Source organism: Stutzerimonas stutzeri, assembly GCF_024448695.1.
Classification (GTDB): domain Bacteria; phylum Pseudomonadota; class Gammaproteobacteria; order Pseudomonadales; family Pseudomonadaceae; genus Stutzerimonas; species Stutzerimonas stutzeri_T.
In genome coordinates, this window is record NZ_JAMOHY010000001.1 from 169,713 (window position 1) to 397,965 (window position 228,253).

Genomic DNA, 228,253 nt, shown 5'->3' on the forward strand with positions numbered 1-228,253 from the left:
GACCGAAGCTGCCCTTGTGCGCGATCGGCGAACGCGGCGCGAGCCTTGGCAGATTCGCCTTGCATAGGCGCACCGTGTCGGACACGAGCTGATCGACGATAGCCGCATCGGCCTGCAGGTCATCGAACACCAGCACGCCGGCATAGGCCTGACCTTCGCCAGTGAACAGCCCTAGTTTGAGGCCGATGAAGCTGACCGTCAGCTCGGCACGCACCGCGCAACCAAGCACACTGCCGGTATCGGCACATAATCCCGACGGTATATCCACCGCCATGATCGGCAGTCCGCTGGTGTTCAGCGCTGCAATAGCACCGGCGTAAGGCTCGCGCACCTCGCCACTGAGCCCCGTGCCCAGCAGCGCATCGACCAGTACGCCCTGCAACGGGGCAGCCGCGGACCATGCTTCGATTGCCACACCGGCGCTGTGCGCCTCGGCGAAAGCACTGGCGGCGTCACCTTGCAAACGCTTGGGATCACTCACTGCAAGCACCTTCACCGACCATCCCGCACGCTGCGCCAAGGCTGCGATCAGATAGCCGTCGCCAGCGTTATTACCGCACCCAGCCAGCACCGTAACGCTGCCAGCCTCCGGCCAGCGACGACGCAACGCACGCCAGGCAGCATGGGCGGCACGCTGCATCAGTTCGAAGCCAGGAGTACCGGCGGCGATCAGGCGGGCATCGATCTCGCGCACCTGAGCGGCGGTGAATAGGGCGGTGGGCAAAGTATCGGTCATGGACACAGGATCACCAGAATGGAATATCTGGCAGAATTATACGCACCCGCCCGTCAAGCCGCCCTACTCTCCGATGCCCAGCCCAGCCCTCGATCCAGCCGCCCTCGCCCAGTCCATCAAGGAGTGGGGCCGTGAGCTCGGCTTTCAGCAGGTCGGCATTACCGATGTGAACCTCGGCGAGCATGAAGCGCACCTGGAGGCCTGGCTGGCAGCCGGCTATCAGGGCGAGATGGATTACATGGCCGCCCATGGAAGCAAGCGCTCGCGCCCCGACGAGCTGGTTCCCGGCACGCTTCGGGTGATTTCACTGCGCATGGACTACCTGCCCGGCGACACGCGCATGACCCAACAGCTGGCCGCACCGGAAAAGGCCTACGTGTCGCGTTATGCGCTGGGCCGCGATTACCACAAGCTGATCCGCAAACGCATTCAGCAACTGGCCGAGCGTATTCAGCAGGTGGTTGGCCCATTCGGCTTTCGTGCTTTCGTCGACAGCGCGCCAGTGCTGGAGAAAGCTGCCGGGCAGCAGGCCGGGCTCGGCTGGATCGGCAAAAACACCCTGCTGCTCAACCGCAAGGCCGGCAGCTGGTTCTTTCTCGGCGAACTGTTCATTGATATCGCGCTACCCATCGACGAACCGACAACGCGTGACCACTGCGGCAGCTGCCACGCCTGCCTGGACGTCTGCCCCACCGAGGCATTCGTCGGTGAGCGCGTACTGGATGCGAGACGCTGTATTTCCTACCTGACCATCGAGCTAAAAGGACCGATTCCGGTTGAGCTGCGCAGCAAGGTCGGCAACCGCGTGTTCGGCTGCGACGACTGCCAGATCGTCTGCCCCTGGAATCGCTTCGCCAGGCCAACCGAGCAAGCCGACTTCCAGCCGCGCCACAACCTGGACAACGCCGAACTGGCGGCACTGTTCCGTTGGACCGAAGAGGAATTTCTCAGCCGCACCGAAGGCTCGCCGCTGCGCCGCACCGGTTACCAGAACTGGCTGCGCAACCTCGCGGTTGGCCTGGGCAATGCGCCATCCAGCATCCCGGTACTCGAAGCGCTTCGGGCACGCCGGCAAGACCCTTCGGAGCTGGTGCGGGAGCACGTGGAATGGGCGCTATCGCAACATGCGCAGCGGGGGCTGCAGGCTGACCCCGACTAATAAGCCGAAGCTGCAGTTCTACCTACGCACGCTCCGTCGCGCACAACGCATGCAGTTGCGCGCCGTCCAGCGTTTCCTGGGCGAGCAGTTCGCGGGCACAGCGCTCCAGCAGATCACGGCGTGCCTGCAACAGCTCCAGGCTGCGCTGAAAGGCCGACTGCACCAATTGCTGCACTTCCTCGTCGATCGCCGTCGCGGTGCTTTCCGCGTAGTCGTGCTGCGGCTTCAGCCCGAGAACAGCCTCATTGCCAAGGAAAGAATTCGGACCACGCTCCAGCACCATATGGCCGAGGCGCTCGGACATGCCGTAGCGGGTGATCATGGCCCGGGCAATGTCGGTGACCTTGGCCAGATCATCAGACGCACCGGTGGAAAGATGGGTGAACACCAGCCACTCCGCCGCACGCCCGCCAAGCAGCACTGCCATCTTGTTCTCCAGCTCTTCCCGGGTCATTAGGAAGCGGTCTTCCGTGGGCCGCTGGATGGTGTAGCCCAGCGCGCCCATGCCTCGCGGAATGATCGAAACCTTGTGCACCTGATCCATCCCCGGCAGCGCCATGGCTACCAGCGCGTGGCCCATCTCGTGGTAGGCGACGATCTCGCGCTCGCGCGGGTTGAGCAGGCGGTTGCGCTTCTCCAGCCCGGCGACAATGCGCTCGATGGCAGAGGTGAAGTCTTCCATCGCCACCGCATCGGCATTACGCCGGGTCGCCAGCAGCGTCGCCTCGTTGACCAGATTGGCGAGGTCCGCGCCGGTGAAGCCAGGGGTCAACGCGGCGATGGCCTGCGGATCAACATTGGCGTCCAGGCGTGATTTCTTCAGGTGCACATTGAGGATCTGCACGCGCCCGACCTTGTCCGGGCGATCGACCAGCACCTGACGGTCGAAGCGGCCGGCACGCAACAGGGCCGGATCAAGGATTTCCGGCCGGTTGGTGGCCGCCAGCAGCACCAGCCCACTGGACGTATCGAAACCATCCATTTCCACCAGCAGCTGGTTGAGCGTCTGCTCCTTCTCGTCATGGCCGCCGGACAATGGCCCGGCACCACGAGCACGGCCCAGCGCATCCAGTTCGTCAATGAAAATGATTGCCGGCGCCTGCGCCCGTGCCTGCTCGAACAGATCACGCACCCGTGCGGCACCAACGCCGACGAACATCTCGACGAACTCTGAACCGGAGATGGAGAAGAACGGTACCTTGGCCTCGCCGGCCACGGCGCGCGCCAGCAACGTCTTGCCGGTGCCGGGCGGACCGACCAGCAGCACGCCCCTGGGCATACGCCCGCCGAGGCGACCGTAAGTCTGCGGGTCGCGGAGGAAGTCGATGATTTCCTTGAGCTCTTCCTTGGCCTCGTCGACCCCGGCAACATCGGCGAAGCTCACCTTAATGTCGGTTTCGACGTAGACCCGCGCCTTGCTCTTGCCGATCTGCATCATGCCGCCGCCACCCAGGCCACTGCCTATGCGCTTGAGGAGGAACAGCCAGATGGCGAAGAACAGCATCGCCGGAACGATCCACGACAGCAGATCACGCACCAGGGTGCTTTCTACCTTGCCGGTGTAGCGCACCGGATACTGCTGCAGATGCTCGGCCAGTTGCGGCTCGACGCGGTTGCTAATGAAACGTCGCTGACCGCTGGCCAAAGGTTCCTTGAGTAGCCCCTCGATGCGCCGCTCGGTGATCGCCAGCTCTTCGACACGGCCCTCCTTGAGGTGCTGCTCGAACTCGCTGTAGGGAATGGTCGCCACCTCCTGCTGGATCGACAGCAGATACTGCAGGCCAAAGAACACCAGAACAGCGATCATCCAGTAATTCATGTGGAACTGAGTTCGGTCTTTCACACCTGTTCTCCTGTGCCGCAGTCCGGGGAATTATGCGCGCTATGGGAGAGGCCTGTCTGAACCCAGATCAGTAATGCTGCACGCCGCTCAAAGACCGCCGCGCACGCCGAGCCCTACACCCAGCTCCGCCGCCACGGCAAAGGGCAGCAGCAGCGTGTCCAGCACGACACTGGCCGGCAGATCCAGCGCGGCATGCTTCGGCGGCATGGCACCGAAGCGCTCCATGGGGCAACAGCCACCGTTGAGGCTGTACCAGTCCAGGCGCGTACCGGAATAGATAATCGGCGCGCCAGGCTTGGCGGCATCCAGCGTGCGCACCGTGGCGCAGCCGCCGAGCTGGCTCAGCGTCACCAGGAGTAGCAGCGCTCGGCCGATCATCTCAATCGTCACTGACGATATGGTGCTCACCCCAGCGTGGCAGCATGTCCTGCGGGATGTTGAGCAGATTGAGAATGCGCGCGACGACGAAGTCGACCAGGTCATCGATGGTCTGCGGCTGGTGATAGAAGCCCGGCGAGGCCGGCAGGATGGTCACCCCGAGGTTGGAGAGCTTGAGCATGTTCTCCAGGTGAATGCTCGAATAAGGGGCCTCACGCGGTACCAGGATCAACTGGCGACGTTCCTTGAGCGCGACGTCGGCGGCACGCTCGATCAGGTTGTTGCAGGCGCCGGTGGCGATGGCCGACAACGTGCCGGTGGAACAGGGCACCACGACCATGGCCGTCGGCGCGCCAGAGCCGGAAGCCGGCGGCGCCATCCAGTCTTCCTTGGCGAAGACGCGAATCTGCCCGACCGCGGCGCCGGTGTATTCGGAGAGAAACGCCTGCATGGCCTGGGGCTTGGCCGGCAGCACCACATCGGTCTCGGTGGCCATGACCAGCTGCGCAGCCTTGGAGATCAGGAAATGAACCTCGCGATCTTCCTGGATCAGGCAATCGAGCAGGCGCAGGCCGTACTGCGCGCCGGATGCGCCGGTCATGGCCAAGGTGATGCGTTCCGGTCCGTTCATACATTTGTTCCCTTGTAGTCGCTTGGTCGTGTTCGGGCGGGCTGAAGCGGAACGCCGCCCGGCCCACCCTACTTGCTGATGCGATCCGCGTGGAAATGCCTTCGGCGATTTCCACCCTACCCACGGTCATCGTAGGGTGGAAAACCGCAAAGCATTTTCCACCTTGAGCAATCAGCTCAACGCTTCAGCCAGCTTGCCGTGCAGCCCGCCGAAGCCACCATTGCTCATCACCACCACCTGGGTGCCGGGCGTGGCATCGGCCTTGACCTTGGCAATGATCGCCTCGAGCGAATCGCATACGGTGGTATCGACCGGCGAGCCGGCAACGGTGGCAGCCAGATCCCAGCCGAGATTGGCCGGCGCATACCAGATAGCCTGATCCGCCAGCACCACGGACTCGGCCAGGCCCTCGCGGTGCGCACCGAGCTTCATTGAATTGGAGCGCGGCTCGACCACGGCAATGATCGGCGTGTCGCCAACCTGCTTGCGCAGCCCGTCGAGGGTGGTGGCGATAGCCGTGGGGTGATGGGCGAAGTCGTCATAGATGGTCACGCCATTGACCTCCGCGACCTTCTCCATGCGTCGCTTGACGCTACGGAACTCGCTGAGCGCCTCGGCGCCCTGCTTCGGCAGCACACCCACGTGACGGGCCGCTGCCAGGGTCGCCAGCGCGTTGCTGACGTTGTGCTGGCCGGTCAGTGTCCACTCCACCACGCCCTGCACGACGCCCTCGAAAATCACCTCGAAGCGTGAACCGTCGGCGCTGAGCAGCTTCGCCTGCCACTGACCGCCGTCACCGGTGGTCTGCACCGGTGTCCAGCAACCCATGCCGATCACGCGCTTGAGCGCCGTCTCCGACTCGGGATGGATGACCAGCCCTTCGCTCGGCACGGTACGCACAAGATGGTGAAACTGCCGCTCGATCGCTGCCAGATCGGGGAAGATATCCGCGTGGTCGAACTCCAGATTGTTCAGGATCGCCGTGCGCGGGCGGTAATGGACGAACTTGCTGCGCTTGTCGAAGAAGGCGCTGTCGTACTCGTCCGCCTCCACGACGAAAAATGGCGTGTCGCCCAGGCGAGCGGAAATACCGAAATTCTGCGGCACCCCACCGATGAGAAATCCCGGGCTCATCCCGGCATGTTCCAGCACCCAGGCCAGCATGCTGCTGGTAGTGGTCTTGCCGTGAGTACCGGCTGCTGCCAATACCCAGCGGCCCTGCAGCACGTGATCGGCCAGCCACTGCGGACCCGAAACATAAGGCAGGCCCTTGTTCAGCACGTACTCGACCGCAGGGTTGCCGCGCGACAGCGCATTGCCAATCACCACCAGATCCGGCGCGGGCTCGAGCTGGCTCGGTTCGTAGCCCTGGGTCAGTTCGATGCCCTGGGCTTCCAGCTGGGTGCTCATCGGCGGGTAGACATTGGCGTCGGAGCCGGTGACGCGATGGCCCAGTTCCTTGGCGAGAACGGCCAGCGAACCCATGAAGGTGCCGCAGATGCCGAGGATATGAATATGCATGAATGACCTCTGGAAAAGCGCCGCGCCGGGCAATCTGATTCGCGACGCAGCCGCGCATGTCAGCGCCTAAATTGCGGCGCAGATTAGCACAGCGCCCGCCTACTGGCCGCCACACCGCACGTCGCCTTGCCCGCCGACGAACGGGCTTTGATCTACGCTGAATCACAGCAGTCCCAACACAATTACAGTCCCGGAGACCCATCATGCATTACGCCCATCCTGGCACCGAGGGTGCCCTGGTCACGTTCAAAGCCCGCTATGGCAATTTCATCGGTGGCCAGTTTGTCGAGCCGGTCAACGGCCAATACTTCACCAACCTCTCTCCGGTGAACGGCCAGCCCATCGCCGAATTTCCCCGTTCCAACGCTGCCGACATCGAAAAAGCCCTTGACGCCGCCCATGCCGCCGCCGATGCCTGGGGCAAGACCAGTGTGCAGGCGCGCTCGCTGATCCTGCTGCAGATCGCCGACCGCATCGAGCAGAACCTGGAAATGCTCGCCATCACCGAGACCTGGGACAACGGCAAGGCGGTGCGCGAAACACTGAACGCCGACATTCCCCTGGCCGCTGACCACTTCCGCTATTTCGCCGGCTGCATCCGCGCCCAGGAAGGCACCAGCGCGGAAATCGACGAACACACTGCTGCTTACCATTTCCATGAACCGCTGGGCGTGGTCGGACAGATCATCCCCTGGAACTTTCCGATCCTGATGGCATGCTGGAAGCTGGCACCGGCCCTCGCCGCTGGCAACTGCGTGATTTTGAAGCCCGCCGAACAAACCCCGCTGGGCATCACCGTGCTGGTCGAGCTGATCGGCGATCTGCTGCCGCCGGGCGTGCTCAACATCGTCCAGGGCTTCGGCAAGGAGGCCGGCGAGGCACTGGCCAGCAGCAAGCGCATCGCCAAGATCGCCTTCACCGGCTCCACCCCGGTGGGCTCGCACATCATGAAGCTGGCCGCCGAGAACATTATCCCCAGCACTGTCGAGCTGGGTGGCAAGAGCCCCAACATCTACTTCGAGGACATCATGCAGGCCGAACCGACCTTCATCGAGAAGGCCGCCGAAGGCCTGGTGCTGGGCTTCTTCAACCAGGGTGAGGTCTGCACCTGTCCATCCCGCGCGCTGGTACAGGAGTCGATTTACGCGCCCTTCATGGAAGCGGTGATGAAGAAAGTCGCGCAGATCAAGCGCGGCGACCCGCTGGACACCGAGACCATGGTCGGTGCCCAGGCCAGTCAGCAACAGTTCGACAAGATCGTCAGCTACCTGGAGATCGCCAAGCAGGAAGGTGCCGAAGTACTCAGCGGCGGCGGCGTGGAAAAACTCGAAGGCTCGCTCGCCTCCGGCTATTACATCCAGCCAACCCTGCTCAAGGGCCACAACAGGATGCGTGTGTTCCAGGAGGAAATCTTCGGTCCAGTGATCGGCGTCACCACCTTCAAGGATGAAGCCGAGGCGCTGGCAATCGCCAACGACACCGAGTTCGGCCTGGGCGCTGGGGTCTGGACCCGCGACATCAACCGCGCCTACCGCATGGGCCGGGCGATCAAGGCAGGTCGCGTCTGGACCAACTGCTACCACCTCTATCCGGCGCATGCCGCGTTCGGTGGCTACAAGAAGTCCGGCGTCGGTCGCGAAACCCACAAGATGATCCTCGACCACTACCAGCAGACCAAGAACCTGCTGGTCAGTTACGACATCAATCCGCTGGGCTTCTTCTGAGGGACAGCGCGGGCGGCCCCACCGCCCGCGCCTCGAACAAGACACCTGCCGGGCGCCGTCATGGTGCCGAGGAGCCCGAAAAAGGTGCGTTCCTGCTGCACTTCGCAAACAAAACGCCATGAATCCAGCGGCTCTGGCGCAGGGCATGACGCTTGCTAGGGAGAGTTGCCAACCACCTGCGAGGAACGATCATGGCTCTCGAACACAGCAGTTCCACGTCCCCCCAACATGCCGTCGACTTCGAAGCAGTCGGCAGCAACTACTTTCAGGAACGCGAACTCAAGAAAGGTGCAGCCGGCTGGGTGCTGCTTGTCGGGCTAGGCGTGGCCTACGTGATTTCCGGTGACTATGCCGGCTGGAACTTCGGCCTCGCCCAGGGCGGCTGGGGTGGGTTATTCATCGCCACGCTGCTGATGGCCACCATGTACCTGTGCATGTGCTTCTCACTGGCCGAACTGTCTTCGATGGTGCCCACCGCCGGCGGCGGCTACGGTTTTGCCCGCACCGCATTCGGCCCGCTCGGCGGCTTTCTCACCGGCACGGCCATCCTCATCGAATACGCCATTGCCCCGGCGGCCATCGCGGTATTCATCGGCGCCTACTGCGAGTCGCTGTTCGGCATCGGCGGCTGGGTGATCTATCTCGCGTTCTACATCGCCTTCATCGGCATCCATATCTTCGGCGTCGGCGAGGCGCTCAAGCTGATGTTCATCATCACGGCCGTCGCCGCGCTGGCCCTGGGCGTGTTCATCGTAGCGATGGTGCCGCACTTCTCGGTCGCCAATCTGCTCGACATCACACCCACTACCGCAGCGGGCGCCAGCGCCTTCCTGCCATTCGGCTACGTGGGCATCTGGGCGGCGATTCCCTATGCAATCTGGTTCTTCCTCGCCGTGGAGGGCGTGCCGCTGGCAGCCGAAGAGACCAAGAACCCGCAACGCGACATGCCGCGCGGGCTGATCGGCGCCATGCTGTTGCTGCTGGCCTTCGCCGGACTGATCCTGCTGGTGGGCCCCGGCGGCGCTGGCTCCAGCACGCTGATCGAGTCCGGCAACCCGCTGGTGGAAGCGCTGACCACCGCCTACGGCTCCTCCACCTGGATGAGCGGCTTCGTCAATCTGGTGGGTCTGGCCGGACTGATCGCCAGCTTCTTCTCGATCATCTACGCCTACTCGCGGCAGATCTTTGCGCTGTCGCGCGCTGGCTACCTGCCGCGCAAATTGTCGCTGACCAATCGCAACAAGGTGCCGGTGCTGGCGCTGATCGTGCCAGGGGTGATCGGCTTCGCCCTCTCGCTCACCGGTCAGGGCGACCTGCTGATTCTGGTGGCCGTGTTCGGCGCCACCATTTCCTACGTGCTGATGATGGCCTCGCACATCACCCTGCGCCTGCGTCGCCCGGACATGCATCGCCCTTACAAAACGCCCGGCGGCATCTTCACCTCGGGCGTTGCGCTGGTGCTAGCCTGCATCGCGGTGGTCGCGGGCTTTCTGGTCGACCCGCGCGTGGTGATTGGCGCGGCGATCATCTATGGCATCTTCATCGCCTACTTCGCGCTCTACAGCCGGCATCACCTGGTCGCCGGCACGCCGGAAGAAGAGTTTGCGGCAATCGAGAAGGCCGAAGCGGCGCTGCATTGAGGAGGTAAAGATGGGCTACTCGCACAGCGTAGGCGGCACCACCTGGCGCTTCGACGACCTGCGCGAGGTGATGGCCAAGGCCAGCCCGGCGCGCTCCGGCGACCTGCTCGCCGGGGTCGCGGCGGGTAGCGACGCCGAGCGCGTAGCCGCACAGATGTGCCTGGCCGAGGTGCCGCTCAAACGCTTTCTTGGCGAGGTACTGATCCCCTACGAAAGTGACGAGGTCACCCGGCTGATCATCGACAGCCATGACGCCACCGCCTTCGCCCCGGTCAGCCACCTGACCGTAGGCGATTTCCGCAACTGGCTGCTCGGCGAGGAAGCCGACGGCGCAACGCTCGCCGCCCTGGCGCCGGGACTGACACCGGAGATGGTCGCGGCCGTATCGAAGCTCATGCGCGTGCAGGACCTGATTTTGGTCGCGCAGAAGCCGCGGGTAGTGACGCGCTTTCGCAATACCATCGGCCTGCCGGGGCGCATGTCCACCCGGCTGCAGCCCAACCACCCCACCGATGACGGCGCCGGCATTGCCGCGAGCATCCTCGACGGCCTGCTATACGGCAACGGCGATGCGGTCATTGGTATCAATCCGGCCACCGACAGCACCGCCGGTATCTGTGAGCTGCTGAAGATGCTCGACGCCATCATCCAGCGCTACGAGATTCCGACACAGGCTTGCATCCTCACCCACGTCACCACTTCCATCGAGGCGATCAACCGCGGCGCCCCGCTGGACCTGGTGTTCCAGTCCATCGCCGGAACCGAGGCGGCCAACGCCAGTTTCGGCATAAACCTGGCGACCCTGCAGGAAGGCTACGAGGCCGGGCTTTCGGTCAAACGCGGCACCCTGGGCGACAACCTCATGTATTTCGAGACCGGCCAGGGCAGCGCGCTGTCGGCCAACGCCCACCACGGCGTCGATCAGCAGACCTGCGAAGCCCGCGCCTACGCCGTCGCGCGCCGCTACAAGCCGCTGCTGGTGAACACCGTGGTCGGCTTCATCGGCCCGGAATACCTCTACAACGGCAAGCAGATCATTCGCGCCGGGCTGGAAGACCACTTCTGCGGCAAGCTGCTCGGCGTGCCCATGGGTTGTGACATCTGCTACACCAACCACGCCGAAGCCGACCAGGACGACATGGACATGCTGCTGACCCTGCTGGGCGCGGCCGGCATCAACTTCATTATGGGCATCCCGGGTTCCGACGACGTGATGCTCAACTACCAGACCACCTCCTTCCACGACGCACTCTACGTGCGCCAGGTGCTGGGCCTGCGCGCGGCGCCCGAATTCGAGGAGTGGCTGGCGAAAATGCAGATCCTGCGGCAGGACGGCAATCGCCTGCAGCTCGGCAGCGAGCTGCCTGAGCCGTTCCGCCAGGCGCTGGAGCAGCTGACGTGAAGGCTGACCGCCTCGTCGACGGGCCAACTCTGCGCCGGATCGCTCGGTGGAAAACGCTTCGCGGTTTTCCACCCTACGAGGACCGGGCCGCGCGGCAATCGACATGGCACCTCACCCTCCTTGGCGCGGGCATGCGCCGAACCGCCGCCAACATCGGCCAAAACGCCCCGACCCCAGCCCCGCACACCACCGTAGGGTGGAAAACGACCGCAGGTCTTTTCCACGCGTTGCCGTGACCGCCAGAAACCCGAGGTAGCCCATGCCCGACCGCTCGCCCACCACCACAAATCCCTGGCAGCACCTGCGCCAGCTCACCCCGGCGCGCATCGCTCTCGGTCGCGCCGGCACCAGCCTGCCCACTGCCGCGCAGCTGGATTTCCAATTCGCCCACGCACAGGCGCGCGATGCTGTGCACTTGCCGCTGGATTGCGAGGCACTGATGCACGAGCTGCAACAGCACAATCTGGACTGCCTGCGCCTGCACAGCGCCGCCACGGATCGACAGCTCTACCTGCAGCGGCCGGACCTGGGCCGGCGCCTGGACGAAAGCAGTGCCGCGATGCTCGACGCGCACGCCGGTGATGGCTGCGACCTGGCCCTGGTGATCGCTGACGGTCTCTCCGCCCTTGCCGTACAGCGCCACGCCCTGCCCATGGCGTTGAAGATCGCCGAGCATTGCCAGAGCGAAGGCTGGTCGCTCGGGCCAATCAGCATCGTCGAGCAGGGCCGCGTCGCCGTGGCCGACGAAATCGGCGAGCGCCTGGGCGCACGGATGGTGCTGATCCTGCTTGGCGAACGCCCCGGCCTCAGCTCACCAGACAGCCTGGGCCTGTACTTCACCTGGGCGCCGAAGGTTGGCCGCCACGACGCGCAACGCAACTGTATCTCCAACATCCGGCCTGAAGGGCTCGTCTACAACCTGGCCGCACACCGCCTGCTGCATCTGATGCGCGAGGCTTGCCGCCGCCAACTCTCCGGCGTGCACTTGAAAGACGAAGCCGAGGTGCCGGCACTGGATGGCACACCTCGCACGGGCAACTTCCTGCTTGGTTGACCGAACCGCCTGAGAACTACGGCGCCGTAAATCTCTCGCAAAGAGGCCGTACCGGGCGTCGATCTCCGACGCTCCAGGACCGGCCAGCCTGCACGGGAACAGTCAAGGCATTCGGCATACGCTATCCAGCAACGATGCGCACCGCGCATCTTGCCGCACACCCTCACCACGCTTATGGTTGGGCACCCTCTGGTCGGAACCTTCGCATGTGGTCATTTCGTGCCTGGCAGCGCAAGCGCGTTCTCGCTCGCAATCCGCTCAGCCCCGAGCTGTGGTGCAGCGTGCTGGACAGCCTGCCGATCCTCGACGGCCTGAGCGACGAGGAGCAGACGCGCCTGCGCGAACGCAGCGTGCTGTTCCTGCATGACAAACGCCTCACGCCATTGCCGGGCGTTGAACTGCAGATCGAAGATCGCCTGCGGCTGGCTATTCAGGCCCAGCTGCCCTTGCTGCACCTGGCCGACCTCGACTGGTACCAGGGCTTTCATGAAATAGTCATTTATCCGGACGACTTCCGCAGCCCGCAGAAGCATCGCGACTCGGCCGGTGTGGTGCATGAGTGGGACGGCGAGCACAGCGGCGAAGCCTGGTTGCAGGGGCCGGTGATCCTTGCCTGGCCGGGCGTGCAGCAGAGTGGCGGCTGGGACGGCTACAACCTGATCATCCATGAGCTGGCGCACAAGCTGGACATGCTCAACGGCGATGCCAACGGCCTGCCGCCGCTGCATCGCCACATGCGCCTGGACGCCTGGGCCAGCGCCATGCAAAGCGCCTACGATGCATTGAACGAAACGCTGGATGCCAACCCCGAAGCCGAGACACTGATCGACCCTTACGCAGCGGAAAACCCTGCAGAGTTCTTCGCCGTAACCAGCGAGTACTTCTTCAGCGCGCCAGACCTGCTGCAGCAGGCCTTCCCGGAAGTCTATGCACAGCTGGCCGAGTTCTATCGCCAGGACCCGCTGGCACGGCTGACAGCACTGCAACAACGCCATCACCCGTACAGGGAACCGCGCTAAACCCCCGTCGTCGAATACGCGTCGCATCCGACCGCACGCGTTATGTCCACGCGACGTGGCAAAACGCCCGACAGTGCGCCTATAATCGCGCCCACTTTTTACGCCCCAGGCCGCCTTGGCCGTCCACGGAGCAATGTGCATGAGCTACAGCAAAGTCCCGGCCGGCAAAGACCTGCCCAATGATATCTACGTCGCCATCGAGATCCCGGCCAATCACGCGCCGATCAAATACGAAATCGATCACGACACCGACTGCCTGTTCGTTGACCGATTCATGGCCACGCCGATGTTCTACCCGGCCAACTACGGCTTCATCCCGCACACCCTGGCCGACGACGGCGACCCGCTGGACGTGCTGGTCGTCACCCCCTATCCGGTTGCACCGGGTTCGGTCATCCGCTGCCGTCCGGTGGGCGTGCTGAACATGACCGACGAAGCCGGCGGCGACGCTAAACTGATCGCCGTCCCCCACGACAAGCTGACCCAGCTGTACGTGGACATCAAGGAATACACCGACCTGCCGCCACTGCTGATCGAGCAGATCAAGCACTTCTTCGAGAACTACAAGGATCTCGAAAAGGGCAAGTGGGTCAAGGTCGAGGGCTGGGGCAACGCCGACGAAGCCCGAGCAGCAATTACCAAAGCTGTTGCGGCTTACCAAAAATAAGCCAATACCGCCAAAGGAAAGCCGGCCACAAGCCGGCTTTTTGCTTTATAAGCACATGATAAATAACGAAAAATTATAATAATCGATTGAGCCGGCAGCTTGACCCACCCCTTGGTGTGCCAGCAAAAATCCACTCCGTCAATGAAGGTGGTAATGGCCTTGCCTGGCCGCTCGCCTTTTTTCTGGTTCCTCACAGCACCTCTCTGGCATCCAGACGGGCCAGCAGATGCTCGCCCCATGCCCAGAGCGCCTCGCGGCGAGCATCGGGCATGCGATCAAGATTCTTGTAGGTCAGCGACAGGCGCGGATTAGTGCTCAGCTGCCCACGGTGGCGCATCAGAAAATGCCAGTACAGCGCGTTGAACGGGCAGGCCCGCGCGCCGGTAATCTCTGCCACCCTGTAGGCACAACTGCCGCAGTAGTTGGACATGCGCTTGATGTACTGACCGCTGGCGCAGTACGGCTTGGAGCCGAGATAACCACCGTCGGCATGCATCATCATGCCCAGTACATTGGGCAATTCGACCCACTCGAAGGCGTCCATGTACACAGCCAGATACCAGTCACTGATCTGCTGCGGCTCAATACCGGCCAGCAGTGCGAAATTGCCGGTGATCATCAGGCGCTGAATGTGGTGAGCGTAAGCATGGTCAAGGGTCTGACCTATCGTCTGCCGCATGCACTGCATGTGGGTCTGCCCGCTCCAGTAGAACGCCGGCAGCGCCCGGGTATTGCCAAAGGCATTGCGCGTCGCATAGTCCGGCATGTGCAACCAGTAGATCCCGCGCACATATTCGCGCCAACCGATTAACTGTCGGATGAAGCCCTCGGCGGCGTTGAGTGCCACCCGCCCCGCATGGAAGGCGGCCTCCACGTCAGCGTACAGACGGCGCACATCGAGCAGGCCGACGTTGAGTGCGGCGCTGATCCGTGCATGGAACAGGAACGGCTCGCCGCTGGCCATGGCGTCCTGATAATCGCCGAAATCCGCCAGGGCATGGTTGAGAAAGTGCTGCCACAGGGCTTCAGCCTCGCCATGGGTCACCGGATAATCGAAGGCCTCCAGACTGCCGTAGTGATCAGCAAATCGCTCGGCGACCAATGCCAGCACTTCATCCGTAATCACATCACGGGCAAAACGACATGGCAGGGGCATGCGCAGGCCCTTGAGCAAGGGCTTGCGGTTGTCAGCATCGAAATTCCAGGCTCCGCCCAGCGGGCTGCCGTCGGGTTCGAGCAGCAGTCCGGTCTTGCGCCGCATTTCCCGATAGAAGAACTCCATGCGCAGCTGCTTCTTGCCCTGCGCCCAGCGCTCGAATGCTTTGCGCGAGCAGATGAAACGGGTATCGGTATACCAGGTAATCGGCAGGCCGCTCTCGCGCAGAGACTGCTCAACCCGCCAGTCACCTGCCTCCGTAATGTGAATGGACGCCGGCTGCCAGCGCTCGACATGGCGTTGCAGCTCACCCACCAGACTGCCGCTATTGGCCGGATCGTCGAGGGTCACGTACTCAACACGCACCCCACGCGCACGCAGCGCCTCGGCAAAGTGACGCATGGCACTGAACAGGAAGGCAATCTTCTGCGGATGATGGGGCACATGGCGGGCTTCTTCGGCCACCTCGGCTAGCAGTACCCGATCCTGTTCGATATCGATCCCGACCAGCGAGGCCAGGTTGAAGGCCAGCTGATCCCCCAGGATGAGCCGCAGCGCGCCAGAGTTGGACGAAGTCACAGCTCGATCAGCTCCATGCTGGAACGGCCGCGCAGGTAACGCCAGCCCAGATGCAGCCAACCTGCGAATGCTGGCTGGTGATCCCGGCATCCATTACCGCCAGTGGGCGGGTGTCGAGCAATAAAGTCAGCTGCCCCATTGCGAGCGCATGCTGGTCAGCAGACGCAGCGGCTCGCGTCGTCCCTCACTGAGGCCGCACATCTCGTCGTAGGCGCTGGCATGGACCAGATAAAGGGGTACGTCCGGCGCCTGTTCAAGCAGATAGCGGGCGTGCTCGACCGAGCGCAAGCGCATTGCCTTGTCGCACTCGTCATGCAGGCCGTGGATGCGGCCATCCATGTGCGCATTAAGCAGGTAGATTCCACCCTCAATCGAAACCAGATCGAGTGATTCGATGCGCCCCGCCTGGGCATGAGTGATCAGTTCGTGCAGTTTCATGGCATTACCTAGACCCCATTAACCTGTACAAAATATCAGAAATGAATAGTTTTCGTACAGATTTAATGCCTGCTTGGCGGAATGCGGATGCTCGTACCGGGCGAACTGTTCAGACCGGATGAAACACCGGGACCATGAAGGTCAGCCCTGACATCCACCACCACCTTGATCAGGTCGAAACGCATGGCGCTTTGCCTGCGTATTGCGCCCTCACCGGGCGCTGATGGCGTCGAGTACACCCATGACTTCCCCCCGAGGCGGCAGGTTTGGCATCCGGAAAGCCCGTTCAGGATGTTTGGGGTAGTACTCGGCAGTTCAGGCGCTTAGCCATGCTCCCCCTCCCGCTCCCTTGACCTGATAGAGAGCATCGTCAGCCAGGCGCAACAGTGTGCGGGGATCGATACAGTCCTCAGCCTGCCCCGGCACTCGTGTAACCAGACCGATGCTTGTACCGACACGCACACCATCGGAAGACGAAACATTCAATGCTGCGACGCCTTCAATCACCTGTTGCGCCACCAGGCGAGCACCTTCGCCATCCGTATCACGCAATACCAGCACAAACTCGTCGCCGCCATATCGAGCCGCCAGATCAGTCTCTCGTCGGGCACAGCTTTGCAGCACCGCAGCAATACGTGCCAGCGCACGGTCACCGGCTAAATGCCCGAGGCTATCGTTGATCAATTTGAAATTATCCAGATCCACGATCAATAGGCTCAGCGGACTCACCGATCGCTGAGCCCGACGCCAGCTTTTGGCCAAGAAGGTTTCGAAACGCCGGCGGTTGGCCAGTCCTGTCAAAGGATCGTGCTGTGCCGAATGTTCAACCGCCTGCTCGATCAACTTGCGCTGAGTAATGTTCTGATGACTGACCACAAAGCAGCTGATGCCGGGATGCTGTACGGGTACTACGCGCATGATGAACCAACGCTGCTCGCTGGGACTGTGGCAGGGGTACTCGCAATAAAAATGCTCAATTCGCCCGGATAGCACGGCCTCCAGCCCCGCAGCGATATCTGCAACATTGGCATCGCCACAGTGGGTAGCCGTCTTGCAAACGCTCAGGTAGTTGTGGCCAATCCAGTCAAAATCGTAGGACAAGCCATTGTCATGCGCGAAATGACGCCAGCTTTTATTGACGAACAGGATTCGCCCCTCAGGGTTAATCAGAGCGAATTGTTCCTCAAGCGAATCGAGCACGGCACGGTAAAAATCATTGCTCAAGGGACCGTCGCGCGCAGTACCGTCCAGAAGCCCAGCGTCCATAAATGTCTCCGTCATCAATGATCGGTCGGGCGCACTGCCTCTCCTCGGAGCAGATAGCAGCTTGCCTGTACCGGACACGCCGACCCTGTTCACATTCACGGAAAAGGCGTTGCGCTCGGCTGCACACCGAGGTTGCGCCATATGTTGGACAAAAACGAGGATATTAGACGGTCGAGGCTGAGCTGTCATAGCTCAGCCATACGCAAGCAGGTCATGGCATCACGGGCCGCGTCCGATATGACGCCTCCAGACGCCTGCCCGACCGCTTGGCAGACGTGCCCCCACCAAGCCTTACCCTTGGCGCCGGATTAAAACCGACCGCACCGACCGATGCGAGTCGGTGCAATGCGGCTGCGCGGTTAAACCTTGAACGCCTGTACCAGCGTATGCAGGCGATTGGCCAGGGCACTGAGTTCGCGGCTGGTTTCCACATTCTGGTGAGAGGCGTCGCTGGTTTCCTCTGCGATCCCGCTGACGTTAGTGATGTTGCGGTTAATCTCTTCGGCCACGGAGCTCTGCTCCTCGGCGGCTGACGCGATCATGGCATTCATATCGTTGATGGTGGCCACGGCAGCGGTAATCTGTTGCAGCACGCGACCAGCCTCGGCCACCTGACTGCGGCCCGCTTCAGCCTTTTCGCAACTCTTCTCCATGACCTCAACCGCACGGCGCGCACCACCCTGCACCTTCTCGATCATGCCCTGGATCTCTGCGGTGGAGTGCTGGGTACGGGAGGCGAGCGAGCGCACTTCGTCGGCTACCACGGCGAAGCCTCGACCTTGCTCGCCAGCACGGGCCGCTTCGATGGCGGCGTTAAGGGCCAGAAGGTTGGTCTGGTCTGCGATCCCGCGAATCACATCCACCACCGAACTGATGGTGGCGCTGGCATTTTCCAACTCACCGATAACCGTGGCAGCGTGTTCAACCTCGCCGGCCAAGCTGTCAATCATCTGAATACTCTGAGTCACCACCTGCTGACCAAGCTCTGCTTCGCTGTCGGCTTTCTCGGCGGCGTGGGCAGCGCTGGCGGCATTGCTGGCGACGTCCTGCACAGTGGCGGACATCTCGTTCATGGCGGTGGCCACCTGGTCGATTTCCAAGTGCTGGCGATGAATGCCCTCTCCAGTCTGTCGGCTGACCGTGGCAGTCTGCTCGGCGGCGGCGGCCAGCTGCTCTACGGCCTTGGACAGCTCCCGGATGGTTTCCTGCATGTGGTCGGCCATCGCGTTGAAACAGTCGGCGATGTTGCCCAGCTCGTCCCGACCGCGGTATTCGACACGATGCATCAGGTCGCCATCGGCCAAGCGTTTGCCGCCGTACAGCAAGGCATTCACGGCCTGACCAATACCCCACAGGGTGGCCCAGGCCAAGGCGGAAGAGAGAACCAGAGCCAGCACCAGCACCACGCCCAACCACAGCAGCAGAGTATCGAAGTGTTTCTCGGCAGAGGTGTAGGCGGTTACTGCATGGATATGCAGGTTATCGGAGTAGGCCTGCACCTTGTCGAAGGCAAGCGTGAAGGATGGCTGCAGCGTATCCAGTAGCAAACCATTGGCTTTCAGGTAATCACCGCCGCGCATTAGCTCCATGACCGGTCGCACGCCGCGATCCAGATAAAGGCTCACCGTACGCTGCATTTCCTCAGCAAGGGCACGCTCATTCTCATCCAGGTTCCCGGCTAGCAAGGTTTGCAGCAGCTGCTGGCTATTACCAACGCTCCGCTCGACGCTGTCGAAATGCATGCTCACATGGTGATTGTGGGCCTGCTCATAGTCGCTGCCGGGCGCATGCTGCAATGCCAGCAGCAACTGGGTACGTGCTTGATGCATTTCATTGACCAAGCGGCTGACCTGGTCACTCGGCAGCAACCCTTCGTAATAAAGATGCGTCAGATCGGTGTTACTGCTGCGCATGCCCGACAGGGCGAAGCCCACCATCAGAACCATCAGCATGCAAAGCAGTGTAATCAAAGCCACCAAGCGGGCCTTGAGAGAAAAGCGGGTAAGCCATATGCGCACGTCAAAAGCCTTGATTGTTAGAGATTTTTGTCAGGTTAAGGCTTTTTGCCATCTTCGAGATGCTGTACGTCAAAAGGAACCGATATTTCGGCAACCGTGCTCGGCATAAGGCTTTATTCCTGCCCTCGCGGGGTGTAGCACCCCCGATTAGACCGTCCCTCCTGTACTGTCAGTCTGGCAGTCACGAAGGTTGATTGCGCCTAATGCTGTGGATGCGCAGCCCGGCTCACGTATCCAGATGACCCGCTAAAAACTGCGTCAGCCTGGACTGCATGAACCGCGGCTCGTCGCCCAGATTGGCGACAGGGGACCCCTTAAGCTGCTCTGCGACCAGCTCTGCTCCCGCCCCGGCCAGCGCCAGAGGGCAGTCGATGGTAAGCGCAAGCTTGTTCAGCTGGCCCAGAAGCGCGAGGGAGGGAGGAGCAGGTGCAAAAAGCACCAGCGCCCTGGGCTGAATAGCCTGACAGAGCAGCGACATCTCATTGAGCGGCTGGCCCAGCGGTAGCACCCTCACCGCGCCGTTGTCACCGCCTAGCAGTAAGCCCGTGACCAGCAGTTCCAGTTCACGACACTGCTCGGGCAGTGCGGCGAGCAACACGCAATGATCTGCACCGCGCCGCACAAACTGCAGGCGCTGCAGCACGCGCGCACGGAGAAAAGCGTCATAGAACAACCACTGACTCAGTTGACCGAAGCCGGTCTGATGCAGAAGCTCCTGCCACAGGGGCAGCAGCACCCGGGCAAAGACCTGCGAGGTCGGGTAGGTCGAGAAAACCTGCCCGTACAGCTGTTCGAGACGAACCTCATCGAATGTCGCAAGCGCCTGACGAATACCCGCCTGCCACTCAAGCCACTCTGAAGTATCTGATGAAACATCGTCTGCAATCACCGAAGCGACTGCAATCGGGGGAGGGGCATCGTTCTGGGCCGGTCGACTGCGCGCCAGAAGCGTCCCGACCTTGCTCACCGCCACACCACGCTCGGTCCAGGACAGGATGTCGCGAATAGTCGCCACGTCGTCCAGCGAATAGAGGCGATGCCCGCCTTCGGTCCGCAGCGGCTGAATCAGACCGTAGCGCCGCTCCCAGGCACGCAGCGTGACCGGATTGACCCCGGTCAGACGCACAACCTCGCGGATGGGTAGCAACTCCTGGCTGGCAGAATGCTCGGGGACGATGAAAAGAGGCTCAGGTCGCTCGGTCATGAAAAGGGTCAACCCTGGTGTATGGGTGGCGATATTGTACAGGCGGCAGCATTTGTAGAACGTAGCATGACCTGCAGCGATCCTAAAAAAACCATCAACAGGTTTGGCAACGCGGCGCTATTCGATCAAGCTGATCTAGAATGCTGCAATCCGTATCGAGAGCCTGAGCATGATCAACGCAAAACTGCTGCAACTGGTAGTTGAAGCATCCAACGATGGCATTGTGGTCGCCGAGCAGGAAGGTGACGACAATATCCTGATCTACGCCAATCCCGCCTTCCAGCGCCTGACCGGCTACGCGGTGGATGACATCCTCTATCAGGACTGCCGCTTCCTGCAGGGTGACGACCGGGAGCAACCCGGCCTGACAGCAATCCGCGAGGCGGTCCGGAAGCTGCAACCCTGCCGCCAGATCATCCGCAATTATCGCCAGGATGGCAGTGCCTTCTGGAATGAGCTGTCAATTACACCTGTCTTCAACGAAGCCGATCAGCTCACCTACTTCATCGGTATCCAGAAGGATGTCAGCGTCGAAGTCCAGGCCACCGAGCGAGTACGCGAACTGGAAGCGGAAGTCGCCCTGCTGAAGAGCCAACTGGCTCAACTGCAAGACAAGGCCTGACGACATCTGGCGGGCCTGGCTCAGTCCGTTCGACGGCAGCACTGACAGCCTTTTCAGTCCTCCATGAGCAGATGCATTCGCAGCCACGATCAGCGTGCCCTGCCGGGGTTTCGCTGCAACCTGCAATAAGCACCTGCAGCATCTCATTTCTGCCTGATTCTCCCTCCAGCCGAGCCTCGGCGGGCTCGAGCCGCGCACCCGCGAATGCCTGTAGCCACAAAAAGCCAGACACTCAGCCAGCGACTTTCTGTACAAATCTCCTAAACCCTATACATATCTTATTGCTTGTATAGTATTTCGCATCATTGTAATCTCCAGTTGCAACCGGGAAGTCTGGCTTTTCGCCATCCGGTCACTGGCAATTCAGGCTGTGTCTATCGAGGAAAGCTGTACAGAAGAACGCTGCACACAACCGTGCGATGACTGTTACAGCCTCTCCGATGCATCAGATGCCTGCCGGTTTCGGTCAGTCGAATCCACCCACAGCAGCACCACCTTTCGGAGTACGACGCATGTTTATGCGCACCCGCACATTCAACGACACCTTGCGCGAGTGCCAGGCGCAGCGGGCGGTTTTCGAAGACGAGCATGGCGCTCTGCGTGGCGCGATGGCGGTCGTCGAATTCAGTCCGGAGGGCCTGGTGCTGGATGCCAATCCGCTGTCTCTGACACTGCTGGGTTATACGCTGAACCAGATTCGCGGCCAGCATCATCAGGTGCTCTGTGACCCTGCCCATGCGCGCAGTCGCCAGTACTCGGAGTTCTGGCAAGGGCTTCGGCTGGGGCGCAGCGTGAGCGACCGGGTGCTGCGACTAGGCCGGGACGGACGACAGCTCTGGCTACAGGCCAGCTACATTCCGGTACGTGACGCCAGCGGCAACGTGCAACGCATTATCGAGCTGGCGAGCGACATTACCGAGCAGACTTTACGCGCACAGACCGACGCCAGTTTCATGCAGGCGGTCGACCGCTCCATGGCAGTTATCGAGTTTGATCTGCGCGGTGAGGTCGTCAATGCCAACTCGAATTTCCTGCAGGTCATGGGCTATCGCCTGGAAGAAATTCGCGGCAAGCACCATCATCTGTTCTGCCAGCCCGAGGAAGTACAAAGTGAAGCCTATCGCCACTTCTGGGCGGGCCTGAACCGCGGCGAGTTCAGCTCGGGCCTGTTCAAGCGGCTCAACAAACAGGGCTCAGAGGTCTGGCTGCAAGCCACTTACAACCCGCTCTACGACACCCAGGGCAAGCTGTACGGGGTGGTCAAATTCGCTACCGACATCACGCTACAGGTCGAGCAGCGCGAAGCCGAAACCAGAGCCGCGCAACTGGCTTTTGACACCTCACGAAAAACTGACGAACACGCTCGTCAGGGCGCTGCGGTGGTACAGCAGACGGTCAGCGTGGTGCAAAGCATCGCCGACGAACTGCAGCAGGTGGCTCAGGGTATCGGGGCATTGAGCGCCCAGTCCGAAGAGATTGGCAGCATCGTCGATGCGATTCGCGGCATCGCCGAACAGACCAACCTGCTTGCACTCAATGCAGCCATTGAAGCGGCCCGTGCCGGCGAGCAGGGTCGCGGCTTTGCAGTAGTCGCCGACGAAGTGCGCAACCTGGCCCGACGCACCAGCCAGGCAACCGTGGCCATTACCGAGGTGGTCGGCAAGAATCGCGAACTGGCCAGGGAGGCGGCAGGCAGCATGCAGTCCAGCACGCTCAAGGCAGAACAGGGCGTGAACCTTGCCAACCAGGCCGGAACGGTCATCCTCGACATCCAGCACGGCGCCCAGCAGGTCGTGGAAGTCATCGGCCAGTTCGCCCAGACCCTGGACCGGCACCGCTGACAGCGCCTTGACCAGCAGGGCGACACGCTCAAGCGTCGTCCAGCCGAAAATAGGCTTCACTAGCAGGTATCCCAGCATCGGATAGCGCCGCGGTCATCATGCGGAAAATCTGCACTGGGCCCGAAACGAATCACCACGCAGGAGGATGTATGCGGATTCTATTGAGCGGAGGGACCGGGCTGATTGGCCGTGCACTCTGTCGTCGGTGGCTGCAGGAAGGGCACGAACTGCTGGTCTGGAGTCGGCGTCCGGAACAGGTGCCGCAGCTGTGCGGTGCAGCCGTACGTGGCGTGGCCAGTCTGGAGGAGCTGGGCGATATCGAGCTGCACGCCGTGATCAATCTGGCCGGTGCGCCCATTGCCGAACGCCACTGGACTCGCCGCCGCAAGGCCTTGCTGTGGGACAGCCGCATCCACCTGACAGAACGTCTGGTCGAGTGGCTGGCCGGGCTGTCCAGACGCCCGCCCGTGCTGATCTCCGGTTCTGCCGTAGGCTGGTATGGGGATGGTGGCGAGCGACTGCTGCATGAGACGGACACACCGCAATCCAGCGATTTCGCCAGCCAGCTATGCATCGCCTGGGAAGAAAGCGCGCAGCGTGCCCAGGAGCTGGGCATGCGTGTCGTGCTGGTTCGTACCGGGCTGGTGCTGGCCCGCAATGGCGGTTTTCTTGCTCGGCTGTTACCGCCCTTTCGCCTGGGGCTGGGAGGGCGGATCGGCTCGGGGCGACAGTGGATGCCCTGGATTCATCTGCATGATCAGGTCGCGCTGGTGGATTTTCTCTTGCGCCATCCCTCTGCCAGCGGTGCCTATAACGCCTGCGCGCCGCAACCCGTACGCAACGCCGAGTTCACCCGCTGCCTGGCGCAGGCGCTGCACAGGCCGGCACTGCTGCCGCTGCCGGCACCTGTGCTGCGCGTCGGTTTTGGCGAGCTGTCCGGGCTGTTGCTGGGTGGCCAGCATGTACTGCCCGAACGGCTGCAAGCCGAGGGCTTCGAGTTTCGTTTCACTGAGCTGTCAGCGGCTCTGGCCGATCTGCTGGAGGGCAAGAATGCTGAGCGCTGAGCATGGCTTGCTCAGCGCGGCGGACAAAGACTGCTGAACCAGCCGATGCCGCGCCTGCGGCGTCAGCCCGCCGGCCAGTTCACTTCCGGCAGCGCCTCGAACGCCGGGCGGGCGAACAGATAACCCTGGAACAGATAAATGCCCAGCCCCTGCAACTGACGAAGCTCGCCCGGCGTTTCGATACCTTCGGCAATCACCTCGATGTTCAGCACGCGACACACCCCGAGAATGCCCTGAACGATGGCCTGGCGCACCGGATCGGTGTCGATGCTACGCACCAGTGCCATGTCCAGCTTGATGATGTCTGGCTGGAACTCGGCCAGCAGGTTGAGCCCGGAATAGCCGGCGCCGAAGTCATCAATGGCGGTCTTGAATTTCTGCCGCTGATACTCGTGGATGATGCCTTTGAGATGCTCCTTGTCCACCAGCTCTTCACTTTCGGTGATCTCGAAGATGATCCGCTCGGTAGGGAAATCGAAGCGTCGCGCGGCTTGCAGGGTGGCGCGGATACAGGTGGCGGCCTGATACACCGCATTGGGCAGAAAATTGATGCTCAGCAAACAGGGCATCTGCAAGCGGGCCGCCAATTCCACTGCCTTGACCCGGCAAGCCTGATCAAAAGCGTAACGGTTCTGTTCGTTGACCCGGCTAAGGATACTTGCCGCACCGCTGCCGTCGGTCCCCCGCACCAGTGCCTCATAGGCATACAGGCTGTTGTCCCGCAGATCGACTATAGGCTGAAACGCCATGCTGAACTCGAAGCCCAGCGCCTGCCCGTCTTGACAGTGAGAGCAGGGGGGAATCGGGGTTTGTTCGCTCATGCCGGAAATATCCAATAAGAAGTCAAAATTCACTGTTCGAGGGTGCCGGAACCTGGTCTGGCTGTCTCGTTGCGGGCAACGCAACGGGCACACCCTGCTCAGTCTAACCGGCCCAGCTGATTTGGAGCCTGTGTCTACTTGCCAGCAAATCTATACAAAGCAGTTGACTTGTACAATATAAATTATATTCTGGACGAAACTGTACAACCAGTTCAGTCCGTACAAGTCACGTAGAGGTTTCCATGGCCGTTACCACAGACTCCATCAAGATCGGCATCAGCGCCTGTCTGCTGGGCCAGCCCGTGCGCTTCAACGGCGGCCACAAGGCCTCGCAGCTGTGCACAGACGTACTGGCGCAGCACTTCGAGTTCATTGCCCTGTGCCCTGAACAGGCCATTGGCCTGGGCACCCCGCGTCAGCCGATTCGCCTGGTGGGCGACCCGCAAAACCCGCGCGCATTGGGCACCGTCAACCGCGAGCTGGACGTAAGCGAGGCTCTGAGCGCCTATGGCCAACACGCCGCCGAGCAGTTGCACGACATTTGCGGCTATATCCTGATGCAGAAGTCGCCGTCCTGCGGCATGGAGCGAGTCAAGGTGTACCAGGACAACGGCCACCCCGCCGAAGGTGGTGGACGCGGCCTTTTCGCCGCCGCCCTGATGCGCGCACGCCCGGATCTGCCGGTGGAGGAAGACGGGCGCCTGAATGATCCGGTGCTGCGCGAGAACTTCATCACCCGCGTCTTCGCCTATGCCGAATGGCAGCGGTTGCAACGGGCTGGGCTGACGCGCAAAGCGCTGATTACCTTCCATGCACGCTACAAATATCAGCTGATGGCGACCAGCCGCGTGCAATACCAACTGCTGGGACGGGCGGTGGCGCAAAGTGCCGATACCCCTCTGCAGGAATTTGCGCCCCGCTATTTCAGCCAGCTGATGGCGGCCCTCAAGCAGCCGGCCAGCCGTGGCAGCCACAGCAACGTGTTGCAGCACATTTCGGGCTATCTGAAGCATGCGCTGAGTTCACCGGAGAAGCAGGAACTGCAACACCTGATCCAGCAGTACCGCCTGGGTGTCGTGCCGCTGGTGGTACCGATGACCCTGATCAAGCACCACTTTCGCCGTCACCCGGATGCCTACATCGAGCGCCAGGCCTACCTGCAGCCGCACCCGGAAAACCTCAGCCTGCGTAACGCCCTATGAACACCACTATCAGCAACGGCACCCAGCTGCCCGAAGGCCTGCTGCCGATACGCGAAGTGGCGCGCCAGACAGGCGTCAACCCAGTCACATTGCGCGCCTGGGAGCGTCGCTACGGGCTGATCCAGCCGCAGCGGACTGCCAAGGGGCACCGGTTATATGACGCAGAGCACATCACCCGGATTCGCCAGGTACTCGCCTGGCTGGAACGCGGCGTGACCGTCAGCCAGGTCAAGGGCCTGTTGCAGGACCCGCAGCAGGCGCCCGAACCGGCCAGCGCGCTATGGGCAGAACAGCAACACCTGTGGCTGAACTGCATCGAACAGCTCAACGAACGGACGCTGGATGATTGCTTCAACCAGGCGCTTGCCCTCTACCCCGCCGAAACCCTCTACCAGCACCTGTTGCAGCCCGTCCTTGAGGACCTGCAGTTGCGCTGGAGCAGCCAGTCCAAAACACGTGTGGAGCAAGTGTTCTTTCTCTCCTGGCTGAGAAGCAAGCTCGGTGCCAGGGTGTACCACGGCAACCGTCTGCTGGACGGCCCGCCTCTGCTGATGCTGAACCTGTCGGACCACGTAATGGAGCCAGGCTTGTGGCTGTGCGCCTGGCTGGCGAGCAACACCGGCTGCCCGGTGCGCGTACTCGACTGGTCGATTCCGCCGGCAGACCTGTCCCTGGCCATTCGCCGAATCAGCCCCTGTGCCGTGCTGCTGTACGGCGATCAGACGCTTGAATCCGGCTATCTGCAGCGCCTGTTCGAGGCAGTCGACTGCCCGCAACTGCTGTGCGGCCATGCCGTCAGCATCCACCACGAGGAACTGGTCGAGCTACCCGACCTGCACCGTGCCGACAACCCGCTCGCCGCCCTGCACTGCCTGCAGCAGCTCGGCCTGCTCGATGGCCGCTGAGGAGCCTCGCATGCGCCAATTGATCTGGTTTCGTACCGACCTGCGAGTGCAGGACAACACCGCGCTGACCGCAGCCATGCAGGCCGGGCCTACCCTGGCAGTATTTCTGCTCAGCCCCGGCCAGTGGCTCGCCCACGACGATGCGCCCTGCAAGATCGACTTCTGGCTGCGCAACCTGCAGGAGCTGGAGGCGCAGCTGCGCCAGTTGAACGTCCCGCTGTTGATCCGCCATGCCGAACACTGGCGCGATGCACCGGCAGTGCTGGCCAGTCTCTGCCGCGAACAGGCCATCGACAGTGTGCAGGTCAACCGGGAGTACGGCCTGCATGAAGACCGCCGTGACCGGAACGTGGCGGACCAGCTGGGTTCAATGGGCGTAGGTTTCCACAGCCATACGGACCGCCTGCTGTTCCAGCCAGGCAGCATACTCACCCGCTCGGGCGGCTATTTCCAGGTATTCAGCCAGTTCCGCAAGGTCTGCTATCAGCGCCTGCATACTGCGCTGCCCATGTGCGTGGGGCTGCCCCAGACGCAAGCCCCGCTCGCCATCGACAGCGACCCGACTCCCTCCCAGCTACCCGGTTTCGCCCGCCCAAGCGATAGCCTGCAAGCCCTGTGGCCGGCAGGTGAGGGGGCCGCACTGGAACGCCTGCAACGCTTTGCCGACGAGCAGCTGGACGCCTACGACCGCCAGCGCGACCTGCCCGCCCAGCCCGGTACCAGTCAGCTGTCGGCCTACCTGGCCGCCGGTGTGCTCTCGCCCCGGCAATGCCTGCATGCGGCGCTGCGCAGCAACCGGGGCGAATTCGAAACCGGCAGCAGCGGTGCCATCACCTGGATCAACGAGCTGCTGTGGCGCGAGTTCTACACGCACATTCTGGTCGGTTACCCGCAGGTATCGCGGCACCGGGCCTTCCGCACGCACACCGAAGCCCTGCCCTGGCGTAACGCCCCGCAGGAGCTGGCCGCCTGGCAGGAGGGCCGCACCGGCTTTCCGCTGATCGACGCCGCCATGCGCCAGTTGCTGGCCACCGGCTGGATGCACAACCGCCTGCGCATGGTGGTGGCGATGTTTCTGACCAAGAACCTGCTGATCGACTGGCGCGAGGGCGAGCGCTTCTTCATGCGCCACCTGATCGATGGCGATCTGGCAGCCAACAACGGCGGCTGGCAATGGAGCGCCTCCACCGGCACCGATGCGGTGCCTTACTTCCGCCTGTTCAACCCCATCAGCCAGTCGCAGCGCTTCGACCCCCAGGGCCGCTTCATCCGTCGCTGGTTGCCGGAGCTGGCTCAGCTGGACGAGCGCCGCATCCACGACCCTGGCGCCGCCGGCGGGCTCTTCGCCGTGGCCAACTATCCGCCCCCTATGGTCGATCTTGCCGCCAGCCGCCAACGGGCACTGAGCGCGTTCAAGGACCTGCCATCCCAGGAGCCACAGCATGTCTGACTTTCTGCTCCGTTTCGCCGATGAATTTACCGAACTCAACGCCAGCAACCTGTACCGGCTCAGCCAGCTGTATAGCGACGATGTGCAGTTCCGCGATCCGCTGCACAGCATCCAGGGCCTGCCGGCGCTGCAGGACTACTTCGCCGAGCTGTACAGCAACGTCAGCGACCTCCGTTTCCGCTTTCACGGCGTCGACACGCTGCACGACGGCGCCGGCTACCTGCGCTGGAGCATGCGCTATCGCCACCCGCGTCTGCGCCGGGGCCAGCCGATCGAGGTCGACGGCTGCTCGCACCTGCTGTGGCATCACAAGGTGTACCAGCACCACGACTACTTCGATGCCGGTGCACTGCTCTACGAGCACCTGCCGCTGATGGGCCCGGCCATTGGCTGGCTGAAAGGGAGACTGGCATGAAGCGCATCTGGCTCACCGGCGCCAGCAGCGGAATCGGCGCTGCACTGGCGCAGCGTCTGCTGGCTCAGGGTCATCAGCTGGCCGTCAGCGCACGCAATGCGCAGGCCCTGAACAGCCTGCAGCAGGATTACCCCCGACAGGTGCTCGTACTCGCTGGCGACCTGACCGATCCCCTTCAGGTTCAGGCCATGGGCGAGCAGATCGGGCAGGCCTGGGGCAGTCTGGATCAGGTCATCCTCAATGCCGGCACCTGCGAATACCTGGACGCCGCCGCGTTCGAGGCTGACCTGATCGAACGGGTGATGCGTGCCAATCTGTTCTCTGCCGCCTATTGCGTGGAAGCGGCCCTGCCATTGCTGCGCCAGGCGCCGCGACCGCATCTGGTGGCGGTAAGCAGCTCGGTGACCTGCCTGCCGTTGCCGCGCGCCGAGGCCTATGGCGCCTCCAAGGCGGCGCTGCGCTACCTGTTCCAGGCGTTGCGCATCGACCTGGCGCACGAAGGGATCGACGTCACCCTGGTCAGCCCCGGCTTCGTCGATACGCCGCTGACGCGACAGAACGATTTCCCCATGCCGATGCGCTGGCCGGTCGACAAGGCCGCTGACCATATCGTTGCCCGCCTGGAAAAACGCCCGCTGGAGATCGCTTTCCCCGGCCCTTTCATCACCGCCCTGCGCCTGCTGGCACTGCTGCCTCAACGCCTGCAACTGGCGCTGGGCAAGCGCATGGCGCGCACCACCAAGGAAGAACACTCATGAAAATCGCCATCATCGGCAGCGGCATTTCCGGCCTGACCTGCGCCTACCTGCTCAACCGTCAGCATGAGGTCACGGTATTCGAGGCCAGCGACTGGATCGGCGGCCACACCCATACGCTGGATGTTGAAGTCAACGGCGAACGCCACGCCATCGACACCGGTTTCATCGTCTTCAACGACTGGACCTACCCCAACTTCATCCGTCTGCTGGACCAGCTTGGCGTGGCCTCGCAACCGACCGAGATGAGCTTTTCGGTGCAGGACCCGCGTACCGGCACCGAATACAATGGCAACAACCTCAACAGCCTGTTCGCCCAGCGCCGCAACCTGCTCTCACCGGGCTTCTGGGGCATGCTGCGCGACATCCTGCGCTTCAATCGCGAAGCCCTGCGCGACCTGGATGAGCAACGTATCGCCGCCGACACCACCCTCGGCGCCTACCTGCGGCACAACGGCTATGGGCAGCGCTTTATCGAGCACTACATCGTGCCCATGGGGTCGGCGATCTGGTCGATGTCACAGGGCGACATGCTCGGCTTTCCGCTGCAGTTCTTCGTGCGCTTCTGCAAAAACCACGGCCTGCTGTCGGTCAGCCAGCGCCCGCAATGGCGCGTGATAAGCGGCGGCTCGCGTAGCTACGTGGCGCCACTGAGCGCGGGCTTTGCCGAGCACATCCGCCTGAATTGCCCGGTGCAGCGGGTAGAACGTGACGCTGACGGGGTGACGCTGCACAGCGCCGCCGGCAGCGAGCGCTTCGACCGTGTGGTGTTCGCCTGTCACAGCGATCAGGCATTACGCCTGCTGGCCGCACCGAGCCAGGCCGAGCGGGAGATCCTTGGCGCCCTGCGCTATGCCGACAACGACGTGGTGCTGCACAGCGATACCCGCCTGCTGCCCAGGCGTCGTCTGGCCTGGGCCAGCTGGAACTACCGGCTCGGCGGCTCCAGCCAGCAGCCCGCCGCCGTCACCTACAACATGAACATCCTGCAGGGGATTCAGAGCGACACCACCTTCTGCGTCAGCCTGAACCAGACCGCCTCCATCGACCCGAGCCGGATTCTCGGTCGCTTCCGCTATGCGCATCCGCAATACAGCCTGGCCGGACTGGCAGCCCAGGACCGCTGGCAGGAACTGCACGGCGCACACCACAGCTATTACTGCGGCGCCTACTGGGCCAACGGTTTCCATGAGGACGGTGTGGTAAGCGCCTTGCGCGTGGCCGCCGCATTCGGAGAACAGCTGTGAACAGCGCGCTCTATCACGGCTGGGTCAGCCACCAGCGGCTGTTGCCGCGCGCCCACGGCTTCCGCTATCGCATGGGCATGCTCTACCTGGATCTGGCGGAACAGCAGCAGGTGCTGGGCCTGTCGCGGCTGGCCGGGCGTTCGCGCTGGGCCGCCTTCGCCTTTCGCGAAACCGACTACCTGCCGCACGCCACCCGCCAGGGCATGGCGCTGAGCGACGCCGTACGCCAGCGGGTCGGCGAAGCCCTGGGACACACGCCGCAGGGGCGCATCTGCCTGCTCACCCAGCCACGCAGCTGGGGCTTGTCCTTCAATCCGATCAGCCTGTTCTACTGCTTTGACACCGACGACAGCCTGGCGGCGATTCTCTGTGAAGTCAGCAACACGCCCTGGCGTGAACGCTACCACTACGTCCTGCCGACCCACGCCACCGGCGAATCGCGTCATCGGGTAGCCAAGAGCTTCCACGTCTCGCCCTTCATGCCGCGGGAGCTGGAATACCGCATGCGTTTCTCCGCTCCCGGCCAGCAGCTGCACGTGACCATGCAGGACTGGCAGGGCGAAGAAAAAGTATTCGAAGCCGGCCTGGGCCTGAAGCGCATCGAGCTGACGCGCGCCAGCCTCTACCGTCATTTGCTGAGCTTTCCCTGGATGACCGGCAAGACCGTACTCGCCATCTACTGGCAGGCCCTGCGCCTGCTGCTCAAACGCATCCCGCTGATTCCCCATGCAGCCGCCAGCGGTGAGTTTCGCACCGCGAATTTGGAGCCTCGCCATGACAAACCCTAGTCTGAACCCTGCGACCACCTCTGGGTCGGCTGCCAATGGCCTCGCCGCCCGCTTGCTGAAAAGAGCGGTTCTGCGCCAGCTGCATCAGTTGCAGCATGGACAGCTGGTGCTCATCGTGGACGGCGAGCGCCTGTGCTTCGGGCAGCCCGGCGCGGCATTGCATGGCGAAATCGAGGTCCACAATGCGGCGCTGTGGTCGATGGTGGCGGCCAACGGTTCGATTGGCGCTGGCGAGGCCTACATCCACGACTACTGGAGCAGCCCCGACCTGACAGCGGTGATCCGCATCTTCGTTGCCAATCTCGACGTACTGGACGGCATGGAGCGCGGTTTGGCGCGCCTGCGCCGCCCGTTGGTAAAAACCCTGCACTGGCTCAACCGCAACACCCGCCAGGGCTCCCGGCGCAATATCTCGGCCCACTACGACCTGGGTAACGAGCTGTTCGAGCAGCTGCTGGACCCCACCATGATGTATTCCGCAGCCATGTTCCGCAGCGCCGACGACAGCCTGGAACAGGCCCAGCTGTACAAGCTGGAACGCATCTGCCAGAAGCTCGACCTCAAACCCGACGACCATCTGCTGGAGATCGGCACCGGCTGGGGCAGCATGGCGCTGTATGCCGCCACCCACTACGGCTGCAAGGTAACCACCACCACCCTGTCCCATGAACAGTTCGCCTATACCCAGCGCCGAATCGAGGAGCAGGGTCTGCAGGACCGGATCACCCTGCTGCTGCAGGACTATCGCGATCTCACAGGCGCATACGACAAGCTGGTATCAATCGAGATGGTCGAGGCGGTCGGCCACCGCTTTCTGCCTGCCTATTTCAAGCAATGCGCCCACCTGCTCAAGGATGACGGCCTGATGCTGCTGCAGGCCATCACCATTCGAGATCAGCGCCACGAACAGGCCAGCAGGTCGGTCGACTTCATCCAACGCTACATCTTCCCGGGCGGCGCCCTGCCCTCGGTGAGTTCGATGCTGGAAACCATCAGTCGCGACACCGACATGAACCTGCACCACATGGAAGATTTCGGCCTGCATTACGCACGCACCCTGCGCCTGTGGCACGACAATCTGCGTCGAACCCGACACAGCCTGGAAGCACTGGGCTACGACCAGGCGTTCTTCCGCCTCTGGGAGTTCTACCTGTGCTACTGCGAGGGCGGCTTTCTGGAGCGCAGCATCGGCACAGCGCAGTTGCTGCTGGCAAAGCCGGCGGCACGCCCAGCGCCTTTCGGCCTCTCGGCATGAGCCGGCGAGCCCGGTTGCTGCTCAACGCCGGGCTGTTCCAGCTTGGCTGGTTCGCCTGCGTGCTCGGCGCGCAGCAGCCGTGGCTGCTGCTGATCGCCGTCGCCTGTTTGGCCATACACCTGCGCTGGGTTGCCGCTGACCGCGACGAGTGGCGCACACTGCTGTACGTGGCGGCCTGCGGCTGGGTGCTGGACAGCGCCCTGCTGCATCTAGGCGTCTTCAGCTTCGGCGACAGCACCCTGTTGTTGCCGATTTGGCTGGCACTGTTATGGCTGCTGTTTGCCAGCACCCTGCTTCACAGCCTGAACTGGACAGCCCGGCCCTGGTGGCTGGGCAGCCTGCTGGGCGCGGTTGGCGGCCCGCTGTCCTATCTGGGTGGAGCCAGGCTGGCAGACGTCGGTCTGCCGCTGGGAGTCTGGCCCAGCGTGCTGCTGCTGGGCGTGATCTGGGCCGTGCTGATGCCTGGCGTGCACTGGCTGATCAGGTGGCGCACCCGCTGAACTACGGCTGCTTGCGGAAGAACAGCGTGACCTGCCCCACCTCCACGCCAAACTTGGTCATGAACGAACGATTGATCAGGGTGTTTTCGTCCATCAGGTACATCCAGTCGTCCAGATGAACCTCATAGACCTTGTCGTCCACCGGTAGGCTCAGCACGTAGCGCCAGCGCAGCGCATTGCCCGCCACTTCGCCCACAGCCTCGCCCACCACGTCGCCAGCGGTGCCACGCCATTGCCCCTCGCCTGCCGGGACAAGCGTCCAGATCCTTTTTTGCGTGGTGCCGTCGCTGTAGGTAAAGGATTCATCCAGGATCAGCTTCTCGCCTTCCGAGCGCCCTTGAATGTCCACATGGAAGCGCTTGACCACCTCGCCCGAACGCTTCTGAAACATTCCCCAGGCCTCGACCCTGCCCTCGAAGAACTGCCGCAATTCAAGCCTGGGCGTCTCCTGCGAGTAGGTCTGTACGTCCACCTGGGTGCAACTGGCCAGCCCTATGCAGAGCAGCAACAGCATTTTCTTGAACATGTTCGCCTCCAATCAGATTCAGGGCTTGGCAGCGCCAAGCAGTTGCGCCCGCAACTCCGGATTGCGTGTGCGCGGGTCAAGCCAGATTGCGAAGAACGCTCTGGCAAATGCCTCGTCCCTCACCACATGCTGCAGGTTCGCTCCAACGTAGAAACGTGCACCCTCTCCCGGCAGGAATAGCCCGGTGATGCGGTCGCCGGCGCGTACATCGACAAACGCCAGGCGCATCTCCCGCTCCCAGTCCGCCATCCGTGCAGGGTCCGGGTCGCCGGGAGCCAGACGGCGGATTTCCCTGAGGCTGGCCGCCACCAGATTCTCGCGACTGATGGTCCGACCGTAGGTCAGCTCCAATGCAAAAGGCGCGTCCAGATCCAGCGGCTCATCCGGTGCCTGACCCATGACCCAGAACTGCGCGCTGTAAATCGAGAACCCGAACATGCGCAGCTCCCCACCCCCTACCCGCCGCGCCTCGGGCAAAGCCTCGCGCCAGCCGGCAAGGAGCTCGCTGCTCTGAAGCAACAGCGCCAAACACACCACATGAAGGATCTGACGGAACCGCTGCATGGTCTTCACCTGACTGGGGCCAACATTCACACCAAATCTATACCGTATGAATTTTTTGTACAGTAATTATTGTACAAGGCTGAGCGCCGAAATATTCCGTGTGACTACAAGAAGGCACCACCGAGCGTTTCAGCACGCTACGGATCGAACCGACGGAGAGTGCCGCTGCCTTTCTGATTCCTGCCAAACACAAAACCCTGCTGCTCGTCTCGCAACTCAGCCCATCGCTTGCCGGTCAACTGCAGCAAGCAACGGTCGGTGAAGATCGACAAAGGAGACAGCTATGACAGATCGAGTGCGGGTCGCAGTGGTGTGTGGCGCCAGCGCTGGTGTAGGACGGGCGACGGCGCATGCATTGGCACGTGCCGGGTATCGGGTGGCCTTGATCGCGCGTGGAGCGCAGGGGCTGGATGACACGCAGGCCGAGTTGGAAAGCGGCGGAACCAGGGTTCTGGCGATTGCGCTGGATGTGGCCGATGCCGAGACGATGGACCGCGCCGCCGAGCGGATCGAGGCAGAGCTGGGGCCCATCGAGATCTGGGTGAATTCGGCGATGGCCACAGTATTCGGCCCTGTGCAGAAGACCAGTGCCGCCGAATACAAACGGGTCACGGAGGTCACCTATCTGGGCGTCGTTCACGGCACGCTGGCGGCGCTGCGCCATATGCAGCCACGCAATCGGGGCACCATCGTGCAGGTCGGCTCGGCCCTGTCCTACCGGGCGATCCCCCTGCAATCGGCGTATTGCGCAGCGAAGTTCGCGATCCGCGGGTTTACCGACTCACTGCGCTGCGAGCTCATCCATGACAAAAGCCGGGTGCGGCTGACGATGGTTCAGCTGCCGGCCCACAATACGCCACAGTTCGACTGGTCGCGCAACAAGATGCCCCGGCGCCCGCAGCCCGTGCCGCCCATCCATACGCCCGCGGTAGCAGCGCAAGCCATCCTCCGCGCGGCACGTGAAGCGCCACGCGAACTCTGGGTCGGACGCGCTTCGTTCCAGGCCATCATCGGTACCCTGCTCATGCCCGGCCTGCTCGACCGGATGATGGCCAGACAGGCCTGGGACGGCCAGATGACCGAGGAACCGACCCATGCCGGGCAGCCTGACAATCTGTTCCAGCCCGTCGCCGGCCTGCATCGTCTCGAAGGCCGCTTCGGCGACCAAGCCCTTGCCAAAGCGCCCAGCCTCGCTTCGGAGACGGTCGGAAAACTGGCGCTGGGTCTTGGGCTGCTGGGCCTGATCAGCGTGACGGCAATAGCTTTTTCCCTTGGCTAGTCAGATCACGCGTGATTCCCCCGCAGGGGCTGCGACCTAAGCGCACACACAAACAGCAGATCGCGTCAATCACCCGACCTAGAGGGGCCGGAGGTCATTAACCCCGACCATCGAAGGGATATGCGGCACTTTCCGCTCAGGATATGGTGGCACTTGACCATCAATGGAATGGCCGGATGTCACGAATACTGTTGTTATTGCTGTACATGAGCCTGGCGGCTTGCCAACCGGAGCCTGAAACGATCCGCATCGGCAGTGATCGGTGGCCCGGGCATGCTCCGCTTTTTATCGCCGATGAGCTCAGGCTGCCGAAGCCCGGCGCGTTCACCTTGCGCCTGGTCGAGTACCCCAGCTCGATTGGCGTCGTACGCGGCTTGCGCAACGGCACACTGGATGCGGCCATGCTCAGCCTCAATGAAGCGCTGATGCTGCAGAGCAGCGATGAACGGCTCGACCTGGAAATCCTGCTGATTTCAGCCATCTCCAACGGTGCGGATGTGCTCTATGTAGTGCCTCCGATGAAGCGCCTGGCCGACCTGCAGGGCCAGCGTCTGGGCATGCAGGATTCGGCGCAGGCTGCCTTTTTTCTGTCACGCATCCTTGATCAGGCCGGGCTCGAACGCGAGCAACTGGAGCTGGTCATCCTGCCCCTGCAGGAGCACGCACAGGCCTTGAGCAGCAAACGTGTCGATGCACTCATCAGCAGCGCGTCGACGGGCCCCGAGCTGGAAAGCCTGGGCGCGCGGCGCATATTCGACAGCAGTGCACTGCCGAACGAAATCGTCCATGTCATGGTGATCAACCGCCGTCATTTGAGTCCCACCCAACGCGGTCGTCTCAAGCGTCTCTGGTACGACGCACTGCGCATCTGGCAGGAAGACAGCTCAACCCTCGCGACACGTCTGCAACACCGGCTCGGGCTAAGCGCAGCGAGTCTGCAGCGCACGCTCGACGGCATCGTGCCGGGCGATGCCAGACTAAACAGCATCCAGATTCACAATGGCCAGCTGTTGCAGCAGATGCAGCAACTCAACGATTACATGCTTGAACATGGCCTGCTGACGCGCCCCGCACGACCACTGGCGCTGCTGAGTGACTGCGGGGGTGCCGAATGCTGACAAGAATGCCCCTGCGTCTGTCCCTGCCGCTGCTGCTCAGCGTGTTCGCCGGGCTGTTCACACTGCTGCTGACCACCTTTCAGCTGCCCAGCAGCATCGAAGCCGCGGTGGAGGACTGGCAGAACCGCACACGGCAGCATTTCGCCCTGCTGCAAAGCAGCCTGAGCGACCATGTACGTCACGGACGGACCGCTGAACTTGAAACCGAGCTGGCGGATCTGGCCAGCCTCGACGGCATCGCCTGGGCAATGGTGATCGACAGGGATCTGCGCATCGTCGCCTCGACCCGCCTCGACTTGCGAACCGAGCAGCTGAACGCCATCAGCCCGTCCGCCCTGAAGGCCCGCGTACGCATGGGGCATGCAAGCTGGCTGCCGCTCGCCGGTCAGCGCCAGCTGGCGATCTATCCGCTTGACCGTACCGGGCAGATCCCGGCCCGCCAGCATGACGCACTGCTCGTCGAACTCGACTTCACCGCCCAGTTGCAGCAGATCAAGCGGGATGCCTGGAGCTATCTGGCACAGATCCTTGCATTGCTGTTTTTCCTCGGGCTGGCGTTGAACTTCCTTTATGGCCGCCTGATCACCGGGCGTCTGGCCCGTGTGGAACAGGCAGCGCGGCACTTCGCCGCTCATCAATTGCCACAATCGCCGGCGATCAAAGGCTATGACGAAATCGCCGCCCTGGCGCGTACCCTGAGCCAGATGATGCACCAGCTCTACGATCGCCAGATGGCGCTTTCGGAGAGCGAACGGATGATGCGCGACCTAATCAATACCGCACCGGTCGGCATGCTCGTCGTGGACCATGACCTGCGTATCGGCCAGGCCAATCTGGCCGCTGCCAGACTGTTCAACCGCACCCCGCTGGAGCTGGTCGCAACCCCTGTCGAGAGTCTGCTGCTCGAATCGGATGCAGCGCAGCGCATGCTGCACAGTCCCATGGGCACTGCGCTCGAGCTGACAGGGCTACGCAGCGGCCAGCAGGTGCCACTGGAAATCAGCTGCACACCCTTCCGGCGCCAGAAAGCGCAGCACTATCTGCTCTTGCTGCGCGATATCAGCGAACGCCTGGAAGCCGAACAGAACCTCAGATTCCTGGCGCATTACGATCCGCTGACGCATCTGGCAAACCGGCATTATCTGGTGCAACGGCTTGAACACCTGCTGAGCCAGGGCACGCGTCTGAGCCTGCTGTTCATCGACATCGACCACTTCAAGCGCATCAACGATGCCCTTGGCCACGAAGTGGGTGACTTTCTGCTGGTTAAGATAGCGACCCGCCTGACGCGCCTGGCGCCCTCCCCCTGCGTGCTGGCGCGGTCAGGTGGCGACGAATTCATGCTGCTGCTGGAAGCCGTCGAGCCTGCAGAGGCCCTGGCGCTGGGTCAGCGCATCGTCAGCGACCTTGAACCGGCAATACAGATCGGCCAGTACGAATGCTTCATCAGCCCCAGCATCGGCATTGCCAGCAGCGACGGTGACGGCACCGCCAATGATCTGCTCAAACAGGTGGATCTGGCGCTGTATGCGGCCAAGGGCTCCGGGCGCAACTGCATCGTGGCCTACTCCGACACGCTGGGTGCCGTGGCGGAGCGACGCCATCAGCTGGAGCTGGAATTGCGCCAGGCACTGGAGCTGGAGCAGTTCGTCCTGCACTTCCAGCCGCAGGTGGACAGCCAGGGACGGCCACGGGCGATGGAAGCGCTGCTGCGCTGGCAGTCGCCGAGCCGCGGCCTGGTCCCGCCTGGCGAGTTCATTCCGGTGCTGGAAGAAAGCGGAATGATCATCGACGTCACCCGCTGGGTGTTTCGTCAGGCCTGCCGCCAGGCGCGCCTGTGGCAGCAGCAAGGCCATGCGGTACGCATTGCGGTCAATCTGTCGCCCCTGGACTTCCGTCAGGCCGATCTCGCCGGCTGCCTGCAGGAGATTCTGCACGAGGAAGACGCCGGTCCCGAACTGCTTGAACTGGAAATCACCGAAAGCGCCCTGCTGGCCGCCGACGACCATGTCCAGACGACCCTGACACGTCTGCGCGAACTGGGCATGCCGTTGTTGCTGGATGACTTCGGCACCGGCTACGCATCACTGACCTATCTGCAGAAATTCGCCTTTGACGGCATCAAGATCGACCGCGAATTCGTTGCCGACCTGCCGGACAGCGCACACTCGGTGGCCCTGGTGCGCGGCATCCTGACCATGGCCAGCCATCTGGGCCTGCATGTGGTGGCAGAGGGCGTGGAAAACGATCGCCAGGCGGCGTTCCTGCTGCTCAATGGCTGCCCCAGCCTGCAGGGTTATTTCTATGCGCGCCCGCAACCGGCGAGCCAGTGCCACTTCAAGACTCACGACAGTCTGCCGTCGGCCAGGGCCTGACGGCCTTTGTGCCCAACAGGGCCGAATTCATTCGGCCACACCTATTCGCCAAGCCGAGCTGGTCCGGCCTCCTCCATCCGGAACCGGGCCTGTTACAGCGCAGCGAAACCCGGATGAAACGGCAACCCGCTTGGCGCAACGCAACGGCAAGGCTAACCTGCGTCTTTTTGTCGCCGAGCGCACCCAATGTCCCTGTTCGATATGCTGTTGCTCATCGCTGCCGGTTTCGCCGCCGGCGGAATGAACGCCCTGGCCGGTGGCGGCACGTTCTTTTCCTTCCCGGCGCTGCTCGCCATCGGCCTGCCACCCGTGACGGCCAACGCCACCAACGCCGTCGCGCTCTGGCCGGCAAGCCTCGCCGGTGCCTGGGCAGCGCGAACCAGCCTGCGTCCGCTGGGCCGCTATCTGGTGCCCCTGCTGCTGGCTGGACTCGGCGGCGGCCTGCTCGGTGGCATCCTGCTGCTGGTCAGCGGCGACGACGTGTTCAGCCTGCTGATCCCCTGGCTGCTGTTGCTGGCCACTGCATTGTTCGCCGCCAGCCCCCTGCTGAGCCGCTGGCTGGCGTCCCGCCGCAAGGAAACCAGCGAAGTGCCGCCCCATGCGCCACTCTCGCTGGCCGCGCACGGCCTGGTCTCCATCTACGGCGGCTACTTCGGCGCCGGCATGGGCATCCTGCAACTGGCGGCGTTTTCCATCGAAGGCCATCAGCTGGTGCGTGCCAATGCGCTGAAAAACCTGATCTCGGCAGTGATTTACAGCGTCGCCACCGCCACCTTCATCATCGCCGGGCGCGTGAGCTGGTATGAACTGGCGATCCTGCTGATTGGCACCACGCTGGGCGGCTATGTCGGTGGCGCGCTAAGCCAGAAACTGCCGGCCAGTTGGTTGCGGGCATTCGTGATTCTGGTGGGCGCGAGCATGACGCTCTATTACTTCTGGGCGACCTACGGGTAATACGCTTTCAGAAACCGTATTACGCCTTCGGCTAATACAGGCTACGAAATATGCGGCGCTGTGCAATCTAGTAGGATGGAATCGCCGCAGGCGCTTCCGTCGCTTGCCTGGTCCATCAACAGCCCTTACGGCTGCTTTTTTCGTCCAGCTCTGCTAGTGTCGCGACCGTTTCAGAGCCGCCGCACAGAACAGGTTCCGCCATGGCCCGCAAGAAAGTCGCCCTCGATTTCGAACAATCCCTCACCGAGCTGCAACAGCTGGTCGAGCGTCTGGAGAGCGGCGAACTGTCGCTGGAAGATTCGCTGACCTGCTTCGAGCAGGGTATCGGCCTGACCCGCGACTGCCAGGCTGCGCTCAGTCAGGCCGAGCAGAAGGTACAGATCCTGCTGGAGCGTGACGGCAAGCTGCAGGAAACGCCGTTCGAGGCGGACCCCGAAGCATGATCGCCTACCAGCAGCGCTGCCAGGCGCGCGTCGATAACTGCCTGAACGCCCTTTTTGTCCCGCCACGCCCACAGCTCGAACGCCTCTACCAGGCCATGCGCTACAGCGTGATGAATGGCGGCAAGCGGGTACGCCCACTGCTGGTCTATGCCGCCTGCGAAGCGCTGGAAGGCGATGCGGTACAGGCCGATGGCGCTGCCTGCGCAGTCGAACTGATCCACGCCTATTCGCTGGTGCATGACGACCTGCCGGCCATGGATGACGATGACCTGCGCCGTGGCCAGCCGACCACCCACAAGGCCTTCGACGAAGCCTGTGCGATCCTCGCGGGCGACGGCCTGCAGAGCCTGGCCTTCGAGGCGCTGGCCGCAGCAGCGCACAACCCCGCGGATGCCGAACTGCGCCTGGAAATGTTCAGCAGTCTGGCCCGCGCCGCCGGACCGGCGGGAATGGTTGGCGGACAGGCCATCGATCTCGGCTCGGTAGCGTGCAAGCTGGACCGTGAAGCACTGGAACTGATGCACCGGCACAAAACCGGCGCGCTGATCGAAGCCTCCGTTCGTCTGGGTGCGCTCGCCAGTGGCCGTGCCGATGGGGCGAGTCTCGCCGCGTTGCAGCAGTACGCAGAGGCAGTCGGCCTGGCGTTCCAGGTACAGGACGACATCCTCGACGTGGAGAGCGACACCGCCACGCTCGGCAAGCACCAGGGCGCCGATATCGCCCGCGACAAGCCCACTTATCCGGCCTTGCTGGGCATGCCGGCGGCAAAGGCCTATGCGCTGGAATTGCGCGACCTGGCGCTGCACGCGCTGCAACCCTTTGGTGCGCATGCCGAGCCGCTGCGGGAGTTGGCGCGGTTTATCGTCGAACGCCGCAGCTGAGTATTCACAGGCATTCCGGCCCTGGCTGAGCCGTTAGCACCACGGTCATTCTTATCGTCGAGCCCATCGGGTAAACTGCGGCTCTTTTTTCAGCCAAAAACGATCCGCCCGATGCTCAAGACGTTCCATGAGATTCCTCGGCTTCGCCCGCAAACGCCTATCCTTGACCGCGCCGCCACGCCGGCGCAGCTGCGTCGCCTGGGCGAAGCGGAGCTCGAAGAGCTCGCCAACGAGCTGCGTCAGGATCTGCTGTTCAGCGTCGGCCAGACCGGCGGGCACTTCGGAGCCGGTCTTGGGGTGATCGAGCTGACCATCGCGCTGCATTACGTGTTCGACACCCCGGACGATCGCCTGGTCTGGGATGTGGGCCACCAGGCGTACCCGCACAAGATCCTCACCGGACGCCGCGAGCAGATGGCCAGCCTGCGCCAGAAGGATGGCCTGGCCGCCTTCCCGCGCCGCAGCGAAAGCGAATACGACACCTTTGGCGTCGGCCATTCCAGCACCTCGATCAGCGCTGCGCTGGGCATGGCCATCGCCGCCCGCCTGCAGGGCCAGAAGCGCAAGTCCATCGCAGTGATCGGCGACGGTGCTCTGACCGCCGGCATGGCGTTCGAGGCGCTCAACCACGCGCCGGAAGTCGGCGCCGACATGCTGGTGGTGCTCAACGACAACGACATGTCGATCTCGCGCAATGTCGGCGGGATGTCCAACTACCTGGCGAAAATCCTTTCCAGCCGCACCTACACCAGCATGCGCGAAGGCAGCAAGAAAGTGCTGTCGCGCCTGCCCGGCGCCTGGGAAATCGCCCGTCGCACCGAGGAATACGCCAAGGGCATGCTGGTGCCCGGCACCCTGTTCGAAGAGCTGGGCTGGAACTACATCGGCCCCATCGACGGCCACGACCTGCCGACGCTGATCGCCACGCTGCGCAACATGCGCGACCTGTCCGGCCCGCAGTTCCTGCACGTGGTGACCAAGAAGGGCAAGGGTTTCGCCCCGGCAGAAGTCGACCCCATCACCTGGCACGCCATCAACAAGCTGGAACCACTGGGCGCCCCCAAAAAACCCAAGCCGCCGTCCGGCCCGCGCTACTCGAATATCTTCGGCCAATGGCTGTGCGACATGGCAGCGACTGATTCCCGCCTGGCCGGCATCACGCCCGCCATGAAGGAAGGCTCCGACCTGGTGGCCTTCAGCGAACGCTTTCCCGAGCGCTATTTCGACGTCGCCATCGCCGAACAGCACGCCGTGACCCTGGCCGCCGGCATGGCCTGCGAAGGCGCCAAGCCGGTGGTGGCGATCTATTCCACCTTCCTCCAGCGCGCCTACGACCAACTGATTCATGACGTGGCCGTGCAGAACCTCGACGTACTGTTCGCCATCGACCGCGCCGGTCTGGTGGGCGAAGACGGTCCGACCCATGCCGGCAGTTTCGATCTGTCGTACCTGCGCTGCATTCCGGGCATGCTCATCATGACGCCCAGCGACGAGAACGAGATGCGCCGCATGCTCACCACCGGCTACCTGTTTGAAGGCCCGGCGGCAGTCCGCTATCCGCGCGGCACTGGCCCCAATGCGGTTATCGAGCCCGGCCTGGAACCGCTGGAAATCGGCAAGGGCGTCATCCGTCGCCAGGGCGCAAAAGTGGCGCTGCTGGTGTTTGGCGTACAACTGGCCGAGGCGCTGGAAGTGGGCGAAGCCCTGGATGCGACAGTCGTCGACATGCGTTTCGTCAAACCGCTGGACGAAGCCCTGGTACGCCAGCTAGCCGACTCCCACGAGCTGCTGGTGACCATCGAGGAAAACAGCATCATGGGTGGCGCCGGCAGTGCGGTGAGCGAATTTCTCGCCGCCGTGGCCATCGTCAAGCCGCTGCTGCAACTGGGCCTGCCGGATAGCTACGTGGAACACGCCACACCCTCTCAGATGCTCGCCGAATGCGGCCTGGATGCAGCGGGGATCGAAACTGCAATACGCGCACGACTGGCGTAGGGTGGAAAACGCCAAAGGCTTTTCCACCGAACCTGCCAACCTGTAAGGCCGAATTTATTCGGCCTTGGCACATTCGGCCTTTGTAACCAGTGGCCGAATAGATTCGGCCCCACACGCACCTTCTGATTTTTTGCGGCCCGGCCTGCAAGCCGCACCACCGGTACGAGCCCTCATGTCCCTGCCCTTCTTCACCATCCACACCCCTGATCCCGCGCTAGCTCCCGCCCTGCGCCACAAGATCAACCGCAAGACCAAACCCCTCGGCGCGCTCGGCCAGCTCGAAGTGCTGGCCGAGCAGATCGGTCTGGTGCAACAGACGCTCAGCCCGGTACTGAAGCGCCCCAGCCTGATCATCTTCGCTGCCGACCACGGGCTGGCACAGGCTGGCGTCAGTGCCTACCCGCCGGAAGTCACGCCGCAGATGGTCCACAACTTCATTGCCGGCGGCGCGGCCACCAATATTTTCGCTCGTCAGCACGGTTTCGCCCTGCAAGTGGTGGATGCCGGCGTCAACACCGACTTTCCCGCGGACATGCCGCTGCGCCACGAAAAACTTGGCCACGGCACCGCCAACGCCCTCCATGCACCTGCCATGTCCCGAGCGCAGGTTGTGCAGGGACTCGAAGCCGGACGGCGCATCGCCCATGAGGAAGTGAAAAAAGGCAGCAACGTCCTGGCCTTCGGCGAGATGGGCATCGGCAATACTTCGAGTGCCACGCTGCTGGCGCATTTTCTCGCTGACCTGCCCATTGCTGCCAGCACCGGCCGCGGCACCGGCCTGGACGATGCCGGACTGGCCCGCAAGGTCGTCACCCTGGAAGCCGTCGCAACGCGGGTCGGTCCCGGCCCGCATGAGGTGCTCGATATCCTCGCCGAGGTCGGAGGCTTCGAGGTGGTGATGATGGTCGGAGCCATGCTCGGTGCAGCAGAACATGGCGCGCTGATCATCGTTGATGGCTTTATTGCCAGCGCCGCGCTACTGGCGGCCATGCAGATCGCGCCGGCGGTGCGTGACTACGCGGTGTTCGGCCACCGCTCCCAGGAAGGTGGCCACCCCCTGCTGCTGGATTATCTGGGCGCCACGCCGTTGCTGCAGCTGGACCTGCGCCTGGGCGAAGGCAGCGGTGCGGTGCTGGCCTGGCCGCTGCTGCAGGCTGCCTGCGGCTTTCTTAACGAGATGGCGTCTTTCGAGGAAGCGGGCGTCAGCAGTGAGGCCGCACCATGAACGAGCGTACCGCCTGGCACCGCGAGAGCGACCGTTTCCTGCTGTCGCTGCAGTTCTTCACCCGGATTCCGATTCCGGCCCGCGTCCCCTACTCCGAAGACGAGCTCAACCAGGCAGCCATCTATTTCCCCCTGATCGGCACCCTGATCGGCACGCTTTGCGCGCTGGTCTACTGGGCCGCGACCCTGCTCTGGCCCGAGCCGGTGGCAATTCTGCTAAGCATGATCTTCGGCCTGCTGCTGACCGGCTGCTTTCACGAGGACGGTCTGGCCGACTGCATGGACGGCATGGGCGGTGGCTGGGACCGCGAGCGCATTCTTGCCATCATGCAGGACTCGCGCCTGGGGACTTACGGCGCCACGGCGCTGATCGGCGCGCTGGGCGGCAAGTTTCTGCTGCTGAACGCGCTGCCCGTCGCGCTGATCATCCCGGTGATGATCCTGGCGCACACAGTCAGCCGCCTCAACGCTGCCAGCATGATGCTCACCGAGGCCTATGCGCGCCCTGAAGGCAAGGCCAAGCCGCTGGCAGTACGCATGTCGGCAACGGGACTGCTGATCGCAGCTACCCTGGCACTGCTGCCCTTTATCTGGATCGAAGTGCCCACGCTGTTCTGGCTGGCGTTGCTGCCACTGGTCGCGCTGCGTTTCTGGTTCGCTCGCTGGCTGCGCAAGTGGATCGGCGGCTTCACCGGCGATTGTCTGGGCGCGCTGCAGCAGCTGAGCGAACTGGCCTTTCTGCTGGGAGTGCTGGCGCTGTGCCGCTTTGTCTGATTCGCCATACCCGCGTCGGCTGCGCGCCAGGCCTGTGCTATGGCCAGCTGGATGTGCCGCTGGCGGACAGCTTCGCCGAAGAGGCTCAGGCGGTCCGTGAAGCGCTGGCCCGCCAGTTTCCAGCGGGCTTGCCGCCGATCTGGAGCAGCCCGAGCCTGCGTTGCCGCAGCCTGGCCGAAACGCTGGAGGCACCTTTCAAGATCGACGCCCGCCTGCAGGAACTGAATTTCGGTGAATGGGAAGGCCTTACCTGGACGGAACTGGATTCTCCCACGGCCCGGCACTGGGGCGACAACTGGCAGACTGCCGCGCCGCCCGATGGCGAGTCCCTGCCTGAACTGCTGGAGCGCCTGCGCGCCTTTCTGGCTGAACTGGGCGAAACGGATGCCATTCTGCTGACCCACGCCGGGCCGATTCGCGCCCTTCACCATTTGTTGCTGGGCGAGCCATTGGAAGCAGCGTTTCGCCGGCCAGTCGGTCATGGCGAGCTGCTGTGCCTGTGAATGATTGAAGCCTGCGCACCGATCTGTGGGAGCGAATTCATTCGCGAGCTTTTGCCGTCGCCCTGCACAAAAGCTCGCGGACAAGTCCCCTCCCACCAGAAAGTAGCACCGTGCACAAAGCCCACTACCCAGTCGATGCCCAGTCATTCTTAATTCCGGTCATTGCCTCAATGCGCGCCACCCGCTATGGTGCGCGCGTTTTCCATTCAGGTGTGCCGCCGCAAGGCGCGCATTAAACGGGAAGCCGGTGCGTTCGATCCGAACAATCCCGGCGCTGCCCCCGCAACGGTAATCGACCGCGATCCCAGTGATCGCCGTCCGCTCAACAGCCACTGTGCTTCGACACGGGAAGGCGAGCGTGATGAGCGTCGAGAGCCCGGAGACCGGCCTGAGCGGATTCGACTGGTGTTGCGGAGGGCAGCACCGTCAAGCGCTGTGCCTGCAAACCAGACTCCGTGCTTGTTCCTGCCCTCCTCAAAAGTGCTTTGATCTTTTGAGGATTCTTTACCGATGAAACTGTCCCGTTTGGCCCTGGCCATCGCCCTGACGCCTGGCCTGGCGCTCGCCCAGACATCCCGCGAGGATGCGCTGAAGCTTTCCGACACCCTGATTACCGCCAACCGCGATGTTGAACAACGCAGCGACAGCAGCGCGGCCAGCACTGTATTCACCCGTGCGGATATCGAACGGTTGCGTCCGGCCAGCGTGCCGGCGTTGCTGACCCAGGTGCCCGGTGTTCAGGTTGCCAACTATGGTGGCCGTGGCGGGCTGTACAGCCTGTCCATCCGTGGCACCAGCACCGCACAAACCCTGGTCCTGATCGATGGCGTGCGGGCTGGCTCGGCCACCGCCGGCAGCGCCAGCCTGCAATATCTGAGTGTCGATCAGATCGAGCGTATCGAAGTGCTGCGTGGCTCACGTTCGGCCATCCACGGTGCCGACGCCATGGGCGGCGTGATCCAGATATTCACCCGCCGTGGCGAAGGCGAAGGACTGCGCCCTTACGTGCGCATCGCCGGTGGCAGCGACAGCACTTGGGAACGCACCCTGGGTCTGTCCGGTGGCGATGAGCGCACCCGCTTCAACCTGACCGCCGGGCTGCAGGAAACCGCCGGTATCGACCGTACCCGCACCTCCTTCGCCAGCGATGCGGACCATGATGCCTACCGCAACCGTTCCCTGGCCCTGAACTTGAGCCACCGCTTTACCGACGATATTGAAGCGGGCTTCACTGTGCTCGATCAGCGTGGCAAAACCGAGATCGATAACCCCTCCGGGCGCTGGGACGATACCATTGCGCCATGGGGTGCCTCTGTGCCTGCCGCTCCCTACGATGAATACAGCGTCAGCACCAGCACCGTCTGGCTGGACGGTCGTATCAACGATATCTGGCGCAGCCGTATCGAACTCGGCCACAGCGAGGACAAGCAGGAGAACTTCGACAAGCTGTTCCCCGGCAGCACGGTCAACAACACTTATCGCGACTCGGCTAACTGGCTCAACACCCTGAGCCTGGGCAATGGCCACAACCTGCGCCTGGGCCTTGATTATCTGAATGACAAGGTTCGTAGCAGCAATGACTTTGCGGTGAACAACCGCGACAACAAGGCCGCCTTTATCCAGCACAGTTTCCAGGGTGAGCGCTTCGGCACCGAACTGGGCATGCGCCATGATGACAACCAGCAGTTCGGAACTGAGAACACCTTCAACGGTGCGCTGAGCTACTCCCTCAACCCGGACAACCAGTTGATCCTGTCCTATTCCGAAGGCTTCCGTGTACCGACCTTTGCCGACCTCTACTGGCCGCTATACGGTGGTTACCAAGGCAATCCGAACCTCAAACCGGAGAAATCACGCAGCTACGAGCTGCAATGGCGCAGTCAGCTCACCCCGAGCACCCGACTGGAGACCTCGCTGTATCGCACCGACTTCCGGGACCTGATTACCGCGACGTCCGACTGGAGCACGGTGGAAAATACCGACCGAGCACGGGTCAATGGCTTCGAAGCGACCCTGAAGCAGGAACTGTTCGGCTGGAACGGCGACCTGGGTGTCAGCATCATCGACCCACGCAATCGCGAAAACGGCCACACCCTGTCCAACCGCGCCAAACGCACCCTGAACCTGAATCTGGATCGTCAGTTCGGCGATATCGGCGTCGGCGCCAGCTTCACCGCCGTCAGCAGCAGCTACGGGAACGCCGCCAACACCACGGAACTGTCCGGCTACGGCGTTCTGGACCTGCGCGCCAACTGGCAAGCCAGTAACGAACTGGCCTTCGACATAAAGCTGGCCAACATCCTGGACAAGGACTACAGCCGCATTCTGTATGCCTATGACGGTGACAATTATGGGTATCAGGAAACACCCGCAAGCGTGATGATTGGCATGACCTGGACACCCCAGCTGTAACCCGTAGGTTGCCGGCTCGTCCGGCAACCTGAGTTTCTGCCCTGGCGTAACGCCAGGGTTTCTCCGACAAGGCTTCTTCCATCATGTTGCGCCTGGCGATTCCACTGCTGACCCTGACCCTGGCGCTGCCAGGCTGGGTTTATGCAGCCACGCCGCAGCGCATCCTCTCCCTCGACCTGTGCCTAGACTGGCTGGTGGCGCATCACGCAGACCGGCAGGCTGTAGTGGCGCTGTCGCCACTGCACAAACGCTATCCCATCGACTGGATCGACACCGAGTGGCCGTGGCATGACGGCAGTCTGGAGCGGATCTATGCGTTGCAGCCCGATGTGGTGCTGGTTGGCCAATATGCCGCGGTCATGCTGCGCCAGCGTCTGCAGACCCTGGGTGTACAGGTGAACGTGCTACCGCTGCCGCTGACCTTGCAACAGGTGGTGGAGTACGAAAAACAGTTTCTGCGCTATCTGCAGTTGCCGGATACTCACGCCAGCGAGGTCCCCGCGCCGCTGCCCCGCCCGGCCAGAGCGCAGCGGCTGTTGCTGCTCGGCTCAAACGGCATCGGTACCGGCACCGGCACGCTGGAGGATGAAATCCTCGAACACGCTGGCTGGACCAACTACCTCACAGAACCGGGCTACCAACGCCTGGATCTGGAGCAAATCGTCAGCGACCCACCGGATGCCATCTTGTGGGCCGCCCCTGAACATCGTGCCCTGGCCAACCAATTCGCTGAACACCCGGCGCTGGCCAACGCCGTACCCACCGAACGCTGGTTATCGACCGATTACTGGCGCTGGCAATGCCCCGGACCATGGACCTGGGACCTGATAGGACAACTGCATCAATGGCTCGACTGATCACGCCACTGCTCGGCGGGTTATTGCTGATCACCACCCTGCTTTCGCTAAGTCTGGGTTCGACCTCGGTCAACGTCGCCGCAGGGTTGCTCGATTGGCTGCGCGGCGCACAAACCTTCGAAGCCATCGTGGTCGGCGACATTCGTCTGCCACGCACCCTGTTGGCCCTCTGTGTCGGCGCGGCGCTGGGGCTCTCCGGCGCTGCGCTGCAAGGGCTGCTACGCAATCCCCTGGCCGATCCGGCGCTGATCGGCGCCAGCCAGGGCGCGGCGCTCGGTGCGGCGGCGGTGTTCTATTTCGGCCTGCTGTCTTTTGCTGGCGAGATGGCACCTGCATTGGCCGGGCTGCTCGGCGCAAGCATTGCGCTGATCCTGATGCTGGCGCTGGCCGGCTCCTCGCGCCCAGCCATGGTGATCATGGCCGGGCTGGCGATCTCTACCGTCAGCGGCGCGGTACTGGCGATGCTGCTGAATTTCGCGCCCAACCCGTACGCCATGCAGGAGCTGGTGTTCTGGCTGCTGGGTTCAGTTTCCGAGCGCGGTCTGGATCACCTGCGCATCTTGCTGCCAGCCCTGCTGATCGGCAGCGTACTGATTCTGCGGCAACGGCCGCTGTTGTATGGGCTCAGCCTGGGCGAGCGAACCGCGCAAAGCCTGGGCCTGAACGTCCAGCGCGGTAGCCGGCTGATCGTGCTGGGTGCAGCCGTGCTGGTCGGCTCGGCGGTGGCGGTGGCCGGCGCCATAGGCTTCGTCGGGTTGATCGTGCCACACCTGGTTCGTCCACTGGTCAAGCATCGCCCGGATCGCTTACTGATCCCTTCGATGCTGGCTGGCGCCACGCTGGTGCTCTGTGCCGACCTGGTGGTTCGGCTGTTGCCGCCAGGGCGAGAACTCAAGCTGGGGGTGCTGACTTCGCTGATCGGCGCGCCGTTGTTCATCTGGCTGGTCTGGCGGGAGCGACAGAAATGGAGCTGATACGCGCGAACAAACTGAGCGTGGATGACCGCCTGCACGGGATCGATCTGAGCCTGAATGCCGGCGAGGTGCTGGGCATCATTGGCCCCAATGGCTCGGGCAAGTCCACCCTGCTCAACTGCCTGGCCGGTGTGCAAACCTATCACGGCCAGATCGAGATCAACGGCACGTCCAGTCAGCGCCTGAGCGGCAACGAACGCGCACGCCAGGTGGCGCTGTTGCCACAAACCAGCCAGAGCGCCTGGGCCTTGAGCGTGGAGAACATCGTCACCCTGGGTCGCCTGCCCTGGGGCGACGAGGATGCGGACAAGATCCACCATGCCATGCATCAGGCCGGGGTCTGGCAGTGGCGTAAGCGGCATATCGACCAACTCTCCGGTGGAGAGCAGACCCGCGTCTGGCTGGCCCGCGTGCTAGCCGGCGAGCCGCAGGTAATGATTGCCGACGAACCGGTCGCCAGCCTCGACCTCTATTACCAGCGGCATATTCTGGACCTGCTCAAAACCTACGCTGGCGAAGGCCGTGGCGTGCTGGTCTCGATCCACGATCTGGCACTGGCCGCCCGCTATTGTGATCGGTTATGCCTGATGCATCAGGGCCGGCTCCACCGGACGGGCACGCCGGAGCAGGTGCTGACTCCGAACCATCTGGCGGAGGTATTCAACGTGGAGGTTCACGTGGACTTCAGCGTATGGCCACCCATTATCCAGCCGAGGTAAATCATGGCGCTGACACTCAGCAAGAACCGGGACGAAATCTGCTATCCCTTCATCCAGGACACTTCTGTGCTCTGCGATTTCGAAGTGCTGACCGATGAGTTATGTGGGCATATCGGCGAGATCATCGACCTGATGCCTTTCGACGATCTGCGCGTCGACCTGGAACGGCTGCAGCCGCTGGCCTTCCACGTCAACGGCTCGATACGCGGGCGTCTGGCCGTGGAGGAAGCCGATCTGGCCTGGTTGCAAGGGCGGCTGAGCCACTATCAGGCCGAGGTGAGCGAACGCTTGCGGGGGTTCGTCCTCCCGCGTGGCAGCGCGCCGGTAGCGCAGCTTCACCATGCGCGCTCCTGCGCGAAAAAAGCCATTCGGGCGATGGTGCGGGTCGATCAGGAGGGCATCGAAGTGCCGCTGATCCTGCCGCGCCTGTGCAACATGATGGTGAATTTCTTCTTTGTGCTGACACTGGTGATCAACCAGCGCCGCGGCCTTGATGAAGTGCCCTTCGTCAGCAAGAGCTATGGCAGACATTCATCCGAATAAAGGCTTACAGCACCTGACGCGGGATGCGATAGAGGATGAGGGTCATCAGGCTGCCGAACACCAGCAGCAGGCAGGCCACGCCGCCCAACCCGGACAGCGACCCCAGCGCCGCCAGCCAGGCTGGTACGGCAGCCCAATAAAGTCCTATGACCTGCGCCCGCTGCAAGGTGGCCCAGCGCGTGCGCTCCCCCGCCGGATCTCGCTCCTGCAGGGCAAAGAGCGCGCGCTTGAATGACGAAAAGGCCTTGAGACTCGGGAACAGGGCGAACAGGCCGGTGATGAATATCGCGATGGGGGGCAATCCCAGGTTGACGTCCAGAGGCCCGAACAGAATCCATGGCAGCAGGCACAGCGCCAGCCAGAACCACCAGAGCCTGTTAAGTCGCTGCCTTTCCTCGGTACGCTTCATGATTGTTCAGCTTCGCCCTGGTGAATTTCGCCAAGCAGATGACCGAGCTTGCCGGCCTTGGTCGCGAGGTATTTGCGGTTGTGCGGGTTATGTGCGATCTGCAGCGGCATGCGTTCGGCAACTCGGATCCCGAAGCCCTGCAGCGCCTTGACCTTGCGCGGATTGTTGGTCATCAGCCTGATTTCGGAAATGCCCAAATGGTCTAGCATCGGCAGGCAGATCGCGTAGTCACGCATGTCCGGGGCAAACCCCAGGCGCTCGTTGGCTTCGACGGTATCGGCGCCCTGATCTTGCAACTCATAGGCGCGAATCTTGTTCAGCAGACCGATACCACGGCCTTCCTGACGCAGATACAGCAGCGCCCCGCGACCTTCTTCGGCGATGGCGCTCAGTGCCGCTTCCAGCTGGAAGCCGCAATCACAGCGCAGGCTGAACAAGGCATCACCGGTGAGGCATTCCGAGTGCAGGCGACCCAGTACGGGCTTGCCGTCAGCGACGTCGCCCATGGTCAGTACGACATGCTCCTTGCCCGTGTCCTGATCGAGAAAGCCATGCATGGTGAACACGCCGAACGGCGTCGGCAATTGGGAAGCAGCGACGAACACGACAGACACCGGAGAAACTCCAGAAGCGAAAAGGCGACATTGTAACAGCAGCACGCTGGAATCTGGCGCGGACGGACATCGCTTTTGACATCCATCTTGACTCCAGCCCACAAGTTGGCCGAGCGCTTTTGTGGGAACGGGCCATGCCCGTGAAAGATTCCCTGCCGAGCGTGCTGGCCTTGCTCGCGGGCATGGCCCACTCCCACAGGTGGCGGGCCAGCCTCAGCGCTGCGTCAATTGCTTGTACAGCTGTGGCAGGCGGAACGGCAGCTGCTGGGGTTCTTTGATCAGGGTGTAGCCGTTGGCGCCGAACATGTAGGGCAGGTAATCACCGGCCTCGCTGTCGATGGTGATGCAGAATGGCAGCAACCCCTGCCGGCGAGCTTCGAGCACGGCCTCACGGGTGTCTTCGACGCCGTAGCGGCCCTCGTAGACATCCAGGTCGTTGGGCTTGCCATCGGTCACCAGCAACAACAACTTGCGCCGCTGCTTGCAGTTGCCGAGCAGTTCGGTGGCCTGGCGGATGGCCGCACCCATGCGGGTGTAGTAACCGGGCTTGAGTGCCTGGATGCGCCCACGGGTTTCGTCGCCATAGGGCTGGCGGAAACGCTTGAGTTCCTGCATACGCACCTGATGGCGGCGCAACGAGGAAAAGCCGTACAAGGCGAACTCATCACCGACCGCCGACAGTGCCTCGCCAAACAGCAGCAGGCTGTCGGTGATCACATCGATCACCTTGTGTTCGTCATCCAGATGCGCGTCAGTGGACATCGACAGGTCGGCAAGCAGCAGGCAGGCCAGGTCACGGCGACTCTGGCGCTGCTCCATGAACAGCCCACGTTCGGCGCACTGCCCGTGCTGGCGCTCGACATGGAAATCCAGCCAGGCCTGCATGTCCAGTTCAGAACCCTGCGGCTGACCACGCAGCCATTGACGATCGTTGCGCAGGTGCTCGAACTGGCGGCGCAGCTTGCGCGCCAGCGGACTCAGCCGCAACGGCAGTCCCTGGGGTTCGGAGCCGCGCGGCAACATCATCTGCAGATTGACGAAGTTTTCTTGCAGGCACTGTTTGCGGTAATCCCACTCCGGCAGCTTGATACCTTCGCCCAGCGGAATATCGTCGACATCGCTCGGCGGCAGGTCCAGGTGCAGTTTCAGGCCGCCACCCTTGCGCATGCGCTGGCGCGACATGGCCATTTCATCCAGATCCTCGGCGACGCGCGAGGCATCCTCGTTTTCGCTGTCGTCGCTCTGTCGATCAAGCTCGACATGTTCCGACCAGCTGAACAGGTTCTCCAGACGAAACAGCATCAGGCCGCCCTTGCCGGAGTTTTCCTCGACGCGCTTGGCGCGCTTGCGCATGCCCTTCTGCTCGGTAGGCGGCGCCTGCAGGTTGTTGTCCGGATCCTCATCGGCCAGCTCGGTGGCCTGCGGCACACCGAGATTTTCAGCCGGATACAGCCACATCGGCAGCGGCCAGGGGGCGATTTCGCTGCGCGGAAACTGCTCGACACTGCCCGGTTCGCGCAACGCCTGACGCAACGCCCGCTCCAGCGCACCTTCGGCCTTGCTCAGTGAGTCAGGATCGGGACGCAGCAGCAGATGCGCCTCGACCAGACGCTCATAACGGGGCCGCATGGCCGGGTATTGCTGAAGTAATGACTGGGTCCAGCGCTGATTGTCGCGCGCCCAGTGGCGCATGTCGCCCGCCTGCGCCGCAAGCAGCGCCAGCCAGCGATACAGATCCTGATTGAGTTCAACCTCGGGAAAGACTGCAAGGCTTTGCGGCAAACGCAGATTGCTGGCGTCGCACCAGGCCACCGGCAATTGTTTGCAGGTCCCGGCGACCTGCTGCAGCAGATTGCGCCGCAGCATCAGATCACGCGCGTTGGCCGCTTCGACGCCAATGCCACTGGCGCCGCCCATGGCCCGAAACAGCACCGACAGTGGACGCCGCATGCTCTCCAGCTCGACTCGGGCTTCGGGGAAATCCGGGTCCGCACGGCGGGTAATGAAGCGGTGCCAGACGCTACCGACCCACTCTTCTACTTCGATCGCAAAGGCCATGGCGTTTCCTCCTCAGTACAACTCAAAGCAATGCACTCAAAGTGCCATGCCCCGTTAGGTGTTATTCGCGAACCTGCTCTTAACAGGAGACGTTGTTCGCAACAGTTAACGGGAACATCGCTCTTTCAAAACAGAAACGGCCCGCTAGGTCAGCCGGGCCGTCACTTCACATCGCAACTCGACTCAGATTGCAGCGGTGGCTGTAACCGTATCGTCAGCAGTTACCCGACCACGCTGCCTGAAGCTGAACAGGTAGCAGACCAGGCCGATCAGGAAGAACACCCCGGCGATCAGACGCAGCCAGAAGAAGACCATCAACTGATCAGTGGTATTCATGAACGACATGGCGGCGCCGTCGGCAGGGATACGCTGCAGCCAGACCTGGATGACGCCAGCAGCCGTCAGGAACAGGGTGATGGCAACCATGGAAATGGTCATCAGCCAGAAGCCCCAGATCTCGATGCGCTGCGCCCGTGCATCCGGTGCTTCGCCCAGGCCACGCAGACGCGGCATGGCGTAGCTGATCATGGTCATCACGATCATGGCGTAGGCGCCGTAGAAGGCCAGGTGACCATGAGCTGCGGTCAGCTGCGAACCGTGGGTGTAGTAGTTCACCGGAGCCAGGGTGTGCATGAAGCCCCACACGCCAGCACCGAAGAACGCGGTCACGGTAGTACCGATGGCCCAGATCGAGGCGGCCTTGTTCGGGTGCTGACGACGGCGACGGTTCACCATGTTCAGCGAGAACAGCACCATGGCGAAGAACGGCAGTGGTTCCAGCGCGGAGAAGATCGAACCCACCCACAACCAGACCTCAGGCGCACCGATCCAGAAGAAGTGGTGGCCAGTACCGATGATGCCGGTGATCAGGGCCATGGCGATGATCACGTAGAGCCACTTCTCGATCACTTCGCGGTCGACGCCGGTGACCTTGATCAGGACGAAGGCAAGCATCGCACCCATGATCAGTTCCCATACACCTTCAACCCACAGGTGCACCACGAACCACCAGTAGTACTTGTCGCGCGCCAGGTTTTCCGGGTTGTAGAAGGCGAACAGGAAGAACACCGCCAGGCCGATCAGACCGGTCATCATCACCGTGCTGATCACGGTCTTGCGACCCTTGAGCAGTGTCATGCCGACGTTGTAGAGGAAGCCAAGGGCCACCAGCACAATACCGATCTTGGTGATCGTCGGCTGTTCGAGGAACTCTCGTCCCATGGTCGGTAACAGGTGGTTGCCCGTCATCTCCGCCAGAGCGGCATAGGGCACCAGCAGGTAGCCGAGAATGGTCAGCACGCCGGCTGCGGCAAACACCCAGAAGAGGATGATGGCCAGTTTCGGGCTGTGCAGTTCACGGTCCGCTTCCTCGGGAATGAGGTAGTAGGCCGCGCCCATGAAGCCGAACAGCAACCAGACGATCAGCAGGTTGGTGTGAACCATCCGTGCCACGTTGAAGGGGATCAGCGGGAACAGGAAGTCACCGACTATATACTGCAAGCCCATGATCAGGCCGAACAGGACTTGCCCGACAAACAGAATCAGAGCAAACACGAAGTAGGGTTTGGCAACCGCCTGTGATTGGAACTTGAGATGCGGATTCATTGCACTCATCTCTCAGCCCTCCTTGTTTGGCGGCCAGTTGTTGGTATCGATCTTCGAAGTCCATTTGAGGAACTCCGCCAGATCATCCACTTCCTGCTCGCTCAGGTTGAATTGCGGCATTGCCCTGCGCCCTGGTACGCCCAGGGGCTGAGCCTTCATCCACGCTGCCAGGAAGGGCTTGAAGGCCGCATCCTCACCACGACGAAAGAAGACATTACCCAGTTCCGGCGCGAAGTAGGCGCCTTCACCAAGCAGGCTGTGACAGCCGATGCAGTTGTTGTTTTCCCAGACTTCCTTGCCGCGCACTACCGCCTCGGTCAACTCCGAAGCGTTGGTACGCTCTGGAAAAGTCTGCTCTGTGTGATAGGTCAGGCCCAGGAATACCAGGAAGAAGAAGATGCTTCCCCCGAAGTAAATATTCCTGGCCATTCCCTTGGTGAAGGTCTCGGACATGGTCGCCTCCTCATGGCTTGGCGTGGCCAGTTTAAGAAGGCAGCTATCGAAAACTGCTTGATGGAAATCAAGAACGCCTGATCAAAGAGGTCAGGTATTAAGTCAGGCAAACGAAGGGCTTACGAAGGGCGTTTTGGGGGCTTGTAAAGCCGGGCGTGCGGACGATGAAGCGTGAGCACGCCGGCAACCGGCAAACAACAAAGCTTCGTGGCTGAAGTCACTCCCAGCGGTCCAGCATGCACAGGCCCGTTGTAGGCGCGACTTCAGTCGCGAAGCTTTTGCTTGAGAAGCGCGGGGCCTGGCTTGCAGCTACATCAAAGCAGCATCGCCAGCAGGATGCCGGCTGCCATAGCCACCGGCCAGGTAGCCAGCAGCAGGCGCCACTGGATAGGTGCATGGCGCAGCTCCATGAAACCGTCAGAGATCAACCAGGCCTTGATCAAGGCAACCGCCAGCACGCCGGCAGCCAGCGCCAGGGTCGAGCCCGAGCTACCCAGGAGAACGGTAGCGACAGAGAGCACTGCCAGACCGAGCCAGCAGCCGATCAGCACTTTCGAAGCGGACATTGCAACCTCGTCAGTTGAGTACATAGACCAGCGGGAACAGCAGCACCCAGACCATGTCTACCATGTGCCAGTAGAGCACCCCCGATTCCATTCCGGCGTGCTTCTGCGCGTTGTATGCACGGCGCCGACAGAGCTCGGCCATCCAGCCGAGAATCACCATGCCCAGCAGCACATGCAGAAAGTGAAAGCCGGTCAGAATCCAGTACAGGGTAAAGAAAGTGTTGTGCTCCATGCCCAGACCCAGGCTGGACAGGTGGCCGTACTCGTCGAGCTTGAGCACCACATAGACGCAGGAGGTCAGCAATGCCGCCAGCAACAACCAGGCGGCACGCCGCGACTGATCAATGCGTACCTGCTCCACGGCCAGCGCGGCGAACAGGCCCGAGGTCAACAGGCTGAGCGTCAACGCCAACCCCGTCGAACTGTCCAGCGCGGCGCGACTTTGCGCGAACAGCTCGGGATAAAGCAGCTGGGTGACGGCGAAGGCGAGAATCAGGATCGCAAAGGCCGACAGCTCGACGAGAATGAAGAACCACATCGCCAGGTCACCCGGCAGACGTCGGCTCACCCCGGTGGCGATGTCAGGCAAAGTGGACATCGACAACATCCATCAGCGCAGCAACGGTTTGCGCATCGTCCGAAAGCGGCTCGGCGAGGCAGGCCATGCAGGCTTCGCGCGGGCTCATGCCGGAGCGGATCATGCGCGCGGCGAAGATCAGCAGGCGGGTCGAAGCGACCTCTTCCAGATCGTGCTGTTCAAGACGGCGCAGCGCCTGGCCCAGCTTGACGATCTGCGCCGCCAGCGCGTCATCCACTTGCGCCTCGTTGGCCACGATGCGCAGTTCCTCTGCAGCGGACGGGTAATCGAAACGCATCGCCACAAAGCGTTGCCGGGTACTGGGCTTCATGCCCTTGAGCAGGTTCTGGTAGCCGGGGTTGTAACTGACCACCAGCATGAAGCCCGGCGGCGCCTTGAGCGCCTCGCCGGTGCGCTCTATAAACAGTTCGCGTCGATCATCGGCCAGCGGGTGCAGGACCACGGCGGTGTCCTGCCGCGCCTCTACCACTTCATCGAGATAGCAGATGCCGCCTTCACGTACCGCGCGGGTCAGCGGGCCATCCTGCCACCAGGTGCCCTGGGCGCCGATCAGATGGCGGCCAACAAGGTCCGCAGCAGACAGGTCATCGTGGCAGGCCACGGTGTACAGCGGCAGATTCAGGCGATGCGCCATGTGCTGCACGAAGCGGGTCTTGCCACAACCGGTAGGCCCCTTGATCAGCACCGGCATGCCATGCCGCCAGGCCTGCTCGAACAACGCCTCTTCATTGCCCAGCGCTTGATAGAACGGCGCGTCAGTCAGGCCGACAAGCTTCTCGGGCGCATTCATTGGCAATACCTCACTGCAACGGTTGGTTAATTAATCTGCCGCCAAAGTACCCGCGAGGGCGTCCTCGTCTCAAGCCATCCGCCAGCGAAGCTTGATCACGGTCAAGCCCTACGTGAAATGAAGACTACCTCAGCCGCGGCGCCCAGCATGCAACCCAGACACAAGATGCCATGATCACTGCATATCGAAGCTTTTAACTCCAATATCAAGCCTACCCGCGACACTGCGTCACGCTTGGGGGGTCACGAAGCCTCTCTTGATTGCCATCAAGCGCATTCGCCGGAGCGGTCTCTAGGATGCAAATCGCACACAACAAGAAGCATCCGGAACTGCCATACCGTCGTAACTAGCAGGAGCCGCCCCGGGCGCTCCAAAGGAGAGACACCCATGAGCAATGTTGGTAAACCCCTACTCGCCGGCCTGATCGCTGGCATCTCGCTGCTCGGCCTGGCAGTCGCCCAGGCCGCCGCGCCTGACATGACGGCGGACGAGAAAGAAGCCGCCAAGAAGATCTATTTCGAACGCTGCGCCGGTTGCCATGGCGTGCTGCGCAAGGGCGCCACCGGCAAGAACCTGGAGCCCCATTGGGAAAAAACCGAAGGCGGCCAGAAGACCGAAGGCGGCACGCTCAAACTGGGCACCACGCGACTGGAAAACATCATCGCGTACGGTACCGAAGGCGGGATGGTCAACTATGACGACATCCTGACCAAAGAAGAAATCAACATGATGGCGCGCTATATCCAGCACACCCCGGATATTCCGCCAGAGTTCTCCCTGCAGGACATGAAGGACAGCTGGAATCTCATCGTTCCGGTGGCCGAGCGTCCGAAGAAGCAGATGAACAAGATCAACCTGAAGAACATCTTCGCCATCACCCTGCGTGACGCAGGCAAGCTGGCGCTGGTCGATGGCGACACCCACGAAATCTGGAAAGTGCTGGATACCGGCTACGCGGTGCACATCTCGCGCTTCTCGCATTCGGGCCGCTATGTCTACACCGTAGGCCGCGACGGCCTGACCACCGTGATCGACATGTGGTACGAAGAACCGACCACCGTTGCCACCGTGCGCCTGGGCTCCGATGCCCGCTCGGTAGACGTGTCCAAGTTCGCCGGTTACGAAGACAAGTACCTGGTCGGCGGCACCTACTGGCCACCGCAGTACTCGATCATGGACGGTGAAACCCTTGAGCCGATCAAGGTCGTGTCCACTCGCGGCCAGACCGTTGACGGTGAGTACCACCCGGAACCGCGCGTCGCCTCCATCGTCGCCTCCCAGCTCAAGCCCGAGTGGGTGATCAACGTGAAGGAAACCGGGCAGATCCTGCTGGTCGACTACACCGACATCAAGAACCTGAAGACCACCACCATCGAGTCCGCCAAGTTCCTGCACGACGGTGGCTGGGATGCTTCCAAGCGTTACTTCCTGGTTGCCGCCAACGCCTCCAACAAGATTGCGGCCGTGGACACCAAGACCGGCAAGCTCGCCGCCCTGGTAGACACCGCCAAGATCCCGCATCCGGGCCGTGGCGCCAACTTCGTGCATAAGGAATTCGGACCTGTCTGGGCCACCGGCCACCTTGGCGACGACGTGGTATCGCTGATCTCGACAGCCTCTGACGAGAAGAAGGACGCCAAGTACAAGCAGCACAACTGGAAGGTGGTGCAGGAGCTGAAAATGCCTGGCGCCGGCAACCTGTTCGTCAAGACCCACCCCAAGTCCAAGCACTTCTGGGCCGACGCACCGATGAACCCCGAGCGTGACGTGGCCGAGTCCGTCTATGTGTTCGACATGGATGACCTGAGCAAGGCGCCGACACAACTCAACGTTGCCAAGGATTCCGGCCTGCCGGAAAGCAAGGCGATCCGTCGTGCGGTACAGCCGGAATACAACCATGCCGGTAACGAAGTGTGGATCTCCCTGTGGGGCGGCAAGACCGACCAGTCGGCCATCGTGATCTATGACGACAAGACGCTGAAGCTCAAGCGCGTCATCACCGACCCGGAAATGGTCACGCCAACCGGCAAGTTCAACGTCTTCAACACCATGCATGACGTGTACTAACCGGCCCTAGGGCTACCTGCTAAGGCCCCTGCGTTTCGGCGCAGGGGTCAGGCAAGGAACGAAACCCATGAAAGACCAAGACAGCAACGAAACACCCAAAAAAACCGGTCGCCTTGCCTTTTTGCGTCGGCCAAGCACGCAGTATTCGCTTGGCGCACTTCTCATCGTGGGCATTGCTGCGGGGGTGATCCTCTGGGGTGGCTTCAACACCGCGATGGAAGCCACCAACACGGAAACCTTCTGCATTTCCTGTCACGAGATGGGCGACAACGTCTACCCCGAATACAAGGAAACCATCCACTACGAAAACCGTACCGGTGTTCGCGCAACCTGCCCGGACTGCCACGTACCCAGGGAGTGGACGCACAAGATGGTGCGCAAGATCGAGGCCTCCAAGGAAGTCTGGGGCAAGATCACCGGCACCATCAACACGCCGGAGAAATTCGAGGCCAAACGCCTGACGTTGGCGCGCCGCGAGTGGGCCCGGATGGAAGGTAACGATTCACGCGAATGCCGCAACTGTCACAGCCTGGAAAGCATGAGCTCCGAAAAGCAGAAGCAGCGCGCACGCATGCAGCACAAGATGGCTGCCGAAGACAACATGACCTGTATCAACTGCCACAAGGGCATTGCTCACCACTTGCCTGAAGGCATGACCGAAGAAGACGAAGAGTGACCAGCCGCTCCAGGGCGCTTCTAAAAACGTAGGCGAGGCAGCCAGCACAAGACGAAAACAGGCGAAAAAGCGCAGTTTACGAGTTGTAAATGAGCATTTTGATCGGACTCGCGCACGAGCCTGTTTTCAACGCAGCGATGGCAACGCAGGTAGTTTTTAGAGGTGCCCTCCAGGCGGGCCGGCCAGACATCGACGACGAAGAACCCGATGATGAGGAACCGAATATGAACAAGACCATGATGGCCAGTGCCGTCAGCGCCGTACTGGCCCTGACCGCACACCACGCCCTGGCAGCTGCACCCGCCGACTGGAGTGCCGTGCCCACCGTCGAAACCGGCGTGTTCTATCCTGGCGTGTCACCCGTCGAATGGATCACCAAGGGCACCGAACATGGTGGTGCGCGGGTGCTGAGAAAAGGCGAAACCTGCGCAGCCTGCCATTCCGAAGAACTGGCCGACATTGGCCAGAAGATTGTCAGCGGCAAGAAGCTTGAACCATCACCGATTGCCGGCAAGGCGGCATTCATCGCCACCACGGTTCAGGCCGCACATGATGGCGAAAACCTCTATCTGCGCTTCACCTGGAAGCAGCCGGCAGCCTCCGGCAGCCCGGCGATGGACGAGCAGAACCCGGTCAAGATCGCCTACATGCTCGAAGCCGGCGACAAGGTCGAACTGGCCTCACAGTCCGGCTGCTGGGCCAGCTGCCACGGCGATGCCCGCACCATGCCCGGTGCAGACGACAGCAAGACCAAATACGTCAAGGACGGCTCGCTGGCCAATGGCATCTACTACGACCTGAACCAGTGGCGTAGTGGCGAGAACAAGGCCTTCGACGGCTACGTCGCCGACCATCGCGAAATGGAAGGTGGCCAGGCCCTGGTGGGCGCCGAAGGCAAGCTCGACGGTGATACCTGGTCGGTGGTCTTTACCCGCAAGCTGGCAGGGGGCGAGGGCGATGTCAGCCTGGCGCCGGGCAACACCTACAACTTCGGCTTTGCCATCCATGACGACAGCGCGACCGGTCGTTTCCACCATGTCTCGCTCGGCTACAAGCTGGGCATCGACACCGAAGGCGATATCACCGCCTCCAAGCTGTAACCAGGCAACCCCTGATTCAGCGACATCGTACGGGACCGGCGCAACGCCGGTCCCGTCGTCTTATGGACAGCGAATCGACACCTTCTCCTAGACTCTTCGACTATGCCAGGAACACAAGCTTCGTGGCTGAAGCCACGCCTACCGGCGGGCTAAGCAAATTCGCGGGAACGGGCCATGCCCGTGAAGGAATTGCAGCGAAGCTTTTGCTTGATGCTTGCCGGTCCGCCTTTTTCAGCCCCGCCCCAGTGCGCCACATCGTCACAGTTGCCACGGTCGCTGCAAACGGGACGATACTCGGGTTGATTGCAGTCAAGGACGCGCTCCGCCCGGATACCGCATTCTCGGGTCGTGGCCAAGAGTCCCTGATGCTGGGCAATTCAACGCCCTCGACCGTAATCATGATCAGGGACAAAAGGTTGCTTCGCCCAACCGGTAAATTTAACGTGCATGTCCCGGCAACGTCATGCCGGGCACCCAGGGGCGGGCTTCAAGATCCCCCCACTTAGCCTTGAGGAAGTACCCATGAAGAAAATCCTGATCCCACTGCTTGCCATGGGCGGCGCTTTGGTCCTGCAGCCAGCCATGGCCCAGGACGGCGAAGCCCTGTTCAAGAGCAAGCCTTGCGCAGCCTGCCATAACGTCGACATGAAGATGGTCGGCCCGGCGCTGAAGGAAGTCGCAGCCAAGTACGCCGGCCAGGAAGGCGCTGCCGACCTGCTCGCCACCCACATCAAGAACGGCAGCCAGGGCGTCTGGGGTCCGATCCCGATGCCGCCAAACGCTGTAACCGAAGAAGAAGCCAAGACCCTCGCCGAGTGGGTTCTGAGCCTCAAGTAACACTGAAGGAGGACGTCATGAGAAAGCCCCAACATGTAGTTTTGCGTTTGGGGCTCGCCCTGGCGTCCCTCCTCCTGATTCCCGCGGCCCTGGCCGGCAGCCCGACCGCCGAACGCCAGGTGCAGCTCGAACACCTTCTCGTGCAGGACTGCGGCTCCTGCCACGGCCTGCGCATGACTGGCGGCCTCGGCCCTGCGATCACCCATGACGCATTGGCCGGCAAACCCCGCGACAGCCTTATCGCCACCGTCACTCACGGGCGCCCCGGCACCGCCATGCCCGGCTGGAATGCTCTGCTCAACGAGCAGGACATCGTCTGGCTGGTCGATCTTCTTGTCGAAGGATATCCAAAGCCATGATCCGTCCTTTCCTGCTGCTGGCTGCAGCCAGCCTGCTGGTCGGCTGCGCGCAACAACCCCTGCGCGGCACCGGCGACCTGGGTGTGGTGGTGGAACGCGCCACCGGTAGCCTGCAACTGATAGAGAGTAGCGGCATGACCAGCCTGGGGCGCATCGAGGGCCTGGGCGACCTGTCCCACGCCTCGGTAGTGTTCTCCCGCGACCAGCGCTTTGCCTATGTTTTCGGTCGCGATGGCGGCCTGACCAAGGTCGACCTGCTACACCAGCGCATCGACAAGCGCGTGATCCAGGGAGGCAACAGCATCGGCGGCGCCATCAGCCAGGACGGTACGCTGATTGCCGTGGGCAACTACGAACCGGGCGGCGTCAAGGTATTCAATGCCGACAACCTGGAACTGGTGGCCGACATCCCGGCCACCCCGCTGGCAGATGGTAGCCGCAACTCGCGCGTGGTCGGCGTCATCGACGTGCCCGGCCAGCGCTTCATCTACAGCCTTTTCGACACCGGCGAAACCTGGCTACTGGATTTCAGCCAGAGCCGCACGCCGAAGATCAGCCGCTTCGAAGACATCGGCAACCAGCCCTACGATGCGCTGCTGACGCCGGAGGGCCGCTACTACATCGCCGGCCTGTTCGGCGAAGACGGCATGGCCAAGATCGACCTCTGGCATCCCGAACGTGGTGTCGAGCGCATTCTCGATGGCTACGGTCGCGGCCAGCAGAAACTGCCCGTCTACAAGATGCCACACCTGGAGGGCTGGACCGTCGCCGGCAGCCAGACCTTCGTACCTGCCATCGGCCAGCACCGGGTGCTGGTGATGGATAACGAGAACTGGCAGCAGACCGGCGCCATCGACGTGGCCGGACAGCCGATCTTCGTCATGGCGCGCCCTGACGCACGGCAGATCTGGGTCAACTTCGCGCACCCGGACAACGGCAAGGTTCAGGTCATCGACAGCGAAACCCACGAAGTTATCGCCACGCTGGAGCCGGGCCCCGCAGTGCTGCACATGGAGTTCACCGCACGCGGCGACCAGCTCTGGCTGTCGGTGCGCGACGGCAACGAAATCCAGGTCTGGGATCCCTACAGCCTGAAACTGATCAAGCGCCTGCCGGCAGAAACGCCAAGCGGTATCTTCTTCAGCAGCCGTGCTCACGAGACGGGGTTATGACATGCAGCTCGACAGCCTCAGCCGCCGCCTGATCGATCGTTTCCAGCACGGCATGCCGCTGTGCGCTGAGCCCTATCGCGCCATGGCCGAAGCCCTGGACTGCAGCGAAGACGAGATTCTTGCGAGTCTCCAGCATCTGGCGCAGAGCGGAGGGCTCTCCCGCATCGGCCCGGTGTTCGAGCACAGCCGCGCCGGCGCCAGCACTCTGGTAGCCCTCGCCGTGCCGCCCTCACGGATAGAAGCCGTAGCGGCGCGGATCAACAGCTTCCCCGAAGTCAACCACAACTATCTGCGTGAACATCGTTACAACCTCTGGTTTGTGCTGACCGGACCGGATCGCACGCATATCGACACCCTGCTGGCTCAGATCGAAGCGGAAACCGGCCTGACGCCACTGGACCTGCCCATGCGCCGCGCCTATCGCATCGACCTGGGTTTCCCCATTGGAGACGCGCCATGACCGCCCTGCTCGACGACCTGCAAACCATGCAGCTGCGGCGCCTGCTCGAAGCCGGCCTGCCACTGGCCGCCCGCCCCTATCAGGCACTGGCCGAACGCATCGGCGCCAGCGAACAGGCTGTGCTCGAACAGGTCCGCCACTGGAGCGAGGACGGCCTGTTCCGTCGTGTCGGCCTGGTACTCAAGCACCGCGCCATGGGTTTTCGCGCCAATGCCATGCTGGTCATGGACATCCCGGATGAGCAGGTCGAAGAAGCCGGACTCCGCCTCGGCCAGGCTGCCGGCATCAACCTCTGCTACCAGCGTCCGCGCCACCTGCCGGACTGGCCCTACAACCTCTTCTGCATGGTTCATGGTCGCGAACGCGAACAGGTCTGCGAGCTGATCGAAGCCCTGCTGGCCGAGCACCAGTTGAGCCATGTGCCGCATCAGTTGCTGTTCAGCACCCGCGCCTTCAAACAGTGTGGGGGCCGCTACGCCCCGTCCGCTACCCGGGAGCTGGCTCATGGATGACCTCGACCGCAGACTGATCAATCGCCTGCAGCATGGCCTGCCGCTGGTGCGCCAGCCCTGGCAGATACTGGCTGATGAGCTGGAAAGCGACCCGCAAACCCTGCGCGCGCGCGTCCAGGCGCTGCTGGATGACGGCACCCTGACCCGCTTCGGGCCGATGTTCGATATCGAACGCCTGGGCGGCGCCTTCACCCTTGCCGCACTGTCGGTCCCCGAGGAGCGCTTCGACGCAGTCGCCGCGCAGCTCGATGCGATGCCCGAAGTCGCACACAACTATCGCCGCGAACATGCCTGGAACATGTGGTTCGTACTGGGCTGCGCGACCCCTGAGGGCATCGCCGAAACCATCCGGTACATCGAGACGCAGACCGGCTTGCCGGTACTCAACCTGCCCAAGGAGGAGACCTATCATGTCGGACTGCATTTCTCAGTTTGATGGCCGGTCCGATTTATCGAGACGCCTGGTGGAACTCACCGAAGCCGGCCTGCCGCTGGTGGACGATCCCTGGGCCTGGATCGCCGAACGTCTGGGCATCAGCGTCGAAGCCACCCTTGAGCTGCTGCAGGCGCTGCAGGCTGACGGCGCCATCCGCCGCATCGCCGCCGTGCCCAATCACTACCGCCTGGGCTATCGACACAACGGCATGACCGTCTGGGATGTCGATAACGCCGAGATTGCACGCCTCGGCCCGCTGATCGGCAGCCAGCCCTTCGTCAGCCATTGCTATCGCCGGCCCCGCTGTGAAGGCTGGCACTACAACCTGTTCGCCATGGTCCACGGTCGCAACGCTGAGGAAATCGACGCCTACCGCGCCCAAATCCGCGCTCTGCTCGGTGACGCCTGTCGCGCCGACGAGATGCTGGTCAGCAGTCGCATCCTGAAAAAGACCGGCTTGCGCATCGCCGCCTCGGCTCGCTGACAGCGTAGGCCGCGACCCGTTGCCCCACCCCCACCGTTTACAGGCCTTCTCAGCCCATCCAGAGAGCGGCTGTCGCTCCTTTTTTGTTTCCAGTCAAGGATTGGCCCCATTCGCTCGGGGATGCTGCGCTCAACGAATACGCGAACGTGAGGCGCCCTTGAGGCCAGCCTCACGAGGAGAGTCGCTCATGTTGAGAATCAGCCATTACCTGCGCGCCCTGGCCCAGCCGAGCACTCGCGTACTGGGCGCTCGCAGCGCCGGCGGGACACGCCCACCCGTGGTGATCTGGAACCTGCTGCGGCGCTGCAACCTGACCTGCAAACACTGTTACGCCACCTCCGCTGACAGCGAATTTCGCGACGAGCTGGATACCTGCGAAGCACTCAAGGTCATCGACGACCTGCATGACGCTGGCGTGCGTGTGCTGATTCTGTCTGGGGGCGAACCGCTGCTGCGTGACGACATTTTCCAGCTGGCCGATTACGCCCGCGACAAGGGCTTCTTCGTCGCCCTGTCCACCAACGGCACCCTGATTGACGAGCGCAACATCGAGCAGATCGCCGCCGCGCAATTCGACTATGTCGGCATCAGCATCGACGGACTGGAAGCGGTTCACGACGAATGGCGCCAGCTCAAGGGCAGCTTTACCGCCTCCATGCATGCCATCGATCTGTGCCGGGCGCACGACATCCGTGTCGGCCTGCGCACCACCCTGACGCAGAACAACTACCCACAGCTGCCCGCGCTGCTGGCGCTGATGCGCGAACATGACGTGCAGAAATTCTATCTTTCGCACCTCAACTACAGCGGTCGGGGCAAGCGCAGCCGCAAGGCCGATGCCCATCACCAGATGACCCGCGACGCCATGCACCAGCTTTTCGAGCAAGCCTGGGACGATGTGCAGAATGGTCGTGAAACCGATTTCGTCAGTGGCAACAACGACGCCGACGCCATCCTGCTGCTGCAATGGGTCGAAGAGCGCCTGCCGCAGTATCGCGAGCGCCTGGAACAGATGCTGCGCGCCTGGGGTGGCAATGCTTCGGGCAACGGCATCGCCAACATCGACAACATCGGCGACGTTCACCCTGACACCTACTGGTGGCAACACACCGTAGGCAATGTGCGTCGTCAGAGTTTCCGCGAACTCTGGCTGGACAAGCCCGAACCGCTACTGACTGAGTTGCGTCAGCATCCCCGCACAGTCGAAGGACGCTGCGCAGACTGCCGCTGGCTCTCGATCTGCAATGGCAACACACGCACCCGCGCATGGGCCGAAGGCAACCTCTGGGGTGAAGACCCTGGCTGTTATCTCAGCGACGAAGAGATCGGCCTGCCAACACCCGTGCGTATTCCCAGCGTTGAAATCAGCCCCCTATAGTTCACGACAGTTCGCAGCCCCAGCGGTCGTTAGAACCGCATGAAGCCAAGCGCAAAACCGTCAGCCTCGATGAGAATTCAGGAGCACCGCATGGACCAGCCAATCACACTCCCCGCTTCGCTTGGTGCGTCACTCGCCGCCGGCGAAGTCGCCCTGGTCGGTGCCGGCCCCGGCGATCCGGGCCTGCTGACCCTGCGCGCCTGGAGCCTGCTGCAACAGGCCGACGCGGTGGTCTACGACCGCCTGGTCAGCGATGACCTCATGAATCTGTTACCCGCCACTTGCGCACGACATTACGTCGGCAAGACCAGCGGCTATCACAGCCTGCCGCAGCCACAGATCAACCAGTTGCTGGTCGATCTGGCGAAGCAGAACCTGCGCGTGGTGCGCCTCAAGGGTGGCGATCCGTTCATCTTCGGTCGCGGCGCCGAGGAAATCGAATACCTGCTGCAAAACGGCATCGACTGCCAGGTGGTACCGGGCGTGACCGCAGCTGCAGGGTGCAGCGCCTATGCCGGGATTCCCCTGACGCATCGCGACCTGGCGCACTCCTGCCAGTTCATCACTGGCCACCTGCAGGAAGACGGCGCACTGCTGCTGCCTTGGAACAGCCTGGTCGAGGGCAAGCAGACGCTGGTGTTCTACATGGGGCTCGCTAGTCTGAACGAGATCTCACGCAACCTGATCGCTGCCGGACTCGCACCGCACACGCCCGCGGCACTGATCGGCAGCGGCACCCGCGCCGAACAGCAAGTGGTGCGCTGCACGCTCAAGGAATTGCCGCTCATGGCCCGCGAGCATCAGTTGAAAGCACCGACCCTGACGGTGATCGGCAAGGTCGTCGGCCTCTTCGCCCATGAGCAACTGGAGTATCCGGCGCGTCTGTGCGCCGCGGCCAGTTCACGCACTGCCGAGGAGAAGGCGTCATGAAGCGAGCATTCCCACTGACCCTACTGGCCCTACTGGCCCTGGTCAGCAGCCTGCAGGCCGCGCCGCAAGCGGTCACGCTGGAACAGGCCGCAAGCCTCTACGAACAACATTGCCAGAGCTGCCACGGCGCCAACCGCCTGGGTGGTGCAGGCCCCGCGCTGCTGCCTGAAAGCCTCAGCCGGATCAAACCCGACGAAACACGCCAGGTCATCCGCGACGGTCGCCCAGCCAGTCAGATGGCAGCCTATGCCCACCTGCTTGATGACACGCAGATCGACGGGCTGGTCAGCTACCTCTACCAACCCTCCGCGACGCCGCCGACCTGGAGCGATGCCGACCTTCAGGCCAGCCACCGCATCCTCACCGATATCACCACGCTGCCGACCAGCGCGCAGCACGGGGCCGACCCGCTCAACCTGTTCGTGGTGGTGGAAGCCGGCAATCATCATGTGCGCATCCTCGACGGCGAGAATTTCGAGGAGCTGGCGAAGTTTCAATCACACTTCGCCCTGCATGGCGGGCCGAAGTTCTCCCCCGATGGTCGCTTCGTCTACTTCGCCTCTCGCGACGGCTGGGTCAGCGTCTACGACCTGCACAACCTGAAAATGATCGCCGAGGTCCGTGCCGGCCTGAACACCCGCAACATGGCGGTCAGCAACGACGGACGCTGGGCGCTGGTGGGCAACTACCTGCCGGGCGAACTGGTGGTGCTGGATGCCCGTGATCTGTCGCTGGTCAAGCGCATCCCAACTACAGGGCTGGACGGCACCGCGTCGCGTGTCAGCGCCGTCTACACCGCACCGCCACGCGACAGCTTCGTGGTTGCCCTGAAAGACGTGCAGGAAGCCTGGGAACTGTCCTACGCCGGCGAGCCAACATTCGAGCCACGCCGCATCCAGGCAGCCGACTTCCTCGATGACTTCTCATTCACCCCCGATTACCGTCACCTGCTGGCCACGTCACGCAAGGCCCATGGCGGGCAGGTAATCGACCTGGATACCGGCAAGGCCGTCACCGACATTCCGCTGCCGGGCATGCCGCACCTGGGCTCAGGTATTTACTGGAAACGTGATGGCAAGTGGGTCTTCGCCACGCCCAACGTCAGCCAGGGGCTGATTTCGGTGCTGGACATGCAGGACTGGTCGCTGATCAAGGAAATCCCCACCGAAGGTCCGGGCTTCTTCATGCGCAGCCACGAAAACTCGAAATACGCCTGGACCGACGTGTTCTTCGGCCCCAACAACGACGCCATCCACCTGATCGACAAACAGACCCTGGAGGTCGCCCACACCCTGCGCCCGATGCCCGGCAAGAACGCCGCCCACGTGGAGTTCACCCGCGACGGCAAGCACCTGTTGCTGAGCATCTGGGACACCGAGGGTGCGCTACTGGTGATCGAGGCGGATACGCTCAAGGAAATCAAACGCATCCCGATGAACAAGCCCTCAGGCAAGTACAACGTCGGCAACAAGATCGAATTCGCGGAGGGGACATCGCATTAACCAATGCAACAAACCCACCCTGCAGGGGTGGCTTCAGCCACGAAGTTTTGCCTTTAAAAGCGGGCGAACTGCAGATAACTGGCCGTGATTTGCTCGCCCCAAAGCAGGGCAACCCAGCCTGCAATCGCCAGATAAGGCCCGAACGGAATAGGCGTGCTGTTATCAGCATTGCGCATGCGTAGCATGATCGTGCCCAGCACCGCGCCGACCACCGACGAGAGCAGAATAGTCAGCGGCAGTACCTGCCAGCCGCCCCAGGCACCGAGCATGGCCAGCAGCTTGAAATCGCCATAGCCCATGCCTTCCTTGCCGGTCACCAGCTTGAACAGCCAATACACCGACCACAGGCTAAGGTAGCCCGCCACCGCGCCCCACAGCGCATCCGGCAGGGATGCGAACAGACCGACGCTGTTGACGATCAACCCCAGCCACAGCAGCGGCAGCACCAGCGAATCCGGCAGCAACTGATGATCGGCATCAATCATGCTCATCGCCAGCAAGCCCCAGGTCAGCAACAGCATGGCGCCGGCCTGCCAGGTAAAACCGAAATGCCAGGCCACATAACCCGAGAGCAGCCCACACGCCAGCTCCACCAGCGGGTAGCGCCTGCTGATCGGCGCCTTGCACGCCGAACACTTGCCGCGCAGCGCCAGCCAGCTCACCAGCGGAATGTTCTCCCAGGCACGAATCCGGTGATCGCAATGGGGACAGCGTGAATGCGGCAGAAACAGATTGAACGTCGCCGCCTCAGGCTCGGCTGGCAGCTCCAGAAACTCCCGCGCCTGCGATTGCCACTCCCGCTGCATCATGACTGGCAGACGATAAATGAGCACATTGAGAAAACTGCCCACCAGTAGCCCCAGCACCAGCGCGCACAAAACAAAGGCCAGCAAGTTGCTGGCCAGGAATTCAAAAATCATTATTAGCAGACCATTGAAATGGTTATGTCCCGGTTATGTGTTGCCAGACTCAAAGCCTGGCCCGTCCACACGGTAGGAGGGGCCTTGGCCGCGAGCTTTGCGTTCTACCCAGCGCGGAATTCCCGCCAAAAGCTCGCGGGCAAGCCCCCTCCCACAAAAGCCCCTGCGGCTTTATGGGTCGAATCGTTCCACCAACCCGCGAACAATTATCCAACCACGCTGCCGAGCTGGAAGATAGGCAGGTACATCGCGATGATCAGACCGCCTACCAACACACCCAGCACGGCCATGATCAGCGGCTCCATCAGCGTCGTCAGGTTATCCACCATATTGTCCACTTCGTCTTCATAGAAGCTGGCAACCTTGTCCAGCATCTCATCCAGCGAACCGGACTCCTCACCAATGGCCGTCATCTGGATCGCCATCGATGGAAACACATTAGTGGTACGCATCGAAAAGTTGAGCTGCACGCCAGACGACACATCGTTGCGAATCTTCGCCACCGCATTGCGGAACACCACGTTGCCGGTCGCTCCAGCCACCGAATCCAGCGCGTCCACCAGCGGCACACCCGCTGCAAAGGTGGTGGACAGGGTACGCGCGTAACGCGCCACAACTGCCTTGTACAAAATATCACCAACAATGGGCGTTTTAAGAAGCACCCTGTCGAGCGCATCGCGAAACTTTTCCGAACGCTTGTAACTGTGCTTGAACAGAAACGCCGCCCCGAACAAGCCCAGGAGCACCAGATACCACCACTCCTGCAGCCAGCGCGAGAGCCCGACTACCATCTGCGTAAAGGCTGGCAGTTCGGCCCCGAAGCCTTCAAACACGCTCTCGAACTGCGGCACCACCTTGATCAGCAGGATCGCCGAAACGATGATGGCCACCACAATGACCGCAATCGGGTAGGTCATTGCCTTCTTGATCTTGGCCTTGAGCTGTTCGGTTTTCTCCTTGTAGGTGGCAACCCGATCCAGCAGCGTTTCCAGCGCACCAGACTGCTCGCCGGATTCCACCAGGTTGCAATACAGGTCATCGAAATATTGCGGCTTCTTGCGCAGCGAGCCGGCGAAACTGTTACCGGCGGCCACTTCCTGCTTTACCTCATCGACCAGCTTGCGCATGTTCGGGTTGTCGAAGCCTTCGCCGATGATGTCGAACGACTGCAGAAGCGGCACCCCAGCTTTCATCATGGTCGCCATCTGCCGGGTGAACAGCGCGATGTCCATCGGTTTGATCTTCTTGCCCGCACTGAACAGCGAGACAGCCTTCTTGCGCACCTTCAGCGGATTGATGCCCTGCTTGCGCAGTTGCGCCTTGATCAGCGCCGGGCTCTGACCGGACAGCTCACCTTTGATCTTGCTGCCCTTGCGGTCAGTCCCTTCCCAGGTGAACACACTGGTTTTCAACGCTTTTTCCGCCATGGTTAATCCTTGGTCACGCGGTTGACTTCCTCCAGGCTGGTAATGCCATGCATGGCTTTGACCAGACCCGAAAGGCGCAAATCATTGAAGCCATCTTTGCGCGCCTGAATGGCGATATCGATGGAGTTTCCTTCCTCCATGATAAGCCGCTGCAGAGCAGGCGTGATTTTAACCACTTCATAAATACCAACACGGCCCTTGTAACCGCCGTTGCAATTATCACAACCCACCGGCCCGTAAAGCTGGAAGGTACCAATCTTGTCTTCCGGGAAACCTTCCTTGAGCAAGGCGTCGCGGGGTACTTCAACTTCCTTCTTGCAACCTGGGCAGAGCTTGCGCGCCAGGCGCTGGGCGATGATCAGGTTGACCGAGGTGGCGATATTGAACGCAGGCACACCCATGTTGCGCAGGCGCGTCAGGGTTTCCGCGGCGCTGTTGGTATGCAGGGTCGACATCACCATGTGGCCCGTCTGCGCCGCCTTGATGGCAATTTCTGCGGTTTCCAGGTCACGAATCTCCCCCACCATGATGATGTCCGGGTCCTGGCGCAGGAAGGCGCGCAGCGCCTGGGCGAAGTCCATACCCTGGCGCGGGTTGACGTTGACCTGGTTGATACCCTCAAGGTTGATCTCTACCGGGTCTTCGGCGGTGGAAATATTCACGTCGATGGTATTGAGGATATTCAGACCCGTGTACAGCGAAACCGTCTTGCCCGATCCCGTCGGCCCGGTGACAAGGATCATTCCCTGCGGCTGCTTCAGTGCCGCCATATAAAGCGCTTTCTGCTCCTCCTCGTAGCCCAGCGCATCAATGCCCATCTTGGCGCTGGACGAATCCAGGATTCGCATCACAATCTTTTCGCCCCACAGCGTCGGCAGGCTGTTGACGCGAAAATCGATGGACTTGGTCTTGGAGACCTTCATCTTGATCCGCCCGTCCTGCGGCTTGCGTCTCTCAGCGATATCCAGCGCCGCCATTACCTTCAAGCGTGCGGAGATACGGCTAACCAGCTGCACCGGCGGCCTCGCCACCTCATGCAGCACGCCGTCGGTGCGGAAGCGCACCCGGTAGGATTTCTCGTAGGGCTCGAAGTGCAGGTCCGACGAGCCCCGCTTGATCGCATCGAGCAGCATCTTGTTGACGAAGCGCACCACTGGCGCATCGTCGGCCTCGTTATGCTCACCCTCTTCATCCTTGCCGGCACCGCTGATCTCCACGTCCAGATCATCCAGATCCGAATCACTCAGCCCGTCGAGCGCCGTGGCAGCCGACTCGAAGAATTTGTCGATGGCCTGCCCCAGCTTGTCATCCTCGACCAGTACCGCCTCGACGTTGAGGCCGGTATTGAACTGGATATCGCTGATCGCCAGATGATTGGTCGGATCGGAGACCGCCACATAGAGTTTGTTGCCACGGCGCTGTAGCGGCAGCACCCGATGCTGGCGCACCAGCTTCTCGCTGACCAGATCCTGCGGCTGGGCATCCTTGTCGATGGTTGACAGGTCGAAATACGGCACCCCGAACTGCTCACCGGCCAGCTCGACCAGCGCGCGACTGCTGGCCAGCTTGTTCTGCACCAGCCAGGTCACCAGCGGAATCTGGTTACGCTGGGCCTGCTGCTGCGCCTGCAGTGCCGTTTTTTCATCAAGCTGGCCGGCCTGTACTAACTGCCGGGCCAGGCCGCCGAGGGGAGCGTTCTCGTTCATCGAACTCTCTTTATATAAGGCTGGAAGATCGCAGCCTTATAACGCAGTTCACCCAACGAACCAAATCCGCAAAAAGGGTGTGGCAATTTTTGTCACTTGCTGACTAAAGCGGTAGGAGCGGGCCATGCCCGCGAAGGAAACCAAACCCATCACCCTTGGAAATCGCTTTCTATAAGCGCAATTGCCTGAGGGCATAATCCCCGATCAGCACAGCACCTGTTTTTGTGGGAACGGGCCATACCAGGGTGCAGACCACATTCGTGGGCATGGCCCACTCCTACAGGGGCCTAGCGCACACCGAGCCTGTAGGAGCGGGCTACGCCCGCGAGAGCCCCAACCCCAAAACCAACGCGCAAACCACACCGCCCCAACTCAGCCGCCAAGCATCAAAGAGTGACCTAACTCACAACCAAGCACTCCCGCCCAACGACCTCGCCTCGTCTGGCACAGAAGCTGCTCCTGTATTTACAGGTCCAACGACCTCACCAACACAGGAGCTTTTCAATGAAGTCCATCAAGAAGCAAAAAGGTTTTACCCTGATTGAGCTGATGATCGTGGTTGCGATCATCGGCATTCTGGCTGCCATCGCGATTCCGCAGTTCAACGAATATCGTGCAAAGGCTAACGATTCCACTGCTCAAGCCGACGCAAAGAACATTTTGACTGTTATGGCCGCGGCCCAGCGCTAAGTCCAATCAAGGGAGATTGAATATGAAAAAGTTTGCTTACGCTTTTATCATGGCTGGTTTGGCGGTAACACCCGCTGCTTTTTCCGCACCACTGGGAATTCCAGATACAGGAGTAGTAACATCGGGCGCAGCGGGCGACTGCGAACTTCTCTCTGAGGATGTTAAGATCAACCTTTCCTCTAACGTATCCGGCGCACTTAACTGCGACGTAGCAACCAACACCATTACAATCGGCACATGCCATAATGCCGGCTCTCGTTTGGCCAGTCTCAAATGCGCACAAATAGGGACCAATCCGACAACTAGCGATCCAATTTATAATGATGATGCCTGCACTGCTGCCATGGTAGCCGCTGGTGAGTCTATTGATGGCACTCCTGACTTCCGCGGTTTCTTCGCACAGACTAGTGGCGGTTCTGTAGCCCCTGCCTTTTTGGGCGGAAGTTGCACAGCAGATGTACTGACAGGACATACAAAACTGGGTAACTAAAAAACTACCTAGCTAATAGGGTTTCGGGCTCACCCGCAACCCTATTAACCTTGCTCTATCGGAGCCAGCATGAAAGCAGCCTCTTTAGTTGCATTAATCGGATGCGCCGCGCCTATTACGCTTTCTGCAGAAACTATTAATGGTGGAACTATAAGCCCAGAAGCCTGCAGCTTACTCACAGAAGCAGTGACCTTAACACTTTCTAAAGGCATAAGCGGGGCTTGGTCTTGCAGCCCCGGTAGCGACAATATAAAAATCGCTGTATGCAGTCGACTTGGAAGCAAAAAACCAGTCAGTGCACCCTGCCGACCTATCGCAACGAAAGCAGACGGCACCACCTTGTATAATGATATTGCCTGCACCCAAGCCAACAGATCGAATATTGAAATAAAAGGCACCAAAACTTTCTTGGCCAGCTCATTATTCCCATCTCCAGCCATTATTGGCTCCGACACGCCCTGCGATGACTCAGAAATTTCTTCGATTAGCTTTTTTGAGGGAGATTGATTCGCTAATTAAGGTATCCTTTAAGATCATTCGAAAACCTCCCAAGTCAACTATCTTACCGATAACCCTCATGTGGTCTTCAAATAACAATTCAACCGGCCTCCGCCTCGCCCTTCGCGCCCGCTTTGGCTGGCTGGCTATAGGCTCTTTGCTGGTATTGGCCATCGCAGCGTTTCTATCCGCCCAATTCAGCGGTCGCCAACCCACCACAGTGGCGCTGGATATCGGCCTGTCGGTGATTCGTCTGCTTTTGCCCTTGGTGCTAGTCCTGATGAGCCAGGAGCTGCTATCCCGCGAATTCGACCGTCGCTATTTTCTCAATACCCTTTCCTACCCCCATCCACGGCATAGCCTGTTGCTGGGCCGTTTTATGGCTGTGGCTCTTCTGACCCTCGGGCTGTTGCTGGTACTCGCCACCGCCCTGGCGCTGTTGGTCTGGTTAATCGGCCAGGGCTACGCGCAAGGCACCCCCGTAGCGCTGGACCACCACTACCTGATCACCATCGCTTTTATCGGCCTGGACCTGCTGGTGCTTACCGCCGTCGCCACCCTCCTCGCCGTCGTCGCTTCCACACCCAGTTTTGTTCTGATCGGCACCTTCGGTTTTATGCTGGTGGCGCGCTCCTTCGGCGCCATTGTCGAGCTACTAACGCGAAACACAACGGTAGTGAGCGATGCCGAGAGCTACCGTTCCGGTGTCGGCCTGCTGGGTTATCTGTTGCCGGACCTGGGCGCGCTGGATGTACGCATGGTCGCCCTCTACGGCACGTTGGAGTTGTTGCCCGCCGACTGGCCCTGGCTGGTGCTGTCCAGCCTGACCTATACGGTCGGCCTGCTGGCCTTGGCGGTGTGGTCGCTCAACCGCAAGCGCTTCGCCTGATATGCGTAGACGCACTTCGCTATTGCTTGCTCTTCTGGCATTCGCCCTGTTCGCTACCATCGCTGCCTGGCGCGCCCAGCAGCCGGTACTGCTGACGCCGCAACTCGTCACCAACCGGGTAGTCATTCCCGCACCATTACTGGTGGTGCTGCACGGCGGCGACCACTTCCTGGCCGCCGACCTTGAAACCATGCGCCTGTCCGCCACCGGCATGGATGATCGCGGTGTGGATACCGGCTATCTGGTCCGCGCCCAGCGCGAAGTGGCCCGCCTCAACCCCTGCCATGAAGACAACTACTATCTGGCCAACGGCCTTCTCACGTGGGGCGGCGCGGTAGACGAAGGCAACGAGGTGCTGCGCGCCGCGGTCGAGTGCCGGTTTTGGGACGAATTCCCGCCGTTCTTCTATGGCATCAACCTGTCGTTCTTCCAGCGCGACAACGAGGAAGCCGCGCGGGTACTGGAAATCGGCGCACAACGTTCGACCCACAACGCCACCGCCATGCAGCGGCTGGCGGTGATGCTGCGCGCCGAACAGTTCGCCGATGAACGCCTTGCGCTCAACTACCTGACCCAGCAGCGCGACAGCAGCGTCGACCCCAAGCTGAAGGACATGCTCGACAAGCGCGTCATTCGCCTGCAGGGCTTGATCGATCTGCGCGAGGCCCAGCGCCGCTACGAATCTGAACATGGCCCACTGCCGGAGCTGCAGCAGCTGCTCGACCGGGACGTTATCGCAGAACTGCCGACCGACCCGCTGGGCCTTGGTTATGAACTGCGCAACGGACGCATTGAACTGAAGAAACTGAAGATAGCCGGACTGGAGGAACAGCCTTGAGCGCAGCCGTAGAGTTTCAGGGCGTCAGCCATACCTTCAAGACCAAGGGCAGGCCGGTACAGGCAGTACGGGATGTGAGCTTCAGCCTCTCCGAAGGCGAGGTCTTCGGCTTCGTCGGCCCCAATGGTGCGGGCAAGTCCACAACCATCAAGATCATGCTGGACATCATTAACGACTATCAGGGCCAGGTGACACTTTACGGCACCGATGCGCGCCGGGCCGAAGCCCGCCGGGGCATGGCCTATGTCCCGGAAGCACCGGCGCTGTACGACCAGTTCACACCACTGGAAATCCTGCGCATGGGCCTGTCCATGTATGGCATCAAGCGCAGCGACGCCGACACCTGGTGCCTGCGCTGGCTGGAGCGTTTCTCGGTGGACGGCAGCGGCAAGCGCCGCATGCGTGAATTATCCAAGGGCAACGCGCAACGGGTTGCGTTAGCCCACGCAATGGCTGTTGAACCGAAACTGCTGATCCTCGACGAGCCGCTATCCGGCCTCGACCCGGTCGGTCGCAAGGACGTGGTGGATATCCTCAACGACTACAAGAAACAGGGCGGCGCGATCTTCTTCACCTCCCACGTATTGCACGACGTGGAACGCATCGCCGACCGCTTCGGCTTTATCAACAAGGGCCAGCTGGTAACGGTGCGCTCCCCTCGCGAACTGGCCGCCGAACGCGCCGACTGTTTCATTCTGCGCTACCAGGCGGAACAGGCCCTCGGGCAATCCTGCGTCACCCTTCGCCCCGGCGAATACGAATGCGAACTGCCCCAGGCCGACCTTCCCGCCGCCATCGCCCAGCTTGGCAATACGGGCGGCCACCTGCTGACCATCAAGCCTGCCGTATCACTGGAAACCGTATTCTTCCGCATCCTCGCCGAAGCCCCGGAATAAGCTCCGTAGGATGGAACCGCCGAAGGCGTTTCCGTCAATTTCGCGGTGTTTCGATTTGCTGCTGCGTCGGGTTAATGTGCGGACTCATGGATACGTTGGAGGCATGGAATGCCGAACTATCGTCGGGCCCGGATCGAAGGGGCTACTTGGTTTTTTACCGTCAATTTGCTGCAACGCCGGAACAATGATTTGCTCGTCCGGCATATCGACCTATTGCGCGAATCGACTCGCCGGGTGCGGCGCCTGCATCCTTTTGGGATCGATGCGTGGGTCGTCTTGCCCGAACACATGCATTGCGTGTGGACGTTGCCGCCCGGCGATACGGACTTCTCACTGCGCTGGCGCTTGCTGAAAACCTTCTTTAGCCGCGCCTTGCCGGCGGAGGAATACCGCTCACCTGTCCGTGCGTTGCGCGGTGAACGGGGCATCTGGCAACGGCGCTACTGGGAACATCTGATCCGCGATGAAGGCGACTACCGTCGCCATGTGGATTACGTCCATATCAACCCGGTAAAGCATGGCTTGGCCATGAACGTGGCCGACTGGCCTTATTCGACGTTTCATCGTGATGTTCGAAGCGGTTTGTATCCTTCGGATTGGGCCGGTGACGCAACGCTTGAGGTGCCTGGCGATTAGCAACCCGTATTACGCCTTCGGAGACCCGTATTACGCCTTCGGCTAATACAGGCTACGGTGGCTGGGGCATGACAGATTTTTGTAGGATGGAACCGCCGCAGGCGGTTCCGTCGTTGGCGCCACGCAGGGCCGGTGAAACCCACGCAATTACAGGCTTTCAAATCTTCGATTCAAGCCTCAGCACACCCTGGTCTTCGCGCCAACTGACCCGACCCAGGAAGCTCATGCCCAGCAGCGCTTCGGTGGGCGCCGAGCCTTCGACCACCACCGCTTCCACGCCCATGACATCGATGGCACCGACCTTGACGCTATTGAGGTGTACCTGCCAGGCCTTTGCGGTGCCGCTGGCGGTGCCGACCACGATCTGCTTGCCGACGACGCGATAGTCGATGCCCAGCCGGCGTGCCTGGTTTTCGTTGATGGCCACCGAAGTCGCGCCGGTATCGACGAGAAACTGCACCGGCTGCCCGTTGATCGAGCCGGCGATCCAGTAGTGGCCGCCCTGCCCCTTGGCGATGCTCAGTTGCTTGCGCTCCGGCTCGGCATACCCCGCGCTCAATTCGCGACTGAGGTCGTAGTGGCGCTCGACACCTTCGACGCGCAGTACCGCACCCTTGCCATCGGCGCTGATCACCTGAACGCCTCCCGGCCCGATCTGCCCCACCCTTACCAGCTTGCGCTGGCCATCAACATTCAGTACGGCGGCGCCGGGAAAAAGGCCCACCACCTGCAGCCGTGGGGCAGCGGTAGCATGAGCGGCAACCAGCAATAGCATGACGAGCAACAGGGCAATGGAGCGCATCAGAGCAACTTCCTTGAAGACAGGCGGAACGACTAATTGCCAACACCCTCAGCTGGTGGGAGCGGACTTGTCCGCGAGCTTTGCTTACTGCCTAGAACCCCGGCCAAAAGCTCGTGGACAAGTCCACTCCCACAAAAGGTGCAAGCCAGCAGCTTGGCTGACCGGCATTCTTCCATGAGCCATGCGCAGGTTACGGCGACCCATCGCACAGTCCGAAACTCAGCCGAACATCAGAGCCGGGTGGATCACGCTTCACCGATCCACCGGGTAGCGATACACCGGGTGGCGACCACAGGTGGATATAAAAAGCGATATCCACCCTACAAGCGAGTCAGCCAAACCACCAGATGCACCAGACCGCAGGCGGCAAAGCCGGCAAGGATGTCGTCGAGCATGATCCCCAGTCCACCGGTCACATTGCGGTCGACCCAGCTGAGCGGCCACGGCTTGACGATATCCAGCACGCGGAATGCGATAAAGCCGAGCAGCAGCCATTGCCAGCCGGCGGGTACCAGCCAGAAGGTGATCCAGATCCCGGCGAACTCATCCCAGACGATGCCTTCGTGGTCATGCACGCCCAGATCCTGCGCCACCTTGCCGCACAGCCAGATGCCGAACAGCATGCTGGCGACGATGACCAGCCCATAGCCCCATCCCGGCAGACTCTGCCACAGCGGTACAAACATCAGCGCCAGCAGCGAACCCCAGGTGCCTGGCGCTTTCGGCAAGGTACCGGAGCCGAAACCGAACGCCAGGTTGTGCCAGGGATTGCTCCACACCGAAAGCGGCATCGGTGCGGTGGAAGGCTGCAGGGATTCAGTCAAAACGGCTGTCCTCTCTGATGTGCCGAGCGGCAAATCGCCGCTCAGGCACTGAAATGGTTGTAACCCTGGCTGGCGATGGGCAGGGACTGGCCTTCAGCGTCCACTAGCCGCACGCCCTCACCGGCCTCGACGTGACCGATCACCCGAACCGGCCAGCCGTCTGCGAGCAAACCGGATAGCTCGCCCGCGGGCAAGGTGAACGCAAGTACGTAGTCGTCGCCCCCGGTCAGGCCGCATTGCAGCGCCCGCGCCTGACCGACCCACTGCACCAGCGCATCCGACAGCGGCACCCGATCCTGCTCGATGCAGAGCCGCACCCCGGAAGCGGCGGCTATGTGCCCGCTGTCGGCCAGCAGACCATCGGAAATATCCAGTGCCGCCGTGGCCTTGCCACGCAGGGCCTGCCCCAGCGCCAGCTGCGGCTGCGGCGTCCAGTAGTGGTCGAGCAGTTGCGAAGCCTCGGCGGTGTCGCCCTCTCGCTCACCCAGCACCAGCGGCAGCGCGCCGGCCGCAGCGCCAAGCTCACCGCCGACGCAGAGCAGATCACCCGCACATGCCCCGTGGCGCAGCAACGCCTGGCCGGTCGGCACCCGGCCGAACACTGTCACGGTGATGCTCAGCGGACCACGAGTGGTGTCGCCGCCGATCAGACGCATGTTGCAGCGCGCTGCCATGGCTTCGAGCCCGCCGGCAAAGGCGGCAAGCCAGGTGGAAGTCGCGGAAGGCAGGGTCAGTGCGAGGGTGAAGCCGATGGGCGTCGCGCCCATCGCGGCGAGATCACTGGTCGACACCGCGAGGGCGCGTTGCGCCAGCAGAGCGGCGTCGCAGGGATCGGGGAAATGCACCCCGGCGACCAGGCTGTCCGTGGAAATGGCCAGCTGCTCGCCTTCGGGGATCGCCAGCAGCGCACAGTCATCACCGATGCCCAACACGACATCGCCGCCAACCCTGGCACAAGCGGCGGCGGCGAAGTAGTGACGGATCAGCTCGAACTCACCCATCAGGGTCGAATCAGCGCTTGTGGGCGCTGACTTCGGCGCTGCGCAGGCTGGGTGCCAGCTTGTCCAGCACGCCGTTGACGAACTTGTGTCCGTCGGTGGCACCGAACACCTTGGCCAGCTCGATGCCTTCGTTGATGACCACACGATAGGGCACGTCGATACGCTGCATCAGCTCGTAGGTGGACAGGCGCAGAATGGCCAGTTCAACCGGGTCGAGCTCGTCCAGCGGTCGGTCAAGATGCGGCACGATGGCGCCGTCGACTTCAGGCTTGGCGCGGGCCACACCCGTCAGCAGCTCGTGGAAATAGTTGCCGTCGACCCCGGAGAAATCGTTGTCGACGCGAAACTGCGCCTCGATTTCGTTCAGGTTCTGGCCCGCCATGTGCCACTGATACAAAGCCTGCATCGCCAGGCTGCGCGCCACACGGCGCGTAGCGATCTTGCCCTTGGCCTTCGGCTGGGGTTCCTGGCTGTCGTCGCGATTAAGGCTCACTTGGCCTCCAGCTGCGCCAGCAGGCTCACCATTTCAAGTGCGGACAGTGCGGCTTCGGCACCCTTGTTGCCGGCCTTGGTACCGGAACGCTCGATGGCCTGCTCGATGGAATCGACCGTCAGTACGCCGAAGGCAACCGGTACGCCGAATTCCATGGAAACCTGGGCCAGGCCCTTGGTGCATTCACCGGCAACGTACTCGAAGTGCGGCGTGCCGCCACGAATGACCGCACCCAAGGCGATGATGGCGTCGTATTCGCCCTGCTGGGCGACTTTCTGTGCAACCAGCGGAATCTCGAAGGCACCCGGTGCACGGATGATGGTGATGTCGCCTTCCTTCACACCGTGGCGCACCAGCGCATCGACGGCGCCGCTTACCAGGCTCTCGACGACGAAGCTGTTGAAGCGGCCGACAACCAGGGCGAATTTCCCTTGCGGGGCGATGAAGGTACCTTCGATGGTCTTCAGGGTCATGGAACAGGTCTCGTATGCGTTAAAGAGCTTGGATATAGCCAACTGCGGTTGTAGGAGCGAATTTATTCGCGAATGGCTTGGCACCGTGCCGGCCCTTTTCGCGAATAAATTCGCTCCTACAGGGAATCTTTGAGAGACCGCGCAGTAGCGCGGTCGTCTTACTCAGCGGGCAGGTATTCTACAACTTCCAGATCAAACCCGGATATCGCATTGAACTTCATCGGCGAACTCATCAGGCGCATCTTGCGCACGCCGAGGTCGCGCAGGATCTGCGAACCGGCACCCACAGTGCTGTAAATCGCCGGGGTCGGCGGAACCTGACGATTGAGCTGTGCCAGCAGCTGCGGCCCGGTAAGCGGGTTGCCCAGCAGCAGCACCACACCGCTGCCAGCCTTGGCCACTTCGCTCATCGCCGCGCGCAGGCTCCAGCGGCCCGGCACGTTGACCAGCAGCAGATCGCGCAGCGGCTCCATGTTGTGCACGCGCACCAGCGTCGGCTGTTCGGGACCGATCTCGCCCATGGTCAGTGCCATGTGCACGGTGTCCTCGACGCTGTCGCGGTAGGTCACCAGGTTGAACTGGCCGAGCTCGGTATCCAGCGGCTGCTCGGAGGCGCGCTCGATGGTGCGCTCGTGGATCATCCGGTAGTGGATCAGGTCGGCGATGGTGCCGATCTTGATGCCATGCTGCTCGGCGAAGGCTTCCAGTTCCGGGCGACGGGCCATGGTGCCGTCGTCATTCATGATTTCGCAGATCACGCCGCTGGCATCGAAACCGCCCATGCGCGCCAGGTCGCAGGCCGCCTCGGTGTGGCCGGCACGGGCCAGTACGCCGCCGGGCTGGGCCATCAGCGGAAAGATGTGGCCGGGACTGACGATGTCTTCGGCCTTCGCGTTCTTCGCCGCAGCAGCCTGCACGGTGCGCGCGCGATCAGCCGCGGAAATACCGGTGGTCACGCCTTCGGCAGCCTCGATGGAAACGGTGAACTTGGTGCCGAAGCCGGAGCCATTGCGCGGCGCCATCAGCGGCAACTGCAGGCGCTCGCAGCGCTCCTTGCTCATCGGCATGCAGATCAGGCCACGGGCGAAACGCGCCATGAAGTTGATGTGCTCGGGCTGGCAGCTCTCGGCGGCCATGATCAGGTCACCTTCGTTCTCGCGGTCCTCGTCATCCATGAGGATGACCATCTTGCCGGCGCGGATGTCTTCGAGCAGTTCGTCTACAGTATTCAGTGCCATCGTCGCCATTCCTTAATTCTTCAGGTAGCCGTGCTCGGCCAGAAAACCTTCGCTAATACCGCCGGAAGCAGGCTCAGCTGCCTTGTCACCCTGCAGCAGGCGCTCCAGGTAACGGGCCAACAGGTCCACTTCGAGGTTCACCTGCCGCCCGGGGCGGTAGTCCGCCATGATGGTTTCGGCCAGGGTGTGCGGCACGATGGTCAGCTCGAATTCGGCGCCATTGACCGCGTTCACCGTGAGGCTGGTGCCGTCGACGGTGATTGAGCCCTTGAAGGCGATGTACTTGGCCAGCTCGCGTGGCGCACGGATGCGAAACTGCACGGCGCGGGCGTTTTCCTCGCGCGAAACGATCTCGCCGACGCCATCCACGTGACCGCTAACCAGATGCCCGCCAAGGCGGCTGGTCGGGGTCAGGGCCTTTTCAAGATTGACCTTGCTGCCGGCCTTGAGGTCGATGAAGGCGGTGCGCGCCAGGGTTTCGCGGCTGACATCGGCCCAAAAGCCGTTGCCGGGCAGCTCCACCGCCGTCAGGCACACGCCATTAACGGCAATGCTGTCGCCGAGTTTGACGTCACCGATATCCAGCTTGCCGGTCTCGACCAGTACCCGGACGTCACCGCCTTTGGGCGTGAGCGCGCGAATGGTGCCGATGGCTTCGATTATTCCAGTGAACATGCGGCCTCCCGTGGAAGGCTGAAAATACGATGCATATGACGAACTCCTGTTTTGAGTAAAAACAGGGCGTTGCAGATCGAAAGGGATGGAGGCGCACGCATGGACGGCGCGCGCCGAAGTCCCGCTCTCTCTCATCCGGACTTGCCAAGCCGAAATACGGCCTGCTTACCGTCGGCCCCGGAATCACACCGGGTCTGCTGACCTTGTCTTTTAGGACAAGCGCTCGCGGGCTAGGCCGAGGCCATTACCGCCGGTGGGGAATCGCACCCCGCCCTGAGAACGTTGAGCCTGTCGCGGCCCGGCGCAGTTTTTACCACAAACGCGCGCGATTTGCAGCGAGCGCGCAGGCTTGCTGTGGCTATGGCGATCAAAGGCAGCGTCTATGGAACGCTCACCGCAGACGAAAACCCCGGCCAAAATACTTCATCGCCGGGGCGAAACTCCCGTTTCGCTTGCCTGTCCATAGCCAGCGCACCTGCTACCTGCTTTCGTGGGAGCGGATTTATCCGCGAGCTTTTCATGGCCGAAGCTACTCCCGCAGATGTAACCGCCAACGGCAAAACGCCTTTCAATGAGCCGCTTCAAGAGGGAACTTGTATGTCGGGAGTTACGCCCGTGGACGAAACGGTGGCACGCCTTGCCGCCGAGATTGACAGACATGGTTTCGCGGTTCTGGAAAACTACCTCTCCCCGGACGCGCTCGAACAGGGTCGCGCCTTCGTCAGCCAGCAGGCGCAACAGCATCAGGGTGAATACTTTGCGATTCACGGCATCGAGGCACTGAGCGGAAACCTTCCGGCAAATCTGGCACTCAGTGCTCCGCTGCGAGAGATGCTGAGTGACCTCTATAAAGTACAGACTGGTCGCGAACCCTCGGCAGAGGAACAGGTGTTCCCGGTCATTCGCTGCCTTCAGGGCAAGAGCGGCCTCAGGCAATCGCATTTCTATCACTTCGATGCCACCGCAGTGACTGCCCTGCTGCCACTGTTCATCCCCACCGAAGGCGATCACTGCGGCGATCTGATCATCTTTCCCAACCTGCGGCCGGTGCGCTTCAACGCCCTGCGCAACGTCATTGAGAAGGCCGTGATGCACAACGGCGTCAGCCAGAAACTGGTCGCGCTGGCGGTCCGCCGCGGATGGCTGCAACCGATCCGGCTCAAGCTGGAGCCCGGCAACCTCTACTTGTTCTGGGGTTACCGCAGCCTGCATGCCAACGACCAGTGCGACCCGGCACTGCTGCGCGCCACTGCTCTGCTCCACTTCGGCAACCCACACCACGACAGCTGGCTCGCACGCCTCGTACTGGGCACCAACAAGCGCCGGGCCAAGCTGGATCACAACGGTCTGCGACCCGCCAACTGAGTCGTAATTCGAGACCTGCTTTTGTAGGAGCGAACTCGTTCGCGAGCTTTGCTTTGCTTTGCTTTGCAGTGCGAGTGGCTCGTTAAAAGCTCGCGAACAAGTTCGCTCCTACAGATTATCTTCACCTGCAGCGTGGCGGCTTTTAGCCAGCCGGGCGCGCCAAAACCCGCCAGTCATCACCGAAGGCGCGGATATCGACGATCTTCAATTCCCGCGCCTCGCTCATGCGCTCCAGCGGCAAATCGAGCAGTGGCCGCGCCGACGAGCCGAGAAATTTCGCTGCGACGAATATCTGGTATTCGTCGATCAGCCCAAGCTCAGCGAAGGCACCCACCAGACGCGGACCGGCTTCAAGCAGCACTTCGTTGGCGCCGCGTTCGGCCAACGTAGTCAGCAACGCCGGCAGATCGACATGCCCCTGATCGCCCGCCAACGTCAGCAACTCATGCCCCGCCGCACGATACGCCTCGGCGCGCTCGCCCGAGGCGGACGCCACCAGCGCCGGCCCGGCCTGAAAGAAGGGCGCATCCAGCGGCACCCGCTGGCGACCATCGACCAGCACCCGCAGCGGCGGGCATTGCAGTATCAGGCCAGTCTGTTCAGGGTCCAGCCCCAGCTCGGCAGCACGCACGGTAAGCCGCGCATCATCCATCAGCACCGTATCGGCGCCGGTCAGCACCACGCTGGAACGCGCACGCAAGCGCTGCACTTCGCTGCGCGCCGCAGGCCCGGTAATCCACTGGCTCTCGCCGCTGGCCATGGCCGTGCGGCCATCGAGGCTCATCGCCAGTTTGGCGCGCAGGTACGGCAGGCCGCTTTCCATGCGTTTGACGAATCCCGCATTCAGTTCACGCGCTTCAGCCTCCAGCACTCCGCTGGCCACCTCGATGCCAGCAGCCCGCAGCCGCTCCAGACCGTTGCCGGCCACCAGCGGATTGGGATCGCGCATGGCCGCCACTACCCGCGCCACGCCCGCTTGCACCAGCGCCTCCGCGCAGGGCGGCGTGCGGCCATGATGGCTGCAAGGTTCGAGGGTGACATAGGCGGTAGCGCCACGTGCCCGTTCGCCGGCCTGACGCAGTGCGTGGACCTCGGCATGGGGCTCGCCGGCACGCAGATGCCAGCCCTCACCGATCCGCTCACCGTCACGCACGATGACGCAGCCGACACGCGGGTTGGGATGAGTGGAATACAGCCCCTGGCGCGCCAGCCGCAGCGCGTGGGCCATCCAGGCGTGATCGGCAGTGCTCATTCTTGCTTCGCGGGTTCGCGGGACAGGCGTTCGATTTCCTCGCGGAATTCGTTCAGATCCTGGAAGCGGCGATAGACCGAGGCAAAGCGGATATAGGCAATCTCGTCGAGCTTCTGCAGCTCGCCCATCACCAGCTCGCCCACCACCAGGGATTTGACCTCACGCTCGCCGGTGGCACGCAGCCGATGCTTGATATGGGCGATGGCCGCTTCCAGCCGCTCGACGCTGACCGGGCGCTTTTCCAGCGCGCGCTGCATGCCGGCACGCAGCTTGTCCTCGTCGAAGGGCTGGCGACTGCCGTCCTGCTTGATCAGCCTCGGCATCACCAGTTCGGCGGTTTCAAAGGTGGTAAAGCGCTCGCCACAGGCAAGGCATTCACGGCGACGACGAACCTGATCGCCCTCGGCAACCAGACGCGAATCGATGACCTTGGTGTCATGGGCAACACAGAAGGGACAATGCATGAGTTGGGCTGGTCAGACATGAAAGAGGGCCATGGTAGCGCATCCGACCGTCAAGACAAGTTGGCGGATTTGCTGCTATACAGACGCCCGTTCACCTGCCTTGAGGAGCCGTCCGTGCCGTCACGTCACCTTGTTTCGCTTGCGCTCATGGCACTTCTGGCGGGCTGTTCAAGCCAGCCCGCCGATGAGCCGAAAGCCACTCAACCCATCGAACTGAGTAAAGCACCGCATTCAAAACTGCTTAATGAGCTGAGCGGAACACTGATCGGTGCTCCCGAAGGCAGCGAAGTGGAACTGGCGCTGCTGGAAGTCGACCGCCGCGACCAGCCCGACAAGCTGCTCAGCAACGTCAAGCTGACCGGCCGCGGCAGCGAGCTGCCCTTTATCCTGCAGTTCAACCCCGAGGCTTTTCCCGCCAACCAGCGCGTCGAGTTGCGCGGGCGTGTGACCCAGTCGGGCCAGTTGATCATGCGCCTGCCCACGCAACAGGTTCGCAACGCTTCAAGCCAGGCGCTCGGACCTCTGCGACTGGAGCCAATACCGTGACACCACCCGCCACCTTGCAGGCTGCACTTGGCGAGCTGCTGGGTGACGCCCGCCTGTGCATCGCAACCCTGCCAGACACCGATATCCGCCTCTGGCTGATCGATTCGGCGAACATGGACCGCGCCTTCAACCCCGAGGAAACCCGACGGATTCTCGAAGAGCCGCCCTACTGGTGCTTCTGCTGGGCCAGTGGCCTGGTCCTGGCGCGCTGGCTGGCCGAGCACCCCGAATGGGTCCGCGGCAGGCGCGTGCTGGATTTCGGCGCCGGTTCCGGCGTAGCTGCGATCGCAGCGGCCAGGGCCGGTGCGGCGGAAGTGGTGGCCTGTGACCTCGACCCGCTGGCGCTACAGGCGTGCCGGAGCAATGCGGCGCTCAATGATGTGACACTGGGTTATTCCGACGATTTCTTCGCCGAGGCGGACCGCTTCGACCTGATCATCGTCGCCGACGTGCTGTATGACCGCACCAACCTGCCGCTGCTGGACCAGTTTCCCAGCCGTGGCCGCGAAGTGCTGGTGGCCGACTCGCGGGTGCGCGACTTTCAGCATCCGCTGTACCAGCGCCTCGACATCCTGGACGCCTGCACCTGGCCGGATCTGGCCGAGCCCGCTGAATTTCGCCGGGTCAGCCTGTATCACGCGACCAGGACGGAAAGCCGACAGGTAAACCCATGAGTACCGAGCCAACCCTGCGCCTGTTCTTCGCCGTGCCCTGCCCGCCGGATCAAGCTACGGCGATTGCAGCGTGGCGCGACCGACAAAGACTGGATGGACGTGCGGTTGCGCCAGAAAACCTGCACCTGACTCTGGCCTTTCTCGGCGCGCAGCCAGCGGAGCGTCTACAGGCACTTCGACAAATGGCGGACGGAATCGAATGCGAAGCTTTCGAGCTGACCCTGGACCACCTGATTACCCTCGGCCAGGGCTTCGTCTGCCTGGCGCCGACCGCAGCACCGCCCGCCCTGCTGCAGCTTGCGGCACAACTAGCTGAGCGGTTGAGCGCCCTGGGTATCGTGCTCGACAACCGCCCTTATCTGCCGCATCTGACGCTGATGCGCCAGAGCCCCACGCAGGCGCAAGCCGCCGCAACCTTCAGCTGGAGGGTGGAGCGCTTCGTGCTGTACCAGTCGCAGAACACCGTGGACGGCGTGCGCTATCAGGAGTTGGGCAGCTGGCCGCTCGCTGTGGGCGAGAACTAGAGCTGTTCCCGCTCGCCGCTAACCGCGACGAACAGAAACAGCCACTGGCGTCAGGCCGGCACTTCGATCAGAAAGCGAAACAGCGGACCGTGCTGCTCCACGGCCAGGCAGTTGTAGCCCTTGAGCTTGGCGTCCTCGGGAATGCCCTGCACCGACTGCGAACAGTCGGTCACTACTTCCAGCAGTTGCCCCGGCAGCATGGTTTCCAAGGTTTCCAGCGTGGCGATGGCGTTGTAGGGGCAGTGTTCACCGCGCAGATCAAGCGACAGATTGGGTTGGGGCTGGCTCACGGGCAGCACTCCTCTTGGGTTGGAAACGACGGGCATTGAGGTGGACCAGCAGCATGGCCAAAGCCAGGCCGGCGAAGCTGAACAGCAGACCGGTGCCCGGCCCCATGCTTTCCAGTAGATCAATCTTCGGATAGGGCAGCGCCAGCGAGGTGCCCAGCTCGTCCCAGTACACCGCCACCAGCGTGCCACCGATCACGTTGCCGATGCCAACCACCCAGAAATGCACCTGCCCTTCCATCGCGCGGTACATCCAGCCGGTTTCGCAGCCGCCGGCCAAGACGATACCGATCCCGAACAGCAGGCCGCCGAGCACGGCATTCGGGCCCATCCAGAAAATCTTCGCGTCTGCGCCCAGCATGATCGCGCCGAAGGTGCCAACGCAGGCCACGGCCATGCCCAACAGAATGCCGTAGGCGACCTGGGTACGGCCGGTGGTCCAGAGATCACGTGCGGCGCTGGTAAAACAGATCTGCGCGCGCTCGATCAGGCCACCGAAGACCACGCCGAACAGCACCGCCATGCCCAGGGCTATCGACACACCGAAACGCCAGCCGGCGAATGCCACGGCAACCAGCGCCACCGCCACACCCAGGCGCACTTGCAAGCGGTTGCGCTGTTCCCGCGCCTGCGGATCGGCGAACAGCGAACTGGCCTGGCTGCCCACCTTGAGCGGCACGCGCAGCATCGGCAGCAGGCAGATCTTCACCCCGACCCAGGCCCCGCCGACCGTGGCCAGCATGAACGCCCAGGCGTGCAGCGAGAACATCGGAATGCCAGTGAAGAACGCCGCCAGGTTGCAGCCCATGGCCAGGCGAGCGCCGAAACCGGCGATGATCCCGCCGATCAGCCCCTGCGCCAGGCGGCGCTTGCTGGTGGGCCAGCGCAGGCTGACATTGTTGGCCCAGAGCGCCGTGCACAGCGCGCCAAGCAGCATACCGATGATCATCACCCCATCGATGCGATCCAGCGGCGTGCCCTGCAGGCCGATCAGTTTGAAGTAGCTCCACTCCTGCGGCTGAAACCCGAACCAGGCCAGCACGTGCCCACCCCAGCGGGTGAACTCGCCGGTCACGGCCCAGAAGGTCCCGGTGATTGCGAAGTAGTAGGCTGAAGCGACGCCCAGCGCGACGAGCGCGGGCAAAGGTGACCAGAAGCGCACGAGATAGCGCGCCCGGAAATCGGACAGAACGGACATCAATGACTCCTTTTGCGCGACTGCAAACGCCGCACCGAGAAAAGGTGACGCGCATTCTAGCCCTCTAGGTCGCGCCTTGCGCGGACATTCCTTCGAAGCGTCGGTCGTTGACGCTTGCTTCCCGTAAGCGCTGCCCCCACATAACATGCACGCCCTTACAAGTGCCCATTCGAGAACCCTGATGAGCCAGACTCCCTTCATCTTCGACGTCACCAGCGCCAACTTCGAGCAGCTGGTGCTGGAAAACTCCTTTCACAAGCCGGTGCTGGTGGATTTCTGGGCCGATTGGTGCGCGCCGTGCAAGGCGCTGATGCCACTGCTGGCTAAGATCACCGAGGAGTACCAGGGCGAACTGCTGCTGGCCAAGGTCAACTGCGACATCGAGCAGGACGTGGTCGCCCGCTTCGGCGTGCGCAGCCTGCCCACCGTGGTGCTGTTCAAGGACGGTCAGCCGGTGGACGGCTTTGCCGGCGCGCAGCCCGAATCGGCCATTCGCACGATGCTCGAGCCGCACGTTCAGCTGCCCCCCGCGCCCGAGGCGGACCAGCTGGAAGCCGCCCAGGCGCTGTTCGCAGAAGGCCGCATCGGCGAGGCGGAGAACCTGCTCAAGCAGTTGCTGGCCGAAGACAACGAGAACGCCGCCGCGCTGATCCTCTACGCCCGCTGCCTGGCCGAACGTGCCGAGCTGGGCGAAGCCGAGACGGTGTTAAACGCGGTCAAGGGTGACGAGCACAAGCAGGCGCTGGCCGCGGCCCGCGCACAGCTGACCTTCCTGCGCCAGGCCAACGACCTGCCGGAAGTCGCCGACCTCAAAAGCCGCCTGGCACAGAACGCCGAGGACGATGAAGCGACTTATCAGCTGGCGATCCAGCAGCTCGCACGCCAGCAATACGAAACCGCACTGGACGGCCTGCTCAAGCTCTTCGTGCGCAACCGCAACTACGCCGACGGCCTGCCACACAAGACCCTGCTGCAGGTGTTCGACCTGCTGGGCAACGACCACCCGCTGGTTACCACCTACCGCCGCAAGTTGTATCAGGCGATCTACTGATCGCCTGCAGATCGTAGGGTGGATGTCGCCTTTTACATCCACCACAACGCCACCCGGTGGATCGCCACCCGGTGGATCGCCACTGAGGAGACAGCCGCTTGCATCCCAGCCAGCAGGGTCACGTGGGAGTGGGCCATGCCCACGAACGGGACCTGCACTGTTAGCGAGGTTGCGTTCACGGGCATGGCCCGTTCCCACAAAGCCGCGATGGCGGGAAGCGGTGCCCCTCCTAGACGAGCATCTGTCGCAGCTCGCGACAGTCACGAGCATGCAATTCGGTCAACTCCGGCCAGAGATTGTCCGGCAGGTTGACCAGCACCCCGCGAGCGCCTGCGGCCTTCGCGCATTCCAGATCGAAACGGTAGTCACCGACCATCACCAGCGTCTGCGGCGCAACCTGCCATTTGTTGGCCAGGTGCAGCAGACCGCCGGGGTCGGGTTTTGGCGGTGCTTCGTCGCGACCGAGGATGTCTTCGCTGGCGAAGCAGTCGCCCATACCCACTGCCTGCAGCGTCACCAGCGCCAGCTCATGGGCGTTGCGCGTCAGCACGCCAAGCTGGCAGCCGCGATCCTGCAATTCGTGCAGCAGGTCGAGCGCACCCGGTGCGGGTTGCGCCGCGTAGGCCAGTTCGCGCTCGTGCTCCAGCAACCAGGCACGCTTGCTCGCGGCCTCGTCAGCCGGCAAGGCGGCGAGGTGATGGAGGATGTCGTCTTCCTGGGGAATCTCCAGTGCACGCTTGATCGCCAGGAAGTCATGCACGGCGATGGTCAGGGTCCCGTCCATGTCGAACACCCAGTGGCGTGCAGCGGAGAGCGTCATCTCAAGTCCTCTCGCACCCGGATCAGCCCTTCCTGGGCCACCGACGCCACCAGCTCGCCTGCGCGGTTAAAAATACTGCCACGGGCGAAGCCGCGGGCATTGCCCGTCCAGGGGCTATCCATGGAATACAGCAGCCAGTCATCGGCACGCACTTCGCGGTGGAACCAGATGGCATGGTCGAGGCTCGCCAGCTGGATGAATTTGCTCCAGAAGGAAACGCCGTGGGGCTGCAGCGCCGTGCTGACGAAGTTGAAATCCGAAGCGTAGGCCATCAGGTATTTATGCACTGCAGGGTTGTCCGGCAGCGTGCCGGCAGCCCGGAACCACACGTGGCGGATCGGCTCGATGGGCTGTGGGTTGAGCGGGTCCAGCAGCGTCACCGGGCGAATCTCGATGGGCTTGGGCCGGCGCAACTTCTCCACCACACTTGGAGGGACCAAGCTTTCGAGCCTGTGCAGCAGCTCCCTTTCGCTGGGCAGGTTCTCCGGTCCTTCCACATCAGGCATTGGCAACTGGTGCTCGTAGCCGGTTTCATCAACCTGGAACGAAGCGCTGCAGGTGAAGATGGTCTTGCCCTTCTGGATGGCGCTGACGCGGCGCGTAGAGAAGCTGCCGCCATCACGCACTCGGTCGACGTCATACACCACCGGCAGATGGGCGTCACCGGGGCGCAGGAAGTAGCCGTGAATCGAGTGCACATGCCGCTCAGGCACCACCGTCTGGCTCGCCGCCGACAGCGCCTGGCCGATCACCTGACCACCGAACAGCTGCGGGAAACCCAGATCCTGACTGTTGCCGCGGAACAGGTTTTCCTCGATGCGTTCCAGCGACAGCAGGCTCACCAGGGTATCGAGTGTCTCGGTCATGCACATTTCCTTTCCGGCGAAGGCCCATTCAGGCAAAGGCGGAGATTTTACGGTTTAAACCGAACAGGCTCCAGCTAACCGGCCAGACGGCGTCTGCGCTGCCTTGAGCGTGCCGTGACCAAGCCGGCATACTGTTGCCGATTGCGAGCGACCGAGACGGACGCAGTGCAATGAATGTATTCAGGCGCCAATCGATGCCCTTGCCGCTGGTATTCCACGACGACTACAGCCCGCCGCTGCCACCGGGACACCGCTTCCCGATGGAGAAATTTCGTCTGCTGCGCGATCACTTGGTCGATAGCGGCCTGACCACCAACGCGGCGATTCTGCGCCCCGAGCTGTGCGCAACCGACGTGCTTGCTCTGGCCCATGACCGCGCCTATATCGAGCGCTATTGCAGCGGCGACATGGGCCGCGACGAACTGCGCCGCCTGGGCCTGCCCTGGAGCCCGCAACTGGCGCAGCGCACCGTGCGCGCCGTGGGTGGCTCACTGCTGGCCGCCGACCTGGCCCTTGAGCATGGTCTGGCCTGCCATCTGGCCGGCGGCACACACCACGCCCACTACGACCATGCCTCCGGCTTCTGCATCTTCAATGACCTGGCGATCATCGCCCTGTCGCTACTGGAAAGCGGCCGCGCTGGCCGTGTGCTGATCTTCGATTGCGACGTGCATCAGGGCGATGGCACCGCGCGCATCCTCGAACACGTGCCAGACGCGGTGACCGTGTCGCTGCACTGCGAGAAGAACTTTCCTCTGCGCAAAGCCCGCAGCGACTGGGATATCGAGCTGGCGCCAGGCATGGGCGATCTGGAGTACCTCAAGGTGGTGAACGACACACTGAGCTACCTGCTGCCGCTGTACCAGCCGGATCTGGTGCTCTACGACGCCGGGGTCGACGTTCACCGCGACGACACGCTGGGCCTGCTCAACCTCAGCGACGAAGGCTTGGCAATGCGCGACAGCACCGTCATCGATCACTGCCTGGGCCGTGACATTCCGCTGATCGGTGTAATCGGCGGCGGCTACGACAAGGACCGCGCCCTGCTCGCCCGCCGCCATGCGCAGCTGCATTTCAGCGCTGCCAGGGCCTGGAATCGTCACGGCCTGCGTTGATTGCCCAACCAGTTCAGCGCCCATGACCCGCTCCGGCGCAGCCGTTACAATGCCCGCTCCGCAACTGCCCGGCCATCGCCATGACCTCTGCTGATCCTCGCATCGCCATCATCGGTGGCGGCCCTGCCGGGCTGATGGCTGCCGAGGTGCTCAGCCAGGCCGGCGTCGCGGTTGATCTCTATGACGCCATGCCCTCAGTCGGGCGCAAGTTCCTGCTGGCCGGCGTCGGCGGCATGAACATCACCCATGCCGAGGACTTCGCTGCCTTCGTCGATCGTTATCGCCAGCGCGCCGATGACCTGCGCCCGCTGCTGGAGGCCTTCTCGCCGAACACGCTGCGCGAGTGGATTCACGGCCTGGGCATCGACACCTTCGTCGGCAGCTCCGGTCGCGTGTTTCCCACCGACATGAAAGCTGCGCCATTATTGCGCGCCTGGCTCAAGCGGCTACGTGAGCACGGCGTGCAGCTCCACACGCGCCAGCGCTGGCTGGGGTGGAACAAGAAAGGTCAGCTGCGTATCGCCGGCCCACATGGCGAAACGCAGCTGGAGCCCGCCGCCACCCTGCTCGCCCTGGGCGGCGGCAGCTGGTCGCGGCTGGGCTCCGATGGCGCCTGGGTGCCGCTGCTGCAGACGCGTGGCGTGAGCGTCGCACCGCTGCAACCGGCCAACTGTGGGTTCGAGGTTGCAGGCTGGAGTGCGCACCTTGTGGAGAAATTCGCCGGCGCACCTTTGAAGACAGTCAGCCTCGCCTTGCCCAACGAAACCCCACGCAAGGGCGAGTTCGTCCTCACCGCGACCGGCATCGAAGGCAGTCTGGTTTACGCGTTGTCAGCCGACATCCGGGAAACGATCAACGCGTCTGGCTCGGCCACCGTACTGCTCGACCTGCTGCCGAATCGCACCCAGGCGAACATCGCCGCGGCCCTGGCCAAACCACGAGGCTCGCAGTCCATGGCCAAGCACCTGCATCGTCAGTTAAAGCTGGATGGCGCCAAGGCCGCGTTGCTGCGCGAACTGACCGCTGCCGAAACCTTTCAGGACCCTCAAGCGCTTGCGACCAGTATCAAGGCTCTGCCGATTACACTCGTTCGTCCGCGTCCGCTGGACGAAGCCATCAGCAGCGCCGGCGGCGTGCCTTTCGAAGCACTGGATGAAAACCTGATGCTGCGCCAGCTGCCCGGCGTGTTCTGCGCCGGCGAAATGCTCGACTGGGAAGCGCCCACCGGCGGTTATCTGCTTACCGCCTGCTTCGCCAGCGGTCGCGCTGCCGCTGAAGGAATACTGCGCTGGCGGAAGCAGCCATAACGCGACGCCAGCCTTTCCTTCACTCCGAACGCCCTGAGGCATCACGATTCCGCTCGTACCGCTTCGCAACCGGAAACGCCGGCAACCAGGCCTCGCGTCGTACGGCCCAGCTTTCATAGGTCGGCATCAGCAGATCGGGCGCATCCAGTGCGCCCAGGTGCACTTCGATTTCATCCACAGTGCGGGCGAAAACCGACGAGCCACAGCGCGGGCAGAAGTGCCGCCCGGCGTAGTCTCGTGTTTCTCCCTCGATAGTCACCGCCTCCTGCGAAAATACCGCCGCCGCGTAGAAGAGCGCCCCGTGATGTTTGCGACAGTCGAGGCAATGACAGAGCCCTACCCGGTACGGCCGTCCGAAGGCCAGAATCCGCACCTCGCCGCACAGACAGCCGCCAGTGAAACGGTCCATGCTGCACCTCCTCGAAAGACGCTGGAATGCAAATGACGATAGCAGGCGCTACCGACGCTCCAGCCGCTCTGGAGGCACACTGGACCGACTTTGCCATCGCCGTGTCGCAGATACATCGACCAGCAGCGCCTTGCCGATATGCATCGCCACCATGTCCACAGTACCAGTCAGCTCGGCACCGGTGTTTTGTCCACGAGAATCTGGCCACCTCCGGGTTGGGCAGGTCAATCCATGAGGTCTATGTTGTATGCGCCGCATGGAACGCTGATGCGACCGGCAGCAGACACTGAGACCATCAGGGGATCGGATTGCCCAGCCCCGGCTCGTTCGGATCATCAAGATCCGGCCTGCCGGGGTCCTGTATATCTGGACCGATACCGGGTCGGTCGACGGGCTCGCCGGGATCCCGGACGTCTGGGTTATCGGTGTTGAAGTCCGGGTCAGGCGCCTTGACAGGAGGCTGGTCCTGGTCAGGCACGGGCTGCTGGCTATGAAGCCTGTCGATCGGATCGATACTCATGGTTCACCTCCGGTCGAGCCGGGAATGGCTCATTGTGTTTGAGCCAATTCGACATGGATGGTGCGCGCCGCAGGTCGCATTCCAGTTCGCCATTCGCAATTTGAAAGCATGGGACTGCCCATGCTCATCGGATAACATGCGGACCGATCACGGGTTCAGCCTGGCAACGCCCAGCGTGTAGTCCTTCCAAACACACCGCGACACACCTTCAACCAGCCTCCATTCATATGCATTACAGACCAGAGCCCGCGGCATGACCGACGCCGAAACGACGTTGCATCTTTTCAACCGTCACTCCGTGTGGGCCGGCTTCAAGAAGCTTGCCCCGGTCTCCCTGTTCGTCGTGATATTCGGCGCGGCCTTCGGCCTCGCGGCCGTACAAACGGAGTTGGATGAGTCGGTGATCCTCGCGATGAGCACGCTGGTCTTCGCCGGCGCCTCGCAATTTGCGGCGCTGGAACTGTGGGGACCACAGGTGCCGTTGCTCACACTCGTGATTACCGTGTTTGCCATCAATGCCCGCCATCTGCTGATGGGGGCAACGCTCTATCCGTGGCTACGCCATCTGCCACCGTCGCAGCGCTACGGCGTCATGCTCATGGCTTCCGATGCCAACTGGGCGATGGCCATGCAGGCATTCAATAGCAGGCAACCGGGCATTGGGCTTCTGCTGGGCGGCGGCCTCGCCCTTTGGGCATCCTGGGTATTGGGCACCTGGCTGGGTGTCCACTTCGGCGGCGCCATTGAAAACCCCCGGAGTCTGGGCCTGGATATGGTGATGGGCTGCTTTCTGCTGGCCATGGTGGTGGGTGGGGAAAAGAACCTGCGCATGCTGATGATCTGGATCGTCGCCGCCTGCGCTTCCCTGCTGGCCTACTGGTACTTGCCGGACAACAGCCATGTCGTGGTGGGCGCACTGGCAGGCGGCGTGACGGGGATATTCTGGCCGGAGAAGAAACGTGAACATTGAAACCACCGGGGCCGGCGCACTGATTCTGGTGCTGGTCATGGCAGTCGTGACGCTAGCGACCCGCTGGGGCGGCGTTTATGTGATGTCGTTCGTGCCCATTGGCCAGCGGGTGAAGCAATTCATTGGCGCCATGTCCGGCTCGGTGCTGGTGGCGCTGCTGGCTCCCATGGCGCTGGAGGGCGACAGCGGCGCCAGGCTGGCGTTGTTGGCCACGGCTGCCACCATGCTGCTACTAAAAAAGCCGCTACCGGCAATCGCCGCCGGCATCCTGACCGCGGCGCTGGTGAGGCAGTTTTGACGTGGCAATGAGGCACGGACTCTCGACTGAATAACCTGACGCCGGCCTGATCGCTTAGACGCGGCCAACCCGCATATTGATGGGCCAGGAAATCGACCGCCTGCTCTCAGCATCGCCCCAGGTCTGCGCCAGATCGCTTGCGAAGCGATGCAGGATGTCGGCTCGCCCGGCCTCTTGCGCCTGACGCACGGCTGACCAGGTCGCGATGTAGCCGAGGAACTCGTTCAGGTTCCAATCAAGACGGATCAGCATGGCGGGCGAGGCAATCGACTCGAAGGGGAAATCGAGCGTGGCGTAGCCGCTATCGACTAGCCGGCGCTCAGCCGGCCAATAGGGGCCGATCTCCTGCCAGTAGAACTGCTGGAAGCGGGCATCCAGCTCTGCGTCCAGCTGTAGAACGCCGTAGCTGATCAGCGCCAGCACGGCGCTGGGCATCGCGACTCGGCGCACTTCGGCGTAGAAGGCAGGCAGATCGAACCAATGCGCGGCCTGTGCGGCAGTGACAAGGCTCGCGCTGCGATCCGGTAACGGCATTCCTTCCGCCGGGGCGCACAGATAAGTGACGTTTGCCTGTGGCGCGGCATGCGTCAGCTGATCGGCACTCGGATCAAGTCCCGTGACAGATGAGAAATATTTGGCGAGCTGCCCGGCGAGTTGGCCATTTCCGCAACCGGCATCTACCGCGAGCTGAGTATCTGGCGCAATCGAGGCAAGGAATTCGGCAAGTTCGGGAGGGTATTCCGGCCTGAAACGCGCGTAGGCCTGCCCGCCTTGATCGAACCAGTTTTTCGGACTGCTCATCGACTGACCTCTATTCACACGCGCTTCATCATTGCACCCGCCGCCACCTAACGGCGGCGCTTTAACGCTTCTTCGCCGGCTTCGCTCCGCCGAGACTAGGCACCTTGCGAATCGGCTTGGCATTGGGTTTTTCGCTTTCATCGAACCAGTTGCCCAGGTGGATCTTGCCCTTGGCAGCACCCTCCTTCGGCTTCTTGGGTTTTTTCGGCTTCTTGATGATCTGACCGCCGAGGGTGGTGGTCGGCACCCGGTGATCGGGCACGAAACCCAGCTCGTCATGACGCGGCAGAACCTGCTGGATCAGGGTTTCGATGGCGGCCAACTGATCGACTTCATCGGCGCTGACCAGGGAAATCGCTTCACCCGTGGCCCCAGCGCGGCCAGTACGACCGATGCGGTGTACGTAGTCTTCGGCGACGATGGGCAGATCGAAGTTGACCACCTGCGGCAGGTCGTGGATATCCAGTCCGCGGGCGGCCACATCGGTGGCGACCAGGATCTGTACCTCACCGGCCTTGAAGCGTTCCAGCGCACGCATACGGCTGGCTTGCGGCCTGTCGCCGTGAATCGCCTCGCTGGCAATGCCCTGGGCCTGAAGTTCCTCGGCAAGCTGATCGACGCCCTTGCGCGTCTTGACGAACACCAGCACCTGGCCCCAGCGCTTTTCCGTCAGCAAGTGCAGGAAAAGTTCGCTCTTGCGCTTCTTGTCCACCGTCACCAGCCACTGCTTGACGGTCTTCGCCGCAGCGTTGCGCGGACTGACCTCGATGGTCAGCGGGTCGCGCAGCAGCTCTCGGGCCATCTGCCGGATGGGATCGGAGAAGGTCGCGGAGAACAGCAGCGTCTGCCGTTTGCGTGGCAGTGCGCTGAACAGGTCATCCAGTTCTTCGGAGAACCCCAGGTCAAGCATGCGGTCGGCCTCATCCAGCACCAGCGCCTGGACCTGATCGAATTTCACCGCATTCTGCCGGTACAGATCGAGCAGCCGACCGGGCGTCGCCACCAGCACATCGATGCCTTTACGCAGCGCCATCATCTGCGGGTTGATGCTGACGCCGCCGTATACCGCATAGGTACGCAACGGCAGATGCTGCCCGTAGACACGAAAGCTTTCATGTACCTGTTCGGCCAGTTCGCGGGTTGGCACCAGTACCAGTGCACGCACCGAATTGCTCGCCACCTTGGCACCTTCCATGGTCAGGCGTTGCAACAGCGGCAGGGCGAAACCGGCGGTCTTGCCGGTGCCGGTCTGCGCGGCGGCCATCAGGTCGCGGCCCTTGAGCACGGCGGGAATGGCCTTGGCCTGGACCGGCGTTGGCGTGGTGTAGTCGAGGGATTCGAGCGTGCGCAGCAGCGGATCGATCAGGCCCAGGGTGGCGAAGGTCATGGTGCAAACCGGCAAGGGGAACGAGGGCGCAAGTTTACGCGTAAACCCCGCAGTACGTAGCCTGGATTAGCCGTAGGCGTAATCCGGGGAGCCAAAGGCGATACAGCTTTTGCACGGATGCGTCCCGTGCTGTTAGGCCGCGGAACACCGCAGGCGCGCGGTATGCGACGGAAACGCCTACGGCGGTTCCATCCTACAAAAACCATACCGGTGATGAGTCGAGCAGGTGCGGCACCACGGCAGCTAGCGCAGCAGCAGCCTGCCTTCGATGGGCACATAGCGTGTGGCGGCGCGGATCAGCGATTGTGCCGTCAGCCCCGGCACGCCATAGGCCGTGGCCTCGCCGCCGCCGGCGCGTACACGGTCGAGCAGCAGGTCGAAATCGCCGTCGCCGGAGGCCAGCACGATTTCATCCACACGCGCCGCGGCATCCAGCACGTCGATGGTGATGCCCACGTCCCAGTCGCCCTTGGCGGAGCCGTCGCTGCGCTGGATATAGGGCTTGAGCCTCACCGTAAAACCAAGGTTGCGCAGGATCTGCTGGAATTGCTGCTGCTTGGCGTCGCCACGTTCGATGGCATAGGCATACGCCTCGACGATTTCGCCGCGCGCGCTGACTTCATTCCACAGAGCTGCATAGTTGAAGTGGCAACCGTGTGCCTGGCGCACCGTGTAATAGAGATTCTGCACATCGGCAAACAGGGCAATCTTCTTCACGCAGTGGCCTGGGTCAGGAAAGGGCTGGCCAGTATGGACGGCAAAATCGCGCCTGTCCTGCGTTGCGGTCTTGTTAAAGTACGCGCCTTTTTTTCGAGACCCTATCGACGTGAACGTATTTTCCATCCTCCGTGACGCCTGGTACTTCTACTCCCGCAACCTGCCCGGCATCGCGCGGCTCTGCCTGCCGCTGATTCTGCTGGAAAGCTGCGTCAGACTGATGATCGAGCACTGGCTGGGCCAGAACGCGCTGCCCGCGCAGGAATTGCTGACCGAGATACTCTTCTATCCCCTGTATGTCGGCGCGCTGATCCTGTTTCTCGACGCCCGCAGCCGCGGCCATGATCCCGCTGCACGCGAGGTATGGGCGCGGGTGCTGCCCCTGTGGCCCTCACTGGCGGTGCTCGCCGCGCTGGGGACGCTGCTGATCGTGCTTGGCGCCTCGCTGTTCGTGCTGCCGGGGCTCTGGGTGATGGTGAAAATCGCCTTTGCCGAATACCTGCTGATGCTGCGCGGGTTGACTCCACTGGCGGCGTTGAAGGAAAGCTTCGCTCAGACGCGCGGGCATTTCCTGCTGATACTCGGCTGCATGCTCGTAGTGTTGCTGCCGGTGTGGCTGCTCGAAGCCTGGCTCGCCACACAGTTCTGGGGCGATGCCACGCCGCCTGCAGCGCTGGCGATTCTGGTCGATGGCGGTGTCGGGATGGTTCAGCTGCTGGCCACAGTGGTGGTGTTCCGCTGCTTCATGCTCTGCGGCGATTCAGACCGATGAATTCGCACCCACAGGATGAGTGCGTAAAAAGTAGGAGCGGACTTGTCCGCGAGCTTTATGCAGCCCCGTGAAAAGCTCGCGGGCAAGCCCCCTCCTACAGGTACGGCGTGTACCGGGGCACTGTGGGAGCGGCTTCAGCCGCGAATGCTGCTGCCTGCCAATCGCGGCAACAGCAGATGCTCGAACAGACGCGGAAAGCAGCGCGCCACCAACCGGGCGCGCCAGTCCAGGTTGGACAACACCAGCAGCCGACGCCGCTTCAGCGCGCCCTGAAAGATGGATTCGGCCACATCCTGCGGCGACGCCACGCGGCCCACGGCCAGCACTGGCTGCGGCGCGGTTGAGCCATCACCGACCAGCACGTTCTTGCGCAGGTCAGTGGCGGTATAACCGGGGCACACCAGCATCACGTTGACGCCAGTGCCGTCGAGCTCACCGCGCAGGGTTTCGAACAGGCCGTGCAGGGCATGCTTGCTGGCATTGTAGGCGGCACGATCAGGCACCGGCGCATATTGCGAAAGCGAACTGAGCACGATGATCTGCCCGCTGCGCGCCGTCAGGCTCGGCAGAGCCGCCTGGGTGCAATGCAGCGCGCCATAAAAATTCACCGCCATGATCCGCTCGAACACCTTCAGGCTGGTGTCGGCGACGCGGCTGCGATGGGTAATGCCGGCGTTATTGACCAGCACATCGATCCCGCCGAAACGCTCCACCACCAGCGTAACGGCCTGCTGCACCGCCACCGCATCCGACACATCGCAGCACAGCCCCAGCGCCTCGGCGTTGTGCCGGTCAGCCAGATGCTGCACCAGACCGTCGAGGGCGTTCTGCTCCAGATCGAAGATCACCAGCCGCGCACCGGCCTGGGCCATGCGCTCTGCCAGCGCGCGGCCAATGCCCGCACAGCCCCCCGTGATCAGCACCACCTTGCGGTCGAACACCTTGCTGGCAAATACCTTGCGCCGCATAAACCACTCCATCCGGTCCTGAATTCGGCCACCCGGCCAACCCCTGCCAAGCCGGACGCACTCAGCGCAAGCATAGCCAGCCCGCGGCCTCTTCGCGACTGCCCTGACGTTACTGTCCGCGTGGCTTGGCCCTGGCGGTGGGTTCGGCGATCAGCGGGTCATCCGGCCAGTAGTGCTTCGGGTAACGACCCTTCAAATCCTTCTTCACCTCGGCGTAGGTATTGGCCCAGAAGCTCGCCAGATCCTGTGTCACCTGCACCGGCCTGCGCGCCGGTGACAGCAGGTGCAGCTTGACGGTCAACCGTCCGCCGGCAATGCGTGGCGTATCAGCCAGACCGAACAGCTCCTGCAGCCGTACCGCCAGTACCGGCGGCTGCTCGCTGTAATCCAGACGAATGCGCGAGCCGGACGGCACGCCAATGGCGCTTGGCGCCTGCTCCTCCAGGCGCTGCGGCAGTGGCCAGGGCAGCAGTGTGGCGAGCATGGCCTTCATGTCCAGCTGGGCAAAATGCGCCAGCCGCGAGACCTTGCCCAGATACGGCAACAGCCAGTCTTCCAGCCGCGCCAGCAAGGCTGAATCACTGACATCTGGCCAGTCACTGTCGCTGCTCTGGTCATGGCTCAGTTGCCGCAGCAGGGCGATGCGCGCCTGCCACTGACGCAGTTCGGGCGTCCAGGTCAGCAGTTCCAGCCCCTTGCGCCGCACCAGACCGAGCAATGCCTGACTGCGCGCCGCTTCATCGAGCCCCGGCAGCGCTTCACGGCTCAGGGTCAGCTCGCCAACCCGACCCTGGCGCTCGGCACGCAGCACGCCCTCGCGTTCGTCCCAATCCAGCTCGTCGTGCTGGCTGACCAGCTCTGCCAGCACGCCATCGAACAGCGCCGGGTCCAACGCCACCGCACGGTAGATGCGTTCCTCGCGCCGCCCCTGCTGGCTGCCGAGTTCGGCGATCACCAGCCAGGGCTCCTTCATCAGCCCATCCGGCTCGCCAAATTGCGCTGCTCGTCCATTGGCCAGGCGGTATTCACCACCGCCTTCGCGCCGCTGGCGGGCTACGCGGTCGGGATAAGCAAAGGCCAGCAGCGCTGCCAGGGCGTGCGCCTCGCCCAGCGCCGCTCCGGACGTATTCGCCCGCTCGCGCAGCAGGCTGCGAAATTGCCGGGCCAGTTGGCGTACCCGCTGCACAGCACCGCCACGACCGCTCGCCAACTGCTGCAGACGCAGGCTCAGATCAGCCCCGGCATCGCGCAGGATGTCGCGCTCGGCCAGCAGTGCAGCGACATCCGCGGCCAGCGCAGCAACGCCCAAATCCTGACCGCGCAGCAGCATATGCGCCAGACGCGGGTGGGTGGGCAGTCCGGCCATGGCCTGGCCTTGAGTGGTCAGTTGCCAACTGCCATGTGCGTTGCGCTGCAGCGCACCCAGCCGTTCCAGCAACGCCTGCGCCTGGGCATAGGCGGCAGCCGGGGGACGATCGAGCCAGCTCAGCTCGTCCGGCTCGACACCCCAGCGCGCCAGTTGCAGGGCAACACCCGCCAGGTCCGCCTGGAGAATTTCCGCCTCACCGTAGGCACTCAGTTGTGCATGCTGGTCTTCGGACCACAGCCGATAGCAGGCGCCCGGCTCCAGACGCCCGGCCCGCCCTGCACGCTGGGTGGCCGAGGCTCGGGAGATGCGCCGGGTGTCCAGCCGCGTCATGCCGCTGCCGGGGTCGAACCGCGGCACCCGCGCCAGGCCGGCGTCCACCACCACCCGCACGCCTTCGATGGTCAGGCTGGTCTCGGCGATATTGGTGGCCAGCACCACCTTGCGCTGGCCGGCCGGCGGCGGATCGATGGCGGCGCGCTGAGCGGCCAGTTCCAGTTCGCCATGCAGAGGACAGAGCAGGATATCCGTGCGAGCGGCCAGCTGTTCGGCCAATGCCTCGTTGACCCTGCGGATTTCCGCCTGCCCCGGCAGAAACACCAGCAGGCTGCCGCCCTCTTCTTCCAGTGCCTGCAACACCGTCTGCACCACGCGCGGCTCGATGCGCTCCCCAGCCTGGTATGGCCTGCTCCAGCGCAGCACCACCGGGTACATGCGCCCGTCACTGCGCACCACCGGCGCATCGTCGAGCAGCGTCGACAAACGCTCGCCCTCCAGCGTGGCCGACATCAGCAGCACCTTGAGCGGCTCGTCGCGCAGCAGCATGCGGGCATTGAGGGTCAGCGCCAGGGCCAGGTCGGCATCCAGACCGCGCTCGTGAAATTCGTCGAATATCACCAGCCCGACACCCTCCAGCGCCGGATCGTCCTGCAAACGGCGGGCGAGAATGCCTTCGGTGACCACCTCGATGCGCGTCTTCGGCCCGATCTTGCTGTCGAGCCGAATGCGATAGCCAACCGTTTCCCCCACCTGCTCGCCCAGCTCGCTAGCCAGCCGTTCGGCGGCGGCCCGTGCAGCCAGCCGACGCGGTTCGAGCATGATCATCGACTGCCCGGCCAGCCAGGGCTCGTCCAGCAAGGCCAGCGGCACGCGGGTGGTCTTGCCGGCGCCGGGCGGTGCTTCCAGCACGACTTCGTCTCGACATTGCAGGGCCTGACGCAGCGCCGGCAGGACCTGTTCGATGGGCAAGGGGCTCATATGCACTCCGCGATCGGGGCGCGCATTATAAGGGAAGACGATAAAAGCGCCGGGGGCAGATACCCGCTGCTTCAGCCGGCCTTCAGCCGCCAGCTCACGCTCCGAACAAGGCGCCATTCGACCTGTCTGATAGCACGCAAATATCAACGTCTGTAGGTATAGTTGCGACACTTTTCCAGGAGGTCTTTATGCGTACTCGTTCCCGTGTCATCGGCGGCGTGCTGGCCGTTTCCCTGTTCACCCAACTGACCGCCTGCGGCACGCTGTTCTACCCGGATCGGCGCGGACAGATAGACGGCAAGATCGACCCGGCGATTGCCGCGCTCAACGCCGTCGGCCTGCTGTTCTACGTGATCCCCGGCTTGATCGCCTTTGGTATCGACTTCGCCACCGGCGCGATCTATTTCCCTGACGATCAATTCTCGATGGCGCCGGAAAAACTGCAGGAGGCCATTGGTGCCGACGGCCAGATCGACAGGCTGCGCCTGAAAGCCATTATCGAGGAGCAGACCGGTCGCAGCCTGCCGCTGGACGATCCGCGCCTGATCCGGCATGACGGCAGCCTTGAGCAGCTTGCAGCCTTCGGCCTGCAGCCGGCTGCCTGACCCCGCACCCGATGAGCATCAACGCCGACCACGCCCGCCTGTTGCGCCGCGCCAGCAGCGCGGCACTGGCGACTGCCATAGTGCTGGCCCTGAGCAAGGCGGTGGCGTGGTGGCTGAGTGGTTCGGTGAGCCTGCTGGCCGGCCTGACAGACTCGTTGCTCGATGGTGCCGCCTCACTGCTCAACCTGCTGGCAGTGCACTACTCGCTGCGCCCCGCCGACGAGGATCACCGCTACGGCCACGGCAAGGCCGAGGCATTGGCAGGGCTCGGCCAGGCTGCATTCATCTGCGTCAGCGCGATTCTGGTCGGGGTGCAAGGCGTCGACCGTATGCTGCATCCTCAGCCGTTGGGCGCGCAGGGCGTGGGCATCGCGGTGATGCTGCTCTCGCTGGTGATGACGGCACTGCTGCTGGGCTATCAGCGGCACGTGGTGAAAGTGACCCACTCCACGGCCATCCGCGCCGATTCGCTGCATTACCGCTCCGACCTGCTGCTCAACGCCAGCATCCTGCTTGCACTGATCCTCGCCGGCTTCGGCTGGGAACGGCTCGACGCGCTGTTCGGCATCGCCATCGCGTTCTACATCTTCTGGAGTGCAGTGAGCATCGTCCGCGAAGCCGGCGCGGTGCTGATGGATACCGAGCTGTCACCCGAGATCAGCGCACACATGCAGCAACTGGTATGTGAAGTACCCGGCGTACACGGCTGCCACGATTTTCGCACGCGCATTTCCGGTACGCGCTGGTTCGTCCAGATGCACCTGGAACTGCCGGGCGAACTGCCACTGTCGCAGGCGCACGACCTGTGCGTGGCGGTCGAGCATGCCATTCATGACCGATACCCCAATGCCGAGGTACTGGTGCATGCCGATCCGCTGGAGGTGGCTCCACCACGCCGCTGATCCACTCTGACTCCCGCAGCAGTAGCATGATTTCGATGCACTAGACCGCGGGGAAAGATCGAGAGGAGGCAGCCTGCCCAGGGTTGCAGGGAGCACAGGTACCAATGCCCTCTATAGCAAGCTCACCGCGCATCAGCACCGACCACATGCTGCGGATTGATACACCGCTATGGCCAATTTTCCGCGATCGACTTCTGCCGTAGACTACGTAGCCTACATGCAAGGATGTATGCCATGCCCAGCCTCCCCGCCCGCCTGTTCGCTCTCGGCCTGCTGGCTCTGCCGCTGAACCCACCGCTCTGGGCTGAAGAGCTGCTACTCGAACCACTTGCAAATACCGCAACGGCGAGCGGAGAACGACAGGTTCGCGGCATACTGCGGGCTCGCGACCACGCCGTGCTCTCCAGCGAGCTGCCTGGCCGTATCGTTGAAATGCCATTCACCGACGGCCAGGATTTCGCCAAAGGCGACGTTCTGGTGCGCTTCGACTGCAGCGCCTATCAGGCCCAACTGAACGCCGCGCAAGCCGCGGTGCGCGCCACCCGCGAGGAACTGAACCACAAGAAGCAACTGGCCGCGCTCAACTCCGTCGGTCGCTTTGAAGTGGCGTTGGCCGAAGCCCGCCAGGCCCAGACCCTGGCAGAGACGCAGGTGTACCAGGTACAGGTAAAACGCTGCAGCGTCGTCGCACCGTTCAGCGGCCGCGTGGTGCAGCGTCGCGCCCAGCCACACGAAAGCGTCGCCAACGGCGCCCCGCTGCTGGATGTGGTCGACAACGGCACCCTGGAAATCTACCTGCTGGTACCGTCCAGCTGGCTGAACCGAATCGAACCGGAACAACCCTTTGAATTCACCCCCGACGAAACCGGCAAGCCCCTTCGGGCCACAGTCAAACGTCTTGGCGCTCGCATCGACGAAGGTAGCCAGACCCTACTGCTGATCGGCAGCCTACCTGCGGACACCCGCGGCTTGCTGGCCGGCATGAGCGGTACCGCCCAGTTTCAGGTACCGGAATGAACGCACCGCTGCCCGGCACGGCCGAACGCGTCTTCGCCGCTTTTCTCGGGCTGGAGCGACAGGCCCGGAGGGCCGGCAACGTCGAGCAACTGGCGTTTGCCATGGTCAACGATGGCCAGGCGCTGTTCGGCTTCCGTCATGCCGCGCTACTGATCGCCGGCAAGGTCCAGGCACTGACCGGCATCAGCGTGGTAGAGCCGAACGCGCCCTTCGTGGCCTTCGTTGAACGTGCGGTCTCGCAGCTGCTCGATCAGGCCCGGTTGAACGACGCTCACAGCGTTGACCCAGAGCGACTGGATAAGCAGGTTCGCGTCGATTGGCAAAGCCTGTCCGCCAACCAGGCGTACTGGCTACCGCTGAAGAACCGTCAGAACGAGACGTTCGGCGGACTCTGGCTGGCCCGGGAACAGGCGTTCAGCGAAGCCGAACAATCCTTGCTGAGCCAATTGGCCGACACCTACGCCCATGCTTGGCTGGCGCTGCAGCCGCGCAAACCCTGGCGTCTGCGCTGGCCGCGGAAAAAGCTGCTGGCGGTTGGCGCAGCGCTATCGCTAATCCTGCTGGTACCGGTACGCCAATCGGTATTGGCGCCGGCCGAAGTGGTGCCCCAGGGAGGCCGGGTGGTCGCCGCACCGCTGGATGGGGTGATTGCCGAGTTCCTGGTCAAACCCAACCAGCGTGTCGTTGAGGGAGAGTTGCTGGTGCGCTTCGACGCCACCAGCCTCAAGGCACAGGCGGATGTTGCCGAGCGCGTTCTAGGGGTAGCCGAAGCCGAGCTCAAGGCCAACGCCCAGCGGGCCTTTGCGGATGCGGAGTCCAGTTCTCGCATCGATTTGCTCGCGGCACGGGTAGAACAGAAACGCGCCGAGCGCGACTACGCCCGCCAGTTACTGGCCCGCAGTGAGGTACGCGCCGAGCGCTCCGGCATCACCGTGTTCGCCGATGCCCAGCACCTTACCGGCAAACCGGTACAGACCGGCGAACGGCTGATGCAGATCGCCGATCCGACCCAGGCGGAACTGCGTATCGAGCTGCCAGTGGGCGATGCCATTGCTCTTCAGCCTGGCGCCGAGGTGGCACTGTTTCTCGACAGCGATCCGCTCAACCGTCATGACGCGCAACTGGAACGCTCGGCCTACGAGGCCCAGACCACCGCCGCCGGGCAACTGGCCTATCGCCTGGATGCAAGCTTCGTCGGTGCTCCGCCACGTATCGGCTTGCGCGGCACGGCCAAGTTGTTCGGTGATCGCGCGCCCCTGGCCTATTACCTCATGCGCCGCCCGCTGGCCGCCGCGCGCCAGAGCTTGGGCTTCTGATGCTGCCCGCCCTGCGCCCCGATCTGCAGTTATCGCCGGCAGCCCCCGGCCTCGACGGCGCCCCGCAATGGACGCTGGCCGATCCCCTGCGTGGCCGCTACTTCAAACTCGGCGCCGCCGCGGTTCGGCTGTTGCGCCATTGGACACTGGGCGAGCCGCAGCGTGTACTAGCGGCCGCCAATGCCGAACCCGGCCTGCCATTGGGCCAGGCCGAACTCGAAGACATGCTGCGCTTTCTCAGCAGCCATGACCTGATCGCCGCTCTGGACGAAAACCAGCGCGCCAGCTACGCGATGAAAGCCGCCGCCCATCGCCAAAGCCCATGGAAGCGGGTACTGCATCAATACCTGTTCTTCCGCATTCCGCTGTTGCGGCCCGATCCCTTCCTCAATCGCGCCTGGCCCGTGCTCGAACGCCACGGTCCCTGGCTGCTGCGCTGGGGCCTGCCGCTGGTCTTTGTACTGGGATTGTTCCTGGTGATGCGCGATTGGCAGCGCTTTCTGGCCACCTTCCCCCATCTGTTCAGCCTCGGTGGCGCATTGGCCTTCGGCATCGCGCTGACCTTCGCAAAGCTTTGCCATGAGTTTGGCCACGCCTTCATGGCCAAGCGCGCTGGCTGTCGGGTGCAGAGCATGGGCCTGGCGTTCATGGTGTTGCTGCCGATGTTCTACACCGATGTCAGCGATGCCTGGCGCGTGCGCGACCGCCGCTCACGCCTGCTGATCGGAGCCGGCGGCATACTCGCCGAACTGCTCCTGGCTGTCCTCGCGCTGCTCGCCTGGTCACTGTTGCCCGACGGCCCGGCGCGTACCGCAGCCTTCATGCTCGCCAGCGCAACCTGGATCACAACCCTGATCATCAATCTCAATCCCTTCATGCGTTTCGATGGTTACTTTCTGATCAGTGATCTTTGGGGCGTGGACAACCTGCAGAATCGCGCCTTTGCGCTGTGCCGCTGGCGCCTGCGTGAAGCCCTGTTCGGTTATGGCGAGCCCGCCCCGGAGCCCTGGTCGCCAACCATGCGCAGGCGCCTGCTGGTATGGGGCTACGGCTCCTGGTTATGGCGCGCAATCCTGTTCCTCGGCATCGCGCTGGCGGTCTATCACCTGTTCTTCAAAGTACTCGGCATCTTCCTGATGGTGGTTGAGCTGCTGTGGTTCATTGGCCTGCCCATCTGGCGCGAGCTGGGCGAATGGTGGCAACGCCGTGAACAGGCCGACTCACGCAAGGTGCTGATCACCGGCCTGAGCCTTGGCGCGGTACTGCTTGTGCTGATCGTGCCCTGGCGCAGCTCGGTGGAAATACCGGCCTTGCTCGAAGCCTCGCGCACCAGCGCCCTGCATGCACCGGTGGCCGCGCGCTTGAAAGCTGTACACGTGCACGACGGGCAGAACGTGGCAGCCGGCGACCTGCTGCTGGAACTGGACTCGCCCGACCTGGACTCACGCCAGGCCATCGTCCGGCGCGAGACCGAAATTCTCCAGCTGCAACTGCGCCGCCAGTCCGCACGCAGCGAAACGGCGGCCGATGCGGGCATCCTCGAACAACGCCTGGCCGAAGCCGTGGCCGAGTACCGCGGCCTGGCCGCCCAGCGTGAGCGCCTGCAGCTACGCGCACCGCAGGCTGGCGTGGTACGCGACCTGCAACGCGACCTGAGCGCGAATCGCTGGTTGCATCCTGCCGAATCACTTGCGCGCATCGTAGAGCCCGGGCTGCGCCTGCGCGGCTACCTGGCCGAAGAAAACCTCTGGCGGATCGAAACGGGCAGCGAAGGACGCTTCATCACTGACGACCCGGCACGCCCGGCGGTGAAAGTGCGCCTGGACGAAGTGGACGCCACCGGCGTCGCCTACTTGGAGTTAGAAGCGCTCAGCTCCGACCACGGCGGCCCAATCGCCGTACGCCGTGACGCACAGCGCCGCGCGGAACCTGTACAGGCGCAGTACGGGGTACGCCTGGTGCTGCTGAACGAACTGCCCGCTCCCGCCCAGCCCCTGCGCGGTGTGGTAGTACTGGATGGCGCAGGAGAATCCGTATTGGGCGAAGCCTGGCGCCGGCTGGCGGCACTGGGCGTGAGGGAAAGCGGCTTTTAACAGGACACCAGCATCGAACAAACCTTGCTTTCCGGCCTAAAGCAGAACGCTGCTAGATAACCCGTTTAAAAATTGGCTGGACGCGGTGAAATAAATTGACAAGAACTGCAACGGCCATACAGATTTCCATCCTTAGATAGCCAGATGCAATCAGAGGGACCTGCGCCATGTTCTGGAACAAGAAGAAGACCGTTGCCGCCGGCTCTGCCTCACTGCCTGCACGCTCCCCGCTGGCCTCGGCCCTTGAGCCACGCATGATGTTCGACGGCGCCGTGGCTGCCACGGTTGCCGACACGGCAATCAGCAGCGATATTGCAAAGACGCAAGCCGCCACCGATACCTCCCTGCACGCCAGCAATCCGGCAACCCCTCCCGTCGCCACCAGTGCTCAGCGCCAGGAGGTGGTTTTCATCGACAACAAGGTCAATAACCATCAACAGCTGCTGAGCAGCCTGAAGTCCGGCACCGAGGTGGTGCTTGTTGATGGCAGTCAGAACGGTCTGCAACAGATCGCCGATTACCTTCAGGGCCGCACCGGCATTGACGCCATCCACATACTTTCCCATGGCAGCGCCGGCACCCTGCATCTGGGCGACCTTGTCCTGACCGGCGAAAACCTCGACCAACATAGCAAGTTGCTGACAGAAGTGGGCAACGCGCTCAGCAGCGAGGGCGATATCCTGCTCTACGGCTGCGACATTGCAGCGGATCGCGCGGGAATGGCCCTGATTAACGGGTTGGCCGCCGCCACCGAGGCGGACGTCATGGCCTCCAGCAACGCTACCGGCAGCGGCAGCCATGGCGGCGACTGGATTCTCGAACAAAGCACCGGAGCCATCGAAGCAGCTACCCTGAGCTTCAGTGTAGATACATTGCTGGCCCTGCCCAATGGCCTGCAGGACGTTACCCCCTCGACTACGCCGGGCAACTTCCTGCCGGGTTTCAACCTGACGGCCAACTATCATATTTTGGGGACCGATAACCCGGAAGGCATATACCTGAATATCAACGAAGGTGGGTACGCTGCCCACACAGGTCGTTTTACCGTTAGCGCAGACGAGAGCAACGTTGGCACCTTCGATCTGACAGCCTTAAGCCTAAGCAGATCCGGATACGGTACCCACGTGTTCATCATCACCGGTTACAAGGCCGACGGCAGCACTATCACCACGACCTTCGAGCAGTCTGCGAGCGGGAATGTTTCGGGCGGTAACTACACCAGCTTTACCAATATCACTAGGTTCGAAATCGCCTTCAAGGAGAAAGGCGAGCTATTCGGTGTAAGAAATGTCTTGTTCGACAGCTTCTCAGTTGCCAATGCAACTGCACCGCTGCATCCAAACATCACCAGCGCAACCTATGACGCCAGCACGGGCGTCCTGTCGGTCGCGGGTACGGACATGCGGGCTGGAGACAATATCAGCACCAGCAAGCTCAGGTTGTTGGGCGAAGGCGGCGCGAGCTATACCCTGACCAGCGGCACCGTCCAGGCCAGCAGCGCCACAGGCTTCTCGGTCGTCTTGAACACCGCTGACCGGGCGGCCATCGGTCTGATCTTCAACAGAAACGGCAGCAGCTCCACAGGTGGCAGTACTTTCGGCCTGGCTGCTGCCTCCGGTTGGGATGCCAGCCGGGCCTCGGCGCCCGACGAGACCGGCAACGTCGTTACGGTAAGCAACGTCCCGGTACCCACCATCTCCAGCTCAACCTACGACGCAGCCACCGGCACGCTGACGGTGAGCGGATCCGGCTTCACCCAGTTAAGTGGCGCCAGTAACGACATCATCGCCAGCAAGTTCACTGTCACGGGTCAGGCTGGCGCCACCTATACCCTGACCGATACGGCAAATGTCGAGATCACCAGCGGCACCAGCTTCACCCTCACGCTCAGCGCCACAGACCGCAATGCATTGCAGGGGCTGCTAAACCGCAACGGCACCAGTTCAACCGGTGGCACCACCTACAACCTGGCCGCTGCAGAGGATTGGTTGGCAGGTGCGGATGCTGCCGCCGTGGTGATTACTGATATGACGGGCAACGGTATCACCGTCAGCAACGCGAACAGTGCGCCTGTGGCGAACAATGACAGTTATTCACTCAACGAAGACAGTCCGTTGACAGTGAGCTCGGTGCTCACCAACGATACGGATGCTGACGGCAATGCGCTCAGTGCCTCGCTCGTCGCAGGTCCGGCCCACGGCACCCTGACGTTCAGCGACAACGGGACATTTACCTACACACCGAGCGCCAACTACTACGGCACAGACTCCTTCACCTATCGTGCTCACGATGGGCTGGCCAGCTCAAACGTTGCCACCGTTACGCTCACGATCACTGCCGTGAACGATGCACCAGTACTCACGACATCCGGCGGCGGCAGCACTTTTACCGAAAACGGCAGCGCGGCGGTGATCGACAGTGGCCTGACGCTCATCGACGTGGACAACGCCACCCTAGCGTCTGCCACCGCCGCCATCACCGGCAACTTCGCCAGCGGCCAGGATCTACTCCTCTTCGTCAATGACGGCAGCAGCATGGGCAACATCAGCGCCAGCTATGACGCCGGCACCGGAGTCCTCACGCTCACCTCGGCGGGCGCCAGCGCCACCCTGGCGCAATGGCAGGCCGCGCTGCGCAGCATCACCTACAGCAATGGCTCGGACGCCCCCAGCACAGCCACGCGCACCATCAGTTTCCGCGTCAACGATGGCACTGCCGACAGCAACGTCGCGACCACAGTGCTCAACGTCACTGCCGTGAACGACGCACCGCAGATCACTGCACCGCCCATCCTGAGCGTGACCGAAGACCAGGCCAGCGCTCTGACCGGCATCAGTTTCACCGACCCCGACGCAGCCGCCAGCACCGTCGTCGCCACCTTCTCGGTGTCCAGCGGTAGCCTTGCCGCCACCAGTGGCGGCGCAGTGACCGTGGGCGGCACCAGCAGCGCGCTGACCCTCACCGGCAGCCTGGCCAACATCAATGCCTACATCGCCGCCAGCAACCTGTCCTTCACCACTGCAGCCAATGCCACCAGTGCCGTGACTCTGACCGTAACAATCAACGATGGTGGCAACACCGGCAACGGTGGCACCCTGACCGACAGCAAGACCGCCACCCTGCAGGTCACCGCGATCAACGATGCGCCCACGGTAGCCAACCCGATAGCAGACCAGAGCGCCACCGAAGATCAGCCCTTGAACTTCCAGTTCGCCGCCAACACCTTTGCCGACGTCGAGGGCGACACACTCACCTACAGCGCCCAACTGGCCGGCGGCAGCCCACTGCCCGCCTGGCTCAGCTTCGACCCCGTTACCCGCACCTTCTCCGGTAACCCGACCAATGGCGATGTCGGCCCGCTGAGCATCCAAGTCACAGCGGACGACGGCCAAGGCGGCACGGTGACCGACACCTTCGATATCCTGGTGACCAATACCAACGACGCACCCAGCGTCGCCAACCCGATATCTGACCAGAATGCCACCGAAGATGCGGCCTTCAGCTTCCAGTTCGCCTCCAACACTTTTAGCGATATGGATGCCGGCGATACTCTGAGCTACAGCGCACAATTAGTCGGCGGCGCATTGCCGGCCTGGCTCAGCTTCGATCCCACCACCCGCACCTTCTCCGGCACCCCGACCACTGGCGATGCCGGCACGCTCAGCATTAACGTCATCGCCGATGACGGCAACGGTGGTAGCGTCAGTGACACGTTCAGCCTGACCGTCAACAGCCCGCCGCGCGTGACCGCAGTAACGTCCAGCGCCTCCGATGGCAGCTACAGGACCGGTGAAACCCTCACCATCAGCATCACCTTCAATCAGGCTGTGACAGTCAATACCGCTGGCGGCTCGCCCACACTACTGCTGGAAACCGGCGCACTTGATCGCAATGCTTCCTATGTCAGCGGTTCCGGAACTGACACGCTGACTTTCAGCTATACCGTGCAGGCCGGTGACATCAGCGCCGATCTGAATTACCAATCTACGACGGCACTTGCTCTAAATGGTGCCAGCCTTACAAATGCCGCCGGCAATGCAGCTGCCGCCCTCACTCTACCCAGCCTCGGCAGCCTGAACTCGCTTGCTGGTCAGCACGCCCTGACGATTGACGGCGTACGCCCGACGGCCGCAATCACGCTAGCCGACACGACCCTGTCCATTGGCGAAACTACCACCGTCACCATCACCTTCAGCGAAGCGGTCAGCGGGCTGACCATCGCAGACTTCACCGTGGCCAACGGTGCTTTGAGCAACCTGATCACTTCAGACAACATCATCTGGACCGCCACCTTCACGCCGGATGCCAATGTCGAAAGCACCGACAACCTGATCACCCTGGACAACACCGGCTACAGCGATGCCGCAGGCAACGCCGGCACCGGCACCACCGACTCGAACAACTACGCCATCGACACTCAACGCCCGACCGCGACCATAGTGGTAAGCGACACTGCGCTGGCCATCGGTGAAGCCAGCGCCGTGACCATCACCTTCAATGAAGCCGTGACGGGTCTGAGCCTGGCAGACTTCAGCGTGGCCAGCGGCACCCTGAGCAACCTGAGCACCGCGGACAACATCACCTGGACGGCAACCCTGACGCCAAACGGCAACATTACCGACAGCAGCAACGTCATCACCCTGAACAATACCAGCGTACAGGATGCCGCCGGTAACGCCGGCAGCGGAACCACTGCCTCGAACAACTACGCCATCGACGCCCAGCGCCCGACCGCGACCATCCAGCTGAGCGACACTGCGCTGGCTGCCGGCGAGACGGCGACGGTGACCATCACCTTTAACGAAGCGGTGACGGGTCTAATGCTGGCCGACCTCAGCGCAACCAATGGCTCCCTCAGCGGGCTCGGCAGTAATGATGGCGGCATCACCTGGACAGCCACCCTGACGCCAGCCGCCAACGCCACCGCGAGCAGCAACCTGATCACCCTGAACAACGCCGCGGTGCAGGACGCAGCAGGCAATGCCGGTATTGGCGTCACGCAATCGAGCAACTACGTCGTCGACACCGTGGTTCCGCTCGTCAGCAGTGTCAGCGTACCCGCCGGGGTGCAGTACAACGCCGGCGACACCCTGACCTTCGTGGTCAACGCCAGCGAAGCCGTTCTGGTCAACGGCACGCCAAGGCTGGCACTGGACATCGGCGGCAGCACGGTCTACGCCGACTACGTAGCAGGCTCTGGCACCACTACCCTGGTCTTCCAGTACAGCCTGCAGCCCGGCCTGAACGATACCGATGGCATCACCGTGGCCGGCCTGCAGGACAATGGTGGCAGCCTGCGCGATGCGACCGGCAATGCCATGAACCTGACCCTGAACAACGTCGGAGACACCTCCGGCGTGCGGGTCGACACCATCGTGCCCAGTGCGACCATTGCGCTGGACCCGTCCAGCAGTGCCACCAACGTGCGCTACACCGTGACCTTCAGCGAAGACGTCAGCGGCGTCGACCTGTCCGACTTCAGCCTGGTCACCAGCCGCAATGCCAGTGGCATTCTGGGCAACCTGGTGCAGATCGATGCACGCACTTACCAGATCACCATTACCAACATAATCGGAAGCGGCAGCCTGGCCCTGGCACTCAACAGCAGCGGCACCGGCATCAGCGACTCGGCTGGCAACATGCTGGCTGACAGCCTGGTCGGCCAGCCCTATACCCTCTCCCAGGGGGACGGCGATCCGGAGTTCCGTGCCAACCCGACGCCCATCGTCCCCACGACGCCTAGTGCACCCCCTCAACCCACCGTGCCCAGTGCGCCACCCTCCAGCACCACCTCGCCACTGTTGCCGCCGCCATTGTTCGAGCAACCGACTCTCGGTAGCGGCGTACCCACGGTGGGCAACATCTTCATCAATAACGGTGCGCTGGCGCCCAGCTTCATCGCCCAGGTCTTTGCCAGCAGCGACAGCGGTGCCGGCAATGGCAGCGGTATCGGTTTCCTCGGCTTTGGTGGGAATGACGGCGGCGTGTTCGGTACCAGCAGTTTCTCCAGCGTGTTCAGCAAGGACGTACCGCTGGAGTCAGGCGATATCCAGCTTCGCTGGGGTAATTCCATCAGCAATGGCTTGAGCGGGGGAGAGATTCTAGGAGCACCGACGCTGAGCCAGCAGTTGCAGGAGATAGGTGAAAGCGAACAACGCCAGATAAAAGATCTGGCCTGGGCATTGGGCAAAATGCCACTGCAAATGCCACAAGCGTAATCGACATAACAGATAAGAATCGAATGAGTGCCGTACCAGGGGGCGGCCCAAGGATGAGCAAAGCAGCGAAGTTTTTCAGCATCAGTGTACTGGCGTTAGCCGTTGGCGGTTGCGCAGTCACCAGCCAACCCATCGACCGCAGCGCCAGCGAACAACGCGCCCAGACCGATTTGCAGAACATGTTCAAGGATCAGGAACCGCTCAGCGGCTCGCTGACTCTGCATGAGGCCATGGCCCGCGCGGTGAAGTACAACCTCGAAGCGCGCCTGAAGGTCATGGAGGAAGCCATGGCCCAGCGTCAGGTCGACCTGGCAACCTTCGATATGCTGCCACGTATGGCCCTCTCCGCCGGGTATGCCGGGCGCAACAACATCAGTGCCTCCAGCAGCCAGAGCATCGAAACCGGCACCCAGTCGCTCGAACCCTCCACCTCACAGGATCGTGACCGCGGCGTTGCCGACCTGACCATGGTCTGGAACGTATTGGACTTCGGCGTCAGCTACGTCAGCGCCAAACAGCAGGGCGACCAGCGCCTGATTGTGCAGGAACGTCGGCGCAAGGTGGTTCACACCATCACCCAGGACGTGCGTTCCGCCTACTGGCGCGCAGTGGCCGCCGATCGCCTGCTGTCTCAGATCGACAGCCTCATGGCGCGCGTTGCCCAGGCCCGCGACAATAGCCAGCGCCTCAGTGAGCAGCGTATTGGCGATCCTATTCAGGCCTTGAGCTACCAGCGTGCCCTCATCGAAGCCACTCGCCAGCTGGAAGAACAGCGGCGGGCCCTGTCGCTGGCCAAGACCGAACTGGCGACGCTGATCAACCTGCCCTTAGGCACCAACGTTGAACTGGCTCCCGAGGAGGGCTATCAGGTACCGGAACTCAGTGTCGAGCTAGGCAAACTCGAGGACGAAGCCTTGGCCAGCCGCCCCGAGCTGCGCGAGCAGGACTACCAGGCACGTATCAGCGCCGCTGAAACGCGCAAGGCCATGCTGCGCCTGCTGCCTGGTCTGGAGTTTTCCGCCGGCGGTCATTACGACAGCAACTCTTTCCTGGTCAACCAAAGCTGGGCCGACTACGGCGTGAAGGTCACCTGGAACCTCTTCAACGTGCTTTCAGCCCCAGCCGCCATCGATGTGGCCAAGGCTGGCCAAGAGGTCGCCGATGCGCGTCGCCAAGCCATGTCGATGGCAATCCTCGCCCAATTGCATGTAGCCAACGCCAACTTCCGCGAGGCCCAGCGCCAATTCCAGACCAGCCAGCAACTGGCCGGGCTGGATGAGCAGATCGTCGAACAGTTGCGCAACCGCTATCAGGCCCAAGGTATTGGAGAGCTGGAATTGATTCAGGGGGAACTGAATACCCTGCATGCCGACCTACGCCGCGATCTGGCCTATGCAGAGCTGCGCAACAGTTATGGGCAGCTTTTTGCCAGCGCTGGCCTCGATCCTCTGCCGCAAAACCTGGCCTCCGATCGCCTGCAGGATATCGCCGCAGCCTTGGCTGAACGCGAAGCACAATGGCAAGCGGGACAACTGTAACGGGGTAGTACTCAGTTTCCAGGCTCGCAGTGCGGTAAGTATCGTCCGCGAGCCCGCCGCGCCGCTGACTCGCTCCGGCACTCTCGGCGCGGCACTTGTCCCGCACGTTTGCCGGCTGCTGCCGCAGCTTATGCCGCCGTTCAAGCCGTCTGCGTATCCCTCACAATGCTTCCGTCCACCAGCTCGATACTGCGTCGGCAACTGCCCGACAGCCGTGGATCATGGGTCACCACCAGCACGGCGCAGCCGAATTCCCGGTTGATCTCGCGGAACAGCTCGAACACCTGCTCAGCCGTGCGGGTATCCAGGTTGCCGGTCGGCTCGTCGGCCAGCAGCAGGGCTGGCCGCGTAACCAGTGCGCGGGCAATCGCAACCCGCTGTTGCTGACCGCCGGACAACTGGCCGGCGCGCTTGCAGCCAAAGCCCTCCAGCCCGACCTGGGCCAGCAGTCGCTCGGCCAGCTGCACATCCTCGGCGCCTGGTTTGCCGCGGCGGATCATCAGTGGCATCAGTACGTTGTCGAGGACGCTGAACGCCGAGATCAGGTGATGGAACTGAAACACGAAACCGATGGTTTCGTTGCGCAGCCGGGTCCGGGTTTCGTCATCCAGCGTGCGCGTCGCCCGGCCCATCAGGTACAGCTCGCCAGCGCTGGGCGAGTCGAGCAGGCCGATGATATTCAGCAGCGTGCTCTTGCCCGAGCCGCTGGGGCCGATCAATGCGGTCAGCTCGCCACTCGACACGCACATGTCGATGCCCCGCAGGACTTCCTGCTCCTGAGGCGTGCCAGGGTTGTAGACCTTGCGCAGCCCTTTCAGGCGCAGCACTTCATGAACGTCAGACATAACGGATCGCCACTGCCGGATCGTAACGGGCCGCGCGACGGGCGGGCGCGACGGCGGCCAGCACGCCGGTCAGCGTGGCCACCAGCATGGCCGACAGCAGCAGGCCCGACGAGACCTCGATCACGAACAGCCTCGGCCCGAACAGATTGAACACCTGGATCAACCCCCAACCCACCAGTCCGCCAAGGGCCGAACCGGCCAGCCCGAGCAGCCCGCCTTGCAGCAGAAACACGCGCATCACCTGGCTGCGCGGGCTGCCCATGGCGCGAAGGATGCCGATCTCCCGGGTGCGTTGCACGACGCTGACCGCCAGCACGCTGGCGATGCCGAACGCCACGGAAAGCCCGACGAATATGCGGATCATCTCGGTGGTCATGCTCTGGGAACGCAAGGCATTGAGCAGTTGGCCATTGGTGGCCATCCAGCTTTCCGCCTGCATGCCGGTGAGACGGGCCATGCGCTCGGCAACCTTCTCGGCGGCAAAAATGTCCTCGACGGTCAGGTCGATCTGCGTCACCCCGCCGGGCAGATCGAGCAGAATCTGCGCCTGACGCAGGTCCAGATAGACATAGCGGGCATCCAGCTCGCGCACGCCCAGCTCGAAGATGCCGGCCACCCGCACCACCCGCTCACGCCCCTCTCCACCATCCAGTCGCAGCTTGTCCCCGACGCTCAGCCCCAGTTCACGGGCCAGCTCGGCGCCGAGGGCCACCTGGTCGCCTTCGACAACGAAACGGCCTGCCACCAGATCACGGGCTACGGGCACAATGCGTTGATAACGCTCCGGATCGATACCCATCAGCGCGATAGAAGCGCGCGCCTGGCCGCGCCGGGCAATCGCCGGTCCCGTGGCCAGCGGCGACACTGCCCGCACGCCGGGCTGTCCATCAAGCAAGTCGCGCAGCGCCTGCCAGTTGCTCAGCGAACGCAGCCGCTGGGCGCGCGGGCTGTGCAGCACCAGTGCGACGGCGTTGTCCGACGCCGGGAGTACGCGGTTGACCTCGTCGGGCATTTCGATCTTCAAATGTGCCTGGGTGCCAAGGGTGCGCTCAATGACATTGCTCTGCAGGCCGCTGATCAGGGCCGTGATGAACACGATCACCGCCGAACCCACGGCGATGCCTACCATGATCAGCAGCGTTTGCAGCCGGTTGTCGAGCAGAAAGGCCAGAGCGACCTTCCACTCGAGCCAGAGGGCGTTCAGCCAGCGCATGGCTTACTCCGCACCCGGCAACGGCAGTCGTTGAAAGCGGATGCTCTGGTCGGGCTCAGCGACGACGTTCAATACCCGGTCGCCCGGCGCCAGGCCCTCGCGCACTTCGCTCAGCGCGTCGCTGCGCAGGCCCAGACGCACCCGCGTGCGGCTGACGGTGCCGTCATCGGCGACACGCAGGACCTGGGCCTGATCGCCATCGCGGGCCAGCAGGGCATCGTTGCCAATTACCAGTGCGCGCTCCAAGCGTGCGGTTTCGATATTCACCGACACACTCATGCCCTGACGCAGGAAATCCGCCTCGTCGAGCAGCTCCAGGTGCACATCCAGCGTCCCCTGAGCCGGATTGACGGCGGGAGCCAGATAGCTGACACGCGCTTTGAGCACACGCTCAGGCCAGGCATCGGGAATCACCCAGGCCGGCTGATCGAGGGCGACTGCACCCAGGTTCTTTTCATCCAGCGGCAGCAGAATCTCACGGCTGTCGTCGCGGGCAATCTCCAAGAGCACATCGCCTGGGCGCACCAGATCTCCCGGCTCCACATTGCGGGTCTGCACAGTGCCGGCGTGCGCGGCATGGATGCGCGTGCGTGACAGCGCAATGCGGGCCTGCTCGACCCGCTGGCGGGCCTGATGGGCTTCGGCGCCATCAGCTACCAGCGCGTCGCGCTGCAGCCGGGCGCGGTCGCGGCCCACGCGGGCAGTGGTTTCCACCTGGCGCGCCTGTTCCAGCGCCTCGGCAGAGAGCAACCCGCGCGCATGCACGGTCTCGCGGCGCTCCCGCTCGCGCACGGCCTGTTCCAGCCGGCTTTGCGCATCGCGCAGCTGCACCTCGGCCTGGGGCCGGCTGGAATCGGTCAACTGGCGCAGAGCGGCTTCGGCCTCACGCAGCCGCGCCTGCTGTTCGTCATCGCGCAGCTCGACCAGCAGGTCACCCATTTCGACACGATCGCCTTCACGCACGAGGCGGGCCTTGACCACCCCGGTGAGTTCGCTACCGACCCGCGCCAGGGACTTGCTGGACACCTCACCGCTGGCCACTACCCGCTGCACCAGAGAGCGTTCCTCAAGTTGATAGCCGCTCAGCAACGGCCCTTGCCAGGGTCGCCAGAACCACAGCAGCACAGCTAACACGACCAGGCCGAGCAGCAGCCGGAGCAGCGTCTTGGAGGCAATCCGCACGAGGAGAAACTCCCTGTTCCCGGCGCGACAGGTGCCGGTCAGCGGCTAGCCTACACAGCCGTCCCGGGGATTGCACGACTGCTCTGGCGCTGCTTTCGGGGAACAACGGGGATGCCAGAGCGCGCTGGCCTGGCCACCCGAGCCGACCTTCCAGGTGGATTGCGAGAATTGAAGCAGACACTGAAAGGCACCAACGAAAAAGGCCATGCGCGTGCATGGCCTTTTCTCGTTTGGCTGGCTGCGGGTAGCGGCTTCTTCGAACACACGCCTTATGGGCGCTGCGGCCCCGGATCGCTGAACTGGGTAAGGTCAGCGAGGAGGTAGAGGCTGGTTGGCCTCATCTCTTACAGCCGGGAGCGGAAGTTGAGACAAAGCTTACGCCCGCGACCAAGGTGAATGCTTGCGAACATTGCTTAATAAGCTCAATGTTGCGCAACAAAACAAATCCAATCAGCAAATCCTGGCAATCAACAATCGAGACAGGGCAATCATGAGCAAACTCGACCGCTACGACCTTCGTATTCTTTCCGAACTCCAGCACGACTCACGGATTTCCAACCAGGAGCTGGCCGAGCGCATCGGCCTCTCGCCCTCCCCCTGCTCGCGACGGGTCAAGCAGCTGGAAGACGACGGCTACATCGCCCGCCAGGTAGCCCTGCTCGACCGCAAGAAGCTCGGCCTGACCCTGACCGCCTATGTGCTGATCGGCATGGACCGGCATACCCCCGAGCGCTTCGAGCATTTCGAAGGCGTGATCGGAAAATGCCCCGAAGTGCTCGAATGCAGCCTGGTCACCGGTATGGACGCCGACTACCAGCTCAAAGTGGTGGTGCCGGACATGGATCACTACCAGGCCTTTCTGCTGGGCACCCTGACGCGCATCGAAGGCGTCTCCAGCGTGCGCTCCAGCTTCGTGCTGCGCCAGGTTTCATCCAGTACCGAGCTGCCGCTGGAGCACCTGAAAACGGCCAGTCAATCTTCGCCAGGTTGAGTGCTGACACCACCTTTGAGCCATCTGCACAGCCGAGCCCATCGCTGGCGTATAATCGCTGCCGCCTTGCTATGCCCCATGTAAAACCGAGCCTCGCTCGCACCTGAGCGCATAGCTGCTGTCTTATTCGATCAGACCCAGCCATACGGAGCATTCGATGGATCCTGCTGTATTCGAGAAGTGGATGATGATCATCCTGGTCGGCGGACTGATGGCCTTTATGGCCTTCATCATCTGGGATCTGGCGAAAAAATCGAAGGCAGGCCGGCTCGGCACGGCAATTCTGTTCCTGGGACTGGGACTATGCCTGTTCGCCTTCCTGGCCAAGCCGATCATTGGTTACGTCATCGAGGTCTCTCAGGGCATTCCGCACTGATTCATCCGGCGCTGGCGCTACAACCGCGCCGGTACCTCACGCCACTCTCCCGGTTGCAGGCCGTCCAGCGACCAGGGCCCGATGCGCACGCGCACCAGACGCAGGGTCGGCAGGCCTACCGCCGCCGTCATCCTTCTGACCTGTCTATTGCGCCCCTCACGAATTACCAGCTCCAGCCAGCTGGTCGGTACGCTCTTGCGAAAGCGGACTGGAGGGTTGCGCGGCCACAGTGCCGGCTCGTCCAATAAGCGCGCCTCTGCGGGCAAGGTCGGCCCGTCGTTCAGCTCGACGCCCTCACGCAGACGCTGCAACTGCTCCTCGCTCGCCTCACCTTCCACCTGCACCCAGTAGGTCTTGGGCAGCTTGTGCTTCGGGTCGGCGATACGCGCCTGCAAACGGCCATCGTTGGTCAGCAACAGCAGCCCCTCGCTGTCGCGATCCAGCCGCCCTGCGGGATAGACGCCCGGCACCGCGACAAAGGCTTTCAGCGTCGTGCGGCCATCGGCATCATTGAACTGGGTCAGTACGTCGAAGGGCTTATTCAGCAGTAACAGACGCGGCTCGGCAGGCACGGCACTGGCCTGCCGTCGCTGCGCGACCGGGCGTGATGGGCGAGGACGAGGTGAACGGGCCATGACGAGGCGCTCCAGAGAAGGCCGGCCATGCTAGAAGCTGCCAAAGGACACCGCAAGAAGCGATCCCATGCCTGCCTGGAACCCATACGTTTTGCCTAACCGACACCCGGAACCGTGGCGAATGAATTCGGCAATACAGTGGCAAGGTAAAAGCCGCTGACTATTCCTTGACCTGCATATAGTCTTCGGCCCAGACCATGTATTCCTCGGCGGTCGAATATTTGACCGACAGTTGCGAGGCGTTGAGGTCCGAGGCATCGATCTGGCGCTGCTCGCGCAGGCAGTCGTAGGTCGCCTTGATCGCGGCGAAGTAGGCCGCGTGGCCATTGACCACGATCCGTACGCCCAATGCGGCCAGGCGCTTGTTGTCGCGCAGGTTCGGATTGCCGTAGGTGACCAGCATCAGCGGCACGCTGAGCTTTGCCGAGACCTGTTCGAGCTGCCCGAAATCCTCGATACCGACCAGGCAGATCGCATCGGCGCCGGCCTTCTCATAGGCCTGCGCCCGGGCGATCACTTCTTCGAGGCCGATCACCCCGGCGTTGGTGCGGGCGATGATGCACATCTCGGGATCGACGCGCGCCTCCAGCGCTGCACGAATCTTGCCGACGGCCTCGAACATGCCGATCAGGTCGGTGGACTTGCGTCCGAACTTGGCCGGCAACAGGGTGTCCTCGATGGTCAGCGCGGCAATTCCCGCGCGCTCCAGCTCGGTCACGGTGCGCATCACATTGAGCGCGTTGCCGTAGCCATGATCGGCGTCGGCAATGATCGGCAGGCGCGAGACACGACCGATTCGAGTGGCCTGCTCGACGAATTCGCTGAGCGTGATCAGCGCAAAGTCCGGAGCGGCCAGTACCTGTAGCGAGGCGATCGAGCCGCCAAGAATGCCGACTTCAAACTCAAGATCGGCGGCGATACGCGCCGACATCGGATCGAATACCGAGGCCGTGTGGTAGCAGCTGTCCGAGGTCAGCAGCCGACGGAAATCGCTACGCAAGGTGTGATGAGAAATTCGCTGCATGTGTTTTTCTACCTGATAAAAGCGCACGCAAGGGTCGACTCGCCCTTGTTCGATAAGGGGTTGGAAGCTGCGCGGATGGCCTGACGACACATCCGCTCCGTTTCAATTCATGGGCGCGCCTGCCGACCTTGCACCCAGGCCATGCCAAGACCGCTGGCGATGATGACCGCCATGCCCAGCATCGCGCCGAAGTCCGGCGCATGGCCGAACAGGAGCAAGCCCACCACCCCGGCGAAGATGATCTGCGCATAGGTGAAGGGCGCCAGCATTGCCGCACTGGCGAAGCGGAATGCATGGGTCAGCAGCAGGTGACCGGTCATCGCCATGGCGCCCAGCGCGGCCATCATCGCCGCATCCTGCAGGCTCGGTGTACGCCACTCCAGCAGCACCAGTGCGCTGGTCACCAGGGTGCCCACCAGGCTGCTGAGAAAGTTGCTGGTCACCGGATGATCCGTGCCACTGAGCCGCCGCGTCAGCAACTGATACAGGGTGAAGCAGACGGCAGCACCAAAGGGCAGCAGGATCGCCGGGGTAAACAAAGCCCCGCCGGGCCGAACGATGATCATCACCCCCAGCAGGCCGCAACCAACCGCCAGCCACTGGCTGCGGCTGACAGCCTCGCCCAGCATGGCCGAGGCGATGGTCACCAGCAGCGGGGTCAGAAAGATCACCGCCGTGGCCTCGGCCAGCGGGATGAACTTCAGCCCGCTGATAAACAGGATGCTGATGCCTACCAGGCTCAGCCCACGCGCCAGTTGCAGCCAGGGCCGCAGCGTCTGGAAGACCCGACGCCCCATGCGCGGCGTAAACAGCCCGGCCATCAGCACCGTTTGCGCCAGGTAGCGCGCCCAGATGATCACCAGCACCGGATAGAACTGCGTCAGATGCTTGGACAGACCATCATGAGTTGCCAGCAGCAGGCACGCACCCAGAATAAGCAGCACGCCAAGCAGAGGCTTGTGAGAGTTGTTCAAGGCGAAATCACGAACTTAGATAGCATCCTAAGCATTATGCCTGTAAATGACCGTTCCGTCAGCGGCTCCCGGACGAGCCACCGCATGGGCAAAGCGGCAACGCTGATTTATAGTCGCCGCCCCGGTTCAGGAACGACCCGCCATGCACACGCCCGCGCTGACCATCGAACGCATCTACCCGCCCCAGCTGGATGCTGACAACAAGGATGACCGCGAGACGCTGCGCATCCACATGGAGCGCTACGACTTTGCCGCGGCCCGGCTGACCGGCACGCGGGTACTGGACATGGCCTGTGGCTGCGGCTACGGCAGCGACCGTCTGGCCGAGCTGAACCCGGACAAGACAGTGGTCGGCGTGGACATCGACCCGGCCGCCATCGCCTTCGCCCGCGCGCATTACCAGCGCCCCAACCTCAGCTATGTCTGTGCCGATGCGGAAACCTTCAGCAGCGCAGAAAAATTCCACAGCATCGTCAGCCTGGAAACCATCGAACACCTGCCGCGCCCGCGTCAGTTGATCGAGCAATGTGCGGCGCTGCTCGCAGAAGACGGCCAGATCATCGCCTCGGTACCCATCACGCCAACGCTGGACGGCAACCCGCATCACCTGCACGACTTCAGCACACGCAGTTTCTTCGCCCTGCTACGCCCCCACGGGCTGCTGCCGCAGGAGCGCTTTGAACAGATCCAGTGGTGGCAGTTCAAGGGCCTGTTCCAACGCCGCGCAACCAAACAACATCGCTCCGAGGGCGTTGGCAACGCGGTACTCATGTACTACCGCAGGCACCCGCTGTACCTGCTTCGCCGGCTGGCCTCGATGCTGCGTTACGGTTTCAGCAACCGCTATCTGACGTGCCTTTTCCGCACCTCAACCTGAGCCGTTCGCCCCTGAAGCCCGCCAATCGCGTATGATCGCCGGCCTTTGCGGATCGTCCAGCCGATCCAGAGCCGTACGAGAGCAGTCCGATGTTCAGGTTGAGAGCGATGCAGGCGCGCGATATTCCTGCGGTGATGTCGATTCAGGAAGAATCCTACGCACCCGAGGTGCATGAAGATGAGGCGGTGGTGCGCTCGCGCCTCGCTGCCTGCCCCCAACAGGCCTGGGTGGCCGAAGATGCACAGGGCGTCTGCGCCTACCTGTTCGCCTACCCTTCACGTCTGGGCCAGGTCACCCCGCTGGATGGCGACTTCCAACCCCACGATGAAGCCGACTGTCTCTACCTGCACGACCTCGCCGTAGCCAGCCGGGCCGCCGGGCGCGGCATCGGCCCGGCCCTGGTACAGCACAAACTGCAACGGGCCGGAGCGATGCAGCTGCGCTACTCGGCACTGGTATCGGTACAGGACTCCCAAGGTTTCTGGTCACGCATGGGTTTCAAGCCTGAGGAGAAGCTTTCCGCGTCGCAGGCCAACAACTTGGCTAGCTACCAAATCCCTGCCGTGTACATGGTGCGTCGCATCGAGACCGAAGCAACGAAACAGAGCCTGTAAACAGCGGGGCGAGATACCGGCGTAGGGTGGAAGACTGCGAAGCATCTTCCACGCGGCTGTGTCGGGCCCACCGAACGCGTGGATGTGCTTCGCGACATCCACCCTACGAACCCGCCATACCAATGCAGGGACAAACTTCTGCGCTCATGGTCGCCACATATAGACCTAACACGTTCGGCCCTGTGAGCGATTAACGGAACGGCGGCTCGTCGAAGCTGCGCAGCTTGCGCGAATGCAGCGAGTTGAGCTGGTTGCGCAACAGATCCAGCGCGGCGATACCGATCTTCAGATGCTGGGTCACGGCCCGCTCGTAGAAGGCATTGGCCGAGCCGGGCAGCTTGATTTCACTGTGCAGCGGCTTGTCCGAAACACACAGCAAAGTCCCGTAAGGCACCCGCAGCCGATAGCCCTGGGCGGCGATGGTGCCACTTTCCATATCCACCGCGACGGCCCGTGACAGGTTGATCAGCGGGCGCTCCTGCGCCCAGCGCAATTCCCAGTTGCGGTCGTCGTAGGTCAGCACGGTGCCGGTGCGCAAACGCTTCTTCAACGCCTCGCCCTTGTCGCCGGTGATCTGCGCGGCAGCTTCCTGCAACGCCTGCTGCACCTCGGCCAGTGCCGGCAGCGGGATATGCGGCGGCAGTACCCGATCAAGGATGCCGTCGCGGCGCATATAGGCATGGGCCAGCACATAGTCGCCAATAGACTGCGACTGCCGCAGCCCGCCACAGTGACCGATCATCAGCCAGCAGTGCGGGCGCAGCACGGCCAGGTGGTCGGTGATGTTCTTGGCGTTGGACGGGCCGACCCCGATATTCACCAGCGTGACGCCATCACCATCGGCAGCATGCAGGTGATAGGCCGGCATCTGGTAACGGTGCCAGAGCACGCCCGCGATGATCGCCTGCGCCTCACCCTCCTCCATGCCGCGCTCGATGATCACATTGCCCGGCAGCACCATGCGCACGAAACGGGTGTCGTCACGCAGCATGTCCAGGCCATGACGAATGAACTGATCGACATAGCGGTGATAGTTGGTCAGCAGAATCCACGGCTGCACATGGCGCCAGTCACTGCCGGTGTAATGCACCAGCCGGCGCAGAGAAAAGTCCACACGGGCAGCGTGGAACAGCGCCAGCGGATAAGGGTCCGCGTGCTCCCAATCGTAAAGGCCATCGGCAATGTCATCGGTCGCCGCTGACAGGTCGGTGCTGGGGAAAACCCGCGCCAGCTCAGCCGCCGTCACGCCGCTGCCGGACAGCTCATCACCCTGCTCGATCACATAGGGATAGGGAATGTTGCGGTCACTTATGCCGACTTCGATCTTGACGTTGAAGTCCTGGATCAACGGCCCGAGCTGATCGAGCAGATATCCGCGAAACGCTGCCGGATGCGTCACCGTCACGCTGTAAACACCCGGCGCCTGCACCTTGGCGTAGGCGCGCGTCGAGGCCGGTACCTCACCCTGGCAGCTATGGGTCAGGCGTAACTCGGGATAACGAAACTGCGCACGCTCCGCCGCACTCGGCTCAGTGCGCGTAGCCACATAACGCTTGAGCGCCTGATGCAGCGCCGAAGACGCCTGCTGATGCAACTCGGCAAGCCGATCAACCGCCGCCTCGGCAGTCGGAGCGGTGATGAAACGAGAAAAATCGGTATTCACAAGAAGGTTTCCTGGATTGCGTTGCCTTGGCTCATCTTGCCTCGTTTTGTTGGCAAAAACATGTCCAAGGCGCCCTATCACGGCGCTGCCACCCTCAAATCGCCAGATCAACCTGCTGCACGCTGCCCGTCTGACCACTCTCGAACAGGAAGAAGCCCGTACTTCTCACCCGCCCTTCCAACTGCTGCTGGGCGATCAGGTCGAAGTCGCCATAGGCGCGCGCCAGGCCGATGGCACCTATGCCTGCTGTGAGCAAATCCACCAATTCGCCCTTGCCTTGCGCGTCCGGGCGCCACAGGCGAAGTTGCTCGAAAATGCGATCACCCTCATCGATAAAGCCGTTACGGTCGTCGTCATAAGCCGCAAGGTCAGCAAAGCCATCGCCGGAAAGCGCACCGAACAGTTCACGACCATCGTCGATGCGTCCATTTTCATTGCGATCCAGAGCCAGGAAGGCACTGTCGGAGGCAAGACGGGCCATGCTGTCGCGGCGACCATCGGCATTCAGGTCGAAGTCGATCCGGGTGTTCCCATCCAGGCGTACCGGACCACCATCGAGGTTGAGCACCAGCGGGTCCTGCAACGCGGCGCCTGCGCGGACCGAGACGCTGGCACTGCTGTACTGCAGGTTGAGCATTTCCAGACTCAGACCATACTCGATCGTGCGCCCATCGGCGGTATTAACAGTGCCGCTGGCATTGACGCTCAGCGACTCGCCGCGCCATTCCTGCACGTTGTACTGGTAGCTCAGAAAGTCACCGGCGCCAGACTGAACTGCCCCGCCGCCATCCGCGGCAGGCTCCGACACCGTCGGCAGGGACAAACCCGCTGCGAGCTTGCCCAGAGTCGCGTCGATCTCTTCAGCCTCGCGACCCAGGACCACCAGCAGCATGCGCAACTTGTGCAGACTTTCTTCGTCGGGCGTGAAGTCGAAGGTTTGCGCATCCTCGCTGACAGGTGCAGGCGCAGTCTGCGGCATACCTTCACCGAGGCGCTCCAGTTGCCGCTCGGAAATCACCGGGTGCGCCTCAGTAAGCTGTATCTCGACCCGACTGAAACTGCGCACCTCGCTGCGCTCATGGCGGCTGATTTGCAGGCGCTCATTACCGCGCTGCAGATCCAGCGTCTCGCTGATCTCGCGCCCGGCAATGAACTGTCGCTCGGCGCTCAGGCCAAACTGCTGACTCGAAACAATGTGCATTGCTCACCTCCTGCCAATGCCATCATTTCGGCATTACTGAGTAAAAGTTGAGCATTCGATTGAAGGTTCGCATTTGGCGGACGGCACTGGTCTGCCTGATCCATTGCTTGGCCGTCAGGGTGAAGCTGTTGAGGCCGGCCTGTTTTATAAACCCGTCGAATTCGACGGGTTTATAAAACAGGTTGTCGTTGTTGAGCTTCTCCCAGATACCGAGGAGTTCGCTGGTGTTGCGGTTGCGTAGCCAATTACGAATCAGGTCATCAGTCCGCTCGGAATTCCTGTAGCAGCAGATACCGGCTCCCCTAGCCAGAGCTGAGCAAAGCACAGTAGCCGCCTTGGCTGGTCACTTGGCAGTTCACGAAACCGGCGTACTGCGCTCCAGCACCGCCTGAATATCCAGCCCCCTGGACAAGGTTCCATAAACCCGCCCCCGACCCTCCAGCCGGCTGGCAATAAAAGCATCACTGACCGCCGCATTCCCCGCCTCCAGCAGCAACCCGGCCTGGAGTGCCACGGCGATGTCTTCGGTGAGTTGGCGGGCGCGGTACTGGGTGTCGTCCGTGTCGCGCAACGCCATGCCAAGCCGTTCGATATGGGCCTTCAAGCGCGCGTCGCCGTGGCCATCTGCAAGTTCGTCGAACAGTGTGTCGAGCACACCGGCCTCCTTCGACAACGCACGCAGCACGTCCAGGCACTGCACGTTGCCGGAGCCTTCCCAGATGGAGTTGACCGGCGCCTCGCGGTACAGCCGCGGGAGGATGGTGTCCTCGACGTAACCGGCGCCGCCGAGGCATTCGCTGGCTTCGGCGATCATGTTCGGTGCGCGCTTGCAGATCCAGTATTTGCCGACTGCTGTGACCAGCCGAGCGAATCTGACTTCGCGCTCGTCGTGCGGGTTATCAAGGGCGCGACCCATGCGCAGGGTCAGCGCCAGCGCGGCTTCGCTTTCCAGGGCGAGATCGGCGAGCACATTGCGCATCAGCGGCTGTTCGATCAGCGCCCGGCCGCTGACGTGACGGTGCGTGCAGTGATGCAGGGCCTGGGTCAGCGCCTGACGCATCAGAGAGCTGGAGCCAATCATGCAGTCGAAGCGGGTCATGCCGACCATTTCGATGATGGTCGGTACGCCGCGGCCTTCCTCGCCGATCATCCAGGCCAGCGCGCCACGATATTCGACTTCGCTGGAGGCGTTGGACCAGTTGCCCAGCTTGTTTTTCAGACGCTGGATATAGAAGGCGTTGCGCGTGCCGTCCGGACGATGGCGCGGCAGCAGAAAACAGGACAGCCCCTTGTCGGTCTGCGCCAGCGTAAGAAAGCCATCGCACATGGGTGCAGAGCAGAACCACTTGTGCCCCACCAGCTCGTAGGGCTGCCCCGGCCCACCAGCACCTATCGGGTGGGCACGGGTGGTGTTGGCCCGCACATCGGTGCCGCCCTGCTTTTCGGTCATGGCCATGCCGAGGGTGGCGCCGGCCTTGCGCTCCACCGGCACGTTGCGTGGGTCATATTCGGTCACCAGCACCCTGGGCAGCCATTGCTCGGCAATCTCCGGCTGCAGCCGCAGGACCGGCACGCTGGCAAAGGTCATGGTCAGTGGGCAACTGCTGCCAGCCTCGGCCTGGTTATGCAGGTACATCAGGGCAGCACGCGCGACATGGGCGCCGGGTTGCGGGTCGGTCCAGGACAGCGACGGAATGCCGTGCTCGATGGCCGTGCGCATCAGCTCGTGATAGGCGGGATGAAACTCCACCAGGTCGATGCGATGACCGTAGCGATCGTGGCTTCTGAATACCGGCCTGTTCTCGTTGGCAAGAAAGCCAGCCGCCATCAGCGGGCCACCCGCCAGGGCGCCGTAGGCATCCAGCCGCGCTTCGGCCCAGCCGCTCTGGTAGCGGCGCACCCACTCCTGCAACGGAAGATCGAGGCGATAGAGGTTGGCGCCATCGAGCGGCGGCACCTGATTCAATACTTCGTGGGTTTCGGCGTATGAATACAGGCTCATGGCAAACATCCTCGGCTGATGAACAGGGCTTCTGGAAAGTGAAGCACGCAGGCGGGCAATGAAAAGTGGGGTTTCGGCCAAAACCATGCGTCCCCACAACGGGAGCGCACGGGCCGCCCCGGATGAATGGTGATAAGCTCGCACGCCTGACAAAACCGGCCACACCGGCCCACTACACCCCTGTTCGGAGAACCTTTCGATGACCGGCCCCTGCTCTCGCCCTGTCGTTCTCTGCCTCTCCGGCCACGACCCGAGTGGTGGCGCGGGACTGCAGGCCGACATTGAAGCCCTGATCGCCCAAGGCTGCCACGCCGCACCGACCGTTACCGCGCTGACCGTGCAGGACACCGTGGATGTCACTGATTTCCGCGTACTGGATCGCGAATGGGTACTGGCACAGGCCCATGCGGTGATTGCCGATTTGCCGGTCGCCGCAGTCAAGCTGGGCATGCTCGGCTCGGTGGAAATGGTCGAAACGGTGCTGGAGATCATGCAAAAGCTACCCGGCGTGCCTCTGGTGTGCGACCCGGTGCTGCGTGCAGGCGGCGGTGGCGCGCTGGGCAAGAATGAAGTGGGCTACGCCATGCGCGAGCGGCTGTTCCCGGCATCCACCATCGCCACACCGAATCTTCCCGAAGCACGCCTCCTTGCCGAGTTGCCTGAAGGCAGTGCCGATGAGTGTGCCGAGAAGCTGCTGCCCTTCATCAGGCACCTGCTGATTACCGGCGGTCATGGTGACGAGACCGCCGTACTCAACCGCTTTTACTCACGCGATGGCAGCTACCAGGAGTTCAGCTGCGAACGCCTGCCGGGCAGCTATCACGGCTCCGGCTGCACCCTGGCCAGCGCACTTGCCGGCCGCCTGGCACTGGGCGAAGGCCTCGCCAGCGCGGTGAAATCCGCCCTCGATTACACCTGGCGCACCCTGCGTGACGCCGAGGCTCCCGGTCGCGGGCAGTACATTCCGCGGCGATTGCCCCTGGACCTGGCCTGATGGGAGCGACTGCATGAAAAGCATGAACAACCTGCGTGGCCTCTACGCCATCACCGACAGCACGCTGCTGGCTGACGGTCGCCTGCTGCCCTATGCCGAAGCGGCACTGCGAGGTGGCGCCCGCCTGCTCCAATATCGCGACAAGTCCGACAACGCTGCCACTCGCCTGCGCGAAGCCGACGCGCTGCGCGAACTCTGCGAGCGGCATGGGGCGACACTGGTCATCAATGACGATGCCGAACTCGCTGCGCGGCTGGGCGTTGGCCTGCACCTGGGCCAGGAAGACGGCTCGCTGGCGGCTGCCCGCGCCCTGCTCGGTCGTCGAACCATCATCGGCGCCACCTGCCATGCCAGTATCGAACTGGCCGAGCAGGCGCGCCGCGAAGGTGCCAGCTATGTCGCCTTCGGGCGCTTCTTCAACTCCAGCACCAAGCCCGGCGCCCCCGCGGCCACGCTGGAAATGCTGCAGCAGGCACGCCAGCACATCGCGCTGCCAATCGTCGCCATTGGTGGCGTAACCCTGGATAACACCCCACAGCTGATCGCCTGCGGCGCCAGCCTGGTAGCGGTGGTACACGCATTATTCGCAGCCGATTCGGCCAGTGAAGTCGAGCGCCGGGCACGTGCGTTCAGCGCGTTGTTCGCCGACGGCTGATCGACGTCATGGCAGTGTCGGTTGCATCAGCACATCCTTGATTCCTTTATTACCGCGAGGCCCAGCATGTCCCGTTCCGAAATCCTCTTCGCCAGTGCCCAGAACCACATCCCCGGTGGCGTCAACTCGCCGGTGCGCGCCTTCCGCAGCGTGGGTGGCACGCCGCTGTTTCTCAAGCATGCCGAAGGCGCCTATGTGACGGACGAAGACGGCAAGCGCTATGTCGATTACGTTGGCTCCTGGGGCCCGATGATTCTCGGCCACAGCCATCCCGAGGTGCTCGACGCGGTACGCCGCCAGCTGCAGCATGGCCTGTCCTATGGCGCGCCGACAGCGATGGAAACCGAGATGGCCGAGCGGGTCTGCAGCATGGTGCCGTCGATGGAAATGGTGCGCATGGTCAGCTCCGGCACCGAGGCGACCATGAGCGCGATTCGCCTGGCTCGTGGCTACACCGGTCGCGACAGCATCATCAAGTTCGAGGGCTGCTACCACGGCCATTCTGACAGCCTGCTGGTCAAGGCCGGCTCCGGCGCTCTGACGCAGGGCGTGCCCAGCTCCGCGGGCGTACCGGCGGCATTCGCCAAGCACACCCTGACCCTGCCGTTCAACGATCTGGCGGCGGTCGAGCAAATGCTCTCCAACGTTGGCAGCGAAGTGGCGTGCATCATCGTCGAACCGGTGGCCGGCAACATGAACTGCGTACCGCCGGCGCCGGGCTTCCTCGAAGGCCTGCGTGAGCAGTGCGACAAGCACGGCGTCGTGCTGATTTTCGATGAGGTGATGACCGGCTTCCGTGTTGCGCTCGGCGGCGCCCAGGCGCATTACGGCGTCACCCCGGACCTGACCACCTTCGGCAAGATCATTGGCGGCGGCATGCCGGTCGGCTGCTTTGGTGGCAAGCGCGCCATCATGGAATGCATCGCTCCGCTCGGCCCGGTCTACCAGGCCGGCACGCTCTCGGGCAATCCACTGGCGATGGCCGCCGGCCTCACCACCCTCAAGCTGATCAGCCGCCCCGGCTTCCACGCTGAACTGACCGACTACACCACCCGCATGCTGCAGGGCCTGCAGGATCGCGCCGATGCCGCCGGCATCCCCTTCGTCACCACCCAGGTCGGCGGCATGTTCGGCCTCTATTTCAGCGGAGCGGATGACATCGTCACCTTCGATGACGTAATGCAGAGCGATGCCGAGCGCTTCAAGCAATTCTTCCACGCCATGCTGGACGGCGGTGTTTACCTGGCGCCCAGCGCATATGAAGCGGGCTTCACCTCCATCGCGCATGGCGACAAGGAACTGCAACTGACCCTGGATGCCGCTGAACGAGCCTTCGCCAAACTCAAATGAGCCTGCTACCCGAACTGCTGCAAGCCGTGCTGCTGACGCTCTTCGCGTCAGCCAGCGCCACCCACATCGGCCTGGCCCGCCGCGGTTACGGCGAACCCCAGCAACCGGCGCTGTTCTGCGCGCTGCTCGCCTTCGGCCTTGCCGCAGGTATCGGCGCCAGCGCCTTGGCACGCCTGGCGTTCGGCCTCGATACATTCGAGGCCGAACGCTGGCTGCTACGGGCAACCCTGCTGCTGGGCTTGCCGCTGATCGGCCTGGTGGCGCTGACGTTTGCCCGCCAGTGGACCTGGAGCCGCCCCGCCTGGGGCCGTGCGGTGCTTGGCTTGTGTGCCTTTTTCGAGCTGGCGCGGCTACTGGACTGGAGCGACCCCTACGCACTGACGCTGGGCCTGCTCAGCGCCCTGATGGTGATTCATGCAGGCCTGCTGCAATGGCCCGCACACCCACAAACCGCTGCCGGGATCGCGGGCGGCGCGCTGCTACTGGCGGCGTTGCCATGGACCGGACTGACGATTGGCGAGAACCCACTGGCTGCCTATCAACAGTTCTGTCTGGCTCTGGCCTGCCCCGTCATGGCCTGGTTTGTGCTCAAGCTGCCGACAAATACGGGCGGGGAAGGAATCGAACAGACATAAAAACCGTGGCCAACCATGAAAGCCTTTGTAAGCCGGCAACGGCTTATCCATAATGTGACGGTCGGCTCGTTTCTGCCGATATTTCAGTCACCGCCCAGATCATCGAGGCGCTTTGATTCATGACTCGCACCGGCCGCAGCCTCGCCCTTGGCTGCCTGCTGCTTCTCACGTCCCTGCCAGTCTTCGCGGGCGGCAATTCACTGCTGATCCCGGCAACTTCCCGTTGTGCCCTGAATACGGCCCCCGAAACCGTACGTGAAGCCTTGCGCGCCTGCGAACAGGCCGCCAGCGAAGGTGACGTGCAGGCCAGCTACGAGCTGGGCGAATACCACTATGACGGCCGGCAGGCGCCGCGCGACCTGGCCAAGGCGCTGTACTGGTTCGAGCAGGCCTCACTGCAGGGTCATGCACTGGCGCAGCATCGCCTCGGGGTGATGTTCTTCCGTGGCGAAGGCGTGCCGGCGAACAATGTACAGGCCTATGTGGTTCTGAAAATGTCGGCGGTCAATGGCGAGGAAGAGGCGCTGGACACCGCTGACCGCGTCTCCGCCCAGATGCGCCGCGATGAGATGGAAATCGCCACTCAAGTGCTGGGGCAGATTTTCCGCGACTACCTGATGAGCCTGCAGACTGCAGGGGAATAAGCTGCGCTGGCCGGGTTGCTGATTCACGATCCCGGCCTCGTTCTTCAGCTTTTTTCGGCTTTCCCGCCTTGCGCTTTTCTCTCCCCCTTCCTGGGCCTATAATCGCCGGTCATTTTTTGCACAACGCCGGCCCGTCACATGACCCGCAAGCTCTACATCGAAACCCACGGCTGCCAGATGAACGAGTACGACAGCTCGCGCATGGTGGATCTGCTGAGTGAGCAGCAACCGCTCGAAATCACCACCAATCCGGCCGAGGCCGACGTGATTCTGCTCAACACCTGTTCGATTCGCGAGAAAGCACAGGAGAAAGTCTTCTCCCAGCTGGGTCGCTGGCGTGAATTGAAACAGGACAATCCCGATCTGGTCATCGGCGTCGGTGGTTGCGTGGCGAGCCAGGAAGGCGCGGCGATCCGTGACCGCGCGCCCTATGTAGACGTGGTATTCGGCCCGCAGACCCTGCATCGCCTGCCGGAGATGATCGACGCGGCACGCACCACCCAGCAGCCACAGGTGGATATTTCCTTCCCGGAAATCGAGAAATTCGACCGCCTGCCGGAACCGCGCGTCGACGGCCCCACGGCCTACGTCTCGGTCATGGAAGGTTGCAGCAAATACTGCACGTTCTGTGTGGTGCCCTACACCCGTGGCGAAGAAGTCAGCCGTCCTTTCGATGACGTATTGGCCGAGGTCATCCACCTGGCCGAGCATGGTGTGCGCGAAGTCACGCTGCTGGGGCAGAACGTCAACGGCTATCGCGGCGCGACCCACGACGGGCGCACCGCTGACCTGGCTGAACTGATTCGCGTGGTGGCCGCCATCGACGGCATCGACCGCATCCGCTACACCACCAGCCACCCGCTGGAGTTTTCCGACGCCCTGATCCAGGCCCACGCCGAAGTGCCGGAACTGGTGAAGTACCTGCACCTGCCCGTGCAATCCGGCTCGGACCGCGTACTGGCCGGCATGAAGCGCAACCACACGGCGCTGGAATACAAATCACGCATCCGCAAACTCAAGGCAGCGGTGCCGGAGATTCTGATCAGCTCGGACTTCATCGTCGGCTTCCCCGGCGAGACCGACAAGGACTTCGAGCAGACCATGAAGCTGATCGAAGATATTGGCTTCGATTTCTCCTACTCCTTCGTCTACAGCTCACGCCCCGGCACGCCGGCTGCAGATCTGGTCGACGACACCCCGGATGAGGTGAAGAAGCAGCGTCTGGCCGTCCTGCAACAACGCATCAACCAGCAGGGTTTCGAGCACAGCCGGCGAATGGCGGGCACCACCCAGCGCATTCTCGTCACGGACTACTCGAAGAAGGATCCCGGCATGCTCCAGGGCCGTACAGAGCACAACCGTATCGTCAACTTCCGCTGCGACAACCCACGCCTGATCGGCCAGTTCGTCGATGTCCACATCGACGACGCGCTGCCGCATTCGCTGCGCGGGACGCTGATCGGCTAAGCCAGTGGGGCCGAACGTGTTCGGCCACGCACTCGGCGAATAAATTCGGCTCTACCGGAATGCCCTTCAGCTGCTTTATTGCTTTGCGCTGCTTTTTTTCGTCTACAGCGCTATTCTTCAGTTCCTTATTTGCCGAGCACGGTCAATCAAAAGCCCTTGAACGCCCCAACCGAACCGCTACGTTTTACCCTCGAACCCTTTGAAGCGAACCGCTTCGCCAATCTCTGCGGCCAATTCGACGAGCACCTGAGGCTGATCGAACAACGTCTGAACCTGGAAATTCGCAACCGCGGCAACCAGTTCGAGCTGGTTGGCCCTGGCGATGTCGCCAAATCCGCCGAAAGCCTGCTGCGTCGCCTGTACCGCGAGACCAAAAGCACAGAGCTGTCGCCGGACCTGATTCACCTGTTTCTGCAGGAGTCGGGCATGGAGGAGATGTTCAACCCCTCCACCACGCCGAACATTTCCCTGCGCACCCGCAAGGGCAACATTCGCCCGCGCGGCGCCAACCAGCAGCGCTACGTGCAGTCGATCCTCGATAACGACATCAATTTCGGCATCGGCCCGGCCGGCACCGGCAAGACGTATCTTGCCGTCGCCTGCGCCGTCGATGCGCTGGAACGCGAACAGATCCGCCGCATCCTGCTGGTGCGTCCTGCCGTGGAAGCTGGCGAGAAGCTTGGTTTCCTACCCGGCGACCTGGCGCAGAAGATCGACCCCTACCTGCGCCCGCTGTATGACGCACTCTATGAAATGCTCGGCTTCGAGCAGGTCGCCCGGCTGATCGAGAAGCAAGTGATCGAGATCGCCCCGCTGGCCTATATGCGCGGGCGCACCCTGAACAACAGCTTCATCATCCTTGATGAAAGCCAGAACACCACGCTGGAACAGATGAAGATGTTCCTCACCCGGATCGGCTTCGGTTCCACCGCGGTTATCACTGGCGACATTACCCAGGTCGACCTGCCGCGCGGTACCAAGTCCGGCCTGGCGCATGTGATCGATGTGCTCAAGGACGTCAACGGCATCAGCTTCACCCACTTCGACTCGAAGGACGTGGTGCGCCATCCGCTGGTGCAGCGCATCGTCGAAGCCTACGAGGCCTTCGAAGACAAGCAGCCGAGCAGGCAACCCCGTGATTGAACTCGATCTGCAATGCGCCAGCGACGGTGCGATACCCACCGAGGCGCAACTGCGCCGCTGGTGCGAACTGGCGCTACGCCAGCGCAGTGCCGATTCCGAGCTGACCATCCGTCTGGTCGACGAGGCCGAAGGCCGCGAGCTGAATCGCACCTGGCGGCAGAAGGATTACGCCACCAATGTGCTGTCGTTTCCTGCCGATGTACCCGAAGGCTTACTCGACATACCGCTGCTCGGCGATCTGGTCATCTGCGTGCCGGTGGTCGAGCGTGAAGCCCTCGAACAGGCCAAGGCGCTGCAGGCACACTGGGCGCATCTGGTGATCCACGGCTGCCTGCACCTGCTCGGCTACGACCACATCGATGACGATGAAGCCGAAGAAATGGAAAGCCTCGAACGTCAACTGTTGGCTGAATTGGGTCACCCCGACCCCTACGCCGACGAATAGCCCACTGGGGCATCTACAAGGGACCATTGAGTCAAAGACATGAGCGAAGATCGATCGAGCAGCGGGCAGAAGTCGTGGTTGGAAAAAATCACCCAGGCTTTTGTCCATGAGCCGAAAACCCGTGACGAGTTGCTGGAAATTCTGCGCGGTGCGCATCACAACAAACTGCTCGACACCGAAGCCCTGGCCATCGTCGAGGGTGCCATCCAGGTCGCCGACCTGCAGGTACGCGACATCATGGTGCCGCGCTCGCAAGTGATGAGCATCAGGGCCGACCAGTCACCAAAGGAGTTTCTGCCGGCGATCATTTCCGCCGCGCATTCGCGCTACCCGGTCGTTGGCGACAGCCTGGACGAGGTGATCGGCGTGCTGCTGGCCAAGGATCTGCTGCCGCTGATCTTGCAGGGCGAACAGCCCAATTTCGACATCAAGGACCTGTTGCGTCCGGCAACCTTCGTACCCGAATCCAAACGCCTCAATGTGCTGCTGCGCGAGTTCCGCGCCAACCACAGCCACATGGCCATTGTCATCGATGAGTACGGCGGCGTCGCCGGTCTGGTGACCATTGAGGACGTGCTGGAGCAGATCGTCGGCGATATCGAGGACGAGCACGACATCGAGGAAGACAGCTACATTCGCCCGCTGCCCAGCGGTGATTTTCTGGTCAAGGCGCTGACGCCCATCGACAGCTTCAACGAGTTTTTCCAGAGCGAATTCCCCGATGAAGAATTCGACACGGTGGCCGGCCTGGTCATGAACAGCTTCGGCCATCTGCCCAAGCGCAACGAGGTGGTGGAAATAGACCGTTTCCGCTTCCGGGTTCTCAATGCCGACAGCCGTCGGGTGCATATGTTACGAATCACGCGCACGGCGGAAAGTCGCTAGCAGCCTGGAGCCCCGATGCACTGGATCACCCGCACCGGCTGGCCGGGCAATCTGCTGGCGTTGGTCGCCGGCGCCCTGACCACCCTTTCGCTGGCGCCCTTCGATCTCTGGCCGCTGGCCCTGATTTCGGTCGGGCTGCTCTATCTCGGCCTGCGCGAACCTGCTGCGAAGCAGGCCGCAGGCCGTGGCTGGTGCTATGGCTTCGGTCTGTTCAGCTCAGGCGTCAGCTGGGTGTATGTCAGCATCCATGACTTCGGCGCCGCACCGCCGTTGCTTGCAGGCGCGCTGACGCTGGGTTTCGTCGCCGGTCTTGCACTGTTCTTCGCCCTGCTGGGCTGGATCTGGGCACGCTGGCTGCGCCAGACGCACGCACCCCTGCTCGATGCGCTGGCCTTCGCCGCACTCTGGCTTGCCCTGGACGCACTGCGCGGCTGGGTGCTGACCGGTTTTCCCTGGCTGTACGTCGGTTACAGCCAGCTCGAAGGCCCGCTGGCAGCGCTCGCGCCGCTGGGTGGCGTCTGGCTGCTGAGTTTTGTGATCGTGCTGAGCGCAGCCCTGCTCATCCAGCTGCCACGCCTGCTGCCGCACAAACCCGCGCTGGGTACTGCCCTGGTGGTTCTGATTGCACTCTGGAGCGGCGCACTGGGTCTCGGCCAGCATGCCTGGACCACCCCCAAGGCCGAACCCATCAGTGTTGCGGCCATGCAAGGCAACGTCGCCCAGAGCCTCAAATGGGACCCGCAAAAGCTGGAAATGCAGCTGCTGCTTTACCGCGACATGACCTTTCGCAGCCGCCCTGCCGACCTCATCATCTGGCCGGAAACGGCGGTACCGATCCTAAAGGACCACGCCGAAGGCTACCTGAACATGATGAGCCGCTTCGCCGAGGATCGGCAGTCGGCGCTGATTACCGGCATACCGGTGCGCCAGCCGAACGCCGACGGCGAATTGCGTTACTACAACGGCCTGACCACCGCAGGGGATGCCCAGGGCACCTACCTCAAGCAGAAGCTGGTGCCCTTTGGCGAATATGTGCCCTTGCAGGAGCTGCTGCGTGGGCTGATTGCCTTCTTTGATTTGCCCATGTCCGATTTCGCCCGTGGCGAACCGGGGCAGTCGCTGTTGCAGGCCAAGGGCTACAGCATCGCCCCTTTCATCTGCTACGAGGTGGTCTATCCGGAGTTCGCCGCCAGCCTCGCCGCGCAGAGCGACATCCTGCTCACCGTCAGCAACGACGCCTGGTTCGGACGCTCCATCGGCCCGCTGCAGCATCTGCAGATGGCGCAGATGCGCGCACTGGAGGCCGGTCGCTGGATGATCCGCGCCACCAACAACGGCGTCACCGTGCTGATCGATCCTCAGGGGCGCATCACCGAACGGATTCCCGCGTTCGAGCAAGCTGTGCTCTACGGCGAAGTCACGCCCATGCAGGGCCTGACGCCCTTTCTGCAATGGCGTTCATGGCCGCTGATCGTGCTGTGCACGGTACTGCTGGGCTGGGCGCTATGGCGGCGAAAGAACACCGTACGTTGAGCGTTGGTTTATGCCGCTCCCGGCCCACCAAGCGGGGTTGGCGGATGTAAAAAGCGACATCCACCCTACGGAGTCGGCGCGTGTCGTAGGGTGGACCACGCTTCACCGGTCCACCGAGCGGGGTCACGATGGATTAGTGAGCCGTATCCACACAGCTGCCAATCGAACGGTTGTCGCCCTACCCCTCCCGCGCCGAATACAGCAACGGATAAACCAGCAACCCCGCCGCCTCGTTGAGCAGCACGCCGCTCTGCCAGACGGCCTTGGTCTCCGGCAGCCAGCCGCCGAAGGGCCGTCCGTGAGGGACGCCGAGAAAGCCCACAGGCGCGGCGATCACCTCAAGGCCGTGCTGCTCGAAGCTCCAGCGCGAACGCGGCATGTGCGCTGCGGACGTCACCAGCACGATCCGCTGGATACCGGCAGCCTTGAGCATTTCAGCGCTGTACACGGCATTCTCCCAAGTGGTGCGGCTGCGCTCTTCAAGCCAGCGCACGGTGGTATCGAAATCCCGCTGCAGGACTTCCGCCGCCAAAAGGGCCTCACTCGGCGGCTTGCCATAGTGCAAGCCGCCGCTGGCCAGGATCGGCAGCCCCGAGGTCCTGGCCAGGCGCGCTGCATAGCGCAACCGCTCAAGGGCGATGTGGCTGGGCTGGTCCGAACCCCAGCCCGGATCGGCCTGCTCACGACCGGCACCAAGTACCACAATCGCCTGCGCATCCTTGTTCAGATCACTCCATTGCGTGCGCGCAAGCGCCGACTCGCTTTCCAGCGCCCGTGCAGCCCACTGCACCGTAACCGGCAAGCTCATCAACCACAGTCCGCCAAAGCCCAGCACAAAGCAGAGTGCTGCCAACCGGGGCGCACGTCGCCGCAGCCACCAGGCGGCAAGCAGCAGCAACAACAGGCCGCCAGGCGGCAATATCAGCTGTTTGAAGAAGTAGCGAATCGGCATGCACGGCTCCTGCGTGGCGGTAGCCGCAACTCTACTCTCCAAGGCATTCAACATGCAGCTGTTACGTGCAATCAAATAGCCATCAGTGTTTAGGGTAGGTATGCAAGCGTTGCCGTGCGCGCAGAAGTTGCGACCCGCAGGACGTGCAGGCAGCCGGGCCGGCGATGTCCGGCCAGCTCACCGTGGCGCCACAGATCGCACAGTTGAGCACCTGCTTAAGCGCAAGGGGAGCCTGTTTGCACGCCTTGCCGGGATGCTGGCGCACGGCGCGCAGCGTGGGTCTCGCAGCCTGACGCTCCATCTGCGCCTGCTCTTCGGCGGCCGCATGCCAGCCCGACAACCATTGCGCATCCTGCTGCAGATACGCCCGAATCAACTCAAACTCTGCCGGCGTCAGCCCGCCGACTTCCAACTCGCTACCAGTGTCCCCGTCTGCGCTCGCCGTACGCTCTGCTTCCTCCAGTGCCAGCGTCAACCGTTGCAGCACGCGCCCATACAGGTTGCCCTCATCTGCCTGGTGCTCTTTAGCCATGATTCACCTCTTTGTTCGTCCCGCCCCCATCACAAGCGTAGCTCAGGCTCAGGCGACCAGGCCGTCTGCGACAAACGGGGCGCACGGCAAATCGGGTTTCCCTCGATCAAGGGGGGTCATGTATGCTACGTGGCTTCCAGGCGTCCGCATCCAGCCCGCAGTGCCAGTGTTGTCAGCCGAGCCGGCATGACGCAACCCGTCACTGCTTCGCGGACAGCCAGCCACTTCCTCCTATGCCAGTAGCCATGCACGAACAGTATCGACCCCGTGAAATCGAAGCCGCCGCGCAGTCCCAATGGGACTCGCAGAAATCCTTTGAAGTAAGCGAACAGCCCGGCAAGGACACCTTCTATTGCCTGTCGATGTTCCCCTACCCCAGCGGCAAGCTGCACATGGGGCACGTGCGCAACTACACCATCGGTGACGTGATCGCCCGCTACCAGCGCATGCTCGGCAAGAACGTCCTGCAGCCGATGGGCTGGGATGCGTTCGGCATGCCGGCGGAAAACGCCGCGATGAAGAACCAGGTGGCGCCGGCCAAATGGACCTACGAGAACATCCAGTACATGAAGACCCAGCTGCAAAGCCTGGGCCTGGCCGTGGACTGGACGCGCGAAGTCACCACCTGCAAGCCCGATTACTACCGTTGGGAACAGTGGCTGTTCACCCGTCTGTACAAGAAGGGCGTGATCTACCGCAAGAACGGTACCGTCAACTGGGACCCGGTCGATCAGACCGTACTGGCCAACGAGCAGGTCATCGATGGCCGTGGCTGGCGTTCCGGCGCGCTGATCGAAAAGCGCGAAATTCCCATGTATTACTTCAAGATCACCGCCTACGCGGATGAATTGCTGGAGAGTCTGGACGAGCTGGACGGTTGGCCCGAACAGGTCAAGACCATGCAGCGCAACTGGATCGGCAAGTCGCGCGGCATGGAGATCGCCTTCCCCTACGACGTGGCAAGCATCGGCAGCGAAGGCGTGATGAAGGTCTTCACCACCCGCCCCGACACCCTGATGGGCGCCACCTATGTCGCCGTGGCCGCCGAGCATCCGCTGGCGACGCTCGCCGCACAGAACAACCCCGAGTTGCAGGCGTTCATCGACGAATGCAAGCGCGGCGGCGTGGCCGAAGCTGACATCGCCACCCAGGAAAAGAAAGGCCTTGCCACGGCGCTGCGCGTACAGCATCCGCTGACCGGCGAACTGCTGCCGGTGTGGGTCGCCAACTACGTGCTGATGGGCTACGGCGAAGGCGCAGTCATGGCCGTACCGGCGCACGATGAGCGCGACTTCGAGTTCGCCAGCAAGTACAGCCTGCCGATCAAACCGGTGGTGCGCACCAGCGCTGGCGACGAAACGCCAGCGCCTTGGCAGGATGCCTATGGCGAGCACGGCGAACTGATCAACTCCGGCGTGTTCGACGGTCTGGATTTCGACGGCGCCTTCGACGCCATGGAAGTTGCCCTGCAGAAAAAGGGCCTCGGCCAGGCGCGCACCCAGTTCCGCCTGCGCGACTGGGGCATCAGCCGCCAGCGCTACTGGGGCTGCCCGATCCCGATCATCCACTGCGAAAGCTGTGGCGACGTCCCTGTGCCGGAAGACCAGCTGCCGGTCAAACTGCCGGAAGACGTGGTACCCGACGGCGCCGGCTCGCCGCTGGCCCGCATGCCCGAGTTCTACCAATGCAGCTGCCCCAGCTGCGGCAAGCCGGCCCGGCGTGAAACCGACACCATGGACACCTTCGTCGAGTCGTCCTGGTACTTCGCCCGCTACGCCTCGCCAAACTACGATCAGGGCATGGTCGATCCAAAAGCCGCCAACCATTGGCTGCCGGTGGACCAGTACATCGGCGGTATTGAACACGCCATCCTGCACCTGCTGTACGCGCGCTTCTTCCACAAGCTGATGCGCGACGAGGGCCTGGTCAGTTCCAACGAGCCGTTCAAGAACCTGCTGACCCAGGGCATGGTCATAGCCGACACCTACTACCGCACGCTGCCCAACGGCGGCAAGGACTGGTTCAACCCGGCGGATGTCATTGTCGAGCGTGACGCCAAGGCCAAGATCATCGGCGCCAAACTCGCCAGCGACGGCCTGCCGGTGGAAATCGGCGGCACCGAAAAGATGTCCAAGTCGAAGAACAACGGCGTCGACCCACAGGCAATGATCGATCAGTACGGCGCCGACACCTGCCGTCTGTTCATGATGTTCGCCTCGCCGCCGGACATGAGCCTGGAATGGTCCGACTCCGGCGTCGAGGGCGCGAGCCGTTTCCTGCGTCGGGTCTGGCGCCTGGCTCACAGCCATGTCAGTGCAGGCCTGCCGGGCGTACTGGATATCTCCAGCCTGAGCGACGCACAGAAAGCCGTGCGCCGCGCCATTCACCTGGCCATCCGCCAGGCCAGCGTCGATGTCGGTCAGCATCACAAATTCAACACCGCCATCGCCCAGGTAATGACCTTGATGAACGTGCTGGAAAAGGCCGCGACAGCCAGCGATCAGGACCGCGCGCTGCTACAGGAAGGTCTGGAAACAGTCGCCCTGCTGCTGGCGCCGATCACCCCGCATATCAGCCACGAACTCTGGCAGCAGCTGGGTAAAACCGGCGCAATCATCGACGCAGCCTGGCCTGCCGTGGATGAAACCGCACTGGTCCAAGACAGCCTGACACTGGTGGTACAGGTCAACGGCAAGCTGCGCGGCCAGATCGAAGTGCCGGCCAGCGCCTCACGCGAAGAAGTCGAGGCCAGTGCACGCGCCAACGAGAACGTGGTGCGCTTCACCGAAGGTCTGACGATCCGCAAGGTCATCGTGGTACCGGGCAAGTTGGTCAATATCGTCGCAAACTGATTTGCCGTGGCGCACAGCGCCGGGGCTGGCAAGGGGATAACAGGATGATCAAACGCAATCTAATGGTGGTCGGTCTGGCGCTGCTGCTCAGCGCCTGCGGATTCCAGCTTCGCGGCACCGGCACAGACAGCTTTGCCCTTGAGGAACTCAACCTGCAGGCGCGCAACAGCCATGGCGATACGGTCAGGCAACTCGAAGAGTTGCTCAAGGGCAGCGGCGTACGGGTCCACTCTGGCGCACGCTACACCCTGGATCTGGTCCGCGAGCAGACCCGCCAGCGCACGGCCAGCTATACCAGCTCGGCGCGCAGTGCCGAATACGAGCTGACCAGCGTCCTCGACTTCCAGTTCCGCGGCCCGCAGAACACCGTGCTGCTGAAAGACAGCGTCGAGGTACAGAAAGTCTACGTACACGACAGCAGCAACCTGATCGGCTCCGACCAAGAAGCCACCCAGCTGCGCTCAGAAATGCGCCGCGAGCTGCTTCAGCAGCTGAGCATGCGCATCGGCAACATCACTCCGGCGCAGCTCGACCAGCTGCAGCAGACCGCCGAAGCCCGTCAGCGTGCCGAGGCCGAAGCCATCGAAGCACAGCAGCGCGAGCTGGGCTCGCAACCCCAGCAGTCACCCATCGAACTGCCAGTCCAGTGACGCATCGGGAGTCCTCGCGGCTCCCGATTATCTCTCGACCATGAAACTCGCCCACGCCCAGCTCGGCAAACACCTGCAAGGTCCGCTCGCGCCTGTCTACGTGGTCAGCGGCGATGAGCATCTGCTGTGCCAGGAAGCCTGCGACGCCATTCGCAGCGCCTGCCGGCAGCAGGACTTCAGCGAACGCCAGGTACTCAATGTCGAAACCGGCTTTGACTGGGGCCAGCTCGTCGAAGCCGGTGCCAACCTTTCGCTGTTTGCAGAAAGGCGCCTGCTTGAGCTGCGCATGCCTACTGGCAAGCCCGGCGACAAGGGCGCCGCCGCGCTGCTCGACTATTTGGCACGGCCCGCCGAAGACACCGTGCTGCTGATCAGCCTGCCGAAGCTCGACGGCAATACCCAGAAAACCAAATGGGCCAAGGCACTGATTGATGGGAAGCAGGTGCAATTCCTGCAAATCTGGCCGGTAGACGCCGCGCAGCTGCCCCAATGGATTCGCCAGCGCCTGTCACAGGCCGGGCTGGCTGCCGATCAGGAAGCCGTAGAGCTGATTGCTGCCCGGGTCGAAGGAAACCTGCTGGCCGCCGCACAGGAAATCGAGAAACTCAAACTTCTCGCCGAAGCGGGTCAGGTCACCACTGAAACCGTCCAGGCGGCTGTCGCCGACAGCGCGCGCTACGATGTCTTCGGCCTGATTGATGCGGCGCTGCTGGGTCAGCCCGAGCACGTCCTGCGGATGCTCGACGGCCTGCGCGGTGAAGGTGTGGAAGCGCCAGTGATTCTTTGGGCTGTAGCTCGCGAAGTACGCCAACTGGCCAATATCGCCCAGCTGTACAATCAGGGCACCCCCCTTGACCGCGCATTCAGCCAGGCCCGCCCCCCCATCTGGGACAAACGTCGCCCGCTGGTCAGCAAGGCGCTGCAACGCCACGACCTCGCCGGCTGGCAACGGCTGTTGAGCAGCGCACAAGTCATCGACGAACAGATCAAGGGGCAGGCCGCAGGCGACCCCTGGATCGGCCTGAGCAACCTCTGCCTGCAATTGAGCGGACGGCGGATCGGCCTTTAGCGCAGCAGACCGAACACCTTAGGTCTTATGCCAGCCAGCACAAGGCTCCTATCCGGGTGCGCCTACCCTCTGGACATTTTTTGCACAACGCCTATGATGCGCCCAACTCCAACCCCAGAGGACGAGCACATGGCAAAGAGCCAGAAACGGTCGAACAAGGCCAAATCACTGGTGGCGCAACCCCTGTTCCGCAGCCGCCAGGAGCAACCGAAAAAAGGCAAAGGCAGCTATCGCCGCGAAGCCTCCCAGTCCGACCACTGGGGGGCTTCACTCCTTCTGGCAGCTTGAAAAGCCAAGCCATTCAAAGCGTGCTAATGTCAGCCACCGATGACCTGTCGAGAAGTGGTGCATGCTTTACACCTTCGTCCCCGTTTTACTGCCAAGAATCCTGATTGCCGCTTCAGCCCTGAGCATCATGGCTGCCTGCGCCACCGAGCCCCTTGCCCAAACCACGCCGAACACCAACACGCAGCACATGGCGCGTCAGGCTGCGGATAGTGCGGCCCCAGTCACCGAAGCCGACGTGCCGCAACAGAGCTTCGCCCAGTGGCGCGACGCCTTTCGCGTAGAAGCCCTGCAGGCCGGCGTACCGGCAGAACTGTTCGACCGCGCCTTTGCCGGCGTCACGCCCGATCCAAGCATCATTACCGCTGATCGCAGCCAGCCGGAATTCACCCGCCCGGTCTGGCAATACCTGGAAGGCGCACTCGCAGCGCAGCGCGTGAGTGGCGGCAAGCGCCTGCTGAACCAGCACGCGTCAACCCTGACGGCCATCGAGGCGCGCTATGGGGTCGACCGCAATACGCTGGTAGCCATCTGGGGATTGGAAAGCAACTTCGGCAAGATCATGGGCGACAAGTCGGTGATCCGCTCACTGGCCACACTGGCTCATGAAGGACGCCGCCCTGGCTTCGCCAAGAGCCAGTTGCTGGCTGCGCTGGACATTCTGGAACGCGGCGACGTTTCACCCGACAATCTGCGCGGCTCCTGGGCCGGCGCCATGGGTCAGACCCAGTTCATCCCCACCACCTATAACACCTATGCCGTGGATTTCGACGGTGATGGCCGGCGCAACATCTGGAACAGTTCTGCGGATGCGCTGGCCTCGGCGGCCCACTACCTGCAGTCTTCCGGCTGGAAGACGGGACAGCCCTGGGGCTTCGAGGTCGCTCTGCCGAAGGGATTCGACTACGCACTGGCCGACAGCAGCATCCGCAAGCCACTGGCCGAATGGCGGCGCATGGGCCTGCAGGGACTGCCAGCCGGCGGGCAGGAAGCAAACGCCAGCCTGCTGTTGCCCGCCGGCCACCGCGGCCCGGCGTTCCTGATCCTGGAGAACTTCCGCACCATCCTGCGCTACAACAACTCATCCTCCTACGCACTGGCCATCGGCCTGCTCTCCGAGCGTTTCGACGGCGCAGGCAAGGTTCGCGCCAGCTGGCCTGTGGGGGAGCAGCCGTTAAGCCGCTCCGAACGGCTGGAACTGCAGGAGCGCCTGACTGCCAGAGGCTTCGATCCGGGCACCCCCGACGGAATCATTGGCGCCAACACGCGCAGCGCCATCCGGGGCTTTCAGCAGCAGCTGGGCTGGCCTGCCGACGGCCATCCGACGCAGGAGCTATTGGGACGCCTGCGGACCAACCCATAGCACACATGGCCGGACCTCACTGCGCGTCGGACTGAATGCTCAGCGCCTGTGATAAACTGCACGGCGGCCAAAAGCCGCCTCGTCCACGGAGCCTCTAGCGGAGCCCAGAAAGCCGATGTCCGATACCTCCCAGTCCAAAACCGTTGCCAGCGGCGAAAAATTCCGCACCACTGAGGGCATTGTTGCAATCAAGGACGGACAGAAGCGCCGCGCCTCAAGCGAACCCCAGGTGTTTGAACCCAAGCCCAAGTGGCTGCGGGTCAAGGCACCCAGCGGCAGCCGCTTCGAGGCGGTCAAGCGCAATGTCGGCGAGCACCGCCTGAGCACCGTATGCCAGGAATCCCACTGCCCGAACATGGGCGAATGCTGGTCCAACGGTACCGCCACCATCATGCTGATGGGCTCGGTGTGCACCCGCGCGTGCCGCTTCTGCGCGGTGGATACCGGCAATCCCAACGGCTGGCTGGATCAGGAGGAGCCACAGAACACCGCCAAGTCGGTGGAGCTCATGGCGCTGCGCTATATCGTGCTGACCTCAGTGGATCGCGACGATCTGGACGACGGCGGTGCCGCACACTACGCGGCCTGTGTGCGCGCCATCAAGGAGCGCACCCCGCAGGTGGTAGTGGAGGCTCTGACTCCCGACTTCGACGGCGACCTGCGCGCCATCGAACGCGTTGCAGACTCTGGTCTGGAAGTCTTCGCGCAGAACGTCGAGACGGTTAAACGCCTGACCCATGAAGTGCGCGACCCTCGCGCCGGCTACGAAAAGACCCTGCGTGTGCTGGAGCACGCCAAGCGTCATCGCCCCGAGATGCTGACCAAGACCAGCCTGATGCTGGGCTTGGGCGAAAGCGACGAAGAAGTGCTGCAGACCATGGATGACCTGCGCGCCATCGGCGTGGACATCCTCACCCTCGGCCAGTACCTGCAGCCGACCCGCAACCACATACCGGTCAAGCGCTGGGTCAGCCCGGAAGAATTCAACCGTTTGCGCGATATCGGTCTGGCAAAGGGCTTTATGGAAGTCGCCGCCGGCCCACTGGTGCGCTCCAGCTACCGAGCCGACCGGGTGTTCGAGAAGAACAACCTGGGCCTGGCCGCCCCGGTGCCAGTGCCGGGCCAGCCGTTTGACAGCAGCCTGATTCCGACCCTCAATCTGAACTGAAAATCCGGATTACGCCTTCGGCTAATCCAGGCTACTGGGTGATCGGGCTGAATAACGCCTGCTAGAGGCAGGCGTTTCATATCCGCCATGCCCCTTAGTAATCTATTGCGCCCGTCAGCGTCTGCTGCTGCGCATAGCCGAGGTGCTTGACCAGCTGTTCACGCAGGCGGGCACTGACTTCGGAAAGCGCTATCGGCCCAGCGACCAAATCGGCCACCTGCGTCATGGTCATGCCGGCGTAGCCGCAGGGGTTGATGCGCCGGAAGGGCTCAAGATCCATATCCACATTCAGCGCCAGCCCGTGAAACGAGCGACCGTTGCGGATGCGCAGACCCAGCGAGGCAATCTTCGCTCCATCGACGTAAACACCGGGGGCATCCGGCCTGGCCTGGGCCTGGACACCATAGGTCGCCAACAGATCAATCAGGCTCTGCTCGATGCGGCTGACCAGTTCGCGCACGCCAAGCCCCAGGCGTCTTACATCCAGCAGCAGGTAGCACACCAGCTGGCCCGGTCCGTGATAGGTCACCTGACCACCACGGTCAGCCTGCACCACCGGAATGTCACCGGGCAGCAACAGGTGTTCGGCCTTGCCGGCCTGCCCCTGAGTGAACACCGGCAGGTGCTGCAACAGCCAGATTTCGTCATCGGTATCCGGCCCGCGCGTGTTGGTAAAGCGCTGCATGGCCTGCCAGGCGGGCTCGTATTCGGTCAGACCGAGATCGCGCACGCCCAGCACGCCGCCTCCGAAGGCATTCCGCATGGGCGGCAGGAGCAGGGTTTTGGCGCTCATCAGAGCACCATTTGCACGCGCCCGGTTGCACGCAGATCAACGTGAATCGCCTGCAGCTGTTCGACTCCGGTCGCAGTGATCAGCACCTGGACGGAGAGGAAACGCCCGTTGCGGCTATCGCGCGTCACCAGTGTGGTTTCATCGAAACCGGGGGCATGCCGACGGATGACCTCGACCACTGCCTCATGGAAACCCTCTCCCGCTTGGCCAATCACCTTGATCGGGTAGCGTTCGCAGGGGAATTCGATTTTTGGTGCCTGTGTATCGCTTGTGCTTTCGTTCATGGCTATGACGGACTCGTGATCCGCAAGCGCGTCCTGGCGGGGTGGCCAAGTCGCGCGCAAGGGGTTGTCAGTTGAAGATGTTGAAGAAGAACAGTCGAATGCTATCCCAAAAGCGGCGGAACAGCCCACCCTCTTCAACCGCGTGCAGGGCAATCAGATCGGTGCTCTGCAGCACTTGATCGTTGAGGCTGACCTCTACCTTGCCGATCACGTCACCCTGCTGGATGGGTGCAGTCAGCTCGGGATTCAACGTCATCCCGGCCTGCAGCTTGTCCAGCTGGCCACGGGGTACCGTCAGGGTCAGGTCTTTCGCCAGACCGGCACTGACCTGATCCTGCTGGCCTTTCCAGACACGGGATTTGGCCAGCTCGACGCCCTGCTGGTAGAAGGTGCGTGTTTCAAAGAAGCGGAAACCATAGGTCAGCAGCTTTTGCGTCTCGGCCGCGCGCGCCTGCTCGCTGTCGGTACCGAACACCACGCTGATCAGACGCATGCCATCGCGCACTGCCGAGGCCACCAGGCAGAAGCCCGCCTCTTCGGTATGCCCGGTTTTAAGGCCATCGACTGTCTTGTCACGCCACAACAGCAGGTTGCGGTTGGGCTGCTTGATGTTGTTCCAGAGGAATTCCTTCTGTGCATAGATGCCGTAGTGCGCCGGGTCTTCGTAGATGATCGCGCGGGCCAGCTTGGCCATGTCGGACGCCGAAGAGTAGTGCTCAGGGTGCGGAAGGCCGGTGGAATTGACGAAATTGGTATTGGTCATGCCCAGCCGCTGTGCGGCTGCGTTCATCAGGTCGGCGAAAGCTTCCTCGCTGCCGGCGATGTATTCGGCCATGGCCACGCTGGCATCGTTGCCTGACTGGATGATGATGCCGTGCAGCAGGTCGTCAACCGATACCTGGGTGTTGACCTGGATGAACATTCGCGAACCACCGGTACGCCAGGCCTTTTCACTGACGGTGACCATGTCGCTCTCGGCAATCTTGCCCTTCTGGATTTCCAGGGTGGCAATATAGGCGGTCATCAGCTTGGTCAGGCTGGCAGGTGGCAGGCGTTCGTCGCCGGCGTTTTCCACCAGTACCTTGCCGCTGGCGGCATCCATCAGCACGTAGGATTTCGCCGCCAGTTGCGGCGCCGAAGGAATGATCGGCTGGGCCAGCGCGACCGGCGCCACCGTCAGCAGAAAAAGAAGAAACAGGCGGTGCACGAAGGTTGTGATAGTCATTGCTCTCTCGAAAATGGGTATGGGCAAAACAGAATCGGTGTCACGGGTCTGACGGACGGCACATCAGTCGCCTCGCACCCGCCGGGGCTGACCTAGGTTGGCGAGACGCACGTTCTGCTCGATCTGCTCGGCCTCATCCAGGGAGCCGATGGGGCCGAGGCGAACCCGGTGCAACACCTGCTCGCGATGAACCACCGAGCTGACGAATACCGGTGCGACCGTCATGCTGCTGAGCTTGTCGCGCAGCAGTTGGGCGGCATCCGGGTTGGCGAATGCGCCGACCTGCAGAAACAGCCCGGAAGCGACAGCGCCATCGCCATTACCGACTTCAACCGGTAGCGTAGCACCGGCATGCTGAGCTGGTGGTGGCGTGTAATTCTCGACCGGCTGTGCAAGCGTACTAACGGCAACCTGGCTGGCTACCTTTTGCGGTTGTGCCAAAACCATCGGCGGCTGCTGACCCCGGTCGGCCCACCACTGCACAGGATCGATCCCCTCGACCTTGACCCGTGCCGTCCCCGACTCGGCAAAGCCCAGCTTTTTCGCGGCGGCGAAGGACAGGTCGATGATGCGATCCGAGTAGAACGGGCCACGATCATTGACCCGCAGCACGACGGTCTTGCTGTTGTCGATATTGGTCACCCGGACATAGCTGGGCAGCGGCAGGGTCTTGTGCGCGGCGCTCATGCCGTACAGATCGTACTTCTCGCCATTGGCGGTCGGCTGACCGTGAAACTTGGTGCCATACCAGGACGCCGTACCGGTTTCCCGATAATTGCGGCCATCGCCAATCGGGTAGTAGGTCTTGCCCAGCACTTTGTAGGGGCTAGCCTTGAACGGACCGAAGTGGGGTGTCGGCACCGCATCAGGAATCGCCGAGACATCCACGCCCCACCAGGGCGCCCCATCCTGGTGTGGCCGCGAATAGTTTTCCGGACCACTGATCCCCCCGCCCTTGACCACCGCAGGGGGTGACGAAGGCGGCTTGGATGAACAGCCGGCAACCAGCGCAATGGCCACCATCAGCCCCAACAGCCTTGCCTGCAGACGAGTCATTGCGCCCCCTTGGCTTCGGCGAGCTGCCCGGCGAGCTGATGCACCGCCATGGCATACATGACGCTGCGGTTGTAGCGCGTGATGACATAGAAGTTCGGCAGGCCGATCCAGTATTCATCTCCCTCGGCCCCTTCCAGACGGAAGGCGGTCACGGCTGTGTCGTCGGCGATGGCGTCGTCGCTATGCCAGCCCAGCTCGCGCAGCTCGGCGGCCTTCAGAACCGGCTCCAGCCCTTGGGTAAGGCCTTCAGCATGGCGCTCGCCCTTTACCGTGGCTTGCGCAACCACCGGTTCGCCGGCTTTCCAGCCATGCTCCTTGAAATAGTTGGCGGCGCTGCCGATGGCATCCACCGGGTTCTTCCAGATGTCGATGCGACCGTCATCATCGAAGTCCACCGCATAGGCGCGGAAGCTGCTCGGCATGAACTGCGGCAGCCCCATGGCACCCGCGTAGGAGCCGGTAAGCGTCAGCGGATCGACCTGCTCTTCACGCGTCAGCAACAGAAACTCCTTGAGCTGCTGGCGAAAGAACGGCTGACGCGGGGGGTAATCGAAGCCCAGGGTGGCCAGCGCATCGATGACCCGGTGGCTGCCGGTGTTGCGGCCATAGAAGGTTTCCACGCCGATGATCGAGACGATCACTTCAGCGGGTACGCCAAAGTCGGCCTCGGCACGCGCCAGTGCGGCTTCGTTCTCGCGCCAGAAATCGACACCCTGGGCCACACGCGAGTCGGTCAGAAAGATGGGCCGATACTCCTTCCAGGGCTTGACCCGCTCAGCCGGGCGCGAAATCGCATCGAGAATGCCCTGCTTGCGCTCCGCCTGGGCCAGCAGTTCGACCAGCTGCTCACTGACAAAGCCATAATCCTGGCTCATTTCGAGAACGAACTCAGCGACCTTTTCGCCTTCATAGTCGGCAGCGCCTACCGCCTGGTTGCCGGCGAGCACACCCATAAGTCCCACGCCGCAGAGCACGCGCGTCAACCGAGCATTACGTAATGATTTCAAGACATTCACTCTAAACCTGTGCGATCCACTTGCGATGGGTGTGGATCGACATCAAAACCCCGAACCCCGCCAGCAGGGTCACCAATGACGTTCCGCCAAAACTGATAAAGGGCAGCGGCACCCCCACAACCGGCAGCAGCCCGCTGACCATACCGATATTGATGAAAACATAAACGGAAAATGTCATGGTCAGCGCCCCGGCAAGCAGTTTGCCGAACAGCGTCTGCGCCTGGACCGTGATGATCAGGCCACGCGCAATCAACAGCAGATAGACCAGCAGCAGCAGGCAGACCCCCACCAGGCCGAACTCCTCGGCCAGGACGGCAATGATAAAGTCCGTATGGCTTTCCGGCAAAAAATCCAGATGAGACTGGGTGCCCAGCAGCCAGCCCTTGCCGAACACGCCGCCCGAACCGATTGCAGCCTTGGACTGGATGATGTTCCAGCCGGAGCCAAGCGGATCGCTTTCCGGGTCGAGAAAGGTCAGCACGCGCTGTTTCTGGTAGTTGTGGAGGACGAAATACCACATCCCCACGGCAATCGGCACCAGCGCCGCCATTGCCCCGAACACCCAGCGCCAGCGCAGGCCAGCGATGAACACTACGAAGGCCCCTGATACCAGAACCAGCAGTGCAGTGCCCAGATCCGGCTGTTTGAGGATCAGCACGAACGGCACGACGATCAGACACAGGCTGATAACGGTGTGCTTGATGCCGGGCGGCAGCACCCGGGTAGACAGGTACCAGGCAATGGTCATCGGCATGATGATTTTCATGAATTCCGACGGTTGGAAGCGAATCACCCCCGGAATGTTGATCCAGCGGGTCGCGCCCATCGCCGTGTAGCCGACGAACTCCACCGCGACCAACAGCGCCACCACCGCCAGATAGCCGAGCGGCACCCAGCGCGCCATGAAGCGTGGCTCGAACTGGGCAATGACCAACATGGCCGCCAGGCCGATACCAAAGGAGGTGGCCTGCTTGATCAGCATGTCCCAGTTCTTGCCGCCTGCCGAATAGAGAATGAACAGGCTGCCGGTCGCCAGTAACAACAACAGCAACAGCAACAGACCATCGATATGCAGGCGCTGCAGCAGTGTGGCGCGGCGGCGCATCACATCGGTGCTCGAAAGCGTTCGGTCGAAGGTTCCGCTCATGGTCTGCCCGCCTCGGCGCTCAGGGGTAGCGCGTACTCGGCCTTCAGCTGCCCGAATTCGTCGAGCAACCAGGCATCCATCACCAGCTTGGCCACTGGCGCAGCAACCCCGGAGCCGGACTCGCCGTTCTCGACCATCACCGCCACGGCAATCTGCGGATCGTGTACGGGCGCGAAGGCGACGAACAGCGCATGGTCGCGATGGCGCTCATTGAGCTTGCCGCTGTCGTAACGCTCGCCCTGCTTGATCGCCACCACCTGCGCCGTGCCACTCTTGCCGGCAATGCGATAGAGCGACGCATCACCGACCTTCCTCGCCGTGCCGCGGGCGCCATGCATCACCTGCTCCATGCCGTTGATGGCAGCATCCCAGTAGCGCGGGTCGCGCAGCTCGATATCCGGCAGCGGCTGCGGATCGACAGGCAACTCACCCTCGATGCGCCTCGCCAGATGAGGCCGGATCCACTTGCCCTGGGTAGCCATCAGCGCCGTGGCCTGGGCCAGCTGCAGCGGCGTGGTCTGCATGTAGCCCTGACCGATGCCGAGAATCACCGTTTCACCCGGATACCAGGCCTGGCGATAACGCGCGCGTTTCCAGTCGCGCGAGGGCATCAGGCCGGCAGTTTCCTCGAACATGTCCAGCGATACCCGCTGACCGATGCCGAAGCGCGTCATGTAGTCATGCATCCGGTCGATGCCCATCTTGTGGGCCATGTCGTAAAAGTAGGTGTCATTGGAGCGGGCGATGGCCAGTTCCAGGTCGACCCAGCCATCGCCGCCCCGGTTCCAGTTGCGATACTTGTGCTTCACGTTCGGCAACTGAAAGAACCCCGGATCGAACACCTTGCTCTTTTCGGTGACCACACCGGTATCAAGACCCGCCACTGCCATCATCGGCTTGATGGTCGAGCCCGGTGGGTACAGGCCGCGCAGCACACGATTGAACAGTGGGCGGTCGATGGAGTCGCGCAGTTCGCCATAGGCCTTGAAGCTGATGCCGGTGACGAACAGGTTGGGGTTGAAGCTCGGCTGACTCACCATCGCCAGCACCTCGCCGGTGGCCGGCTGCAAGGCCACGACCGCGCCACGACGCCCGCCAAGCGCGGCTTCGGCAGCCTCCTGCAGATCCAGATCGAGGGTCAGCGTCAGGTCCTTGCCCGGAACCGGATCGGTACGCTTGAGCACGCGCAGCACGCGACCGCGAGCATTGGTCTCGACCTCTTCGTAGCCCACCCGGCCATGCAGCGAGTCCTCGTAGAACTTCTCGATACCGGTCTTGCCGATGTGGTGCGTGCCGCTGTAATTGACCGAATCGAGCTGCTTGAGCTCGGCCTCGTTGATGCGCCCGACATAGCCGACCGAATGTGCGAAATGCTCACCCTGCGGATAGTGGCGGACCAACTGTGCCGCGACCTCAACCCCTGGCAGCCGGAATTGATCGACCGCGACACGGGCAATCTGCTCCTCCGACAGTTCGTACATGATCGGTACCGGCTCGAAGGGGCGACGCCCCTGCAGCACACGTTTCTCGAACAGCTCGCGCTCCTCGGCAGACAACTGCAGCACCTCGACCACCGTATCCAGCGTCTTGCGCCAGTCTCCGGCACGTTCGCGGGTCACGGTCAGGCTGAAGCTGGGACGGTTATCGGCGATGATCCGCCCATCCCTGTCGAAGATCAGCCCACGATTGGGCGGAATGGGCTGCACGTGAACACGGTTGTTCTCCGACAGCGTCGAGTGATGCTCATACTGCACCACCTGCAGGTAGTACATCCGCGCAATCAGCACAGCAAGCATCATCAGCACCACCAGAGCGCCCACGATTACCCGCCGACGCACCAGTTGGGCATCCTTTTCGTGGTCTTTCAGGGGGATCGGCTGGGACATCCTGGGCTTTTACTGACTTCACTTGTGATAAGGGTGCCCTGACAGCAACGTCCAGGCACGATAGATCTGCTCGCCGATGAGAATGCGCACCAGCGGATGCGGCAGAGTCAGCGGCGACAACGACCAGCGCTGCTCACTGCGTGCACAGACCTCCGGCGCCAGCCCTTCCGGGCCGCCCACCATCAGGTTGACGTTGCGTGCATCAAGCCGCCAGCGCTCCAGCTCAGCCGCCAGCTGTTCCGTGCTCCAGGGGCGCCCGGTCACTTCTAGGGTGACGATGCGCTCGCCCGGCTGAACCCTGGCCAGCATGGCCTCGCCTTCCTGGCGAATCAACCGTGTCACGTCGGCATTCTTGCCGCGTGTGTTGAGGGATATTTCATGCAATTCCAGCGGCAGTTCGGACGGCAGGCGCCGGGCATATTCGTGCCAGCCATCCTCGACCCAGCGTGGCATCTTCGAGCCTACCGCGATCAGCTTGATCCGCACGGCTGGACTATTCCTGTTCGCCCGCGTGCTGTGCGCGGCTCTGCTCCGCACCCTGCCAGAGGCGTTCGAGGTCATAGAACTGGCGCGTCGGCACCTGCATCACATGCACCACCACGTCGCCCAGGTCGAGCAGCGCCCACTCGCCACCTTCCAGCCCCTCGCTACCGAGCGGGCGTACGCCTTGCTCCTTGACCTTCTCCAGCACGTTGTCCGCCAGGGACTTCACGTGGCGGCTGGAGGTACCGCTGGCAATCACCATGAAATCGGTGACGCTGGTCTTGCCGCGTACATCGATGGGAGTGATGTCGGTGCCTTTCAGGTCTTCCAGGGCACTTACGACCAGCTGGACCAAAGATTCATTTTGCATAGCTTGTAACAACCTCAGTTCGACGCCCGGTAAAGTCCGTGCGCGTTGATATAAGCCAGTACGGCGTCGGGCACCAGAAAACGCACCGAGCGACCACTGGCCAGAAATTGACGGATTCGCGTGGCCGACACCCCGAGAGGCGCCTGCCAGACAAAAGCGATCTGTCCGCCGCTGCCGGCCAGCGCCAGCGGATCGTTGACGCTGCGCGCCGCCTGCAGATCGCGCAGGGCTTCCGGCGCTTCACTGTCGGCATCCGGACGCTGCATGACGAGAATGTGGCAATGGTCGAGCAATTCGCTCCAGCGGTGCCAGCTGGGCAAACCGCAGAAGGCATCCCAGCCGACGATCAGAAACAGCTGGTCATCCTCGGCCAGTTCGGCACGCAGGGACTCCAGCGTGTCGATGGTGTAGGACGGCTTGTCGCGCTCCAGCTCGCGCGAATCGACCACCAGCAAGGGCAACCCTTCAACCGCCAGGCGCACCATGGCTAGGCGATCCTGCGCCGAGCAGCTGGGCGTTTCGCGGTGCGGCGGACGGAAGTTGGGCAACAGACGAACCTCGTCCAGCCCAAGGTACTCGGCCACCTCCAGCGCGCCGCGCAAATGGCCGATATGCACGGGGTCGAAGGTACCGCCGAGCAGGCCGATGCGCCGTGGTGTGCGGGTCGCATCCATCAAGTACGCACGTGACCGTCGCCAAAGACCAGGTACTTCTCGCTGGTCAGGCCTTCCAGGCCAACCGGGCCGCGCGCATGCAGCTTGTCGGTGGAGATGCCGATCTCCGCCCCCAGGCCATACTCGAAGCCATCGGCGAAGCGTGTCGAGGCGTTGATCATCACCGAGGCCGAATCCACTTCGGTGATGAAGCGCCGCGCATCGCTGAAGTTCTCGGTGACGATGGCGTCGGTATGTTGCGAGCCGTAGCGGTTGATGTGCCCGATGGCCTCATCCAGCGAATCGACCACGCGAATCGACAGGATCGGCGCGTTGTACTCGGTGCTCCAATCCTCTTCGCTGGCGACCAGCACGGCGTCGCCGAGCAGTTCGCGGGTACGCGGGCAGCCGCGTAGTTCCACGCCCTTGTCGCGGTAGATGGCAGCCAGCGGCGGCAGCACCCGAGGCGCGATGGCTGCGTGCACCAGCAGGGTTTCCATGGCGTTGCACGGCGCGTAGCGCTGGGTCTTGGCGTTGTCGGCCACGCGGATGGCCTTGTCCAGGTCCGCCGCCGCATCGATGAAGACATGACAGATGCCATCCAGGTGTTTGATCACCGGCACCTTGGCGTCACGGCTGATGCGCTCGATCAGGCCCTTGCCGCCCCGCGGAACGATGACATCGACAAACTCGGGCATGGTGATCAGCGCACCGACGGCAGCACGGTCGGTGGTTTCCACCACCTGCACTGCGGCTGCCGGCAGCCCGGCCTCGGCCAGCCCCAGCTGGATGCAGCGGGCAATCGCCTGGTTCGAGTGGATCGCCTCGGAGCCGCCGCGCAGGATGGTGGCGTTACCCGACTTGAGGCACAGGCTGGCGGCGTCGATGGTCACGTTGGGCCGTGATTCGTAGATGATCCCGACCACCCCCAGGGGCACGCGCATCCGGCCAACCTGGATACCCGACGGCAGGTAGCGCATGTCACGGATTTCGCCGATGGGGTCCGGCAGGGTGGCGACCTGGCGCAGGCCTTCGATCATGTCGTCGATGCGCGCCGGGGTCAGCGCCAGGCGATCGAGCATGGCTTCGTCGAGGCCGTTGGCGCGCCCGGCGTCGAGATCCTGCCGGTTGGCGCTGATCAACTCATCGCGTGCCGCATTCAGTGCAGCGGCTGCCGCATGCAACGCCCTGTTCTTCTGCGCGGTGGAAGCGCGCACAAGCACGCGTGACGCCTCGCGCGCGGCGCGACCAAGGCGGGTCATGTAATCGAGTACGGACTCGGTCATTGTCTGGCTGGCCTGAATCAAGGGAAAGCGGCAGATTATAGCCATCCCGGGGCGCCTGCGCACAGCGAAGCACTCGAACGGCGCCGCACGGTAGCCGCAGACTGTGGACTCGTGCCCTGCCGCGCACTGGCGCTATCATCCCGCCCGTCTGAAACCAGTCCACTTACCCGTGGGTCGAAACCCTCCCGATCCAAGGAAAACCCTCATGCCCGAATGGCTCGCCCCCCTTGCCCGCTGGCTGGCCGACTCCCCGCAGTGGCTGGGCCTGATCCTGTTTCTCGCGGCCTGCCTGGAGTGCCTGGCAGTGGTCGGCCTGCTGATTCCCGGCACCGTATTGCTGTTCGCCCTGGCTGCGCTCGCTGGCAGTGGCATCCTGAGTCTTGGCGAGACGCTGCTGCTGGGTTTCGTCGGCGGACTGCTCGGCGACTTGCTGTCCTACGCGCTGGGGCGCCGCTATCACCAGAACATCCGCAGACTGCGCGGGTTGCGCAACCATCCCGAATGGCTTGTCCGTGCCGAACTGTATGTCGCCCGCTACGGCGTTGCCAGCCTGCTCGTGGGTCGCTTCATCGGACCTTTGCGACCCATGTTGCCGCTCACTGCAGGCATGCTCGACATGCCTTTCGGTCGTTTTCTGCTGGTCAGCGTGGCGGCAACTGCCGGCTGGTCGATGGCCTATCTGCTGCCGGGCTGGACTGCCGGCGCTGCCGTGCGCCTGCCGCTACCGGAGGGCTTCTGGGGCGAAGCGGGTATTGTCCTCGCAGCCTTGTTGCTGCTGGTCGGCGGCGTGACGCATTACAGCCTGCGCCAGTTGCGCTGGGTCACTCCGCTGGCGGCGGTTTTCGCCGCGCTGATCCTGCTCGGCCTGTTCTTCGGCTGGTCGCATCTGGCGGAATTCGATGAAGGCCTGATGACGGTAATTCAGGGCGAACGCAGCCCGATCTTCGACCGTTTCATGGTGCTGGTAACGCGCACCGGGGACTATCACACTCAGCTCTGGGCTGCCGTACTGCTGTGCCTGCTACTGATTCTCACCAGACAGTGGCGAGCGGCAGCCTTCGCCTTTCTCACCCTGCTCGGCACGGCACTGGCCAATGGCGCACTGAAAGCGGGCTTCGCCCGGATGCGCCCGGAAATACTGCTCGAACCTCTCGACTCCTTCAGTTTTCCCAGCGGGCACAGTTCGGCAGCCTTTGCCTTCTTTCTCACCCTCGGCGTACTCGCCGGACGTGACCAGCCACCGCGATTGCGCCTGACCTGGGTACTGCTGGCCGCCCTGCCCGCCACCGCCATCGCGCTGTCGCGGGTCTATCTCGGCGTGCACTGGCCAACCGACGTGATTGCCGGCGCGCTGCTGGCGGCTACGGTCTGTGCGGCCAGCCTGAGCATCGTCCAGTGGCGGACGCCGATGAACACCCTGTCACCCAGGGTCTGGTGGCTGATATTGCCGGCCACTCTGGGGCTGATCGGAATTCTCACGCTATGGACCTTGCCGGCGGGCATGCAGCTCTATCGCTACTGATCGATCACGGGCCGCCTTCACCTTGCAGCTGTTCGAGCCATAGCTGAATGCACTCCAGCTGATGCAGCGGGTCATCCAGACGCAGCAACGCAAGCTTCTGCTCCGGCTGGAACGGCAGCAGATAACCCAGCTGATGAGCCAGCGAACGCTGTCCCTGAGCCGCCCCACCCATCCCCAGGGCCTCGACCATCGGATGCTGACCGAGCGCTTCACGCAAGGTCGCCAGCTCGGCATGCTGTGCGGCCAGTGGCAACTCATCAGGCTCGCTGCGCCAATCGATTTCGGCCAGGGTGAGCTGGTCAGGCTGCACTTCACTCGCGCTCACATCGAAGCGGCGACCGCCTTCGACGCGAATCCCCAACAGCCCATTGGGGCGCTGCTGCCAGTCACGGATCAGCGCTTCGCAGCCGGTCTGCGCAAAAGTCTTGGCCGCTGCGCCGACCTCACTGCCCTCGATGAGACGCACCACACCAAAACCGTGCCCCGCCTTCAGACAGCGACTGACCATGTCCAGATAGCGTGCCTCGAAGATCTGCAGATCGAGCATGCACCCAGGAAACAGCACGGTATCAAGTGGAAACAGCGGCAACTTCATCAGAACTCCTTCACAGGCACTACAACCACAGGGTTACGGCCAGCGGCAACAGCACCGCCGTCATTACCCCCATCAGACTCATCGCCAGCGCCGCAAAAGCGCCGCACTCGTCGCCTTCCTGCAGCGCCTGGGCGGTACCCACGGCGTGCGCCGTCAGCCCCAGCGCCATACCACGCGCCGCAGGATGCTGAACACCGCACCGCCGCAGCAGTTCCGGACCGAATATCGCCCCGATGATGCCGGTGATCATCACGAACACCGCCGCCAGCGCCACCACCCCTCCGATCTGCTCAGCCACCAGCATGGCAATCGGCGACGTCACCGACTTGGGCGCCAGCGTCATCAGAATCATTCGCTCGGCGCCGAAGGCCCAGGCCAGGGCCATACCCAGCGCCGTTGCAACAACACCCGCCACCAGCAGCGTAAGCATGATCGGCCCGAACAGTTCACGTATCCGCCGCAGATTGAGGTACAGCGGCACCGCCAGTGCGACCGTGGTCGGCCCCAGCAGAACGGTAAGCATCTGCGCGCTGAACCGGTATTCCTCATAACCGATGCCACAGGCCAGCAGGATGCCGATGACCAGCAGCATCGACACCAGCACCGGCTGCAGAAAGACCCAGCGGGTCTTTTCATAGGCGGCGAAGGCCAGCTGAAAGGCTGCCAGGGTGATGGCCACACCGAACAGCGGATGATGGATTACCGCCTCCCAGGCCGCCTGCCATTGCAAGGTAATCATGCCCGCGTCCTCTTGCGTTGCTGGCGGCGGATCAGCAACTGCATCAGCCAGCCGGTAAACACCAGAGACACCACCAGTGACAGCACCAGCACACCGACAATGGCCCAGAAATCATCGAGGATCGCCTGGGTGTAGGCCATCACGCCAACCGCCGGAGGCACCAGCAACAGCGGCAGATAGCGCAGCAGACTACTGGCTGCGACCTGCAGCGATTCACTCGCCCTGCCGCGCAACAGCAATGCCACGAACAGTAGCAGCAAGCCGATGATTGGCCCCGGCAGCATCGGTATGAACAGGACATTGAGTGCGGTGCCAAGCAATTGAAACAGCACCAGCCAGGTCAGCCCGCGTAGCAGCATGAGAACCTCCGAAACATGAAACACGAGTATAAGCGGCGCGCCACGACGAGGCTTCGACTATCACACCGCGCCCACCTATGACCCGACATTCGCGCAGGCATGCCTGGTTGATTCGACTTCCTCTGCGTGCTGATCTAGCTGACCAGCCAGAACAGGAATGCCGGAGGTCACATGCCCCAGGTACCCATAGCAGAACTCAAAAACCACATCGGCAGAGATCTCGGCCACTCGCCATGGCTCGACATCGACCAGCCACGGGTCGACCAGTTTGCCGACTGCACGGGCGATCATCAGTTCATTCATGTCGACCCCCAGCGGGCCGCGCAAACACCCTTCGGCGGCACCATTGCCCACGGTTTCCTGTCACTGTCTCTGATCCCCATGTTGATGGACGATCTGCTGGTCATCCCCGAAGGCACCCGGATGGGCGTCAACTACGGACTCGACAGCCTGCGCTTCATCCAGCCGGTGCGGGTGGGCTCTCGGGTGCGTCTGGCCGTGACACTGCTCGACGCCCACGAGAAAAATCCCGGCCAGTGGCTGCTCAAGGCTCGTGTCGTGATGGAGATCGAAGGAGTGGACAAACCCGCCTACATTGCCGAAACGCTGGCGCTCTGCATCCTCTGAGAAGCCTGGGCACCCATAGATACTGTGCAGGACTTCACGCCGGGGCATCCAGGGCTTGCCGAACAGCGGCGGCCCGGAACACTATCGGAGCGGGAGTGGGCCGGTCACGGTGGACCCGTGCTCGCTCCAATCGAACGACCGCACAGGAAGCCAAACCATGCATCTGACGCCCCAGCGCATTCTGCTTGCCGGCGCCACCGGACTCACCGGCGAGCACCTGCTTGATCGCCTGCTCAATGAACCCACCGTGGAAAGCGTCGTGGCCCCCAGCCGCAAGCCACTGGCCGAACACCCGCACCTGCACAACCCCGTCGGCCCGTTGCAGGAGCTGCTGCCGCAGCTGAGCGGCACCTTCGATACCGCGTTCTGCTGCCTGGGCAGCACGCTCAAGGAGGCCGGAAGCCAGGAAGCATTCCGCGCTGTCGATCATGATCTGGTGGTGAATTTTGCCCGCCGCGCCCGCGAGCTGGGCGTCCGCCACCTGCTGGTCATCAGCTCCCTGGGCGCCAGTTCGGACAGCTCCATCTTCTACTGCCGGGTAAAGGGCGAGATGGAAAACGCCCTGCGCGCCCAGAACTGGCCCCAGTTGACCATCGCCCGCCCGTCACAGCTGCTCGGCCCACGCATGGAAGTAAGGCCGGTTGAGCGCCTGACCGCCCCACTGTCCTATCTGCTACCGGGAAAATACCGGGGTATCTCGGCCTGCACCCTGGCCCGCGCCCTCTGGCGTCTCGCGCTGGAGGACGACAAGGGCACACGGGTGATCGAGTCTGACGAGCTGAGAAGGCTGGGGAAATAGGCCCTGCAGGGCCGAATTCATTCGGCCCGAGTCCATTCGGCCCGAGTCCATCCGAGTTGGCTTCAACCCTTGATGAAGTGCTCGCGGTAGTGCCGCAATTCCGCGATCGACTCGCGAATATCATCCAGCGCCAGATGCGTGCCGCCCTTCTTGAAGCTCGCGAGCACGTCGGGCGCCCAGCGGGCGGCCAGCTCCTTGAGGGTCGAGACATCCAGGTTGCGGTAATGGAAATAGGCTTCCAGCGTCGGCATACGACGATAGAGGAAGCGTCGGTCCTGGCAGATGCTGTTGCCACAGATCGGCGACTTGCCCTTGGGTACCCACTGCTCGAGAAACGCCAGCGTCTGCGCTTCGGCTTCTTCGGTGCTGATCCGGCTCTCGCGCACACGCTGGGTCAGCCCCGAGCCGCCATGCTGGCGGGTGTTCCATTCATCCATGCCGGCGAGTATTTCATCGCTCTGATGAATGGCGATGACCGGCCCCTCGGCCAGGACATTGAGCTGGCTGTCGGTGACGATGGTGGCCATCTCGATGATCACGTCATGATCGGGGTCCAGCCCGGTCATTTCCAGGTCGATCCAGATCAGGTTCTGCGGGTTGTGCATGGTGGGCTCCTTGAAGGTGACGTGCAGTCTAACAGGCCCTCAGCCGCTCGCATCGGAATGGGCACGGCTGCCGGGGCGCCAGATCAACAGGCGCGAACGACGCCAGTCATCGAGCGGCAACACTTCCTCGGCCTCGACGCCCGGCACCTCAAAACTGTTGCTGATCAACAGCGCATCCTCCCGCATCTCGGCGCAGGCCTTGCTCCACAGAGTCGGCATCGGCGCCGGGGAGAGAAAGCAGTAGACCACATCGTATTGCCCCAGCGGCTCGCGCCAGAAGCTGCGCAAATACACACGACAATTGGGCTGCAGCAAACAGCGCAAACGGCACAGCACAAACGCCAGCGGTGCGGTTTCGACCCCGACGAAATGCCCATGCGGATAAGCCTTGGCCAGCCGCAGCAGCGTACCGCCAAGTCCACTGCCCAGATCAATGAAACGAAACCCGTCGGGCAGGCGCGCCAGCTGCCGCATCAGGAGCTGTTCGGCAGCTTGGCCGGTGAGGTAAAGCGGGACGCGCTCGAACAACGCATTCCAGTTCAGCAGCAGCAAAGCGACGAAACCGGACAGCAGCAGCCAGGGCGGTAGCGAATGATCCTGCAACAGCACCAGCCCGGGCACGAAACCAAGATTGATCGGCAACCACCAGCGTGGCAACCCGAGCAGCTTCCCGATCAGCGCAGCCAGCAAGCCCTGCAGACCGGCCGCAACCAGCAGACTGACCGACAACCCCGCCAGTCGGGCCACGAGCAACAGCAGCAGCCAGGTGGCCAGCAGTGCTGCAAACTGACTCACCAAAGCCAGCACTGCGGGAAACCTCGCGAATGAGAAGGCAGGCATGGGCATTCGTACCGGCACGTAAAGCCGCCGAGTCTAATGCCTGCAAAGAGCTGTATACAGGCCCGCGGTGCTGAATTCTCGCGTGCTAGAATCCTTTGCTTTCCAGCCTGGATACCCACACAAATGGCCAAACGCCAACTCAACCGCCGACAGAACTGGCGCATCGAGAAAATCCAGGAAGAGCGCGCCACGCGCGCAGCGCGTCGCGAATCGCGCGTGGTCGAAGAGCTTGAGGGCGGCGACCTGGGGCCGGAGCAGACCGGTCTGGTCATTGCTCACTTCGGCGTACAGGTAGAGGTTGAGGCGCAGGAGGGCGAGCAGTCCGGCCAGGTTTTTCGCTGCCATCTGCGGGCCAATCTGCCGGCGCTGGTGACGGGCGATCAGGTCGTCTGGCGCCCCGGCAATCAGGGCATTGGCGTTATTGTCGCGCAGCTCCCGCGCCATTCCGAACTGTGCCGCCCGGACACCCGCGGCCAGCTCAAGCCGGTCGCAGCCAATGTCGACATGATCGTGATCGTCTTTGCTCCGCTGCCGGAGCCACACGCCAATCTTATCGACCGTTACCTGATCGCCGCCGAACACGCCGGCATCACACCCTTGCTGCTGCTGAACAAGGCGGACCTGATCGATGCACAGAATGAGCCGGCTCTCGAAGCGCTGCTTTCGGTGTATCGCACCCTGGGCTATCCGCTGATGGAGGTCTCGGCCCATGAGGGCGCCGGCATGGACGCTCTCAAGGCACGCCTCGACGGCCACGTGAGCGTATTCGTCGGGCAATCCGGGGTGGGCAAATCGTCGCTGGTGAACAGCCTGCTGCCTGGAGTCGATACCCGTGTCGGACCGCTCTCGGAGCTGACCGGAAAAGGCACCCACACCACCACTACCGCACGGCTGTTCCACTTCCCTGGCGGGGGCGAACTGATCGACTCACCCGGTATCCGCGAGTTCGGCCTGGGCCACGTCAGCCGCGCCGACGTCGAAGCGGGCTTCATTGAATTCCAAGACCTGCTGGGGCATTGCCGCTTCCGCGATTGCAAGCACGACCGCGAGCCCGGCTGCGCCCTGCTCAAGGCCCTCGAAGAAGGCCGCATACGCCCACAGCGTATGGCCAGCTACCGCTACATTCTCAGCGGGCTGGCGGAATGAACAGGCAACCTTTGCTTGCAGCTTGAGGCTTGAGCTGCTTTTCAATCCGCTCAGCGGATCGATAAAGCGCGGCGCGAGCTACTCATCGAAGTTCAGCACGCCTTCCTCGAAGATATTCAGCCGCTCGCGCAGCTGGTCAGGCTGCAGCGGCTCGGCAGGCGTCTGGCCCTCGCTCGCGCCCTCCGCGCCCTCCGCGCCTTCCTGAGCGGCCGCAGTCTGCTCGGACTGTTCCCCTTCGATATTGCGCTGCGCCTTCTTGGTCAGGACCAGCATGTCGATGCGTCGGTTGATCGGATTGAGCGGGTTGTCACGGTCGTACAGCGCCGAGGATGCATAACCCACCACGCGGGCAATCTGGTTTTCCGGGTAGCCGCCCGCGATCAGGGTGCGTCGGGCGGCATTGGCGCGACCGCTCGACAACTCCCAATTGCCGAACTCGCGATTGCCCACGTAGGGCTTGGCATCGGTATGGCCGCTGATGCTGATCTTGTTCGGAATGGCGCGGATGGTATCGGCCATGGCCAGCAGGATGTCTTCGAAGTATGGCTGCAGCTGAGCGCTGCCGAGGGCAAACATGGGGCGATTCTCCGCATCCACGATCTGAATGCGCAGGCCGTCCTGGGTAATTTCGAAAAGAATCTGGTCCTTGAAGCGGGTCAGATCGGGGTTTTCCTCGATCTTGTTCTGCAGTTCCTGCAGCACGATCTCCAGGCGCTCACGCTCCAGCTCTTCGGAAAGGCCTTCCAGCTGATCGGCATCGAGCGGAGTGCCTTGATCCATCGCCGGATCAAGCTCACTGTTGAGCGTCCGAGCCGGTGAAGGTGTAGGCGTACCGCCCAGGTCGATGACATGCGGGCTGGCGCTTTCGGTGAAACCTATGGGGTCCTGGAAATAACCGGAGATTGCGCGCTTCTGCTCAGGCGTGGCCGATGACATCAGCCACATCACCAGAAAGAACGCCATCATCGCCATGGCAAAGTCGGCGAAGGCAATCTTCCAGGCGCCCCCATGATGGCCACCGGCGGTCTTCTTGACCCGCTTGATGATGATCGGTTGGTTATTGTCCATCGCGCGTCAGCTACCGCGCATGGCTTGTTCGAGCTCGATGAAGCTCGGCCGATGGGCGGGCAACAGCACCTTGCGTCCAAACTCCACCGCCAGGGTGGGCGGCATGCCGGAAGCCGAGGCAACCAGCGTGGCCTTGATGGCGTCGTACAGATTCAGCTCTTCCTTGGCATCGTGATCGAGCGCCGCCGCCAGCGGGCCGAAGAAACCGTAGGAGGCGAGAATCCCGAGGAAGGTACCGACCAGGGCGGCCCCCACCTTCATGCCGATCATGGCGTTGTCGGCCTCGGCAAGAATCGACATGGTGATCACGATTCCCAATACGGCGGCGACGATACCCATCGCTGGCAGACCGTCGGCGACCCGAGCCACGGCGTGGGAGGGATGCTCGAGTTCTTCCTTGAGGCTGGCCAGTTCCATGTCGAACAGACCTTCCAGCTCGTGCGGTGCCATGTTGCCGGACGACATGATGCGCAGGTAATCGCAGACGAACTCGGTCATCCTCGTGTCCTTGAGAATGGCCGGGTACTTGCTGAAAATCGGGCTGGCAGCAGGCTCTTCGATATCCGCCTCGATGGCCATCATGCCCTCGCGCCGGCTCTTGTTGAGCACCTCGTAAAGCAGGCTCAGCACTTCCAGATAGTATTTCTGGCTGAACCGGGAGCCAAACATCTGCAGCGACTTCTTGAATACGATTTTGGTGGTGCTGCCAGGGTTGGCCTGGAGAAAGCCGCCAAAGGCCGCGCCGCCAATAATCAGTATTTCAAAAGGATGAATAAGCGCGCCAACCTTGCCGCCCGATAATACGAAGCCACCGATTACGCTGGCGAACACCACGATGATGCCGAGAATTTTTACCATAAGGGGATACGTCTAAAGCCTTGACACAGGGACACCCGAACACAAACCACACGGCTTTAGCGCACTCGAACTTGTGCACTTGGCGGGAGCATGAAAAGAATTATTCGGGTTATCGGAAATTTTGCGCCAGACTAAAGGCCATCACGACGAAAAGCCAGTTCGGTAGCAAAATGACAACAATCCCTCTTCCGCACACGCTTCCGGCCTGGATCAAGGAACTGGATGCTGTCGTGCTGCCCGCCTTCGCCGATGTGCATGCCGGTGTTCTCAACGCGTTGCACGACAGCAGCTTGTCCATGCGCCAGATTGCCGAACTGATTCAAGAAAGCCCGGTCATGGCGCTCTCGGTGATTCGCGACGCCAACCGCCACGCCGCCAGCCCTGCAGAAAGCCTGGAAGTGGCGCTCAGCCGTATCGGCCTGAAGCGCGCCGAAGCCCTCTTTACACTTATCCCACCGTTGGATGCCCAGGATATCTCCCCCGCGCTGCGGCAAATCATCCTGATCAGCCGCCACGCCAGCCAGCAGGCCAGCGGGCTCTTCGCCGCTCGCCTGGCTCGCCTCTGGCAGGAAATTCACTGGAGCAGCCTGCTGTTCCTCTCGCCGGTCTGGACACTGGTCACGGCCCATCCGCACCTGCTCGACGTCTGGGAGCAGCGGGTGCTGGTCGGACGCGATCCGGTAGCTCGGGTCGAGCAGGAGGTGCTGGGCGTGTCGCTGCCGCAACTCTGTGCCGCACTGGCCAGCCACTGGGGACTGCCTGACTGGATCGCCCAGGGCTACCGGATGCTCAACGGCAACCGCCGCATGCTGATCAGGGCACTGCGCATTGCTCGCGACAATGAACATCCCCTGCACCAGCAGCAGATGCTTGATGCCGACCCGGCGCTGCGCCGCTGGCTGACATTGCCGAGCAACACCATTCTGCTGGCCAACGGCCTGGCCCTGTCGGCGCACCACAGCTGGAGCGACGCGCACTGCCTGCGCTGGCTGCGCTTCACCGGACTCTACCTGCAGGTGCCGCTAAATGAACTGCAACAGATGGTGCACCAGCAAGCTGTCGTCAGCGCCAGGCTGATCGGCCCCACGACGCTCTGGCATCCCGCACAGGGGCTGCTCTGGCCCACTGGAAGCCGCTTCCAGGTGACGAAGGCGGCCAGGCTGCCCAGTGCCGAAGCGCTGGCCGCATGGCGTGAACACTGCCGGGAACTGCTCAGCGAACACTGCCCTTACGAGAATGTCCTGCAACTCACCGCAACCGCTTGCAAGGCCCTGTCCTGTGCCGGGATGCAGCGGGTATTGATGATGCTGTTTGATCGCAAACAGCATCGTCTGATCGCCCAGCAGGCCAGTGGACTTTCGCCCGCGGCAGCGCGCCTGATCCTGGACCCCGAGCAAAGTCAGGTATTGCGCAGGCTACTTGAAAAACCGGCCCTGCTACGCCTGAAGCCCGATAACGTGGCGCAGTTTTCAGCCCTGATCCCGGGTAACCTGAAGGCACTTTTTCACAGCAAGCATCTGCTACTACGCTCGATTGGCCACGACGGTCGTGTCAGCATGCTGGTGATCGCCGATCAGGACGGCAGCGAAATCAGCGACACAGCCCTGCAGGCATTCGGTAAAACCGTGCAATGCATCGAGCGCGCTCTGGTGACGTTCAGCAAGCGCGGGCGCTGAGCTTTTCGCTAAACTCCCCTTTCCGAGTTTGAACCGAGACTTGCCGTGCCCGCCTTCGCCTCACTACCTCTGGTCATAGAACCTGCCGAGCTGGTCGAACGCCTGGAGGCTCCCGAGCTGATCCTCGTCGATCTGACCAGCCCATCCCGCTATGCCGAAGGCCACCTGCCCGGTGCCCGCTTCGTCGATCCCAGGTCGACCCAGCGCGGTCAGCCGCCAGCGCCTGGACTGTTGCCGGAAAAAGCCCACCTGGAAGATCTGTTCGGCGCATTGGGACACCGCCCGGATGCCGTTTATGTGGTGTACGACGACGAGGGCGGCGGCTGGGCCGGACGTTTTATCTGGCTGTTGGATGTCATCGGCCATCATCGTTATCACTACCTCAACGGCGGCCTGCACGCCTGGCTGGCCGAGCAGCGCAGCCTGTCCCTGGACGTGCCTGCAGCCATCAAGGCAAACGCAAGTCTCAGCCTTGACAGTGCACCCATCGCGACCCGCGACTACATCGAAAGCCGCCTCGGCGCCGAAGACCTGGTTATCTGGGACGCCCGCTCGCCTCAGGAATACCGTGGTGAAAAGGCCCTGACGGCCCGCGCTGGCCACATTCCCGGCGCCATCAATTTCGAATGGACCGCCGCCATGGACCCGGCGCGCGCCCTGCGCATACGCGAAGATATTGCCGAGCAACTGCAGGCGCTGGGCATCAGCCCTGACAAGGAAGTGATCACCCACTGCCAGACGCATCACCGCTCCGGCTTCACCTACCTGCTGGCCAAGGCCCTGGGCTACCCGCGCGTCAAGGGATATGCCGGTTCCTGGGGCGAGTGGGGCAACCTGCCCGACACCCCGATCCAGCTATGAAAAGGTCATCCATGAAAGATCGCTTGTTCGTATTCAGTCAGTACCTGCTGCCCCACCACCTGATCTCGCGCCTGGCCGGCTGCCTCGCCGAATGCCGCCTGCCCTGGGTGAAGAACACCTTCATCAAGTGGTTCATCCGCCATTTCAAGGTGGAGATGCACGAGGCACAGCTCGAAGCGCCGACTGCCTACGAGCACTTCAACGCCTTTTTTACCCGCGCCTTGAAAGAGGGCGCCCGCCCGCTCGACCCGACGCCCGGGGCGATCCTCAACCCCTGCGACGGCGCCATCAGCCAGCTCGGCAAAATCGATCAGGGCCGTATTTTCCAGGCCAAGGGCCACAGCTACAGTGTGATGGAGCTGCTCGGCGGCGATCACGAACGGGCCGCTCCCTTCATGGGAGGGGATTTCGCCACCGTGTACCTGTCACCCAAGGACTACCACCGCGTTCACATGCCGCTGGCCGGCACCCTGCGTGAGATGATCTACGTACCGGGGCGCATCTTCTCGGTGAATACCGTGACCGCCGAAGGCGTACCGGAGCTGTTCGCCCGCAACGAGCGCGTGGTCTGCCTGTTCGATACCGAGCGTGGGCCGATGGCCATGGTACTGGTCGGCGCCATGATCGTCGCCAGCATCGAGACCGTCTGGGCCGGTCTGGTCACACCTCCCAAGCGCAGCCTCAAGACCACGCGCTACGACGAAGCGGCGCGCGCACCCATTCACCTGGAAAAAGGCGCCGAGATGGGCCGCTTCAAGCTCGGCTCGACTGTGATCCTGCTGTTTGGGCCGGATCAGGTGCGCTGGGCCGAAGAACTGGCCGCCCTCAGCCCGGTCTGCATGGGCGAAAGCCTGGGCCAGGGCAAACCGGTGGCGCCTAGCGTTGCCGTGGAAATCGATCAGGCGCCCTGAAGGCGCGTGTCAGTGATCGATTCAGGCTGGCCAACACCCTCATCTTCGCTATGATTGCGGAATTATGATTGCACTTTGATATCAAAGAGTGAGCTAACGCATGCAAGCTCAGCCAGAACAACCTGACTGAGCGCTGAAGACATACCGCGGAGTTCGTCGTTTGGAAAACCCCAGTCAGCCACTGCTATTGCGTGTACCGACGCCGGATTGCCAGGGGTTGTCCTTCTGCGAACCCAGCGTGTCCGGCCTCAGGCACTGGCTGGCCGGCCTGCCCAAAGCCAACCTCGGTGAAAACGCACGGCTGCTGTATCAGGCCATGCGGGAACTCAACCAGCTACGCACCCCGCCCCAGAGTCGCTTGCAGTTGCTGGAGCTGATGCGTCCGGAAATCCATTTCGCCTGCCGCCAGCTGGAGCGTTATCTGCTCAATCAGCCAATCGTGCTCGGCGAGCGACCCCGCAAGATCGCCAGCCTGTGCCAGGCGCTGCTGAACCACCTCGCGATCGGTTACAAGCTGATTACCGTGGAGCTGGCACCGCAGGCCGGACGCGAACACCTGCAGTTGCTCACCATTGCCCTGCAGCGAGCGATCCACAGTCTGTGCGCCATACTGGCGCGCGCCACACAGCTCTACAGCCCGCCACCTGAAGGTCTGTGGCTGGAGCTGCATCAGCTCTACGCCATCGCCGTCGAGCACAACGTGCAGCGCACGCTGGTGCGCGACGACATCGCTTACCGGTCAGTCGGCCTGAGCGCCGAACGCAGCTACATCGTCGCCCTGATGCTCGGCAGCGCACGCTGCAACCAGCTGCGCCAGCAGAGCATCGCCCAACTGGCGCAGGCGCTCGAACCCTGGAGCGATCTGGTTCGCCTGCAAGCTGCACAGCATGCCTCCAGCCTGCTGGTGCTGTCGCCCCGCGTCGACGGCCCCCCGCGTTATCGCTCGATGCTCAGGACCGAGGAACTGCCTCAGCAATTGGGCATCGACCCGCAGGCGCTGGTGGATGCGATACAGGCGCACTTGCAGGGCATACCCGGCCCCAGCGGGATCGAACTGGAGATTCCCCAGGGCCTGAGCCCCGACCTTCTGCATCACCTCAGCTCGGCCTGGGGCGATGCGTCGGAACGCAGCTTCCAGCGCATTTCCGCGCAGGGCAGCCTGCAACTGTGCATCGGCATGAGCGCCCTGCATTACCATCTCGCTGGCCAGCGGCCCTTCGGCGACCTGCTGCAAAGGCCGGAGGCCGCCCGCTCGGCAACCTTCAAACTGAACAACGCAGCCCCCGACGTGTGGGCGGTGGCCTTCGATGCACAGCCGGTCAATGACGCAGGCCTGCTGTCCAGCGACAGCATCGAGTTCGTCCGCCCCGCCAAACCCACGCAGGAAGAAGCGTCAGGGTCGATGGTCGAGAGCGCCTTCCCGACCCATACCGTGCAAATGGTCAACCACAGCCCCGGTGGTTACTGCCTGTCATGGGCGGGGGAGACCCCCGCGCAACTGCAGGCCGGCGAATTGCTCGGTCTGCGCAATAACGCCGAGGAAAGCTGGAGCGTAGCCGTTGTGCGCTGGGTGCGGCAGGTGCGTGGCAGCGGCACACAGATGGGCGTTGAGCTTATCGCCCCCCAGGCGCAGCCCTGCGGCCTGCGCTTGCTGCGCAAGACCGACCACGGCAGCGAGTACCTGCGCGCCCTGTTGCTGCCGGAGATCAGCGTGATTTCCCGGCCCGCGACTCTCCTCGCACCGCGCATGCCGTTCCAGGAAGGACAGAAAGTGCTGATCAACCAGAACGGCGACGAACACCGCGCACTGTTGCGCCGTCGCCAAGCCGGTTCCAGCAGCTACAATCAGTTCGAATATCAGCTGGTCGGTCTTGCCGCCGCCCCTCAGGAGACCCCTGTCACAATGCGGGGAGCCCAGGGAATATCGGGGGGTGAAGATTTTGACTCACTCTGGAAGTCGCTGTAGATTGCGGCTCACTGTTTTTTAGCCCCAACGCCCCGCTATGGCGCGTTCCAAAGCAGCTGCCATGTCCCCGCAAAAGAAAACCGTCCGCCTGCTGATCCTCGAAGACTCGCAAAATGAAGCCGAGCGGCTGGTCAGTCTTTTCCGCAATGCCGGCCAGGCGACACGCGTGCATCGGCTCACGTCCAGCGAGGATCTGGCAGAAGCGCTCCAGCAGACCTGGGACCTGCTGATCAACGCTCCGTCCAGCGACAACCTCGATCCGGGCGAGGCCACCGGCACGGTCCGCAAGCAGGGCAAGGACATCCCCGTCATCCAGCTGATTGATGGCAATGACGTCGAGGCGATTACCGAAGCGCTCATGCTTGGCGCCCAGGCTGCACTGCCGCAGTACGAGGACGAATGGCTGATTCTGGTGGCGGGTCGGGAGTTGGCGAATCTGGAAGAGCGCCGGGCACGCCGCTCGGCCGAACTGGCGCTGCGCGAAGCCGAAAAGCGCTGCCAGCTGCTGCTGGAAAGCTCGGTGGACGCCATCGCCTACGTGCATGACGGCATGCACATCTACGCCAACCGCGCCTATCTGGAGCTGTTCGCCTACGAGGATGTCGAGGAACTGGAAGGCATGCCAATGATCGACCTGATCGCCAGCTGCGATCAGGTCATCTTCAAAACCTTTCTGAAGAGTTTCCAGAGCAATCCGAACAGTTCCGAACTGGCGTGCAGCGGCATCCGCGCCGACGGCAGCGGTTTCAAGGCGCACATGAATTTCTCTCCGGCCACTTATGACGGTGAGCCCTGCATTCAGGTGGTCATTCGGGCGGAAAGCGATAACGCCGAACTGAAGAAGCTGCGCGAAATCAGCAACCAAGACCCGACCACCGGCCTGCACAACCGCAATCATTTCCTGGAGCTGCTCGACAGTGCCGTCGAGCGCGCGGTAAACGCCGGACAGGGCGCGTGCCTGGCCTACATTCGAGTCGATCATTTCGCCAGCCTGCAGACCGACATCGGCCTTGGCGACGCCGACCGTCTACTGGCTGAGTTGGCCCGACTGCTGAGCGAACAGGTCCCGAAAACGGTCCAGCTTGCCCGTTTCGGCGACGATGTCTTCGCCGCACTGCTCAACGACATGACTCCGCAGCAGTGCGAACCCCTGTTCAAAGCCCTGCTGCACAAGGTCGAAGGGCATCTGTTCGAGGTCGCCGGTCGCACCGTGCAAACGACCCTGAGCATCGGTATCGCGCCACTCGACGAACAGACCGCCAAGGCTCGCAACGTGATCGACCGCGCTCACCGCTGCGCTGAAGAGCTGACCAACGGCAATGCACTGCGCATTTACGATCCGGCAGTCGAACTGGCAGCCGCGGCCAACCGCGGCGATATCCTCGCCATGCTGCAGCAGGCGCTGGAGAAGAACAGCTTCCGCCTGCTGTTCCAGCCGATCATCAGCCTGCGCGGCGATACCCACGAATACTACGAAGTGCTGCTGCGCCTGCTCGATCCACAAGGCACCGAGGTGCCGCCCGGCGCTTTCCTCGATGCCGCCAAGCAAGCCGGGCTGGCCTGCAGGATTGACCGCTGGGTGCTGCTCAATTCGATCAAACTGCTCGCCGAACATCGCAGCAAGGGCCACAGCACGCGGCTGTTCGTGAACCTGACGAGTGCCAGCCTGAACGACCCCGCCTTGCTGCCATGGCTGGCCGCCGCGCTCAAGGCATCCCGTCTGCCCCCGGAGTCACTGGTTTTCCAGATTGCCGAGAGCGATGCCGTCGCTTACCTGAAACAGGCCAAGGTGCTGACCCAGGGACTGGCCGGGCTGGGCTGCCGAAGCGCACTCAATCAGTTCGGTTGCACCCTCAACCCGCTCAATACGCTCAAGCACCTCAGTGCCAATTTCATCAAGATCGATGGCTCCTATACACAGGACCTGAGCCGCCAGGAAAACCAGGAAATACTCAAGCAACTGCTGGCCGGCCTGCATGAGCAGGCCCGACAAACCATAGTGCCCTTCGTCGACAGCGCGACCGTACTGGCAACACTCTGGCAGGCTGGCGTCGGCTATATCCAGGGCCAGTATCTGCAAGGCCCCAGCCAGTCGATGGATTACGACTTTTCCTCGGACGAGGAATAGCGACCAGCAGCGGAACCCCAAGCCTTGACCCCGGTCATCCGGACTTCACCCTGTTTGACTACAGTGAGTGGACGCATCCAGCCAGGAGAACCGAGATGACCATGATGAAAGCCGCCATATTCGTTGAAGCAGGCCGCATCGAACTTGCTGACAAACCCATTCCCCAGCCAGGCCCCAATGACGCACTGGTGCGCATCACCACCACGACCATCTGTGGCACCGACGTGCATATCCTCAAGGGCGAATACCCGGTCGCCAAGGGGCTGACGATCGGTCACGAACCGGTAGGCATCATCGAAAAGCTGGGCAGCAACGTGAAGGGCTATGAGGAAGGCCAGCGGGTTATCGCCGGGGCCATCTGCCCGGACTTTTCCTCCTACGCCAGCCAGGACGGGGTTTCCTCACAGGCTGGCGGCTGCAGCTGCCACGGCTACAAACCCATGGGCGGCTGGCGCTTCGGCAATACCATCGACGGCACCCAGGCCGAATACGTGCTGGTGCCCGATGCCCAGGCCAACCTGGCTCCGGTGCCGGACGCACTCACCGACGAACAGGTGCTGATGTGCCCGGACATCATGTCCACCGGTTTCGGCGGCGCCGAAAAGGCTGATATCAAGATCGGCGACATCGTGGCCATTTTCGCCCAGGGACCCATCGGGCTGTGCGCCACCGCCGGTGCCAAACTGCGCGGGGCCAGCTGCATCATTGTCGTGGACGGTGTCGACTCGCGCCTGGAAATCGCCAGACAGATGGGCGCCGATATCACGCTGAACTTCAGGAACGTCGACGTGGTGGAGGAAATCCTCAGGATCACCGGCGGGCGCGGTGTGGATGCCGCCATCGAGGCCCTCGGCACCCAGCTCACCTTCGAGCAATCCCTGCGCGTACTCAAACCCGGCGGCACCCTGTCCAGCCTGGGCGTCTACTCACAGGACCTGAGCATTCCGCTCGGCGCCTTCCATGCAGGCCTGGGCGACCACAAGATCATCACGTCGCTATGCCCCGGCGGCAAGGAACGCATGCGCCGCCTGCTCAATGTCGTGGCTTCCGGGCGCGTTGATCTCGGCCCGCTGGTTACCCACGAATACAAACTGGACGCCATCGTCGATGCCTACGACCTGTTCGCCAACCAGCGTGACGGGGTGCTGAAGATCGCGATCAAACCCTAACGGCCCGTAGGAGCAAGCCATGCTCGCGAAGACGCTCTTTCGCAGGCATGGCCCGCTCCTACTCCACCCCTTCCCTGTCCCTGAATCCCAGCAGATAGAGAATCCCGTCCAGTCCCAGGGTAGAGATGGCCTGTTTGGCCGACTGCTTGACCAGCGGTTTGGCACGGAAGGCAACACCCAGGCCAGCCAGGCCAAGCATGGGCAGGTCGTTGGCGCCGTCGCCGACAGCAATGGTCTGCTCCAGGCGCAAGCCTTCCTTCTGCGCCAGTTCACGCAACAGGTCGGCCTTGCGCTGGGCGTCGACGATGGGTTCGATCGCCACGCCAGTCAGTTTGCCGTCGACGATTTCCAGCTCATTGGCATAGACGTAATCGATGCCCAGCTTCACCTGCAGTTGCCGCGCGAAATAACTGAAGCCACCTGACAGGATCGCCGTCTTGTAGCCCAGCCGCTTGAGCTCGGCGAACAGCAGTTCGGCGCCTTCGGTCAGCCGCAGACTGGCGCCGACCTCGGCCAGCACGCTTTCCTCCAGACCTTCGAGCAGCGCCAGGCGCTCCTTGAAGCTGGCACGAAAATCCAGCTCGCCGCGCATCGCCCGTTCGGTGATTTCCGAGACCTGCTCTCCCACGCCGGCGGCCTTGGCCAACTCGTCGATGACTTCCGCTTCGATCAGCGTCGAATCCATGTCAAACACCGCCAGCCGGCGGTTGCGGCGAAATACCGAGTCACGCTGGAAGGCGATATCGACATTCAGCTCCTGGGCGACGCTGAGAAACTCCTCGCGCAGCGCCGCCGTATCGGCAGGTTCGCCGCGCACCGAGAACTCGATACAGCCCTTGCCCAGCTCTTCGGGCATATCCAGCGGCTGGCGCCCGGAAAGCCGGTCGATATGATCGATGTTCAGGCCGTATTTGGCAGTGATCGAGCTGACACGCTGCAACTGCTCGGCAGTGACCTTGCGCGTCAGCAGCGTGACGATATGGCGTGGCTTGCCCTGGCCGGCCACCCATTGCTGGTAGTCGGCTTCGGCGACTGGCGTGAAGCGTACCTGCTGGTCGTGCTTGTAACCCATGAACAGCACGTCTTTGAGGACCGATGACGCACGCTCGTTATCCGGGATTTCCACCAGAATGCCGAACGACAGGGTGTCGTGGATCACCGCCTGGCCGATGTCGAGAATGCTGACACCGCCTTGCGCGAGCACTCCGGTAATGGCAGCCGTCAGGCCGGGACGATCTTCCCCGGTGATATTGATCAGGACGATTTCGCGCAAGGCGCAGCTCCCATGGCAAAGAAGGCAGGCATTCTACAACAGCCGACGCGCCACTGGCGGCTGCACGGATACGTGCCACGAGGCTCGCTGGCAAAGTGTTGCAATTCGTCAGCTTTGCAGCACAGACCTTCTGCCCCCAGTGTGCCTTCCGTATACTGCGCGGCACTTTCCTTTAAGAGTAGAGCCGCGCTCTGTGAACCGGCCCGCATCCGTCAAGCCCGACAACTTCTTCCTGCTGATCTACCGTGCACTGCGCCAGCGTCGAATCCCGCTGGTGCTGCGTGTGGTCAGCCATACCCTGCTGCTGGTCGCGCTGGCGCTGCTGATCCACGCCTGGGTCATGGGGATGCAGTTCAAGCACGCCATGGAGCAGCAGGCCGATGCCCTTGGCCAGAGCCTGATCACCCAGACCTCGGCCTCGGCCACCGATCTGCTGGTAGCCAATGACATCCTCAGCCTCAACGTGCTGCTGAGCAATCTGGTGAGAAACCCACTGGTGGCTCATGCAGCCATCTACAGCGTTGACAACCGGGTGCTTGCCGAGTCCGGCTCGCGCCCCCAGCGCAACCTGCTGGGTGACGAGGAAGGCCTTTATTCCACCCCCATCAGCTTCCAGGAAGTGATTGCCGGACATCTGCGCATCAGCCTGGACCTCCAGCAATTCCGCCAGCCGATGACCGTCAGCCTGCAAAGCATGGGGCTACTAAGCCTGATCCTGCTGGTGCTTACACTGGCGCTGAGCATGCGTCTGGGCCGGCAGCTTTCAACGCCCCTGCTGCAGCTGCGCCTGTGGCTGCGCGATCCTGACGACCCGGCGCCGGGCGCCGGGCGCCAAGATGAAATAGGCGACCTGGCGCGGCAACTGCAAGCTCGCCTGGTGCCGGAAGCACCCGAACCGGAAATCGAACTGGACGACAGCCTGCATGATGTCTACACGGCGGATTTCGAGGTCCCGCTTCCACGCCGCGACAGCGAATACCGCCGTCTCGAACGGGACGATGACGATGAACTGGAGCGCGTGGCGAGCGGCGCAGACGACTTCGATCCGTTCGATGACGACCCGCCTTTCGACGAGCCGCAATTCCGTCCGGCGCCAATTGCAGCACCGGCTCCGCAACCCGTAAGAGCCGGGAAGAGCGCCGTATTGGCGATACAGCTCGGCGCTCAGGAGCAGTTGCGCCGCCTGCCGCGCACCCGCCTGACCGAACTTCTGCAGCGCTACCGCGACTGCCTGCAGCAGGCTGCCACGCTCTATCAGGCCGAACTGCATACGCTCAACGATGGCAGCAGCCTGATGTTGTTCCACAGCCAGGACGACGAGCAGAACTACCTGACCCATGCCATCTGTTGTGGCGAACTGATGCGGGCGCTCGGCCATGCCTTGCAGATCGAGGTGGCCGACAGCGGCATCACCCTGCACCTGCAGCTGGGTCTGACCCAAGGCGAGGACCTGTACGATCTCAGCCAGGGTGACCTGCTGCTCAGCGAGCCAGCCCAGGCTGCACTGGCCATGTCCCAGCACAGCCGCAATCTGCTGCTGATCGAGCGGACAATCGGCGAAGACCCGCTAATCCGCCAGCGCGCCAGCATTCGTCCAATTGCCAGCCCCCAGGGCGCCTGCTGCGTCGAACGCCTGCTCGAGCCCTATCCGTCACTGCTCGAACGGCAACTGGCGCGCATGCACGAGCTGCGCAACCGCAAGCTGGATTGAATGGGTAACGCCTTCTGAAACCCGTATTACGCCTTCGGCTAATACAGGCTACGAGTTAGGGGTTTTCGTAGGATGGAATCGCCGAAGGCGCTTCCGTCGCTTACCGCGAGCGAGCCAAATGCCTCACCGCTGCTGTAAGCGACTTCGGCCCCAAATGGGGCAGGTCAGAAGCGGAATACTTCCAGATCGGTCCTGATCGGCTCTATGGCATGGATAACGGGGTCCTGCACTTTCGGCTTGGCGGGTGCCTTGACGGCATCGCGTCTGGCCGGCGCCTTTGCCGTAGCCAGCGGCTCGATTGCGGTGGCCATCATCTCGCTCAGACGCTGCAGCAGCAGGCTTTGTGCTCGTACCTGATCGGCAGTGCTGCCCTGATGCTCTTCCTGCAGGCGCACCAGGCGGCTGGCCTGGCGCTTGCCGCTGCTGTCCAGCAGACGCCATTGGGCTTCCAGCACAGCGGGATGTTCAGGGCCTGAATCCAGGCGGGTGATATCGAGTTCGACCTGCACGTCGGGAGTAAACCCTTTGCCGGGGCTGAGTTCCAGACGTTGGGTTTTCAGTCGCCAGGCCAACTGGCGCAGCAACAGCTGATCAATATCGCCCTGCAAGCTGCCGGCCCAGCGCGCGCGCTGCCCATCAAGGGCCAGGCTGCCATCGGGCAGGCGCTGCAGCAGTGCATCACCCTGCAGGTAATCGGCCAGCGTTACCGGTCCCAGCAGTACGGCGGTCCCCTCTTCGACCGGCAACTCGGTCGTCCCGGTGTCGAGGCGGTACATCGGCACCGGCTGTGTCATACAGCCGGCCAGGCTGGCACAGGCCAGCAACACTACAGTCGAGAAGCGCAACACGTTCGTTCTACCTCTACTCGCGACCACAGGGTTTGTCAGCCGGACTGCTGTCCATGCCGATGAACACCATCGTTATCGGTCGCCATGTTGATCATCTTCGTGGCGAAATGATTGGGGAAAGCCGGATATCTTCCGTGAATCAGGCCCTGGGCGCCAGCCTGCCAACAGACTGGATGCCCGCTCAAGCGCCCTCGACCAGCAACCCATCCACACGCTGGAAGCCACGCGGCAGCTTGTTGCCCCGCCGCCCACGCTCGCCCTTGTAGTGTTCCAGGTCATCAGCGCGCAGCGACAGGGTGCGCTTGCCGGCCTGCAGCACCAGCGTCGCACCAGCCGGCAACACGGCCAGATCGATCAGGTATTCCTCGCGACTGGCGACCCGCTCACCGGGAATGCCGATGATCTTGTTGCCCTTGCCTTTGCCCAGTTGTGGCAGATCGCGTATCGGGAACACCAGCAGACGGCCCTCGGTGGTTACCGCTGCCAGCCAGTCATGCTCGCGGCTGTCGAGCGTTCGCGGCGCAATAACCCTGGCACCCGCCGGCAACGACAGCAGCGCCTTGCCAGCCTTGTTCTTGGCCTGCAGATCCTCGCCCTTGACCACGAAGCCGTAGCCGGCGTCCGAGGCAATGACATAGAGGGCATCGTCTTCCGGCAACAATACACATTCAAAGCTCGCGCCCGGCGGCGGTGTCAGGCGCCCGGTAAGCGGCTCGCCCTGACCGCGCGCGGAGGGCAGCGAATGAGCTGCCAGCGAGTAACTGCGACCGCTGGAGTCGATAAACACCGCGTACTGATTCGAGCGCCCCGGTGCGGCAGCCTTGAAGCCATCGCCGGCCTTGTAGGAAAGCCCCGTCGCGTCGATGTCGTGGCCCTTGGCGCAGCGCGCCCAGCCCTTTTCCGAAATCACCACGGTCACCGGCTCGGAAGGCAGGAGTTCGTTTTCCGACAGCGCCCTGGCTTCAGCCCGCGCGACGATGGGTGAGCGACGCTCGTCGCCGTAGGTTTCAGCGTCGTCCAGCAACTCCTTGCGCACCAGCTTCTTCAGCTTGCTCTCGCTGCCCAGCAGCGCCAGCAGCTTCTCGCGCTCCTTGGCCAGCTCATCCTGCTCGCCGCGAATCTTCATTTCTTCCAGCCGCGCCAGCTGACGCAGGCGGGTATCGAGGATGTAGTCGGCCTGCAGCTCGGACAACCCGAAGCGCGCCATCAGCACCGGCTTGGGCTGGTCCTCGCTGCGGATGATCTGAATCACTTCGTCGAGATTGAGGAAGGCCACCAGCAGGCCTTCCAACAGGTGCAGGCGCCTTTCCACTTTATCCAGGCGGAACTGCAGGCGACGGCGCACGGTGCCGATGCGGTAGGTCAGCCACTCGGACAGCAGCACCCGCAGGTTCTTGACCTGCGGCTTGCCGTCGAGGCCGATGACATTGGTGTTCACCCGGTAGCTGGATTCCAGCTCCGTGGTGGCGAACAGATGCTGCATCAGTTCGTCGGCATTGACCCGATTGGAACGCGGAATGATGACGATACGGCAGGGATTCTCGTGATCAGACTCATCACGCAGGTCGGCCACCATCGGCAGCTTCTTCGCCTGCATCTGCGCGGCGATCTGCTCCAGCACCTTGGCCCCGGAAACCTGATGCGGCAGCGCGGTGACCACGACATCGCCATCCTCGACCCGGTACACGGCGCGCATGCGTACCGAACCGCGACCCGTTTCGTAGATTTTCAGCAGATCCGCACGTGGCGTGATGATCTCCGCCTCGGTCGGATAATCCGGCCCCTGCACGTGCTCGCAAAGCTGCTCGACCGTAGCGTTAGGCTCATCCAGCAGGCGCACGCAGGCGGCGGCGACTTCGCGCAGGTTGTGCGGCGGTACGTCGGTGGCCATGCCCACGGCGATGCCGGTGGTGCCATTGAGCAGCAGGTTGGGCAGACGCGCCGGCAGGGTGGCCGGCTCGTCCAGGGTGCCATCGAAGTTCGGCACCCAGTCCACGGTGCCCTGGCCCAGCTCCGAGAGCAGGGTTTCGGAATAGCGCGACAGCCGCGCCTCGGTATAGCGCATGGCAGCGAAGGATTTCGGATCATCCGGTGCACCCCAGTTGCCCTGGCCGTCAACGAGCGTATAGCGATAGCTGAACGGCTGCGCCATCAGCACCATGGCCTCGTAGCAGGCCGAGTCGCCGTGGGGATGGAACTTGCCGAGTACGTCGCCCACGGTGCGCGCGGACTTCTTGTGCTTGGAGTCGGCGTTCAGCCCCAGTTCGCTCATGGCGTAGACGATGCGCCGCTGCACGGGTTTCAAGCCATCGCCGATATGCGGCAGCGCACGGTCCATGATCACGTACATGGAATAGTTGAGATAAGCCTGTTCGGTGAAATCGGCGAGGGAGCGCCGCTCCACGCCATCCAGGCTCAGGTCCAGAATTTCGCTCATGGTCGATCCGTGGCATGTTGGCGCAGCACCAGAGTGCCGGCGCGCTGGGTGAATTCGAGTTGTTTCAGGGCACTCATGCCCAGCAATATCTGTTCGCCGTCAAAGCCCGGCGCAACAATCGCGCGCACGTCGCGCAGGACGATGTCGCCCAAGCCGAGGCTGCCGAGCACCGTGCGGTAGCCAGTGGTCTGGCCGTTGGCCGTCTGCAACAGGACCGGCGCACCGCGCGCGAGGCCCAGCTTTTCAGCCAGTTCAGCCGGAATGGCGACATCGGTGGCACCGGTATCCAGCAGAAACACTACCGCCTCGCCGTTGATCCGCCCGCTGGCGACAAAGTGACCCTGGGCATTGCTTTCCAGCAGCACCTCGATGCGCTCGCCCTGTACCCGCGAAACGGGTTGCCGATTGGGATTGAAGCGGCTCTGTTCCCAGTCGGCGAAGAACTTCGTCGCCAGCAGGATGCCGACACCCCAGGCCAGCACCAGCATGACCCGTCCGGCACGACGCCCCGCAGGCTGGCTCACTACCGGGCACTCCAGCCGCCACGCGGCGCGGCGAAGCGCCAGACGACCGGGCGCTTTTCGCCATCACGACGGGCCTGGGCGTTGTTGTCCACGCCGATCCAGGCGCCCTGTTCATCCAGCGACAGCGCCTCGGCGTTGCCGAACGGCGTGTCGTAGCGACGTGCGTCGACCAGCGCCGTGGCGGCGTAGGACCAACAGCGCTCGACTTCGCCGCTGGCCAGCGTGCGACGGCAAATCTGGTGGGCATTGGGTTCGAGCGTGAACAACCGGTTGTTGAAATAGGCCAGCGCGGTAAACCCTTTTGGCAACGGCTGATCACCCAGCGCCGGTGGCGGAAGCTCGCGACCGCCCTCTGACAGCAGCACGCAGCCCCCGGTGCAGTGCCAGCTGCTCTGGTTGCGATGCATGACCATCAGCCCGCGCCGTTCGCGCTCGGCGGCCAGCCACATCCGACCGGCATCCGGGTCGACGGCAATGCCCTCGAACATGGCGTTGAATTTCAGCAACATGCCACTGGCGCGTGCCTGCCGGATCAAGCCGGACGGAAGGTTGAGCCACTGCGCCGTACCCGCCGGGCTCACCCTGAGTACCGACGCGTGCGCCTCGCTGACCAGATAGCGATTGCCCAGCCTGTCGCAGGCCAGCCCTTCGAAATCCATCTGCCCGCCGCGCACTACACCGCTGGCGAGCGTGCGCATGCGCATCCCCCAGGGCAAGCCACTGCCCGCCACAGGCGGCAGCTCGAAGTGTTCTGGCTGGGCCTGCCAGACGCCACCCTCGACGCCATCGCCGGCATCGAGACGATAGAGAAGATTGTCCTCACGGTCGGAAACCGCCCAAAGCCCGTCACCGCACCAGGCCAGACCAGAGAGATTACCCGCCGCCATACCCTCAACAGGGTGCTCGCTGAGCAATTCAAGCTCCGAAATATCGGCAGCCCAGACCGGTGTTGCCAGTGCCAGCAGCAGTACGATCCCGCGACAGTTCAAAGCAGCACCTCGGCCAGGTTGCCCTTGGACTCCAGCCAGCTCTTGCGGTCGCCGGCGCGCTTCTTGGCCAGCAACATGTCCATGATCTCGCGGGTGCTCTCGAAGTCGTCCAGCGTCAGCTGCACCAGCCGGCGCGTGTTCGGGTCCATGGTGGTTTCGCGCAGCTGCGGCGGGTTCATCTCGCCCAGCCCCTTGAAGCGCGTGACCTGCGGCTTGCCGCGACGCTTTTCCGCTACCAGGCGTTCGAGAATACCGTCGCGCTCGGGTTCATCCAGCGCGTAGAAGATGTCCTTGCCCAGATCGATGCGGTACAGCGGCGGCATGGCAACGTAGACATGCCCGGCTTCCACCAGCGGGCGGAAATGCTGGACAAACAACGCACAGAGCAGCGTGGCAATGTGCAGGCCGTCGGAGTCAGCATCGGCAAGGATGCAGACCTTGCCGTAACGCAGCTGCGAGAGGTCCGCCGAGCCCGGGTCCAGGCCGATGGCCACGGCGATATGGTGGACCTCCTGACTGGCCAGCACTTCGCCGCCGTCCACTTCCCAGGTATTGAGGATCTTGCCACGCAGCGGCAGGATCGCCTGGAACTCCTTGTCCCGCGCCTGTTTGGCACTGCCGCCGGCGGAGTCACCCTCCACCAGGAACAGCTCGGCGCGGGCCGGGTCCTGACCAGCACAGTCCGCCAGCTTGCCCGGCAGCGCAGGCCCCTGGGTGACCTTCTTGCGCTCGATCTTCTTGCTCGCCTTGAGGCGCCGCCCGGCATTGCTGATGGCCAGTTCGGCCAGCTGCAAACCCAGTTCGGGATGGCCGTTGAGCCAAAGACTGAAGGCATCCTTGACCACACCGGAAACGAAAGCCGCCGCTTCACGCGAGGACAGGCGCTCCTTGGTCTGCCCGGAAAACTGCGGCTCCTGCATCTTCATCGACAGCACGAAGGCGATGCGCTCCCAGATATCCTCGGGCGCCAGCTTCACCCCGCGCGGCAACAGGCTGCGAAATTCACAGAACTCGCGCATGGCATCCAGCAGCCCCTGACGCAGGCCATTGACGTGGGTACCGCCCTGGGCGGTGGGAATCAGGTTGACGTAGCTTTCCTGCACGCTGTCGCCACCTTCTGGCAGCCACAGCAGCGCCCAGTCCACCGCCTCGGTATTGCCGGCCAGGCTGCCGGTGAACGGCTCATCAGGCAGGCGAACGAATTCGCTGACCGAATCGACCAGATAGGAACGCAGGCCGTCTTCGTAATGCCACTCGACCTTCTCGCCGGTGTTCCTGTCCTCAAAGCTGACATTCAGCCCCGGACAAAGTACCGCCTTGGCCTTGAGTACATGCTTGAGGCGGCTGATGGAGAATTTCGGCGAGTCGAAATATTTCGGATCAGCCCAGAAATGCACGCTGGTGCCGGTATTACGCTTGCCAACGCTGCCGACGATCTCCAGCTCGCTGGCCTTGAAACCGTCGGCAAACTGCATGCGGTATTCGTTGCCATCGCGTTTGACCGTCACCTCGACCCGCGTCGAGAGCGCATTGACCACGGAAATTCCGACGCCATGCAGGCCACCGGAAAACTGGTAGTTCTTGTTGGAAAACTTGCCGCCAGCATGCAGCTTGGTCAGGATCAGCTCGACACCCGAAACCCCTTCTTCGGGGTGGATATCCACCGGCATGCCACGCCCATCGTCGAGAACCTGCAGCGAATTGTCCTGATGCAGAATCACCTGCACCGCACTGGCATGCCCGGCCAACGCCTCATCGACGCTGTTGTCGATGACTTCCTGAGCCAGATGATTGGGCCGCGAGGTGTCGGTGTACATACCCGGACGCTTGCGCACCGGGTCCAGCCCGGAGAGGACTTCAATGGCTTCTGCGGTATAAGACATGGGCGTTTCGTGATGTCCTTAGAGATCGGAGAAATCGACTTCGATAAAACTTTCCGGGGCAAAACCAGCAAACGCCAGCAACGCCGGGAGCCGCTCGGCAAAGCCCTGAAAACCATGATCGCCACCCGCCTGGATGCGCAGCGCACAACCCCGGTAGAAATCCAGCGCATCACGGTAATCCAGCGTCTCGTCGCCGGTCTGCAACCAGACCTGATAACGCTCGGCATCCTGCGGTGGCGCAACTTCCAGCTCGCCCAGAGCGGCAACATGATCCTGGGTAAGCTCCCAGATCTCACCGCTGTACAGGTTGGTCTGCGGGCCGAGATAGCCGTCGAAGCGGCGATGCGGCGTCACCGCCGGATTGATCAGCAAAGCCTTGAGCCCGTGACGTTCGGCAAGGTGCGTCGCATAGTAGCCGCCGAGCGAACTGCCGACCAGCACAGGACGCCCCAACTCGGCAATGGCCGTCTCCAGCTGGGCAATGGCCTGTCGCGGATGATGATGCAGCGCCGGCACCCGCAATCGGGCAGCCATCCCGATACGTTCCAGCGCAGCCGTCAGCTGACTCGCCTTGCGCGAGAGCGGGGAGCTGTTGAGGCCGTGCATATAAAGAATCGAAGGCGGGCAACTGGACATGGATACAGGTCATCGAAAAAAGGCAAGGCTACAAGCCAGCCGACCTTTCCTGCAACCCGCAGGGTGGATGAGCCAGCCCCTATGGAAGCGCCCAACCCCACGAGATCGGTGGGTCTGGGGTAGGAGCGAATTTATTCACGAGCTTTTAACGAGGGTGCCGCGCTGAGGCAGAAAGGCAGAGCTCGCGGACAAGTCCGCTCCCACCAGGTTGGAGTGGTTGTTTGGCCCGCGAGCAACCCTCAATACCCCTTGACGCTGTAGTCCACGCCGAAGTCCACGCCTTCAACGCGCGATACGCCGGTTTCGAGCTGACCGTCGGCATGCAGGCGCAGCCAGCGATAACCGGGCGCGAGCCTGTCTACCTGGAAACTCTCGCTGCCTGCAGTGAACTGCACGCCGGTGGAGGGCGACGCCAGCAGCCGCACATCGTCGCGCCAGCCATCGAACTCCTGGTGAATGTGCCCCCAGAGCAACGCCCTGACGCAGGAATAGCGATCGACTATCTCGAACAGCGCTTCACGATTGTGCAGTCCGATGGCGTCCATCCAGCGACTGCCGATTGTCACAGGATGATGATGCAAACAGATCAGATGATGCCGCTGCGGGGCTTCCTGCAAGGTGCGCTCAAGCAGCTCGAGCTGCTCGCGGCGAAGCATGCCGAAAACCGAGCCGGGCACCAGCGTATCGAGCATCACCACACGCCAGGTGCCTATGTCGAGGATCGGCGCCATCAGCTCACCGTCCTGCGCCACCTGCTGCATCGAGGTCAGTTCGTCGTGGTTGCCGGGGCACCAGCGTGCAGGTGCCTGAATGGGTTCGCAGAGGGTGCGGAAACGCTCGTATGAGGCAATCGAACCATCCTGTGACAGATCGCCGGTCGCCAGCATCAGGTCCACGCATGGCTGTTCGTCGAGAACCAGATCGACGACTCGTCGCAAACCCTCGGCCGTATCCATGCCCAGCAGCCTGCCGCTCGCCTCGGCAAACAGATGGCTGTCGGTGAGCTGTACGAGCAGTACCGAGTCTTTATCAGCGTTGAGAGGTGCGACAGGCAAGACCCCGTCTCCTTGGCCCAGATGACGGAGGAATTATGGTGGCAGGAGGGCGCGAGGGTAAACCGCGGGTTACGGGCGTGGGTCACAGATAAACCGTTTTGTCCAAACGATACCCTGTAAGAGCGAGCCATGCTCGCGAAAAAACCACGCCGCGGCGCCCCCTCACGGGCATGGCCCGTTCCTACAAAAACGGACAGCCGCATCGCCGCAGGAGCGGACCGTGCCAGCAAAAAGCGCTCAAACCACCGGCTCCAGCTCATGCCCACAGGCCAGGCAGTGCCCGAGCCATTCACCCAGAAACAGGTTCAGCTGACTCTTCTCGTCGGGCTGGTGCATCTGCGTATTGGGGTAGTGATAGATACCGCGAAAGCGCCGTGCATTCTCCGCGCTAATGACCTCGGCCATGCGTGCATCGTGATAAACCCGCACCTCCATCCGGGGCACCGGCAGCCACGGCAGACAATGCTCCTGAGCGATACGCAGGGTGCTGGTGTAAGGGCAGTTTTCCACCACCTGCAGCACCAGCACACCCAACAGACGATCCCCCTGGCTCATGGCGATACGGCGAATCTCGGGCTGTTGCCGCATGTCAGGCAGCAGTCGCATCAGCCGCAGGTAATTCGCCTCGCAGGCAGACTGCAACTCCAGCAGATCGACATGGTAGCGCTCGCGTTTCGCCCTCATGTCCAGGCCTCCCTGATTTCATCGCGGTTCAAGGCCAGCCATTGCAGGGCGATGATGGTGGCCGCATTGTCGATACGACCGTCACGCAAGGCCGCCAGCGCGGTTTGCAGTGGCCAGACTGCAGCGCGAATATCCTCGCCCTCCTCTTCCAGCCCGAACACCCCACCCGCCTCGTGACTGCTGCAGCGCCCGACGTATAAATGAATGCGCTCGGTGCTGCCGCCCGGCGATGGATAATAGGCCGTCACCGGCCACAGCTCGCCGATCTCCAGCCCGGCTTCCTCGACCGCTTCGCGGCGGGCCACTTCCTCAGGCTGCTCGTCCGTATCGATCAGGCCGGCCACGGTTTCCACCAGCCAGGGATTGTCGCCACGCGCCATCGCTCCCATGCGGAACTGTTCGACCAACACCACCTCGTCACGCTGCGGGTCATAGGGCAGCACGCACACGGCATCATGACGCACGAACAGCTCGCGCTCGATCTCCGCACCCATGCCGCCACGAAACAAGCGATGACGCAGACGAAAGCGATCCAGATTGTAGAAACCACTGAAACAGCGATCCCGCTGGATGATCTCCACGTCAGCGGGTCCGGCTTGGAAAATCTCGGTCATTGCACACTCACATATCGGTTATTCCGTGAGGCGTGGCGCCACCGGAAAGACTTCAACCGTCACTGCGTGAGCGGTCTTTGAGGGTTATCCTAACGCGCCGCCTGCCCGCATGCAGCCCCTTGCGCACGACAGCAGCACGACGAAAATACCGACTCGCGGCAGAACCTCACTGGCTACGCGCACTCGAAACCGCACCGCAGGATTACAGGACCGCAGGACCCATGACCCCCTTGATGCCTTTTCGGAACATCTTCGCCCTGACCACCATCACCCTGTTGCTCAGCGCCTGCCAGCACTTCGGGGGCGAGCCGGCCATCGAGACCCGACAGATCCTCAGCGAACAACGCCCCGCCGGCTGCCCCGAACAGGACAACAGCTGCCCGCTGGTCAATATCGACACCGAACATTTCGTCGATGAGCCGGTACTCAATGCCCTGATCGACGAACGGCTGCGGCGCATGACCCTGTTCGGACCCGAAAGTGAAATGCCGGCAACACTGGAACGCTATCAGGAGGAATTCCTGCGCGACGCCGAACCCCACTGGAGCAGCTACCTGCAAGCCAAGCTGCGCGAACGGCACGGCAATATCCTGGTGATCGAGCTGTCCAGCTACCTCTTTACCGGCGGCGCGCACGGCATGCCCGGCAGGGGTTTCATCAATTACGACCGCGAACAGAACCGCGAGCTGCGCCTCGAAGACATCCTGCTACCCGGTCAGGCCGGCAATTTCTGGCGCGCCGCCCGCCAGGCACACCAGCGCTGGCTGGCGGCCAACGAACTGGATCAGGATGCCGAGTTCATCGAGTTCTGGCCATTTCGGCAAACAGCACATATTGCCCTACTGAAGAACAGCATCCTGCTCAAGTACGACGTCTACAGCATCGCCCCCTATTCCAGCGGGCACCCCGAGCTGAGCATTCCTCATGAGCAGCTCAAAGGCATTGTCAGGCCGGAGTATCTGTAATGGGGCAGCTTCGCGCCAAATGAGGCCTAACGGCCTCGCGTGGATGGCTATGGCCACCCACCCTACAGAGAGTCACCCTGCCTGCGGGTATTTGTAGGGCGGATCACGCTTTATCGATCCACGGGGTGGCCATCCACCGAGCGGAGTCATGGTGGATGTAAAAAGCGACATCCACCCTACGAAACCACAGCCTTATTTAAATGCCACCAGTACGCCCCGCGCCGAGGGCGGCACTCCCACAAGTTGCAGCCTTGTAGGGTGGATCTCGCTTCACCGATCCACCGGGGGACAAACTCCCGAACGGTGCCTTGGTGGACGTAAAAAGCGACGTCCACCCTACAACCTGGCCTGCTACACCTGCCGGTAGATCACCGAACCCTCTTCCTTGAAGCGCTCGGCCTGTTCGGCAAAGCCGGCCTCGATGGCTTTCTGTTCGTCGGTCAGGCCGTTTTCGGCGGCGTATTCGCGTACTTCCTGAGTGATCTTCATCGAGCAGAACTTCGGCCCGCACATGGAGCAGAAATGCGCGACCTTGGCCGAATCCTTGGGCAGGGTTTCATCGTGATACGAACGCGCGGTGTCTGGGTCCAAGCCGAGGTTGAACTGATCCTCCCAGCGGAACTCGAAGCGCGCCTTGGACAACGCATTGTCACGAATCTGCGCGCCAGGATGGCCCTTGGCGAGGTCCGCTGCGTGAGCAGCGATCTTGTAGGTGATGATGCCGGTCTTCACGTCATCCTTGTTCGGCAAGCCCAGGTGCTCCTTGGGCGTGACGTAGCAGAGCATGGCGCAGCCGAACCAGCCGATCATCGCAGCGCCGATGCCGCTGGTGATGTGGTCGTAACCGGGGGCGATGTCGGTGGTCAGCGGGCCGAGGGTGTAGAACGGCGCCTCGTCGCAGCATTCCAGTTGCTTGTCCATGTTCTCCTTGATCAGTTGCATCGGCACGTGGCCGGGGCCTTCGATCATGCACTGCACGTCGTGCTTCCAGGCGATCTTGGTCAGCTCGCCGAGGGTTTCCAGCTCACCGAACTGCGCGGCGTCGTTGGCGTCTGCAATGGAACCCGGACGCAGGCCGTCGCCCAGGGAGAAGGACACGTCATAGGCCTTCATGATTTCGCAGATGTCTTCGAAGTGGGTATAGAGGAAGTTTTCCTGGTGATGCGCCAGGCACCACTTGGCCATGATCGAGCCGCCGCGGCTGACGATGCCGGTGACGCGCTTGGCCGTCAGTGGCACATAGCGCAGCAACACGCCCGCATGGATGGTGAAGTAGTCCACGCCCTGTTCGGCCTGTTCGATCAGGGTGTCGCGGAACAGCTCCCAGGTCAGGTCTTCAGCGACGCCATTGACCTTTTCCAGCGCCTGATAAATGGGCACGGTACCAATCGGTACTGGCGAGTTACGGATGATCCACTCACGGGTTTCGTGGATGTGCTTGCCGGTAGACAAGTCCATCACCGTGTCCGAGCCCCAACGGATGCCCCAGGTCAGCTTGGCGACTTCTTCCTCGATGGAGGAACCCAGCGCCGAGTTGCCGATGTTGCCGTTGATCTTCACCAGGAAGTTGCGGCCGATGATCATCGGCTCCAGCTCGGTGTGGTTGATGTTCGCCGGGATGATGGCGCGACCGCGAGCCACTTCGTCACGAACGAACTCGGGGGTGATTTCCTTGGGGATGCTGGCGCCGAAGCTCTGCCCGCCGTGTTGAGCCTTGAGCAGACCGGCCTCACGGGCCTCGGCCAGCTTCATGTTCTCGCGGATGGCGATGTATTCCATCTCGGGCGTGATGATGCCCTGACGCGCATAGTGCATCTGGCTGACGTTCCTGCCCGGCTTGGCGCGGCGCGGATTGCGCACGTGGGCGAAGCGCATGGCGGTCAGCTCGGCATCGTCCAGACGGCGCTGGCCGAATTCCGAACTCAAGCCCGGCAGGCGCTCGGTGTCGCCGCGATCTTCGATCCAGGCGCTGCGCACATCGGCCAGGCCCTTGCGCACATCGATGGTCACGTTCGGGTCGGTGTAGGGGCCGGAGGTGTCGTAGACGGTGACCGGGGCGTTGATCTCGCCACCGAAGGCAGTGGACGTCACGTCCAGGCTGATCTCGCGCATGGGCACGCGGATATCCGGGCGTGAACCCTGCACGTAGATTTTCTGCGAACGCGGGAAAGGCTGGATCGACTGCTGATCGACCTGGGCGGATTCACTGAGATGTTGTTGTTCTGCACGCATCAGACTGGCTCCTCGAGAGTTGTCGGAGCGAACCTGAAAAACACGGCGGGAAAAGGGCATCGGGGTGCGCCGGGATTGGCGCCGAGAGCTCGCGGGAGAAACTGGCGAGCACATCTTGTTCCCTACGCAGGCCTTAACCTGATCAGGTTCAACGGGATCCGGAACTTTCCGATCTCAGCCTTCGACTCAAGGCACCCCGACAAGAACAACGGCGAGTCTAATCAAGACTCGGCGGGAAAGCCACGATGAAGGTGCGGCACGCGACTGGCGGGTCATTATCCCGTAGCCCGCTCACCTCCTTGACCCTGCTCATGGCGCCGCTTAGCCTTGCCCATCACTCCGATCCAGGAACACGCCCATGCTGCGCAGACTCACACTGGCACTCGCGGTCGCTGCCGCCACTTCGGGATCGGTCCGGGCCGAGACGACTGCGGCGCATTCCCCGCGTACCGACCTGATCAGCATTTACCGGCAAGCCGTGGAAAACAATGCGGACCTCGCCGCAGCACGCGCGCAGTTCGAGGCGGTTCGCGAGTCAGTACCCCAGGCGCGGGCTGGCTTGCTGCCCAACCTACGTGCCGGCGCCGAACTGAGCGACACCCGCACCCACGTCGACACCAGCGCCGGTTCGCGCACGCTTTCACGCAGCGGCACTGTTTACCAGGCCACCCTGAGCCAGCCGATCTTCCGCGCTGACCGCTGGTTTCAGTTGCAGGCCGCCGAGGCGATCAGCGAACAGGCGGCACTGGAATATTCGGCTGCCGAGCAGAACCTGATCCTGCAGAGCGCCCAGGCCTATTTTGCAGTGCTGCAGGCACAGGACAATCTGGCGGCGGTCAAGGCCGAGGAAGCCGCCTTCAAGCGTCAGTTCGATCAGGCCAACGAACGCTTCGAAGTGGGCCTTTCCGACCGGACCGATACGCTGGAGGCGCAGGCCGGATTCGATACCGCACGCGCCAACCGGATGGTTGCCGAGCGGCAGGTGGAAGATGCGTTTCAGGCGTTATATACGCTGACCAACCGCAATCATGTTGCCCTGGAAGGCATCGACCACAGCCTGCCGGTACTGCCGCCAACACCCAACGACGCCAGCGCCTGGGTCGACACGGCAACGCTGCAGAACCTCAACCTGCTGGCCGTTGATCAGGCCGTCAATGCAGCCGGCGAAACCCTGCGTCAGCGCCGTTCCGGCCATGCGCCGACGCTGGATGCGGTTGCCAGCTATCGCAAGGGTGACAACGACAGCCTGGGCTTTGCCAACAGCGGCATGAGCGATGTGCTGCCGGGCTACCCGCGCTACAACGGCGACGTCGAACAGGGCAGCATCGGCCTGCAGCTGAACATTCCGCTCTACAGCGGCGGGCTGACCCGCTCACAGACGCGCCAGGCATTTCATCAGCTGACCCAGGCCGAACAGCAGCGCGAGAGCCTGCGTCGACAGGTTGTGGAAAACACCCGCAATCTGCACCGCGCGGTAAATACCGACATCGAACAGGTGCAGGCGCGGCGGCAGTCGATCATTTCCAACCAGAGCGCGCTGGAAGCCACCGAAATCGGCTATCAGGTCGGCACCCGCAACATCGTCGATGTGCTGGACACCCAGCGCCGCCTGTTCGCTGCTGTGCGCAACTACAACAACGCACGCTACGACTACATCCTCGACAACCTGCGCCTGAAGCAGGCTGCCGGCACGCTCAACCCAGGCGATCTAGAAGACCTGGCACGCTACCTGAAGCCGGACTACGACCCGGACACCGACTTCCTGCCACCGGACCTGACGAAACGCTGAACGCCTCGTAGGATGCGGGCCATGCCTGCGAAAAAAGCCATCACCTTAATGCAGAACCCTTCAAGGGCATGGCCCGTTCCCACAATGGTGCTCGGCCGCTCCACATGCCGAAACCTCAGCCGAGCCGATCGACCAGCTGGGAAAAGTATTCAGCGGACCATATATCGAGCGCAGATGGATCGGCCAGGAAGCGAATGACATCCTGCTTGGCGCTTTGTATATCCAACGTGTGAATCCGCTTGCGCAAAAGCGCCTGCAATTCGCCCGGGCTGGTCACCTCGTCTGCGCCCGACAAGTCGCCGCTATCCAACGCTCGCTGCGAAAAATGCCGGATATTCGGCTTCACGCCATTACGCACATACCACTCGAAGTCAAACCAATCTCGTCCCTTAACCCGATTTTTCCATTGTCGATACAGCAAAGCATGCAGCTTGCCCGCAAAAAGGTCAGGCAACGCAAAACACCTCACATGGAACGAAAACGGCTGGAGCAACAAGCGCTGCTCCGTTTCAAACCCGGAAGGAGGCAGCGTATCTACCTCAAACTTGATTTTTAGCTGACGAGAACCTCCGACCCTGATGTCGAACACCTGCGTATTGCTCTTCAGGAACGCGGAGGCGATCTGGCTTTCGGCCGTTTTGTGCTTCTGCACAAACTCAACATCCAAACCCAAAGCTGTGAACTCCGCTTTCACTGCCTTGAAAAACGGCTCCAGGGAAAAGGTTTCATCTGCTTGCAGCAATGAAAAATCCAGATCTTCAGAAAAGCGCGGCAAACCATGAAAAATGCGCAGGCAGGTGCCGCCGTAAAATGCCGCACGCTCAAAAAAACCGGCGCGATTGAGGCCCGCCAAAGCAATTTCCTGCATCACTTCCCGTAATGCCTGATCCCGCGCCTCGACGGTTTGCACCGCATAACGGCTCAGCATTCTTTCCAGCAATGTCACTGCCATTGCGCAATGGCTCCTTTCAAATGCTCCAGTAGCTCCGTTTTATGCCCTGTGGCGGCACATGCATCGATGACCTGCAGATCAATCATTGAGGCTTCATCCGTATCGAAACGCAGATCCTCAATCAGCAAACGTTGCATCGAGGCGACTGAATGAACCCTCAAATTTCGAGTCAGCACCAAGCGATCACACAGCGCCTTGGCCGGTACTGCCAGCAAACCGTACAGCCCGCCACCAAGCATTACCGAATCAATGCCGATTGGATAAAGCGCATCAGGCATCCGTTGGTAGCTGAAACGCCCTAGCCCCCCCTGGATGATCTTGCTGCGCAGTGTGGTTACCGATGTGACTTCTGCTACCTGTTCGGGAATCAGGCCGTAGTGCCAGAGCGCATAATCCGTAGAGACGTACGAAGGGCCATATAGCAGGTTGGCTACGATCATCCGCTCAACGGGCGCGCCACTCACTTGCGGCGCAACCACGTAAACGCCTCTTTTCACAGACAGCAAAACCCCCTCATCCAACCAGCGGGCGATCTTGTTGTTCGGCGTTTTGTAATGTTTGAGCAGCGACACCAAGGTCGAGTGCAGAACAGGCGCTGAGCCTAGAGGGCGTAAAACCCGTAATGAGTTCATCAGGGTCACCGTATAAAATGCACGCTTAGCATCATAATTTCAAACTAAGCATGCAAACTCAACGAAATTATCTGCTCCCCGAAGCTGTAAGCCGACCCACGGCCAAGGCGAACGCACGCCCCAGAACCAAAAGCTTCGCGCCGTGGGCGGCACTTCACGACATCAAAAGCCTGCTCCACTCCGCTTTTCGTAGGAGGCGCGACCCCGCGGCGAACGCAGGCGTCAGCCTGCCCAAAACACCTACTCCCCAGGCCCAACCCGCCGCTGCTGGTAGATCAGATCCACGATTTCGTCTTCGGGTACATAGCCGCTCACCATTTCGCGAAGCAACACCCGAACCTGAGGATAGTCATCCGTTTCCACCGCCTTGATCAGCCTTGCCAGCAGCTCCTTGAGCGCATCCCAGGTGAAATACTCTTCATCGGCCCGCATAATCATAGGGTGCTCGGTGGCGCTGACGTTATCGCCGATCAGCAGCTCTTCATACAGCTTTTCCCCTGGGCGCAGCCCGGTGAATTCGATTGCGATATCACCTTGCGGGTTCTTCTCCGAACGTACGCTCAAGCCTGAGAGGTGAATCAGCTTTTCGGCCAATTCGGCAATACGTACCGGTTGCCCCATGTCCAGCACGAACACATCCCCGCCCTGTCCCATCGAGCCGGCCTGAATGACCAACTGGGCGGCTTCGGGAATGGTCATGAAGTAACGGGTGATTTTCGGATGAGTCACGGTCACCGGCCCACCGTTGCGAATCTGCTGGTAGAAGCGCGGGATAACCGAACCCGAGGACCCCAGCACATTGCCGAAACGCACCATGGTGAAGCGCGTCTTGTTGACGTGATGCACGGTTTCACCCGCACCGAACAGCACTGGCGCCGACTCGCGGCTCAGCCCCTGCAGGATCATCTCCGCCACACGCTTGGTGCTGCCCATTACATTGGTCGGGCGCACTGCCTTGTCGGTGGAGATCAGCACGAAGTTGGTCACACCGGCCTGCACGGCTGCCTGGGCAGCGTGCAGGGTGCCCAGCACATTGTTCAACACGCCTTCAGCGACGTTGTGTTCCACCATGGGCACATGCTTGTACGCTGCCGCATGGTAAATGGTCTCCACCTGCCAAGTGCGAATCACGTCCAGCAGGCGCTGGGGGTTACGGATCGAACCCATGATCGGCACCAATCGGACCGGCAGCGAAGCCCGTTCGATGGCCCTCTCCAACTCAATGTGAATGCTGTAGAGATTGAACTCGCTGTGCTCAAACAACAGCAGCGCCCGAGGCTTGTTCGAGAGAATCTGCCGGCACAGTTCCGAGCCAATCGAACCGCCCGCGCCCGTCACCATCACCACCTTGTCGCGGATGCACTGCTCGAACAACGCCTGTTGCGGCGGCACGGCATCACGCCCGAGCAGATCCGCGATGTCGACTTCCTGGATATCCTCAACCTTCACTCGACCACTGGCCAGGTCCATGAAGCCGGGCACACTGCGCACGTGCAGTGGATAGGACTCCAATTTCTCCAGTACTTCGCGTCGTCTGCCACGGGTCGCTGACGGAATCGCCAACAGGATTTCATCGGCTCCCGTCTCGTCAATCATCTGCTGGATATGCTTAGGCGAATAAACCCGAAGCCCGGCGATACTCCGGTTGCAAAGAGAGGGGTCATCGTCGATGAACGCTACCGGGCGCATCGCGCGGCCCAGACGTAGTGCCGCTACCAGCTGATTACCGGCCGCCCCGGCGCCATAGACCGCCACGCGGGGTAGGCTTGCATCACGGCCCTTTAACTTGCTGGGTGACTCTGCGGAAAACCAATCGCCCATGAAATACTGGCGCATAACCAGCCGCAACCCTCCCAGCAACAACAGGCTCAACCACCAATAGTTAAATACCATCGAACGCGGAATAAGCTTGGGCGCACCAGAATGCCAATACACGGCCAAGGCCAATAGAAGAGCAGAAAGCGTGACGGCCTTTACGATGGCCATAAGCGCATCATTGCCAAAGTAACGCATCACTGCTCGGTACATGCCAAAGCGAATAAAAAAAGGAATCGCAATCAGCGGCGCCATTATGAATAGCCAGGCATGACCACCAAGGGGCTCAACAAACTCTGCCTCTCCAAGACGAACTAAAAACGCCAACCAAAGCGCGGCCCATACCAGTACTACATCCGTACCCACCTGAATTAAGCGCTTGTAGCGACGCGGCAAGGACACCAACCGAGTTCGTAATTTTTCAGCGAGTCTTAACACACCAACCTCACATTCGACAGAGCGATCAAACAACCCTGCCAGTAGCAGCAAGCATGACACGCTCAAGTGTCGAGCAGGTTTTCTCGATTTCGGCTGCAGTCAACGTTGGATGGACAAGAAACATCATGCTCGTTTCACCCAGCTCGCGCGCAACCGCAAAGCGTTCTGCTGGCCGCCAACCCGTATTATCAAAAGCCTTTTCCAAATAAACCTCAGAGCACGAGCCAGAAAAACAAGGAACACCCATTGCCGAAATTTCACTCAGAATACGGTCCCGACTCCACCCCTTAGCAAGCGCTCCAGGCTCTACAAAGACATAGCATTTGTAGCCTGCGTGAAGAGTCCCCTTCGGGATTTCCGGGACTCGCACCCCAGGAAGGGCCTTGGCAGCGGTCCAGATACGCTGGCAATTAGCTAAACGACTCCTCTGCCAACTGTCCATCCGCCGCAGCTGTATACGACCGATAACAGCTTGCACTTCCATCATCCGCCAATTGGTGCCGAAGCTTTCATGCAGCCAACGGAAGCCAGGAGCATGTTCACGCTCATAGACCGCCTCCCAACTTTTGCCATGGTCTTTGATCGACCACATGCGGGACCAGAGGCCGCGATCATTGGTGGTAACCATTCCACCCTCACCGCCAGTAGTCATGATCTTGTCTTGGCAGAATGACCACGCGCCGACGTGGCCAATACTACCCACCGTACGGCCCTTGTAACGAGCGCCATGAGCTTGGGCGCAATCCTCGATCACTTTCAGCCCATGCTCGTTCGCTAACACCATGATCGGATCCATATCACATGGCCAGCCGGCCAAATGCACACAAATCACCGCCTTAGTACGTGGTGTCAGCACAGCACAAATGGTTTCAGCTGTTATGTTCTGCGAATCACGATCTACTTCAGCAAACACCGGCATCGCGCCGACATTGACAATGCTCGACACCGAAGCAAGAAAGGTACGCGGTGTCACTATCACCTCGTCTCCTGCTCCGATCCCCAGCGCCTGCAGCGCCACATCGAGGGCCACTGTGCCGTTGGCCAGCGCAATGGCGTACTCGGTGTCGGCCCAAGAGGCGAATTCCTTTTCAAACTTGCGACATTCCTGGCCAGTCCAGTAATTGACCTTATTAGAGAGGATTACGTCGCGTACAGCGTCGCCCTCTTCCACGGTGAAAGACGGCCAGGGGGAGAAGGGTGTGTTTAGCACTGGAGATCACTCATGCAATTCGAAGAAAATGGATCGTAGCTATAGCAGCTGCCTTCGGGCAGAGTCTGATGTGATTTCACCAGGTTCAAGTCTGGGATCGAGCAGGCACACCGACAACCTCTAACCCATCGCCTACATCGGCAACCACAGCCGCACCGGCGCCGACCATCACTCCGCTGCCAATACACACCAACTGGCGCACGCTGGCGCCGATACCAATCCAACTTAAGTCGCCAACTCGCACCCCACCCGCCAGCCGGGCGCCAGGGCTGACATGCACCGCCTCGCCGAGCAGGCAATCATGATCGACGCTACAACCTGTGTTGAGAATGGCGCCTTGGCCGATCAGCGTATCAGCATTCACTACTGCGCCAGCGAACACCACAGAGCCGGTGCCTAAGCGTGCATGGCGGCTGACCGAAGCCGAGGGATGAATCAGGCTGACAAGTCGAGCATCGGCAGCCAACAATTCGATCAGTTTGAGCTGACGAATACGATTGTTGCCAATCGCCACAAGCACTCCGTCAAAATGCATCAAGCTCGCCAACAGCGCACTCATATCACCGATTACCGGCCAGGCACCGTTGCTTTGTCGCTCGGGCCAAGCATCATCAAAAAACTCGACCACCTGCCAGTTGCAGCACTCGGCGGTATCAGCAACCACCTTGCCATGACCGCTCGCGCCAAGAATCGCCAGCCGATTCACGTGCCAGTACCTGTGAATTTAGTCATTGTCGCCTCGCCTTCAGCGCTGATTCCATCGCGCTCCAAAACTTTCTTAATGGTAAGAAAGAGTATCTTAAGATCCAGCCAGAATGAGCGATTATCCACGTACCATACGTCCAGTTTGAACTTCTCCTCCCAGCTCAGAGCATTACGCCCGTTGATCTGCGCCCAGCCGGTTACTCCAGGCCGTACCTCATGTCGGCGGTACTGCTCGGGGCTATATAGCGGAAGGTATTCCATAAGCAATGGACGCGGCCCCACCAGGCTCATGTCGCCCGTGATCACATTCCATAGCTCGGGTAGCTCATCAAGACTGCTAGAGCGCAAAAAATTGCCAAAGGGTACCACTCGCTCTGCGTCCGGAAGCGGATTACCCGCGGCATCTGCTGCGTTACGCATGGTGCGAAACTTGATCATTTCAAAGGGCTTACCATCAAGCCCTGGACGAACCTGACGAAAAAGCACCGGCGAGCCTAACTTGCGACGGATTTGCCAAGCCACCACCAGCATTACGGGGCCAACTAAGAGCAGCGCAGCAAGGCACACAAAGATGTCAAAGAGACGTTTCATGCATATCATCCTCGTCAAGTAAAAGCGCCATCAATCGCGCATTCACCTTATGCACATCAAACTGCTGTTGTGCCATGTGCAAACTGCTCTCACCCATGGATCTAATTAATTCCGGCTGCTTAATAAAACGAACCATGGCTTCAGCCAATGCCTGAGGGCATCGTGGCGGAACCAGAAAACCATTCACGCCATCCACCACGGTTTGCCGGCAACCAGGCACATCAGTGGTGATAACTGCCCTGCCAGCAGCCATCGCCTCCTGCGTACTGACCGGCATGCCTTCACGATAGGACGGCAAAACATAAACACTGGCAAGCGCCATCCAAGGCTGTACTGATACATGGCCGTGCCATTCAAGGATGCCTCCCGAAACCCACGCTTGCACGTCAGTTTCGGTTAACGCGCCAGGGTTATCGTCTAGCCCTCCAAGTAAAACAAAGCGCGCATCCGGATGGTTTTGTTTAACCATGTATGCCGCCAAGGCATACTCCTCAATACCTTTTTCCCGCAACAGACGCGCCACCAACAAAAAGGTAACAGGCTCCACAGTCGCAGGGGTAAGCCGCCATTGCTCAAGCTCAACACCTATTCCCCCCAGCAAAAATGACTTTTCTTGCGGCACAGCCCCTGCTGCCACCAGCTCATCACGATCATCCGGATTAAGAAAAATCACTTTATGGGCACAGACCAAACCCGTCTTATACAAGACCAGGACTAAATACTTCAGCAGCCGACGCTTAATTGAAAGTTTATCTCCTGCTGAAGTAAATACGAAGCCAAGACCCTCTACCATCGCAATACGCATTGGAACCCTTGCTAAAAAAGCAGCAATAGAACCAAAAATAACCGGCTTAATGAAATAGCCCAGAACTATATCTGGCTGAAGCCGGCGCAACAAAAGCAACATACGCCATGTATTAACAGCGTCACGCAGGGGGTTCATCCCTGTACGATCCATAGGGCAATCAACGGGACTCGCTCCGATGGCTAAAACTGCCGCACGGCTCCGCTCATCAAAATTGGGAGCCAAAGCCCACACCTGAATACCCCTTGCCACCAATGCGCGAATGAGAGGCGCACGAAAATTAAGCAGCGATGGCGCATGAGAGGTAATTAATGCAAAGCTTTTCATATAAACCTCAAGCGGTAGTTTTACCACCATGCTCGAGCGCATGACTTTTTTCAGACATACTCACCGCAATTACCGCCCCAAGAAACAACCAGAATATACGCTGATATAGCATCTCATGAAACATAGCCATTGCCCCGAGCGACAGTAACAATAAAATAACTGCGTTATGCCTCATTCCCCGCTTGGCCGAGAAGAATACAAATCGTGCCATTGACAAAAACAAAACCAAAAACATTAAAAATCCAAACAACCCCATTTCAGACAAGACCCACAAGACACTATTGTGCTGCACGATTGAAAATCCATATACCGCCTCACTACCTGTGTAAAATGCACCCAGTCCGGCGCCGAAAAAAGGGTTTTCAAGCCACATAACGAAAGAATCTTTCAATAACTGACCGCGCAGCAAATCACTTTCAGCCGAGGATATAGCCATAACAACTTCTCCTCTTCCACTCGAGCCCGCCCCGTTCTGAGACCCCAGAGAAATCAGATCGTAGAAAAAGTAAAAAATATCAGAAAAGTAGAAAATCAATAAACTTATAAGAACCCCACCTGCCATTGACCAAAAAAGGAATTTCCAGTCTGTCATTCTCATGGAAAAAGCGATTAGATATAAAAGCAACATGGTTGCAATACCTGAACGCGACGATGTTAGAAACATACTACAAACAAGAACAATTACAGAAAACAACAAGAACCAATGATTTAGCCTTAAATCCCTCTTATACAAAGGCTGAAATGCAAACGACAGTGACAATACGGCAAGGATCTGGAACGCCAACGCATTGCGGTTTCCTGAAAGAGCAGTCAAATAACTGAGATGCACTGTACCGCCAAAAACCCCCTTGGCCACTTCCAAAAACAACATCATATCGCTCAGCAAAAGTATGCCCACAAAAAATATAAGCAGCAGGTTAAAAAACCTGAAAAAAGCAAAGAAGCCCAATCTATTAACCAGCATCGCCGACGCGTACAAATAGCCCAAAATAACAAACCAACCAATCGTTTTGGTAGTAGACCAAGAGATCGAATAATCGGAAAGAAAAGCAACCAACCAACCAGAAGCCAATGCCAGACAGGTTAGTAACACATATATATTGAAATTTTTTATCCTCCACTGAACGGCATTTTTATTATAAAGGAAATTCAGCAGCGCCGTTGACAACACCAGCATGACAAAAAAGTCTGCAAAATTTACGTTTATAGCAAAATCAAATAAAACAACGTGAACCTGCACCAGCACAAAAAGGAAAATAAAAAAAGAAAATAGCCAAACCAGTACATTTTCCCGACTATGGATACCAATACTCACTTACCCCCCCTACCGACAAGTAAAATCGGATAACACATCAAAACAACAGCCATGGAGATCAGACCAATGAATAGAGAAGCAGCAAAACCAGCCTCTGCAGCCCCACCAAGATAAGCCACAAAGAACATGGACGACACCTCTCTAAGCCCCCACCCTCCAAAACTAATCGGCAACGAGGCCAAAAAGGAGACAATGAAAGCAATTGAAACTATTTCAAGATACTCAGCCTTCGGCAACGCAACACTGAACATGAGCGCAAAGCACATCATCATCAACACCATGCCCAAAGCCACTATCAGCACAACCCGAAACAGCAAGAAAACATTTTTTCCACTTAGATAAGATTTAATAGCTTGCTTTTCAACATCCAAAACTATCAAGCGAAAAAATAAAACGAGAGCAGCAACAGCAGAAATAGCGAATATTACAAAATTAATCAGCCCCGCCCCCTCAACAACTTTCCAATCATAAAGATAAAAAAAACCAACAACTGCAAAAATAGCACTGACGGCACCAGCTACCACGCGCTCGTATCCAGAGGCGGCTGCGTTTTCTACCGTCGAAACCCCTAGTTTATTCAAATAAAACTGTCGACCGGCAATTTGCCCTAGCACAGGTATAAAAAAAAGCGCACCAATATTTCCAGCGACACACGCCTTAACGACATCTATAAGGTTCAGCTGATGGCCAAAATCACGGAGAATTATCCAGATCCGTAAAAAGGACAGCATTATCGTCATCAAGAATAACAACGCGACAATTGCGATACGCTGTATTTCAAACAAAGGAAGCACTTCATAAAAAGCCCCCCCCCCCCCCATAGACAAAAAGGCTACGCAGAGCAGCAGCAGCGAAAAAACAATCAGCGCTGTTTTTTTATTTATCTTTGTCATGCAATAAACCTAAATAAGCCCTTGGCAAACGGGAATACCTCGTGCGCTACGGCAGCCTTTTCCGAGCATTTTGTCCATGAAGTCTTGCTCAGCCTTTTGGTTGCCGATTCCATAAGCATTTCTACCTGCGTATAAGCATCACCAGCGGGTGCAAAAGTAGCCGCAGCCTGCTTGATCTCCACGGATAGCCTGAATAGCATTCTTGAAACGCTTCAATTGGCATTCCCTAAAATAATATCGACAGATAGTCGCTGCAGAGCTTCGAATAATTTCGATTTTTTAACAACCATTCGCGTCCACGTGCGCCCATCAGCAAGCGTTCCTCTTCGCTTCTAGATTTCATGTCAAGTACGGCGGAAACCAGCGCGCCAACATCATTCGCAGGCACGAACACACCGCAGTCCGATTCGTTGATCATCGACGGATAACCATTGTAGGAAGCCACAATCGGCTTGGCCGCCAACATGTAATCGATGACTTTATTCAACGATTGCCCATAGTCCCAAACCTTTGAATCGTGAACTGAAAAGTACAGGAGGTCTCCTTTAGCGAGCACCGCCTGCACCATATTTCGAGGCACCTTTGGCGCAAAAACAAGGTTGGGGAGGCTTCCATACTGATTTACATAACTTTGCTTCAGCGCACCGTCGCCCACGATGACGAACTCGATATCCGAATGTTCCTGCATGGCTTCGGCTGCTGCGAAAAGCACGTCCAAGGCATTGGTGATGCCAATAGTGCCGGCATGCACGACCTTGAATTTGTCATTGGATAGATAGCGTTCCGCATATTCGGTTGAAAGCTCGACAACGTCGCTGATATGCTCTTGGCTTACCCCCATTGGTATGCAATAAACCGGGCGGTCATGACCGAGCACTGCACGCACATGCGCAGCAAGATTTGGCATCGTCCCGACGATTATGTCTGCTTTCCTGTATGCAAGCCACTCTAGCCATGACAGACCTTTGATAAGCAGATTTTTATCACTGAAACCACCCTCCTCAACAATAGTGAGCGGCCATATATCTCGAACTTCAAAAACCAAGAGGCACTTGTATTTAAGTCGCAACAACAGCCCGTTGATGATAGTAAACAGCGATAGGCTTGAGATAATAACAACGTCCGGCCGTTCCAACTTGCTCTTGTCGAGCCAGAATAAATTCCATTCGAAGTGGAACCAGCTAAGGATTCTACGTAGTGACTTAGCAACCGAGTATTTCATCGTTTTCAGCCAAACGATCTTGACTCCATTGCTATCCAACACAGTAACCTTGCCACGAAGCACAGGAATATCTACAAGATTATTAGAGTCCGAACTGATAACAACGACATGATTTCCGGCGCGTTGCATTGCATCCATCAGGAACCAGCCCCGTCCGCCAGGACTGGTGGACGTCTTAGGCGAAAAATACTTCGTCACATACCAGATAGTCTTATTCATCAAGTCAGCTGGCCCGTCAGTCTTTGTAGAGCCGCGGGATGGCATTAACGATTTTGATCACCTCGGTAAAGTCCATACCCAGCGCATCAAGGTACCACCGGATATTCTGATAACGCGGCCTATTCTCTTCACGCACTAATTCGAGAGCGCGCTCACGGGTAATTTCACCTTCACGTACCTGATTACTACGGAAGGTATCGTGCTCAGAAAAGCCGGCAACCAAATAGTAGATGTAGTTGTACAGGCCCGCGGTACCATCACCGATCCGCCAGGTAGTACTGGTATCGATCGCCAGCTCCCAACCGTAATCGTTAATCAGCGTGTCATCGATAGCCTTCTCGTCCCAACGCCAGTAATCGAAGATGTGGTAATAGTCTTTCTTCTCGGTGAAGCTTCGATAGTACTCGCCTGACAAAGTATCCCACAGTGAACTGTTAAAATAACCGGGACTCTTCAGCATGGCTTTGAAACGCAGGCTTTGATATTCCATCTGTTTGCGCCAGCCGTGCATGTAGACACGTTTTTCTTCAAAAGCCGGCGGCACGCCGAGGAAGCCTGCCTTGAAGTGAGTAACTTCCAGTGGGTTCACCCCCCAGAGGTTCAAGCTCACACCGGTTTGCTGTTTTACCGTTTCGATATGCCGAAAGAAATGTTTGTCACCGGCGGTAAGAATACTGATCATTCCCAGATGCGGCGCTTTGAGCCATGCCTTGAGGTTGACGGCAATATTCTTACGCTTCTGGGCGATATCATCAGCCACGATGATATTTTCCACACCCAGCTCTGCGCTCATCCGGCTGATATTACGCCGGCCCAGGTCTGTGACCATGCCCCAGTCATAAGTATAAGTGACCGGGTTCATCTTCAGCTCTTTGACAATAAGGTGCAAACCATAGCAGCTGTCGCGCCCACCAGAGAACGGAACGATACAATCGGTAACGCCTGCACGGCGATACGACTCGACGAGATTGAAGAGCTCCTCCTTTGGCTTAGGGATATTACGCGGGGTGTAGTTATGGCAGTAATTGCAAACACCGTTGGCATCGAAGTCAATGAAGGGCATTGTCTCCGGAAGAATGCAGCGGGTGCAGCGGCGCAAGTTTGGTTGGGGGTGGAGCAATAGTTTTTCTTCTGCCGCTACAAACTGGAACGGCGGGATCAGGTTATGGACCCGCTGGTTAGTATCAGCAACACAAATATCCGAAGCGGCTGGCAAATCCAAAACAACAGCGTCTTTCCTAACCTGCTGGATTTCTGTGCAATCAATCTGGCTGAGCGGGAACATTTCCGAAGAGAAGCAAATGCCTTCTTTGGCGGACCCAACGTAAAGGCTACCGTTGTTCGAAAACAGCAGTGCTTTGCCCAAGCGGGGAATGACGATTGCACAGGCAATGACACCCTCACACATCGCAAGTATCTTTTCCGCCAGACCTTCGAGGCTGTCACTGAAATCCTCGAGGTGCTGCTCGGTGATTGCCGCAATCACCTCGCTGTCAATTTCAAGCGTGCGCGTGGGCCTGATGTGATTCCATACATCGGCATCATTCACGATAATTCCGTTGTGAATGACGCAAATTCCACCGCGGACAACTGGCTGGTTGTCCGCGAGGCCATTGGTGATAAGGCGGCTGTGGCCAAAGACGAATGCAGAATCAAACGGCTTGACCTCCGAGATCAACCTCTTGATGTCGTAGTCAGCCCGCTTTACCTGATAGCCAGAGCGATCCGCATAGATCAAACCACTGGAGTCACGCCCACGCTGCCTGGCATGCAAGGCCAGCGTCATCAGGCTCTCTTTATTAACTTTTTCCCCGCCGATGAAGCCAAAAATTCCACACATAGAACAGCCCGTATCAATTAGTTATTCCACTGCGAGCACAGCGGGTTGTAGTCTGGGCGGGACGCAGAGCCGGCTGAAGCCTACTCCAGACCGTCGAACCCTTGCTCCTGGGCACGAGCCTTATCCAAAACCGGAGCAGAGTCATCGCGTCACTTCGCACACTTTGCGTACCCACCAGGTTATCAGTGATTTACCGATGACAGGCACTGCTGGTACAAGGCCACTAACTTCTGCTCCTGTGCCTGCCAACTCAAAGGCGTCAGGCTTGCGAAACGGAAAGACGGCGCAGAACGCTCAAGCCTGAGGATGGCGTCCCGAATGTCATTGGCGCGCAGTTTACAGCACTCGCCAATCCCGTACTCAGTAAGCACAGAACGAATATCCGGGAAGTCAGATGCCAGCACCGGCACACCAGCAAAGCAATACTCGAAGAGCTTGTTCGGCAGGCAGTAGTAATCACTGAGCGAGACGTCCTGAACCAAACACAGCCCGAAGTCCGCAGACTGCACGATAGGAACGACTTGCGAGTGTGCCACGGCGTCATGCACGTGCATGTTCGGATGCAGAGCTTCCAGACGCTTGAGCTCATCGCTCAACTCGCCATAGCCGAGAAACACAATGTGCGATGACACTTGCGAATCCCTGAAGGCCTCAGTGAGCAAATCAATGCCGCGACCGTGGCCAAGGATCCCGACATAGACGAATATCTTGCGCTCGGCTGGGATGGAGAATTTTCCCCTTAGGTAGTCATCGTCCTGCTGAAGCCCATCGATAAATAGCGGCGAATTGAGGATTACCTCCGACCGCTTTGGCCCGATAGCCTCGTTATACCAACGCTCGATGGACGGACTAACCACAATTAAGGCATCGACGAATCGCCATAACACCTTTTCCATTCGAAAGGTAAGCAGGCCCTGTAGCCTGGTAAGGCCGTTGCGGTCGGATTCGAGCTCATGCGCATCGTAAATAAGCTTTGCGCCTGTGAAGAGCTTCACGATAACGCCCAAAGGAAGAACTAACGTGTCGTGACAATGGATTACATCGGGCCGCTGTCGAATGGCACGAGGCAGCATTTTGGCAACCAACTCGCAAAGCGATGCAACATGCCTGAGCGTGCGGGGCAGGAAGGTCAGCTTGCGAGAATGCAGTTCAATCGCGTCGATATTTGCCGTGAAAGAAATAGCTGACTTCTGCGCCCCCTCATCAAGCACAACCCCTATGCCACTGACCTCATAACCAGCCGCAACCAGCGCACCCATTTCCTTGAGAATTCGTGAGTCGGACTCGATGTCTGTATGTGTTAAATGCAGAGTTTTCTTCATGCTTAAATTTCATCTTTATATTCAATTTAGTGAATACAATTAGCTAACAAAGAGTATAAATCGCTATTAATACTCATCTCGGTAAAGCACGATATTATTAGCAAATAAGAAGGCTTCGCCAGCTGAAACTCTTTAAAAGCAAAGCATTCTATGGAGCAATTACTGCCAAAAATCTGCATACACTTAGCCAGTTCTTTGTTGGTATTAACATCTTACTCTTTGAAAAGCTTTTCTAAATCAGTGTAATTAGGATAAGTGAGCAGTACTGCCTTGTGCTTGCCATGAAACGTAAAAAAAGCCCCCGCAGCAACGGCAGATGCTTTAGCAGAGCGAACAGCGATATTGAAATCAGCCAAACTGGCAGCACCACCTTGCGCAATAACTGGAATATTCACCGCGCGGGAAACCTGCTCAATCAGTTCGAGGTCATAGCCCTTGGCTGTGCCCTCCCGATCTATCGCAGTAAGAACCAACTCACCTGCCCCCATTGCCTCAGCCTTCTTTGCATAGGCAACGGGGTCTAGGCCCGTTTTTCTCATTGCGCTATGGGTATAGACCTCATAACGCCCAAGAAGAGTTTTCTTAACGTCTATTGATACGACAATGCTCTGCGAGCCAGCAATACGACTACAATCTTTGATCAGCTGTGGTTGAATAAAAAACTGTGTATTAACAACTACTTTCTCTACACCTGAGCGAAATAAACGCTCTACTTGGCTGACCGAACTAACACCACCACCATAGGCAATCGGCATAAAAGCCTCAGAAGCCATATCTTCAATTAAACGATAGTCGGGCTCTCGATTATTAGCCGTGGCAGATATATCAAGAAAAACCAGCTCATCAACTTCCTTCTCGTTGAAGATACGAACAGCGTTGATCGGATCACCGACATATTTATGCTTCTTGAATTTCTCGCCCTTGACCAGCCCACCGTCCTGAAGAAGAAGCACGGGAATAACACGTGTTTTCAACATCTAGAGAGCTCAATAAAATTATGAAAAAGCCGCTTACCGAATTTGTGGCTTTTCTCCGGGTGAAACTGCACGCCAAAAATATTATTTTTTTGTACAGCGCAAGCAAAATCATTACCATAATGGCAAAGCGCTAAAACATCATCATCAATCACATTAGTAGCACGATATGAATGCACAAAATAGAACCTTTCCCTAGCAGCCTTGAGTGAAAATAAAGGATTGTCCTTTGTAACCCAAGCCTCATTCCAGCCCATATGAGGTACGACAAGACGTTCGCCGGCCTCTAGTCCTGAAAAGTCAAAACGTTTGATCTGCCCAGTCATCCAACCTAAGCCAGGCAACTCACCCTCGTCACTGCTTTCAAATAGCAGCTGCATACCCAAGCACACACCCAGAAAAGGTACTTTATTTTCAAGTACAAGCGACTCCAAAACAAAACGAAAAGGCTCCAAACGTGTCATGCCATGGTCGAAAGCACCAACACCAGGCAAGATAATGGCCTTTGCATCAACGAGCCTTTCAGAATTATCAACAACCTCTGATTGAGCACCCAAGTAACGCAACATATTTTTGATAGAGCCGCAATTACCCATACCATAGTCAATAATTTTTATCACAGAAAGCTTCCTGTCATACGCTTAAAGCCCTGCACTCTTTTGGCCTCCACGTGTTCTCCTTAGCGTAAGCACATCGCCCTCTAGACAAATTTAGACACGTGACCACTCTAAATTTCAAATTTCAGCAAAATATGAAGCTATAAACACTTTAAGACAACGTTTAAGCCATGGTGTCGTACAACAGCTATGTTCCCCCTGACTCTAACCAAGCCAGGCAGCCCAGAAAATAGAAATGATGAAACCAAAAATCATAACCAATACAACCAATACAACTACCGACTTCAGCCGGACACAATACAAACAACAAGCCAGCACTAAGCTAATGAAAGAACGGCAGCACGCACTCCATATCAGCAAACACTCCCTCTCGCCACATGAAAATCTACAACCCGCTAAAACACCATAACTTTACCGCCTACGCCTAACAAAACGCTTTAAACCTCTAAAAAAATCATGCACGGAAGTTTGATTTGGGTAATCGGAAAACACCTTGTTCGGAAGTTTAATAAAAGACTCTAACTCCCCACTCTTTAAGCCCAGCTTCTTCTCAATATAAAATATATCCTCAACGAGCTCATGAGCGTCATATAGAGGCTTTTCAAGTTCCTTAACCGCCTCGACTCTAGACATCTGACCCGCAACAATCATGCTGGAGAAATGCGCCTTCCTTTTATCGTACCCAAACTTCTCGGGCAAATAATGTGCTTGAAAGAATTTCGTCCACTTTGACTCATGGTGCTTCCCACCATAATATCGCCACTCATAATTCTTTTCGAGAAATGAAATGGCTTCATTTTTATTGTAATTTAAAAAATTTAACGGCGTAACAACTACCATCTTTTTAAAATATGGCCAATATATTTTATTTTCCCAGAAACTCATAAGGGGAAAACTCTTGAGCCTCACCCTCCCAAACTTATTATGGATGGCTTTTATCTGGATACTATCATCTGCACCATAACCCCAAGCAGCAGGCAATATCGACTCACTACTTAAATTACTGCCAGTCAGGGTATACTTAATTTTCTCCTTATCGGCCAACTCATACAATTTTGCAAAAAAAGCATGGTCTTGCGGTACATCTTGGTTAGCTAAGGACGACTTCAGATACGCGACCTGAAGATCCTTCATCTCAGACCAATCAACCACATATGTATGTAAGTCCAGGCCAAGCTTGTTAACCATTTTCTCAATATTACTGACTGCAATTTCCGAATTCCAGCCGGCATCAACATGAACCACCAAAGGATTCAGCTTCATTTCTACCTTAGCCACATGTAGCAAATAACTACTGTCAACACCACCGCTCACGCCGATGATGCAGTCATACTCTTTATTTTCCCCATATTTCCGGATCTCTTCAGCAATGGCACCTAAGAACTTTTGCCCTTGTTCGTCGGGAAACCAACCTTTACGCAACTTATCTTTGGCGGTACGACAATGGTTACACTCACCAAGGTCATCGAACTCGATCTCTGGATCGCTTGCATCCATTACACACACCGAACACACTTTATACATATAATTCACCTACATATTAAAAGCTCGAATACTGCCCTCAAGCTGAGTAGCCCATTGCTGATTTCTTTCCATGTGCATCCCAAGCGGCATCCACTAGACCGCCGCACTGAAGCCCTCAATCGGCTACATTACGATGGTGTCATTCATTTCGAGTGCCCAAAGAATAGCTGCTACCAATACGAAATATACTATTGGCAAGCACCACAAAGCACAACGTTACCTCAGCTAAAAAAAGCCTGAAGCTCAGTTACCACCCGCTGTTGCTGTGCAGGTTCTATCCCGTACCAAATCGGTAACCGCAATAGGCGTTCGCTTTCTTTAACTGTGTAGATTACCTCACCATTGAAACGACCAAATTCTCGTCCGGCTTTAGAGCTGTGTAGCGGAATATAATGAAATACAGATAGTATATCCCGAGACTTTAGATGTTTTAAAAGTTCGCTACGTATGCCGAGGTTATTTACCTTCAAGTAAAACATATGGCCATTGTGTTTACAGAGGCTTGGTATAAAAGGCAGTTCTACATGACCTTGCTTTTCTAATGAAATAAAAGACTGGTAGTACGCACTCCAAGCATCAAGGCGATTTTGGTTTATTTCATTAGCTCGCTCTAACTGCCCCCACAGATAGGCTGCGCTAATGTCGTTAAGCAAATAGCTGCTGCCGATGTCAACCCAGCCATACTTATCAATCATGCCACGGAAGAACTGGCTGCGATCTGTGCCTTTTTCACGGATAACTTCAGCTCTGTCGATGAACCTGGCATCATTGATAATCAATAGGCCACCTTCACCGCCACTAGAGTAATTTTTAGTTTCATGAAAGCTAAACGCAGCTAGGTGACCAATGGATCCCAGTGCCTTGCCTTTGTAGCTACTCATCATGCCCTGTGCGGCATCTTCAATTACATACAGTTGATGACGAGCGGCAATTTCCATAATCGCATCCATTTCACAAGCCACACCTGCATAGTGGACGGGAACTATTGCTTTGGTTTTATTGGTAATAGCCGCCTCAATCAGACGCTCATCAATATTCATGGTGTCAGGACGGATATCTACAAATACGATTCGCGCACCTCGTAACACAAAAGCATTTGCGGTACTTACAAAAGTGTAGCTGGGCATAATAATTTCATCACCCGGCTGAGTATCTATGAGAATGGCTGCCATCTCCAAAGCAGCTGTACATGATGGTGTAAGTAGCGACTTTTCACATGGAAGAGTTCGTTCAAACCATGCTTGACATTTCCTAGAGAAAGGGCCGTCGCCGGACATTTGCGCATTGCGCATTGACTCTAGGACATATCGATCCTCGTTACCTGTAAATGGCGGCTTATTGAACGGAATCATTTTTCATCTCGTTTAAAAACTTCTTTTCAAGCTCTAGCAAGGCCTGCTTACGCTCTTTTACTCTGCGGGCAGGATTACCTACATAAACCCCCCAAGGCTGCGTGCTTTTATTCACTAAGGTCATTGCACCAATTGAGCAACCGTCGGCAATTTCAACGCCAGGAAACACTATAGAACCCGCACCAACGATAACATGACGTCCAAGGGTAACAGCACGCTTAGATTCATTTTTGTAACCAGAGGGAACTGTAGGATTGGTTAATGTTCTTCCAGAATAATCATCAGACTGGCTAAATATCTGGACTTGGTAGGCAAGCCCCGAAAAATCACTCATATATATACCCTTTTCCCCTCCAGCCAAAAGACAAAAAGGTGCTATATGAACGTGCCTTCCAATCGACACTTTTCCTGAGATAACGCAAAAATCATCAATACGGGAATTATCACCGATCTCAATCTGATCGACATTGTAAAGGCTAGCCTTACTACTAATCCTTACATTTCTCCCCAGAGATTTAAGACCAATTTCTTTTAATTCATATTCAGTAAGATAGGCCATTATGCAAAGATTCTTTCAAGTTGATTTATCAGGTTTCCCTTAGAAAAGTACTCTCGCACTTTACTTTTATTATCATCTGAGCAAACTCTTCCTAGACTAGAGAATCTAAGAGTATCGCCCACCACTATCCCCATATCCTGAAAGAGCTGCCATTGAGTTACATCACTGCGCAAGTATACGGTTTTGCCTAACCCAACCAATACAATTGTATTACCCATTGCTTGTTGTCGCTTATGATTAAAAATTGCAATATCTATACTTCCAAGCAACTCAAGATATTTTTGAAATGGAATAAACTCTGTTAACGGTTTGAACTTATCACCGAACCATTCCTTACCAAACCCTATTACTTGCTGCGCATACACTTGGTCGCCATACGAAAGCGGCACGTAAATAGAAATATCTTTATCTCTAAAAGGCAACAGCTTTGCCAAAGCCTCTTCGTGATTGTTTCCAGCATCAGCCGAATTCCCAACAAGTATATTAATGCTATTGTTCTTTTTTGGCTGTACCGCATATTCTTTGTATAAGTTACTGGTATACATAATGCACTCATGATACACGCCTTTCGCCCCATACCAAAGCCGTGCCAGATCCACATCACCTTTTATATAACTAACTAAATTCCCCATATTTTTTATTACAGGGCGTCGGAAAAACTCTTCTTTACGCCATCGCTTAGTCTGCTCACCCTGCCTAAACACATACAAATCCCCTCCCCATATAATCCAGTAGCATTTTTTCAGTAGCCATGGGCAAAAGAATAATATCTGAACCAATCTAATATCAGTCAAGCCGTGAATTATTATTTTATTTGCCTGATGCATTTTTATCAAACACTTTGCAAGATGTATTAAGCGACCTATCTTTGAACGGCCTGCCAAATGAACATTAGACGAAAGGGGTAAATCCTTATCTGCCATGTTGCTATCCAGCAAGAATTCATGACCACTGAAATTGAAGCTTCCCTTAATAAGCCCTACAAAGTCAGTAATTATGTTATCACAACTGCCAATATGGAGAATTTTCATGGATATCTCTACAAGGTTCCGCTACTGACTGTGTAGACACCAGCTACTTGAGTATGCTAGCAGGTGATATTTGCAACTCATTATTAGATCAGACCGCAATCATTAGCATCTCTTGATTGAACCCAAGATTAATTTTGTTATTCTCATTGCATCGCATCATATCTAAAAGCACCAGGGGCATTGAGGCCTCGTCAAACAGTATTTGCGGAACATAGTCAAACCTGAACACTTCCTCTTTTGAGGTTGTCACTTGAACAGCTCTAACACCAAGCACTGCCGCTTCATACAAAACAGTGCTCTGAAAGCCTAATACCAAATCTACGCTCTCAATAATATCTGCGACTACACCGTCTATCATCTCAACGTGATTTTCTAGAAAAAATCTTGAGATCTTTTCGTTGTCAACGTCCCATGGATGCAATTTCAACTGAAAAACAATACCTCTGCTTTTAAAAAAGCTATATAGAAACAATATTATATCTTTTTCTTTATCTTCCTTATCACTCAAAGGATTGCTGAAAAATACAACTTTCGTATCGACCCTTCCCGCCTTTCTAACAAGCCACCTTTTATTAAAACCAGCAACGTAATCTTTACTGTAAATTGGGCAGCCAAAGTAGAAAGGCTTAACATGCTTTAGCATAGCGGAAATCTTTGACGCTTCAGATTCTGACCAACAGATATATTTGGTCGAAACAAGCCCATACGTATAAAGCTCTGAAAAGTTCTGAATATAACCATGAGGTATGGTTGTTACATCTATACCGTCTCTCTTGGCTATGCTTGCCAAGCAAGCATAAATAGAGTCCGAATAATCAGTAACATAAAGCTCCCTCAAACCCACAGCATCAAACAGGGCATGCGCGCTTTTAACAAAGGCTTTCAGGCCCTGTGTTGTTTTTATATCTTTCTTTATTTCAGACCAGAGAGAAAACACATCAGCATAATTTTTATGCAAAACCACTGCAAACAAGCCCTTCCTCTCAGCCAAACCTTTAAAATAACGAGTGAAATTTACTTTTCTCATAAAAATGAATTTTAGAGTCTTGCTAAACTTGCTTTCTATTTTGCTTTCTAGAAACGCAAACTTGGTGCAACAGTTTAGATTTATCACCGGAAATTTTGGGCGAAGAGCCCAGCGCAATATATCTAGATAATAGCTATATATAACGTCTTTTCTTTCAACTCTAGCATTTGCCAAGACGTACTCATTCAGAGCCAAATCATCATTAAAAAGCAACCTCAAATAGCAGTAATAAAAATAAAATAGCTCTGCTTCATCCGCTTTTACCATCAGCTTCTCTTGAAGATTTAGTATATTTTGATCTTTCATGCAGCCTCTTTTTGCACAGCACTGCGCTGCGACCATATAATCATGGGTGGCATCAATCTCATTACAACCCCACGCTACTTTACTTAGTTAGTAATAAGCCATCCTGCATCCTGATGCCAGGCTACTGGAGATCATCGGCTGCCGCTGCTCTCCACGTGCTTTATTAGTGGTAGGTCGATGACTTCTAAGGAGGCGGTCTTGTAGGCCGGGACATTGAGGTCTTTCAGCAGGTCAAAAGCGGTACTGTCGAACGATGGGCTGAAGGTAGTGCTATGCAGCTGCATCCATACTCGAACAGCGGCTTTTGCCACTCCCAAATCTGGGCCTCCGGGTAAAGCTCGTAAGGGTTTATCCATCCCACAGCCGGCCACAATTGAGGGTGATGGTAGACAGAAAGCTCGGCAACAGCGCAGAGAGGATAGTCAAGCCCGATCCCTTTCCCAGCAACTGAAATTTTAGAAATCATGAATTTTGCGGGATTTTGCGGCATTCTTCGTGCGTTGTCTGCCATTCGATAGCTAGGACCAACAACACCTCATCATCCCAGTGAAAATTACATATATTCTCCTTATCATGGGCCGTCCTTCCATCTGCATCACCCATGTACTTACGCGCCAAAAGCCTCTTCAGACACCGGGGTTTGGGCTCTAATATCTCTAAAAACCCTTCTCCCGATGATCCTCGTCAGGTGTTTAGGGCTTAATCCATAACCTGGGCGAACGCTTCGTACCGCATCCGCCGTTAAGATTTCGCCAGCTTTAAGGTCCCTCACAAAATAAAGAGAGCGGCGGAACTTCGCATTGCCAAGCTCACTGGACTTCCGCCCATAGTCCACCTTGCCTAACGCTGCCCATGCCGTCTTGCTATGACGGCATAGTGCCGTGAGTTCGGCAGGCTCCAGCGAAAAACTGTCATCCGGCCCACCGCCGTCTCGGTCGAGTGTGAAGTGTTTTTCGATAATAGATGCGCCGAGCGCTACGCTTGTGATGGCGGTGGTATTATCCAATGTGTGATCGGAGAGCCCAGTGACTAAGCCATAACGCTGAATCATGTCAGGGATAGTGCGCAAATTGTAATCTGCCGCTGGAGCAGGATAGCCGCTGACGCAGTGGAGTATGGCCAGTTCTTTGCACCCCCCCTCCCGAGCAGCCTCGATAGCTTCCTGGATTTCCTCGACATCGGCCATACCGGTGGAGATGATCATCGGCTTGCCCGTGCTGGCCACATACTTGATCAGCGGCAGGTCGACGGCTTCGAACGAGGCGATCTTGTACGCCGGGGCATTTAGATCTTCGAGCAGGTCGACAGCAGTGTTGTCAAACGGTGAGCTGAAGATGGTGATCTCCAGCTTTCTTGCATGCTCGAACAGCGGCTTGTGCCACGCCCAGGGCATATGGGCTTCCTGGTAAAGCTGATATAGAGTCTTGCCATCCCATAATCCACCTTGAATCCGAAATTCTTCAGCATCGCAATTGAGTGTGATGGTATCGGCGGTATAGGTCTGCAGCTTGATGGCGTCGGCGCCCGCCTTCTTAGCTTCTTCGATAATTGTCAGCGCGGTTTCCAGCTTGCCGTTATGGTTGGCGGAAAGCTCGGCGATGATGTAAGGAGGCACGTCGGCAGCGATGCGGCGCTCGGCAATATGTATTGCGGGTAGGCTCATGGGCGTTCCTCATAGATTGCAGGCGGTACGCAGGTAATGTATTCCTGCGCACTGCGAAAAAATCGGGTACCTGGTACCGGTGGACTATAAGCCGGTAGCGGTGGAGTGTGCTCGGTGCCGACCGTGTCCTGAATCCACCAACGTAGATCGCAGAAACCCATCTTGTCGCGAAAAACCAGAGTGCTGGAAAGGCGCGGATTGATCTCAAATAGGCATGGTCCATCCGTAGTCAGGCGGAGTTGTACATTAATCGCACCATCGAGCTCGAGGTGCCTAGCGATTGCTGCAACATAATTTTCTATTCGAGGGTCGGTAATTACCTCTCCGCGCGCCGTCAGCCCGCCCGACAGCGTGCGTCGGAGCATGAGTATCTGTGTGCCTCGGACTTCCGAATGGTAGGCAGCGCAGGTGTATTCTTGGTCATCAGGGGCGAGGTATTCCTGCCAGATTTGACTAGGAATAGCGCACTGGCTGAATGTCTGCGCATCGTCGATCCGCTGAATTTGCTTGCTGCCTTGTCCGGCGCGCGGCTTGACAATCACAGGGTATGCGGGCGGGGTGGTGACTCCAACGATGCCGTTTTTCGGAACACGAAGCCCGCATCCTGAGAGGAATGTCATGCATGCACGCTTATCCAGCGAGCGGTCGACGGCGTGGCGGTTGGCGATGAGGATTCGAGCATCAGCTATCTTCAGCAAGCCGTGCTTGCTGAGCAAAGAGATCTCGGCCTCGCTAGTAGGGACGAACAGGCCGATGTTATGGCGCTCAATGTGAAGTGTAAGCCAGCTCAGATAGGTTTTGTCGGTCGCGCGAGGCGCCACAACGTGGTGGTCGAACACGAATTCACCGGGGTGTTCGGAGTGAATGTCGATGCCGTACAGCCGGCCTTTCCATCCCCAGTCGCGCAGGATGCGGCCGGCGCCGAAGCCAATGTCGCCCGCGATACCGCTAATGAGGACATTCACAATGTTCTCCTGGTCATTATTTTGTGTAGGTAGCCAAGTGCGGGATCTCGCACCTGGGCAGCGGCAATCACGTGGCCGAATTCATAAGGGACGCGCTTGAAGCGTACAACGCGATTAGCGAGGTCGATCAGTGCATAGCAGGCCTGCCCGCCGTAGTCACGAGGCTGCCCGACAGAGCCGGGGTTCAACAGGACGCGTCCATCCATATGGTGGATAAACGGATAATGCGTATGGCCCAGAACGGTAAAATCGCGACCGGCGTGACAGCGGGCAAGAACATCCGCAGCGGCTTCTGGGTAGATGTACTCATCGGTTGCTGCAGGGCTGCCGTGATGCACGGAAAAGTGAATGCCCTCAAGCGTCAGTTCTGCTCTGACAGGCAAATGCAGGAGCCATTGCAACTCGTCGTCAGATAGCGTGTCCCGGCAGACGTCGTAGCCCGAGCCATATTTCTCCCGGTAGCGTTCAGCGGCGACAGGGCTGATCAGGGTTTCTGCCAGAATGTCTTCGTGATTACCGCGGATGCAGGTTACGCAGGCGTCGTGCATCAGACGCTGAATGACCGGCCCGGGCCAATAATAATAGCCAACCAAATCTCCCGCGACGATAAAGTGCTCAACTGCTTCGTTTCTGCAATCCGCCAGCACGGCTTCCAATGCATGAATGTTCGCGTGAATATCCGCAAGTATGGCAACTCTCATAGCAAATGGCGCTTCATCAACAAAACCCACCCCGGCTGCGACCAGCCAGAAATTTTATTTAAACATTAGCCTGCGGTCGTAAATACGCTATCAGGTTTCGACCCAGCCCGACCTCAGCCAAAGACGTATAGAAACGGTTAGCTGTGTCTAGCCCAGATAAACTAATTAAGTATTCAAGCCTCAGCCGTGCCCTATGAGCAGCAGGGCCGAGTGATCGATCAGTGACGTAATTTGAGCCCGCATGCGCAAGATAAAAGTCGATCGGGAAGTCGCCCTGCAGGTTAAGGCAATCCCAACCTGTCGCAGCCGCTATATTCTTGAGACTTTCTTTCGTGAAATAACTGATATGGTCTGGAATCGCAATCCAGAACCGTTCAGGAATGCCACCACTTTCCAAGAGCGCCTCGTGGTAAGCATTTCCATCGTTAGGTACGGTTATTACTAGAACTCCTTCGTACGCTAGGATCTGGCGCAATGAACGAAGAAGGCCGACAGGATCAAGCACATGCTCAAGCACGTTACCCAACCAAACGAGGTTATATCTCTCACCTGCAGTAATCTGAGATTCTAGGAGCTGAAAAACGTCACCTTGCTGAACGAAAGGAAGGCAGTCCGGGTTCATCTGTTCAACACCGGCGCGGCTAAAATCAATGCCGGCAACCTGCCACCCCAATGATCGAAAATGACTGAGGACAAAGCCTTCCCCACATCCCACATCAAGCATCCTGCCGCAGAAATCACTCCCTAAGAGAGCACGAGCTTGCGATGCACGCTGCGCAATCCGAAGTCCAATAACCTCGCTTTCAAGGGTTGAGTAGCTCTTGCGGTAGCTGGAGGATTCGTTCTGGTAGTAAGTCTTTTCGTAATAGGCGGCGAGTGATTGTGGCGATGGTTTTTCTGACAGTTCAAGAAAACCCAGCTCATGCCTTTTTAGTCTTGAATCCTTCATAGCTTATCGCCCGTTTCTTATGATCGATATCACGTTAAATTAATTCTCGTAGCGAAAACACACCCGTCAATTTATGAACGCGACCAGTATTAATAGCCAACCAAATACCAGTTGCAATCCCTGCAATTAACCAGCACGATTTTCAACAACAATATTCGCGTGGATGACCGCGAAAATCGCGGCTGTCATGGCAGTTGGCTCTTCATCAAAAGAATAAGCTCGACAGCTACCGCATGAGGTGCTTTCAGCAAGCCTTCCGTCTTATAAGAACGAAATGCTGCGACGTCAGGCATATCGGCTTCCTGCTGACCTCTTATAAGTTTCTGCATTGACGTATCCATAATTCCGGGGTCGGAATGGACGACCTTCACATGCGGATTTTCTAGCGCCAGCACATCTAGTGCCATTTTATAGGCTGCCTTGCTAGTACAGTAAGCCTGCCAGCCGCGAATCGGTCGGCGAGCCGCGCCGCTGCTTACATCAAGAATAAGAAAAGGACGGCGTTGCGCATGCGCAATGTCGGCGAGGGTGTTGGCGATGATTAGAGGGACTAGGCAGTTGATCCGCATAGCACGCTCGAGGCCGGAAAGTGCGAGGCCTGAAGCTTTGCCAATGGGCTCGATGATTGAGGCGTTACTGATGAAGGCCAGAGGGCCCTCGGATGTCGATTGCACGATGCGCCGCAGTAAGGCCAACGCACTTTCCAGCGCCTCGGAATTCCCACCGAGATCCACCTCGACGAACTCTATTTGCGCAGATGCTGTTTTCGCCACAGCGGCGATGCGCTTTAGATCGCGCCCCAGACCAACTACGGGATAGGCCTGAGATACGAGTTGGTTGAATAATTCAAGGCCCAGGCCGCGCGTTGGGCCAGAGAGGATGACCGTTGGAGGGGCAATATTGTTAGGATCGTTCATCGGAATCATACCAATTGCGCGCATACGCGCGAGGCGCCGCAGCCATCTGTCACACGGGCGGCAGCGACGGCGTACGCTTCAAGGTTGTCCATCAACTCAACGTGCTGCGCACGGAACTGTGCCGCGTCTGGTTCGCTCAGTGCGGCCTGATCGAGTTCTACAGTTGCACTAGCTGAGGCCAATGCGGCAATGACCGTGCGTTGGTTAGCTGCGGTGCATATGAGCAGACTCGGAACGCCAAGGCAACAGAGCTCCCAAGAGGTGCTGCCTGCTGCCCCTATCGCCAAATCACTATCGGCCATCAGTTGCGCCATGTCGTCGACCCCAACCAGCACCCGAGTCGGCCATGGCATGCCTTGCGCTTGGTTTCGCACGTCATCCAGCCACGGCGCCGTTGCACCCATGACCACCGTGATCCGGCAACCGGCAGGCGGGGGGCTGTTGCGCAATGCCTCCAGCACCTGTCCGGTAGCATTGTCCTTGTCGACGCCTCCCATAGTGATCAAAAGCTTGCGCAACTGAGGCGTGACACGACGTTCAAGGCTGTAGGCGCGCAGGACTGCGAATTCCGGGCGCAGCAACGCATATTGCGAGCCACACAAGAGCCGACAGTGATCTGGCACCCAGGCTCGGTAATCCTCTGACTGGCGCCCAAAAGTCTGGTCGAGGAGCAGATCACATATATGCAGCCTATCGACCAAGTCGTCAATCACCATCAATTTGCGAGAGTGCCGTTTGAGGATCTGTTCCCAGCAGGCATCCAGCGCGTAGTGGTCTACGATCAACCAATCGGGCTGCAGTGCAGCGAGAATCGGAATGCAAGCTTCCGCATCCTCTGCCTGTGTTGCGCCAAGCCAGTGGCTGTGAGCCAGACCTTGCTCACCGCTTGCAGCCTTAATCGCGAGCGAGCTCTCTTCTACCGCATCAGGTTCGGTGCGAGCTGCCAAGACATGAACGATATAACCCTTGTTACGGATCAGCTCGATTAAATTGCCCTGGTGTTCGCGACAGAGAAACTGGCAGTCGGCGCCTCGCGTGACAAGAGCATCGGCCAATGTCAGGCAGCGCATAACATGGCCGGTCCCGATCTGCAGGGAGGCGTCGGCGCGAAAACAGATCTTCAACGCCATTAGTTAAGGCGTTTAAAGCCGCTGTGGCAAACCGGCCCCTTGAGCAACGGTTCAACCGGTCGCCCCTCTTCGCATTCTTTGATAAGGGCAAAAATCGGCTCCAGCTCGGCAAAATAGCCCTCCACGACCGCAGGCGTGTGTTCTGTACTGACATAAACGGCATTGCTAACCAGATACCCCTTGGCCAGCATTTCCTGACTGATCAGGGTTTTGTATTGCAACGCCTGCTGGCTGGTGAAGGAGAAACCCGTCAGCGCAGGGAGCCCCCAGTGAGAAACACCCAGTCCATGCTTGTCGGCCAGCTTCTGCCAACCGGCACGAATATCGAGACCGGTCTGAGTAATCTGCTCCCAGGAGCGCAGTCTTTCCATGACCTCTAATGTCTTCAGGGCAGCAGTAGGCCCGATGCGCTCGGTCCAGAATGTGCTGCTTATGAAGGTTGATTGCGCCGCCTCCATCACCTCACGACGACCGATGGTTGCCGTGATTGCATAGCCGTTACCCAATGCCTTGCCGAACATGGCCATATCAGGCTCAACACCATACATCTTGTGCAGACCACCGAACGTCTGGCGAAAGCCGGACGTGCATTCATCGAAGATGAGAACTATACCCCGCTCAGTGGCGAGCTTGCGCACCTTGTGCAGGAAGTCGTCTTCCGGCCCCATGTTGCGCGCCACTTCCATTTTGATTACGCCTATATCATGGCGGCCGACCAGATCTTCCAACTCGGCGAAATTGTTGTAAGTGAAAGGGAATACCGTACCCCGAAGGTTACTCGGAACCCCTTTAGGCTCGAGGCCTGGCAAAAGGTGACCGGCCAGATTCTCATCATCGCCAAGGTTGGCGGACAGATACCAATCGTGCCAACCGTGGTAGCCACATACGGCAACCTTATCCTTGCCACTAGCGGCGCGGGCGATGCGAATCGCAATCGCATTAGCTTCTCCACCGGAGCGCGCGAAGCGGGCCATGTCAGCCCAGGGGTGCAGCTCAATGAGCTTCTCAGCCAACCATACTTCTTCCGGGCAGTTCAGTGTGGACATATTGCCCGCCGTAACGGTGGCACGAACAGCGTCATCCACTTCGGGGTGACCATATCCCAGAGAGTTGGTGCCGACGCCCATGATGCACATGTCAATAAACTCATTGCCGTCCAGGTCCCATACTTTGCAGCCCTTGGCTTTGCTGAAATAGGCCGGCCACCGCTCTGGAAGAAACATTTCTGCTCGTTTGGACAACAGCATATTGCCGCCCGGAATAACATGCTTAGCTCGCTTCCAAAGTTTCTGACCGGTGCTCATTACAGCTCCTTCGTTGCGCATAAGGTTCTGGTTGGTGGCAAAAAGCTCGGGTTTGCTGCGTTGCAGTTCCACGATCTCATGCCAATTGAAATGAAAGTCTGGAGCGAAATGCTCGAAGACGCGACGTACGACCTCCAGATCAGCAGGTTCATCTACTGTCCAACGCCTGCTGGAAAGGTCTTCGCTATGAGAGATTGACCCGGTACGAAAAATCCCAGACTCACGCAGGTAGGGCGTTACGTGCTCATGATCAAAAGCTGAACAAGTCTCTGCGGCGGCCCGCTCTAGCGCTCCAAGCATGAAGACCTCTACATCCAGCCCATCCGGGTAGCTTGGCGGCCGGGTATTACTTAAATAGTCGACATCCGCTGTATGGAAATGCCGGATTATTTCATCAACCAAGCCCGGATCAACCAGCGGGCAATCACCTGTGATGCGTACGATCAATTCTGCCGCATTGGCTCTAGCAGCTTGCAGGTATCGCTGTAGTACATCCTGCTCACTACCCTGCTCACAAACAAAGCCCAGGCTCCGGACATGATCGATCAACGGCTGGTTGCGCTTGTCGACCGAGGTGGCCACGACTATCTGATCGATTTCCTCGGAGCGCGCCAATCGTTTCAGCAACAACTCGATCATCGGCACCCCGACAATCGGCTTCATGACCTTATCGGGCAGCCGGGTAGAGCCCATGCGCGCCTGCACAATGGCAACAGTTTTCATAAATGATTCCAAAGAGAAGGATTCAACAGTTCAATATCTAAGCACTCCAGCTCAGGCGGAACCGGTAAGCAAGGCGCTGTCGCAGCCTGGAGAATTTCCTGCCATTGCGCGAGGGAATCCACACCCACTACCACTCGTTCGATCTCCGCGGTTCCCATCGCATGACGCAGGCACGCCTGTAATGGAGATTGCTCACTCTCGGCCAGCCAACGCTCCCATCGAGACCACAGGGCCTCCCAGCGAGCGAACTTGTCCGGACGTTCCCCTGACTTCATCAACAGCAACCCTTGCATGAAAACAGACCGTACGTGTAGAACTGTCCCCTCGCGCTGCAGTCGCTCAAGCCATCCCGAACGTATAAGCCGCTTATCGAAGATATTAAAAGGTGCTTGAATCAGGTCGAAATGATAGCGCTGGCAGAGCGAATCTAGCTCTTCTGGACCATAGACCGAGATACCGATACGGCGCGTCAGCTTCTGCTCACGTAGAGTCTGCAGAGCTCCGAACAATTCAGCCCCGTGCGCCTCAAGCAACTGTGCCGGACGGTGCAGCAATAGCCCATCTACAGCCGATATTCCGAGTCGTTCCAACGAAGCGTGGAGTTGCGACTGGACCCAGCCGATTACATCGAGACAGTCGGCAGGAACCTCCGGCAGCTTGGTCACGACAGCAAATCCTTGCAGATTCTGCTGGCCGAGGACCTTTTCACTTTCACCGTAGGCGGTTGCGGTA

Annotated in this window: 218 protein-coding genes and 3 riboswitches (2 of these 221 only partly in view); of the genes, 104 read left to right on the forward strand and 114 right to left on the reverse strand. The window is 61.0% G+C overall.

The window, feature by feature from the left end:
* A protein-coding gene (locus NAV32_RS00825; protein WP_256050897.1) for an NAD(P)H-hydrate dehydratase crosses the window boundary here: on the reverse strand, window positions 1-736 show its 5' end (the start). The gene continues 755 nt to the left of window position 1, outside the view; 736 of the gene's 1,491 nt are visible here — the first part of the coding sequence; the start codon lies at window positions 734-736; its stop codon lies beyond the left edge, outside the window.
* A 73-nt stretch (window positions 737-809) separates the two neighbouring features.
* Here NAV32_RS00825 and queG point away from each other — a divergent pair, with 73 nt between their 5' ends.
* Window positions 810-1,895 (forward strand): tRNA epoxyqueuosine(34) reductase QueG, encoded by a 1,086-nt coding sequence (gene queG / locus NAV32_RS00830; protein ID WP_256050898.1) that lies wholly within the window; start codon window positions 810-812, stop codon window positions 1,893-1,895.
* Window positions 1,896-1,917: 22 nt separating this feature from the next.
* Here queG and ftsH read toward each other — a convergent pair whose 3' ends face one another.
* From ftsH to mpl, 4 genes are all read right to left on the reverse strand, one after another.
* Window positions 1,918-3,738 carry an ATP-dependent zinc metalloprotease FtsH gene (gene ftsH, locus NAV32_RS00835; protein WP_256050899.1) on the reverse strand — a complete coding sequence of 607 codons (1,821 nt, stop codon included), beginning with the start codon at window positions 3,736-3,738 and terminating at the stop codon, window positions 1,918-1,920.
* Window positions 3,739-3,825: 87 nt separating this feature from the next.
* On the reverse strand, window positions 3,826-4,116 hold the full coding sequence (locus NAV32_RS00840; RefSeq protein WP_102832742.1) for a YceK/YidQ family lipoprotein: 291 nt from the start codon (window positions 4,114-4,116) through the stop codon (window positions 3,826-3,828).
* Between the two features lies 1 nt (window position 4,117).
* A complete protein-coding gene (ubiX, locus tag NAV32_RS00845) occupies window positions 4,118-4,747 on the reverse strand; it encodes a flavin prenyltransferase UbiX (RefSeq protein WP_256050900.1) in 630 nt (209 codons plus the stop codon).
* Window positions 4,748-4,918: 171 nt separating this feature from the next.
* Window positions 4,919-6,268 carry a UDP-N-acetylmuramate:L-alanyl-gamma-D-glutamyl-meso-diaminopimelate ligase gene (gene mpl / locus NAV32_RS00850; RefSeq protein WP_256050901.1) on the reverse strand — a complete coding sequence of 450 codons (1,350 nt, stop codon included), beginning with the start codon at window positions 6,266-6,268 and terminating at the stop codon, window positions 4,919-4,921.
* A gap of 203 nt (window positions 6,269-6,471) precedes the next feature.
* On the opposite strand from mpl, the gene exaC reads away from it, so the two are divergent.
* The 6 genes from exaC (at window position 6,472) to ppa (ending at window position 13,774) form a co-directional block, all read left to right on the forward strand.
* Entirely contained in the window at window positions 6,472-7,992 is a 1,521-nt protein-coding gene (exaC, locus tag NAV32_RS00855) for an acetaldehyde dehydrogenase ExaC (protein ID WP_256050902.1), read from the forward strand.
* Between the two features lie 191 nt (window positions 7,993-8,183).
* Window positions 8,184-9,632 carry an ethanolamine permease gene (eat, locus tag NAV32_RS00860; protein WP_256050903.1) on the forward strand — a complete coding sequence of 483 codons (1,449 nt, stop codon included), beginning with the start codon at window positions 8,184-8,186 and terminating at the stop codon, window positions 9,630-9,632.
* 10 nt (window positions 9,633-9,642) lie between these two features.
* Window positions 9,643-11,034: an ethanolamine ammonia-lyase subunit EutB gene (locus NAV32_RS00865; RefSeq protein ID WP_256050904.1), complete on the forward strand. Its 1,392-nt coding sequence runs from the start codon at window positions 9,643-9,645 to the stop codon at window positions 11,032-11,034.
* 259 nt (window positions 11,035-11,293) lie between these two features.
* The gene (eutC, locus tag NAV32_RS00870) at window positions 11,294-12,088 is read left to right on the forward strand and encodes an ethanolamine ammonia-lyase subunit EutC (protein ID WP_256050905.1); all 795 of its coding nucleotides are present in this window, start codon (window positions 11,294-11,296) and stop codon (window positions 12,086-12,088) included.
* 206 nt (window positions 12,089-12,294) lie between these two features.
* On the forward strand, window positions 12,295-13,107 hold the full coding sequence (locus NAV32_RS00875; RefSeq protein ID WP_256050906.1) for a zinc-dependent peptidase: 813 nt from the start codon (window positions 12,295-12,297) through the stop codon (window positions 13,105-13,107).
* A gap of 139 nt (window positions 13,108-13,246) precedes the next feature.
* The gene (gene ppa / locus NAV32_RS00880; RefSeq protein WP_256048451.1) at window positions 13,247-13,774 is read left to right on the forward strand and encodes an inorganic diphosphatase; all 528 of its coding nucleotides are present in this window, start codon (window positions 13,247-13,249) and stop codon (window positions 13,772-13,774) included.
* A gap of 190 nt (window positions 13,775-13,964) precedes the next feature.
* Here ppa and NAV32_RS00885 read toward each other — a convergent pair whose 3' ends face one another.
* The 6 genes from NAV32_RS00885 to NAV32_RS00910 all read right to left on the reverse strand — a co-directional run bounded on the left by NAV32_RS00885 (window position 13,965) and on the right by NAV32_RS00910 (window position 20,435).
* Window positions 13,965-15,509, reverse strand: a complete 1,545-nt coding sequence (locus tag NAV32_RS00885; RefSeq protein ID WP_256050907.1) for a cryptochrome/photolyase family protein — start codon at window positions 15,507-15,509, stop codon at window positions 13,965-13,967.
* Between the two features lie 126 nt (window positions 15,510-15,635).
* Window positions 15,636-15,947, reverse strand: coding sequence for a DUF6482 family protein (locus NAV32_RS00890; RefSeq protein ID WP_256050908.1), 312 nt, complete (start codon window positions 15,945-15,947; stop codon window positions 15,636-15,638).
* A 62-nt stretch (window positions 15,948-16,009) separates the two neighbouring features.
* Window positions 16,010-16,132 carry a hypothetical protein gene (locus NAV32_RS00895; protein WP_256050909.1) on the reverse strand — a complete coding sequence of 41 codons (123 nt, stop codon included), beginning with the start codon at window positions 16,130-16,132 and terminating at the stop codon, window positions 16,010-16,012.
* Between the two features lie 130 nt (window positions 16,133-16,262).
* Window positions 16,263-17,228, reverse strand: a complete 966-nt coding sequence (locus NAV32_RS00900; protein ID WP_256050910.1) for a sensor domain-containing diguanylate cyclase — start codon at window positions 17,226-17,228, stop codon at window positions 16,263-16,265.
* Between the two features lie 344 nt (window positions 17,229-17,572).
* On the reverse strand, window positions 17,573-19,231 hold the full coding sequence (locus tag NAV32_RS17650; RefSeq protein ID WP_256050911.1) for a methyl-accepting chemotaxis protein: 1,659 nt from the start codon (window positions 19,229-19,231) through the stop codon (window positions 17,573-17,575).
* Between the two features lie 226 nt (window positions 19,232-19,457).
* Window positions 19,458-20,435 (reverse strand): MerR family transcriptional regulator, encoded by a 978-nt coding sequence (locus NAV32_RS00910; RefSeq protein ID WP_256050912.1) that lies wholly within the window; start codon window positions 20,433-20,435, stop codon window positions 19,458-19,460.
* A gap of 169 nt (window positions 20,436-20,604) precedes the next feature.
* On the opposite strand from NAV32_RS00910, the gene NAV32_RS00915 reads away from it, so the two are divergent.
* From NAV32_RS00915 to NAV32_RS00930, 3 genes are all read left to right on the forward strand, one after another.
* A complete protein-coding gene (locus NAV32_RS00915) occupies window positions 20,605-21,057 on the forward strand; it encodes a PAS domain-containing protein (protein ID WP_256050913.1) in 453 nt (150 codons plus the stop codon).
* A gap of 512 nt (window positions 21,058-21,569) precedes the next feature.
* Window positions 21,570-22,898, forward strand: a complete 1,329-nt coding sequence (locus NAV32_RS17610) for a methyl-accepting chemotaxis protein (RefSeq protein WP_272890070.1) — start codon at window positions 21,570-21,572, stop codon at window positions 22,896-22,898.
* A gap of 149 nt (window positions 22,899-23,047) precedes the next feature.
* Window positions 23,048-23,962 (forward strand): TIGR01777 family oxidoreductase, encoded by a 915-nt coding sequence (locus NAV32_RS00930; protein ID WP_256050914.1) that lies wholly within the window; start codon window positions 23,048-23,050, stop codon window positions 23,960-23,962.
* Window positions 23,963-24,024: 62 nt separating this feature from the next.
* Here the strand turns inward: NAV32_RS00930 and NAV32_RS00935 are convergent, their stop codons facing one another.
* On the reverse strand, window positions 24,025-24,783 hold the full coding sequence (locus NAV32_RS00935; protein ID WP_256050915.1) for an EAL domain-containing protein: 759 nt from the start codon (window positions 24,781-24,783) through the stop codon (window positions 24,025-24,027).
* Window positions 24,784-25,025: 242 nt separating this feature from the next.
* Between NAV32_RS00935 and NAV32_RS00940 the strand changes: the two genes are divergently transcribed.
* Genes NAV32_RS00940 through NAV32_RS00980 form a run of 9 tightly spaced genes read left to right on the forward strand, consistent with a single transcriptional unit; the run spans window position 25,026 to window position 33,300 of the window.
* A complete protein-coding gene (locus NAV32_RS00940) occupies window positions 25,026-25,985 on the forward strand; it encodes a YbgA family protein (protein ID WP_256050916.1) in 960 nt (319 codons plus the stop codon).
* On the forward strand, window positions 25,982-26,890 hold the full coding sequence (locus tag NAV32_RS00945) for a MerR family transcriptional regulator (protein ID WP_256050917.1): 909 nt from the start codon (window positions 25,982-25,984) through the stop codon (window positions 26,888-26,890). Before NAV32_RS00940 ends, NAV32_RS00945 begins: the two co-directional genes overlap by 4 nt.
* 10 nt (window positions 26,891-26,900) lie before the next feature.
* A complete protein-coding gene (gene phrB / locus NAV32_RS00950; RefSeq protein ID WP_256050918.1) occupies window positions 26,901-28,340 on the forward strand; it encodes a deoxyribodipyrimidine photo-lyase in 1,440 nt (479 codons plus the stop codon).
* A complete protein-coding gene (locus NAV32_RS00955; protein WP_256050919.1) occupies window positions 28,333-28,755 on the forward strand; it encodes a nuclear transport factor 2 family protein in 423 nt (140 codons plus the stop codon). The genes phrB and NAV32_RS00955 overlap by 8 nt, the downstream gene beginning before the upstream one ends.
* Window positions 28,752-29,513 carry an SDR family NAD(P)-dependent oxidoreductase gene (locus NAV32_RS00960; protein WP_256050920.1) on the forward strand — a complete coding sequence of 254 codons (762 nt, stop codon included), beginning with the start codon at window positions 28,752-28,754 and terminating at the stop codon, window positions 29,511-29,513. The genes NAV32_RS00955 and NAV32_RS00960 overlap by 4 nt, the downstream gene beginning before the upstream one ends.
* Window positions 29,510-30,757, forward strand: a complete 1,248-nt coding sequence (locus tag NAV32_RS00965) for an NAD(P)/FAD-dependent oxidoreductase (protein WP_256050921.1) — start codon at window positions 29,510-29,512, stop codon at window positions 30,755-30,757. The genes NAV32_RS00960 and NAV32_RS00965 overlap by 4 nt, the downstream gene beginning before the upstream one ends.
* Window positions 30,754-31,545 (forward strand): DUF1365 family protein, encoded by a 792-nt coding sequence (locus tag NAV32_RS00970; protein ID WP_256050922.1) that lies wholly within the window; start codon window positions 30,754-30,756, stop codon window positions 31,543-31,545. The genes NAV32_RS00965 and NAV32_RS00970 overlap by 4 nt, the downstream gene beginning before the upstream one ends.
* On the forward strand, window positions 31,532-32,800 hold the full coding sequence (locus tag NAV32_RS00975) for an SAM-dependent methyltransferase (protein ID WP_256050923.1): 1,269 nt from the start codon (window positions 31,532-31,534) through the stop codon (window positions 32,798-32,800). The genes NAV32_RS00970 and NAV32_RS00975 overlap by 14 nt, the downstream gene beginning before the upstream one ends.
* On the forward strand, window positions 32,797-33,300 hold the full coding sequence (locus tag NAV32_RS00980) for a DUF2878 domain-containing protein (protein WP_256050924.1): 504 nt from the start codon (window positions 32,797-32,799) through the stop codon (window positions 33,298-33,300). Before NAV32_RS00975 ends, NAV32_RS00980 begins: the two co-directional genes overlap by 4 nt.
* Before the next feature lies 1 nt (window position 33,301).
* On the opposite strand, the gene NAV32_RS00985 is transcribed toward NAV32_RS00980, so the two are convergent.
* Both NAV32_RS00985 and NAV32_RS00990 read right to left on the reverse strand, forming a co-directional pair.
* Window positions 33,302-33,826 (reverse strand): DUF3833 domain-containing protein, encoded by a 525-nt coding sequence (locus NAV32_RS00985; protein WP_256050925.1) that lies wholly within the window; start codon window positions 33,824-33,826, stop codon window positions 33,302-33,304.
* A gap of 18 nt (window positions 33,827-33,844) precedes the next feature.
* Entirely contained in the window at window positions 33,845-34,390 is a 546-nt protein-coding gene (locus tag NAV32_RS00990) for a chalcone isomerase family protein (RefSeq protein ID WP_256050926.1), read from the reverse strand.
* A 283-nt stretch (window positions 34,391-34,673) separates the two neighbouring features.
* On the opposite strand from NAV32_RS00990, the gene NAV32_RS00995 reads away from it, so the two are divergent.
* The 15 genes from NAV32_RS00995 to NAV32_RS01065 all read left to right on the forward strand — a co-directional run bounded on the left by NAV32_RS00995 (window position 34,674) and on the right by NAV32_RS01065 (window position 51,441).
* Window positions 34,674-35,669 (forward strand): SDR family oxidoreductase, encoded by a 996-nt coding sequence (locus tag NAV32_RS00995; protein ID WP_256050927.1) that lies wholly within the window; start codon window positions 34,674-34,676, stop codon window positions 35,667-35,669.
* A gap of 176 nt (window positions 35,670-35,845) precedes the next feature.
* A complete protein-coding gene (locus NAV32_RS01000) occupies window positions 35,846-36,787 on the forward strand; it encodes an ABC transporter substrate-binding protein (RefSeq protein ID WP_256050928.1) in 942 nt (313 codons plus the stop codon).
* Window positions 36,781-39,162, forward strand: coding sequence for a putative bifunctional diguanylate cyclase/phosphodiesterase (locus NAV32_RS01005; RefSeq protein WP_256050929.1), 2,382 nt, complete (start codon window positions 36,781-36,783; stop codon window positions 39,160-39,162). Before NAV32_RS01000 ends, NAV32_RS01005 begins: the two co-directional genes overlap by 7 nt.
* Before the next feature lie 186 nt (window positions 39,163-39,348).
* Window positions 39,349-40,116 (forward strand): sulfite exporter TauE/SafE family protein, encoded by a 768-nt coding sequence (locus tag NAV32_RS01010; RefSeq protein ID WP_256050930.1) that lies wholly within the window; start codon window positions 39,349-39,351, stop codon window positions 40,114-40,116.
* A 200-nt stretch (window positions 40,117-40,316) separates the two neighbouring features.
* Window positions 40,317-40,559 (forward strand): exodeoxyribonuclease VII small subunit, encoded by a 243-nt coding sequence (locus tag NAV32_RS01015; protein WP_256050931.1) that lies wholly within the window; start codon window positions 40,317-40,319, stop codon window positions 40,557-40,559.
* Complete coding sequence (locus tag NAV32_RS01020) at window positions 40,556-41,440, forward strand: polyprenyl synthetase family protein (RefSeq protein WP_256050932.1); 885 nt, start codon at window positions 40,556-40,558, stop codon at window positions 41,438-41,440. Before NAV32_RS01015 ends, NAV32_RS01020 begins: the two co-directional genes overlap by 4 nt.
* A 111-nt stretch (window positions 41,441-41,551) precedes the next feature.
* A complete protein-coding gene (gene dxs, locus NAV32_RS01025) occupies window positions 41,552-43,435 on the forward strand; it encodes a 1-deoxy-D-xylulose-5-phosphate synthase (RefSeq protein ID WP_256050933.1) in 1,884 nt (627 codons plus the stop codon).
* Between the two features lie 172 nt (window positions 43,436-43,607).
* A complete protein-coding gene (gene cobT / locus NAV32_RS01030) occupies window positions 43,608-44,660 on the forward strand; it encodes a nicotinate-nucleotide--dimethylbenzimidazole phosphoribosyltransferase (protein WP_256050934.1) in 1,053 nt (350 codons plus the stop codon).
* Window positions 44,657-45,433 carry an adenosylcobinamide-GDP ribazoletransferase gene (locus tag NAV32_RS01035; RefSeq protein ID WP_256050935.1) on the forward strand — a complete coding sequence of 259 codons (777 nt, stop codon included), beginning with the start codon at window positions 44,657-44,659 and terminating at the stop codon, window positions 45,431-45,433. The genes cobT and NAV32_RS01035 overlap by 4 nt, the downstream gene beginning before the upstream one ends.
* A complete protein-coding gene (gene cobC / locus NAV32_RS01040; protein WP_256050936.1) occupies window positions 45,418-45,936 on the forward strand; it encodes an alpha-ribazole phosphatase family protein in 519 nt (172 codons plus the stop codon). The genes NAV32_RS01035 and cobC overlap by 16 nt, the downstream gene beginning before the upstream one ends.
* 191 nt (window positions 45,937-46,127) lie before the next feature.
* Window positions 46,128-46,342, forward strand: a riboswitch (cobalamin riboswitch).
* A gap of 104 nt (window positions 46,343-46,446) precedes the next feature.
* Window positions 46,447-48,348 carry a TonB-dependent receptor domain-containing protein gene (locus NAV32_RS01045; RefSeq protein WP_256050937.1) on the forward strand — a complete coding sequence of 634 codons (1,902 nt, stop codon included), beginning with the start codon at window positions 46,447-46,449 and terminating at the stop codon, window positions 48,346-48,348.
* Between the two features lie 83 nt (window positions 48,349-48,431).
* The gene (locus NAV32_RS01050) at window positions 48,432-49,205 is read left to right on the forward strand and encodes an ABC transporter substrate-binding protein (protein WP_256050938.1); all 774 of its coding nucleotides are present in this window, start codon (window positions 48,432-48,434) and stop codon (window positions 49,203-49,205) included.
* Complete coding sequence (locus tag NAV32_RS01055) at window positions 49,193-50,179, forward strand: FecCD family ABC transporter permease (protein WP_256050939.1); 987 nt, start codon at window positions 49,193-49,195, stop codon at window positions 50,177-50,179. Before NAV32_RS01050 ends, NAV32_RS01055 begins: the two co-directional genes overlap by 13 nt.
* The gene (locus NAV32_RS01060; protein WP_256050940.1) at window positions 50,170-50,898 is read left to right on the forward strand and encodes an ABC transporter ATP-binding protein; all 729 of its coding nucleotides are present in this window, start codon (window positions 50,170-50,172) and stop codon (window positions 50,896-50,898) included. Before NAV32_RS01055 ends, NAV32_RS01060 begins: the two co-directional genes overlap by 10 nt.
* 3 nt (window positions 50,899-50,901) lie before the next feature.
* On the forward strand, window positions 50,902-51,441 hold the full coding sequence (locus NAV32_RS01065) for an ATP:cob(I)alamin adenosyltransferase (RefSeq protein ID WP_256050941.1): 540 nt from the start codon (window positions 50,902-50,904) through the stop codon (window positions 51,439-51,441).
* 4 nt (window positions 51,442-51,445) lie between these two features.
* Here NAV32_RS01065 and NAV32_RS01070 read toward each other — a convergent pair whose 3' ends face one another.
* The 8 genes from NAV32_RS01070 to NAV32_RS01105 form a co-directional block, all read right to left on the reverse strand.
* A complete protein-coding gene (locus NAV32_RS01070; protein ID WP_256050942.1) occupies window positions 51,446-51,850 on the reverse strand; it encodes a hypothetical protein in 405 nt (134 codons plus the stop codon).
* Window positions 51,847-52,464, reverse strand: a complete 618-nt coding sequence (gene ribA, locus NAV32_RS01075; protein WP_256050943.1) for a GTP cyclohydrolase II — start codon at window positions 52,462-52,464, stop codon at window positions 51,847-51,849. The genes NAV32_RS01070 and ribA overlap by 4 nt, the downstream gene beginning before the upstream one ends.
* Before the next feature lie 213 nt (window positions 52,465-52,677).
* On the reverse strand, window positions 52,678-54,522 hold the full coding sequence (locus NAV32_RS01080) for a nitric oxide reductase activation protein NorD (protein WP_256050944.1): 1,845 nt from the start codon (window positions 54,520-54,522) through the stop codon (window positions 52,678-52,680).
* 183 nt (window positions 54,523-54,705) lie between these two features.
* Window positions 54,706-56,136: a cbb3-type cytochrome c oxidase subunit I gene (locus NAV32_RS01085; protein ID WP_256050945.1), complete on the reverse strand. Its 1,431-nt coding sequence runs from the start codon at window positions 56,134-56,136 to the stop codon at window positions 54,706-54,708.
* Between the two features lie 3 nt (window positions 56,137-56,139).
* Complete coding sequence (locus tag NAV32_RS01090; protein WP_256050946.1) at window positions 56,140-56,580, reverse strand: c-type cytochrome; 441 nt, start codon at window positions 56,578-56,580, stop codon at window positions 56,140-56,142.
* Window positions 56,581-56,894: 314 nt separating this feature from the next.
* The gene (locus tag NAV32_RS01095; protein WP_256050947.1) at window positions 56,895-57,146 is read right to left on the reverse strand and encodes a cytochrome C oxidase subunit IV family protein; all 252 of its coding nucleotides are present in this window, start codon (window positions 57,144-57,146) and stop codon (window positions 56,895-56,897) included.
* A gap of 10 nt (window positions 57,147-57,156) precedes the next feature.
* Window positions 57,157-57,744, reverse strand: a complete 588-nt coding sequence (locus tag NAV32_RS01100) for a cytochrome c oxidase subunit 3 (RefSeq protein WP_256050948.1) — start codon at window positions 57,742-57,744, stop codon at window positions 57,157-57,159.
* Window positions 57,728-58,534 (reverse strand): CbbQ/NirQ/NorQ/GpvN family protein, encoded by an 807-nt coding sequence (locus tag NAV32_RS01105; RefSeq protein ID WP_272890072.1) that lies wholly within the window; start codon window positions 58,532-58,534, stop codon window positions 57,728-57,730. Before NAV32_RS01105 ends, NAV32_RS01100 begins: the two co-directional genes overlap by 17 nt.
* A gap of 387 nt (window positions 58,535-58,921) precedes the next feature.
* On the opposite strand from NAV32_RS01105, the gene NAV32_RS01110 reads away from it, so the two are divergent.
* From NAV32_RS01110 to NAV32_RS01170, 13 genes are all read left to right on the forward strand, one after another.
* A complete protein-coding gene (locus tag NAV32_RS01110; protein WP_256050949.1) occupies window positions 58,922-60,601 on the forward strand; it encodes a cytochrome D1 domain-containing protein in 1,680 nt (559 codons plus the stop codon).
* Between the two features lie 67 nt (window positions 60,602-60,668).
* The gene (locus tag NAV32_RS01115; RefSeq protein WP_256050950.1) at window positions 60,669-61,277 is read left to right on the forward strand and encodes a NapC/NirT family cytochrome c; all 609 of its coding nucleotides are present in this window, start codon (window positions 60,669-60,671) and stop codon (window positions 61,275-61,277) included.
* A gap of 224 nt (window positions 61,278-61,501) precedes the next feature.
* Window positions 61,502-62,377 (forward strand): ethylbenzene dehydrogenase-related protein, encoded by an 876-nt coding sequence (locus NAV32_RS01120; RefSeq protein WP_256050951.1) that lies wholly within the window; start codon window positions 61,502-61,504, stop codon window positions 62,375-62,377.
* A 522-nt stretch (window positions 62,378-62,899) separates the two neighbouring features.
* Complete coding sequence (locus tag NAV32_RS01125; protein WP_256050952.1) at window positions 62,900-63,214, forward strand: c-type cytochrome; 315 nt, start codon at window positions 62,900-62,902, stop codon at window positions 63,212-63,214.
* 17 nt (window positions 63,215-63,231) lie between these two features.
* Window positions 63,232-63,573 carry a c-type cytochrome gene (locus NAV32_RS01130; protein ID WP_256050953.1) on the forward strand — a complete coding sequence of 114 codons (342 nt, stop codon included), beginning with the start codon at window positions 63,232-63,234 and terminating at the stop codon, window positions 63,571-63,573.
* Window positions 63,570-64,745, forward strand: coding sequence for a cytochrome D1 domain-containing protein (locus tag NAV32_RS01135; RefSeq protein WP_256050954.1), 1,176 nt, complete (start codon window positions 63,570-63,572; stop codon window positions 64,743-64,745). The genes NAV32_RS01130 and NAV32_RS01135 overlap by 4 nt, the downstream gene beginning before the upstream one ends.
* A 1-nt stretch (window position 64,746) precedes the next feature.
* On the forward strand, window positions 64,747-65,205 hold the full coding sequence (locus NAV32_RS01140) for an Lrp/AsnC family transcriptional regulator (RefSeq protein ID WP_256050955.1): 459 nt from the start codon (window positions 64,747-64,749) through the stop codon (window positions 65,203-65,205).
* Window positions 65,202-65,717, forward strand: coding sequence for an AsnC family protein (locus tag NAV32_RS01145; RefSeq protein ID WP_256050956.1), 516 nt, complete (start codon window positions 65,202-65,204; stop codon window positions 65,715-65,717). Before NAV32_RS01140 ends, NAV32_RS01145 begins: the two co-directional genes overlap by 4 nt.
* The gene (locus tag NAV32_RS01150) at window positions 65,710-66,153 is read left to right on the forward strand and encodes an Lrp/AsnC family transcriptional regulator (RefSeq protein ID WP_256050957.1); all 444 of its coding nucleotides are present in this window, start codon (window positions 65,710-65,712) and stop codon (window positions 66,151-66,153) included. Before NAV32_RS01145 ends, NAV32_RS01150 begins: the two co-directional genes overlap by 8 nt.
* Window positions 66,128-66,637, forward strand: a complete 510-nt coding sequence (locus NAV32_RS01155) for a nitrite reductase (RefSeq protein ID WP_256050958.1) — start codon at window positions 66,128-66,130, stop codon at window positions 66,635-66,637. Before NAV32_RS01150 ends, NAV32_RS01155 begins: the two co-directional genes overlap by 26 nt.
* A gap of 187 nt (window positions 66,638-66,824) precedes the next feature.
* On the forward strand, window positions 66,825-68,015 hold the full coding sequence (gene nirJ, locus NAV32_RS01160) for a heme d1 biosynthesis radical SAM protein NirJ (protein ID WP_256050959.1): 1,191 nt from the start codon (window positions 66,825-66,827) through the stop codon (window positions 68,013-68,015).
* 90 nt (window positions 68,016-68,105) lie between these two features.
* Window positions 68,106-68,945 (forward strand): uroporphyrinogen-III C-methyltransferase, encoded by an 840-nt coding sequence (gene cobA / locus NAV32_RS01165; RefSeq protein WP_256050960.1) that lies wholly within the window; start codon window positions 68,106-68,108, stop codon window positions 68,943-68,945.
* On the forward strand, window positions 68,942-70,447 hold the full coding sequence (locus NAV32_RS01170; RefSeq protein WP_256050961.1) for a nitrite reductase: 1,506 nt from the start codon (window positions 68,942-68,944) through the stop codon (window positions 70,445-70,447). Before cobA ends, NAV32_RS01170 begins: the two co-directional genes overlap by 4 nt.
* A gap of 53 nt (window positions 70,448-70,500) precedes the next feature.
* Here NAV32_RS01170 and NAV32_RS01175 read toward each other — a convergent pair whose 3' ends face one another.
* The 3 genes from NAV32_RS01175 to pilB all read right to left on the reverse strand — a co-directional run bounded on the left by NAV32_RS01175 (window position 70,501) and on the right by pilB (window position 74,500).
* The gene (locus NAV32_RS01175; RefSeq protein WP_272890073.1) at window positions 70,501-71,367 is read right to left on the reverse strand and encodes a prepilin peptidase; all 867 of its coding nucleotides are present in this window, start codon (window positions 71,365-71,367) and stop codon (window positions 70,501-70,503) included.
* 206 nt (window positions 71,368-71,573) lie between these two features.
* Window positions 71,574-72,794, reverse strand: coding sequence for a type II secretion system F family protein (locus NAV32_RS01180; protein ID WP_256050962.1), 1,221 nt, complete (start codon window positions 72,792-72,794; stop codon window positions 71,574-71,576).
* A gap of 2 nt (window positions 72,795-72,796) precedes the next feature.
* On the reverse strand, window positions 72,797-74,500 hold the full coding sequence (gene pilB, locus NAV32_RS01185; protein WP_256050963.1) for a type IV-A pilus assembly ATPase PilB: 1,704 nt from the start codon (window positions 74,498-74,500) through the stop codon (window positions 72,797-72,799).
* 504 nt (window positions 74,501-75,004) lie between these two features.
* On the opposite strand from pilB, the gene NAV32_RS17615 reads away from it, so the two are divergent.
* From NAV32_RS17615 to NAV32_RS01220, 7 genes are all read left to right on the forward strand, one after another.
* Window positions 75,005-75,190: a type IV pilin protein gene (locus tag NAV32_RS17615; protein ID WP_272890074.1), complete on the forward strand. Its 186-nt coding sequence runs from the start codon at window positions 75,005-75,007 to the stop codon at window positions 75,188-75,190.
* Window positions 75,191-75,212: 22 nt separating this feature from the next.
* The gene (locus tag NAV32_RS01195) at window positions 75,213-75,680 is read left to right on the forward strand and encodes a hypothetical protein (protein ID WP_256050964.1); all 468 of its coding nucleotides are present in this window, start codon (window positions 75,213-75,215) and stop codon (window positions 75,678-75,680) included.
* Between the two features lie 69 nt (window positions 75,681-75,749).
* On the forward strand, window positions 75,750-76,187 hold the full coding sequence (locus tag NAV32_RS01200) for a hypothetical protein (protein WP_256050965.1): 438 nt from the start codon (window positions 75,750-75,752) through the stop codon (window positions 76,185-76,187).
* Window positions 76,188-76,257: 70 nt separating this feature from the next.
* Entirely contained in the window at window positions 76,258-77,067 is an 810-nt protein-coding gene (locus tag NAV32_RS01205) for an ABC transporter permease subunit (protein ID WP_256050966.1), read from the forward strand.
* A gap of 1 nt (window position 77,068) precedes the next feature.
* The gene (locus NAV32_RS01210; protein WP_256050967.1) at window positions 77,069-77,905 is read left to right on the forward strand and encodes a hypothetical protein; all 837 of its coding nucleotides are present in this window, start codon (window positions 77,069-77,071) and stop codon (window positions 77,903-77,905) included.
* Window positions 77,902-78,801 carry an ABC transporter ATP-binding protein gene (locus NAV32_RS01215; RefSeq protein WP_256050968.1) on the forward strand — a complete coding sequence of 300 codons (900 nt, stop codon included), beginning with the start codon at window positions 77,902-77,904 and terminating at the stop codon, window positions 78,799-78,801. The genes NAV32_RS01210 and NAV32_RS01215 overlap by 4 nt, the downstream gene beginning before the upstream one ends.
* 108 nt (window positions 78,802-78,909) lie before the next feature.
* Window positions 78,910-79,437, forward strand: coding sequence for an REP-associated tyrosine transposase (locus NAV32_RS01220; protein WP_256050969.1), 528 nt, complete (start codon window positions 78,910-78,912; stop codon window positions 79,435-79,437).
* A gap of 157 nt (window positions 79,438-79,594) precedes the next feature.
* On the opposite strand, the gene NAV32_RS01225 is transcribed toward NAV32_RS01220, so the two are convergent.
* From NAV32_RS01225 to NAV32_RS01255, 7 genes are all read right to left on the reverse strand, one after another.
* Window positions 79,595-80,239 carry a retropepsin-like aspartic protease family protein gene (locus tag NAV32_RS01225; RefSeq protein ID WP_256050970.1) on the reverse strand — a complete coding sequence of 215 codons (645 nt, stop codon included), beginning with the start codon at window positions 80,237-80,239 and terminating at the stop codon, window positions 79,595-79,597.
* A gap of 320 nt (window positions 80,240-80,559) precedes the next feature.
* Window positions 80,560-81,063 (reverse strand): phosphatidylglycerophosphatase A family protein, encoded by a 504-nt coding sequence (locus NAV32_RS01230; protein ID WP_423836409.1) that lies wholly within the window; start codon window positions 81,061-81,063, stop codon window positions 80,560-80,562.
* 41 nt (window positions 81,064-81,104) lie between these two features.
* A complete protein-coding gene (gene thiL, locus NAV32_RS01235) occupies window positions 81,105-82,064 on the reverse strand; it encodes a thiamine-phosphate kinase (protein WP_256050971.1) in 960 nt (319 codons plus the stop codon).
* A 10-nt stretch (window positions 82,065-82,074) separates the two neighbouring features.
* A complete protein-coding gene (gene nusB, locus NAV32_RS01240) occupies window positions 82,075-82,557 on the reverse strand; it encodes a transcription antitermination factor NusB (RefSeq protein WP_256050972.1) in 483 nt (160 codons plus the stop codon).
* Complete coding sequence (gene ribE / locus NAV32_RS01245) at window positions 82,554-83,030, reverse strand: 6,7-dimethyl-8-ribityllumazine synthase (RefSeq protein ID WP_256050973.1); 477 nt, start codon at window positions 83,028-83,030, stop codon at window positions 82,554-82,556. The genes nusB and ribE overlap by 4 nt, the downstream gene beginning before the upstream one ends.
* A gap of 158 nt (window positions 83,031-83,188) precedes the next feature.
* A complete protein-coding gene (gene ribBA, locus NAV32_RS01250; protein WP_256050974.1) occupies window positions 83,189-84,268 on the reverse strand; it encodes a bifunctional 3,4-dihydroxy-2-butanone-4-phosphate synthase/GTP cyclohydrolase II in 1,080 nt (359 codons plus the stop codon).
* Window positions 84,269-84,280: 12 nt separating this feature from the next.
* Window positions 84,281-84,943, reverse strand: a complete 663-nt coding sequence (locus tag NAV32_RS01255) for a riboflavin synthase (RefSeq protein WP_256050975.1) — start codon at window positions 84,941-84,943, stop codon at window positions 84,281-84,283.
* Window positions 84,944-85,062: 119 nt separating this feature from the next.
* Window positions 85,063-85,228, reverse strand: a riboswitch (FMN riboswitch).
* A 312-nt stretch (window positions 85,229-85,540) separates the two neighbouring features.
* On the opposite strand from NAV32_RS01255, the gene NAV32_RS01260 reads away from it, so the two are divergent.
* The gene (locus tag NAV32_RS01260; RefSeq protein ID WP_256050976.1) at window positions 85,541-86,308 is read left to right on the forward strand and encodes a hypothetical protein; all 768 of its coding nucleotides are present in this window, start codon (window positions 85,541-85,543) and stop codon (window positions 86,306-86,308) included.
* Between the two features lie 142 nt (window positions 86,309-86,450).
* On the opposite strand, the gene ribD is transcribed toward NAV32_RS01260, so the two are convergent.
* Both ribD and nrdR read right to left on the reverse strand, forming a co-directional pair.
* Window positions 86,451-87,560 (reverse strand): bifunctional diaminohydroxyphosphoribosylaminopyrimidine deaminase/5-amino-6-(5-phosphoribosylamino)uracil reductase RibD, encoded by a 1,110-nt coding sequence (ribD, locus tag NAV32_RS01265; protein ID WP_256050977.1) that lies wholly within the window; start codon window positions 87,558-87,560, stop codon window positions 86,451-86,453.
* Complete coding sequence (gene nrdR, locus NAV32_RS01270) at window positions 87,557-88,024, reverse strand: transcriptional regulator NrdR (RefSeq protein WP_256050978.1); 468 nt, start codon at window positions 88,022-88,024, stop codon at window positions 87,557-87,559. The genes ribD and nrdR overlap by 4 nt, the downstream gene beginning before the upstream one ends.
* A gap of 114 nt (window positions 88,025-88,138) precedes the next feature.
* On the opposite strand from nrdR, the gene NAV32_RS01275 reads away from it, so the two are divergent.
* From NAV32_RS01275 to thpR, 3 genes are read left to right on the forward strand one after another with little or no spacing between them, the layout of a single operon-like run.
* Window positions 88,139-88,570: a YbaY family lipoprotein gene (locus tag NAV32_RS01275; protein ID WP_256050979.1), complete on the forward strand. Its 432-nt coding sequence runs from the start codon at window positions 88,139-88,141 to the stop codon at window positions 88,568-88,570.
* Window positions 88,567-89,244: a class I SAM-dependent methyltransferase gene (locus NAV32_RS01280; RefSeq protein WP_256050980.1), complete on the forward strand. Its 678-nt coding sequence runs from the start codon at window positions 88,567-88,569 to the stop codon at window positions 89,242-89,244. The genes NAV32_RS01275 and NAV32_RS01280 overlap by 4 nt, the downstream gene beginning before the upstream one ends.
* On the forward strand, window positions 89,241-89,768 hold the full coding sequence (gene thpR, locus NAV32_RS01285; RefSeq protein WP_256050981.1) for an RNA 2',3'-cyclic phosphodiesterase: 528 nt from the start codon (window positions 89,241-89,243) through the stop codon (window positions 89,766-89,768). Before NAV32_RS01280 ends, thpR begins: the two co-directional genes overlap by 4 nt.
* A 50-nt stretch (window positions 89,769-89,818) precedes the next feature.
* On the opposite strand, the gene yedF is transcribed toward thpR, so the two are convergent.
* Together yedF and yedE are read right to left on the reverse strand one after the other, a co-directional pair.
* A complete protein-coding gene (yedF, locus tag NAV32_RS01290; RefSeq protein WP_256050982.1) occupies window positions 89,819-90,058 on the reverse strand; it encodes a sulfurtransferase-like selenium metabolism protein YedF in 240 nt (79 codons plus the stop codon).
* Window positions 90,027-91,253 carry a selenium metabolism membrane protein YedE/FdhT gene (gene yedE / locus NAV32_RS01295; RefSeq protein ID WP_256050983.1) on the reverse strand — a complete coding sequence of 409 codons (1,227 nt, stop codon included), beginning with the start codon at window positions 91,251-91,253 and terminating at the stop codon, window positions 90,027-90,029. Before yedE ends, yedF begins: the two co-directional genes overlap by 32 nt.
* 181 nt (window positions 91,254-91,434) lie before the next feature.
* Here yedE and trxA point away from each other — a divergent pair, with 181 nt between their 5' ends.
* Window positions 91,435-92,304 carry a thioredoxin gene (trxA, locus tag NAV32_RS01300; RefSeq protein WP_256050984.1) on the forward strand — a complete coding sequence of 290 codons (870 nt, stop codon included), beginning with the start codon at window positions 91,435-91,437 and terminating at the stop codon, window positions 92,302-92,304.
* Between the two features lie 229 nt (window positions 92,305-92,533).
* On the opposite strand, the gene NAV32_RS01305 is transcribed toward trxA, so the two are convergent.
* Both NAV32_RS01305 and tesB read right to left on the reverse strand, forming a co-directional pair.
* Window positions 92,534-93,124: an HAD family hydrolase gene (locus NAV32_RS01305; protein WP_256050985.1), complete on the reverse strand. Its 591-nt coding sequence runs from the start codon at window positions 93,122-93,124 to the stop codon at window positions 92,534-92,536.
* Window positions 93,121-93,990, reverse strand: a complete 870-nt coding sequence (tesB, locus tag NAV32_RS01310; protein WP_256050986.1) for an acyl-CoA thioesterase II — start codon at window positions 93,988-93,990, stop codon at window positions 93,121-93,123. The genes NAV32_RS01305 and tesB overlap by 4 nt, the downstream gene beginning before the upstream one ends.
* Before the next feature lie 194 nt (window positions 93,991-94,184).
* On the opposite strand from tesB, the gene NAV32_RS01315 reads away from it, so the two are divergent.
* A complete protein-coding gene (locus tag NAV32_RS01315) occupies window positions 94,185-95,105 on the forward strand; it encodes a histone deacetylase family protein (protein WP_256051143.1) in 921 nt (306 codons plus the stop codon).
* Window positions 95,106-95,185: 80 nt separating this feature from the next.
* Window positions 95,186-96,412 carry a TIGR03862 family flavoprotein gene (locus NAV32_RS01320; RefSeq protein ID WP_256050987.1) on the forward strand — a complete coding sequence of 409 codons (1,227 nt, stop codon included), beginning with the start codon at window positions 95,186-95,188 and terminating at the stop codon, window positions 96,410-96,412.
* 19 nt (window positions 96,413-96,431) lie between these two features.
* On the opposite strand, the gene NAV32_RS01325 is transcribed toward NAV32_RS01320, so the two are convergent.
* Both NAV32_RS01325 and NAV32_RS01330 read right to left on the reverse strand, forming a co-directional pair.
* The gene (locus NAV32_RS01325; RefSeq protein ID WP_256050988.1) at window positions 96,432-96,821 is read right to left on the reverse strand and encodes a GFA family protein; all 390 of its coding nucleotides are present in this window, start codon (window positions 96,819-96,821) and stop codon (window positions 96,432-96,434) included.
* A gap of 295 nt (window positions 96,822-97,116) precedes the next feature.
* Window positions 97,117-97,341: a hypothetical protein gene (locus NAV32_RS01330; RefSeq protein ID WP_256050989.1), complete on the reverse strand. Its 225-nt coding sequence runs from the start codon at window positions 97,339-97,341 to the stop codon at window positions 97,117-97,119.
* A 253-nt stretch (window positions 97,342-97,594) separates the two neighbouring features.
* On the opposite strand from NAV32_RS01330, the gene NAV32_RS01335 reads away from it, so the two are divergent.
* A complete protein-coding gene (locus tag NAV32_RS01335) occupies window positions 97,595-98,311 on the forward strand; it encodes an AzlC family ABC transporter permease (RefSeq protein WP_256050990.1) in 717 nt (238 codons plus the stop codon).
* Window positions 98,301-98,609, forward strand: coding sequence for an AzlD family protein (locus NAV32_RS01340; RefSeq protein ID WP_256050991.1), 309 nt, complete (start codon window positions 98,301-98,303; stop codon window positions 98,607-98,609). The genes NAV32_RS01335 and NAV32_RS01340 overlap by 11 nt, the downstream gene beginning before the upstream one ends.
* A 54-nt stretch (window positions 98,610-98,663) precedes the next feature.
* On the opposite strand, the gene NAV32_RS01345 is transcribed toward NAV32_RS01340, so the two are convergent.
* From NAV32_RS01345 to NAV32_RS01355, 3 genes are all read right to left on the reverse strand, one after another.
* Window positions 98,664-99,410 (reverse strand): class I SAM-dependent methyltransferase, encoded by a 747-nt coding sequence (locus NAV32_RS01345; RefSeq protein ID WP_256050992.1) that lies wholly within the window; start codon window positions 99,408-99,410, stop codon window positions 98,664-98,666.
* Between the two features lie 61 nt (window positions 99,411-99,471).
* Entirely contained in the window at window positions 99,472-100,797 is a 1,326-nt protein-coding gene (locus tag NAV32_RS01350; protein ID WP_256050993.1) for a DEAD/DEAH box helicase, read from the reverse strand.
* A gap of 243 nt (window positions 100,798-101,040) precedes the next feature.
* Window positions 101,041-101,514 (reverse strand): NYN domain-containing protein, encoded by a 474-nt coding sequence (locus NAV32_RS01355; RefSeq protein ID WP_256050994.1) that lies wholly within the window; start codon window positions 101,512-101,514, stop codon window positions 101,041-101,043.
* A 109-nt stretch (window positions 101,515-101,623) separates the two neighbouring features.
* Between NAV32_RS01355 and NAV32_RS01360 the strand changes: the two genes are divergently transcribed.
* Window positions 101,624-102,286 carry a YciC family protein gene (locus NAV32_RS01360; protein WP_256050995.1) on the forward strand — a complete coding sequence of 221 codons (663 nt, stop codon included), beginning with the start codon at window positions 101,624-101,626 and terminating at the stop codon, window positions 102,284-102,286.
* Between the two features lie 134 nt (window positions 102,287-102,420).
* On the opposite strand, the gene NAV32_RS01365 is transcribed toward NAV32_RS01360, so the two are convergent.
* Together NAV32_RS01365 and hrpB are read right to left on the reverse strand one after the other, a co-directional pair.
* The gene (locus NAV32_RS01365; RefSeq protein ID WP_256050996.1) at window positions 102,421-103,254 is read right to left on the reverse strand and encodes an SDR family oxidoreductase; all 834 of its coding nucleotides are present in this window, start codon (window positions 103,252-103,254) and stop codon (window positions 102,421-102,423) included.
* A 109-nt stretch (window positions 103,255-103,363) separates the two neighbouring features.
* Window positions 103,364-105,877: an ATP-dependent helicase HrpB gene (hrpB, locus tag NAV32_RS01370; protein WP_256050997.1), complete on the reverse strand. Its 2,514-nt coding sequence runs from the start codon at window positions 105,875-105,877 to the stop codon at window positions 103,364-103,366.
* A gap of 188 nt (window positions 105,878-106,065) precedes the next feature.
* Here hrpB and NAV32_RS01375 point away from each other — a divergent pair, with 188 nt between their 5' ends.
* From NAV32_RS01375 to NAV32_RS01405, 7 genes are all read left to right on the forward strand, one after another.
* On the forward strand, window positions 106,066-106,482 hold the full coding sequence (locus NAV32_RS01375; RefSeq protein ID WP_256050998.1) for a polyribonucleotide nucleotidyltransferase: 417 nt from the start codon (window positions 106,066-106,068) through the stop codon (window positions 106,480-106,482).
* A gap of 11 nt (window positions 106,483-106,493) precedes the next feature.
* Window positions 106,494-107,384, forward strand: a complete 891-nt coding sequence (locus NAV32_RS01380; RefSeq protein ID WP_256050999.1) for a cation diffusion facilitator family transporter — start codon at window positions 106,494-106,496, stop codon at window positions 107,382-107,384.
* A gap of 234 nt (window positions 107,385-107,618) precedes the next feature.
* Window positions 107,619-108,401 carry an efflux RND transporter periplasmic adaptor subunit gene (locus NAV32_RS01385; protein ID WP_256051000.1) on the forward strand — a complete coding sequence of 261 codons (783 nt, stop codon included), beginning with the start codon at window positions 107,619-107,621 and terminating at the stop codon, window positions 108,399-108,401.
* On the forward strand, window positions 108,398-109,717 hold the full coding sequence (locus NAV32_RS01390) for an efflux RND transporter periplasmic adaptor subunit (RefSeq protein WP_256051001.1): 1,320 nt from the start codon (window positions 108,398-108,400) through the stop codon (window positions 109,715-109,717). Before NAV32_RS01385 ends, NAV32_RS01390 begins: the two co-directional genes overlap by 4 nt.
* The gene (locus NAV32_RS01395; protein ID WP_256051144.1) at window positions 109,714-111,810 is read left to right on the forward strand and encodes a biotin/lipoyl-binding protein; all 2,097 of its coding nucleotides are present in this window, start codon (window positions 109,714-109,716) and stop codon (window positions 111,808-111,810) included. The genes NAV32_RS01390 and NAV32_RS01395 overlap by 4 nt, the downstream gene beginning before the upstream one ends.
* 167 nt (window positions 111,811-111,977) lie before the next feature.
* Window positions 111,978-118,028: an Ig-like domain-containing protein gene (locus NAV32_RS01400; RefSeq protein ID WP_256051002.1), complete on the forward strand. Its 6,051-nt coding sequence runs from the start codon at window positions 111,978-111,980 to the stop codon at window positions 118,026-118,028.
* 53 nt (window positions 118,029-118,081) lie between these two features.
* Window positions 118,082-119,566 carry a TolC family protein gene (locus NAV32_RS01405; protein ID WP_256051003.1) on the forward strand — a complete coding sequence of 495 codons (1,485 nt, stop codon included), beginning with the start codon at window positions 118,082-118,084 and terminating at the stop codon, window positions 119,564-119,566.
* 140 nt (window positions 119,567-119,706) lie between these two features.
* On the opposite strand, the gene NAV32_RS01410 is transcribed toward NAV32_RS01405, so the two are convergent.
* The 3 genes from NAV32_RS01410 to NAV32_RS01420 are packed head-to-tail and all read right to left on the reverse strand — an operon-like array spanning window position 119,707 to window position 122,800.
* Window positions 119,707-120,411, reverse strand: a complete 705-nt coding sequence (locus NAV32_RS01410; RefSeq protein ID WP_256051004.1) for an ABC transporter ATP-binding protein — start codon at window positions 120,409-120,411, stop codon at window positions 119,707-119,709.
* On the reverse strand, window positions 120,404-121,624 hold the full coding sequence (locus NAV32_RS01415) for an ABC transporter permease (protein ID WP_256051005.1): 1,221 nt from the start codon (window positions 121,622-121,624) through the stop codon (window positions 120,404-120,406). The genes NAV32_RS01410 and NAV32_RS01415 overlap by 8 nt, the downstream gene beginning before the upstream one ends.
* 3 nt (window positions 121,625-121,627) lie before the next feature.
* On the reverse strand, window positions 121,628-122,800 hold the full coding sequence (locus NAV32_RS01420) for an efflux RND transporter periplasmic adaptor subunit (RefSeq protein WP_256051145.1): 1,173 nt from the start codon (window positions 122,798-122,800) through the stop codon (window positions 121,628-121,630).
* Between the two features lie 496 nt (window positions 122,801-123,296).
* Between NAV32_RS01420 and NAV32_RS01425 the strand changes: the two genes are divergently transcribed.
* Entirely contained in the window at window positions 123,297-123,797 is a 501-nt protein-coding gene (locus tag NAV32_RS01425; RefSeq protein WP_423836410.1) for an Lrp/AsnC family transcriptional regulator, read from the forward strand.
* A gap of 157 nt (window positions 123,798-123,954) precedes the next feature.
* Window positions 123,955-124,173, forward strand: a complete 219-nt coding sequence (locus NAV32_RS01430; protein WP_256051006.1) for a DUF2788 domain-containing protein — start codon at window positions 123,955-123,957, stop codon at window positions 124,171-124,173.
* A gap of 17 nt (window positions 124,174-124,190) precedes the next feature.
* On the opposite strand, the gene NAV32_RS01435 is transcribed toward NAV32_RS01430, so the two are convergent.
* From NAV32_RS01435 to NAV32_RS01445, 3 genes are all read right to left on the reverse strand, one after another.
* Window positions 124,191-124,808: a pseudouridine synthase gene (locus NAV32_RS01435; protein ID WP_256051007.1), complete on the reverse strand. Its 618-nt coding sequence runs from the start codon at window positions 124,806-124,808 to the stop codon at window positions 124,191-124,193.
* Window positions 124,809-124,968: 160 nt separating this feature from the next.
* Entirely contained in the window at window positions 124,969-125,832 is an 864-nt protein-coding gene (locus NAV32_RS01440) for an isocitrate lyase/PEP mutase family protein (RefSeq protein ID WP_256051008.1), read from the reverse strand.
* Window positions 125,833-125,939: 107 nt separating this feature from the next.
* On the reverse strand, window positions 125,940-126,806 hold the full coding sequence (locus NAV32_RS01445; protein ID WP_256051009.1) for a DMT family transporter: 867 nt from the start codon (window positions 126,804-126,806) through the stop codon (window positions 125,940-125,942).
* Window positions 126,807-126,948: 142 nt separating this feature from the next.
* Here NAV32_RS01445 and NAV32_RS01450 point away from each other — a divergent pair, with 142 nt between their 5' ends.
* Window positions 126,949-127,683 (forward strand): class I SAM-dependent methyltransferase, encoded by a 735-nt coding sequence (locus NAV32_RS01450; RefSeq protein WP_256051010.1) that lies wholly within the window; start codon window positions 126,949-126,951, stop codon window positions 127,681-127,683.
* A 107-nt stretch (window positions 127,684-127,790) separates the two neighbouring features.
* Complete coding sequence (locus tag NAV32_RS01455; RefSeq protein WP_256051147.1) at window positions 127,791-128,297, forward strand: GNAT family N-acetyltransferase; 507 nt, start codon at window positions 127,791-127,793, stop codon at window positions 128,295-128,297.
* Between the two features lie 190 nt (window positions 128,298-128,487).
* Here the strand turns inward: NAV32_RS01455 and amn are convergent, their stop codons facing one another.
* From amn to NAV32_RS01475, 4 genes are all read right to left on the reverse strand, one after another.
* Entirely contained in the window at window positions 128,488-129,960 is a 1,473-nt protein-coding gene (amn, locus tag NAV32_RS01460) for an AMP nucleosidase (RefSeq protein ID WP_256051011.1), read from the reverse strand.
* Window positions 129,961-130,054: 94 nt separating this feature from the next.
* Entirely contained in the window at window positions 130,055-131,161 is a 1,107-nt protein-coding gene (locus NAV32_RS01465) for a hypothetical protein (protein WP_256051012.1), read from the reverse strand.
* A 22-nt stretch (window positions 131,162-131,183) separates the two neighbouring features.
* Window positions 131,184-131,486 carry a KilA-N domain-containing protein gene (locus NAV32_RS01470; RefSeq protein WP_256051013.1) on the reverse strand — a complete coding sequence of 101 codons (303 nt, stop codon included), beginning with the start codon at window positions 131,484-131,486 and terminating at the stop codon, window positions 131,184-131,186.
* A 30-nt stretch (window positions 131,487-131,516) separates the two neighbouring features.
* Window positions 131,517-133,163 (reverse strand): acyl-CoA dehydrogenase family protein, encoded by a 1,647-nt coding sequence (locus NAV32_RS01475; protein WP_256051014.1) that lies wholly within the window; start codon window positions 133,161-133,163, stop codon window positions 131,517-131,519.
* A gap of 199 nt (window positions 133,164-133,362) precedes the next feature.
* On the opposite strand from NAV32_RS01475, the gene NAV32_RS01480 reads away from it, so the two are divergent.
* The 10 genes from NAV32_RS01480 to lnt all read left to right on the forward strand — a co-directional run bounded on the left by NAV32_RS01480 (window position 133,363) and on the right by lnt (window position 142,914).
* Window positions 133,363-134,157, forward strand: a complete 795-nt coding sequence (locus NAV32_RS01480; protein ID WP_256051015.1) for a bifunctional hydroxymethylpyrimidine kinase/phosphomethylpyrimidine kinase — start codon at window positions 133,363-133,365, stop codon at window positions 134,155-134,157.
* A gap of 13 nt (window positions 134,158-134,170) precedes the next feature.
* Window positions 134,171-134,812 carry a thiamine phosphate synthase gene (gene thiE / locus NAV32_RS01485; protein ID WP_256051016.1) on the forward strand — a complete coding sequence of 214 codons (642 nt, stop codon included), beginning with the start codon at window positions 134,171-134,173 and terminating at the stop codon, window positions 134,810-134,812.
* A 66-nt stretch (window positions 134,813-134,878) separates the two neighbouring features.
* Window positions 134,879-136,162, forward strand: coding sequence for a glutamate-1-semialdehyde 2,1-aminomutase (gene hemL, locus NAV32_RS01490; RefSeq protein ID WP_256051017.1), 1,284 nt, complete (start codon window positions 134,879-134,881; stop codon window positions 136,160-136,162).
* On the forward strand, window positions 136,159-136,797 hold the full coding sequence (locus tag NAV32_RS01495; protein ID WP_256051018.1) for a hypothetical protein: 639 nt from the start codon (window positions 136,159-136,161) through the stop codon (window positions 136,795-136,797). Before hemL ends, NAV32_RS01495 begins: the two co-directional genes overlap by 4 nt.
* A gap of 119 nt (window positions 136,798-136,916) precedes the next feature.
* The gene (locus NAV32_RS01500) at window positions 136,917-137,441 is read left to right on the forward strand and encodes a tetratricopeptide repeat protein (RefSeq protein ID WP_256051019.1); all 525 of its coding nucleotides are present in this window, start codon (window positions 136,917-136,919) and stop codon (window positions 137,439-137,441) included.
* Window positions 137,442-137,579: 138 nt separating this feature from the next.
* Window positions 137,580-138,908, forward strand: a complete 1,329-nt coding sequence (gene miaB, locus NAV32_RS01505) for a tRNA (N6-isopentenyl adenosine(37)-C2)-methylthiotransferase MiaB (RefSeq protein ID WP_256051020.1) — start codon at window positions 137,580-137,582, stop codon at window positions 138,906-138,908.
* A 156-nt stretch (window positions 138,909-139,064) separates the two neighbouring features.
* Window positions 139,065-140,051 (forward strand): PhoH family protein, encoded by a 987-nt coding sequence (locus tag NAV32_RS01510; RefSeq protein WP_256051021.1) that lies wholly within the window; start codon window positions 139,065-139,067, stop codon window positions 140,049-140,051.
* Complete coding sequence (gene ybeY, locus NAV32_RS01515) at window positions 140,044-140,496, forward strand: rRNA maturation RNase YbeY (RefSeq protein WP_256051022.1); 453 nt, start codon at window positions 140,044-140,046, stop codon at window positions 140,494-140,496. The genes NAV32_RS01510 and ybeY overlap by 8 nt, the downstream gene beginning before the upstream one ends.
* Window positions 140,497-140,535: 39 nt before the next feature.
* Complete coding sequence (locus tag NAV32_RS01520) at window positions 140,536-141,381, forward strand: HlyC/CorC family transporter (protein ID WP_256051023.1); 846 nt, start codon at window positions 140,536-140,538, stop codon at window positions 141,379-141,381.
* Window positions 141,382-141,396: 15 nt separating this feature from the next.
* Window positions 141,397-142,914 carry an apolipoprotein N-acyltransferase gene (lnt, locus tag NAV32_RS01525; protein ID WP_256051024.1) on the forward strand — a complete coding sequence of 506 codons (1,518 nt, stop codon included), beginning with the start codon at window positions 141,397-141,399 and terminating at the stop codon, window positions 142,912-142,914.
* Window positions 142,915-143,092: 178 nt separating this feature from the next.
* Here the strand turns inward: lnt and NAV32_RS01530 are convergent, their stop codons facing one another.
* Both NAV32_RS01530 and NAV32_RS01535 read right to left on the reverse strand, forming a co-directional pair.
* On the reverse strand, window positions 143,093-143,866 hold the full coding sequence (locus NAV32_RS01530) for a YdcF family protein (RefSeq protein WP_256051025.1): 774 nt from the start codon (window positions 143,864-143,866) through the stop codon (window positions 143,093-143,095).
* Between the two features lie 82 nt (window positions 143,867-143,948).
* Window positions 143,949-144,398 (reverse strand): hypothetical protein, encoded by a 450-nt coding sequence (locus NAV32_RS01535; protein WP_256051026.1) that lies wholly within the window; start codon window positions 144,396-144,398, stop codon window positions 143,949-143,951.
* A 245-nt stretch (window positions 144,399-144,643) separates the two neighbouring features.
* Here NAV32_RS01535 and leuS point away from each other — a divergent pair, with 245 nt between their 5' ends.
* The 6 genes from leuS (at window position 144,644) to lipA (ending at window position 151,785) form a co-directional block, all read left to right on the forward strand.
* Entirely contained in the window at window positions 144,644-147,250 is a 2,607-nt protein-coding gene (gene leuS / locus NAV32_RS01540; protein ID WP_256051027.1) for a leucine--tRNA ligase, read from the forward strand.
* Window positions 147,251-147,294: 44 nt separating this feature from the next.
* Window positions 147,295-147,900, forward strand: a complete 606-nt coding sequence (lptE, locus tag NAV32_RS01545; protein ID WP_256051028.1) for an LPS assembly lipoprotein LptE — start codon at window positions 147,295-147,297, stop codon at window positions 147,898-147,900.
* Between the two features lie 40 nt (window positions 147,901-147,940).
* Window positions 147,941-148,969, forward strand: a complete 1,029-nt coding sequence (gene holA, locus NAV32_RS01550; protein ID WP_256051029.1) for a DNA polymerase III subunit delta — start codon at window positions 147,941-147,943, stop codon at window positions 148,967-148,969.
* A 129-nt stretch (window positions 148,970-149,098) separates the two neighbouring features.
* Window positions 149,099-149,257 (forward strand): alternative ribosome rescue factor ArfA, encoded by a 159-nt coding sequence (arfA, locus tag NAV32_RS01555; RefSeq protein WP_256051030.1) that lies wholly within the window; start codon window positions 149,099-149,101, stop codon window positions 149,255-149,257.
* A gap of 61 nt (window positions 149,258-149,318) precedes the next feature.
* On the forward strand, window positions 149,319-150,617 hold the full coding sequence (locus tag NAV32_RS01560; RefSeq protein ID WP_256051031.1) for a lytic murein transglycosylase: 1,299 nt from the start codon (window positions 149,319-149,321) through the stop codon (window positions 150,615-150,617).
* A 115-nt stretch (window positions 150,618-150,732) separates the two neighbouring features.
* Window positions 150,733-151,785, forward strand: a complete 1,053-nt coding sequence (gene lipA / locus NAV32_RS01565) for a lipoyl synthase (protein WP_256051032.1) — start codon at window positions 150,733-150,735, stop codon at window positions 151,783-151,785.
* Window positions 151,786-151,879: 94 nt separating this feature from the next.
* Here the strand turns inward: lipA and lipB are convergent, their stop codons facing one another.
* The 11 genes from lipB to NAV32_RS01620 all read right to left on the reverse strand — a co-directional run bounded on the left by lipB (window position 151,880) and on the right by NAV32_RS01620 (window position 161,984).
* Window positions 151,880-152,548, reverse strand: a complete 669-nt coding sequence (lipB, locus tag NAV32_RS01570) for a lipoyl(octanoyl) transferase LipB (RefSeq protein ID WP_256051148.1) — start codon at window positions 152,546-152,548, stop codon at window positions 151,880-151,882.
* Between the two features lie 29 nt (window positions 152,549-152,577).
* A complete protein-coding gene (locus tag NAV32_RS01575; protein WP_256051033.1) occupies window positions 152,578-152,862 on the reverse strand; it encodes a DUF493 domain-containing protein in 285 nt (94 codons plus the stop codon).
* A 67-nt stretch (window positions 152,863-152,929) separates the two neighbouring features.
* A complete protein-coding gene (locus NAV32_RS01580; protein WP_256051034.1) occupies window positions 152,930-154,087 on the reverse strand; it encodes a D-alanyl-D-alanine carboxypeptidase family protein in 1,158 nt (385 codons plus the stop codon).
* 63 nt (window positions 154,088-154,150) lie between these two features.
* A complete protein-coding gene (locus tag NAV32_RS01585) occupies window positions 154,151-155,143 on the reverse strand; it encodes a septal ring lytic transglycosylase RlpA family protein (RefSeq protein ID WP_256051035.1) in 993 nt (330 codons plus the stop codon).
* Window positions 155,140-156,150, reverse strand: a complete 1,011-nt coding sequence (gene mltB, locus NAV32_RS01590; RefSeq protein WP_256051036.1) for a lytic murein transglycosylase B — start codon at window positions 156,148-156,150, stop codon at window positions 155,140-155,142. Before mltB ends, NAV32_RS01585 begins: the two co-directional genes overlap by 4 nt.
* Window positions 156,151-156,160: 10 nt before the next feature.
* Window positions 156,161-157,306 carry a rod shape-determining protein RodA gene (gene rodA / locus NAV32_RS01595; RefSeq protein WP_272890076.1) on the reverse strand — a complete coding sequence of 382 codons (1,146 nt, stop codon included), beginning with the start codon at window positions 157,304-157,306 and terminating at the stop codon, window positions 156,161-156,163.
* A complete protein-coding gene (gene mrdA / locus NAV32_RS01600; RefSeq protein WP_256051037.1) occupies window positions 157,303-159,192 on the reverse strand; it encodes a penicillin-binding protein 2 in 1,890 nt (629 codons plus the stop codon). Before mrdA ends, rodA begins: the two co-directional genes overlap by 4 nt.
* 18 nt (window positions 159,193-159,210) lie before the next feature.
* A complete protein-coding gene (gene rlmH / locus NAV32_RS01605; RefSeq protein ID WP_256051038.1) occupies window positions 159,211-159,678 on the reverse strand; it encodes a 23S rRNA (pseudouridine(1915)-N(3))-methyltransferase RlmH in 468 nt (155 codons plus the stop codon).
* Between the two features lie 7 nt (window positions 159,679-159,685).
* Window positions 159,686-160,045 carry a ribosome silencing factor gene (gene rsfS, locus NAV32_RS01610; protein ID WP_256051039.1) on the reverse strand — a complete coding sequence of 120 codons (360 nt, stop codon included), beginning with the start codon at window positions 160,043-160,045 and terminating at the stop codon, window positions 159,686-159,688.
* 14 nt (window positions 160,046-160,059) lie between these two features.
* A complete protein-coding gene (gene nadD, locus NAV32_RS01615) occupies window positions 160,060-160,719 on the reverse strand; it encodes a nicotinate-nucleotide adenylyltransferase (protein ID WP_256051040.1) in 660 nt (219 codons plus the stop codon).
* Window positions 160,719-161,984: a glutamate-5-semialdehyde dehydrogenase gene (locus NAV32_RS01620; RefSeq protein WP_256051150.1), complete on the reverse strand. Its 1,266-nt coding sequence runs from the start codon at window positions 161,982-161,984 to the stop codon at window positions 160,719-160,721. The genes nadD and NAV32_RS01620 overlap by 1 nt, the downstream gene beginning before the upstream one ends.
* 205 nt (window positions 161,985-162,189) lie before the next feature.
* Between NAV32_RS01620 and NAV32_RS01625 the strand changes: the two genes are divergently transcribed.
* Window positions 162,190-163,506 (forward strand): bifunctional DedA family/phosphatase PAP2 family protein, encoded by a 1,317-nt coding sequence (locus NAV32_RS01625; protein WP_256051041.1) that lies wholly within the window; start codon window positions 162,190-162,192, stop codon window positions 163,504-163,506.
* 4 nt (window positions 163,507-163,510) lie between these two features.
* On the opposite strand, the gene NAV32_RS01630 is transcribed toward NAV32_RS01625, so the two are convergent.
* Genes NAV32_RS01630 through NAV32_RS01640 form a run of 3 tightly spaced genes read right to left on the reverse strand, consistent with a single transcriptional unit; the run spans window position 163,511 to window position 165,199 of the window.
* The gene (locus NAV32_RS01630; RefSeq protein WP_256051042.1) at window positions 163,511-164,101 is read right to left on the reverse strand and encodes an LON peptidase substrate-binding domain-containing protein; all 591 of its coding nucleotides are present in this window, start codon (window positions 164,099-164,101) and stop codon (window positions 163,511-163,513) included.
* 19 nt (window positions 164,102-164,120) lie between these two features.
* Window positions 164,121-164,840, reverse strand: a complete 720-nt coding sequence (locus tag NAV32_RS01635) for an LrgB family protein (protein ID WP_272890077.1) — start codon at window positions 164,838-164,840, stop codon at window positions 164,121-164,123.
* Complete coding sequence (locus NAV32_RS01640) at window positions 164,837-165,199, reverse strand: CidA/LrgA family protein (protein ID WP_256051043.1); 363 nt, start codon at window positions 165,197-165,199, stop codon at window positions 164,837-164,839. Before NAV32_RS01640 ends, NAV32_RS01635 begins: the two co-directional genes overlap by 4 nt.
* A gap of 171 nt (window positions 165,200-165,370) precedes the next feature.
* Between NAV32_RS01640 and NAV32_RS01645 the strand changes: the two genes are divergently transcribed.
* Window positions 165,371-165,826, forward strand: coding sequence for a MaoC family dehydratase (locus NAV32_RS01645; RefSeq protein ID WP_256051044.1), 456 nt, complete (start codon window positions 165,371-165,373; stop codon window positions 165,824-165,826).
* 157 nt (window positions 165,827-165,983) lie between these two features.
* Complete coding sequence (locus tag NAV32_RS01650; protein WP_256051045.1) at window positions 165,984-166,625, forward strand: NAD(P)H-binding protein; 642 nt, start codon at window positions 165,984-165,986, stop codon at window positions 166,623-166,625.
* A gap of 62 nt (window positions 166,626-166,687) precedes the next feature.
* Here NAV32_RS01650 and orn read toward each other — a convergent pair whose 3' ends face one another.
* Both orn and NAV32_RS01660 read right to left on the reverse strand, forming a co-directional pair.
* Window positions 166,688-167,230 (reverse strand): oligoribonuclease, encoded by a 543-nt coding sequence (orn, locus tag NAV32_RS01655; protein ID WP_256051046.1) that lies wholly within the window; start codon window positions 167,228-167,230, stop codon window positions 166,688-166,690.
* A 39-nt stretch (window positions 167,231-167,269) separates the two neighbouring features.
* Window positions 167,270-168,070 (reverse strand): class I SAM-dependent methyltransferase, encoded by an 801-nt coding sequence (locus NAV32_RS01660; RefSeq protein ID WP_256051047.1) that lies wholly within the window; start codon window positions 168,068-168,070, stop codon window positions 167,270-167,272.
* Window positions 168,071-168,193: 123 nt separating this feature from the next.
* Here NAV32_RS01660 and rsgA point away from each other — a divergent pair, with 123 nt between their 5' ends.
* A complete protein-coding gene (gene rsgA / locus NAV32_RS01665; RefSeq protein ID WP_256051048.1) occupies window positions 168,194-169,216 on the forward strand; it encodes a small ribosomal subunit biogenesis GTPase RsgA in 1,023 nt (340 codons plus the stop codon).
* A gap of 78 nt (window positions 169,217-169,294) precedes the next feature.
* On the opposite strand, the gene motB is transcribed toward rsgA, so the two are convergent.
* Both motB and motA read right to left on the reverse strand, forming a co-directional pair.
* Entirely contained in the window at window positions 169,295-170,284 is a 990-nt protein-coding gene (gene motB, locus NAV32_RS01670) for a flagellar motor protein MotB (RefSeq protein WP_256051049.1), read from the reverse strand.
* A 6-nt stretch (window positions 170,285-170,290) separates the two neighbouring features.
* On the reverse strand, window positions 170,291-171,142 hold the full coding sequence (motA, locus tag NAV32_RS01675) for a flagellar motor stator protein MotA (RefSeq protein WP_256051050.1): 852 nt from the start codon (window positions 171,140-171,142) through the stop codon (window positions 170,291-170,293).
* A gap of 170 nt (window positions 171,143-171,312) precedes the next feature.
* On the opposite strand from motA, the gene NAV32_RS01680 reads away from it, so the two are divergent.
* The 6 genes from NAV32_RS01680 to NAV32_RS01705 all read left to right on the forward strand — a co-directional run bounded on the left by NAV32_RS01680 (window position 171,313) and on the right by NAV32_RS01705 (window position 179,853).
* A complete protein-coding gene (locus NAV32_RS01680; RefSeq protein WP_256051051.1) occupies window positions 171,313-172,818 on the forward strand; it encodes an HDOD domain-containing protein in 1,506 nt (501 codons plus the stop codon).
* 45 nt (window positions 172,819-172,863) lie between these two features.
* Complete coding sequence (locus NAV32_RS01685; protein ID WP_256051052.1) at window positions 172,864-173,679, forward strand: rhodanese-like domain-containing protein; 816 nt, start codon at window positions 172,864-172,866, stop codon at window positions 173,677-173,679.
* An 11-nt stretch (window positions 173,680-173,690) separates the two neighbouring features.
* Window positions 173,691-174,590 (forward strand): archaetidylserine decarboxylase, encoded by a 900-nt coding sequence (gene asd, locus NAV32_RS01690; RefSeq protein WP_256051053.1) that lies wholly within the window; start codon window positions 173,691-173,693, stop codon window positions 174,588-174,590.
* Window positions 174,591-174,750: 160 nt separating this feature from the next.
* Window positions 174,751-176,556, forward strand: coding sequence for a molecular chaperone (locus tag NAV32_RS01695; protein ID WP_256051054.1), 1,806 nt, complete (start codon window positions 174,751-174,753; stop codon window positions 176,554-176,556).
* Between the two features lie 61 nt (window positions 176,557-176,617).
* Window positions 176,618-178,684, forward strand: a complete 2,067-nt coding sequence (locus tag NAV32_RS01700) for a GGDEF/EAL domain-containing response regulator (protein WP_256051055.1) — start codon at window positions 176,618-176,620, stop codon at window positions 178,682-178,684.
* Window positions 178,685-178,779: 95 nt separating this feature from the next.
* On the forward strand, window positions 178,780-179,853 hold the full coding sequence (locus NAV32_RS01705; RefSeq protein WP_256051056.1) for an NAD(P)-dependent alcohol dehydrogenase: 1,074 nt from the start codon (window positions 178,780-178,782) through the stop codon (window positions 179,851-179,853).
* A gap of 58 nt (window positions 179,854-179,911) precedes the next feature.
* Here NAV32_RS01705 and serB read toward each other — a convergent pair whose 3' ends face one another.
* The gene (gene serB / locus NAV32_RS01710) at window positions 179,912-181,126 is read right to left on the reverse strand and encodes a phosphoserine phosphatase SerB (RefSeq protein ID WP_256051057.1); all 1,215 of its coding nucleotides are present in this window, start codon (window positions 181,124-181,126) and stop codon (window positions 179,912-179,914) included.
* Window positions 181,127-181,319: 193 nt separating this feature from the next.
* Here serB and NAV32_RS01715 point away from each other — a divergent pair, with 193 nt between their 5' ends.
* Entirely contained in the window at window positions 181,320-182,837 is a 1,518-nt protein-coding gene (locus NAV32_RS01715) for an AhpA/YtjB family protein (RefSeq protein WP_256051058.1), read from the forward strand.
* 164 nt (window positions 182,838-183,001) lie between these two features.
* On the opposite strand, the gene NAV32_RS01720 is transcribed toward NAV32_RS01715, so the two are convergent.
* The 9 genes from NAV32_RS01720 to NAV32_RS01760 form a co-directional block, all read right to left on the reverse strand.
* On the reverse strand, window positions 183,002-183,631 hold the full coding sequence (locus tag NAV32_RS01720; RefSeq protein WP_256051152.1) for a PqiC family protein: 630 nt from the start codon (window positions 183,629-183,631) through the stop codon (window positions 183,002-183,004).
* Window positions 183,632-183,866: 235 nt separating this feature from the next.
* Window positions 183,867-186,122 (reverse strand): DNA topoisomerase IV subunit A, encoded by a 2,256-nt coding sequence (parC, locus tag NAV32_RS01725; RefSeq protein ID WP_256051059.1) that lies wholly within the window; start codon window positions 186,120-186,122, stop codon window positions 183,867-183,869.
* A complete protein-coding gene (locus NAV32_RS01730; protein ID WP_256051060.1) occupies window positions 186,119-186,646 on the reverse strand; it encodes a retropepsin-like aspartic protease family protein in 528 nt (175 codons plus the stop codon). The genes parC and NAV32_RS01730 overlap by 4 nt, the downstream gene beginning before the upstream one ends.
* Window positions 186,646-187,635 (reverse strand): esterase-like activity of phytase family protein, encoded by a 990-nt coding sequence (locus NAV32_RS01735; protein ID WP_256051061.1) that lies wholly within the window; start codon window positions 187,633-187,635, stop codon window positions 186,646-186,648. Before NAV32_RS01735 ends, NAV32_RS01730 begins: the two co-directional genes overlap by 1 nt.
* Window positions 187,632-189,518: a DNA topoisomerase IV subunit B gene (gene parE / locus NAV32_RS01740; protein ID WP_256051062.1), complete on the reverse strand. Its 1,887-nt coding sequence runs from the start codon at window positions 189,516-189,518 to the stop codon at window positions 187,632-187,634. Before parE ends, NAV32_RS01735 begins: the two co-directional genes overlap by 4 nt.
* A gap of 18 nt (window positions 189,519-189,536) precedes the next feature.
* Window positions 189,537-190,154, reverse strand: a complete 618-nt coding sequence (locus NAV32_RS01745; RefSeq protein ID WP_256051063.1) for a YqiA/YcfP family alpha/beta fold hydrolase — start codon at window positions 190,152-190,154, stop codon at window positions 189,537-189,539.
* 239 nt (window positions 190,155-190,393) lie between these two features.
* Window positions 190,394-191,209, reverse strand: a complete 816-nt coding sequence (gene cpdA / locus NAV32_RS01750) for a 3',5'-cyclic-AMP phosphodiesterase (RefSeq protein WP_256051064.1) — start codon at window positions 191,207-191,209, stop codon at window positions 190,394-190,396.
* Between the two features lie 237 nt (window positions 191,210-191,446).
* Window positions 191,447-191,893 carry a DUF1249 domain-containing protein gene (locus NAV32_RS01755; protein ID WP_256051065.1) on the reverse strand — a complete coding sequence of 149 codons (447 nt, stop codon included), beginning with the start codon at window positions 191,891-191,893 and terminating at the stop codon, window positions 191,447-191,449.
* On the reverse strand, window positions 191,890-192,507 hold the full coding sequence (locus tag NAV32_RS01760; RefSeq protein WP_256051066.1) for an NUDIX domain-containing protein: 618 nt from the start codon (window positions 192,505-192,507) through the stop codon (window positions 191,890-191,892). Before NAV32_RS01760 ends, NAV32_RS01755 begins: the two co-directional genes overlap by 4 nt.
* Window positions 192,508-192,728: 221 nt before the next feature.
* Between NAV32_RS01760 and NAV32_RS01765 the strand changes: the two genes are divergently transcribed.
* The gene (locus tag NAV32_RS01765; RefSeq protein ID WP_256051067.1) at window positions 192,729-193,472 is read left to right on the forward strand and encodes a DUF3298 and DUF4163 domain-containing protein; all 744 of its coding nucleotides are present in this window, start codon (window positions 192,729-192,731) and stop codon (window positions 193,470-193,472) included.
* A 351-nt stretch (window positions 193,473-193,823) separates the two neighbouring features.
* On the opposite strand, the gene thiC is transcribed toward NAV32_RS01765, so the two are convergent.
* The gene (thiC, locus tag NAV32_RS01770) at window positions 193,824-195,704 is read right to left on the reverse strand and encodes a phosphomethylpyrimidine synthase ThiC (protein WP_272890078.1); all 1,881 of its coding nucleotides are present in this window, start codon (window positions 195,702-195,704) and stop codon (window positions 193,824-193,826) included.
* Between the two features lie 102 nt (window positions 195,705-195,806).
* Window positions 195,807-195,913, reverse strand: a riboswitch (TPP riboswitch).
* A gap of 149 nt (window positions 195,914-196,062) precedes the next feature.
* Here thiC and NAV32_RS01775 point away from each other — a divergent pair.
* Window positions 196,063-197,493: a TolC family outer membrane protein gene (locus tag NAV32_RS01775; protein ID WP_256051068.1), complete on the forward strand. Its 1,431-nt coding sequence runs from the start codon at window positions 196,063-196,065 to the stop codon at window positions 197,491-197,493.
* Between the two features lie 115 nt (window positions 197,494-197,608).
* Here the strand turns inward: NAV32_RS01775 and NAV32_RS01780 are convergent, their stop codons facing one another.
* The 28 genes from NAV32_RS01780 to NAV32_RS01915 all read right to left on the reverse strand — a co-directional run.
* The gene (locus NAV32_RS01780; protein WP_256051069.1) at window positions 197,609-198,445 is read right to left on the reverse strand and encodes a nucleotidyl transferase AbiEii/AbiGii toxin family protein; all 837 of its coding nucleotides are present in this window, start codon (window positions 198,443-198,445) and stop codon (window positions 197,609-197,611) included.
* A complete protein-coding gene (locus NAV32_RS01785) occupies window positions 198,436-199,077 on the reverse strand; it encodes a type IV toxin-antitoxin system AbiEi family antitoxin domain-containing protein (protein ID WP_256051070.1) in 642 nt (213 codons plus the stop codon). Before NAV32_RS01785 ends, NAV32_RS01780 begins: the two co-directional genes overlap by 10 nt.
* A gap of 240 nt (window positions 199,078-199,317) precedes the next feature.
* Entirely contained in the window at window positions 199,318-201,330 is a 2,013-nt protein-coding gene (locus tag NAV32_RS01790) for a polysaccharide biosynthesis protein (protein WP_256051071.1), read from the reverse strand.
* Between the two features lie 25 nt (window positions 201,331-201,355).
* A complete protein-coding gene (locus tag NAV32_RS01795; RefSeq protein WP_256051072.1) occupies window positions 201,356-202,540 on the reverse strand; it encodes a DegT/DnrJ/EryC1/StrS family aminotransferase in 1,185 nt (394 codons plus the stop codon).
* A gap of 85 nt (window positions 202,541-202,625) precedes the next feature.
* Window positions 202,626-203,246 (reverse strand): acetyltransferase, encoded by a 621-nt coding sequence (locus NAV32_RS01800; protein WP_256051073.1) that lies wholly within the window; start codon window positions 203,244-203,246, stop codon window positions 202,626-202,628.
* A complete protein-coding gene (locus NAV32_RS01805) occupies window positions 203,243-203,836 on the reverse strand; it encodes a sugar transferase (protein ID WP_256051074.1) in 594 nt (197 codons plus the stop codon). Before NAV32_RS01805 ends, NAV32_RS01800 begins: the two co-directional genes overlap by 4 nt.
* Window positions 203,820-205,010, reverse strand: a complete 1,191-nt coding sequence (locus NAV32_RS01810) for a glycosyltransferase family 4 protein (protein ID WP_256051075.1) — start codon at window positions 205,008-205,010, stop codon at window positions 203,820-203,822. The genes NAV32_RS01805 and NAV32_RS01810 overlap by 17 nt, the downstream gene beginning before the upstream one ends.
* Window positions 204,976-206,283, reverse strand: a complete 1,308-nt coding sequence (locus NAV32_RS01815; RefSeq protein ID WP_256051076.1) for an O-antigen ligase family protein — start codon at window positions 206,281-206,283, stop codon at window positions 204,976-204,978. The genes NAV32_RS01810 and NAV32_RS01815 overlap by 35 nt, the downstream gene beginning before the upstream one ends.
* Entirely contained in the window at window positions 206,280-207,176 is an 897-nt protein-coding gene (locus NAV32_RS01820) for a lysylphosphatidylglycerol synthase domain-containing protein (RefSeq protein ID WP_256051077.1), read from the reverse strand. The genes NAV32_RS01815 and NAV32_RS01820 overlap by 4 nt, the downstream gene beginning before the upstream one ends.
* Window positions 207,177-207,402: 226 nt before the next feature.
* Window positions 207,403-208,617: a glycosyltransferase family 4 protein gene (locus NAV32_RS01825; RefSeq protein ID WP_256051078.1), complete on the reverse strand. Its 1,215-nt coding sequence runs from the start codon at window positions 208,615-208,617 to the stop codon at window positions 207,403-207,405.
* Window positions 208,618-208,633: 16 nt separating this feature from the next.
* Complete coding sequence (locus tag NAV32_RS01830) at window positions 208,634-210,403, reverse strand: hypothetical protein (protein ID WP_256051079.1); 1,770 nt, start codon at window positions 210,401-210,403, stop codon at window positions 208,634-208,636.
* A gap of 236 nt (window positions 210,404-210,639) precedes the next feature.
* Window positions 210,640-211,779: a glycosyltransferase family 4 protein gene (locus NAV32_RS01835; protein ID WP_256051080.1), complete on the reverse strand. Its 1,140-nt coding sequence runs from the start codon at window positions 211,777-211,779 to the stop codon at window positions 210,640-210,642.
* Between the two features lie 212 nt (window positions 211,780-211,991).
* Window positions 211,992-212,756 carry an AglZ/HisF2 family acetamidino modification protein gene (locus NAV32_RS01840; protein WP_256051081.1) on the reverse strand — a complete coding sequence of 255 codons (765 nt, stop codon included), beginning with the start codon at window positions 212,754-212,756 and terminating at the stop codon, window positions 211,992-211,994.
* Window positions 212,750-213,373 carry an imidazole glycerol phosphate synthase subunit HisH gene (hisH, locus tag NAV32_RS01845; RefSeq protein WP_256051082.1) on the reverse strand — a complete coding sequence of 208 codons (624 nt, stop codon included), beginning with the start codon at window positions 213,371-213,373 and terminating at the stop codon, window positions 212,750-212,752. The genes NAV32_RS01840 and hisH overlap by 7 nt, the downstream gene beginning before the upstream one ends.
* Before the next feature lie 408 nt (window positions 213,374-213,781).
* Window positions 213,782-214,894, reverse strand: a complete 1,113-nt coding sequence (locus tag NAV32_RS01850; RefSeq protein WP_256051083.1) for an N-acetyl sugar amidotransferase — start codon at window positions 214,892-214,894, stop codon at window positions 213,782-213,784.
* Between the two features lie 221 nt (window positions 214,895-215,115).
* The gene (gene rffA, locus NAV32_RS01855) at window positions 215,116-216,246 is read right to left on the reverse strand and encodes a dTDP-4-amino-4,6-dideoxygalactose transaminase (protein ID WP_256051084.1); all 1,131 of its coding nucleotides are present in this window, start codon (window positions 216,244-216,246) and stop codon (window positions 215,116-215,118) included.
* Window positions 216,230-216,805, reverse strand: coding sequence for an acyltransferase (locus NAV32_RS01860; protein ID WP_256051085.1), 576 nt, complete (start codon window positions 216,803-216,805; stop codon window positions 216,230-216,232). Before NAV32_RS01860 ends, rffA begins: the two co-directional genes overlap by 17 nt.
* Window positions 216,805-217,836 carry a TDP-N-acetylfucosamine:lipid II N-acetylfucosaminyltransferase gene (locus NAV32_RS01865; RefSeq protein ID WP_256051086.1) on the reverse strand — a complete coding sequence of 344 codons (1,032 nt, stop codon included), beginning with the start codon at window positions 217,834-217,836 and terminating at the stop codon, window positions 216,805-216,807. Before NAV32_RS01865 ends, NAV32_RS01860 begins: the two co-directional genes overlap by 1 nt.
* Before the next feature lie 88 nt (window positions 217,837-217,924).
* Window positions 217,925-219,169 carry a hypothetical protein gene (locus tag NAV32_RS01870; RefSeq protein WP_256051087.1) on the reverse strand — a complete coding sequence of 415 codons (1,245 nt, stop codon included), beginning with the start codon at window positions 219,167-219,169 and terminating at the stop codon, window positions 217,925-217,927.
* Window positions 219,170-219,300: 131 nt separating this feature from the next.
* On the reverse strand, window positions 219,301-219,525 hold the full coding sequence (locus NAV32_RS01875; RefSeq protein WP_336604859.1) for an N-acetylneuraminate synthase family protein: 225 nt from the start codon (window positions 219,523-219,525) through the stop codon (window positions 219,301-219,303).
* A gap of 251 nt (window positions 219,526-219,776) precedes the next feature.
* Complete coding sequence (gene pseI, locus NAV32_RS01880) at window positions 219,777-220,832, reverse strand: pseudaminic acid synthase (RefSeq protein ID WP_256051089.1); 1,056 nt, start codon at window positions 220,830-220,832, stop codon at window positions 219,777-219,779.
* Window positions 220,829-221,797, reverse strand: a complete 969-nt coding sequence (locus NAV32_RS01885) for an ATP-grasp domain-containing protein (RefSeq protein ID WP_256051090.1) — start codon at window positions 221,795-221,797, stop codon at window positions 220,829-220,831. Before NAV32_RS01885 ends, pseI begins: the two co-directional genes overlap by 4 nt.
* Window positions 221,794-222,528: a metallophosphoesterase family protein gene (locus NAV32_RS01890; RefSeq protein ID WP_256051091.1), complete on the reverse strand. Its 735-nt coding sequence runs from the start codon at window positions 222,526-222,528 to the stop codon at window positions 221,794-221,796. Before NAV32_RS01890 ends, NAV32_RS01885 begins: the two co-directional genes overlap by 4 nt.
* A 28-nt stretch (window positions 222,529-222,556) precedes the next feature.
* The gene (locus tag NAV32_RS01895) at window positions 222,557-223,447 is read right to left on the reverse strand and encodes a class I SAM-dependent methyltransferase (protein ID WP_256051092.1); all 891 of its coding nucleotides are present in this window, start codon (window positions 223,445-223,447) and stop codon (window positions 222,557-222,559) included.
* Between the two features lie 185 nt (window positions 223,448-223,632).
* Entirely contained in the window at window positions 223,633-224,364 is a 732-nt protein-coding gene (locus NAV32_RS01900) for an SDR family NAD(P)-dependent oxidoreductase (RefSeq protein ID WP_256051093.1), read from the reverse strand.
* A 5-nt stretch (window positions 224,365-224,369) separates the two neighbouring features.
* Window positions 224,370-225,494 (reverse strand): UDP-2,4-diacetamido-2,4,6-trideoxy-beta-L-altropyranose hydrolase, encoded by a 1,125-nt coding sequence (gene pseG / locus NAV32_RS01905; protein WP_256051094.1) that lies wholly within the window; start codon window positions 225,492-225,494, stop codon window positions 224,370-224,372.
* Window positions 225,494-227,521 carry an aminotransferase class III-fold pyridoxal phosphate-dependent enzyme gene (locus NAV32_RS01910; RefSeq protein WP_256051095.1) on the reverse strand — a complete coding sequence of 676 codons (2,028 nt, stop codon included), beginning with the start codon at window positions 227,519-227,521 and terminating at the stop codon, window positions 225,494-225,496. Before NAV32_RS01910 ends, pseG begins: the two co-directional genes overlap by 1 nt.
* Window positions 227,518-228,253 carry the 3' portion of an aldo/keto reductase gene (locus tag NAV32_RS01915; RefSeq protein ID WP_256051096.1) on the reverse strand. It continues 137 nt past the right edge of the window, so 736 of the gene's 873 nt are visible here — the last part of the coding sequence; the start codon falls outside the window, past its right edge — the gene reads right to left on this strand; the stop codon is at window positions 227,518-227,520. Before NAV32_RS01915 ends, NAV32_RS01910 begins: the two co-directional genes overlap by 4 nt.

What these genes read in the sequence shown, in the direction of transcription:
- NAV32_RS01760 (WP_256051066.1), bottom strand. Translation starts at nt 192,507, where the DNA reads ATGACCGAGATTTTCCAAGCCGGACCCGCTGACGTGGAGATCATCCAG.
- NAV32_RS01125 (WP_256050952.1), top strand. Translation starts at nt 62,900, where the DNA reads ATGAAGAAAATCCTGATCCCACTGCTTGCCATGGGCGGCGCTTTGGTC.
- NAV32_RS01195 (WP_256050964.1), top strand. Translation starts at nt 75,213, where the DNA reads ATGAAAAAGTTTGCTTACGCTTTTATCATGGCTGGTTTGGCGGTAACA.
- thiE (WP_256051016.1), top strand. Translation starts at nt 134,171, where the DNA reads ATGAAAAGCATGAACAACCTGCGTGGCCTCTACGCCATCACCGACAGC.
- motA (WP_256051050.1), bottom strand. Translation starts at nt 171,142, where the DNA reads ATGGTAAAAATTCTCGGCATCATCGTGGTGTTCGCCAGCGTAATCGGT.
- exaC (WP_256050902.1), top strand. Translation starts at nt 6,472, where the DNA reads ATGCATTACGCCCATCCTGGCACCGAGGGTGCCCTGGTCACGTTCAAA.
- NAV32_RS01805 (WP_256051074.1), bottom strand. Translation starts at nt 203,836, where the DNA reads ATGAAACGTCTCTTTGACATCTTTGTGTGCCTTGCTGCGCTGCTCTTA.
- ribD (WP_256050977.1), bottom strand. Translation starts at nt 87,560, where the DNA reads ATGAGCACTGCCGATCACGCCTGGATGGCCCACGCGCTGCGGCTGGCG.
- NAV32_RS01450 (WP_256051010.1), top strand. Translation starts at nt 126,949, where the DNA reads ATGCACACGCCCGCGCTGACCATCGAACGCATCTACCCGCCCCAGCTG.
- NAV32_RS01575 (WP_256051033.1), bottom strand. Translation starts at nt 152,862, where the DNA reads ATGAACGAAAGCACAAGCGATACACAGGCACCAAAAATCGAATTCCCC.
- NAV32_RS00945 (WP_256050917.1), top strand. Translation starts at nt 25,982, where the DNA reads ATGAACACCACTATCAGCAACGGCACCCAGCTGCCCGAAGGCCTGCTG.
- NAV32_RS01480 (WP_256051015.1), top strand. Translation starts at nt 133,363, where the DNA reads ATGACCGGCCCCTGCTCTCGCCCTGTCGTTCTCTGCCTCTCCGGCCAC.
- rffA (WP_256051084.1), bottom strand. Translation starts at nt 216,246, where the DNA reads ATGATTCCGTTCAATAAGCCGCCATTTACAGGTAACGAGGATCGATAT.
- queG (WP_256050898.1), top strand. Translation starts at nt 810, where the DNA reads ATGCCCAGCCCAGCCCTCGATCCAGCCGCCCTCGCCCAGTCCATCAAG.
- NAV32_RS01455 (WP_256051147.1), top strand. Translation starts at nt 127,791, where the DNA reads ATGCAGGCGCGCGATATTCCTGCGGTGATGTCGATTCAGGAAGAATCC.
- NAV32_RS01205 (WP_256050966.1), top strand. Translation starts at nt 76,258, where the DNA reads ATGTGGTCTTCAAATAACAATTCAACCGGCCTCCGCCTCGCCCTTCGC.
- NAV32_RS01825 (WP_256051078.1), bottom strand. Translation starts at nt 208,617, where the DNA reads ATGAATAAGACTATCTGGTATGTGACGAAGTATTTTTCGCCTAAGACG.
- NAV32_RS00895 (WP_256050909.1), bottom strand. Translation starts at nt 16,132, where the DNA reads ATGCGTTTCGACCTGATCAAGGTGGTGGTGGATGTCAGGGCTGACCTT.
- NAV32_RS01335 (WP_256050990.1), top strand. Translation starts at nt 97,595, where the DNA reads ATGACCGACGCCGAAACGACGTTGCATCTTTTCAACCGTCACTCCGTG.
- motB (WP_256051049.1), bottom strand. Translation starts at nt 170,284, where the DNA reads ATGGACAATAACCAACCGATCATCATCAAGCGGGTCAAGAAGACCGCC.
- pseG (WP_256051094.1), bottom strand. Translation starts at nt 225,494, where the DNA reads ATGGCGTTGAAGATCTGTTTTCGCGCCGACGCCTCCCTGCAGATCGGG.
- thpR (WP_256050981.1), top strand. Translation starts at nt 89,241, where the DNA reads ATGAGTACCGAGCCAACCCTGCGCCTGTTCTTCGCCGTGCCCTGCCCG.
- NAV32_RS00875 (WP_256050906.1), top strand. Translation starts at nt 12,295, where the DNA reads ATGTGGTCATTTCGTGCCTGGCAGCGCAAGCGCGTTCTCGCTCGCAAT.
- NAV32_RS01415 (WP_256051005.1), bottom strand. Translation starts at nt 121,624, where the DNA reads ATGCGCTGGCTGAACGCCCTCTGGCTCGAGTGGAAGGTCGCTCTGGCC.
- NAV32_RS01720 (WP_256051152.1), bottom strand. Translation starts at nt 183,631, where the DNA reads ATGACACAGCCGGTGCCGATGTACCGCCTCGACACCGGGACGACCGAG.
- NAV32_RS01155 (WP_256050958.1), top strand. Translation starts at nt 66,128, where the DNA reads ATGTCGGACTGCATTTCTCAGTTTGATGGCCGGTCCGATTTATCGAGA.
- NAV32_RS01120 (WP_256050951.1), top strand. Translation starts at nt 61,502, where the DNA reads ATGAACAAGACCATGATGGCCAGTGCCGTCAGCGCCGTACTGGCCCTG.
- NAV32_RS01225 (WP_256050970.1), bottom strand. Translation starts at nt 80,239, where the DNA reads ATGCGCTCCATTGCCCTGTTGCTCGTCATGCTATTGCTGGTTGCCGCT.
- NAV32_RS01170 (WP_256050961.1), top strand. Translation starts at nt 68,942, where the DNA reads ATGAAGCGAGCATTCCCACTGACCCTACTGGCCCTACTGGCCCTGGTC.
- eat (WP_256050903.1), top strand. Translation starts at nt 8,184, where the DNA reads ATGGCTCTCGAACACAGCAGTTCCACGTCCCCCCAACATGCCGTCGAC.
- tesB (WP_256050986.1), bottom strand. Translation starts at nt 93,990, where the DNA reads ATGACCGAGACACTCGATACCCTGGTGAGCCTGCTGTCGCTGGAACGC.
- NAV32_RS01560 (WP_256051031.1), top strand. Translation starts at nt 149,319, where the DNA reads ATGCTTTACACCTTCGTCCCCGTTTTACTGCCAAGAATCCTGATTGCC.
- rsgA (WP_256051048.1), top strand. Translation starts at nt 168,194, where the DNA reads ATGGCCAAACGCCAACTCAACCGCCGACAGAACTGGCGCATCGAGAAA.
- mpl (WP_256050901.1), bottom strand. Translation starts at nt 6,268, where the DNA reads ATGCATATTCATATCCTCGGCATCTGCGGCACCTTCATGGGTTCGCTG.
- NAV32_RS01305 (WP_256050985.1), bottom strand. Translation starts at nt 93,124, where the DNA reads ATGACGCTCTCCGCTGCACGCCACTGGGTGTTCGACATGGACGGGACC.
- NAV32_RS00940 (WP_256050916.1), top strand. Translation starts at nt 25,026, where the DNA reads ATGGCCGTTACCACAGACTCCATCAAGATCGGCATCAGCGCCTGTCTG.
- NAV32_RS00990 (WP_256050926.1), bottom strand. Translation starts at nt 34,390, where the DNA reads ATGCAGCGGTTCCGTCAGATCCTTCATGTGGTGTGTTTGGCGCTGTTG.
- NAV32_RS01180 (WP_256050962.1), bottom strand. Translation starts at nt 72,794, where the DNA reads ATGGCGGAAAAAGCGTTGAAAACCAGTGTGTTCACCTGGGAAGGGACT.
- ribE (WP_256050973.1), bottom strand. Translation starts at nt 83,030, where the DNA reads ATGACCCTGAAGACCATCGAAGGTACCTTCATCGCCCCGCAAGGGAAA.
- NAV32_RS01005 (WP_256050929.1), top strand. Translation starts at nt 36,781, where the DNA reads ATGCTGACAAGAATGCCCCTGCGTCTGTCCCTGCCGCTGCTGCTCAGC.
- NAV32_RS01400 (WP_256051002.1), top strand. Translation starts at nt 111,978, where the DNA reads ATGTTCTGGAACAAGAAGAAGACCGTTGCCGCCGGCTCTGCCTCACTG.
- NAV32_RS01385 (WP_256051000.1), top strand. Translation starts at nt 107,619, where the DNA reads ATGCCCAGCCTCCCCGCCCGCCTGTTCGCTCTCGGCCTGCTGGCTCTG.
- NAV32_RS01620 (WP_256051150.1), bottom strand. Translation starts at nt 161,984, where the DNA reads ATGACCGAGTCCGTACTCGATTACATGACCCGCCTTGGTCGCGCCGCG.
- NAV32_RS00915 (WP_256050913.1), top strand. Translation starts at nt 20,605, where the DNA reads ATGATCAACGCAAAACTGCTGCAACTGGTAGTTGAAGCATCCAACGAT.
- NAV32_RS01650 (WP_256051045.1), top strand. Translation starts at nt 165,984, where the DNA reads ATGCATCTGACGCCCCAGCGCATTCTGCTTGCCGGCGCCACCGGACTC.
- NAV32_RS17615 (WP_272890074.1), top strand. Translation starts at nt 75,005, where the DNA reads ATGAAGTCCATCAAGAAGCAAAAAGGTTTTACCCTGATTGAGCTGATG.
- NAV32_RS01705 (WP_256051056.1), top strand. Translation starts at nt 178,780, where the DNA reads ATGACCATGATGAAAGCCGCCATATTCGTTGAAGCAGGCCGCATCGAA.
- NAV32_RS01755 (WP_256051065.1), bottom strand. Translation starts at nt 191,893, where the DNA reads ATGAGGGCGAAACGCGAGCGCTACCATGTCGATCTGCTGGAGTTGCAG.
- NAV32_RS01745 (WP_256051063.1), bottom strand. Translation starts at nt 190,154, where the DNA reads ATGTCCAGTTGCCCGCCTTCGATTCTTTATATGCACGGCCTCAACAGC.
- NAV32_RS01520 (WP_256051023.1), top strand. Translation starts at nt 140,536, where the DNA reads ATGAGCGAAGATCGATCGAGCAGCGGGCAGAAGTCGTGGTTGGAAAAA.
- NAV32_RS01895 (WP_256051092.1), bottom strand. Translation starts at nt 223,447, where the DNA reads ATGAAGGATTCAAGACTAAAAAGGCATGAGCTGGGTTTTCTTGAACTG.
- NAV32_RS01465 (WP_256051012.1), bottom strand. Translation starts at nt 131,161, where the DNA reads ATGCACATTGTTTCGAGTCAGCAGTTTGGCCTGAGCGCCGAGCGACAG.
- NAV32_RS01050 (WP_256050938.1), top strand. Translation starts at nt 48,432, where the DNA reads ATGTTGCGCCTGGCGATTCCACTGCTGACCCTGACCCTGGCGCTGCCA.
- NAV32_RS01000 (WP_256050928.1), top strand. Translation starts at nt 35,846, where the DNA reads ATGTCACGAATACTGTTGTTATTGCTGTACATGAGCCTGGCGGCTTGC.
- NAV32_RS01330 (WP_256050989.1), bottom strand. Translation starts at nt 97,341, where the DNA reads ATGAGTATCGATCCGATCGACAGGCTTCATAGCCAGCAGCCCGTGCCT.
- NAV32_RS01680 (WP_256051051.1), top strand. Translation starts at nt 171,313, where the DNA reads ATGACAACAATCCCTCTTCCGCACACGCTTCCGGCCTGGATCAAGGAA.
- nirJ (WP_256050959.1), top strand. Translation starts at nt 66,825, where the DNA reads ATGTTGAGAATCAGCCATTACCTGCGCGCCCTGGCCCAGCCGAGCACT.
- NAV32_RS01585 (WP_256051035.1), bottom strand. Translation starts at nt 155,143, where the DNA reads ATGACTCGTCTGCAGGCAAGGCTGTTGGGGCTGATGGTGGCCATTGCG.
- leuS (WP_256051027.1), top strand. Translation starts at nt 144,644, where the DNA reads ATGCACGAACAGTATCGACCCCGTGAAATCGAAGCCGCCGCGCAGTCC.
- NAV32_RS01345 (WP_256050992.1), bottom strand. Translation starts at nt 99,410, where the DNA reads ATGAGCAGTCCGAAAAACTGGTTCGATCAAGGCGGGCAGGCCTACGCG.
- hemL (WP_256051017.1), top strand. Translation starts at nt 134,879, where the DNA reads ATGTCCCGTTCCGAAATCCTCTTCGCCAGTGCCCAGAACCACATCCCC.
- NAV32_RS01440 (WP_256051008.1), bottom strand. Translation starts at nt 125,832, where the DNA reads ATGCAGCGAATTTCTCATCACACCTTGCGTAGCGATTTCCGTCGGCTG.
- thiL (WP_256050971.1), bottom strand. Translation starts at nt 82,064, where the DNA reads ATGGGTGAGTTCGAGCTGATCCGTCACTACTTCGCCGCCGCCGCTTGT.
- NAV32_RS00935 (WP_256050915.1), bottom strand. Translation starts at nt 24,783, where the DNA reads ATGAGCGAACAAACCCCGATTCCCCCCTGCTCTCACTGTCAAGACGGG.
- NAV32_RS01660 (WP_256051047.1), bottom strand. Translation starts at nt 168,070, where the DNA reads ATGCCTGCCTTCTCATTCGCGAGGTTTCCCGCAGTGCTGGCTTTGGTG.
- parE (WP_256051062.1), bottom strand. Translation starts at nt 189,518, where the DNA reads ATGTCTTATACCGCAGAAGCCATTGAAGTCCTCTCCGGGCTGGACCCG.
- NAV32_RS01210 (WP_256050967.1), top strand. Translation starts at nt 77,069, where the DNA reads ATGCGTAGACGCACTTCGCTATTGCTTGCTCTTCTGGCATTCGCCCTG.
- eutC (WP_256050905.1), top strand. Translation starts at nt 11,294, where the DNA reads ATGCCCGACCGCTCGCCCACCACCACAAATCCCTGGCAGCACCTGCGC.
- pilB (WP_256050963.1), bottom strand. Translation starts at nt 74,500, where the DNA reads ATGAACGAGAACGCTCCCCTCGGCGGCCTGGCCCGGCAGTTAGTACAG.
- NAV32_RS01065 (WP_256050941.1), top strand. Translation starts at nt 50,902, where the DNA reads ATGGCGCTGACACTCAGCAAGAACCGGGACGAAATCTGCTATCCCTTC.
- asd (WP_256051053.1), top strand. Translation starts at nt 173,691, where the DNA reads ATGAAAGATCGCTTGTTCGTATTCAGTCAGTACCTGCTGCCCCACCAC.
- miaB (WP_256051020.1), top strand. Translation starts at nt 137,580, where the DNA reads ATGACCCGCAAGCTCTACATCGAAACCCACGGCTGCCAGATGAACGAG.
- NAV32_RS01115 (WP_256050950.1), top strand. Translation starts at nt 60,669, where the DNA reads ATGAAAGACCAAGACAGCAACGAAACACCCAAAAAAACCGGTCGCCTT.
- NAV32_RS01635 (WP_272890077.1), bottom strand. Translation starts at nt 164,840, where the DNA reads ATGATTACCTTGCAATGGCAGGCGGCCTGGGAGGCGGTAATCCATCAT.
- NAV32_RS00865 (WP_256050904.1), top strand. Translation starts at nt 9,643, where the DNA reads ATGGGCTACTCGCACAGCGTAGGCGGCACCACCTGGCGCTTCGACGAC.
- NAV32_RS00995 (WP_256050927.1), top strand. Translation starts at nt 34,674, where the DNA reads ATGACAGATCGAGTGCGGGTCGCAGTGGTGTGTGGCGCCAGCGCTGGT.
- NAV32_RS01390 (WP_256051001.1), top strand. Translation starts at nt 108,398, where the DNA reads ATGAACGCACCGCTGCCCGGCACGGCCGAACGCGTCTTCGCCGCTTTT.
- arfA (WP_256051030.1), top strand. Translation starts at nt 149,099, where the DNA reads ATGGCAAAGAGCCAGAAACGGTCGAACAAGGCCAAATCACTGGTGGCG.
- NAV32_RS01700 (WP_256051055.1), top strand. Translation starts at nt 176,618, where the DNA reads ATGTCCCCGCAAAAGAAAACCGTCCGCCTGCTGATCCTCGAAGACTCG.
- phrB (WP_256050918.1), top strand. Translation starts at nt 26,901, where the DNA reads ATGCGCCAATTGATCTGGTTTCGTACCGACCTGCGAGTGCAGGACAAC.
- NAV32_RS01535 (WP_256051026.1), bottom strand. Translation starts at nt 144,398, where the DNA reads ATGGCTAAAGAGCACCAGGCAGATGAGGGCAACCTGTATGGGCGCGTG.
- NAV32_RS01820 (WP_256051077.1), bottom strand. Translation starts at nt 207,176, where the DNA reads ATGACAAAGATAAATAAAAAAACAGCGCTGATTGTTTTTTCGCTGCTG.
- NAV32_RS01425 (WP_423836410.1), top strand. Translation starts at nt 123,297, where the DNA reads ATGAGCAAACTCGACCGCTACGACCTTCGTATTCTTTCCGAACTCCAG.
- NAV32_RS17610 (WP_272890070.1), top strand. Translation starts at nt 21,570, where the DNA reads ATGTTTATGCGCACCCGCACATTCAACGACACCTTGCGCGAGTGCCAG.
- holA (WP_256051029.1), top strand. Translation starts at nt 147,941, where the DNA reads ATGAAACTCGCCCACGCCCAGCTCGGCAAACACCTGCAAGGTCCGCTC.
- NAV32_RS00930 (WP_256050914.1), top strand. Translation starts at nt 23,048, where the DNA reads ATGCGGATTCTATTGAGCGGAGGGACCGGGCTGATTGGCCGTGCACTC.
- NAV32_RS00840 (WP_102832742.1), bottom strand. Translation starts at nt 4,116, where the DNA reads ATGATCGGCCGAGCGCTGCTACTCCTGGTGACGCTGAGCCAGCTCGGC.
- NAV32_RS01260 (WP_256050976.1), top strand. Translation starts at nt 85,541, where the DNA reads ATGTCGGGAGTTACGCCCGTGGACGAAACGGTGGCACGCCTTGCCGCC.
- NAV32_RS01875 (WP_336604859.1), bottom strand. Translation starts at nt 219,525, where the DNA reads ATGGATAAACCCTTACGAGCTTTACCCGGAGGCCCAGATTTGGGAGTG.
- lipA (WP_256051032.1), top strand. Translation starts at nt 150,733, where the DNA reads ATGTCCGATACCTCCCAGTCCAAAACCGTTGCCAGCGGCGAAAAATTC.
- ribBA (WP_256050974.1), bottom strand. Translation starts at nt 84,268, where the DNA reads ATGGCACTGAATACTGTAGACGAACTGCTCGAAGACATCCGCGCCGGC.
- NAV32_RS01780 (WP_256051069.1), bottom strand. Translation starts at nt 198,445, where the DNA reads ATGGCAGTGACATTGCTGGAAAGAATGCTGAGCCGTTATGCGGTGCAA.
- NAV32_RS01365 (WP_256050996.1), bottom strand. Translation starts at nt 103,254, where the DNA reads ATGCGGCGCAAGGTATTTGCCAGCAAGGTGTTCGACCGCAAGGTGGTG.
- lipB (WP_256051148.1), bottom strand. Translation starts at nt 152,548, where the DNA reads ATGCGGAATGCCTTCGGAGGCGGCGTGCTGGGCGTGCGCGATCTCGGT.
- orn (WP_256051046.1), bottom strand. Translation starts at nt 167,230, where the DNA reads ATGCACAACCCGCAGAACCTGATCTGGATCGACCTGGAAATGACCGGG.
- NAV32_RS01220 (WP_256050969.1), top strand. Translation starts at nt 78,910, where the DNA reads ATGCCGAACTATCGTCGGGCCCGGATCGAAGGGGCTACTTGGTTTTTT.
- NAV32_RS00900 (WP_256050910.1), bottom strand. Translation starts at nt 17,228, where the DNA reads ATGACGGAGACATTTATGGACGCTGGGCTTCTGGACGGTACTGCGCGC.
- NAV32_RS01870 (WP_256051087.1), bottom strand. Translation starts at nt 219,169, where the DNA reads ATGAAAGATCAAAATATACTAAATCTTCAAGAGAAGCTGATGGTAAAA.
- NAV32_RS01320 (WP_256050987.1), top strand. Translation starts at nt 95,186, where the DNA reads ATGACCTCTGCTGATCCTCGCATCGCCATCATCGGTGGCGGCCCTGCC.
- NAV32_RS01765 (WP_256051067.1), top strand. Translation starts at nt 192,729, where the DNA reads ATGACCCCCTTGATGCCTTTTCGGAACATCTTCGCCCTGACCACCATC.
- lnt (WP_256051024.1), top strand. Translation starts at nt 141,397, where the DNA reads ATGCACTGGATCACCCGCACCGGCTGGCCGGGCAATCTGCTGGCGTTG.
- NAV32_RS01200 (WP_256050965.1), top strand. Translation starts at nt 75,750, where the DNA reads ATGAAAGCAGCCTCTTTAGTTGCATTAATCGGATGCGCCGCGCCTATT.
- NAV32_RS01865 (WP_256051086.1), bottom strand. Translation starts at nt 217,836, where the DNA reads ATGAAAATTCTCCATATTGGCAGTTGTGATAACATAATTACTGACTTT.
- NAV32_RS01100 (WP_256050948.1), bottom strand. Translation starts at nt 57,744, where the DNA reads ATGTCCACTTTGCCTGACATCGCCACCGGGGTGAGCCGACGTCTGCCG.
- NAV32_RS01580 (WP_256051034.1), bottom strand. Translation starts at nt 154,087, where the DNA reads ATGACTATCACAACCTTCGTGCACCGCCTGTTTCTTCTTTTTCTGCTG.
- trxA (WP_256050984.1), top strand. Translation starts at nt 91,435, where the DNA reads ATGAGCCAGACTCCCTTCATCTTCGACGTCACCAGCGCCAACTTCGAG.
- NAV32_RS01255 (WP_256050975.1), bottom strand. Translation starts at nt 84,943, where the DNA reads ATGTTCACTGGAATAATCGAAGCCATCGGCACCATTCGCGCGCTCACG.
- NAV32_RS01325 (WP_256050988.1), bottom strand. Translation starts at nt 96,821, where the DNA reads ATGGACCGTTTCACTGGCGGCTGTCTGTGCGGCGAGGTGCGGATTCTG.
- thiC (WP_272890078.1), bottom strand. Translation starts at nt 195,704, where the DNA reads ATGCGTGCAGAACAACAACATCTCAGTGAATCCGCCCAGGTCGATCAG.
- NAV32_RS01130 (WP_256050953.1), top strand. Translation starts at nt 63,232, where the DNA reads ATGAGAAAGCCCCAACATGTAGTTTTGCGTTTGGGGCTCGCCCTGGCG.
- NAV32_RS01105 (WP_272890072.1), bottom strand. Translation starts at nt 58,534, where the DNA reads ATGAATGCGCCCGAGAAGCTTGTCGGCCTGACTGACGCGCCGTTCTAT.
- NAV32_RS01530 (WP_256051025.1), bottom strand. Translation starts at nt 143,866, where the DNA reads ATGCCGATTCGCTACTTCTTCAAACAGCTGATATTGCCGCCTGGCGGC.
- NAV32_RS01625 (WP_256051041.1), top strand. Translation starts at nt 162,190, where the DNA reads ATGCCCGAATGGCTCGCCCCCCTTGCCCGCTGGCTGGCCGACTCCCCG.
- NAV32_RS01015 (WP_256050931.1), top strand. Translation starts at nt 40,317, where the DNA reads ATGGCCCGCAAGAAAGTCGCCCTCGATTTCGAACAATCCCTCACCGAG.
- cobT (WP_256050934.1), top strand. Translation starts at nt 43,608, where the DNA reads ATGTCCCTGCCCTTCTTCACCATCCACACCCCTGATCCCGCGCTAGCT.
- NAV32_RS00955 (WP_256050919.1), top strand. Translation starts at nt 28,333, where the DNA reads ATGTCTGACTTTCTGCTCCGTTTCGCCGATGAATTTACCGAACTCAAC.
- NAV32_RS00965 (WP_256050921.1), top strand. Translation starts at nt 29,510, where the DNA reads ATGAAAATCGCCATCATCGGCAGCGGCATTTCCGGCCTGACCTGCGCC.
- NAV32_RS01850 (WP_256051083.1), bottom strand. Translation starts at nt 214,894, where the DNA reads ATGTATAAAGTGTGTTCGGTGTGTGTAATGGATGCAAGCGATCCAGAG.
- NAV32_RS01350 (WP_256050993.1), bottom strand. Translation starts at nt 100,797, where the DNA reads ATGACCTTCGCCACCCTGGGCCTGATCGATCCGCTGCTGCGCACGCTC.
- NAV32_RS00985 (WP_256050925.1), bottom strand. Translation starts at nt 33,826, where the DNA reads ATGTTCAAGAAAATGCTGTTGCTGCTCTGCATAGGGCTGGCCAGTTGC.
- NAV32_RS01830 (WP_256051079.1), bottom strand. Translation starts at nt 210,403, where the DNA reads ATGACGCTGGCCTTGCATGCCAGGCAGCGTGGGCGTGACTCCAGTGGT.
- NAV32_RS01045 (WP_256050937.1), top strand. Translation starts at nt 46,447, where the DNA reads ATGAAACTGTCCCGTTTGGCCCTGGCCATCGCCCTGACGCCTGGCCTG.
- NAV32_RS01405 (WP_256051003.1), top strand. Translation starts at nt 118,082, where the DNA reads ATGAGCAAAGCAGCGAAGTTTTTCAGCATCAGTGTACTGGCGTTAGCC.
- NAV32_RS01035 (WP_256050935.1), top strand. Translation starts at nt 44,657, where the DNA reads ATGAACGAGCGTACCGCCTGGCACCGCGAGAGCGACCGTTTCCTGCTG.
- NAV32_RS01085 (WP_256050945.1), bottom strand. Translation starts at nt 56,136, where the DNA reads ATGAGTGCAATGAATCCGCATCTCAAGTTCCAATCACAGGCGGTTGCC.
- parC (WP_256051059.1), bottom strand. Translation starts at nt 186,122, where the DNA reads ATGAGCGAAATTCTGGACCTGAGCCTGGATGGCGTGGAGCGGCGCTCC.
- NAV32_RS01070 (WP_256050942.1), bottom strand. Translation starts at nt 51,850, where the DNA reads ATGAAGCGTACCGAGGAAAGGCAGCGACTTAACAGGCTCTGGTGGTTC.
- NAV32_RS00910 (WP_256050912.1), bottom strand. Translation starts at nt 20,435, where the DNA reads ATGACCGAGCGACCTGAGCCTCTTTTCATCGTCCCCGAGCATTCTGCC.
- NAV32_RS01840 (WP_256051081.1), bottom strand. Translation starts at nt 212,756, where the DNA reads ATGTTGAAAACACGTGTTATTCCCGTGCTTCTTCTTCAGGACGGTGGG.
- NAV32_RS01495 (WP_256051018.1), top strand. Translation starts at nt 136,159, where the DNA reads ATGAGCCTGCTACCCGAACTGCTGCAAGCCGTGCTGCTGACGCTCTTC.
- NAV32_RS01315 (WP_256051143.1), top strand. Translation starts at nt 94,185, where the DNA reads ATGCCCTTGCCGCTGGTATTCCACGACGACTACAGCCCGCCGCTGCCA.
- NAV32_RS01410 (WP_256051004.1), bottom strand. Translation starts at nt 120,411, where the DNA reads ATGTCTGACGTTCATGAAGTGCTGCGCCTGAAAGGGCTGCGCAAGGTC.
- NAV32_RS01785 (WP_256051070.1), bottom strand. Translation starts at nt 199,077, where the DNA reads ATGAACTCATTACGGGTTTTACGCCCTCTAGGCTCAGCGCCTGTTCTG.
- NAV32_RS01900 (WP_256051093.1), bottom strand. Translation starts at nt 224,364, where the DNA reads ATGAACGATCCTAACAATATTGCCCCTCCAACGGTCATCCTCTCTGGC.
- NAV32_RS01380 (WP_256050999.1), top strand. Translation starts at nt 106,494, where the DNA reads ATGAGCATCAACGCCGACCACGCCCGCCTGTTGCGCCGCGCCAGCAGC.
- NAV32_RS01110 (WP_256050949.1), top strand. Translation starts at nt 58,922, where the DNA reads ATGAGCAATGTTGGTAAACCCCTACTCGCCGGCCTGATCGCTGGCATC.
- nadD (WP_256051040.1), bottom strand. Translation starts at nt 160,719, where the DNA reads ATGGATGCGACCCGCACACCACGGCGCATCGGCCTGCTCGGCGGTACC.
- NAV32_RS01645 (WP_256051044.1), top strand. Translation starts at nt 165,371, where the DNA reads ATGCCCCAGGTACCCATAGCAGAACTCAAAAACCACATCGGCAGAGAT.
- dxs (WP_256050933.1), top strand. Translation starts at nt 41,552, where the DNA reads ATGCTCAAGACGTTCCATGAGATTCCTCGGCTTCGCCCGCAAACGCCT.
- NAV32_RS01150 (WP_256050957.1), top strand. Translation starts at nt 65,710, where the DNA reads ATGGATGACCTCGACCGCAGACTGATCAATCGCCTGCAGCATGGCCTG.
- NAV32_RS01630 (WP_256051042.1), bottom strand. Translation starts at nt 164,101, where the DNA reads ATGAAGTTGCCGCTGTTTCCACTTGATACCGTGCTGTTTCCTGGGTGC.
- NAV32_RS00890 (WP_256050908.1), bottom strand. Translation starts at nt 15,947, where the DNA reads ATGAAACTGCACGAACTGATCACTCATGCCCAGGCGGGGCGCATCGAA.
- NAV32_RS01090 (WP_256050946.1), bottom strand. Translation starts at nt 56,580, where the DNA reads ATGTCCGAGACCTTCACCAAGGGAATGGCCAGGAATATTTACTTCGGG.
- NAV32_RS01010 (WP_256050930.1), top strand. Translation starts at nt 39,349, where the DNA reads ATGTCCCTGTTCGATATGCTGTTGCTCATCGCTGCCGGTTTCGCCGCC.
- NAV32_RS01860 (WP_256051085.1), bottom strand. Translation starts at nt 216,805, where the DNA reads ATGGCCTATCTTACTGAATATGAATTAAAAGAAATTGGTCTTAAATCT.
- NAV32_RS00980 (WP_256050924.1), top strand. Translation starts at nt 32,797, where the DNA reads ATGAGCCGGCGAGCCCGGTTGCTGCTCAACGCCGGGCTGTTCCAGCTT.
- NAV32_RS01145 (WP_256050956.1), top strand. Translation starts at nt 65,202, where the DNA reads ATGACCGCCCTGCTCGACGACCTGCAAACCATGCAGCTGCGGCGCCTG.
- NAV32_RS01835 (WP_256051080.1), bottom strand. Translation starts at nt 211,779, where the DNA reads ATGAAGAAAACTCTGCATTTAACACATACAGACATCGAGTCCGACTCA.
- pseI (WP_256051089.1), bottom strand. Translation starts at nt 220,832, where the DNA reads ATGAGCCTACCCGCAATACATATTGCCGAGCGCCGCATCGCTGCCGAC.
- NAV32_RS01775 (WP_256051068.1), top strand. Translation starts at nt 196,063, where the DNA reads ATGCTGCGCAGACTCACACTGGCACTCGCGGTCGCTGCCGCCACTTCG.
- NAV32_RS01060 (WP_256050940.1), top strand. Translation starts at nt 50,170, where the DNA reads ATGGAGCTGATACGCGCGAACAAACTGAGCGTGGATGACCGCCTGCAC.
- NAV32_RS01375 (WP_256050998.1), top strand. Translation starts at nt 106,066, where the DNA reads ATGCGTACTCGTTCCCGTGTCATCGGCGGCGTGCTGGCCGTTTCCCTG.
- NAV32_RS01430 (WP_256051006.1), top strand. Translation starts at nt 123,955, where the DNA reads ATGGATCCTGCTGTATTCGAGAAGTGGATGATGATCATCCTGGTCGGC.
- yedE (WP_256050983.1), bottom strand. Translation starts at nt 91,253, where the DNA reads ATGTCCGTTCTGTCCGATTTCCGGGCGCGCTATCTCGTGCGCTTCTGG.
- NAV32_RS01055 (WP_256050939.1), top strand. Translation starts at nt 49,193, where the DNA reads ATGGCTCGACTGATCACGCCACTGCTCGGCGGGTTATTGCTGATCACC.
- NAV32_RS01810 (WP_256051075.1), bottom strand. Translation starts at nt 205,010, where the DNA reads ATGCGCTCGAGCATGGTGGTAAAACTACCGCTTGAGGTTTATATGAAA.
- mrdA (WP_256051037.1), bottom strand. Translation starts at nt 159,192, where the DNA reads ATGTCCCAGCCGATCCCCCTGAAAGACCACGAAAAGGATGCCCAACTG.
- ubiX (WP_256050900.1), bottom strand. Translation starts at nt 4,747, where the DNA reads ATGAACGGACCGGAACGCATCACCTTGGCCATGACCGGCGCATCCGGC.
- NAV32_RS01140 (WP_256050955.1), top strand. Translation starts at nt 64,747, where the DNA reads ATGCAGCTCGACAGCCTCAGCCGCCGCCTGATCGATCGTTTCCAGCAC.
- NAV32_RS01435 (WP_256051007.1), bottom strand. Translation starts at nt 124,808, where the DNA reads ATGGCCCGTTCACCTCGTCCTCGCCCATCACGCCCGGTCGCGCAGCGA.
- rodA (WP_272890076.1), bottom strand. Translation starts at nt 157,306, where the DNA reads ATGAGCGGAACCTTCGACCGAACGCTTTCGAGCACCGATGTGATGCGC.
- NAV32_RS01640 (WP_256051043.1), bottom strand. Translation starts at nt 165,199, where the DNA reads ATGCTGCTACGCGGGCTGACCTGGCTGGTGCTGTTTCAATTGCTTGGC.
- ppa (WP_256048451.1), top strand. Translation starts at nt 13,247, where the DNA reads ATGAGCTACAGCAAAGTCCCGGCCGGCAAAGACCTGCCCAATGATATC.
- hrpB (WP_256050997.1), bottom strand. Translation starts at nt 105,877, where the DNA reads ATGAGCCCCTTGCCCATCGAACAGGTCCTGCCGGCGCTGCGTCAGGCC.
- NAV32_RS01175 (WP_272890073.1), bottom strand. Translation starts at nt 71,367, where the DNA reads ATGATTTTTGAATTCCTGGCCAGCAACTTGCTGGCCTTTGTTTTGTGC.
- NAV32_RS01020 (WP_256050932.1), top strand. Translation starts at nt 40,556, where the DNA reads ATGATCGCCTACCAGCAGCGCTGCCAGGCGCGCGTCGATAACTGCCTG.
- NAV32_RS01135 (WP_256050954.1), top strand. Translation starts at nt 63,570, where the DNA reads ATGATCCGTCCTTTCCTGCTGCTGGCTGCAGCCAGCCTGCTGGTCGGC.
- NAV32_RS01095 (WP_256050947.1), bottom strand. Translation starts at nt 57,146, where the DNA reads ATGTCCGCTTCGAAAGTGCTGATCGGCTGCTGGCTCGGTCTGGCAGTG.
- NAV32_RS01500 (WP_256051019.1), top strand. Translation starts at nt 136,917, where the DNA reads ATGACTCGCACCGGCCGCAGCCTCGCCCTTGGCTGCCTGCTGCTTCTC.
- NAV32_RS01910 (WP_256051095.1), bottom strand. Translation starts at nt 227,521, where the DNA reads ATGAAAACTGTTGCCATTGTGCAGGCGCGCATGGGCTCTACCCGGCTG.
- NAV32_RS00975 (WP_256050923.1), top strand. Translation starts at nt 31,532, where the DNA reads ATGACAAACCCTAGTCTGAACCCTGCGACCACCTCTGGGTCGGCTGCC.
- lptE (WP_256051028.1), top strand. Translation starts at nt 147,295, where the DNA reads ATGATCAAACGCAATCTAATGGTGGTCGGTCTGGCGCTGCTGCTCAGC.
- NAV32_RS00960 (WP_256050920.1), top strand. Translation starts at nt 28,752, where the DNA reads ATGAAGCGCATCTGGCTCACCGGCGCCAGCAGCGGAATCGGCGCTGCA.
- nrdR (WP_256050978.1), bottom strand. Translation starts at nt 88,024, where the DNA reads ATGCATTGTCCCTTCTGTGTTGCCCATGACACCAAGGTCATCGATTCG.
- cobA (WP_256050960.1), top strand. Translation starts at nt 68,106, where the DNA reads ATGGACCAGCCAATCACACTCCCCGCTTCGCTTGGTGCGTCACTCGCC.
- NAV32_RS01475 (WP_256051014.1), bottom strand. Translation starts at nt 133,163, where the DNA reads ATGAGCCTGTATTCATACGCCGAAACCCACGAAGTATTGAATCAGGTG.
- rsfS (WP_256051039.1), bottom strand. Translation starts at nt 160,045, where the DNA reads ATGCAAAATGAATCTTTGGTCCAGCTGGTCGTAAGTGCCCTGGAAGAC.
- NAV32_RS01080 (WP_256050944.1), bottom strand. Translation starts at nt 54,522, where the DNA reads ATGGCCTTTGCGATCGAAGTAGAAGAGTGGGTCGGTAGCGTCTGGCAC.